This window comes from [Actinomadura] parvosata subsp. kistnae (genome assembly GCF_900323885.1).
GTDB classification, from domain to species: Bacteria; Actinomycetota; Actinomycetes; order Streptosporangiales; family Streptosporangiaceae; genus Nonomuraea; species Nonomuraea composti.
Window position 1 is genome coordinate 565,719 of the sequence record NZ_OOHJ01000015.1, and the last position, 229,086, is coordinate 794,804.

The 229,086-nt window shown below is 72.3% G+C and carries 200 protein-coding genes and 7 pseudogenes (2 of these 207 running past the window's edge); 80 read left to right on the plus strand and 127 right to left on the minus strand.

Going from position 1 to position 229,086, the window contains the following annotated elements:
* The 13 genes from KIS93_RS17310 to KIS93_RS17365 form a co-directional block, all read right to left on the minus strand.
* A protein-coding gene (locus KIS93_RS17310; protein ID WP_080046446.1) for an FAD-dependent oxidoreductase crosses the window boundary here: on the minus strand, positions 1–1,457 show its 5' portion. It extends 46 nt beyond the left edge of the window; the window shows 1,457 of its 1,503 coding nt (coding positions 1–1,457); it begins with the start codon at positions 1,455–1,457; the stop codon falls past the left edge of the window.
* A complete protein-coding gene (locus KIS93_RS17315) occupies positions 1,454–3,163 on the minus strand; it encodes an alpha-galactosidase (RefSeq protein WP_080036620.1) in 1,710 nt (569 codons plus the stop codon). Before KIS93_RS17315 ends, KIS93_RS17310 begins: the two co-directional genes overlap by 4 nt.
* Before the next feature lie 3 nt (positions 3,164–3,166).
* Positions 3,167–4,513 carry a GH1 family beta-glucosidase gene (locus tag KIS93_RS17320; RefSeq protein WP_080036619.1) on the minus strand — a complete coding sequence of 449 codons (1,347 nt, stop codon included), beginning with the start codon at positions 4,511–4,513 and terminating at the stop codon, positions 3,167–3,169.
* Positions 4,510–5,337: a carbohydrate ABC transporter permease gene (locus KIS93_RS17325; RefSeq protein WP_080036618.1), complete on the minus strand. Its 828-nt coding sequence runs from the start codon at positions 5,335–5,337 to the stop codon at positions 4,510–4,512. The genes KIS93_RS17320 and KIS93_RS17325 overlap by 4 nt, the downstream gene beginning before the upstream one ends.
* Positions 5,334–6,266 (minus strand): carbohydrate ABC transporter permease, encoded by a 933-nt coding sequence (locus tag KIS93_RS17330; RefSeq protein ID WP_080036617.1) that lies wholly within the window; start codon positions 6,264–6,266, stop codon positions 5,334–5,336. The genes KIS93_RS17325 and KIS93_RS17330 overlap by 4 nt, the downstream gene beginning before the upstream one ends.
* A gap of 4 nt (positions 6,267–6,270) precedes the next feature.
* Positions 6,271–7,662 carry an ABC transporter substrate-binding protein gene (locus KIS93_RS17335; protein ID WP_080036616.1) on the minus strand — a complete coding sequence of 464 codons (1,392 nt, stop codon included), beginning with the start codon at positions 7,660–7,662 and terminating at the stop codon, positions 6,271–6,273.
* A 336-nt stretch (positions 7,663–7,998) separates the two neighbouring features.
* Positions 7,999–9,597 (minus strand): solute symporter family protein, encoded by a 1,599-nt coding sequence (locus KIS93_RS17340; protein WP_080036615.1) that lies wholly within the window; start codon positions 9,595–9,597, stop codon positions 7,999–8,001.
* Positions 9,598–9,614: 17 nt separating this feature from the next.
* On the minus strand, positions 9,615–9,944 hold the full coding sequence (locus KIS93_RS17345; RefSeq protein WP_080036614.1) for a DUF485 domain-containing protein: 330 nt from the start codon (positions 9,942–9,944) through the stop codon (positions 9,615–9,617).
* 165 nt (positions 9,945–10,109) lie between these two features.
* Positions 10,110–10,934, minus strand: coding sequence for a carbohydrate ABC transporter permease (locus KIS93_RS17350; protein WP_080036613.1), 825 nt, complete (start codon positions 10,932–10,934; stop codon positions 10,110–10,112).
* Positions 10,931–11,488, minus strand: coding sequence for a carbohydrate ABC transporter permease (locus KIS93_RS17355; RefSeq protein ID WP_246005299.1), 558 nt, complete (start codon positions 11,486–11,488; stop codon positions 10,931–10,933). The genes KIS93_RS17350 and KIS93_RS17355 overlap by 4 nt, the downstream gene beginning before the upstream one ends.
* Complete coding sequence (locus KIS93_RS65275; RefSeq protein ID WP_246005300.1) at positions 11,455–11,814, minus strand: carbohydrate ABC transporter permease; 360 nt, start codon at positions 11,812–11,814, stop codon at positions 11,455–11,457. Before KIS93_RS65275 ends, KIS93_RS17355 begins: the two co-directional genes overlap by 34 nt.
* Complete coding sequence (locus KIS93_RS17360; protein WP_080036612.1) at positions 11,811–13,070, minus strand: ABC transporter substrate-binding protein; 1,260 nt, start codon at positions 13,068–13,070, stop codon at positions 11,811–11,813. The genes KIS93_RS65275 and KIS93_RS17360 overlap by 4 nt, the downstream gene beginning before the upstream one ends.
* Positions 13,071–13,111: 41 nt before the next feature.
* Complete coding sequence (locus KIS93_RS17365; RefSeq protein ID WP_080036611.1) at positions 13,112–14,269, minus strand: trans-sulfuration enzyme family protein; 1,158 nt, start codon at positions 14,267–14,269, stop codon at positions 13,112–13,114.
* 11 nt (positions 14,270–14,280) lie between these two features.
* On the opposite strand from KIS93_RS17365, the gene KIS93_RS17370 reads away from it, so the two are divergent.
* The 3 genes from KIS93_RS17370 (at position 14,281) to KIS93_RS17380 (ending at position 16,493) form a co-directional block, all read left to right on the plus strand.
* Positions 14,281–15,276: a LacI family DNA-binding transcriptional regulator gene (locus KIS93_RS17370; protein ID WP_080036610.1), complete on the plus strand. Its 996-nt coding sequence runs from the start codon at positions 14,281–14,283 to the stop codon at positions 15,274–15,276.
* A 99-nt stretch (positions 15,277–15,375) separates the two neighbouring features.
* A complete protein-coding gene (locus KIS93_RS17375; protein WP_222107508.1) occupies positions 15,376–16,158 on the plus strand; it encodes a TrbL/VirB6 family protein in 783 nt (260 codons plus the stop codon).
* Positions 16,159–16,169: 11 nt separating this feature from the next.
* Complete coding sequence (locus KIS93_RS17380; protein WP_186404286.1) at positions 16,170–16,493, plus strand: hypothetical protein; 324 nt, start codon at positions 16,170–16,172, stop codon at positions 16,491–16,493.
* Between the two features lie 604 nt (positions 16,494–17,097).
* Here KIS93_RS17380 and KIS93_RS17390 read toward each other — a convergent pair.
* The 7 genes from KIS93_RS17390 to KIS93_RS17420 form a co-directional block, all read right to left on the minus strand.
* Positions 17,098–17,742 carry a hypothetical protein gene (locus tag KIS93_RS17390; protein ID WP_155126429.1) on the minus strand — a complete coding sequence of 215 codons (645 nt, stop codon included), beginning with the start codon at positions 17,740–17,742 and terminating at the stop codon, positions 17,098–17,100.
* A 128-nt stretch (positions 17,743–17,870) separates the two neighbouring features.
* Complete coding sequence (locus KIS93_RS17395; RefSeq protein WP_080036607.1) at positions 17,871–19,358, minus strand: sodium/solute symporter; 1,488 nt, start codon at positions 19,356–19,358, stop codon at positions 17,871–17,873.
* A 34-nt stretch (positions 19,359–19,392) separates the two neighbouring features.
* The gene (locus KIS93_RS17400; RefSeq protein ID WP_080036606.1) at positions 19,393–19,755 is read right to left on the minus strand and encodes a hypothetical protein; all 363 of its coding nucleotides are present in this window, start codon (positions 19,753–19,755) and stop codon (positions 19,393–19,395) included.
* Between the two features lie 136 nt (positions 19,756–19,891).
* Positions 19,892–20,644: a LytR/AlgR family response regulator transcription factor gene (locus tag KIS93_RS17405; protein ID WP_080036605.1), complete on the minus strand. Its 753-nt coding sequence runs from the start codon at positions 20,642–20,644 to the stop codon at positions 19,892–19,894.
* Between the two features lie 128 nt (positions 20,645–20,772).
* Entirely contained in the window at positions 20,773–21,954 is a 1,182-nt protein-coding gene (locus KIS93_RS17410; protein ID WP_080036604.1) for a histidine kinase, read from the minus strand.
* Between the two features lie 497 nt (positions 21,955–22,451).
* Positions 22,452–22,856, minus strand: coding sequence for an HIT family protein (locus KIS93_RS17415; RefSeq protein ID WP_080036603.1), 405 nt, complete (start codon positions 22,854–22,856; stop codon positions 22,452–22,454).
* Positions 22,853–23,578 carry a DUF1838 family protein gene (locus KIS93_RS17420; RefSeq protein ID WP_080036602.1) on the minus strand — a complete coding sequence of 242 codons (726 nt, stop codon included), beginning with the start codon at positions 23,576–23,578 and terminating at the stop codon, positions 22,853–22,855. Before KIS93_RS17420 ends, KIS93_RS17415 begins: the two co-directional genes overlap by 4 nt.
* A gap of 52 nt (positions 23,579–23,630) precedes the next feature.
* Here KIS93_RS17420 and KIS93_RS17425 point away from each other — a divergent pair, with 52 nt between their 5' ends.
* Together KIS93_RS17425 and KIS93_RS17430 are read left to right on the plus strand one after the other, a co-directional pair.
* Positions 23,631–25,163 carry an MFS transporter gene (locus KIS93_RS17425; protein WP_080036601.1) on the plus strand — a complete coding sequence of 511 codons (1,533 nt, stop codon included), beginning with the start codon at positions 23,631–23,633 and terminating at the stop codon, positions 25,161–25,163.
* 6 nt (positions 25,164–25,169) lie between these two features.
* Positions 25,170–25,745: a TetR/AcrR family transcriptional regulator gene (locus KIS93_RS17430; RefSeq protein ID WP_080036600.1), complete on the plus strand. Its 576-nt coding sequence runs from the start codon at positions 25,170–25,172 to the stop codon at positions 25,743–25,745.
* Between the two features lie 63 nt (positions 25,746–25,808).
* Here the strand turns inward: KIS93_RS17430 and KIS93_RS17435 are convergent, their stop codons facing one another.
* From KIS93_RS17435 to KIS93_RS17460, 6 genes are all read right to left on the minus strand, one after another.
* Positions 25,809–26,243: a protease inhibitor I42 family protein gene (locus KIS93_RS17435; RefSeq protein ID WP_080036599.1), complete on the minus strand. Its 435-nt coding sequence runs from the start codon at positions 26,241–26,243 to the stop codon at positions 25,809–25,811.
* Complete coding sequence (locus KIS93_RS17440) at positions 26,240–27,190, minus strand: YihY/virulence factor BrkB family protein (RefSeq protein WP_080036598.1); 951 nt, start codon at positions 27,188–27,190, stop codon at positions 26,240–26,242. Before KIS93_RS17440 ends, KIS93_RS17435 begins: the two co-directional genes overlap by 4 nt.
* Before the next feature lie 7 nt (positions 27,191–27,197).
* On the minus strand, positions 27,198–27,875 hold the full coding sequence (locus tag KIS93_RS17445; protein WP_080036597.1) for a DUF3618 domain-containing protein: 678 nt from the start codon (positions 27,873–27,875) through the stop codon (positions 27,198–27,200).
* On the minus strand, positions 27,872–28,252 hold the full coding sequence (locus KIS93_RS17450) for a phage holin family protein (protein WP_080046444.1): 381 nt from the start codon (positions 28,250–28,252) through the stop codon (positions 27,872–27,874). Before KIS93_RS17450 ends, KIS93_RS17445 begins: the two co-directional genes overlap by 4 nt.
* A gap of 72 nt (positions 28,253–28,324) precedes the next feature.
* Positions 28,325–28,498: a hypothetical protein gene (locus tag KIS93_RS17455; protein WP_155126423.1), complete on the minus strand. Its 174-nt coding sequence runs from the start codon at positions 28,496–28,498 to the stop codon at positions 28,325–28,327.
* A 96-nt stretch (positions 28,499–28,594) separates the two neighbouring features.
* Positions 28,595–29,347: a class I SAM-dependent methyltransferase gene (locus KIS93_RS17460; protein WP_080036596.1), complete on the minus strand. Its 753-nt coding sequence runs from the start codon at positions 29,345–29,347 to the stop codon at positions 28,595–28,597.
* A gap of 323 nt (positions 29,348–29,670) precedes the next feature.
* Between KIS93_RS17460 and KIS93_RS17465 the strand changes: the two genes are divergently transcribed.
* Positions 29,671–32,544 carry a DEAD/DEAH box helicase gene (locus tag KIS93_RS17465; protein WP_246005301.1) on the plus strand — a complete coding sequence of 958 codons (2,874 nt, stop codon included), beginning with the start codon at positions 29,671–29,673 and terminating at the stop codon, positions 32,542–32,544.
* Between the two features lie 49 nt (positions 32,545–32,593).
* Positions 32,594–33,361 carry an SWIM zinc finger family protein gene (locus KIS93_RS17470; RefSeq protein WP_080036594.1) on the plus strand — a complete coding sequence of 256 codons (768 nt, stop codon included), beginning with the start codon at positions 32,594–32,596 and terminating at the stop codon, positions 33,359–33,361.
* A 150-nt stretch (positions 33,362–33,511) separates the two neighbouring features.
* Here the strand turns inward: KIS93_RS17470 and KIS93_RS17475 are convergent, their stop codons facing one another.
* The 8 genes from KIS93_RS17475 to ctaD form a co-directional block, all read right to left on the minus strand.
* A complete protein-coding gene (locus KIS93_RS17475; RefSeq protein ID WP_080036593.1) occupies positions 33,512–34,450 on the minus strand; it encodes a diacylglycerol/lipid kinase family protein in 939 nt (312 codons plus the stop codon).
* 99 nt (positions 34,451–34,549) lie between these two features.
* Positions 34,550–37,294 (minus strand): immune inhibitor A domain-containing protein, encoded by a 2,745-nt coding sequence (locus tag KIS93_RS17480; RefSeq protein ID WP_230465964.1) that lies wholly within the window; start codon positions 37,292–37,294, stop codon positions 34,550–34,552.
* 122 nt (positions 37,295–37,416) lie between these two features.
* Positions 37,417–37,782 carry a fumarate reductase subunit FrdD gene (gene frdD / locus KIS93_RS17485; RefSeq protein ID WP_080036592.1) on the minus strand — a complete coding sequence of 122 codons (366 nt, stop codon included), beginning with the start codon at positions 37,780–37,782 and terminating at the stop codon, positions 37,417–37,419.
* A gap of 20 nt (positions 37,783–37,802) precedes the next feature.
* On the minus strand, positions 37,803–38,207 hold the full coding sequence (locus tag KIS93_RS17490) for a fumarate reductase subunit C (RefSeq protein ID WP_080036591.1): 405 nt from the start codon (positions 38,205–38,207) through the stop codon (positions 37,803–37,805).
* On the minus strand, positions 38,204–38,965 hold the full coding sequence (sdhB, locus tag KIS93_RS17495) for a succinate dehydrogenase iron-sulfur subunit (protein WP_230465963.1): 762 nt from the start codon (positions 38,963–38,965) through the stop codon (positions 38,204–38,206). The genes KIS93_RS17490 and sdhB overlap by 4 nt, the downstream gene beginning before the upstream one ends.
* Complete coding sequence (frdA, locus tag KIS93_RS17500) at positions 38,958–40,703, minus strand: fumarate reductase (quinol) flavoprotein subunit (RefSeq protein ID WP_080036589.1); 1,746 nt, start codon at positions 40,701–40,703, stop codon at positions 38,958–38,960. Before frdA ends, sdhB begins: the two co-directional genes overlap by 8 nt.
* Before the next feature lie 5 nt (positions 40,704–40,708).
* Complete coding sequence (locus tag KIS93_RS17505) at positions 40,709–40,942, minus strand: hypothetical protein (RefSeq protein WP_080036588.1); 234 nt, start codon at positions 40,940–40,942, stop codon at positions 40,709–40,711.
* 40 nt (positions 40,943–40,982) lie between these two features.
* Positions 40,983–42,689 carry an aa3-type cytochrome oxidase subunit I gene (gene ctaD / locus KIS93_RS17510; RefSeq protein WP_080036587.1) on the minus strand — a complete coding sequence of 569 codons (1,707 nt, stop codon included), beginning with the start codon at positions 42,687–42,689 and terminating at the stop codon, positions 40,983–40,985.
* Positions 42,690–42,892: 203 nt separating this feature from the next.
* Between ctaD and KIS93_RS17515 the strand changes: the two genes are divergently transcribed.
* Entirely contained in the window at positions 42,893–44,104 is a 1,212-nt protein-coding gene (locus tag KIS93_RS17515) for an aspartate aminotransferase type Ic (protein ID WP_080036586.1), read from the plus strand.
* 45 nt (positions 44,105–44,149) lie between these two features.
* On the opposite strand, the gene KIS93_RS17520 is transcribed toward KIS93_RS17515, so the two are convergent.
* The gene (locus tag KIS93_RS17520) at positions 44,150–44,668 is read right to left on the minus strand and encodes a hypothetical protein (RefSeq protein ID WP_080036585.1); all 519 of its coding nucleotides are present in this window, start codon (positions 44,666–44,668) and stop codon (positions 44,150–44,152) included.
* A gap of 112 nt (positions 44,669–44,780) precedes the next feature.
* Between KIS93_RS17520 and KIS93_RS17525 the strand changes: the two genes are divergently transcribed.
* The 9 genes and pseudogenes from KIS93_RS17525 to KIS93_RS17555 all read left to right on the plus strand — a co-directional run bounded on the left by KIS93_RS17525 (position 44,781) and on the right by KIS93_RS17555 (position 54,912).
* The gene (locus KIS93_RS17525; RefSeq protein ID WP_230465962.1) at positions 44,781–46,142 is read left to right on the plus strand and encodes an FAD-binding oxidoreductase; all 1,362 of its coding nucleotides are present in this window, start codon (positions 44,781–44,783) and stop codon (positions 46,140–46,142) included.
* Positions 46,143–46,325: 183 nt separating this feature from the next.
* Positions 46,326–48,017 (plus strand): serine/threonine-protein kinase, encoded by a 1,692-nt coding sequence (locus tag KIS93_RS65280; RefSeq protein WP_246005302.1) that lies wholly within the window; start codon positions 46,326–46,328, stop codon positions 48,015–48,017.
* 41 nt (positions 48,018–48,058) lie between these two features.
* Positions 48,059–48,829: a hypothetical protein gene (locus KIS93_RS17535; RefSeq protein WP_186404288.1), complete on the plus strand. Its 771-nt coding sequence runs from the start codon at positions 48,059–48,061 to the stop codon at positions 48,827–48,829.
* A 164-nt stretch (positions 48,830–48,993) separates the two neighbouring features.
* Positions 48,994–50,529: an acyl-CoA carboxylase subunit beta gene (locus KIS93_RS17540; RefSeq protein WP_080046442.1), complete on the plus strand. Its 1,536-nt coding sequence runs from the start codon at positions 48,994–48,996 to the stop codon at positions 50,527–50,529.
* A pseudogene (locus KIS93_RS69530) lies at positions 50,526–50,795 on the plus strand (biotin carboxylase N-terminal domain-containing protein); the annotation flags it as partial. The gene KIS93_RS17540 and the pseudogene KIS93_RS69530, both read left to right, overlap by 4 nt.
* Positions 50,796–50,992: 197 nt before the next feature.
* A pseudogene (locus tag KIS93_RS69535) lies at positions 50,993–51,385 on the plus strand (ATP-binding protein); the annotation flags it as partial.
* Between the two features lie 86 nt (positions 51,386–51,471).
* Entirely contained in the window at positions 51,472–52,395 is a 924-nt protein-coding gene (locus KIS93_RS69540; protein WP_335673896.1) for a biotin/lipoyl-containing protein, read from the plus strand.
* Positions 52,392–53,159, plus strand: coding sequence for an enoyl-CoA hydratase-related protein (locus KIS93_RS17550; RefSeq protein ID WP_080036582.1), 768 nt, complete (start codon positions 52,392–52,394; stop codon positions 53,157–53,159). The genes KIS93_RS69540 and KIS93_RS17550 overlap by 4 nt, the downstream gene beginning before the upstream one ends.
* Before the next feature lie 4 nt (positions 53,160–53,163).
* Positions 53,164–54,912 carry an acyclic terpene utilization AtuA family protein gene (locus KIS93_RS17555; protein ID WP_080036581.1) on the plus strand — a complete coding sequence of 583 codons (1,749 nt, stop codon included), beginning with the start codon at positions 53,164–53,166 and terminating at the stop codon, positions 54,910–54,912.
* Here the strand turns inward: KIS93_RS17555 and KIS93_RS17560 are convergent.
* Entirely contained in the window at positions 54,866–55,744 is an 879-nt protein-coding gene (locus tag KIS93_RS17560) for an ROK family protein (protein ID WP_080036580.1), read from the minus strand. The genes KIS93_RS17555 and KIS93_RS17560 overlap by 47 nt on opposite strands.
* A gap of 63 nt (positions 55,745–55,807) precedes the next feature.
* Here KIS93_RS17560 and KIS93_RS17565 point away from each other — a divergent pair, with 63 nt between their 5' ends.
* The 5 genes from KIS93_RS17565 (at position 55,808) to KIS93_RS17585 (ending at position 59,312) form a co-directional block, all read left to right on the plus strand.
* Positions 55,808–56,614 carry a GNAT family N-acetyltransferase gene (locus tag KIS93_RS17565; protein ID WP_222107509.1) on the plus strand — a complete coding sequence of 269 codons (807 nt, stop codon included), beginning with the start codon at positions 55,808–55,810 and terminating at the stop codon, positions 56,612–56,614.
* A gap of 62 nt (positions 56,615–56,676) precedes the next feature.
* Positions 56,677–57,693, plus strand: a complete 1,017-nt coding sequence (locus KIS93_RS17570) for a phosphotransferase family protein (RefSeq protein WP_080036578.1) — start codon at positions 56,677–56,679, stop codon at positions 57,691–57,693.
* 95 nt (positions 57,694–57,788) lie between these two features.
* Positions 57,789–58,067, plus strand: coding sequence for a hypothetical protein (locus KIS93_RS17575; protein WP_080036577.1), 279 nt, complete (start codon positions 57,789–57,791; stop codon positions 58,065–58,067).
* 57 nt (positions 58,068–58,124) lie between these two features.
* The gene (locus KIS93_RS17580) at positions 58,125–58,976 is read left to right on the plus strand and encodes a helix-turn-helix domain-containing protein (RefSeq protein ID WP_080036576.1); all 852 of its coding nucleotides are present in this window, start codon (positions 58,125–58,127) and stop codon (positions 58,974–58,976) included.
* 69 nt (positions 58,977–59,045) lie between these two features.
* Positions 59,046–59,312: a hypothetical protein gene (locus tag KIS93_RS17585; RefSeq protein WP_080036575.1), complete on the plus strand. Its 267-nt coding sequence runs from the start codon at positions 59,046–59,048 to the stop codon at positions 59,310–59,312.
* Here the strand turns inward: KIS93_RS17585 and KIS93_RS17590 are convergent.
* The 9 genes from KIS93_RS17590 to KIS93_RS17630 all read right to left on the minus strand — a co-directional run bounded on the left by KIS93_RS17590 (position 59,309) and on the right by KIS93_RS17630 (position 70,024).
* Positions 59,309–60,565: a DUF1266 domain-containing protein gene (locus KIS93_RS17590; RefSeq protein WP_080036574.1), complete on the minus strand. Its 1,257-nt coding sequence runs from the start codon at positions 60,563–60,565 to the stop codon at positions 59,309–59,311. The genes KIS93_RS17585 and KIS93_RS17590 overlap by 4 nt on opposite strands.
* A 49-nt stretch (positions 60,566–60,614) precedes the next feature.
* Complete coding sequence (locus tag KIS93_RS17595; protein ID WP_080036573.1) at positions 60,615–61,580, minus strand: ABC transporter substrate-binding protein; 966 nt, start codon at positions 61,578–61,580, stop codon at positions 60,615–60,617.
* A 13-nt stretch (positions 61,581–61,593) separates the two neighbouring features.
* Positions 61,594–62,658, minus strand: a complete 1,065-nt coding sequence (locus KIS93_RS17600; protein WP_080036572.1) for an ABC transporter permease — start codon at positions 62,656–62,658, stop codon at positions 61,594–61,596.
* Positions 62,655–63,422: an ATP-binding cassette domain-containing protein gene (locus KIS93_RS17605; RefSeq protein ID WP_080036571.1), complete on the minus strand. Its 768-nt coding sequence runs from the start codon at positions 63,420–63,422 to the stop codon at positions 62,655–62,657. The genes KIS93_RS17600 and KIS93_RS17605 overlap by 4 nt, the downstream gene beginning before the upstream one ends.
* 75 nt (positions 63,423–63,497) lie before the next feature.
* Entirely contained in the window at positions 63,498–65,486 is a 1,989-nt protein-coding gene (locus tag KIS93_RS17610) for a glycosyltransferase family 39 protein (protein ID WP_080036570.1), read from the minus strand.
* The gene (locus KIS93_RS17615) at positions 65,483–66,649 is read right to left on the minus strand and encodes a bifunctional glycosyltransferase family 2/GtrA family protein (protein WP_080036569.1); all 1,167 of its coding nucleotides are present in this window, start codon (positions 66,647–66,649) and stop codon (positions 65,483–65,485) included. Before KIS93_RS17615 ends, KIS93_RS17610 begins: the two co-directional genes overlap by 4 nt.
* Before the next feature lie 24 nt (positions 66,650–66,673).
* On the minus strand, positions 66,674–68,071 hold the full coding sequence (locus tag KIS93_RS17620; RefSeq protein WP_230465960.1) for a HAMP domain-containing sensor histidine kinase: 1,398 nt from the start codon (positions 68,069–68,071) through the stop codon (positions 66,674–66,676).
* Positions 68,068–68,766, minus strand: coding sequence for a response regulator transcription factor (locus KIS93_RS17625; protein WP_080036568.1), 699 nt, complete (start codon positions 68,764–68,766; stop codon positions 68,068–68,070). The genes KIS93_RS17620 and KIS93_RS17625 overlap by 4 nt, the downstream gene beginning before the upstream one ends.
* A 64-nt stretch (positions 68,767–68,830) precedes the next feature.
* Positions 68,831–70,024 (minus strand): cytochrome P450, encoded by a 1,194-nt coding sequence (locus KIS93_RS17630; protein WP_080036567.1) that lies wholly within the window; start codon positions 70,022–70,024, stop codon positions 68,831–68,833.
* 133 nt (positions 70,025–70,157) lie between these two features.
* Between KIS93_RS17630 and KIS93_RS63405 the strand changes: the two genes are divergently transcribed.
* Entirely contained in the window at positions 70,158–70,673 is a 516-nt protein-coding gene (locus KIS93_RS63405; protein WP_230465959.1) for a TetR/AcrR family transcriptional regulator, read from the plus strand.
* 7 nt (positions 70,674–70,680) lie between these two features.
* On the opposite strand, the gene KIS93_RS17640 is transcribed toward KIS93_RS63405, so the two are convergent.
* Both KIS93_RS17640 and KIS93_RS17645 read right to left on the minus strand, forming a co-directional pair.
* On the minus strand, positions 70,681–72,186 hold the full coding sequence (locus tag KIS93_RS17640) for a phytoene desaturase family protein (protein ID WP_080036565.1): 1,506 nt from the start codon (positions 72,184–72,186) through the stop codon (positions 70,681–70,683).
* Between the two features lie 93 nt (positions 72,187–72,279).
* Positions 72,280–73,170, minus strand: a complete 891-nt coding sequence (locus KIS93_RS17645) for a LysR family transcriptional regulator (RefSeq protein ID WP_080036564.1) — start codon at positions 73,168–73,170, stop codon at positions 72,280–72,282.
* Between the two features lie 70 nt (positions 73,171–73,240).
* Here KIS93_RS17645 and KIS93_RS17650 point away from each other — a divergent pair, with 70 nt between their 5' ends.
* From KIS93_RS17650 to KIS93_RS17665, 4 genes are all read left to right on the plus strand, one after another.
* Positions 73,241–74,248, plus strand: coding sequence for a YeiH family protein (locus KIS93_RS17650; protein ID WP_080036563.1), 1,008 nt, complete (start codon positions 73,241–73,243; stop codon positions 74,246–74,248).
* Between the two features lie 122 nt (positions 74,249–74,370).
* Entirely contained in the window at positions 74,371–75,297 is a 927-nt protein-coding gene (locus KIS93_RS17655; protein ID WP_080036562.1) for a pseudouridine-5'-phosphate glycosidase, read from the plus strand.
* Complete coding sequence (locus tag KIS93_RS17660; protein ID WP_080036561.1) at positions 75,294–76,223, plus strand: carbohydrate kinase family protein; 930 nt, start codon at positions 75,294–75,296, stop codon at positions 76,221–76,223. Before KIS93_RS17655 ends, KIS93_RS17660 begins: the two co-directional genes overlap by 4 nt.
* Before the next feature lie 79 nt (positions 76,224–76,302).
* A complete protein-coding gene (locus KIS93_RS17665) occupies positions 76,303–78,861 on the plus strand; it encodes a hypothetical protein (protein WP_155126420.1) in 2,559 nt (852 codons plus the stop codon).
* A 132-nt stretch (positions 78,862–78,993) separates the two neighbouring features.
* Here the strand turns inward: KIS93_RS17665 and KIS93_RS17670 are convergent, their stop codons facing one another.
* A complete protein-coding gene (locus KIS93_RS17670) occupies positions 78,994–79,557 on the minus strand; it encodes a helix-turn-helix domain-containing protein (RefSeq protein ID WP_080036559.1) in 564 nt (187 codons plus the stop codon).
* A gap of 62 nt (positions 79,558–79,619) precedes the next feature.
* On the opposite strand from KIS93_RS17670, the gene KIS93_RS17675 reads away from it, so the two are divergent.
* A complete protein-coding gene (locus tag KIS93_RS17675) occupies positions 79,620–80,990 on the plus strand; it encodes an erythromycin esterase family protein (protein ID WP_080036558.1) in 1,371 nt (456 codons plus the stop codon).
* A gap of 97 nt (positions 80,991–81,087) precedes the next feature.
* Here KIS93_RS17675 and KIS93_RS67515 read toward each other — a convergent pair whose 3' ends face one another.
* The 6 genes from KIS93_RS67515 to KIS93_RS17705 all read right to left on the minus strand — a co-directional run bounded on the left by KIS93_RS67515 (position 81,088) and on the right by KIS93_RS17705 (position 90,317).
* Positions 81,088–84,108: a helix-turn-helix transcriptional regulator gene (locus tag KIS93_RS67515; protein WP_080036557.1), complete on the minus strand. Its 3,021-nt coding sequence runs from the start codon at positions 84,106–84,108 to the stop codon at positions 81,088–81,090.
* An 85-nt stretch (positions 84,109–84,193) separates the two neighbouring features.
* A complete protein-coding gene (locus KIS93_RS17685) occupies positions 84,194–84,628 on the minus strand; it encodes a GNAT family N-acetyltransferase (protein WP_080036556.1) in 435 nt (144 codons plus the stop codon).
* Positions 84,629–84,674: 46 nt separating this feature from the next.
* The gene (locus KIS93_RS17690; protein ID WP_080036555.1) at positions 84,675–85,811 is read right to left on the minus strand and encodes an acyl-CoA dehydrogenase family protein; all 1,137 of its coding nucleotides are present in this window, start codon (positions 85,809–85,811) and stop codon (positions 84,675–84,677) included.
* Positions 85,812–85,814: 3 nt separating this feature from the next.
* A complete protein-coding gene (locus tag KIS93_RS17695) occupies positions 85,815–86,720 on the minus strand; it encodes a hydroxymethylglutaryl-CoA lyase (protein ID WP_080036554.1) in 906 nt (301 codons plus the stop codon).
* A complete protein-coding gene (locus KIS93_RS17700; RefSeq protein WP_186404289.1) occupies positions 86,721–88,760 on the minus strand; it encodes an acetyl/propionyl/methylcrotonyl-CoA carboxylase subunit alpha in 2,040 nt (679 codons plus the stop codon).
* Between the two features lie 3 nt (positions 88,761–88,763).
* Positions 88,764–90,317 (minus strand): carboxyl transferase domain-containing protein, encoded by a 1,554-nt coding sequence (locus tag KIS93_RS17705; RefSeq protein ID WP_222107538.1) that lies wholly within the window; start codon positions 90,315–90,317, stop codon positions 88,764–88,766.
* 66 nt (positions 90,318–90,383) lie between these two features.
* Between KIS93_RS17705 and KIS93_RS17710 the strand changes: the two genes are divergently transcribed.
* The 5 genes from KIS93_RS17710 to KIS93_RS17730 all read left to right on the plus strand — a co-directional run bounded on the left by KIS93_RS17710 (position 90,384) and on the right by KIS93_RS17730 (position 94,063).
* On the plus strand, positions 90,384–90,977 hold the full coding sequence (locus KIS93_RS17710) for an SACE_7040 family transcriptional regulator (RefSeq protein WP_080036552.1): 594 nt from the start codon (positions 90,384–90,386) through the stop codon (positions 90,975–90,977).
* Positions 90,978–91,130: 153 nt separating this feature from the next.
* The gene (locus tag KIS93_RS17715; RefSeq protein ID WP_186404290.1) at positions 91,131–91,643 is read left to right on the plus strand and encodes a PadR family transcriptional regulator; all 513 of its coding nucleotides are present in this window, start codon (positions 91,131–91,133) and stop codon (positions 91,641–91,643) included.
* A complete protein-coding gene (locus tag KIS93_RS17720) occupies positions 91,644–92,621 on the plus strand; it encodes an ATP-binding cassette domain-containing protein (RefSeq protein WP_080036550.1) in 978 nt (325 codons plus the stop codon).
* A gap of 2 nt (positions 92,622–92,623) precedes the next feature.
* Complete coding sequence (locus KIS93_RS17725; protein ID WP_080036549.1) at positions 92,624–93,478, plus strand: ABC transporter permease; 855 nt, start codon at positions 92,624–92,626, stop codon at positions 93,476–93,478.
* A 60-nt stretch (positions 93,479–93,538) separates the two neighbouring features.
* Positions 93,539–94,063, plus strand: coding sequence for a coiled-coil domain-containing protein (locus KIS93_RS17730; RefSeq protein WP_155126414.1), 525 nt, complete (start codon positions 93,539–93,541; stop codon positions 94,061–94,063).
* A 62-nt stretch (positions 94,064–94,125) separates the two neighbouring features.
* Here the strand turns inward: KIS93_RS17730 and KIS93_RS17735 are convergent, their stop codons facing one another.
* Positions 94,126–95,466 (minus strand): hypothetical protein, encoded by a 1,341-nt coding sequence (locus KIS93_RS17735; RefSeq protein ID WP_080036547.1) that lies wholly within the window; start codon positions 95,464–95,466, stop codon positions 94,126–94,128.
* Between the two features lie 198 nt (positions 95,467–95,664).
* Here KIS93_RS17735 and KIS93_RS17740 point away from each other — a divergent pair, with 198 nt between their 5' ends.
* Positions 95,665–97,884 carry a thiamine pyrophosphate-dependent enzyme gene (locus KIS93_RS17740; RefSeq protein WP_080036546.1) on the plus strand — a complete coding sequence of 740 codons (2,220 nt, stop codon included), beginning with the start codon at positions 95,665–95,667 and terminating at the stop codon, positions 97,882–97,884.
* On the opposite strand, the gene KIS93_RS17745 is transcribed toward KIS93_RS17740, so the two are convergent.
* Complete coding sequence (locus tag KIS93_RS17745) at positions 97,873–99,726, minus strand: serine/threonine-protein kinase (RefSeq protein WP_080036545.1); 1,854 nt, start codon at positions 99,724–99,726, stop codon at positions 97,873–97,875. The genes KIS93_RS17740 and KIS93_RS17745 overlap by 12 nt on opposite strands.
* Before the next feature lie 45 nt (positions 99,727–99,771).
* Entirely contained in the window at positions 99,772–100,470 is a 699-nt protein-coding gene (locus KIS93_RS17750; RefSeq protein ID WP_080036544.1) for a M50 family metallopeptidase, read from the minus strand.
* A gap of 279 nt (positions 100,471–100,749) precedes the next feature.
* Here KIS93_RS17750 and KIS93_RS17755 point away from each other — a divergent pair, with 279 nt between their 5' ends.
* The 3 genes from KIS93_RS17755 to KIS93_RS17765 are packed head-to-tail and all read left to right on the plus strand — an operon-like array spanning position 100,750 to position 104,950.
* Positions 100,750–103,335 carry an MXAN_6230/SCO0854 family RING domain-containing protein gene (locus tag KIS93_RS17755; RefSeq protein ID WP_186404291.1) on the plus strand — a complete coding sequence of 862 codons (2,586 nt, stop codon included), beginning with the start codon at positions 100,750–100,752 and terminating at the stop codon, positions 103,333–103,335.
* Positions 103,336–103,342: 7 nt separating this feature from the next.
* Complete coding sequence (locus KIS93_RS17760; RefSeq protein WP_080036542.1) at positions 103,343–103,816, plus strand: nuclear transport factor 2 family protein; 474 nt, start codon at positions 103,343–103,345, stop codon at positions 103,814–103,816.
* Positions 103,817–103,831: 15 nt separating this feature from the next.
* Positions 103,832–104,950, plus strand: a complete 1,119-nt coding sequence (locus KIS93_RS17765) for a magnesium and cobalt transport protein CorA (RefSeq protein ID WP_080036541.1) — start codon at positions 103,832–103,834, stop codon at positions 104,948–104,950.
* Positions 104,951–104,974: 24 nt separating this feature from the next.
* On the opposite strand, the gene KIS93_RS67520 is transcribed toward KIS93_RS17765, so the two are convergent.
* From KIS93_RS67520 to KIS93_RS17810, 9 genes are all read right to left on the minus strand, one after another.
* Positions 104,975–105,727, minus strand: a complete 753-nt coding sequence (locus KIS93_RS67520; protein ID WP_155126411.1) for an IclR family transcriptional regulator — start codon at positions 105,725–105,727, stop codon at positions 104,975–104,977.
* Positions 105,724–107,211: a heparinase II/III domain-containing protein gene (locus KIS93_RS17775; RefSeq protein ID WP_080036540.1), complete on the minus strand. Its 1,488-nt coding sequence runs from the start codon at positions 107,209–107,211 to the stop codon at positions 105,724–105,726. The genes KIS93_RS67520 and KIS93_RS17775 overlap by 4 nt, the downstream gene beginning before the upstream one ends.
* A gap of 135 nt (positions 107,212–107,346) precedes the next feature.
* Positions 107,347–108,108: a hypothetical protein gene (locus KIS93_RS17780; protein WP_080036539.1), complete on the minus strand. Its 762-nt coding sequence runs from the start codon at positions 108,106–108,108 to the stop codon at positions 107,347–107,349.
* Positions 108,101–108,688: an RNA polymerase sigma factor gene (locus KIS93_RS17785; RefSeq protein WP_080036538.1), complete on the minus strand. Its 588-nt coding sequence runs from the start codon at positions 108,686–108,688 to the stop codon at positions 108,101–108,103. Before KIS93_RS17785 ends, KIS93_RS17780 begins: the two co-directional genes overlap by 8 nt.
* 58 nt (positions 108,689–108,746) lie before the next feature.
* On the minus strand, positions 108,747–109,718 hold the full coding sequence (locus tag KIS93_RS17790; RefSeq protein WP_186404292.1) for a winged helix DNA-binding domain-containing protein: 972 nt from the start codon (positions 109,716–109,718) through the stop codon (positions 108,747–108,749).
* 242 nt (positions 109,719–109,960) lie between these two features.
* Entirely contained in the window at positions 109,961–111,967 is a 2,007-nt protein-coding gene (locus tag KIS93_RS17795) for a transglutaminase TgpA family protein (RefSeq protein ID WP_155126408.1), read from the minus strand.
* Positions 111,968–112,434: 467 nt separating this feature from the next.
* Positions 112,435–113,559, minus strand: coding sequence for a DUF58 domain-containing protein (locus KIS93_RS17800; protein ID WP_155126405.1), 1,125 nt, complete (start codon positions 113,557–113,559; stop codon positions 112,435–112,437).
* A 171-nt stretch (positions 113,560–113,730) separates the two neighbouring features.
* Positions 113,731–114,900: an AAA family ATPase gene (locus KIS93_RS17805; RefSeq protein ID WP_230465958.1), complete on the minus strand. Its 1,170-nt coding sequence runs from the start codon at positions 114,898–114,900 to the stop codon at positions 113,731–113,733.
* A 14-nt stretch (positions 114,901–114,914) separates the two neighbouring features.
* Positions 114,915–117,014 (minus strand): fibronectin type III domain-containing protein, encoded by a 2,100-nt coding sequence (locus KIS93_RS17810; protein WP_155126402.1) that lies wholly within the window; start codon positions 117,012–117,014, stop codon positions 114,915–114,917.
* Positions 117,015–117,187: 173 nt separating this feature from the next.
* Here KIS93_RS17810 and KIS93_RS17815 point away from each other — a divergent pair, with 173 nt between their 5' ends.
* From KIS93_RS17815 to KIS93_RS65315, 4 genes are read left to right on the plus strand one after another with little or no spacing between them, the layout of a single operon-like run.
* Entirely contained in the window at positions 117,188–118,387 is a 1,200-nt protein-coding gene (locus KIS93_RS17815) for a hypothetical protein (RefSeq protein WP_080036533.1), read from the plus strand.
* On the plus strand, positions 118,384–119,673 hold the full coding sequence (locus KIS93_RS65305) for a hypothetical protein (RefSeq protein WP_230465957.1): 1,290 nt from the start codon (positions 118,384–118,386) through the stop codon (positions 119,671–119,673). The genes KIS93_RS17815 and KIS93_RS65305 overlap by 4 nt, the downstream gene beginning before the upstream one ends.
* Before the next feature lie 24 nt (positions 119,674–119,697).
* A complete protein-coding gene (locus KIS93_RS65310; RefSeq protein WP_246005303.1) occupies positions 119,698–121,374 on the plus strand; it encodes a coiled-coil domain-containing protein in 1,677 nt (558 codons plus the stop codon).
* Positions 121,371–122,864: a coiled-coil domain-containing protein gene (locus tag KIS93_RS65315; protein ID WP_246005304.1), complete on the plus strand. Its 1,494-nt coding sequence runs from the start codon at positions 121,371–121,373 to the stop codon at positions 122,862–122,864. Before KIS93_RS65310 ends, KIS93_RS65315 begins: the two co-directional genes overlap by 4 nt.
* Positions 122,865–123,600: 736 nt before the next feature.
* Here the strand turns inward: KIS93_RS65315 and KIS93_RS17830 are convergent.
* A complete protein-coding gene (locus KIS93_RS17830) occupies positions 123,601–124,872 on the minus strand; it encodes a citrate synthase (RefSeq protein ID WP_080036531.1) in 1,272 nt (423 codons plus the stop codon).
* 73 nt (positions 124,873–124,945) lie between these two features.
* On the opposite strand from KIS93_RS17830, the gene KIS93_RS65320 reads away from it, so the two are divergent.
* A complete protein-coding gene (locus KIS93_RS65320) occupies positions 124,946–125,260 on the plus strand; it encodes a hypothetical protein (RefSeq protein ID WP_246005305.1) in 315 nt (104 codons plus the stop codon).
* Positions 125,182–126,162: a homocitrate synthase/isopropylmalate synthase family protein gene (locus KIS93_RS17835; protein WP_246005306.1), complete on the plus strand. Its 981-nt coding sequence runs from the start codon at positions 125,182–125,184 to the stop codon at positions 126,160–126,162. Before KIS93_RS65320 ends, KIS93_RS17835 begins: the two co-directional genes overlap by 79 nt.
* Positions 126,163–126,180: 18 nt before the next feature.
* Here the strand turns inward: KIS93_RS17835 and KIS93_RS17840 are convergent, their stop codons facing one another.
* Together KIS93_RS17840 and KIS93_RS17845 are read right to left on the minus strand one after the other, a co-directional pair.
* The gene (locus KIS93_RS17840) at positions 126,181–127,521 is read right to left on the minus strand and encodes an NAD(P)/FAD-dependent oxidoreductase (RefSeq protein WP_080036529.1); all 1,341 of its coding nucleotides are present in this window, start codon (positions 127,519–127,521) and stop codon (positions 126,181–126,183) included.
* 80 nt (positions 127,522–127,601) lie between these two features.
* Entirely contained in the window at positions 127,602–128,891 is a 1,290-nt protein-coding gene (locus KIS93_RS17845) for an MFS transporter (protein ID WP_080036528.1), read from the minus strand.
* Positions 128,892–128,987: 96 nt separating this feature from the next.
* On the opposite strand from KIS93_RS17845, the gene KIS93_RS17850 reads away from it, so the two are divergent.
* Positions 128,988–129,620 carry an HAD family hydrolase gene (locus KIS93_RS17850; protein ID WP_222107510.1) on the plus strand — a complete coding sequence of 211 codons (633 nt, stop codon included), beginning with the start codon at positions 128,988–128,990 and terminating at the stop codon, positions 129,618–129,620.
* Between the two features lie 3 nt (positions 129,621–129,623).
* Here KIS93_RS17850 and KIS93_RS17855 read toward each other — a convergent pair whose 3' ends face one another.
* Genes KIS93_RS17855 through KIS93_RS17865 form a run of 3 tightly spaced genes read right to left on the minus strand, consistent with a single transcriptional unit; the run spans position 129,624 to position 135,444 of the window.
* Positions 129,624–130,508: an NAD-dependent epimerase/dehydratase family protein gene (locus KIS93_RS17855; protein ID WP_080036526.1), complete on the minus strand. Its 885-nt coding sequence runs from the start codon at positions 130,506–130,508 to the stop codon at positions 129,624–129,626.
* Positions 130,509–130,548: 40 nt separating this feature from the next.
* Positions 130,549–134,334, minus strand: coding sequence for an AAA family ATPase (locus tag KIS93_RS67525; protein ID WP_080036525.1), 3,786 nt, complete (start codon positions 134,332–134,334; stop codon positions 130,549–130,551).
* Complete coding sequence (locus tag KIS93_RS17865) at positions 134,335–135,444, minus strand: exonuclease SbcCD subunit D (protein WP_168007826.1); 1,110 nt, start codon at positions 135,442–135,444, stop codon at positions 134,335–134,337.
* Between the two features lie 107 nt (positions 135,445–135,551).
* Here KIS93_RS17865 and KIS93_RS17870 point away from each other — a divergent pair, with 107 nt between their 5' ends.
* Positions 135,552–137,045: an alpha/beta hydrolase family protein gene (locus KIS93_RS17870; protein ID WP_155126399.1), complete on the plus strand. Its 1,494-nt coding sequence runs from the start codon at positions 135,552–135,554 to the stop codon at positions 137,043–137,045.
* A gap of 7 nt (positions 137,046–137,052) precedes the next feature.
* Here the strand turns inward: KIS93_RS17870 and KIS93_RS17875 are convergent, their stop codons facing one another.
* Positions 137,053–137,970 (minus strand): alpha/beta hydrolase, encoded by a 918-nt coding sequence (locus KIS93_RS17875; RefSeq protein ID WP_230465955.1) that lies wholly within the window; start codon positions 137,968–137,970, stop codon positions 137,053–137,055.
* A 1-nt stretch (position 137,971) separates the two neighbouring features.
* Entirely contained in the window at positions 137,972–138,844 is an 873-nt protein-coding gene (locus KIS93_RS17880; RefSeq protein ID WP_080036523.1) for an enoyl-CoA hydratase-related protein, read from the minus strand.
* 171 nt (positions 138,845–139,015) lie between these two features.
* On the opposite strand from KIS93_RS17880, the gene KIS93_RS17885 reads away from it, so the two are divergent.
* Both KIS93_RS17885 and KIS93_RS17890 read left to right on the plus strand, forming a co-directional pair.
* Complete coding sequence (locus tag KIS93_RS17885; RefSeq protein WP_230465954.1) at positions 139,016–140,470, plus strand: LCP family protein; 1,455 nt, start codon at positions 139,016–139,018, stop codon at positions 140,468–140,470.
* A 38-nt stretch (positions 140,471–140,508) separates the two neighbouring features.
* A complete protein-coding gene (locus tag KIS93_RS17890) occupies positions 140,509–141,147 on the plus strand; it encodes an ankyrin repeat domain-containing protein (protein ID WP_080036522.1) in 639 nt (212 codons plus the stop codon).
* A gap of 107 nt (positions 141,148–141,254) precedes the next feature.
* Here the strand turns inward: KIS93_RS17890 and KIS93_RS17895 are convergent, their stop codons facing one another.
* Entirely contained in the window at positions 141,255–141,617 is a 363-nt protein-coding gene (locus tag KIS93_RS17895) for a nuclear transport factor 2 family protein (protein WP_080046433.1), read from the minus strand.
* A 203-nt stretch (positions 141,618–141,820) separates the two neighbouring features.
* On the opposite strand from KIS93_RS17895, the gene KIS93_RS17900 reads away from it, so the two are divergent.
* Positions 141,821–142,027 carry a hypothetical protein gene (locus KIS93_RS17900; protein ID WP_080036521.1) on the plus strand — a complete coding sequence of 69 codons (207 nt, stop codon included), beginning with the start codon at positions 141,821–141,823 and terminating at the stop codon, positions 142,025–142,027.
* 66 nt (positions 142,028–142,093) lie between these two features.
* Here the strand turns inward: KIS93_RS17900 and KIS93_RS17905 are convergent, their stop codons facing one another.
* The 3 genes from KIS93_RS17905 to KIS93_RS17915 form a co-directional block, all read right to left on the minus strand.
* Positions 142,094–143,098, minus strand: coding sequence for an enolase C-terminal domain-like protein (locus tag KIS93_RS17905; protein ID WP_168007838.1), 1,005 nt, complete (start codon positions 143,096–143,098; stop codon positions 142,094–142,096).
* A 9-nt stretch (positions 143,099–143,107) separates the two neighbouring features.
* Positions 143,108–144,490, minus strand: a complete 1,383-nt coding sequence (locus KIS93_RS17910) for an MFS transporter (protein ID WP_230465953.1) — start codon at positions 144,488–144,490, stop codon at positions 143,108–143,110.
* A 63-nt stretch (positions 144,491–144,553) separates the two neighbouring features.
* Entirely contained in the window at positions 144,554–145,306 is a 753-nt protein-coding gene (locus tag KIS93_RS17915) for a TetR/AcrR family transcriptional regulator (protein WP_080036519.1), read from the minus strand.
* Positions 145,307–145,405: 99 nt separating this feature from the next.
* On the opposite strand from KIS93_RS17915, the gene KIS93_RS17920 reads away from it, so the two are divergent.
* A complete protein-coding gene (locus KIS93_RS17920; RefSeq protein WP_155126393.1) occupies positions 145,406–146,857 on the plus strand; it encodes an MFS transporter in 1,452 nt (483 codons plus the stop codon).
* 127 nt (positions 146,858–146,984) lie between these two features.
* Here KIS93_RS17920 and KIS93_RS17925 read toward each other — a convergent pair.
* The 5 genes and pseudogenes from KIS93_RS17925 to KIS93_RS65335 form a co-directional block, all read right to left on the minus strand.
* A pseudogene (locus KIS93_RS17925) lies at positions 146,985–148,150 on the minus strand (VWA domain-containing protein).
* A 64-nt stretch (positions 148,151–148,214) separates the two neighbouring features.
* On the minus strand, positions 148,215–150,563 hold the full coding sequence (locus tag KIS93_RS17930; RefSeq protein ID WP_080036517.1) for a DUF5682 family protein: 2,349 nt from the start codon (positions 150,561–150,563) through the stop codon (positions 148,215–148,217).
* A gap of 112 nt (positions 150,564–150,675) precedes the next feature.
* The gene (locus tag KIS93_RS17935) at positions 150,676–151,740 is read right to left on the minus strand and encodes an ATP-binding protein (protein WP_080036516.1); all 1,065 of its coding nucleotides are present in this window, start codon (positions 151,738–151,740) and stop codon (positions 150,676–150,678) included.
* Positions 151,737–153,347, minus strand: coding sequence for a DUF5691 domain-containing protein (locus KIS93_RS17940; protein ID WP_186404293.1), 1,611 nt, complete (start codon positions 153,345–153,347; stop codon positions 151,737–151,739). Before KIS93_RS17940 ends, KIS93_RS17935 begins: the two co-directional genes overlap by 4 nt.
* Positions 153,344–154,933 (minus strand): SWIM zinc finger family protein, encoded by a 1,590-nt coding sequence (locus tag KIS93_RS65335; protein WP_080036515.1) that lies wholly within the window; start codon positions 154,931–154,933, stop codon positions 153,344–153,346. The genes KIS93_RS17940 and KIS93_RS65335 overlap by 4 nt, the downstream gene beginning before the upstream one ends.
* Before the next feature lie 81 nt (positions 154,934–155,014).
* Here KIS93_RS65335 and KIS93_RS17955 point away from each other — a divergent pair, with 81 nt between their 5' ends.
* Complete coding sequence (locus tag KIS93_RS17955; RefSeq protein ID WP_329607691.1) at positions 155,015–155,560, plus strand: cupin domain-containing protein; 546 nt, start codon at positions 155,015–155,017, stop codon at positions 155,558–155,560.
* Positions 155,561–155,692: 132 nt separating this feature from the next.
* Here the strand turns inward: KIS93_RS17955 and KIS93_RS17960 are convergent, their stop codons facing one another.
* Complete coding sequence (locus tag KIS93_RS17960) at positions 155,693–156,433, minus strand: SDR family oxidoreductase (RefSeq protein WP_080036514.1); 741 nt, start codon at positions 156,431–156,433, stop codon at positions 155,693–155,695.
* 123 nt (positions 156,434–156,556) lie between these two features.
* Between KIS93_RS17960 and KIS93_RS17965 the strand changes: the two genes are divergently transcribed.
* The 3 genes from KIS93_RS17965 (at position 156,557) to KIS93_RS17975 (ending at position 159,661) form a co-directional block, all read left to right on the plus strand.
* Positions 156,557–157,105: a TetR/AcrR family transcriptional regulator gene (locus KIS93_RS17965; protein WP_080036513.1), complete on the plus strand. Its 549-nt coding sequence runs from the start codon at positions 156,557–156,559 to the stop codon at positions 157,103–157,105.
* Positions 157,106–157,220: 115 nt separating this feature from the next.
* On the plus strand, positions 157,221–158,090 hold the full coding sequence (locus KIS93_RS17970) for a UTP--glucose-1-phosphate uridylyltransferase (RefSeq protein WP_080036512.1): 870 nt from the start codon (positions 157,221–157,223) through the stop codon (positions 158,088–158,090).
* A 32-nt stretch (positions 158,091–158,122) separates the two neighbouring features.
* Complete coding sequence (locus KIS93_RS17975) at positions 158,123–159,661, plus strand: aldehyde dehydrogenase family protein (RefSeq protein WP_080036511.1); 1,539 nt, start codon at positions 158,123–158,125, stop codon at positions 159,659–159,661.
* A gap of 40 nt (positions 159,662–159,701) precedes the next feature.
* Here KIS93_RS17975 and glnII read toward each other — a convergent pair whose 3' ends face one another.
* Both glnII and KIS93_RS17985 read right to left on the minus strand, forming a co-directional pair.
* Positions 159,702–160,721, minus strand: coding sequence for a glutamine synthetase (gene glnII, locus KIS93_RS17980; protein ID WP_080036510.1), 1,020 nt, complete (start codon positions 160,719–160,721; stop codon positions 159,702–159,704).
* Positions 160,722–160,828: 107 nt separating this feature from the next.
* Positions 160,829–161,920 carry an NAD(P)/FAD-dependent oxidoreductase gene (locus KIS93_RS17985; RefSeq protein ID WP_080036509.1) on the minus strand — a complete coding sequence of 364 codons (1,092 nt, stop codon included), beginning with the start codon at positions 161,918–161,920 and terminating at the stop codon, positions 160,829–160,831.
* A gap of 112 nt (positions 161,921–162,032) precedes the next feature.
* Here KIS93_RS17985 and KIS93_RS17990 point away from each other — a divergent pair, with 112 nt between their 5' ends.
* Positions 162,033–163,205, plus strand: coding sequence for a TerC family protein (locus tag KIS93_RS17990; protein ID WP_080036508.1), 1,173 nt, complete (start codon positions 162,033–162,035; stop codon positions 163,203–163,205).
* 79 nt (positions 163,206–163,284) lie between these two features.
* Here the strand turns inward: KIS93_RS17990 and KIS93_RS17995 are convergent, their stop codons facing one another.
* Entirely contained in the window at positions 163,285–166,332 is a 3,048-nt protein-coding gene (locus KIS93_RS17995) for an AAA family ATPase (RefSeq protein ID WP_080036507.1), read from the minus strand.
* A 9-nt stretch (positions 166,333–166,341) separates the two neighbouring features.
* On the minus strand, positions 166,342–166,989 hold the full coding sequence (locus KIS93_RS18000) for a hypothetical protein (RefSeq protein WP_155126390.1): 648 nt from the start codon (positions 166,987–166,989) through the stop codon (positions 166,342–166,344).
* 279 nt (positions 166,990–167,268) lie between these two features.
* Between KIS93_RS18000 and KIS93_RS18005 the strand changes: the two genes are divergently transcribed.
* A complete protein-coding gene (locus KIS93_RS18005) occupies positions 167,269–167,604 on the plus strand; it encodes a carboxymuconolactone decarboxylase family protein (protein WP_186404294.1) in 336 nt (111 codons plus the stop codon).
* Here the strand turns inward: KIS93_RS18005 and KIS93_RS18010 are convergent.
* Entirely contained in the window at positions 167,564–168,721 is a 1,158-nt protein-coding gene (locus tag KIS93_RS18010; RefSeq protein WP_230465952.1) for a PQQ-dependent sugar dehydrogenase, read from the minus strand. The genes KIS93_RS18005 and KIS93_RS18010 overlap by 41 nt on opposite strands.
* Positions 168,722–168,756: 35 nt before the next feature.
* Between KIS93_RS18010 and KIS93_RS18015 the strand changes: the two genes are divergently transcribed.
* A complete protein-coding gene (locus KIS93_RS18015) occupies positions 168,757–169,509 on the plus strand; it encodes an SDR family NAD(P)-dependent oxidoreductase (RefSeq protein ID WP_080036504.1) in 753 nt (250 codons plus the stop codon).
* Positions 169,510–169,633: 124 nt separating this feature from the next.
* Here the strand turns inward: KIS93_RS18015 and KIS93_RS18020 are convergent, their stop codons facing one another.
* The gene (locus KIS93_RS18020; RefSeq protein ID WP_080036503.1) at positions 169,634–170,848 is read right to left on the minus strand and encodes an ABC transporter ATP-binding protein; all 1,215 of its coding nucleotides are present in this window, start codon (positions 170,846–170,848) and stop codon (positions 169,634–169,636) included.
* Positions 170,849–171,049: 201 nt separating this feature from the next.
* Between KIS93_RS18020 and KIS93_RS18025 the strand changes: the two genes are divergently transcribed.
* On the plus strand, positions 171,050–172,120 hold the full coding sequence (locus tag KIS93_RS18025) for a LacI family DNA-binding transcriptional regulator (protein WP_080036502.1): 1,071 nt from the start codon (positions 171,050–171,052) through the stop codon (positions 172,118–172,120).
* A 57-nt stretch (positions 172,121–172,177) separates the two neighbouring features.
* Here KIS93_RS18025 and KIS93_RS18030 read toward each other — a convergent pair whose 3' ends face one another.
* Entirely contained in the window at positions 172,178–173,308 is a 1,131-nt protein-coding gene (locus tag KIS93_RS18030; protein ID WP_080036501.1) for a 2,5-dihydroxypyridine 5,6-dioxygenase NicX family protein, read from the minus strand.
* Between the two features lie 118 nt (positions 173,309–173,426).
* On the opposite strand from KIS93_RS18030, the gene KIS93_RS18035 reads away from it, so the two are divergent.
* The 4 genes from KIS93_RS18035 (at position 173,427) to KIS93_RS18045 (ending at position 177,266) form a co-directional block, all read left to right on the plus strand.
* The gene (locus tag KIS93_RS18035; protein WP_186404295.1) at positions 173,427–174,164 is read left to right on the plus strand and encodes an ATP-binding protein; all 738 of its coding nucleotides are present in this window, start codon (positions 173,427–173,429) and stop codon (positions 174,162–174,164) included.
* A 118-nt stretch (positions 174,165–174,282) separates the two neighbouring features.
* Positions 174,283–176,175: a hypothetical protein gene (locus KIS93_RS18040; RefSeq protein ID WP_246005307.1), complete on the plus strand. Its 1,893-nt coding sequence runs from the start codon at positions 174,283–174,285 to the stop codon at positions 176,173–176,175.
* Positions 176,169–176,378 (plus strand): helix-turn-helix domain-containing protein, encoded by a 210-nt coding sequence (locus KIS93_RS65340; protein ID WP_246005308.1) that lies wholly within the window; start codon positions 176,169–176,171, stop codon positions 176,376–176,378. Before KIS93_RS18040 ends, KIS93_RS65340 begins: the two co-directional genes overlap by 7 nt.
* A 3-nt stretch (positions 176,379–176,381) precedes the next feature.
* Positions 176,382–177,266: an alpha/beta fold hydrolase gene (locus tag KIS93_RS18045; RefSeq protein ID WP_080036499.1), complete on the plus strand. Its 885-nt coding sequence runs from the start codon at positions 176,382–176,384 to the stop codon at positions 177,264–177,266.
* On the opposite strand, the gene KIS93_RS18050 is transcribed toward KIS93_RS18045, so the two are convergent.
* Complete coding sequence (locus KIS93_RS18050) at positions 177,263–177,748, minus strand: glutathione peroxidase (protein WP_080036498.1); 486 nt, start codon at positions 177,746–177,748, stop codon at positions 177,263–177,265. The genes KIS93_RS18045 and KIS93_RS18050 overlap by 4 nt on opposite strands.
* A 188-nt stretch (positions 177,749–177,936) precedes the next feature.
* Between KIS93_RS18050 and KIS93_RS18055 the strand changes: the two genes are divergently transcribed.
* Positions 177,937–178,332, plus strand: a complete 396-nt coding sequence (locus tag KIS93_RS18055; RefSeq protein WP_329607690.1) for an aggregation-promoting factor C-terminal-like domain-containing protein — start codon at positions 177,937–177,939, stop codon at positions 178,330–178,332.
* A gap of 339 nt (positions 178,333–178,671) precedes the next feature.
* Positions 178,672–179,151, plus strand: coding sequence for an aggregation-promoting factor C-terminal-like domain-containing protein (locus KIS93_RS65345; protein WP_230465951.1), 480 nt, complete (start codon positions 178,672–178,674; stop codon positions 179,149–179,151).
* A gap of 30 nt (positions 179,152–179,181) precedes the next feature.
* Here KIS93_RS65345 and KIS93_RS18065 read toward each other — a convergent pair whose 3' ends face one another.
* Positions 179,182–179,829: a TetR/AcrR family transcriptional regulator gene (locus tag KIS93_RS18065; protein WP_080036497.1), complete on the minus strand. Its 648-nt coding sequence runs from the start codon at positions 179,827–179,829 to the stop codon at positions 179,182–179,184.
* Positions 179,830–179,850: 21 nt separating this feature from the next.
* Complete coding sequence (locus tag KIS93_RS18070; RefSeq protein WP_080036496.1) at positions 179,851–180,714, minus strand: transglutaminase-like domain-containing protein; 864 nt, start codon at positions 180,712–180,714, stop codon at positions 179,851–179,853.
* A 59-nt stretch (positions 180,715–180,773) separates the two neighbouring features.
* On the opposite strand from KIS93_RS18070, the pseudogene KIS93_RS68965 reads away from it, so the two are divergent.
* A pseudogene (locus KIS93_RS68965) lies at positions 180,774–181,367 on the plus strand (NACHT N-terminal helical domain 7-containing protein); the annotation flags it as partial.
* A gap of 2,364 nt (positions 181,368–183,731) precedes the next feature.
* Here the strand turns inward: KIS93_RS68965 and KIS93_RS18075 are convergent.
* Both KIS93_RS18075 and KIS93_RS18080 read right to left on the minus strand, forming a co-directional pair.
* Positions 183,732–185,045 carry a sensor histidine kinase gene (locus KIS93_RS18075; RefSeq protein WP_080036495.1) on the minus strand — a complete coding sequence of 438 codons (1,314 nt, stop codon included), beginning with the start codon at positions 185,043–185,045 and terminating at the stop codon, positions 183,732–183,734.
* 36 nt (positions 185,046–185,081) lie between these two features.
* On the minus strand, positions 185,082–185,561 hold the full coding sequence (locus tag KIS93_RS18080; protein WP_080036494.1) for a nucleoside deaminase: 480 nt from the start codon (positions 185,559–185,561) through the stop codon (positions 185,082–185,084).
* A 188-nt stretch (positions 185,562–185,749) separates the two neighbouring features.
* Here KIS93_RS18080 and KIS93_RS18085 point away from each other — a divergent pair, with 188 nt between their 5' ends.
* Both KIS93_RS18085 and KIS93_RS18090 read left to right on the plus strand, forming a co-directional pair.
* Positions 185,750–187,474 carry an ABC transporter ATP-binding protein gene (locus KIS93_RS18085; RefSeq protein WP_080036493.1) on the plus strand — a complete coding sequence of 575 codons (1,725 nt, stop codon included), beginning with the start codon at positions 185,750–185,752 and terminating at the stop codon, positions 187,472–187,474.
* Positions 187,471–189,315, plus strand: a complete 1,845-nt coding sequence (locus KIS93_RS18090) for an ABC transporter ATP-binding protein (RefSeq protein WP_080036492.1) — start codon at positions 187,471–187,473, stop codon at positions 189,313–189,315. The genes KIS93_RS18085 and KIS93_RS18090 overlap by 4 nt, the downstream gene beginning before the upstream one ends.
* Here KIS93_RS18090 and KIS93_RS18095 read toward each other — a convergent pair.
* The 6 genes from KIS93_RS18095 to KIS93_RS18120 all read right to left on the minus strand — a co-directional run bounded on the left by KIS93_RS18095 (position 189,312) and on the right by KIS93_RS18120 (position 192,310).
* Complete coding sequence (locus tag KIS93_RS18095) at positions 189,312–189,737, minus strand: hypothetical protein (RefSeq protein WP_080036491.1); 426 nt, start codon at positions 189,735–189,737, stop codon at positions 189,312–189,314. The two genes, KIS93_RS18090 and KIS93_RS18095, sit on opposite strands and share 4 nt — an antisense overlap.
* Positions 189,738–189,863: 126 nt before the next feature.
* Positions 189,864–190,145 (minus strand): hypothetical protein, encoded by a 282-nt coding sequence (locus KIS93_RS18100; protein WP_155126384.1) that lies wholly within the window; start codon positions 190,143–190,145, stop codon positions 189,864–189,866.
* 80 nt (positions 190,146–190,225) lie between these two features.
* Positions 190,226–190,561, minus strand: a complete 336-nt coding sequence (locus KIS93_RS18105) for a DUF202 domain-containing protein (RefSeq protein ID WP_080036489.1) — start codon at positions 190,559–190,561, stop codon at positions 190,226–190,228.
* A 4-nt stretch (positions 190,562–190,565) separates the two neighbouring features.
* On the minus strand, positions 190,566–190,892 hold the full coding sequence (locus KIS93_RS18110) for a YidH family protein (RefSeq protein WP_080036488.1): 327 nt from the start codon (positions 190,890–190,892) through the stop codon (positions 190,566–190,568).
* Positions 190,893–190,948: 56 nt separating this feature from the next.
* Complete coding sequence (locus KIS93_RS18115; protein WP_080036487.1) at positions 190,949–191,335, minus strand: hypothetical protein; 387 nt, start codon at positions 191,333–191,335, stop codon at positions 190,949–190,951.
* A 21-nt stretch (positions 191,336–191,356) separates the two neighbouring features.
* The gene (locus KIS93_RS18120) at positions 191,357–192,310 is read right to left on the minus strand and encodes an alpha/beta fold hydrolase (protein WP_080036486.1); all 954 of its coding nucleotides are present in this window, start codon (positions 192,308–192,310) and stop codon (positions 191,357–191,359) included.
* A 247-nt stretch (positions 192,311–192,557) separates the two neighbouring features.
* Between KIS93_RS18120 and bla the strand changes: the two genes are divergently transcribed.
* From bla to KIS93_RS18140, 4 genes are all read left to right on the plus strand, one after another.
* Positions 192,558–193,490 (plus strand): class A beta-lactamase, encoded by a 933-nt coding sequence (gene bla / locus KIS93_RS18125; protein WP_080036485.1) that lies wholly within the window; start codon positions 192,558–192,560, stop codon positions 193,488–193,490.
* A complete protein-coding gene (locus tag KIS93_RS18130) occupies positions 193,490–195,679 on the plus strand; it encodes a transglycosylase domain-containing protein (RefSeq protein WP_080036484.1) in 2,190 nt (729 codons plus the stop codon). The genes bla and KIS93_RS18130 overlap by 1 nt, the downstream gene beginning before the upstream one ends.
* 178 nt (positions 195,680–195,857) lie before the next feature.
* The gene (locus tag KIS93_RS18135; protein ID WP_080036483.1) at positions 195,858–196,247 is read left to right on the plus strand and encodes a hypothetical protein; all 390 of its coding nucleotides are present in this window, start codon (positions 195,858–195,860) and stop codon (positions 196,245–196,247) included.
* Positions 196,248–196,296: 49 nt separating this feature from the next.
* Positions 196,297–197,112: an endonuclease/exonuclease/phosphatase family protein gene (locus KIS93_RS18140; RefSeq protein ID WP_080036482.1), complete on the plus strand. Its 816-nt coding sequence runs from the start codon at positions 196,297–196,299 to the stop codon at positions 197,110–197,112.
* A 2-nt stretch (positions 197,113–197,114) separates the two neighbouring features.
* Here KIS93_RS18140 and KIS93_RS18145 read toward each other — a convergent pair whose 3' ends face one another.
* The 3 genes from KIS93_RS18145 to KIS93_RS18155 form a co-directional block, all read right to left on the minus strand.
* Positions 197,115–197,642, minus strand: a complete 528-nt coding sequence (locus KIS93_RS18145; protein ID WP_080046427.1) for a DinB family protein — start codon at positions 197,640–197,642, stop codon at positions 197,115–197,117.
* Between the two features lie 120 nt (positions 197,643–197,762).
* Positions 197,763–198,653: a VOC family protein gene (locus KIS93_RS18150; RefSeq protein WP_080036481.1), complete on the minus strand. Its 891-nt coding sequence runs from the start codon at positions 198,651–198,653 to the stop codon at positions 197,763–197,765.
* Between the two features lie 64 nt (positions 198,654–198,717).
* Positions 198,718–199,158 carry a DoxX family protein gene (locus tag KIS93_RS18155; protein WP_080036480.1) on the minus strand — a complete coding sequence of 147 codons (441 nt, stop codon included), beginning with the start codon at positions 199,156–199,158 and terminating at the stop codon, positions 198,718–198,720.
* 159 nt (positions 199,159–199,317) lie between these two features.
* On the opposite strand from KIS93_RS18155, the pseudogene KIS93_RS67530 reads away from it, so the two are divergent.
* Together KIS93_RS67530 and KIS93_RS18160 are read left to right on the plus strand one after the other, a co-directional pair.
* A pseudogene (locus tag KIS93_RS67530) lies at positions 199,318–199,443 on the plus strand (TetR/AcrR family transcriptional regulator); the annotation flags it as partial.
* Positions 199,444–199,452: 9 nt separating this feature from the next.
* Positions 199,453–199,833 carry a TetR-like C-terminal domain-containing protein gene (locus KIS93_RS18160; protein ID WP_246005309.1) on the plus strand — a complete coding sequence of 127 codons (381 nt, stop codon included), beginning with the start codon at positions 199,453–199,455 and terminating at the stop codon, positions 199,831–199,833.
* 239 nt (positions 199,834–200,072) lie between these two features.
* Here the strand turns inward: KIS93_RS18160 and KIS93_RS18165 are convergent, their stop codons facing one another.
* The 7 genes from KIS93_RS18165 to KIS93_RS18195 all read right to left on the minus strand — a co-directional run bounded on the left by KIS93_RS18165 (position 200,073) and on the right by KIS93_RS18195 (position 208,140).
* On the minus strand, positions 200,073–200,711 hold the full coding sequence (locus KIS93_RS18165; protein WP_230465949.1) for a GntR family transcriptional regulator: 639 nt from the start codon (positions 200,709–200,711) through the stop codon (positions 200,073–200,075).
* A gap of 721 nt (positions 200,712–201,432) precedes the next feature.
* Positions 201,433–202,722, minus strand: a complete 1,290-nt coding sequence (locus KIS93_RS18170; protein ID WP_080036476.1) for an ABC transporter substrate-binding protein — start codon at positions 202,720–202,722, stop codon at positions 201,433–201,435.
* A gap of 31 nt (positions 202,723–202,753) precedes the next feature.
* Complete coding sequence (locus tag KIS93_RS18175; protein ID WP_080036475.1) at positions 202,754–203,854, minus strand: branched-chain amino acid ABC transporter permease; 1,101 nt, start codon at positions 203,852–203,854, stop codon at positions 202,754–202,756.
* Between the two features lie 41 nt (positions 203,855–203,895).
* Positions 203,896–204,783 (minus strand): branched-chain amino acid ABC transporter permease, encoded by an 888-nt coding sequence (locus KIS93_RS18180; RefSeq protein WP_080036474.1) that lies wholly within the window; start codon positions 204,781–204,783, stop codon positions 203,896–203,898.
* A complete protein-coding gene (locus tag KIS93_RS18185; RefSeq protein WP_080036473.1) occupies positions 204,780–206,630 on the minus strand; it encodes an AMP-dependent synthetase/ligase in 1,851 nt (616 codons plus the stop codon). Before KIS93_RS18185 ends, KIS93_RS18180 begins: the two co-directional genes overlap by 4 nt.
* Positions 206,627–207,391, minus strand: coding sequence for an ABC transporter ATP-binding protein (locus KIS93_RS18190; protein WP_080036472.1), 765 nt, complete (start codon positions 207,389–207,391; stop codon positions 206,627–206,629). The genes KIS93_RS18185 and KIS93_RS18190 overlap by 4 nt, the downstream gene beginning before the upstream one ends.
* The gene (locus tag KIS93_RS18195; protein ID WP_080036471.1) at positions 207,379–208,140 is read right to left on the minus strand and encodes an ABC transporter ATP-binding protein; all 762 of its coding nucleotides are present in this window, start codon (positions 208,138–208,140) and stop codon (positions 207,379–207,381) included. The genes KIS93_RS18190 and KIS93_RS18195 overlap by 13 nt, the downstream gene beginning before the upstream one ends.
* Positions 208,141–208,266: 126 nt before the next feature.
* On the opposite strand from KIS93_RS18195, the gene KIS93_RS18200 reads away from it, so the two are divergent.
* Positions 208,267–208,524 (plus strand): ubiquitin carboxyl-terminal hydrolase 14, encoded by a 258-nt coding sequence (locus tag KIS93_RS18200; RefSeq protein ID WP_080036470.1) that lies wholly within the window; start codon positions 208,267–208,269, stop codon positions 208,522–208,524.
* A gap of 3 nt (positions 208,525–208,527) precedes the next feature.
* Here the strand turns inward: KIS93_RS18200 and KIS93_RS68970 are convergent.
* Positions 208,528–210,089 (minus strand): annotated as a pseudogene (locus tag KIS93_RS68970) (Na+/H+ antiporter).
* A gap of 107 nt (positions 210,090–210,196) precedes the next feature.
* Complete coding sequence (locus KIS93_RS18210; protein WP_155126381.1) at positions 210,197–211,390, minus strand: hypothetical protein; 1,194 nt, start codon at positions 211,388–211,390, stop codon at positions 210,197–210,199.
* Between the two features lie 262 nt (positions 211,391–211,652).
* On the opposite strand from KIS93_RS18210, the gene KIS93_RS18215 reads away from it, so the two are divergent.
* Entirely contained in the window at positions 211,653–213,647 is a 1,995-nt protein-coding gene (locus KIS93_RS18215) for an ATP-dependent DNA helicase (RefSeq protein WP_155126378.1), read from the plus strand.
* 924 nt (positions 213,648–214,571) lie between these two features.
* Here the strand turns inward: KIS93_RS18215 and KIS93_RS18220 are convergent.
* From KIS93_RS18220 to bar, 11 genes are all read right to left on the minus strand, one after another.
* Positions 214,572–215,324 carry an SGNH/GDSL hydrolase family protein gene (locus KIS93_RS18220; protein ID WP_080036466.1) on the minus strand — a complete coding sequence of 251 codons (753 nt, stop codon included), beginning with the start codon at positions 215,322–215,324 and terminating at the stop codon, positions 214,572–214,574.
* On the minus strand, positions 215,321–215,755 hold the full coding sequence (gene aroQ, locus KIS93_RS18225) for a type II 3-dehydroquinate dehydratase (protein WP_080036465.1): 435 nt from the start codon (positions 215,753–215,755) through the stop codon (positions 215,321–215,323). Before aroQ ends, KIS93_RS18220 begins: the two co-directional genes overlap by 4 nt.
* A complete protein-coding gene (gene aroB / locus KIS93_RS18230; protein WP_080036464.1) occupies positions 215,752–216,825 on the minus strand; it encodes a 3-dehydroquinate synthase in 1,074 nt (357 codons plus the stop codon). The genes aroQ and aroB overlap by 4 nt, the downstream gene beginning before the upstream one ends.
* The gene (locus KIS93_RS18235) at positions 216,822–217,325 is read right to left on the minus strand and encodes a shikimate kinase (RefSeq protein ID WP_080036463.1); all 504 of its coding nucleotides are present in this window, start codon (positions 217,323–217,325) and stop codon (positions 216,822–216,824) included. The genes aroB and KIS93_RS18235 overlap by 4 nt, the downstream gene beginning before the upstream one ends.
* Positions 217,322–218,503 (minus strand): chorismate synthase, encoded by a 1,182-nt coding sequence (aroC, locus tag KIS93_RS18240; protein ID WP_080036462.1) that lies wholly within the window; start codon positions 218,501–218,503, stop codon positions 217,322–217,324. The genes KIS93_RS18235 and aroC overlap by 4 nt, the downstream gene beginning before the upstream one ends.
* A 43-nt stretch (positions 218,504–218,546) precedes the next feature.
* Positions 218,547–218,951 (minus strand): prepilin peptidase, encoded by a 405-nt coding sequence (locus tag KIS93_RS18245; protein ID WP_186404297.1) that lies wholly within the window; start codon positions 218,949–218,951, stop codon positions 218,547–218,549.
* Positions 218,948–219,127 (minus strand): hypothetical protein, encoded by a 180-nt coding sequence (locus tag KIS93_RS18250; RefSeq protein WP_186404298.1) that lies wholly within the window; start codon positions 219,125–219,127, stop codon positions 218,948–218,950. Before KIS93_RS18250 ends, KIS93_RS18245 begins: the two co-directional genes overlap by 4 nt.
* 65 nt (positions 219,128–219,192) lie before the next feature.
* Positions 219,193–219,729 carry an SseB family protein gene (locus KIS93_RS18255; protein ID WP_080036460.1) on the minus strand — a complete coding sequence of 179 codons (537 nt, stop codon included), beginning with the start codon at positions 219,727–219,729 and terminating at the stop codon, positions 219,193–219,195.
* Between the two features lie 67 nt (positions 219,730–219,796).
* Entirely contained in the window at positions 219,797–220,765 is a 969-nt protein-coding gene (locus KIS93_RS18260; protein WP_186404299.1) for an HD domain-containing protein, read from the minus strand.
* Positions 220,762–221,091 (minus strand): PadR family transcriptional regulator, encoded by a 330-nt coding sequence (locus KIS93_RS18265; RefSeq protein WP_230465948.1) that lies wholly within the window; start codon positions 221,089–221,091, stop codon positions 220,762–220,764. The genes KIS93_RS18260 and KIS93_RS18265 overlap by 4 nt, the downstream gene beginning before the upstream one ends.
* 72 nt (positions 221,092–221,163) lie before the next feature.
* Complete coding sequence (gene bar, locus KIS93_RS18270; protein ID WP_080036458.1) at positions 221,164–222,255, minus strand: barbiturase; 1,092 nt, start codon at positions 222,253–222,255, stop codon at positions 221,164–221,166.
* 163 nt (positions 222,256–222,418) lie between these two features.
* On the opposite strand from bar, the gene KIS93_RS18275 reads away from it, so the two are divergent.
* The 3 genes from KIS93_RS18275 (at position 222,419) to KIS93_RS18285 (ending at position 224,667) form a co-directional block, all read left to right on the plus strand.
* Complete coding sequence (locus tag KIS93_RS18275) at positions 222,419–223,123, plus strand: alpha/beta fold hydrolase (protein WP_222107511.1); 705 nt, start codon at positions 222,419–222,421, stop codon at positions 223,121–223,123.
* A gap of 34 nt (positions 223,124–223,157) precedes the next feature.
* Positions 223,158–224,258: an FUSC family protein gene (locus tag KIS93_RS18280; protein ID WP_080036457.1), complete on the plus strand. Its 1,101-nt coding sequence runs from the start codon at positions 223,158–223,160 to the stop codon at positions 224,256–224,258.
* Between the two features lie 112 nt (positions 224,259–224,370).
* Positions 224,371–224,667 (plus strand): Atu4866 domain-containing protein, encoded by a 297-nt coding sequence (locus tag KIS93_RS18285; protein WP_186404300.1) that lies wholly within the window; start codon positions 224,371–224,373, stop codon positions 224,665–224,667.
* On the opposite strand, the pseudogene KIS93_RS68975 reads toward KIS93_RS18285, so the two are convergent.
* Positions 224,668–225,686: pseudogene (locus KIS93_RS68975) on the minus strand (aldo/keto reductase). It abuts the gene before it with no gap.
* A gap of 78 nt (positions 225,687–225,764) precedes the next feature.
* Here KIS93_RS68975 and KIS93_RS18295 point away from each other — a divergent pair.
* Complete coding sequence (locus KIS93_RS18295; protein ID WP_080036454.1) at positions 225,765–226,331, plus strand: TetR/AcrR family transcriptional regulator; 567 nt, start codon at positions 225,765–225,767, stop codon at positions 226,329–226,331.
* A 10-nt stretch (positions 226,332–226,341) separates the two neighbouring features.
* Positions 226,342–226,842 (plus strand): hypothetical protein, encoded by a 501-nt coding sequence (locus tag KIS93_RS18300; protein ID WP_155126375.1) that lies wholly within the window; start codon positions 226,342–226,344, stop codon positions 226,840–226,842.
* A gap of 1 nt (position 226,843) precedes the next feature.
* On the opposite strand, the gene KIS93_RS18305 is transcribed toward KIS93_RS18300, so the two are convergent.
* The gene (locus KIS93_RS18305) at positions 226,844–228,010 is read right to left on the minus strand and encodes a pyridoxal phosphate-dependent aminotransferase (protein WP_080036452.1); all 1,167 of its coding nucleotides are present in this window, start codon (positions 228,008–228,010) and stop codon (positions 226,844–226,846) included.
* 25 nt (positions 228,011–228,035) lie between these two features.
* On the opposite strand from KIS93_RS18305, the gene KIS93_RS18310 reads away from it, so the two are divergent.
* A protein-coding gene (locus tag KIS93_RS18310; protein WP_155126372.1) for an alpha/beta fold hydrolase crosses the window boundary here: on the plus strand, positions 228,036–229,086 show its 5' portion. The gene runs 659 nt beyond the window's last position; 1,051 of the gene's 1,710 nt are visible here — the first part of the coding sequence; it begins with the start codon at positions 228,036–228,038; its stop codon lies off the right edge, out of view.

The window sequence follows — 229,086 nt, forward strand, 5'->3', positions numbered from 1 at the left end:
GCCGCCACGTCCACGTCCTGCACCGCCTTGCCGCTCCCGGCCGCCCGGGCGGCGGCGAGGCCGGCGGCGTGCCCGAGCATCTGGTACTGGACCTCCATCCGGATGGAGGAGAACGCCACGTGCGAGGCCGACACGCACACGGGCACGACCAGGTTCGCGCACTCCTCCCGCCGCGGCACGATCGCCCCGTACGGGATCCGGTAGGGCGCCACCCCCACCGACAGGTACCCCTCGGTCACCACCATGGGCACCGGGTCGGGATGCTCGTACACGTACCGCCAGGTCCGCTGCACCTCGCGGATGTCGAGGTGGTAGGAGCCCATGGCGATCGTGTCGGGCCACGGCGTCCCCTGGACGAGGTCGTGCTCGGTCAGGTGCGTCTCCCCCAGCATCCGGCGCGCCTCGCGCACGTAGAGCTGGTGCGGCAGGTGCCCGGTGTCGGCGAACTCGTCGGCCGGCAGCCCCCACCGCGCCAGCTCCGCCCGCACCGCGGCGGGCACTTCGGGGTCGGAGGACAGGAAGTACAGCAGGTCCTGGGCGTGGTGGAGGTGGTGCAGGCGGATGCGCTCGCGCCCGGCCGGGTCCGCGTCGGGGTAGGCCCAGGCGGAGCGGTCGAGCACGCTGAGGGAGAACGGGCCGAGCGAGTTGCCGTCGCACTTGCCGTTGGGCAGGTTCGGCTCCAGGCCGACCAGGCGCCCGGCGCGCGGCTCGACGCCCTGCTCGCGCCAGTGGCGGAAGAGCCGCCGCCCCAGCTCCCAGTGCTCCTCGTCGTAGCCGGGCCGCCGCTCGAACGGGATCCGGTCGGGGGCGGTGCTCATGCAGACGCGGTAGCCGTACGACATGACGCCGCCGTCACCGGCGCCCACCTCGGCCATCGGCCCGTCGGCGACCTGCGGCAGCAGCGTGCCGTCGGCGCGGAACGGCGAGATCCACGGCGGGAAGTTGTGCATGCCGGGCACGACCTCGCGCCGCCCGGCGAAGCTCTCCCCGTGCAGGGCGCGGTCCTCGCGGCCGACCCGGTAGGAGACCCCGGCGGCGGCCAGCAGGTCGCCCTCGTAGCTCGCGTCCACGAAGACGCCCGCCGCGTGGTCTCCCGCCGAGACGATCCGCTCGCCCGAGGTGACCACCTCGCCCAGCGGCGCGCCGAACACCACCTCCACCCCGGCCCGCTCCAGCCAGGACAGGAAGATCCGCTCGGCGACGTGCGGCTCGGGCCCCGCGTAGTGCCCGGGGGCGACCCCGTACGCGTCGGCGACCGCCTGGCGGAACTCGGCGGCCATGCCGCCCAGCACCCGGGCGTCCCCGATGTCGGTGTAGCCCAGCCCGCCGGAGGTCATGCCGCCGACGTGCCGGCCCGGTTCGAGCAGCACGGTGTCCAGGCCGCGCCGGGCGGCGGCGACGGCGGCGCACACGCCGGCCGAGGTCGCACCGTACACGACCACGTCGGCCTGTCTCATCGCAGGCCCCACCACGCGGCCACCTGGTCGAGGTCGGCGCCGCTGATCGGCTCCAGGGTGTTGTCGATGCGCTCGACGTAGTAGAGGGCGGGCACGCCGAGATCGGGCTGGGCCTGGGCGTAGGCGAGCCAGTCGGCCCGGCTGGGCATGGGCCACTGGTCGGTGTCGATGAGGTGGTGCGGCAGGGCGTGCGTGGCCACCGCGTGCCGGTAGCGGAGCTGGTCGACGGCGGGCACGAGGTCGCCGCGGGCGTCGTACTCCAGCACGTCGTTGAGCCTGATCATGTCGCTGACGTCGGCGAAGGCCGGGTGCGGGGTGTGCGTGATCATGAGGGCGTCGGGCTTGACCCGCTTGGCGGCGGCGTACATGGTGGTGAGCAGCTCGTGCAGGAGGGCGATGCCCCAGGTGGAGCCGTACGTCTTGAGGTGCGTGCCGCTGGGGCACCACTGGGTGAAGTCGACCTTGAGGCCGTCGGCGCCGAGGTCGCCCAGGAGCCGCCGCATGATGGCGTGGACCCGGCGGCGGTAGGCGGGGTTGGACGGGTCGGCGGCGACGGGGCGCCCGCCGGCGTCCGTCACGCACTCCTCGGGCGGCAGGCCGTCGGCGGACCAGGCGCGCCACCACAGCAGCACGCGCTGCCCGCGGGCGTGCCGGCCGGCGATCCATTCGCGCAGCTGCGGCCACTTGGCCGCGTCGGGCTCGCAGTCGCCGTAGGTGAGCTGCCACCGGTCGTCGATGACGATCGTGCCGGGCACGATGCCGTGCTCCTCCAGCTTGGCCAGCCACTCGTCGTACAGGTCGCGCCGGGACAGCTCGACCGGGGAGACGCCGTCGGCCCTGGCGCACTGGGCGCCCCAGCCGCAGAAGATCGGCTCGCTCCACCATCCGGCCCGCTCGGGGACCGTGTCCGGGGCCAGGCCGTGCTCGACGAGGTCGGCGCGATGCCGGCTGATGGCCTCCCAGGGCGAGGAGGCGGCGCGGAACACGACGGCCGGCGAGGTCCACGAGCCGCGGACCTCGGTGTGGCACTCGTAGTCGAAGCGCAGCAGCGTGCCGCCGTCCACCGGCTCGTACGTCAGCTCGGTGAAGGTCATCGCGGCGATCCCGGCGCGCACGGAGGCCGCCAGCCAGTCGCCTTCGGGGACGGCGGTGGCGCCGGCCGGCTCGTCCTTGCAGAAGGCCAGCACCAGCGGCGGCGGCGAGAAGACGGCGTGCAGGCGGCCGGGCGCGGCGTCGCCGACGACGGTCAGCGCGACCGCCGCGGACACCGGCCGCACGACCCGCACGGGGTGCGCGGGCGTGGGGCTGAAGACGCCGCGCGCGTGGATCGCGGAGCGAAACGTGCCGGCGGCGCGGGTGTTGAGCACGGCCCGGCCGCCCATCAGCGTCACGTCGCCGAGCACGCCGTCGCCCTCGACGCGCACCTCCAGCTCGATCGTCTCGGGCGTGCAGGTCAGCCGCACGACCTTGCTGTCCCATTGGGTGCTGCGCTGCGGGAAGTCGAAGACGGCCCGGCCGTCGCGCTCGACCAGGACGGGCGGGAGCGTCTCGTACGTCTCGTCGCGCCCGCCGCTGGTGCCGACGGAGGCCAGCAGGTTGAGCGTCATCCAGCCGACCAGCTCGGCGCTGGGGTCGGTGCGGGAGACGGTCAGGTGGTAGTGGCCGCTGTCCAGGTGGTAGGCCGTGTCAGTGGTGGTGATCCGCATGGGTTAGCCGAAAGCCTCGATCCTGGGCAGGGCGGGGGCCTGGCCGCCCCCGGCGATGAGCCGGGCGTAGTAGCGCCCGGAGTCCTTGACGGTGCGGGCGCCGGTGGCGTAGTCGACGTGCACGAGGCCGAACCTGGGCCGGTAGCCGAGCGCCCACTCGAAGTTGTCCATGAGGGACCAGTGCAGGTAGCCGCGCACGTCGGCGCCCGCCTCGATGGCCGACTCGACGGCCGCGACGTGGTCGCGCAGGTAGGCGATCCGGCGATCGTCGTGCACCCGGCCGTCGTGGGTGGGGGTGTCGCCGAAGACGCCGCCGTTCTCGGTGATCATCAGTGGCGTGCCGGGGAAGCGGCGGCTCAGCCCGACGAGCAGGTCGCGCAGGGCGCCCGGGTTGATCTCCCAGCCCTCGTCGGTCCTGGCGACGTCGCCGCTGGGCCCGACCACCTTCCAGGGGAACGGGTCCGGCGGGGCGGCGGCCATGACGCGGCGCGTGTAGTAGTTGACGCCGAGGAAGTCGCTGCGCCCGCCGATCGCGGCCTCGTCGCCGTCGCGGACGAAGTCGAGGCCGTGGCCGAGCGCGCGCTCCCAGTGCTCCCGCATGTCGGCGGGGTAGCCGTCGCCGAGCAGCGGGTCGAGGTACCAGCGGTTGACGTAGCCGTCGGAGCCCCGGGCCGCCGCCCGGTCGGCCGCGCTGCCGGTGGCGGGGTCGCAGGGGAACAGGCTGAGCGCCGCGCCGGCCTTCGTGCCGGGGAAGGCGTGCAGCACGTCGGCGGCGGCGCCGTGGCCGAGCAGCACGTGGTGACCGGCCTTGACGGCGGTGCCGAGGTCGGCGACGCCGGGGGCGTGCAGGCCGAGCTGGTAGCCGAGCAACGCGATGATCCACGGCTCGTTCTGGGTGATCCACCAGGTCACGCGGTCGGCCAGCCGGTCGGCGACCGCCTGCGCGTACGAGGTGAAAGCGTTTACGGAAGAGCGCTCGGCCCAGGTCAGGCTCGCCGGCATGTCCCAGTGGTTGAGCGTGAGCACCGGCTCGGCGCCCGCCTCCAGCAGCGCGTCGGTGAAGCGCTCGTAGTGGTCGAGCGCCTTGGGGTCGGCGTGCGCGCCGTCCGGCATGACGCGGGACCAGCCGGTCGAGAAGCGGTAGGCGCCCAGCCCCAGCTCCTTGACCAGCTCGACGTCCTCGCGCCAGCGCACGAACGAGTCGCAGGCCCGCGACCCGTCGCCGCCGCCCTCGACCGCGCCGGGCCGGCGGCAGAACACGTCCCAGACCGACTCGCCGCGCCCGTGGTGGCCCTCGATCTGGTACGCGGACGTGCCCGCGCCCCACAGGAACCCGTCGGGGAAGCTCATCCCTTGCTCCCGGTCGTCGCGATGCCCTTGACGAAGTGCTTCTGGCCCAGGAAGAACAGGATGATCATCGGGATCGTGGTGATCACGCTGGCCGTCATGACGATCTCCCAGTGCCACTCACCGCCGAAGCCGAACTGGTCGAGCAGCGCCTTGAGCCCGCGCGGCACGGTGAACGTGCTGGAGTCGCGCAGGTAGATGAGCGGCCGCATGAGGTCCGTCCAGGCCGCCTGGAACTCGAACAGCAGCGTCACGACGACCGCGGGCCGGCACAGCGGCAGCGCCATCCTGGTGAAGATCGTCCAGTTGTTCGCGCCGTCGATCTTCGCCGCCTCGAACGGCTCGCGCGGCAGGCCCATGAAGAACTGCCGCAGCAGGAAGATGTAGAACGCGCTGCCGAACAGGTTTTGCGCCCACAGGGGCGTCAGGGTGCCGACCATGCCGAGGGAGTTCCAGATGAGGAACACCGGCACCATCGTGACCGCGCCCGGCAGCATCATCGTGGCCAGCAGCACCCCGAACAGGGCGCCCCGGCCCGGGAAGCGGAAGTAGGCGAAGCCCCAGGCCACCATCGCGCTGGTGATCGTCACGGTCACCGCGGCCAGCGCCGTCACCAGCAGCGTGTTGAACATCCACAGCGCCAGCGGCGCCTCCTGCCACACCCTGATGTAGTTGTCGAAGGTGAAGGTCTCGGGCAGGATCCGGTGGTCGAACACCTCGCTGCGCGGCTTGAACGACGCGCTGAGCAGCCAGATGAACGGGTAGATGAACGCGACGGCGAACGCGCTCAGCGCGGCCCACGTCAGGATCTTCCTCAGCCGCTTCACGAGTTCCCCCCTTCGTAGTGCACGAACCGCCTGGTCACCAGGATCTGCACGCCGGTGATCGCCATGATCACGATGAACAGCAGCCAGGCCAGCGCGGAGGCGTAGCCCATGTGCAGGAACTCGAAGGCCTGCTGGAACAGGTAGATCGCGTAGAACAGCGCGGCGTCGTTGCTGTAGGTGGTGTTGCCCGCGCCGAAGAAGGCCGTGTACGCCTCGGTGAAGGACTGCAGGGCGTTGATGCTGTCCACGATGAACAGGAAGAACAGCGTGGGGCTGATCATCGGGACGGTGATGCGCAGCGTGCGCTTCCACCAGCCGGCCCCGTCCACGAGGGCGGAGTCGTACAGCTCCTGCGGCACGCCGCGCAGCGCCGCCAGGATGATGACCACCGACGAGCCCACCGTCCACAGGCTCATCAGCACCAGGCCCGGCTTGACCCAGTCGGGGTCGGTGGTCCAGGCGGGCCCGTCGATGCCGAACACGCCGAGGAAGCTGTTGATCAGGCCGTTCTGGCCGTTGAACAGCATCAGCAGCAGGATCCCGACCGCGACCGGCGGCGTCATCTTGGGCAGGAAGAAGGCCGTGCGGAAGAAGCCGGTGGCCTTGGTGGCGCTGTTGAGCAGCAGCGCCAGCCCGAGGGAGACGACGAGCTGGGTGGGCACCGACATCACCGTGAACAGGAACGTGTTGCGCAGCGCCAGCCCCACCTTCGGGTCCTGGAAGAGGGTGACGTAGTTGTCGAAGCCGATGAACGACGGGTCGTTGATGACGTCGTAGTCGGTCAGCGACAGGTAGGCGCTGTTGATCACGGGCCAGGCGGTGAAGATCAGGAACCCGAGGATCCAGGGGCTGATGAACAGCAGCGCCGCGCGGGTCTCGATGAACCGCATGGACCGCCAGCGCGGCGCCTTGGTGTGCGTTGCCGACATGCTCTTAGTTCGTTCGCTTCGTCCAGTCGGCCCATGCCTTGTCCAGGGCCGCCTGGGCGTCCTTCTGGGCCTTGTCGAGCGCGGCCTGCGGCTCGTCCTGGCCGTTGAGCACCCGGTTCACCGCGCCCTGCCAGGCGTCCTTGAACTCCTTGTCGGCGGGGTTGGCCGGCAGGCTGAAGGTGTTGTCGTTGGCCTCGTAGACGGCCTTGACGCCGGAGTCCCAGGGCTCGCCGCCCGGGGTGAGCATCTTCCTGATCTCCTCGTCGGCCTTGACGTTGCCGGTCAGGATGCCGGTGAACGGCTTGCCCTCGGCCTTGCGCTTGTCCACGCGGGCCTGCGCGGCGGCCTTCCACGACTCGACGAGCGTCATCGTCTTGGCGAAGCGGCAGGCGGCGCCGGGGTTCTTGGCGCCCTTCGGGATCGCCCACGACGAGCCGGAGGAGTAGGCCAGCGGCTTGCCCTCAGGGGTGCGGAAGGTGTCGAAGGCCATGGGGGCCTTGGGCGAGACGTCGTTGAGCACGTTGACGTACCACTGCTCCATCGGCATGGCGCCCAGCGCGTTCTCGGCGTACTGGTTGCCCTTGCCGAAGAAGTCGGCCGAGTCGCGCACGGCCTTGACCTTGGCGAAGCCGCCCTGCGCGTCGTAGATCGAGACGGCGAACTGCAGCGCCTTGACCACCTCGGGGCTGTTGAGCTGGGCGGTCTTACCATCGGCCGACAGCAGGTCGGCGCCGAGCGACTTGGCCCACAGCGGCAGGAACTCCGGCAGCTTGCTGTCGAAGCCGATCACCTGGAGCTTGCCGCCGGGCGCCTTGACCAGCTTCTTGGTCGCGGCGGTGATCTTGTCCCAGTTGGAGCCGTTGACGTCGGCGACCGTCAGGCCGGCCGCCTTGAGCAGGTCGGCGTTGGCCATGGTGATCTGGACCTGGTTGAACTCGGGGATGGCGTACACCTCGTTGCCGAACGTCACCTGGGCGAGCGCGTTCTTGTTGTACATCGAGGTGTCGATCTGCTCCCCCTGGACGCACTGCGTGAGGGGGATGATCGCGCCGCGCGAGGCGAAAGTGCCGATCTGGTCGCGGTTGGCGTAGATGATGTCCGGCGGGTCGCCGGCCGCCACCGCCGACAGGAACTGCTGGATGTCGAGGTCACCCTCGATCAGCTTCACATCCGCGCCCTTGAGCGACTGCTTGGCCAGATCGACGCGGGTCTTGCCGATCTCGTCGGTGGCGCCGAAGCCCATGACCGAAAGGGTGCCCTGGTAGGAGGCACCGGGGTTGAACTGGCCCGCCGAGGGCGCGGGCGCGGCGGCGCCGCCGGTGCCCTTGGCACACGAGGTGAGCGCGAGAGCGAGCGACACCGACAGGACGGACCAGCGGACGAGCGGGGATCTCATTGGGGGTTTCGCCTCCACACTGAACAAGCGGGGCATCAGGCATGCTGATGACGGCCTCACGTGGCGCCAGGCCAGTGTGGCAACGTTCACACATCTGAGAACGTACCCATACCGCCGAAATCCCGTCAACCACTCACTTCACTGCGTTTCTGTCCTGTTAACAAGTACGGCGGTGTGGGACGCCCCACTGGGACGCCCGCACCTCCTGCCCCATCGGCGCTCCCGTACACGCGAGAGGGCCCGGCCGTTGCATCCGGCCGGGCCCTCATTCGGCAAGGCGCCCCGGGGCAGGGGGGTTGGGCGCCTTATATGGAGAAGCGGGCGTCAGTGCCCGAATCAGTGTTCCGTGGCCTTCTCCGCACCGACGCCCGTGAGCGAGCGGACCTCGATCTCGGCGTACTTGGAGGCGTTGTACTCCTTGCTGAGGATCGTGCCGAGCCAGCCGCACAGGAAGCCCAGCGGGATCGAGACGATGCCCGGGTTGCTCAGCGGGAACAGGTCGAAGTCCGCCGTCTTGAACAGCGCCGTCTCGCCGCCGGAGACCACCGGCGAGAAGATCACCAGCAGCAGGGCGGAGACCAGGCCGCCGTAGATGGCCGAGACCGCGCCGGCCGTGTTGAACCTCTTCCAGAACAGGCTGTAGAGGATCGCCGGCAGGTTGCCCGAGGCCGCCACCGCGAACGCCAGCGCCACCAGGAACGCCACGTTCTGGCCCTGGGCCAGGATGCCCAGGCCGATCGCCACGGCGCCGATCACCAGCGCGGAGACGCGGGCCACCACGACCTCCTGGCGCTCGCTGGCCTGGCCGCGCTTGAAGACGTGCGCGTACAGGTCGTGGGAGAAGCTGGAGGAGGAGGCCAGCGTCAGGCCCGCCACCACCGCCAGGATCGTGGCGAAGGCCACGGCGCCGATCAGCGCCAGCAGGATCGTACCGCCCACCGGGCCGAAGATGTCGGCGCCGATCTGCTGGGCCAGCATGGGCGCGGCCGTGTTGCCCGCCTTGTCGCCCGCGACGATCGCGGTCTTGCCGACCAGGGCCGCCGCGCCGAAGCCGAGGACCAGGGTCAGCAGGTAGAAGACGCCGATGATGCCGATGCCCCACAGGACCGACTTGCGGGCGTCCTTGGCGGTGGGGACGGTGTAGAAGCGGATGAGGATGTGCGGCAGGCCCGCCGTGCCCAGCACCAGCGCCAGGCCGAGGCTGATCAGGTCGATCTTGCCGGCCAGGCCCTGCGCCTCGGTGCCGTACTTCAGGCCCGGGATGAGGAAGCTGCCGGGGTTCGCCTTCGGGCCGCTCACCGTGGCGGCCTGGCCGAGCAGGGCCGACAGGTTGAAGCCGAACTTGCCCAGCACCAGCAGCGTCACCAGCGCGGCGCCGCCCATGAGCAGCACGGCCTTGACGATCTGCACCCAGGTGGTGCCCTTCATGCCGCCGAAGACGACGTACACGATCATCAGGGCGCCCACGCCGACGATCGTCCACGCCTTGCCGGCGTCGCTGGTGATGCCGAGCAGCAGGCCGACCAGCGCGCCCGCGCCCACCATCTGCGCCAGCAGGTAGAAGATGCTCACCACGATCGTGGACACGCCCGCCGCCGTGCGCACCGGGCGGGGGCTCATCCGGAACGCCAGCACGTCCGCCATGGTGAACTTGCCGGAGTTGCGCATCAGCTCGGCCACCAGCAGCAGCGCCACCAGCCAGGCGACCAGGAAGCCGATCGAGTAAAGGAACCCGTCGTAGCCGGACAGCGCGATGATGCCGGCGATGCCGAGGAAGGAGGCGGCCGACATGTAGTCGCCGCCGATCGCCAGGCCGTTCTGGACGCCGCTGAACGAGCGGCCGCCCGCGTAGTAGTCGGCGGCCGTCTTGGTCTGGCGGCTCGCCCAGAACGTGATGCCGAGGGTGGCGGCCACGAAGGTGAGGAAGAGGATCATCCCCAAGGTCGTCGAGCTCACTGGGTCTTCTCCTCCACCTCGTGGCGCAGCTTGTCGGCGATCGGGTCGAGCTTCTTCTCCGCGTGCCTGGCGTACGCCCACGCGATGAGGAAGGTGGACACGAACTGCAGCAGGCCGAAGACCAAGCCGACGTTGATGTCGCCGAGCAGCTTGATCCCCATGAATCCGCGCGCCCACCCGGACAGCACCACGTAGAGCAGGTACCACGCGAGGAACGCCACGGTCATGGGGAACGTCCAGCGGCGGAAGGCCCTTTTCAGCTCCTGGAACTCACTGCTCTCCTGCACTTGTTCATAGACCGACGCGTCATGTTCTCTTGTCGTCACGAGACCTCCACTGTGATGCGGATCACGCCCAACGTAAGAGCGCAACCTACCCCTCGTGGAGATCCGTAGGAGGGTTGTTCGGTGAGGCGGTGCCGTCCGGCGCTTAGTTGGGGATGGCCTGCGGTGAAAGGTCTGTATGGCGCGATGAGCGGTCGGCCATCCCTTTCACCCCTTTACGGCTCCGGCGGTCAGCCCCTCCACGATGAAGCGGCGGACGGCGGCGAACAGGACCAGCGTGGGCACGACCGAGACGACCGTGGCCGCCGCCATCGAGCCCCAGTCGATGTCGTACTGGGTGATGAAGGAGTTCATGGCGACCGGGATCGTCTTGGCGTCCTCGCTGTCGATGAACGTGATCGCCAGGAACAGCTCGTTCCAGCACTGCACGAACGCGAAGATGAACGTGGCCGCGATCCCCGGCAGCATGACCGGGATCACCACCCGCACCATCGCCACCAACCGCGAGGCCCCGTCCACCTGCGCGGCCTCCTCCAGCGCCACCGGCACCCGCTCGTAGAAGCCGCGCATAATGATCGTCGAGAACGGCACCAGCATCGCCACGTACACCAGCATCAGCCCCGCCAGCCGGTTGAGCAGGTCGAGGTCGGACATCAGCAGGTAGAGCGGGCCGAGCGCGATGAACAGCGGGATCATCTGCGTGACGAGGAAGGCCAGCATCAGCGCGCCCCTGCCGGGGAAGGCGAAGCGGGCCAGCGTGTAGCCGCCCAGCACGCCCACGACCGTCACCACGGCCGCCGCCACCAGCGAGACCACGAGCGAGTTCAGCAGGTACGCGCCGAAGTCGGCGAACGCGAACAGCTCGGCGTAGTGCTCGAAGGTGACGTTCGCCGGCCAGTAACGCAGCGGCACCGAGAAGATCTCGGGCTTCGGCTTGAGCGAGGTGACGACGATCCAGTAGAGGGGGAACAACGTGATCAGCAGCCAGGCGGCCAGCACGACGGCCTTGGCGGCCAGGGCGAGGCGCCTCATCGGGCCTTCTCGAATCTCGTCGCGTTCAGGTAGAAGATGCTGAAGGCCAGCAGCAGGGCCAGTACGAGCAGGCCGACCGCGCCCGCCCGGCCGTAGTCGCCGCCGATCACCTGCTGGATGAGGAAGGTCGTGACGATGTCGGTGCTGCCCGCCGGGCCGCCGCCGGTCATCGCGTAGATGAGGTCGGGGAAGTTCAGGATCCAGATGATCCGCAGCAGCACGATCAGGGCCAGCGTGGGGCGGATGTGCGGCAGCGTCACGTGCCAGAACTGCCGTGCCCGCGAGGCGCCGTCCACGGCCGCCGCCTCGTACAGCTCCCTGGGCACCGACTGCAGCGCGGCCATGATCATGATGGCGAAGAACGTGACGCCGTACCAGATGTTGGCCACGATGACGGAGGTCATCGCCCAGCCGGACGAGGCGAGGAAGCCGATGCGCCCGTCGATCAGGCCCGCCTTCAGCAGCAGGTCGTTGACCACCCCGAACTGGCCGTTGAACATCCACCGCCACAGCAGCCCGATCAGGAACCCCGACATGGCCCACGGGAAGAACACCCACGCCTGGTAGAGGCCCCTGCCCGGAAGTGCCGGCGCAGCAGCAGCGCCAGCCCGAAGCCGAGGAAGAACTGGAAGAACAGCGAGACGGCCACCCACGTGCCGGTGTTGCGCAGCGCCGTCCAGAAGCGGTCCTCGGCCAGCACGGCGCGGAAGTTCTCAAGGCCGACGAACGGGGTGGAGGTCACGTCGAACAGGTTGTAGCGCTGGAAGGCGATCACCGCGCCGCGGATCATCGGGTAGTACGTGAACAGCGCCACGAACACGACGCCGGGCAGCAGGCACAGCGCGATGAAGCGGGCCCGGCGGACGGTGAACGTCCTCACGAGACCTTCTTGGCCTGGTCGGTCCAGAACGCGTCCCACGACCTGAGCACCTCGGCCGTGCTCTTCTTGCCGGTGATCAGGGCCTGGACGTCCCGGTCGGAGTCCACCAGGAACTGGCTCCAGCCCGGATAGTCCACCGGCCTGATCGTGATCACCTGCTTGGGGTCCTGCTGGGCCTGGAGGTAGGCCTTCCACGCGCCCTGGGAGAACTGCGGGTCGCTCTGGGCCTGACGGGAGATCGGGATGAGCGAGTTGCCCTTGGCGAAGGCGATGCTCTGCTTGGCCTCCGACAGGAACTGCACCAGCGCCACCGCCTCCTTGGGGTGCTCGCTGAAGGAGGTCACGCCCCAGCCGGCGTAGCCGACGGGCTGGTAGGCGTAGCCCGTGGGGCCCTTGGGGATCGGGGCGGTGGCCCAGGCCGTCACGCCGCTCTCCTCGACCGTCTTGATCACCTCGGGGTCCTGGATGAGCATGCCGGTGACGCCCGAGGTGAAGCCCTGCACCATCTCCGGATAGCCCCAGGACACCGAGTCGGGGGGCGACGCCTCCTTGAAGATCTTGACGAAGAGGTCGAGGGCCTGCGCCGCCTCGGGAGTCGAGAAGATCGTGCGCTTGTCCTTCAGGAAGAAGGACTTCTCCGGATTCAACGCGTCGCCGTTGTACGCGCTGATCATCATCACCGCGTAGTCCGCGCCGCCCTTGCCGCCCCGGAAGGAGTAGCCGTACCGGTCGCCGGTGGTCATCTTCTTGCCGGCCTCGTACAGCTCCTGCCAGGTGGCCGGCGGCGTCGTCATGCCGAAGTCCGTACGGTAGAACAGCGTGCGCTGGTAGAACCCGTACGGGATCAGGTACGCCTTGCCCCCGACCTCCACCGCCTTCTTGCGCGCCAGGTCGGTCAGGTCCGCCCAGCCGGCCCAGCCCGTGGTGGGCAGCTCGGCCAGCCAGCCGTTGTTGGAGAAGGACTTGGCCGTGTGGTCGCGCACCTCCAGCACGTCCAGGCCCTTCTTCGTCTGCAGGATCTGGGTGATCTTCTGGTCGGCGCTGTCGAGCGGCGGGGAGACGAGCTCGACGGTGACGCCCGGATGGGCCCGCTCGAAGTCCTTGAGGAGCGACCTGATGAGTTTCGTCCGCTCGGGGCCGGTCAGGCTCTCGATCATCCTCAGCCGGATCTCCCCGGCGGACGGCTCGCCGGATCCGCATCCTGCGAGCACCAGCGTGACGGTGACGGCCGCGGCCGCCAGGACGGGCTTTCTCATGACGAGCCTCCCGCGGGGGTCAGACAGCGCTGTCAATCACGTTAGGCCGCCATTCCCTCCAGGGCCAGACCGAGATCCTTGATCAATGTCTCCGCGGGCTCCAGGCCGACCGACAGCCGGACGAGGCCGACCGGGATCCCCATGGTGGCCCGCACGCTCTCCTCGGTGGACAGCGCCGGCGCGTTCACCAGGCTCTCGAACCCACCCCACGACACCCCGATCCGGAAATGTCGCAATCTGGCGAGGAACGCCCCCACCTCCGGCCGCGACTCCGTGTCCAGCACCAGGCTGAACAGGCTGGAGAAGCCCGACATCTGCCGCGACGCGATCGCATGACCCGGATGCGACGGCAGGCCCGGATGGTTCACCGACCGCACCGCCGGATGGTCCTGCAAGAACGCCGCCACGGCCAGGCCGCGCTCCTGGTGCGCCGCCATCCGTACCGGCAGCGTGCGCAACCCCTTGATCACCTTGGCCGCGTCGTGCGGCGACATCGCGGCGCCGAAGAGCTGGTACTCGGTCAGCGCCAGCGGCCTGATCAGCCGCGCCGGCCCCGCCACCACGCCGCCCACCAGGTCGCTGTGCCCGCCGATGTACTTCGACAACGAGTGCACCACCAGGTCCACCCCCATCGTCAGCGGCTTCTGGAACAGCGGGGTGGACCACGTGTTGTCCATCACCGTCACCAGCCCCCGCTCCCGTGCCCACCCCGTCACCTCCGCGATGTCCACCACCTGGTAGGCCATGTAGGAGGGCGACTCGAAGTACAGTAGGCGGGTGCTCGCCTTGATAGCGCTGTCACCTTCCGCGAGGTCCCTGACATGCGTGTGCGTGACCCCGAACTTCTCCAGGTAACGCAGGAACTGCGTGGTCGGCCCGTAGACCGCCCCGAGCACCAGCACGTGATCGCCCGCCGACACCAGGGAGGAGATCGTCGCCGAGATCGCGCCCATGCCCGACGCGAAACATTTGGCCCGCTCTCCCCGCTCCAGCGCCGCCAGCTTACGCTGGGCGAGATCGACCGTCGGGTTGGTCCCCCGCCAGTAGACGTAACGCTCGTCCTCGTTCCTGACGGCCTCGCCGAGCTCCTCCGCCGTCGCGAACGTGAACACCGAGTTCTCGAACACCGGCGGGTTGACCGCACCCAGCGCCCAAGGCTCGTCCTCACCCAACCGGCCACAGATCCATTCATCATCCATGGGGGCAGACTATGACAACCCGCAGGCCAACCATGGCGGACGTGGCCCGCCAGGCAGGGGTGAGCCTCAAGACGGTGTCCCGGGTCGTCAACCAGGAGCCCCACGTCAGGGCGTCGCTCCAGCGGCGGGTGCAGGCCGCCATCAGCGCCCTCGGCTACCGCCGCAACGAGGCCGCCGCCCGCCTCGCCAGAGGCGCCACCATGCTGACGCTCGGGCTCGTCATGGAGAACATCTCCAACGAGTTCTACTCCCGCCTGGCCGCCGCCGTCGAAGCCGCCGCCGCCGACCACGAGGCCCTCGTCGTGTTCGGCTCGTACGAGGAGAGCGCCGACAAGGAACGCATGCTCATCGAGTCCATGTACACCCGCGGCGTCGACTCCCTGATCGTCGTCCCCTCCGCCGCCGACCACTCCTGGCTGGCCGAGCACGCCGGCCTCACCACCGTCTTCGTCGACCGGGTGCCCGCCGGCCTCGACGCCGCCGACGTGGTGCTGCTCGACGACGTGTGGGGCGGCCGCATCGCCACCGAGCACCTGCTCGCCCGCGGCCACCGCCGCATCGCGCTCATCTCCGACGACGACGGCATCAGCTCCGTCCGCGACCGCGCCACCGGCTACCGCACCGCCCTGACCGCCGCCGGCCTGCCCGCCGACGAGGAGCTGGTCGTCCGCGAGCTGTACGACCCCGCCCGCGTCTCCGGCGAGGTCACCCGGCTCCTCGACCTGCCCTCCCCGCCCACCGCCTTCTTCGCCACCAACAACCGCGCCGCCATCGGCATCCTCCAGGCCCTGCGCGAACGCCCCGAACGGCCCGCCTACGTCGGGTTCGACGACTTCGCGCTGGCCGAGGTGTTCAACCCCGGCGTCACCGTCGTCCGCTACGACACCGCCCGCCTGGCCCGCGCCGCCGTGGACCTCCTCCTCAACCCGTCACCGGCGGCCCGCCGCATCAAGGTGCCGGTGGAGCTCGTCCCCCGCGGCTCCGGCGAACTCCCCCCGCCCTCCTGATCCGGGCCCCAAGATGTGGTCACATCTCCCCCTTCCGCGGCTGAGGCCCGCACCGGGCGGGTAACCACCCCGCTGTACGACGCGCAGCGGGGGTGGACCATGTCCGAGGACGGCACCGGGGCTTCGACCGAGGCCATCGACCCGGACGTCTACCTCGACGTGCCCGTGGTCCTGGTCGACGAGATCACCCTCGACGTGCAGGACCTGCGGGCCAAGGTGTCCCTCCAGGCCGAGGTGCTCGACCTGCTGCGGCTCAGCGTCGGCGCCGACGTCTTCCTCGGCTCCGTCAACCTCACCATCAAGGGCGTCGAGGCGCAGGCGCTGCTGAAGGTGCGGCTGGACAACGTGGCCCGCATCATCGACCGCGTCCTGCAGACCGTCGACGCCAACCCGCAGATCCTGGAGAACCTCACCCGGGGCCTGGGCACCGCCGTCCGCGACCTCGGCACCGGCGCCGGCGGCGCCCTCCGCGACGTCGGCACGGGCGCCGCCTACGCCGTCCGCGACGTCGGCGCGGGAGCCGGCAGCGCGGTCCGAGACGTGGGGGCGGGCGCGGGCGGCGCGGTCCGCGACGTGGGGGCCGGAGCGGGCGGCGCGGTCCGAGACGTGGGCGCCGGAGCGGGCGGCGCCGTCCGCGACGTAGGGGCCGAAGCGGGCGGCGCGGTCCGAGACGTGGGCGCCGGAGCCGGGGACGCGGTCGAGGAGGTCGCACCCGTGACCGGTGACGCGATCCAGGACACCACTAGCACCATCCGGGACGTCGGCGAAGGCGCCACCGAGAACGTCGGCCTTCCGCAGCAGGAGGACCCGGACCCGGCAGCCGCCGACAAGCCGCACCACCACCACCGCTACCACTTCAAACGCCGCCACAACCGCAAGTGAGCACCATCACCATGCCGAAACCAGAGCACCCCACCACCCCGGACGTGGAGATCACCGCCTCCGCCAAGGCCAGGGAGCTCCGCTTCCACGCACCCCCGCAGGTGTCGGTGCACGCGACGGCGGAGCCGACCGGCGAGTGCGCGTGGGGCAGCGACCGCACGAACCTCCCCGACCAGGTCGAGCCGCACGTCACCTACCGCGACATCCACATCGACTTCCGCCTGGCCGCCAGGCTCACGGATCCCCATGCTCTCGCCGACTCCGAGCGACCCACGAACTTCGACCGGCTAGAGGACCCTGCCCCGTTCACCGATCCCAAGCCGCCGTCATCGTAGCCAGCGCGTCCAGTTCGGTCGACGTCATGCCCGCCCGGCCCCGTATCACGCACGCACGCGCGGGCCTGCGTCACGAACGTCCGGCTCGACCTCCCGCACGCCAGGCTCCACGTCATGCACGCGCGGGCCGGCGCTACATCCGGCCTAACAGTTGTCGAGCAGGACCCGACCCAACTCGTCGCGGAGTTCCAAGCTGGCCGTCACCCCGCCGCTCCACCCGCACGCCTGTCATCCCAGCAGACCGAGATACTGTGCGAGGCGCCCCTGGATCTGCGTGAGCAGGTCCTCGCCCAAAGTGCCGGTACGATCCTCCAGCGCGCCGTCTTCAGCAGCGGCTGGACCGCCGGGACCCTGATCCAGCACTTCTTGACGACGCCGCCCTGCCCCCTGCCCAGTTGCACGTCGAAGCGTGTGCGCCGCGAGGTGGATCCGGAGATGGGACAAGCGAGCACGAATGGCCATCCGGCATCAGCGTTGGAATCTCCGCCCGTGACGACCACCACGGGCCGACGCTCGTCATGGACGACCCGTTGCTCCTCCGGAATGAGGCGCACATCCTTGTCAGTGACAAGGTAAACGCCGCCGGCCACGTAAGGGCCCGCCACTATTCCTCCAGCAGGTGCCGGGTCGCCTCGGCTCGGTGTTCGGTGAGCTGCCGGCTCTCCTCGACGAGCCCGTCGACGCTGCCGGGCTCATCCTCGGGCAGAGGATTGTGTCGGGCCCAGGCCCGCAGGCGATCCAGACCGGTGCCGAGGTCGGGGAGCGGTGGCCCGCCGCTCAGATCGAGCCGCGCGTCGGGCAGGCCGCGTGTGATCGCCTCCCGCATCGGCGCCGTCTGGAGCGCGAACTCGTGAAGCTGCCCGGCCGACCATCGCCCGTGTTCAGCGAGCACGGCGTCCACCACTTCGGAAAGGGCGGTGTCGATGACCATCTGCGGTGCGTCGATCAGATGGACGACACCTTCCGTGCACCCGGTGAACGGATCGGCGCGATCTTCGACCTGAATGACGCCGGCTTCACTCAAGCCATGCTCGACCTCCGCGAGGGCACGACTGCACGGCCCTTGGCGACTGGCGCGCCACTCGACTCCCGAGCCGCAGAGGATCCCCTCTTCGGCCGCACGCAGGTCGACGAGATAGAGCAGCCCGGCGAGCTTGGCGCGGCTGAGCCGCACACCAGCGGCGCGGGCCACCGCCAGCAGATAGGCGACGGCCGCTGCTGGACCTGCCAGAGGCGGAGACACCGGCACGAGGTCCAGTGTAGGGACCGCTCTCATCATGACCGCCTCCCATCAATCGAACGCGCGTTTCAATATACCATTACGTGGTCATGAAAATACCGTCAGTGATGACGGTGCTGAAGAACCTTCGCTTGTGCTCAGGACGAGCGGGGCCGCCAGTCGCCGCGGTCGAGGTCGAGGTCCTCCGGGGTGTGCAGCCGGACCATGGTCCTGGCCACGCCGGCCGGCACCCGGTGCGGGGTGAGGAACGACGCGGCCACCATCACGGTGAACGCGATCGGCACCGTCCACGCCGCCGGCTGGGCCAGCAGCGCCCCCGTCAGCCCGGCCTGGGGGCCGCCCACGATCGTCACGAGGACGGCGGCGCAGGCCAGCCCGCCGCCCACGAACAGCCCGGCCAGCGCCCCGGTCGTGGACAGGCGGCGCCACCAGATGCCCAGCACGAGCAGCGGGCAGAACGACGAGGCCGCCACGGCGAAGGCCAGCCCCACCACGTCGGCCACCGGCAGCGCCCGCGCCCACAGCGCCAGGGCCAGCGGCACCGCGACCGCCATCAGGGTGGCGATCCTGAACGAGCGGACCCCGCCCTTGAGCAGGTCCTGGGCGATCACGCCGGCCACGGAGACGGTCAGGCCCGAGGAGGTGGACAGGAAGGCGGCGAACGCGCCCGCGGTGACGAGCGCGGTCAGGAGGTCGCCGAGGGTGCCGCCGATCATGCGCGACGGCAGGGTCAGCACGACGGTGTCGGTGCGGACGAGGTCGGGCGCGTACATGCGGCCGAGCCACCCGTACACGGCGGGCAGCAGGTAGAAGGCGCCGAGCAGCGACAGCACCACGAGCGTCGTGCGGCGGGCGGCCCGCCCGTCGGGGTTGGTGTAGAAGCGGACGAGCACGTGCGGCAGCCCCATCGTGCCCAGGAACGTGGCCAGGATCAGCGAGTACGTCGAGTACAGCCCGTACTCCTTGCTGCCGGCGAGCGGCACCTGCCAGGTGGCGGCGTCGGTGGCGCTCACGCCGGGCGCGCCGTCGGCCTGCCAGGCCATCAGCAGGAACACCAGCGGCACGGCCAGCGCGGTCAGCTTGAGCCAGTACTGGAACGCCTGCACGAACGTGATCGACCGCATCCCGCCGGACAGCACGTTCACCGCCACGACGACCGCGACCAGCAGCCCGCCCACCCACACGGGCGCGCCGGTGATCGTGCGCAGCACCAGGCCAGCGCTCTGGAACTGCGGCATGAGGTAGAGCCAGCCGATCAGGACGACGAGCACGCTGGCGGTGCGGCGCACGGTCATCGACTCGAGCCTGGCCTCGGCGAAGTCGGGCAGCGTGTACGCCCCGGACCGGCGCAGCGGCGCCGAGACCAGCACCAGCAGCACGAGGTACCCGCCGGTCCAGCCGACGGGCAGCCACAGCATGTCCACGCCGAAGGACAGGATCAGCCCGGCGATGCCCAGGAAGGACGCCGCCGACAGGTACTCGCCGCCGATGGCCGAGGCGTTCCAGAGCGGGCTGACCGTGCGGGAGGCGACGTAGAAGTCGGACGTGGTGCGCGAGACCCTGATCCCGAACGCCCCGATGAGCACGGCCGCGACCACCACGACCAGCACCGCCGTCAGGCTCATCCGACCGGCTCCGCGCCGTCCGTCCGGTGCCCGGTCATCGGCGTTCGACCAGCTCGGCGAAGTGCCGCTCGTTGCGCTCGGCCTGGCGGACGTACAGCCAGGCGCCGATGACGAAGGCCGGGTAGATGAGGCCGGCGAGCACCGCCCACGGGAGCGGCACGCCGAGCACGTGCACCTCGCGCAGCTCGGGGATCAGCAGGAACAGCAGCGGCAGCCCGCCGACCACGCACGCCAGCACCGTGCACACGAACAACGCCAGCCGGAACTGGGTGCGCAGGAGGGAGTGCATGTAGACCTCGCCGAGCCGGGTCTGCTCGTCGATCTCCCGGGTGGCGGGGTAGCGGGGGCGCCGGGCGGCGGCGGTGCGCGGGCTGGTGACGGCGACCCGGCGCGGCACGTCGGCACGCCCACGCGAGGCGTCGCGGCGCTCCTGGGGGGCGTCCGGACGCCCCCGCCGCGAGGCGGGACGTCCGCGCGGGACAGGGACGGGGGCAGCGACAGGGGTGACCGCCGTGCCGGGCGCTGTTCGGAGCTCATTCCTGCCTGCCGCCCTTCCTGGCCCGCCGCACCAGCAGGTCGCGCAGCTCGCGCGTGTGCCGGCGGCTGACGGGGATCTCGGTGCTCCCGACCCGTACGGTGCAGCGGCCGGAGTCGATGTGCAGCTCCTCGATGTGCTTGACGGCCACCAGATGGCTGCGGTGCACCCGCACGAACCCGGCCGTCGACCACCGCTCCTCCAGCGTCGCCAGCGGGATGCGGACGAGGTGGCTGCCGCCCGCGGTGTGCAGGCGGGCGTAGTCGCCGTGCGCCTCCACGTACATGACGTCGGCGCTGGAGACGAACCTGGTCACCCCGCCCAGCTCGACCGGGATCGTGTCGCTCTCGCCCACCTCGACCGGCACGTCCGCCGAGACGGCGACGCGCCGGATCGCCTCCGCCAGCCGCTCCGGCCGCACCGGCTTGAGCAGGTAGTCCTCGGCCTTGATCTCGAACGCGTCCACCGCGTGCTCCTCGTACGCGGTCACGAACACCACGCGGGGCGGGTTGGCGAACTGCGACAGCAGCCGCCCGAGGACGACGCCGTCGAGGCCGCGCATCCTGATGTCGAGGAAGACGGCGTCGATGGGCCGCCCGTCGGCGATGGCGCGGTCCAGCAGGCGCAGCGCCGCCGCGCCGTCCCTGGCCGTCGCCACCTCGCCGATCCGCGGGTCGGCGCGCAGCAGGTACGACAGGTCTTCCAGCGCGGGAAGCTCGTCATCGACCGCCAGAACCCGGAGCCCGCTCACATTTCCTCCTCACGACGAGAGTGATGAAAGCACGTAACAGACGTCAAGGCCGTCACAGCCTGGTCACAGCTCCGCCAGGGCTCACCGCCGACGCCGGATGCGGGCCCCAGGACGCCCCCAGGACGTCCTTAGCGGGCGGAGACGCCCGGGTGGTACTTGGGCAGCCGGATGTTGACCTTGCAGCCCGCGCCGCGCGCCGTCTCGACGACCAGGCCGTACTCGTCGCCGTACACCTGGCGCAGCCGCTCGTCCACGTTCGCCAGCCCGACGCCGCCCGCCGGGGTGATCTCGCCGGCGAGGATGCGGCGCAGCCGGTCGGGGTCCATGCCAAGGCCGTCGTCCTCGACGCTGATGCGGCACTCCGCGCCGGCGTCCTCGGCGATGATCGTGATGCGGCCGACGCCGTTCTTGCTCTCCAGGCCGTGCCGGACGGCGTTCTCGACCAGCGGCTGCAGGCACAGGAACGGCACCGCGACCGGCAGCACCTCGGGCGCGATGCGCAGCGTGACCTGGAGCTGGTCGCCGAACCTGGCCCGCTCCAGGATCAGGTACCGGTCGATCGAGCGCAGTTCCTCGGCCAGCGTCGTGAACTCGCCGTGCCGCCGGAAGGAGTAGCGGGTGAAGTCGGCGAACTCCAGCAGCAGCTCCCTGGCCCGCTCCGGGTCCGTACGGACGAAGGAGGCGATCGTGGTGAGCGAGTTGTAGATGAAGTGCGGCGAGATCTGCGCGCGCAGCGCGCGTACCTCGGCCTCCATGAGCAGCGTGCGCGAGCGGTCCAGCTCGGCCAGCTCCAGTTGCGAGTCCACCCAGCCGGCCACCTCCTGCGCCGCCCGCACCAGCCCCGCCGAGGCGTTCTGCCCGTACGCGGCCAGCGCCCCCACCACCCGGTCGTCGGTCGTCAGCGGCACCACCACCGCGTGCCTGATCGGGCATTCCAGCAGGTCGCAGTCGATGGTCAGGACCTGCGTGCGGCCGTCCTTCAACGTGGCCGCCGCATGGTCGAACGCGTGCTCGGCGTGGTGGTCGTCGCCCTCGCCGTCGTACACGAGCAGGCGCTCGCCGTCGGTGATCGCGAGCGCGGCCGAGCCGAGCAGCGCACGCAGGTGCTTCGAGGCCCGCTCGGCGCCGTCGGCGGTCAGGCCCGCCCGCAGCGGCGGCCCGGCCAGCGACGCGGTGTGCAGCGTCTCGAACGTGGCCCGCTCCGCCGGGCTCGTGCCCAGCTCGCGGCGGCCCCGCATGACCCGCCACAGGACGATCGCGGGCACGCCGACGAGCACGGCGACGACGGCCACCCCGACCAGGTACTCCACGCGGCCAGAGCCTAGCCCCTTTCCCGCCCCCGTCGGGCCGGCCACCTCACGCCCCTCTTCCCCCCGCACTCCGGTGCTGTCTTTCTGGGGAGGAGGGGGGTCGGCGCCGCCCTTCAAGGAGAGGACGGCAACGGCCACCCTCCAAGCACAGGACGGCGACGGCCGCCCCTCCGAGCACAGGACGGCGATGGCCGCCCTTTGCGAAGGGCGGCGGGAGCACAGGGCCCTTCGGCGATGGGCATCGGCTGCGACGCAGGCGGCACCCGACGGAGGCAGGGGGAAAGCGGCGCGGGCCGGCGGCAAGGCGCAGCCCGCAGCAGGCGGCAGGCGGCGTGAGCAGGCGCGGGCGCGGGCGCAGTCGCCGGGCAGCAGCTGGGACGCCAGGGCGGCTCTCAGCAGCGGGCGGCAGCCGGCAACGCCAAGGCGGCTGTCAGGGGCGGGCGCCGGGCGGGGCGCATCCCCTGTACCCCTGCCGGCGCGGGGGCGGCGGCTCGGGGTCAGAGGGCCTTGGAGATGAGGTCGGTGTAGGACTGGGCCTCTTCGGCCGAGTCGTACTTCGTGCGCGGCCAGAAGAACCCGCGCAGCCCGTCCTTCTTGTTGCGCGGCACGACGTGCACGTGCAGATGGGCCACGCTCTGGCTGATGCGGTTGTTCATGGCCACGAACGTGCCGCCGGCCTGGAGCCCCTGCTCGACGGCCCGCGCCATGGCCTGGACGCGTTGGAAGAACGGCCCGACGTCGGCGAGGTCGGTGAGGGTTTCCACGTGGGTGCGGGGCACGACCAGGACGTGCCCCTTGAAGACCGGGCGGGTGTCGAGGAAGGAGACGGCCACCTCGTCGGAGGCGACCATGTAGGCGGGCCGTTCCCCGGCGATGATCTCGCAGAACAGGTCGGTGCTCACCGACCGACCTTATCCGCCGGCCGGTCGCGGAAGGCGGTCCAGCTCGTCATGTTGGGCCCGGACCATGCGGCGGGGGCGTGCAGGTAGTGCTCGCCGACACGGTCGCGCAGCCGCGCGGGCACGTCCCCGACAAGTACTTTGGCGCCCCGGCAGTGGTAGACGAGCGCGCCCGCGCGCTGCCCCATGGCCATCCACGGCAGCCACGGCGAGACGCGGCACCAGGAGAACACGCACGGCACGTCGGGAATGTCCGACTCGATGTCGGCGGCGGAGGCGAAGAACTGGAACAGCTCCATCGCGCGGTAGGTGTCGCTCGCGGAGTTGTCGGGGTAGTCGGCGACCTTGAGCGGCGACGGGTAGGCGAGGCGCACGTCGACGTTGTAGACGATCTGACCGCCGAGCCGGGTCTCGGGCACCGGGTAGGCGCCGAGCCGCTGGTTGACGGGGTCGTTGAAGACGTGCATGACCTCGACCTCGCGCCCGGTGATCGGGTTGGCCCAGGTGTCGAGCACGTCTCTGGTCTTGGGGTCGAGGTAGAGGGCGGCCTCGCGGGTGAGGAGCTGCCAGCCGCCTTCGGCCTCGACGGCCCTGGCCACGTTGAGCCCCTCGAACCCGAACAGGTGGTGCGGCCCGTCGTCGTCCTGCCAGCCGTAGACGTCGCCGGTCCAGTACGAGATCGTCTCCGCCCCGTCGGAGGAGGCGCGAACGCGGATGAAGTCCATGATCCGCAGCCTAGCCCGTCACTTCGCGACAATGTGTTGCTATGTTAGGGACATGGTGTCGCTAACTGAGGAGACACAGCGCCAGAGCTGGCTCCCCCTCGTCGTCCTGGGCGTCGGCATGTCGATGATCGTCATCGACGCGACGATCGTGAACGTGGCCGTCCCCACGATCATGGCCGACCTCGGCCTCTCGGCCACCGACGTCGAATGGGTGAACTCGATCTACTCGCTGGCCTTCGCCGCCCTGCTCATCCCCCTCGGCCGCGTGGGCGACGTGCGCGGCAGGCGCAGGACGTTCCGGATCGGGCTGGTGATCTTCCTGGCGGCCAGCCTGCTGGCGGCCACGGCGGCCGGCGGGGCGCTGCTGATCGGCGCGCGGGTGCTCCAGGGCGTCGGCGCGTCCATGGTGGTGCCGATGACGCTCGCCGTCGTCAACGCCCTCTACACCGGCACCCGCAGGACGGTCGCGTTCGCCGTCTGGGGCTCCGTCATCGGCGGCATGGCGGCGCTCGGGCCGCTGCTCGGCGGCTGGGTGGTGACGGACCTCGGCTGGCGCTGGGCGTTCTGGGTGAACCTGCCCATCGGCCTGCTCGTCCTGCTCGGCACCCTCAAGGTGCCCGAGTCGCGCGACCCGCGGGCGGGCGGCGCCGACGTGCCCGGCCTGCTGCTGTCGGTGATGGGGCCGTCGGCGCTGGTGTTCGGGCTGATCGAGGGCCAGACGTACGGCTGGTTCACAGCCGCCGACGGCTCCGGCGGGCTGTCGCCGGTGCCGCTCGCGTTCGCGCTCGCCGCCCTCGCGCTGCCCGCGCTCGTCCTGGTCGAACGGGCCAGGGCCCGCGCGGGCCGGCCGGTCGTGCTCGACCTGTCCCTGTTCGCCCTGCCCTCCTTCCGGTACGGTGGCGCCACCGCGATGATCGTGATGCTCGGCGAGTTCGGCCTGATCCTGGTGCTGCCGCTGTTCCTGCAGTCGGCCATCGGGTTCACCGCGTTCGAGACGGGGCTGATCGTGGCCGCGCTCGCCGCCGGCACGTTCCTGGCCGGTGGGGTGGTGCCCAAGCTGCGGTTCGCTCCGCGCGTCATCGTGCGGCTCGGGCTGGCGCTGGAGGCCGGCTCGGCGGTCGCGATCGGCCTGACCGTCTCCCCGTCGATCGGCCCGTGGTCGCTGGTGCCCTGGCTGGTCACGTACGGGATCGGCATCGGCTTCGCCTCGGCCCAGTTGCCGAACGTCATGCTCGCCGTCGTGCCGGCCAGGAAGTCCGGCGCCGCGTCCGGCCTGCAGAGCGCGATCCGCCAGCTCGGCGCCGCGATCGGCGTCGCGGTGCTCGGCGCGGTGCTGGTCACGGGGCTCGGCACCGCCATGAACGACCGCCTGCCCGGCCACCCCGAGCTGGCGCGTGCGGTCCGCGAGAGCGGCGGCACCGCCATCCCCGCCATCCGGGACCCGGCGCGGCACGCGGCGGCCGTCGCCGCGTCCGCCGACGCCACCCGCCGGGTCACGATCGTGACGGGGCTCGTGCTGCTCGCGGGCGTCGGGGCGACGTTCCTGCTGCCCGATACTGGGGGGAGACGACGCGAGGAGGAGTGAGCCCGGGTGCCCAGGATCAACGCGGCCACGGTGGCCGACCACCGTGCCACCCAGCACGCGGCCCTGCTGTCGGCCGCCATGGAGATCCTGGTGGCCGACGGCCCGGCCGCCCTCACCCCGGCGGCCGTGGGGGCGCGGGTGGGCCTGGCCCGCTCCAGCGTCTACCGCTACTTCTCCTCCACCGCCGACATCCTGGCCCAGCTCGTCGAGGACGCCATCCCCCGCTGGGCCGAGCGGCTGGCGGGCGCGACGGCCGGCGAGGCGGGGCCCGCGGCCAGGATCCGCGCGTTCGGGGAGGTCACGCTGTCGTTCGTGACCCATCCCGACTACGCGCTGCTGCGCGCGCTCACCAGCGTGGAGCTGCCCCAGGAGTGCCAGAACCGGCTCGACCAGCTCCACGAGACGCTGATCGCCCCGCTGCGCGACATCGTCGCCGAGGCCGGGCACGAGCGCCCCGACCTGGTGGCGCACCTGGGGTGGGCCATCCTGGGCGAGGCGCAACGGCGGCTCGCGGCGGGCGCGGACCCGGAGCCGACCACGAGCACCACGCTCGCGGTGCTGTGCCGCGCCCTGCTCCCCTGAATTTCGGCCAGCGAGCGCCGGCGACCGGATATTCGTCAGCGGGCGCCGACGACTCCAGCTTTCTCAGCGGGCGCTGACGACGGTCACGGCGAAGATCGCCTCGCCCGACTGCTGTTTGCTCTCCTCCGTCGTGGGCGTCTTGTCCTGCCCGCACCGCCAGCAGTCACGCAGCCTGATCTCGGTCGTGCCCGGCTGCTTGCCGTTGAAGACGAAGTAGGTGGTGCCGCCCGACCCCGGCCCGCCGCCGTCGCTCTCGTGCTCCTCACTGATGAACGAGGCCACCTTCGCGTCGGGCACCTCCACCAGGTCCCAGCTGTCGCCCACGGACGCGTTCTCAGGGACGCTGAGCGAGAACCGCTGCCCGGAGCGCACCTCGACCCGCACGGTCGCGCCCTTGGCGCCCTTGACGACCTTGCCGTAGTCGCTCACCGCCGACCCGCCGCCGCACCCCGCCGTCAGGAGGACGAGCAGGGCTGCGGCAAGCGTTCGGCGTATCACTCTGGAAGGTTATCGGCCTTGGGCGGGTCTCGTGGCACCGCGTACGGCTCCCGCTCGGCCGGCTGCCCTTCGGCGATCCTGCGCTGCCTCATCAGCTCGGCGTCCAGCTCGGCGCCGAGCAGCAGCACCATGTTCGACAGCCAGAGCCAGACGAGGAACACCACGACCGCGGCGAGCGTCCCGTACGTCTTGTCGTAGGAGGCGAAGCGGGATGCGTACAGGGCGAAACCGCCGGAGACGACCACCCACAGCAGCACCGCGAGCAGCCCGCCCGGCGACAGCCAGCGCACGCCCGGCTGGCGGACGTTCGGCGCCGCCCAGTACAGCACCATGATCATGCCGGCGGCGACGAGCGCGAGGACGGGCCACTTGAGCACGTTCCACGCCGTCACCACCGCGTCGCTCAGGCCGAGCGCCGCGCCCGCGGCCTCGGCCAGCTTGCCCGTCAGCGTGACGGCGACGGCGCCCACCGCGAGCAGCACGGTGGTCAGCACCGTCAGCGCGAGCCTGAGCGGGGTCACCTTCCAGAACGGGCGGCCCTCCTCGATGTCGTAGATCACGTTGCCGGCCCTGATGAAGGCGGCCACGTAACCGGAGGCCGACCACAGGGCGACGAGGAGCCCGGCGACGGCGACGATGCTCGCCGTCTGGTTCGTGCCCTGGACCGCCTCGACGCCCTGCTGGATCACGTTACGCACCTCGGCCGGCGCCACCTGGAGCAGGCTGCCCACGACCGCGGCCGCGTCCTGCCTGCCCAGCAGGCGGAACAGGGACACCAGCACGATCAGCGCCGGGAAGATCGACAGCACGGCGTAGTACGTCAGCCCCGCCGCCAGATCCGGCACCCGGTCGTTGCGGAACTCGGCGACCGTCCGCCGTAACACGTGCCACCACGCGCGGCGCGGCAGCTCGGCGGGATGGTCGGGGACAGCTCGGGGGGAACGCATACGATTCCTACTTGGTCATCACCCTGCGGCGCCGCATCATCCGGCGCACCGCGAACGCGGCCACCGCGCCGACCACCGCGATCAGCAGCACGGGCCGCTTCCTCGCCTCGGCGGCGGCGTCCTTGACCTGGTCGGGCGTGCTCTCGCGCACCTTGCCCGCCATCTCCGACGCCTTGCCCTTGACCAGCTCGGCCGCGTCGGCGGCCCGGTCCTTCGCGACCTCGGCGGCGTGGCCCGCGCGGTCCTTGGCCACCTCGGCCGCGTGGCCCGCCCGGTCCTTGGCCACCTCCGCCGCGTGGCCCGCGCGGGCCTTCACGTCGGCCTTGGCCGCGAGCTGGCTGACGGTCTCGCCCATTTCTCTGCGCGTCTCCTGGATGTCCTTGCGCACGTCGTCCTCGTCCTCCTCTTCCTCGTCGTTCCCGCGGCCCGCGCCGCTGCCCAGGGACTCCTCTTCCGTCCGCAGGTGCTCGACCGCTTCGGAACGCTCGTCCTGGATGGGGGCCTCGGGGATGAACGTCTCGTGTTCCTGGCGGGCCGCCTCGGCCCTGCGCGCGTTGTCCGCCGCCTCCGGCCTGGTCGGAGGGACGTTGATGGACTCGCGCTCCGTCGGCGTGCCCACCGTGGCCCGGTGCGCTCCGACGTCACCGGCGTGCTGTTGGCTGTATCCCGGGTCCGTCTCGCTCATCGCCGTGCCCTCTCCTTGACCATGTCGATGTCGGCCTTGACGCTCGCGATGGCCTCCTCGGGGACCGGCGGCGTGGCCCGTTTGACCTCGTTCTTGCCGAAAAGCCCGAGCACGGCGGCGGCGATGAACAGCGCTCCCGCCACGATCGCGGCGGCCGCCCACCCGGGCAGTACCAAAGCGAGGAGCATGACGACGGCGGCCACCAGGGCCGCACCGCCGAAGAACGCGGCCATTCCCGCCGCGCCGAACAGGCCCGCGCCGAAACCGGCGCGCTTGCCCTTCTCCGTGAGCTCCATCCTGGCCAGGCGAAGCTCATCCTTGACGAGCCTGGAGACCTGCTCGGAGAGATCGTTGACCAGTTTGTGAGTGTCGTTCACGACGTTCGCCTCCTCCAATGAGGAAGGCGACTACCCCGACAACCGGGCTTCTATCACCCGGCTGTCACGCGCTCAGCGGCGCTTCTTCGCGGCGGCCTTGAACAGGAACCCCAGCACGGACAGCACCGGGTCCTTCTGGACCTCGCACCAGTTGTCGGGCTGCTTCGGCTTGCTCCACGGGGACGGCAGCTCGCACGAGGGAGCCTGCGGCTTGGGCCGCTCACACCACGATCCGGGAGGGTTCATACCACAATCCTACGCCTTAGGACGGCGGGGCAACAGACGCGATACATCGTCTTTAGCAGATGCCTGCTTCAGGCAGCCGAGGCGGGTCGCCCTCCTTCAACCGGCGGCGGGGCGGCAGATGAGATGCGTGAGGGCGGCCACCGCCCGGTAGGGATCGGTGCTGCCCGCCCGCTCCTCGGCCGCCAGCAGCGCGTCGAGATCGGCGGGAATGGGCGCGTCACGGGGCGCGAGGTCGCTGAACACGCGCACGCCGTACCAGCGCCCCACCTCCAGCCCGTGCCCCGCCAGCCGCCGCGTCAGCTCCCCCAGCCGGTCGGCCCTGGCCGTGACGCCGATCCGGTTCCGGTAACGCGTCTCGTCGAACGCCGCCAGCGCCCCCGCCCAGTCACCCTGCAACCCGGGCCGCATGGCCAGCCCGTCACCGTTGCGCACGAGCAGCGACAGCACCCCGCCCGGCGCCAGCATGCCCGCCAGACCGGCGAGAAGCGGGTCGGGGTCGTCGAAGTACATCAGCACACCATGACAGAGCACCACGTCGAACCCGCCCGGCTCGAACAGCTCCCCCAGCCGCTCCGCCTGGGCCTGCACGGTCCTGACCCGCATACCGGGCTGGATCCCGGCCTCCAGGAGGTCGAGCAGCTCCCGGGAGGCGTCCAGCGCGGTCACCTGGTGGCCCCTGGCGGCCATCCTGAGCGCCTGCGTGCCCTGCCCGGAGCCGACGTCGAGGACGTGACAGGCGGTGGCGGGCAGGTTCTCCGCGAGCTGACGGGTCACCAGTTCCTGACGGACGACGTCGCGCAGCGTGCCCAGCCCCTCACGCCACCTGCTCTCGGCCCCCGAAAACCTCATGCCTCCGACCCTAACCGCCGGTTGTCCACAGCCCGCCCGCGCCCTGCACCGATCTTCCGCGGGGGCGGGTAACCTGCCGGGGTGCTGGTACACGGGGTCTGGACAACGGAGGGGCTCGCCTTCTGGGCGGAAACCACCCCCGCCGACCCCCCGCACCCCGACCCCGCCCGGGGCCCGGCACGCTCAGGTTCGGCCGGCACGCCCCGGCTCCACCCGTTCGCCGCCCCGCTCCCGCCCTCGCCACCACCCTCGGCCCCGACGCCCCACCTCGCGAGGCGCCGGCCACGCCGCACGAGCGGTGGTCGCGGCTGCTGGAGCTGCTGTTGCCCGGGTCGGCGAAGGAGCCGCTGCCCTCGCCCGAGACCGGCCGCATGGCGGAGGTGGCGCGCCCCCGGCTGCGGCTGTGGCGGGTGCCCGCCGTCGTCCCGCCCGCCGACGACGCCCTGCGCGTGCTCGCCGAGCACACCGGCACCGCGACGATGCGCCACTGGGCCGCCGTCGCCGCCTTCGCCCACGATTTGGTACGGCGGGGGCGCGTGATCCCGCAACTCGTGCTCGCCCCCGCCCCCGAGCGTGACGCGAATCGGACAGGCGACGAGATGGCGATGTGGGCGGCCCCCGAGGACGACGCCAGGGCCGTGTGGCGGCCGGTCCTGACGGGGGCCGACGCCGCCTACTTCCGCGACCTGGCCCTGGCCATGCCGCCCGCCTGCCGCACCTCCTCCACCGAACGCCCCTCCACGGAGGTCCAGCTGGAGGCCCTGGAGGCGTTCACCGACGCCCTGGTCCGCCGCACGCTCACCGAGCCCCTGCTCACCAGGCCGCCCCGCACGCTCCAGGAGCGCTGGCTGGCCGCCCTCACCGGCCCCCCGCCCACCGGGGTCGGCGGGGCCTGTCCTGACGTGCCGGAGCTGCGGCGGGAGCTGGAGAGGTGGTACGCGGCGGTGGCGGCGTCCGAGGGGGCGACGCGGGTGTGCTTCCGGCTGCTGGAGCCTGCCGAAGGCGACGACTGGCGGGTGGAGCTGGCGTTGCAGGCCGCCGACGACCCCAGCCTGTACGTCCCGGCCGCGCAGGTCTGGGGCGGGGTGACGGGGCTGCCGGGCAGGCCCGAGCGGGAGCTGCTGACGGGGCTGGGGCGGGCGGTGCGGCTGTACCCGGAGCTGGACCGGGCGCTGCGCGTGCCGGAGCCGAGCGAGCTGGTGCTCGACACGGCGGGCGCGTTCGGGTTCCTGCGGCAGGCGGCGCCGCTGCTGCAGGCGGCCGGGTTCGGGGTGCAGCTGCCCCGCTGGGCGGGCCGCACGCGGCTGGGGCTGAAGCTGACCACCCGCACCAGGAAGCAGCAGTCGGCGGCGGCCGGACAGGGCTTCGGCATGCGGGAGCTGGTCGACTTCCGGGTGGACCTCGCGGTCGGCGACGAGACGATCAGCGAGGCGGAGCTGGCCGAGCTGGCCAGGCTCAAGGTGCCGCTGGTGCGGGTGCGCGGCCAGTGGGTGGAGCTGGACGACCGGCAGCTCAAGGCGGCGTTGCGGGCGGTCGAGGGCGGCCGTGCGGGTGCGGCGAGCGCCGCCGAGATCCTGCGACAGGTCGTGCAGAGCGACGACGAGGAGCTGCCGCTGCTGGAGATCGACGCCGACGGGGTGCTGGGCGACCTGCTGTCGGGGCAGGCCGAGCGCCGCCTCACCCCGCTGGCGACCCCGCCGGGCCTCGATGCCACGCTGCGGCCGTACCAGGAGCGCGGGCTGGCGTGGCTGAGCTTCCTGTCGGGGCTGGGGCTGGGCGGGGTGCTGGCCGACGACATGGGCCTGGGCAAGACGATCACCACCCTGGCCCTCCTCGTCCACGAACGCACCGCCGCCCCGGGCTCTCACACTCCTGAACGTGCCGGCGCTCCGGCGCCCGCGGGTGAGGCCGCCGTGCCCGTGCCGGACGACGGGGTCGGGCCGACGTTGCTGGTGTGTCCGATGTCGTTGATCGGTAACTGGCAGCGGGAGGCGGCGCGGTTCGCGCCGGGGTTGCGGGTGTACGTGCACCACGGCAGCGGGCGTGACGCGGCCGGGATCGCGGAGGCCGATCTGGTGATCACCACCTACGGCACCGCCCAGCGCGACCTGGAGACGCTCAAGCAGTACCAGTGGCGCAGGGTCGTGTGCGACGAAGCGCAGGCGATCAAGAACAGCGGCACGTTGCAGGCCCAGGCGGTGCGGGCCATCCCGACGGGCACGAGGCTCGCGTTGACGGGCACTCCGGTGGAGAATCACCTGGCCGAGCTCTGGTCGATCATGGAGTTCGCGAACCCGGGCCTGCTGGGGCCGCGGTCGCGGTTCAGGACGCGGTTCCAGGAGCCGATCGAGGCCCGGCAGGACGAGCAGGCGGCCACCGCGCTCAAGCGGGCGACGGGCCCGTTCATCCTGCGCCGGCTCAAGACCGACAAGTCGATCATCTCGGACCTGCCGGAGAAGCTGGAGGTCAAGGAGTGGTGCCCGCTCACGACGGAGCAGGCCACGCTCTACCAGGCGGTCGTGGACGACATGCTGGCCAAGATCGACAGCAGTGAGGGCATCGAGCGGCGCGGGCTGGTGCTGTCGGCCATGGCCAAGCTCAAGCAGGTCTGCAACCATCCCGCCCACCTGCTGAAAGACGGCTCGCGGCTGGCCGGCCGGTCGGGGAAGCTGGCCCGGCTGGAGCAGCTGTCGGAGGAGATCCTGGCGGAGGGCGAGAAGGCGCTGCTGTTCACGCAGTACGCCGAGTTCGGCGCGATGCTGCAGCCCTATCTGGCGCAGCGGCTCGACCGGCCGGTGCTCTGGCTGCACGGCGGGCTGCCGAAGAAGACCCGCGACCGGCTGGTGGACCGCTTCCAGCAGGATCCGGAGCCGGCGCTGTTCGTGCTGTCGCTGAAGGCGGCCGGGGTCGGGCTCAACCTGACCGCCGCCAACCACGTGGTGCACGTGGACCGCTGGTGGAACCCGGCGGTGGAGGACCAGGCGACCGACCGCGCGTTCCGGATCGGGCAGCGCAAGAACGTGCAGGTGCGCAAGCTCATCTGCGCGGGCACCCTGGAGGAGCGTGTGGACCAGATGATCGAGCGCAAGAAGGCGCTGGCCGAGCGGGTGGTCGGCACGGGCGAAGACTGGCTGACCGACCTGTCCACGGAGGAGCTGCGCGAGGTGTTCCGCCTGACGGCCGAGGGGGTGGGCTGATGGCCTGGTGGGAGGCCACTCTGCCGGGCACAGCGGGCGAGGTGAGCTGATGGCGTGGTTCGCGGCGAGTGGGCCGATTCGGGTCGAGGGCGGGATCAAGGCCAGGTCGCAGCGGGGCAGTATCGGCTCCGCCTGGTGGTCGCGCCGGTTCATCGACATCCTGGAGCGCGTCTGCGACAAGGGCCGGCTCTCGCGGGGGCGCGCCTACGCCCGCAAGGGGCAGGTGTTGTCGATCGAGCTGGCCGCCGGTGAGGTGACGGCCGCCGTGCAGGGGTCGCGGCCGGATCCGTACGAGGTCGTGGTCAGGATCGAGGCGTACGGCGAGGAGCGCTGGGCCGCCATCGAGGAGGAGATCGCGGCGCAGGCCGTCTACCGGGCCAGGCTGCTGGCCGGTGAGATGCCGGAGGAGATCGAGGAGTTGTTCGCGGCGCTGGGCGCCGACCTGTTCCCGCGCGATCTCGACATGCACTGCTCGTGCCCCGACTGGGGTTTCCCGTGCAAGCACCTGTCGGCGGTGCTGTACCTGCTGGCGGAGTCGTTCGACGACGATCCGTTCCTGGTGCTGGCGTGGCGGGGGCGGACGAAAGAGCAGTTGCTGGGGTCGCTGGCGGAGGAGCGGGGGGCGGATCCGTTGCGGGTGGCGGATGTGCCGTTCGCGGATCGGCTGGCCGATTTCTACGCGCCGGGGGCGACGGCGCACCGGCCGGAGCGGCGGCCGGTGGCGGTGGCGCCCGATCTGCTGTTGCGGGTCTTCCCGCCGCCCGGCGAGCTGGAGAGTGCGCTCACCCCGGCGTACAAGGGGCTTGCGGACGCGTGACGTACGCCCCCTTCGCACTTTCCCTGCCCGCAACCTGCCCGTGACGCACGGAGATTGCTCGGTTACTTTGGGCAGGAGAAGCCGCGACCTAGGGAAAGGGCGGAACCATGGGATTTTCCTGGACCTGAGCCGCTGAAAGTCGGCTGAGACTCAGCGGTCCTCGAAGGCGGCGGGCACCATGACGCGCACTCCGTTCGGAACCACGCGGAGCCGGATCGGAGTGCGCAGCCGCACCTCGCCGTCGACGTCAGCGGCCATCGGGGGGTCGGTCTCCAGCAGCATCTCCCTGCCGACGACGAACGGCCCGCCGGCCAGGCTGCGCCAGCGGCCGGTGGTGGCGCGCAGCAGGGTCTCGCCGAGCAGGCGCAGCTTCTTGCCGGAGCCGAGCTGGTAGGCGACGAGCATGCCGTTGTCGATGCTGATGTCGCGGGCGACCTGCCAGCCGCCGTGGAAGCGGCCGTTGGCGATGTTGAGCTGGTGGGTGAGCAGCTCGTGGCGCTGCCCCTCGACGGTGATGTAGGCGCGGAACGGCCGGTGGTTGGGCAGGATGGTCAGCGCGGTGAGCGGGTAGGCGGGGCGGCCGACGACGCGTTTAAGCCACGGCTTGACCTTGCCGGCCACCTCGACGGAGACGCCGAAGCTGGCCAGGTTCGCGAACGGCCGGTCGTCGGCCATGCCGAGGTCGATGTCGGCGACCTTGCCGGTGGCGAACACGCGGATCGCGCCGGCGAGGTCGAGCGGCAGCCCGAGGCTGCGGGCGAAGTTGTTGGTGGTGCCGAGCGGCAGCACGCCGAGCGCCACGTCGCGGTGGGCGACATGGCGCACGGCCGTGGACAGCGTGCCGTCGCCACCGCCGACGATGAGCAGGTCGGGGTCGGTGGCGAGGGCGGTGTCGAGCAGGTCGCGCAGCTTCTTGGTGTTGTAGACCGACAGCTCCGCCAGCGGGTCGAACCCGAGGTTGTGGATCTGCTCGATCACCTCGAAGTAGTGACGGCGGCCGCGGCGTGAGCGAGTGTTCACCACCACCGCCACCCGGCGATCCCGCCGGATCGCCTCGGTGTGCTCATCTTTGGTGCGCAGTTCGCTCATGGTCATCAATCGTAGGTGCAAAGACTCGCGACCTGAGATCGATCGCCGGACGCGACTGATCTTAGGGGCCGCCGGGGTGGCCGGCGGCCCTCGGACGGGTTACTTCTTCGGGGGCACCACGTGAACGATCGCGCCCAGGTTGCCGGGGAGCGGGCTCACGAGCTTGAACTGCACGCCCAGCGCCTTGCCCTCGTCGCCGGGGTTGCCGGTGCCGAGGACGGAGCCGGCGGCCACCTGGCCGTACAGCTCGGTGGCGGGGGTGCCGTCCTGGTGCACCACGCGGGTGGTGTAGGTCTGGTCGCCCTTGGACGGGACGACCACGGAGGCGTCGGCGTCGCGGAAGTACAGCCCGCCGTCGATCACCTCGAGGCCCGGGTACCAGGTCTTGGCGTCGGTGAAGGTGGAGACGCCCTTCTGCGCGGGCAGGTCCGTGCAGTACGCGCTGAACGGCTCGTCCGGCGCCTCCAGGCACTCCTTGAACGGGTACGTCTTGCCGAACCCGAACGCGGCGTTGGAGGACTGCACCCGGCCCTGGAGGTTCTTCTGCAGCGTCGGGTCCTTCTCCGCGGCCACACCGGTCCTGCGCAGCGGGTCGAAGTGGGAGTCGACGACGAGCAGGCTGCCCTTGGAGCCGAGGCTCGGCGGCTGCCTGAGGCTGTCGCCGAGGTTGTTGTTGATGTACGTCGAGTCGCGGTACCAGACGAGCAGACCGGGCGCGTTGTACTTGATCTTCTGCACCTTCCACGCCCCGTCACGGGAGTAGTCGGTGTCGTAGGTGTACTGCAGGCCCTTGTCGAAGCCGTCGAAGTTGCGCCACTCGGCGAGGTAGAAGCGCTGGATCTCGCGCTCGCCGTTGTTGCGCGTCCAGCCGGTGCCGCTGGTGTTGGTGAACGTGCCGTGCAGCGGCTTCCAGCCGGTGTCGCTCTCGACGTCGTCGCTCCACACGGCGGTGCCGCCGTTGGTGAGCTGGAAGTCGTCCACGTGCCAGCCGCGCGCCTGGAAGGCGGCGTCGGTGTTGTAGGTGAGCCGCAGCTTGATGGTCTGCCCGGCGAACGGCGTCAGGTTCACGTAGTCGTGCCGCCAGGCGCCGCCGGTGTCACCGGTGAGTCCGTACTTCTTGTTGCCGAAGGTCTTGAGGTTCTTGTACGGGTCCGGGTAGTCGTCCGGCGTGCTGACCTCGTTGCCGGCCTCGTCGTAGACCTTCTGCTGGGTCCACGTCTGGCCGCCGTCGGTGGAGACCTCGACGAAGCCGAAGTCCCAGTCCTGCTCGATCTCGTAGTTGTTCCACATCCACAGCTTGAGATCGGTGCCGGCGGGGACGGGCAGGTCGCGCTGCAGGCTGAGGTTGGCCCAGTCCTGGTCGAGGCCGCTCCACCAGGCGTTGGAGCCGCTGTGCACGTCGATCATCTTGAGCGGCGTGGAGGCCAGGTTCACCCGGACGCCGTCCTGGGTGAGCTTGGGCGTGCGCGACGCCTGGCCGACGGTGACGAGCTTGGCGGCGTCACCGGGGTTGAACGTCTTCGGGTTCGCCCAGCCGAGCACCCACTTGTCCCACAGGCCCATGTGGCTCGGCATCGACTGGAAGATCGGGCCGGAGTGGGAGCCGCTGGACATCAGGTCCCAGAAGTCCACGGCGGAGCTGTACTGGCCGGAGGTGTCGTACAGGTCGGGCAGGCCGAGGTCGTGGCCGTACTCGTGGGCGAAGACGCCGACGCCGGAGTCCTCGGGCTGCACGATGTAGTTGGAGATCTTGATGTTGGTGCCGGGCACCTTGTAGCCGCCGGCGACGGCGCTGGAGTGGGCCCAGATCGCGTACGTGCCCTGGGCGCCGCCGTCGGAGGACTTGTCCTTGCCGGCGTGCACGAGCACGAGGTGGTCGATCACGCCGTCGGGCTCGGCGAAGTTGCCGTCACCGTCGGCGTCGGAGATGTCCTCGACGTCGTAGTCCGCCCACGGGAAGTCGGGCTGGGCCTGGGCCAGGGCGTTGACGGTGTCGATGGGCAGCTGCTGGGCGCCGATCGGGTTGTCCGGGTGGCCGGACATGTCCTGGGGCGGGTTGCCGCAGGCGGCGGCGCCGTACCAGGCCTCGGAGTGCGGCACCTTGATCCAGCCGACGGCGGAGCCGGTGACGGAGTAGGCGCCCTTCGACATCTCCTCGTACATCTTCTTCATGGTGTAGCCGGAGATGTCGATGCCGGGCTTGCCGTCGCGCGGGTCCTTCAGGTCGAGGCGGACGCGCTCGGTGATGCCCTTGTCGGTGTAGAGCATCTTGTTGAAGTGCTCGGTGCTGAAGTCCTTGACCCAGAAGGAGTTGTTGTCCTTGTGCGGCAGCGTGGCCGGGTCGGGGATCTGGTTGTGCAGCGGGCCGTTCATGAGCGTGCCGGGCGGCTCGACGACGCAGTCGTCGGCGGCGCCCTGGGTGCTGCGCAGGCGGTTGAAGCCGGAGAAGTCGTCGTTGGCCTGCTCGTTGAACTCGACGAGGACCGTCAGGAGCTTGGCCGTGCGGGTCTGCTTGGTGTTCTTGAAGATCCATTCAGCGGGGTTGCGCCCGGTCCTGATGGCCTGCTCCTCGCGGGCGGCGAGGATGCGGCCGGTCGCCGGGTTGCCGCTGTTGAACTTCCGGTCGAACTTCTGGGCGGGGGTGAGTGAGCGCGAGCGCGCGTCCTCGACCTTGGGCTCCTTCGTCTCGTGGGGGACGGCCGGAGGAGCGTAGTTGATGTAGTAGTCCGCCGCCGTGGGCTGGTAGTTCGCGACGGAGGTCGCGGCCGCCGGGGGCGTGGACAGGGCGGCGCCAAGGAGGGCGACCGCCGGGATCGTTGCTAACAGGCGCTTAGTACGAGGCACCAGGAACCCTCTCTGCCCGGGGTCGCCGGGCGCATGGCCATAGGGTGTGCAATGCCGGACGCTAAGGGGTACGTCAACCGAACGTAAAGTACGTTGTTGAAACGTGATCAAACTACGACATTTCAGAACATCAGCATCACGGCAATGACCCCGCCCGCAATAGCCCCGCCGTAACAAAACAGTGCTATCACCAGGTCGAACCGGGCCAGACCGAGCAGCTCCTCACTGGTGTGCCGGATCCGGTGCGCGGCGTGGAAGAGACACAGCACGACCACCACGACGAGCGCGAGCCGTACGAGCACGTTGCCCAGCAGCCCGCGCAGGTGCCCGGCGGTGGGCCAGTCCACGACCCCGAGCGGCATGAGCACCCCGAACAGCAGCACCAGCACCGGCAGCACGAGCGCCGCCACCACTCCCCCGCCGCTGAACAGCAGCCACAGGTACGGCTCCGGCGTGCGCCGCACCGCGACCCCCTCGGCACGCCTCATCCGAACCCCCTCAGCACGCCTCATCGGAACCCCCGGAGCACGAAGAACGCGATGACCGCCGAGACGACCAGCCACAGCGAGTGGTTGCCGCCCTGGATCATCCACGCGGGCAGCCGGTAGCCGTCCAGGCGCACGACCGTGGCCTTCGGCGCGAGGTTCAGGAACGTGACCGAGTGGAACGCGGTCGCCGCCAGCGCCACCACGTTGATCGCGATCATCCAGGGCCGCCCGGCCAGCGCCACGAACTCCGGCAGCCCGCCGCTCAGCACCGCGCTGACCAGCATCAGCAGGAACGCCACCGACCAGGCCACGAAGACGCTGGTCAGCTCGCGCAGCACGAAGACCGTGTAGCTGCGGGTGCGGGCGAACCAGAGGCGGTCCCGCCGCGGCCGGTAGGCGGCGCCCGCGGGCACCTCGGTCTTCATCGCCTGCTCCACGGCAGCACCGAGCGCAGCGCGGCGGTCAGCTTGTAACGCTGGATCGCCTCGGCCGGGTCCACGTGCTTCGGGCAGACCTTCGTGCACTCGCCGACGAACGTGCACCCCCACACCGCGTCCTCCTGGTTGAGCACGTCGAAGCGGTCGCCCATGTCCCGCGAGTCGAGGTTGTAGCGCTGGGCCAGCGCGATGGCGGCCGGGCCGAGGAAGTCGGGGTCGAGCACGTAGACCGGGCAGGCCGAGTAACACAGCAGGCAGTTGATGCACATGCTGTACTGCTTGTACGCCTCCAGCTGCTCGGGCGTCTGGGCGTACTCGGCGGTCAGCGGCAGGTCCTCGCCCTCCCTGATCAGCCAGGGCCGCACCGACGACAGCTTGGCCAGGAACCCGTCGATGTCCACCACCAGGTCCCTGATGATCGGGAACCCCTTCAGCGGCTCGACCCTGACCGGCCCGTCGCCGTACTCGCTGAGGAAGGTGCCGCAGGTCAGCCGGGCCTCGCCGTTGACCGTCATGCCGCACGAGCCGCACACGCCCATCCGGCACGACCAGCGGTAGGACAGGCTGCCGTCGAGCTGGTCCTTGATGTGGTTGAGGCCGTCCAGCACGGCCCAGTCGCTCATGAGCGGCACGTCGTAGCCCTGGAAGACCGGCTCGGCGTCCTGCCCGGGCCGGTACCTCGCCACTTCCATCCGGATCGTCCGGGTGCCCGCCGCCTGCCGTACCGCTTGCGTCGTGTCAGTCACGGCCGTAGACCCTTTCTCCCGGTGGCCAGCGTGTGATCGTCACGGGCAGCAGGCCGACCGACGGCGTGCCGTCGGGGGCGCGGTGCACCAGCGAGTGCGCCAGGAACGCCGCGTCGTCCCTGGCCGAGAAGTCGGTGCGCTGGTGCGCGCCGCGCGACTCCTCCCTGTTCAGCGCGCAGGCGGCGATCGTCTGCGCGATCTCCAGCATGCTGCGCAGCTCCAGCAGGTTGATCAGCTCCGTGTTGAACGCGGTGCTGCTGTCCTCCATGCGGGCCTCCTCGGCCCGCTCGCGCAGCTCCGCGAGCGTGTCCACGGCCTTGGCCAGCACGTCGCCCGTGCGGTAGATGCCGGCCGCCCCTTCGAGGGTGTGCTGCATCCGCTCGCGCAGGTCGGCGATCCGCTCGCCGCGCCCGTTCCGGGGCCGGCCGCCCTCGCGCGCGCGTTCCAGCCGCCGCCGCTCGTCCTCGCCCTGGCTCCGTACGGCCGGCGGCTCGGCCTCGCGGTGCTCCTTGGCGAACGCGGCCGCCGCGATGCCCGCCCGGCGGCCGAAGACGAGGATCTCCGGCAGCGAGTTGGAGCCCAGCCGGTTGGCGCCGTTGATGCTCACGCAGGCCGTCTCCCCGGCCGCGTACAGGCCCGCGATGGGGGTGGCGCCGTGGAGGTCGGTGTGGACGCCGCCCATCATGTAGTGCACGACCGGGCGGACCGGGATGAGGTCGGTGGCCGGGTCGAGGTTCTGGTAGCTGCGGCACAGCTCGCGCACGAACGGGATGCGGGCGTCGATCTTCGCCTCGCCGAGGTGGCGCAGGTCGAGGTAGACCACCGGCCCGTACGGGGTGTCCACGGTGCGGCCCTGCCGCTGCTCGTGCACGAACGCCTGCGAGAGCCGGTCGCGCGGCCCCAGCTCCATGCTGCGCAGCCTCGGGGTGGGCGTCGGCTTGCCCAGGTCGTAGTCCTGGAGGTAGCGGTAGCCGTCCTTGTTGATCAGCCAGCCGCCCTCCGCCCTGGCCGCCTCGGTGATGAGGATGCCCGTGAACGGCAGGCCGGTCGGGTGGTACTGGACGAACTCCATGTCCTTGAGCGGCGCGCCCTCCCGGTAGGCCAGCGCCATGCCGTCGCCGGTCTTGACGGCGGCGTTCGTGGTGAAGGGGAAGACCCGGCCGCAGCCGCCGGTGGCCAGGATGACGGTCCTGGCGGGGATGGTCTCGATGCGGCCGGTCCTGATCTCGGTGGCGACGACGCCGTGGACGCGGCCGTCGTCGACGAGGAGCTTGGTGACGTACCACTCGTCGTACCTGATGATGTCCTGATATTTCAAGGTGGTCTGGAAGAGCGTGTGCAGCAGGTGGAAGCCGGTCTTGTCGGCCGCGTACCAGGTGCGCATCTTCTTCATGCCGCCGAACGGCCGCACCGCGACCCGCCCGTCGCTCTCGCGGCTCCACGGGCAGCCCCAGTGTTCGAGCTGGATCAGCTCCTTGGGCGCCTCGGCCACGAACGCCTCCACCGCGTCCTGGTCGCACAGCCAGTCGCCGCCCGAGATCGTGTCGTAGCAGTGCTCGTCGAGCGTGTCCCCAGGGGCGATCACCCCGGCGGCGCCGCCCTCGGCGGAGACGGTGTGGCTGCGCATCGGATACACCTTCGACACGACCGCCACCTTGAGCGCGGGGTCGGTCTCGGCGACCGCCACGGCGGCCCGCAGCCCGGCTCCGCCTCCTCCGACGATGAGCACGTCGATCATCTACGTCACTTCCCGAGGTCCGGCCGGATCGGGTCCTTCACCCGCTTGCCGTCGTGGCGGATGGCGGACAGGTGGATGCTGCCGTCGTGGTACTCGTGCCTGATGCGGCGGCAGCCGCAGTCGAAGAGCTGGTCGCGGATGACCAGGCCGTAGCCGTCGTCGTCGACGAGGCGATCACCTCCGGACTGCTTCCCGCAGGGGGCCGTCTCGGGGTCGAAGGGAATCTTCGTGCCTGTCATCGCCGATCTCCCTAGATAGGCGAAAGGTCATGGAGGAGGGTCAGCCGGGGGCGTCCTGGCGCGGCGGCACCTCGGGAGTGCCGCTCTCTTCGGTCTCCGGCGGCTGCTCGTCGGGCTTCTCGTGCGGGTAGTGCAGGTCGAAGGCCGGGCGTTCGGAGCGGATGGGCGGCATGCGGGTGAAGTTGTGGCGCGGCGGCGGGCAGCTCGTCGCCCATTCGAGGGAGTTGCCGTAGCCCCACGGGTCGTCGAGCGTGACCTTGGGGGCGTGCCGGGCGGTCTTCCAGACGTTGTAGAGGAACGGCAGCGTCGAGGCGCCCAGCAGGAACGCCCCGACCGAGGAGATCTCGTTCAGCGTGGTGAAGCCGTCGGCCGCGCCGTAGTCGGCGTAACGCCTGGGCATGCCGAGCTGGCCGAGCACGTGCTGGATGAGGAACGTGGTGTGGAAGCCGATGAACAGCGTCCAGAAGTGGATCTTGCCGAGCCGGTCGTCGAGCAGCCGGCCGGTCATCTTCGGCCACCAGAAGTAGAAGCCCGAGAACATGGCGAACACGACGGTGCCGAACACCACGTAGTGGAAGTGCGCGACGACGAAGTACGTGTCGCTGATGTGGAAGTCGAGCGGCGGCGAGGCCAGGATGATCCCGGTCAGCCCGCCCAGCAGGAACGTCACGAGGAAGCCGATCGCGAACAACATCGGCGTCTCGAAGCTCAGATGGCCGCGCCACATCGTGCCGATCCAGTTGAAGAACTTCACCCCGGTCGGCACCGCGATGAGGAACGTCATGAACGAGAAGAACGGCAGCAGCACCTGCCCGGTGGGGAACATGTGGTGCGCCCACACCGTCATCGACAGCCCGGCGATCGCGATCGTGGCCCCGACCAGGCTCCCGTAGCCGAAGATCGGCTTGCGGCTGAAGACCGGGATGACCTCGGTGATGATGCCGAAGAACGGCAGCGCGATGATGTAGACCTCGGGATGGCCGAAGAACCAGAACAGGTGCTGCCAGAGGATCGGCCCGCCGTTGTCGGACAGGAAGACCTGCGTGCCCAGCTTGCGGTCGGACTCCAGCACCAGCAGCGCCGCCGCCAGCACGGGGAAGGCCATCAGCACGAGCATGCTGGTCAGCAGCACGTTCCAGGTGAACATCGGCATGCGGAACATCGTCATGCCGGGCGCCCGCATGCCGATGATCGTGGTCACGAAGTTGACCGCGCCGAGGATCGTGCCGAGGCCCGACATCGCCAGGCCCATGATCCACAGGTCCGCGCCGACCTGCGGCGTGTGCACCGCCGACGACAGCGGCGTGTAGGCGAACCAGCCGAAGTCGGCCGCGCCGCCCGGCGTGAAGAAACCCGCGACCACCATCAGCCCGCCGAACAGGAACAGCCAGTACGCCACCGCGTTCAGCCGGGGGAAGGCCACGTCGGGGGCGCCGATCTGCAGCGGCATGACCACGTTCGCGAACCCCGCGAACAGCGGGGTGGCGAACAGCAGCAGCATCACCGTGCCGTGGATGGTGAAGAGCTGGTTGTACTGCTGCTGGCTGACGATCTGCATGCCGGGCGCGGCCAGCTCGGCCCGGATGAACATGGCCATGACGCCCGCGACGAGGAAGAAGGCGAACGAGGTGATCAGGTAGAGGTACCCGATGACCTTGTGATCGGTCGTCGACAGCCAGGATGCGATGATCGTCCCGGTGCGACGGCGCCTGACCTGCTCGATCGAGGTCTCTCGAACGGTCGTCACGGCTGCTCCCTCCGACGCGGAGTTGTGCCTGCCCCGATCTACCCATTCCACGCCAACGATCGCCGCTCGGCTAGGCGTTCTTTGTGATTGGCTCCCGAAAGCTTTGATCCGCGCCCCGTCTCCATGGCTGTCCACATGGCGGATACCGTCCGGCCGGGCCGGTGACATCTTCTATCCTTCGAAGGTCAACAGAATCGGAGGAGATGCTCGTGACCGCCCAGCGTGACTACGCCGACCTCGTCCAGCGAGGGCTCTCGCTCGACCTCACCAGGGGCAAGCCGTCGCCGCGCCAGCTCGACCTCTCCAACGATCTGCTCAAACTGCCCACGTCCTACCAGGCGGCCGACGGCACCGACGGCCGCAACTACGGCAACCTCCAGGGCCTGGCGGAGCTGCGCGAGCTGTTCGCGCCGCTGGTGCAGGTGCCGGCGGAGCAGCTCGTCGTCGGCGGCAACTCCAGCCTGGCGCTGATGCACGACACCGTGGTGCACGCGCTGCTCACGCCGGTGCCCGGCGCCGCCCGCCGGTGGGTCGAGGAGCCGGAGATCACGTTCCTGTGCCCGGTGCCCGGCTACGACCGGCACTTCACGATCTGCGAGCGGTTCGGCATCAAGATGGTGCCCGTGCCGATGACCGCCGAGGGCCCCGACATGGACGTCGTCGAGCGCCTGGTCGCCGCCGACGCGAGCGTCAAGGGCATGTGGTGCGTGCCGAAGTACAGCAACCCGTCCGGCATCACCTACAGCGACGAGACCGTGCGCAGGCTGGCCGCCATGCGGACGGCCGCGCCCGACTTCCGGATCTTCTGGGACAACGCGTACGCGGTGCACCACCTCACCGACACCCCCGACGAGCTGGCCGACCTGCTGGCCCTGGCCGCCGAGCACGGCAACGCCGACCGGGTGTTCGTCTACGCCTCCACCTCGAAGGTGACGCTGGCCGGCTCCGGCGTCTCGTTCTTCGGCGGCTCCCCGGCGAACGTGAAGTGGTTCCTGCACAACACCTCGAAGCAGTCGATCGGCCCCGACAAGATCAACCAGCTCCGCCACGTCGAGTTCCTGCGTGACGGCGCCGGGGTGGCCGCGCACATGCGCCGGCACGCCGAGCTGATCGGCCCGAAGTTCGAGCTGGTCGACAAGGTGCTGACCGAGCGGCTGGGTGACCTGGCCACCTGGACGAGCCCGCGGGGCGGCTACTTCATCAGCCTGGAGGTGCCGCACGCCGCCGAGGTGGTGGCCAGGGCCAAGGCGGCCGGCATCGCGCTGACGCCCGCCGGGGCCACGCACCCGTACGGCAAGGACCCCGACGACCGCGTGATCAGGATCGCGCCGACCTACCCCGGCCTCGACGAGCTGGAGCAGGCCATCAACGGCCTGGCCGTCTGCGTCCGCCTGGTCGCCGAAGAGCGCGGCTGAACCCGGCTGGCGGCCCCCGTCCCACTAGGGGCGGGGGCCGTCCTGCTAAGGGCGGGGGCCGCCGTTCCTGAAGCCGAAGATGTACTCGCGCGTCTCGCTGGGGTGGAACGTGATGTCCACGCCCGGCTCGAAGACGACGTTGTCGCGCGCGCAGTAGTACAGGCTCTCCCACACGCGCAGCGCCTTCTCCCTGGCGGGCGCCTCCGCCCGGTCGCGCCGGCGGGCGCCGCGCGCGCCGAGCACGTTCAGCAGGCCGAACGCCCAGAACAGGCCGGTCAGGCAGAACGGCGCCAGCAGCACCTCGCCCCAGTTCGGGTCCTGGCCCATCGCGATCACCAGCGACACGACGAGATGCACCAGGGCCGCGACCAGCAGCAGCACGTATCCCTGGTTCCTGGCCCACGCCGTGTAGTGTCGGCTGGGGAACGACAGCCACACCGCGAGCTGCGTGCGGCTCATGACGTGCTTGGACGCGCCGAGCTCCGCCGCCGTGGGCAGGTCGGCGACCTCGCGCGTGCCTGGTAACCGCACCCGCCCGATCCGGTACGTGGTCCCAGCGGCCACCGCCCCAGGAACCGCGACAACCTGGTCAGCTTCCGCACACACCGGGCACCCGACTTTCACCTGGGCAGTCTGGCCTTAAGAAACGCGCTGCGCAAACCATAAGGTGCATAGTGTGAGACCGATTGATGCCCTGGTGGACGCTCTGTCCGATGCCCGCGTCGTGACCGATCCCGACGTGATCGACTCCTACGCCCGCGACCGCACGTTCCTGGAGCCCGGCAAGCCGCTCGGCGTCGTGCTCGCCACCACCCGCGACGACGTCGTCACCACGATGAGGTGGGCCACCGAGCACCGCGTGCCGGTGGTGCCGCGCGGCGGCGGCACCGGCCTGGCCGGCGCCTCCGTGGCCGGCGACGGCTCGATCATCCTGTCGCTGGCGAAGATGACCGCGATCAGGGAGCTCTCCCCCGCCGACGAGATCGCCGTCGTCGAGCCCGGCGTCATCACCGCCGACCTGGACAGGGCCGCCAGGCAGCACGGGCTGATGTACGCGCCGGACCCGTCCTCGTACGAGATCTCCACCATCGGCGGGAACCTGGCCACCAACGCCGGCGGGCTGCGCTGCGTCAAGTACGGCGTGACCAGGGACTCCGCGCTCGGCCTCGAAGTGGTGCTGGCCGACGGCCGGGTGCTGAACACCGGGCGGCGCACGATGAAGGGCGTCACCGGCTACGACCTGACCGGGCTGTTCGTCGGCTCCGAGGGCACGCTCGGCGTGATCACCGCCGCCACGGTGCGGCTGCGGCGCGCGCCGGCCGCGCCGCCCGCGACGTTCGCCGCCGACTTCTCCTCGCTGCGGGACGCGGGCGCGGCCGTGTCGGCGATCATGGCGGCCGGCTGCCAGCCGTCGCTCATGGAACTGCTCGACCGGGCCACGCTGGAGGCCATCGACGAGTGGCGCAACATCGGGCTCGAACCGGCCACGCAGGCCATGCTCATCGGCCAGTCCGACGCCGCCGACGGCCAGGCCGCCGTGGAGCGCATGGAGCGGATCTGCACGGAGAACGGCGCCTCGTTCGTGGCCGTCTCCTCCAGCCCGCAGGAGGCCGACGAGCTGATTGGGCTGCGGCGGCTGGCGTACGGGGCCAAGGAGCGCCAGGGCGCCTGCCTGGTCGAGGACGTGTGCGTGCCCCGCTCGGCGCTGGCCGAGATGATCGGCAGGATCGAGGCGGCGGCGGTGCGGCACGGGGTGCGGATCGCCACCGTCGCGCACGCGGGCGACGGCAACCTGCACCCGGTCTTCATCTTCGAGCACGGCACCGTCGAGCCGCCCCCCGAGGTGTGGGCCGCGGCGGACGAGGTGTTCAAGGACGCGCTCGCGCTCGGCGGCACGCTCACCGGCGAGCACGGCGTCGGGCTGCTGAAGCGGCGCTGGCTGGAGCTGGAGTCGGGGCCGGTGGCGGGCGAGCTCCAGCGGGGCATCAAGGCCGTGTTCGACCCCCTCGGCATCCTCAATCCGGGCAAGGCGATCTGACCCCGACCTCGTGGATCTTGCCTTCACCAAGCCGTGACCTTGGGCGTCCAAGCGCACACGACCTGCGACGGGACCCTGACTTCCCTCGTCAAAACATGAAACTTCTGACAGGTCCGGCAGACGCCTCAAGGGTCACGCTGGTAGCGTTTTGCCTCATCTATTGGGTTGTAATGGGGGTCCGACGTGAATCAGTTCCAGCCGTTGGCGGCGGACGATCCGCGGCGGCTGGGGGCGTATGACATCGTCGCCCGGCTCGGCGAGGGCGGCCAGGGCGTTGTCTATCTCGGCAAGAGCGACTCGGGGGAACAGGTCGCCGTCAAGCTGCTGCACAACGCCCTGGTGGCGGACGCCGACGCCCGCACCCGCTTCCTGCGCGAGGTGGCGGTCGCCCAGCGCGTCGCCCGGTTCTGCACCGCTCCCGTGCTCCACGCCGACCTGGACGGGAGCCGGCCGTACATCGTCAGCGAGTACGTGCCCGGCCCCTCCCTGCGCGAGCTGGTCATCAACGAAGGGCCGCGGCGGGGCGCCGCCCTGGAACGACTGGCGATCAGTACGGCGACCGCGCTCGCGGCCATCCACCGGGCCGGCATCCTGCACCGCGACTTCAAGCCCGCGAACGTGCTGATGGGGCCCGAAGGCCCCGTCGTGATCGACTTCGGCATCGCCCGCGCCCTCGACTCCCCCGGCGCCACCGCCACCGGCATGGCCATGGGCACGCCCTCGTACCTGGCGCCCGAGCAGCTCAGCGGGGCGCAGGTGTCGGAGGCGGCCGACGTGTTCGCCTGGGGCGTCACCATGGTGTTCGCCGCCACCGGCAAGCCCGCGTTCGGGGCCGACTCCATTCCCGTCGTGATGAACCGGATCCTCAACGAGGAGCCGGAGCTCGGGACGATGGAGGGGCTGCTGGGCGACCTGGTGGCCGCCTGCCTGTCCAAGGACCCGGCGCAGCGGCCCAGCGCGGACGAGCTCATCGTCCACCTCACCGGCCAGCCCGCCCCGAAGGCGGCCATCGAGCCCGTGACGGGTGGCCAGAGGACCTTCGGCGCCGCCGCGGGCGCGACCGGCGGCGCCGCCACGGGTGCGGGTGCGGCCGGCGCCGCTGCCGGTGCGGCCGGCGCGGGCGCGCCTGCCGGTGCTGGCGCGCCGGGGGCTCCGGTGGCCCTGGCGGCTCTGGTGGCGCGTCCGGGCAGGACGACTACCCCGGCCCCTGGCACCAGCCGACCGGGCCCCAGCAGCTTCCGGTGCCGCAGACGGGCGACTACGGCCACCAGGCGGCGGCCGCGACGGCGCACCTCGGCCCGGCGGGCAACACCTCCCCCGGCCCGATCCAGGGCGCTGCGGGCAACGGACCTCAGGCGGGCATGCCGCACGGCGCTCCCGCCGGCCCCGGCCCCCAGGGCGGCGCGGGTGCTGGGGCTCAGGGCGGGCCGCACGCCGGGATGCCGCAGCCCGGGATGCCCGGCGGGCCCCAGGCGGGCATGCCCGGCGGCCCTCAGGCGGGCGTCGCCGGCGGCCCTCAGGGCGCCGGCGTGCCGGGCTCTGTGCCAGGTGGCCCGCACGGTGCGCAGGGTGCCGGTCAGGGCGGTCCGCAGGGTGCGCCCGGGATGCAGGGCGGGCCCGCTGGTGGGCAGCAGGGCGCGGCGTCCGGCATGCCGGGCTCCGGCCAGCCCTTCCCGGCAGGCGCCCACGGCGGCCCCGCAGGCCCGGGCGGGCCGGGCGGCGCCGGCGGGCCAGGCGGAGCCGGTGGCCCGAGCGGGCCTGGCGGGCCGGGCAGGCTCAACGGGCCCAGTGGTCCCGGTGGGGCCGGTGGTCCCGCTGGTGGGGCGGGGACGCGGCCGGGTGGGGGTGCGCCCGCGAAGCAGCGACGTACCCTGACGCTCGCCCTGTCCGGCGCGGCGGCAGCGGCGCTGCTCGTCGTGATCGGCGCGGTCGTCGTGCAGGCCAACAGCAAGGAGGCCCCGGTCGTGGCCGTGGGCAACTCGGCCAGCGAGTCCGAGGGCGGCTCGGGTGCGGGCCAGCCGGGCGAGGGCCCGTCCGAGCAGCAGCCGCCGCCCGTGGCGCAGCCGACGGACAGCGCGGCGCCGGTGCCCACGCTGGACATCGAGCCGGAGGAGACCAAGAAGACCAGGAAGCCGACCAAGGAGCCGATCGCTCAGGTGCCGGACCCGGTCACGCAGGCTCCGAGGCCGCAGACCACCACGAAGAAGGCCGAGCCGACGCCGACGCCGACCAAGACGAAGAAGAAGTCGACGACGCTCATCGAGCCTGAGGTGGACCCGGCGCGCAGCCCGTCCCCCACGCCCAAGACGTCGAAGACGCCGTCGTCGAAGACGAGCGCGAAGCCCGAGGCGGCCCTGAAGCCGAACACCTACAGCCCGGCTGCGGCGTGCGGCTCCGGCTACAAGATCATCAACTCGCACGCGCTGGGCGACAAGGCCACGGTCTACCTGCTCTACAGCAGCAGCGCGGGCAAGAACTGCGTGGTCACGATGTCCCGTTACGTGTACCCGAACAAGACGAAGATGAGCGCGACCCTCCAGGTGCAGGGCGGCGCGACGGGCGGCGACAACGGCGCGTTCACCGCCTACGCCGGCCCAGTGCGCCTGGCCGCGGCCAAGAAGTGCGTGATGTGGGGCGGCGCGTTCGGCGCGCTGAGCTGGAAGTCGGGCTGGAGCCACTGCGGCTGAGCACTGCCGCTGAGACCCGATGAACGGCCGAGCCGCCACCCGGTACGGGGTGGCGGCTCGTTCCATGCCTGGGCTAGCGTGCTGGGCATGATCGTCGCGAGGACTCCGTGATCACGAGCAGGCTCGACACCGCGAGCGCCGAGTACCGCGCCAGGCGCGCGGCGATGCTGGCCAAGCTGGCCGACCTGGACGCCGAGCAGGCCAAGGCGGTGGCCGGGGGCGGCGCGAAGTACGTCGAGCGGCACCGCGCCCGCGGCAAGCTGCTCGCGAGGGAGCGGGTCGAGCTGCTGGTCGACCCCGACTCCCCCTTCCTGGAGCTGTCGCCGCTGGCGGCCTGGGGCACCGACTTCCCCGTGGGGGCGAGCGTGGTGACGGGCATCGGGGTGATCGAGGGCGTCGAGTGCGTGATCACCGCGAACGACCCCACGGTCCGCGGCGGCGCCTCGAACCCGTGGACGTTGAAGAAGACCCTGCGCGCGGCGGAGATCGCGCTGCGCAACCGGCTCCCGTACGTGAACCTGGTGGAGAGCGGCGGCGCGGACCTGCCGACGCAGAAGGAGATCTTCATCCCGGGCGGGCAGATCTTCCGCGACCTGACGAGACTGTCGGCGGCGGGGGTGCCGACGGTGGCGCTGGTGTTCGGCAACTCGACGGCGGGCGGCGCGTACGTGCCGGGGATGAGCGACCACGTGGTGATGGTGCGGGAGCGGGCGAAGGTGTTCCTGGGCGGGCCGCCACTGGTCAAGATGGCGACCGGGGAGGAGTCCGACGACGAGTCGCTCGGCGGGGCGGAGATGCACGCCCGGGTGAGCGGCCTGGCCGACCACCTGGCGCAGGACGAGCACGACGCGCTGCGGCTCGGCCGCCGGATCATCGCCTCGCTGGGCTGGCGGAAGCTGGGCCGCGCGCCCGATCCCGGCGTGACGGAGCCGGCGTATCCGGCCGACGAGCTGCTCGGCATCGTGCCGGAGGACCTGAAGGTGCCGTTCGACCCGCGCGAGGTGATCGCGCGGGTGGTCGACGGGAGCATGTTCGAGGAGTTCAAGCCGCTGTACGGGGCCTCGCTGGTGACGGGCTGGGCCCGCGTCCACGGGTATCCGGTGGGGGTGCTGGCCAACGCGCGCGGGGTGCTGTTCAGCGAGGAGTCGCAGAAGGCCACACAGTTCATTCAGCTCGCCAACCAGTCGCGCACACCGCTGCTGTTCCTGCAGAACACGACCGGGTACATGGTCGGCAAGGACTACGAGCAGGGCGGCATCATCAAGCACGGCGCCATGATGATCAACGCGGTGTCCAACTCGACGGTGCCGCACCTGACGGTCGTCATGGGCGCCTCCTACGGCGCGGGCAACTACGGCATGTGCGGGCGCGCGTACGAGCCCCGCTTCCTGTTCTCCTGGCCGAGCGCGAAGTCGGCGGTGATGGGCCCGGCGCAGCTCGCGGGGGTGCTGTCGATCGTGGGGCGGGCCTCGGCGCTGGCCAAGGGGCAGGTGTACGACGAGGAGGCCGACGCGGCGATGCGGGCGATGGTGGAGGCGCAGATCGAGGCCGAGTCGCTGGCCTTCTTCCTGTCGGGGCGCCTGTACGACGACGGGGTGATCGATCCGCGCGACACCCGTACCGTGCTGGGGATGTGCCTGTCGGCGATCAACAGCGCGCCGGAGCCGGAGGCGGCGGGGTTCGGGGTGTTCCGGCCGTGATCACCCGCCTGCTCGTCGCGAACCGGGGCGAGATCGCCCGCCGCGTCTTCCGTACCTGCCGGGAGCTGGGCATCTCCACGGTGGCCGTGTTCTCCGACGCCGACGCGGAGTCGCCGCACGTGGCCGAGGCCGACCTGGCGGTGCGCCTGCCGGGTGTGCGCCCGTCGGAGACGTACCTGGACGTGGAGCGGCTGCTGGCGGCCTGCCGGGCGTCGGGGGCGGACGCCGTGCATCCCGGCTACGGGTTCCTGTCGGAGAGCGCGGACTTCGCGCGGGAGGTGCTGGCGGCCGGGCTGGTCTGGGTCGGCCCGCCGCCTGAGGCGATCGCGGCCATGGGGGTGAAGATCGGGGCGAAGCGGCTGATGACGGAGGCGGGGGTGCCCGTGCTGCCCTCGCTCGACCTCGCCGCGCCGGAGGAGTTCCCACTGCTGGTGAAGGCGTCGGCGGGGGCGGCGGGCGCGGGATGCGGGTGGTGCGCGGGCCCGAGGAGCTGGCGGGGGCGGTGGAGTCGGCGCGGCGGGAGGCCGCCTCGGCGTTCGGCGACGGCACCGTGTTCGCCGAGCCGCTGCTGGAGCGGGCCCGGCACGTGGAGGTGCAGGTGCTGGCCGACCGGCACGGCACCGTGTGGGCGCTGGGCGAGCGCGAGTGCAGCGTGCAGCGGCGGCACCAGAAGGTGGTCGAGGAGTGTCCCTCGCCGGGCATCTCGGAGGCGACGCGCTCCCTGCTGTACGAGGCCGCGACGCGGGCCGCGCGCACGATCGGGTACGTCGGCGCCGGCACCGTGGAGTTCCTGGTCAAGGGCGACCGGGTGGCGTTCCTTGAGATGAACACCCGGCTCCAGGTCGAGCATCCGGTGACCGAGCTGGTCCACGGCGTGGATCTGGTGCGGCTGCAGATCGAGGTGGCGGAGGGGCCGCGCTGCCGCCCGCGCCGCCCCCGCCGGTGGGGTGGGCGGTCGAGGCGCGCCTGTACGCCGAGGACTCCGGGCACGTGCCGCAGGCCGGGGTGCTGCGGCGGTTCGAGATCCCGGGCGGGGTGCGGGTGGACGCCGGGGTGGAGTCGGGGTCGGTGGTGTCGCCGCACTATGACGCGTTGCTGGCGAAGGTGGTGGCGCACGGCTCGACGCGGGCGGAGGCGGTGCGCAAGCTGGTGTCGGCGTTGCGCGGGGCGCGGCTGCACGGCCTCACGACAAATCGCGATTTGCTGGTGGATATCCTGACGAATCGGGATTTTGTGGCGGGCGACACGCACACCGGCTTCCTCGACCCGGACGGCCCGCTCCAAGCTTCCCCCGTTCAGATGCGGGACGGGCAGGAGGCGCTGGCCGCCGCGCTCGCCATGGCCGCGCTCAATCGCAGCCGCGCCCGCGTCCTGGCCGGCCTGCCCGCCGGCTGGCGCAACGTGCGCTCCCAGCCCCGCGCCGTCCGCTTCGAGGAGACCGGCGAGGTGACCTACGACCCGCTCCCCGAGGGTGTCGCCGTCGTCGCCGCGGACCAGTACCGGGTGGTGCTGGAGCAGGGCGGGCTGCGCCGTACGTACGAGATCGCCCACTATCCCGGCAGCGTGTGCGTCGACCACGCGGGCGGCCACGCGGAGCTGACCCCCGTCCCGCGGCTGCCCGAGCCGTCCGAGCACGTCGCGCCCGGCTCGCTGCTGGCCCCCATGCCGGGCAGCGTGCTGCGGGTCGAGGTGGAGCCCGGCGACCGGGTGGTCAAGGGCCAGGCGGTGCTGGTGCTGGAGGCGATGAAGATGGAGCACGTGATCACCGCGCCGGCCGGCGGCGTGGTGTCGGGCGTGCACGTGGAGAAGGGCCGGCAGGTCGACGCGGGAGCGGTGCTGGCGATCATTCAGGAGGGGGACTCATGACGGAGCTGGTGCACAAGGAGCTGGCGGGGGGCGTCGCGACGATCACGCTGGACTCGCCGCCCAACCGCAACGCGCTGTCCAGCCGCCTGCTCGCCGAGCTGGCCGAGCGGCTGGGCTGGGCGCTGGCCGAGCCGGCGGCCAGAGTGATCGTGCTGACCGCCACGGGGAACGTGTTCTGCTCGGGGGCCGACCTCAAGGAGCAGCGGGCCTCGGGCGCGCCGGTGACGGCCGCGTTCCCGGAGGTCCTGGAGCTGATCTGGGACAGCCCGAAGCCGGTGGTCTGCCGGCTCAACGGCACGGCGCGGGCCGGCGGCCTGGGGCTGGTGGCGGCGTGCGACTTCGCGATCGCGCCGCTGACGGCGTCGTTCGCGTTCACGGAGGTACGGCTGGGCGTCGCGCCCGCCATGATCGCCGTCCCGGTGCTGCGCAGGCTGAGCGCCCGGGCGGCGGCCGAATACTTCCTGACCGGCGAGGTCTTCGACGCCGCGCGGGCGGTGGAGATCGGCCTGCTGTCGGCGGCCGTCCCGCCGGAGGAGCTGGACGCGACCGTGGCCCGGTACGCCGGGATGCTCGCGCTGGGCGGCCCGGAGGCGCTGGCGATCACGAAACGGCTGGTCAGGGAGGTGCCGGCGATGCCGTTCGGTGAAGGGCTGCGCCGGATGGCCGAGCTGTCGGCCGAGCGCTTCACCTCGGAGGAGGGCCAGGAGGGCATCGCGGCCTTCCGCGACAAGCGCCCGCCCGCGTGGGTGCCCGCGGAGGGCTGAGCCGATGGTGCTGCGCGTCGCCAACTGCAGCGGCTTCTACGGTGACCGGCTCTCCGCCGCCAGGGAGATGGTCGAGGGCGGCCCGATCGACGTGCTGACCGGCGACTGGCTGGCCGAGCTGACCATGCTCATCCTGGCCGGCAACCGGCTCAAGGGCCGCCCGGGGTACGCGCCGACGTTCCTGCGCCAGCTCGAGGACGTCCTGGGGCCCTGCCTCGACCGCGGCATCAGGATCGTGACGAACGCGGGCGGCCTCGACCCGGCCGGCTGCGCGGAGGTCGTGCACGAGCTGGCCGGCCGCCTCGGCCTCGCCCCGTCCGTGGCGCACGTCACCGGCGACGACCTCACCGGCCGGGAGCTCCCCCTGGTCAACGCCGACACCGGCGAGCACCTGACCGCCACCCCGCTGACCGCGAACGCCTACCTCGGCGGGCGGCCGATCGCCGCCGCGCTGTCGGCGGGCGCGGACGTCGTGGTGACCGGCCGGGTCACGGACGCCGCCCTGGTCACGGGCCCGGGCATCTGGCGCTACGGCTGGGGGCCGGACGACCTCGACCCGCTGGCGGGCTCGGTGGTGGCCGGGCACGTCATCGAGTGCGGCTGCCAGGCGACGGGCGGCAACTACGCGTTCTTCCAGGACGTGCCGGACCTGGCGCACTGCGGCTTTCCTATCGCCGAGCTGCGCGCGGACGGCTCGTCCGTCATCACCAAGCACCCGGGCACCGGCGGGCTGGTCTCGGTCGGCACGGTCACGGCGCAGCTCGTGTACGAGCTGGGCGGCCCCCGCTACCTCGGCCCTGACGTGGTGGCCCGCTTCGACACGATCACCCTGTCCGGCGACGGCCCCGACCGGGTCCTGATCTCCGGCGTGCGCGGCGAGCCCCCGCCGGACACGCTCAAGGTCGCCGTCAACTACCTGGGCGGCTACCGCAACACGATGACGCTCGTGCTGACCGGCCTCGACGTGCCGGCCAAGGCGCGGGTGGCCGAGGAGGCGATCTGGGCGCGCATCCCGCGCGAGTCGTTCGACTCGGTGGACGTGACGCTCACGGATTCGGGGCTGCTGCGGATCACGGTGATGTCCGCGGACGAGCGCACGGCGGGCCGCGCCTTCTCCTCCGCCGTCGTGGAGACCGGGCTGGCCAGCTATCCGGGCTTCTACGGCCTCTCCCCGCCCGGGAACGCCTCGCCTTACGGGGTGTACTGGCCGGTGCTGGTGCCAGCCTCGGAGGTGCGTCCCAGGGTGGTCCTGAACGGCGAGGAGATCCCTCTCCCGGCCGCGGCGACCCCCGAGCACGCCACAAGCCTCCCGGCCCCGGCGACCCGCGTGCAGGCCGCACCTCTCGCGGCGCCTGTCGAGGTCGCGGCGTCCGGCGCAGGTTCGCCGGAGCCGGTCACCACGATCCCCCTGGGGCGCATCGCGGGTGCCCGCTCGGGCGACAAGGGCGGCAACGCGAACCTGGGGGTCTGGACCGACACCGAGGCCCGCTACGACTGGCTGGCCGCCCACCTGACCGTCGAGACGCTCAAGCGCCTCCTGCCCGGCCTCGCCCCCTACCGCGTGGACCGCCACGACCTGCCCAACCTGAAGGCGCTCAACTTCGTCGTGCACGGCCTCCTGGGCAGGGGCGTGGCCGCGAGCCCGCGCATGGACCCGCAGGCGAAGGCGCTCGGCGAGGAGCTGCGGGCGCGGCCGGTGGACGTCCCTATGTCGCTCGCGCCGCCCGCCACCCCAGCAGCCCCGCCCCCATGAGCCCGGCCACGGCCCCGAGGGACGAGGCCCGCACCGCAGGCGCGGGCCGCTCCCCCAGGCGGGCGCTCAGCCGCGTGCGCAGCGGCGCGAGCAGGGTCTCGCCCGCCTGCGCGACCCCGCCGCCGATGACGACGGCCGCGGGGTCCAGCACCAGCGTGTACGTGGCCAGCGCCAGGGCGAGCGCGTCCACGGCGTCGTCCCAGACGGCGGCCGCCCGCGCGTCCCCGTCGAGGAGCGCCCGCACCACCTCCTCGGCCCCGGGGGCGCCGAACCGGGCCGCGACGGCCCCTCCCGAGGCGTAGGCGGCCAGGCAGCCGCGCTGCCCGCAGCCGCAGGCCGCCCCGGCGGGCCGCACGGGGATGTGCCCGATCTGCCCGGCCCACCCGCCGGCGCCGCCGTAGAGCGTCCCGGACAGCACCACGGCGCCCGCGATGCCGGTGCCGATGGGCAGGTACAGCACGTCGTCCTCGCCGCCTCCGTAGGCCAGCTCGGCCTCGCCGGCCGAGCGGACGTCGTGGCCGAGCGCCACCGGCAGGTCAACGTCCCCGGCGAACGCCTCGGCGGGCACGTCCCGCCAGCCGAACGCGGCCGAGAACACGGCGTGCGTGGGCGTGACCAGGCCGGGCACCGCGAGCCCCACGGCCTGGGGCCGCACGCCGTCGCGGGGGCGGGCGAGGTCGGCGACGAAGGCGGAGATGGCGGCGACCACCCGGGCGGGGCCCTCGGCGCGCGGGGTGGGGCGGCGCTCGGCGTGACGGATCGTCCCGTCCCTGGCGACGAGCCCGCCTTTCATGGTGGTGCCGCCGACGTCGATGGCCGCCACGTACCCCATCCGCCCCTCCACCTCCGGAAAATCGTTTTGAGACCTTCATCCTCCATGAAGAACAATGCCCCCATGAACGTTCGCCGCCTCACCCTGGCCGACCTCGACGACTGCGCCCGCCTGGCGAAGGACCGCGGGTGGCTGCCCGAGCGGCACAAGTGGAGCCTGCTGTTCGAGGTGGGCGAGCCGTACGGCATCGACGCCCCCGACGGCGACGGCCTGGCCGGCACGAACGTGCTCACCTTCTACGGCGACGACCACGCGGTGATCAGCATGGTGCTGACGGCCTCCAGGTACGAGCGGCAGGGGCTGGCCGGCAGGCTGATGGAGCACGTGCTGGAGCGGGCGGCCGGGCGCACGGTCTCGCTGTACGCCACGGAGATGGGCCGCCCCCTGTACGAGCGGCTCGGCTTCCGCGTCGCCGGCCGGGCGGCCAAGCACACGGGCGTCTTCCGTGGCGAGCCGTCGGGGCGCACCCGCCCGGCCACGGAGGCGGATCTCGACGCCATCCTGCGGCTCGACGCGGAGGTGTTCGGCACGGACCGCTCGGCGCTGCTGCGGCGGATGTTCGGGTTCGGCGTGCAGGTGCGCGTGGCCGAGGGCGGTTTCGGGCACTGCTGGCGCAACGACGACAACACGGTGATCGGCCCGGTCGTGGCGCGCGACGAGGAGACGGCCAGGGCGCTGATCGGGGACCTGGCGCTGCACGCGGGCGGCGCGGTGCGGATGGACTTCGACCTGTCCAGGCGGGCGCTGATCGCCTGGGCGGGCGAGCACGGGATCGGCAGCCCGTGGGAGGTCTCGATGATGGTGCGCGGCGGGGACCTGCCGGGCGACCGGTCGTGCCAGTATCTGCCGTTCATGCAGGCGCTGGGTTGACCCGCCGCGCGGGGCTCTCGTAGGGTCAAGCACCAGAATATCGTTCTGCCGAAGGGCGGTCCATGACCTCCTCCACCCACATCGACGTCGGCGTCATCGACTTCGACGAGCTCGGCGCGTGGATGGACGCCGAGGGGCTGCCCGGCGGCCCGATCACGGGGCAGGCGCCGGTCCTGGGCGGCACGCAGAACGTCATGGTCCGCTTCGAGCGGGGCGGCCGCCCGTACATCCTGCGCCGACCTCCCCTGCACACCCGCCGCAAGAGCAACGAGGTGCTGCGCCGCGAGGCGCGGGTGCTGGCCGCGCTGCGCGACACGCCCGTGCCCGCGCCCCGGCTGGTGGCCGCGCAGACGGCGCGCGAGCCGGTGTTCTACCTGATGGAGCCGGTCGACGGGTTCAACCCCTCGACGGGGCTGCCGGAGCCGCACGCCTCCGACCCGGCGATCAGGCACCGGATGGGGCTGGAGGCCGCCGCCGCGCTGGCCGAGCTGGGGCGCGTCGATCCGGCCGTGCTGCCGGGGTTCGGGCGGCCGGAGGGCTTCCTGGAGCGGCAGGTGCCGCGCTGGCTCAAGGAGCTCGACTCCTACGGCGAGCTCGACGGCTATCCGGGCCCCGACATCCCCGGCCTGCACGAGACGGCCGAGTGGCTGACCCGGCACCTGCCCCGCACGTTCACCCCGGGCGTCATGCACGGCGACTACCACTTCGCGAACCTCATGTTCGCCCCCGACAGCCCGCGCGTGGCCGCGATCGTCGACTGGGAGATGTGCACGATCGGCGATCCGCTGGTGGATCTGGGCTGGTTGCTGGCGATGTGGCCGTCCGGCAACGAGCACGTGCCGGGGCTGCCGCCGCCGCGCGAGCTGGTCGCGTACTACGGGGCGCTGTCGGAGCGGGACATGTCGGCCATCGAGTGGTACGCGGTGATGGCCTGCTTCAAGCTCGGCATCGTGCTCGAAGGCACCCACGCCAGGGCGTTCGCCGGGAAGGCGCCGCAGGACCTCGGCGACCTGCTGCACGCGGCGACGCTGGGCTTGTTCGAGCGGGCGCGGGAGTTCATGGACGGGGCTCTCGACTGAGCCGTCACATATCACGTTTCCGAAAAACGATCACAAGCCGGGCGCTTACGCGTACAATTGCGCGCAATTGCACAATTAATCGGGGAAGGATCGTCATGCGAATGCGGTTCCTCGGCTCCACCTCGGAGGCGGGCGCCTGTCCCACCCTGTACGAGACCGACCGCGGCACCATCGTCGTGCAAGGTCTGCAAGTGACCGACGCGGAGGCGCTCGCGGACCTCCGTGACGTCCTCGACGGCGAGACCGCGGTCGAGGTCCCCCGCGAGCTCATCACCGAGATCGCCCGCCGCGTCCTGCCGGACGCCGCCAGTAAGCATGCCCCTGCGGCAAACGCTTTCCCGAGCAGCGGAGGAACACCCACGGCAACCGGTTGATCACAATTGCGGCGGGCCCTGGCATGATCGGCGCGGGCGGGGCTAGCCTCTTGCGGCGTGACGTCCTTTCAGCAGGCGCGCATCGACCTCGGCAGCCAGCTACGCCAGCTGCGCGAGGCGGCCCATCTGTCGGGCAAGGAGCTGGCCGAGCGGCTGCGCTGGCAGCCGTCCAAGGTCTCCAGGCTGGAGAACGCCCGGCAGACGGCGACCGAGGACGACGTCGTCGTGTGGGCGCAGGCCGTCAACGCCTCGCCCGACACGACCGACGAGCTGATCAGGCAGTCGATCGCGCTGCTGGAGCGGCACGACGACTGGAAGCAGCGCCACCGCAGCGGCCTGGCCGCCATCCAGGAGGACATCCGCGACCTGGAGGCGCGCACCAAGGTCTTCCGCGTCTTCGAGCCGGGCATCATCGTCGGCCTGCTGCAGACCTCCGAGTACGCCCGGCACGTCTTCCGCAAGGTCAAGCGGCTCTACAGCGCCGCCGACCAGATCGACGCGGCCGTCCGCGTGCGCATGCAGCGCCAGGAGATCCTCTACGACCGCACGCGGACCTTCAGGTTCGTGGTCACCGAGGCGACCCTGCGCACCGCGCTCGCGCCGCCCGAGGTGATGCGCGGCCAGCTCGACCGCCTGCTCGCCGTCAGCACGCTGCCGAACGTCGAGTTCGGCGTCATCCCCTTCGCCACCGAGCTGCCGGCCAACCCCGTCAACGGCTTCTGGATCTACAACGAGGCCATGGTCGCCGTCGCCACCATGACGAAGGACCTCATCCTGCGCGACCCCGACGACATCGCCTTCTACGTGCGGGCGTTCGACGACTACGCGAAAGCGGCCGAGTTCGGGGAAGCCGGGCGGGAAGTCATCATCTCGATTCTTCACGATTACCGGAAACAAAGCCCACATTAACCGCAGCAATTGCTTGCCACCCACCGCAAGATCGTGCAATTCTGTCGCGAGACGTTGCGGAGGTGACGCATGATGCTTGATACCGCGCTGTGCCTCGAGCGGTTCGCCTGGCACGCGGGTCGTCACGCCGACCTGTCCGTGCAGAGTCTGGCGCTGTCCAGCGACCCGGCCTACGTGGCGGTCCGCAACCGCTTCTCGGCGACCCTCGCGGAGACGGTGACGTGCTCCGACGACGGAGCCTTCGTCACCTCGTGGGGCTACCGGCTGGGCACCACCGAAGACGTGGAGTCCGCCGCCGCCCGCCTCGCCTTCCTCCTGGCGGCCCTGCCGGCTTAGGGCTGCTTGAAGGGGATGTTGCGCCAGGGGCTGGCCGGGTCGGTCGTCAGGATGCGGTGCGCGTCGAGCATCTCGCCGTACCAGTCGCCGAACTCCTCCTCGTCGAAGTGCAGGCAGCGGCCCAGGATGTACGCGGCCGAGAAGTCCTCCCACGAGCGGTAGTCGAGCCGGCTGACCCGGCCGGCCCGCAGGACGGCCTGCTCGGCCTCCTCCAGGGCGCAGTAGCGGGCGCCGAGGCCCCAGCGGGCCATCTTCGAGGCCCGGCCGTAGTCCCAGGCCGCCACCGAGTGCACGAAACGGTTCTCGGGGAGGAGGCCGTCGGCGCGGAAGCGGGCCTCGTACCTGGCGATCCGGCCGATGAGCCGCTGCGCCCCGGCCACCTGAGCCCGCAGCTCGGTCTCGCTCACCGACCGCACGCTCTGCCCTGTGCCCGCGGGCTGGGCCGCGCGGTGGTGCAGGACGCGGGTGGTCGCGTGCCGCCAGTGGTCCAGCTCGACGGCGCCGCCGAAGTCGAGGGCCAGGCTGCGGCGCACGCCCAGCACGAAGCCCCAGACCGAGCTGCTCATCTCGCCGGCGAGGAGGTCCTCCATCGCGCTCGCCCAGCCCGCCCGGTCCGTGATGCCCCACCACTCCTGCAAGCGGCGGCGCTCCCGGACGTAGCCGGTGCCGTGCCAGCCCATCGCGTTCCAGAGGGAGCCGTTCGTGACGCACAGGAGCGCCCCGCAGGCCAGCCCGTGCGCGACCGGCCCGTGCAGCGGGCCGCCCGACCACAGGGTGCGCAGCCGGCCACGCCTCGGGGCGGTCGCGCGCTCGACGTGCCGGCGCCACAGCTGCCGGTGGGCGGCCGTGGCCGGGAAGAACGCCTCGACCGGGGTGCCCGGGTTGACGGCCAGCCACTCGTCGTCGCGCGGCCAGTCCTGCGCGAGGTCGGCCAGGTCGGTGGCGAAGAAGACCGGGTCGGGCACGGGCGCCGGGAGCATCCCGTCGGTGTGGAAGGCGAGCATCAGGTGGCCGTTCACCCGGACGGGGTTGAAGTGGATCCAGCCCGGCTGGGCGTCGGCCTGGGCGCGCGACATCGCGTGGTAGAGGTCGGCCCGGGCCAGGACGTCGAGGTAGGCGGGCCAGTCGCCGCGCAGCTTGGCGGCGTACAGGTCCCGCTCGACCTCGCCCGGCGCCCGCCACCCCGAACCGTGCGCCCAACCACCCGGACCCGGCGCCTGAGAGGCCGCGCCGGGCTCGTCACCCACCCCCATGCCGCGTTACCTTACAACCGTTTTGTGGGGGTACGAGAGGCTTCGCTGCTCAGCAGCCCGCCTTGTAGAGGACCTTCTGCACCTCCGGCCGGTCCACGTTCGCGGCGGTGACGATCGTGGCGTCGGTCGGGATCGACGGCGTGACCTCCTGCCCCTTCACCGCCGCGACGGCCTGCTCGACGCCCTTCGCCCCGATGTCGGCGGGCAATTGCGCGATCAGCGCCTGCACGACGCCGTCCTTGAGCTGCTTCACCTGCGCCGGGCCCGCGTCGAAGCCGACCATCTTGACCTTGCCGAGCTTGCCGGCCTGCTGGAGTGCGGTGCCCGCGCCGGTGGCCGAGTTGAGGTTCGTGGCGAACACCCCGGCCAGGTCGGCGTCCTTGGCCAGCGCCGCGTTCATGATCCGGGACGCCTCGCCGACGTCGTTGTGCGAGTACTGCACCCCGACGTAGGTGAGGCCGGGGTGGCTCGCCTTGATCTCGTCCTCGAAGCCCTTGATCCGCGCGTCCACGGTGCTGACGCCGGGGTCGGTGGAGATCACCAGCACCTTGCCCTTGCCGCCGACCTGCTCCGACAGCGCCTCGGCCGCCGCCGCGCCGCCCTTGAGGTTGTCGGTGCTGATCCTGGACAGGCCGATGGTCGGGTCCTCGACCACCGTGTCCACCAGGATGATCTTGATGTTCTGCTGCTTCGCCTGGGTCAGCGGCGCGATCATGGCCTTGACGTCGGTCGGGGCGATGAGCATGGCGTCCGGCGCGCCGGCGACGACGGAGTTGACGATCGGCGTCTGCAACGTCGGGTCGAACTTCTGCGGCCCCTGCACGTCGAGGTCCACCCCCAGCTCCTTGGCCTTGGCCCGCGCCCCGCACGCCATCGTCTCGTAGAACTCCTCCCCCGCCAGCCCCTGCACGAGCGCGACCCTGATCCGGTCACCACCGCCGCCCGAGCCTTCACCGCCGCCTCCGCAGGACGTGATCAGCAGCATCGCCGCGAGGGCGGCCATGGCCTTGCGCATGGTGGTGCCTCCTTCACTGGTCGCGGGCCCGGCGCCGCCACTGGTCCAGGTACACGGCGGCGACGAGCACGGCGCCCACCACCACCTGCTGCCAGAACGGGCGCACGCCGAGGATCTGGAAGCCGTTCTGGAGCACGACGGGGATGAACACGCCGATGACCGTGCCCGCCACCGTCCCCACCCCGCCGAACAGGGACGTGCCGCCGATCACCACGGCCGCGATGGCCTGGAGGTTGTCGGTGGAGTGCGCGGAGACGCCGGTGATGCCGTACTTGGCCAGCGACAGGTGCCCCGCCAGCCCCGCGAGCAGCCCCGCCAGGCCGTAGACCTTGATCAGGTGGCCGCGCACGGCCACGCCGGCGCGCCGGGCGGCCTCGGCGTTGGAGCCGATCGCGTACGTGTGGCGGCCGAAGCGGGTGAAGGCGAGCGCCAGCGCCAGGGCGGCGGTGATGGCGGCGCAGATCCACACGATCAGCGGCACGCCGAGCCAGCGCGCCAGCCCGAGCCCCAGGTTGAGGTCCGCGGGGGCGCGCAGGTCGACGCCGCCGGTGAGCAGGAGCGCCCCGCCGAGCGACATGCCGAGCGTGCCCAGCGTCACGATCAGCGCCGGGATCCGGCCCAGCGCGACCAGCACCCCGTTCAGCCCGCCCCAGGCCAGGCCGGTGACCAGCGCGCCGGCCGCGCCGAGCGCCGCGGAGCCGGTGGCCTCGGTGACCTTGGCCGCCACCACGGCCGAGAACACGAGCACGCCGCCCACCGACAGGTCGATGCCCGCCGTGATGATCACGAACGTCATGCCGGTGGCCAGCAGGAGGAGGATCGCGGCGTCGCTGACCAGGTTGAGCAGGTTGAAGGAGGTGGGGAACGCGCGCGGGGCCAGCACCGAGAACGCGGCCAGCAGCGCGACCAGCACCAGCCCGATCCACACGACCTGCAGCCCGCCGCGGCCGGTCCGCGCCGGCTTCGCGCCCGCCCTCTCCGCCGCCGCATCGCGAGCGACCCGGCCCGTCCCCGCCGGCCCGTCGTGCGCGGCCCCGCCCGTCCCCGTCGGCCCGTCGTGCGCGGCCCCGCCCGTCATGGCCGGCCCTCCTGCTGCTCCAGGGCGCCGGTCATGGCGCCGACCAGGTCCTCCATCGACGCCTGTGCCGTGGCGAAGCAGGCCACCCGCCGGCCCAGCCGCAGCACCTCGACCCGGTCGGAGACCGCCATGACGTCCTGCATGTTGTGGCTGATGAGCACGACGGACACGCCGGAGTCGCGTACGGTCCTGATGAGGTCGAGCACCCGGCGCGTCTGCACCACGCCGAGCGCCGCCGTCGGCTCGTCCATGAACACCGCCCGCCGCGCCCACGTCACCGCCCTGGCCACGGCGACGCCCTGCCGCTGCCCGCCGGACAGGGCCGACACGGGCGCGCTCTGGGAGGGCAGCCGCACGCCGAGCCGCTCGCAGGCGTCCTGGGTCGCGCGGCGCATGGCGGCGTTGTCGAGCACGCCGAGCAGCCCCAGCAGGCCGGGCCGCAGCCGTTCCCTGCCGAGGAAGAAGTTCGCGGCGGGGGTGAGGTCGGCGCAGAGGGCCAGGTCCTGGTAGACGGTCTCGATGCCGGCGCTCCTGGCCTCCTCCGCGGAGCCGAACGCGACCGGCTCGCCGTCGACCTCGATCGTCCCGCCGTCCGGACGCTCGACGCCCGAGAGGATCTTCGCCAGCGTGGACTTCCCGGCCCCGTTGTCGCCGATCAGCGCGACCACCTCGCCCGCCCCCAGGCTGAAGTCCGCGCCGCGCAGCGCCTCGACCTGGCCGTAGCTCTTCACGATCCCGCGGGCGGCGATCAGCGGTACGGCCATAAGACCATCAAGAAACGGTCTGACATCGTTGTCAAGACCCAGTGGGACGCCGGGTTCCGGACGTCCCACTCCCGGCTACTCGGAGCAGTCGTAGAGCCCGTCCTGGCCGTCCACGGCCGAGCAGTTCTGCCGCACCCAGGTCGTCACCTCCGTGTCGCCCCGGCCGGGGCCGCCGCCGCTGCCGGACAGGACGTACCTGAGCTGCCCCGAGGAGACCAGCGCCTGGAGCCGCGCCACGGTCATGGCGGGGTCGCTGCCGGTGAAGCCGCCCATCGCGATCACCGGCCTGCCGGTGGACAGGATCAGGCCGGACGCCTGCTGGGCGCTGCTCACCGCGACCAGCCACGTGGCGCCGCCCTGGTTGGCCACCAGGTACTTGGTCAGCGCGTCGCTGACACCGCCGCCGGGGCCGCCGCGCCCCATGAAGGCGGCCCGGCGCTCGGCGTTCCCCGGCTGGCTCTGCCCGCCCGGGAACTCGGCGCCGCCGGTCGGCATCCGGCCGCGCATGCCGCCGGGCCCGCCGAAGCCCATCCGGCCGGACGAGGGGCCGGCGGTGGGGTTCGTCCCGTTCGTCTGGGACCGCAGCGGCGTGACCGCGTACGCGGCGGGCCCGGCCAGGCCGGCGACGACCACGGCCGCGAGCGCGACCGCCGCGACCCGTACCCGCACCTGCCTCCGCATCCTGGCCAGCACGAGCGCCGCCACGGCCACCAGGGTCGCCCCGAGCACGACCCAGGCCAGCCACGGCAGCCACTCGGGGGTGCGCCGCAGCACCACGAACGACCAGCCCCCGGTCACCGCCACCGCCAGCGGCAGCACCCAGGCCCACGCCCGCGACCGCCGGTACGCCGCCCACATCACGACGACCCCCGTCCCGGCCAGCGCGGCCACCGCCGGCGCCATGGCGGTCGTGTAGTACGGGTGGAAGGTGCCGCTGGAGAAGCTGAACACCACGTAGTGCACGGCCAGCCACCCGCCCCACACCAGCCAGGCCGCCCCGGAGGGCCCGCCGTCGCCGGTCACGCGCCGCACCCGCAGCAGGATCGCGAACGCCAGCGTCACCACGCAGAACGGCAACAGCCACGAGATCTGCCCGGCCAGGATCTCGTTGAACAGCCGCCCGGCTCCCGACTCCCCGCCGAAGCCCCCACCACCGCCGCCGCCGTTGCCGCGCCCCTGGCCGAAGATGCGGCCCAGGCCGTTGTAGCCGATGACGAGGTCCCAGACGGTGTTGTCGGTGGAGCCGCCGATGTAGGGGCGGGAGTCCTTCGGCCACAGGTCGGTGATCACCATCCACCACGCGCTGGACACCACCAGCACGACCCCGGCCGCCACCAGGTGCCACACGCGCCTGATCCAGGGCGTCCTGGCGCACGCCAGGTAGGCGAGCGCGAGCGCCGGCACCACGAGGTACGCCTGCAACATCTTGGCGTTGAACCCGAGCCCCACGAAGAACGCCGCCAGCAGCAGCGACCGCATCCGGCCCGTCCGCAGCGCCTCCAGGCAGAACCAGGCCGACAGGACGAGCAGCAGCACGAGCACGGTGTCGGGGTTGTTGTCGCGGTTGATCGCCACGGTGATGGGCGTGAGCGTCATGACGACGGCGGCGATCAGCGCCGCCACGTGCCCCCGCCGCCCGCCACCGGGATGGGCCGGGGTGGTGAAGGCGCGGCGCACCGCCGAGAACACCAGGCCGACGGCCGCCACCCCGGCGATCGCCTGCGGGAGCAGCATGCTCCACGTGCCGTAGCCGAAGATCCGCGCCGACAGCCCCATCACCCACAGCGCCAGCGGCGGCTTGTCGACGGTGATGAAGGAGCCGGCGTCGATGGCGCCGAAGAAGAACGCCTTCCAGCTCTTGGTGCCCGACAGGATGGCGGCGGCGTAGTACTCGTTGGCGTTGCCGCTCAGCGCCCACGCGTACAGGACGAAGGCGACGGCGAGCACCGCCCACATGGCGGGCCGCGACCAGCGCGGGTCCTGCTCCGATCCGAGGAGGGCGCGGGCGAGCGCGCCGCGCCGGCCGGCGGCCCGGTGCCCGGGCCTGATCGCGGTGACGGTCATGGGGTGTTCCTCCGCTTGGGGTTGAAGACCCACGCGCGCAGCAGCAGGAAGCGTACGAGGGTGGCGGCGGCGTTGGCGACGATGACCGCGACGAGCTCCACGCCGTGGGAGACCCCGGCGGGCAGCAGGGAGAGGCTGCCCGAGGTGAGCGCCAGCCCGACGAGGAAGGCGATCAGCCCTTCGAACTGGTGCCGCACGGCCCCGCCCGCGCCTTTGACGCCGAAGGTGAAGCGGCGGTTGGCGGCGGTGTTGGCCACGGCGGTGACGAGCAGCGCGACCGCGTTGGCGGCGAGGGGCGGCACGACCTGGCGCAGCAGCGAGTACAGCACTAGGTACGCCAGTGTGCTGACCACGCCCACGATCGCGAACCGCGGGAGCTGCTTGGCCATGCCCTTCGGCAGCTCGGCCCGCCCGGACAGGGGGACGCGGGTGGCGCCGGACAGCGTCCCGCGGGCCACGCGGACGAGGCCGCGCAGGTCGTCGAGGGCGGTCTGCACGATGTCCACCCGGCTGTCCGGGTCGTCCACCCAGTCCACGGGCACCTCGTGGATGCGCAGGCCGTGGCGCTCGGCCAGGAGCAGCAGCTCGGTGTCGAAGAACCACTGCTCGTCCTCGACACCGGGCAACAGAGCCTGGGCGATCTCCGTACGGACGGCCTTGAAGCCGCACTGCGCGTCCGAGAAGCGGGCGCCCATGCCGAGGCGGAGCAGCAGGTTGTAGGAGCGGGAGATGAACTCGCGCTTGGGGCCGCGCTCGACGCGGGCCGCGCGGGCCAGGCGGGTGCCGATGGCCAGGTCGCTGTGCCCGGTCAGCAGCGGGGCCACCAGCGGCAGGAACGCGTCCAGGTCGGTGGACAGGTCCACGTCCATGTAGCTGACGACGTCGGCCTCGCTCCGCGACCACACGCTGCGCAGTGCCCGGCCGCGGCCCTTCTCGTCGAGGTGCACGGCCCGCACGTGCGGCAGCTCCCTGGCCAGCTCGGTGGCGAGCTGCCAGGTGTTGTCCGTGCTGGCGTTGTCGGCGATGGTGATGCGGAAGCCGTAGGGGAAGTTCGCGGTGAGGTAGGTGTGCAGCCGGGCGATGCTGGCTCGCAGCGCCCGCTGCTCGTTGTAGACCGGGACGACCACCTCGACCAGGCGGGTCCGTACTGCTGTTGTCTCCATGCAGCCAGGACACTTTTTGGGTCTTTAAGGTGACTTATCCGATTCTGAGTTACGGATGAGAGTTCCCGGCAGGTCCATGGTCGCGATCGCCCCGCCACCTGGAGCGTTCCCCAGGCGTACGGTGCCGCCGGCCTCCGTGACGGCCTGCGCCACGATCGCCAGCCCCAGCCCCGAGCCCGGCAGGCCGCGCGCCGACGGGGAGCGCCAGAACCGCTCGAACACGTGCGGCAGCTCCTCCTCCGGCAGCCCCGGGCCGTGGTCGCGCACGGTCAGGCGGCCGTCGCGCAGCTTCACCTCCACCTGGGAGCCCTCCGGGCTGAACTTGGCGGCGTTGTCGATGAGGTTCAGCACCGCCCGTTCCAGCGAGGTGGCGCTGCCCACGACATACCAGGGGCTGAGGTCGGTCACCACCTCCGCGCCGCGCAGCCGCGCCCGCTCCACGGCGGCCGTGACCACTTCGTGAAAGCCCAGCTCGACGTGCGGCTCGTGGTCGGTGTCGCCCCTGGCGAGCTGGAGCAGGTCGGCCACCAGCGTGGACAGCTCCGCGAACTGCGCCTTCACGTTGACCAGCAGCCGCTCCTTGGCGCCCGGGTCGAGGCTGCGGCCCGTCTGCTCGCTGCGCAGCAGCAGGTCGATGTTGGTGCGCAACGTGGTGAGCGGGGTGCGCAACTCGTGGCCGGCGTCGGCGACCAGCTGTTTCTGCCGCTCCCTGGAGCCGGCCAGGGCGGCCGTCATGGCGTTGAACGAGGAGGACAGGCGGGCGATCTCGTCGTTGCCGTGAACGGGGATGCGCGTGTCGAGGTCTTCGGTCTGGGCGATGTGCTCGACCGCCTTGGTCAGGTCGCCCACCGGACGCAGGGCGGCCCGCGAGATCGTCAGCCCGGCCCAGGCCGCGCCGAGCACGCCCAAGGCGGTGATGCCGCCGAGCATGAGCCCCGCGATGCGCATCGTGCGCTGGATGTGCCCGTAGAACCTCGACTCCATGACCGCCACGCCGGGCTTGAAGTTGACCGTCACCACCCGGACCTGTTTGCCGTCCATCGTCTCGCCGTAGCGGTAGACCGGATCGCACGGCTCGAAGGCCTTCTTGTCCAGCTCGTAGTCCGGCTTGATGGGAGAGGGGCCGATCGAGCAGGTCCTGCCGTCGGCGAACAGCAGCGTGGCCTGCCCTTCCGCGAAAGCCGCCGGCGTGCCCCCCGGCCGGCAGTTGTGCTCCAGATATCCCTTGTCGCCCTGGTCGAGCGACGCCAGGATGGTCATGTCGAGGTTGCCCCGGAGCCGGTCCTGGAGGATGAAGTACGACAGACCGGCACACATCGCGATGGCCAGCGCCACCGCCACCGTGACCAGGAGCGTCAGCCGCGTGCGCAGGCTGCCGCGCGTGGCCAGGGACCGGACACGGTCACCCCATCTGCCCTTCACTGCGTGGCCCTGAGCACATAACCCACCCCGCGCACGGTGTGGATCACGCGCGGCTCGCCCCCGGCCTCCGTCTTGCGCCGCAGATACATGACGTACACGTCGAGCGAGTTGGAGGTCGGCTCGAAGTCGAAGCCCCACACCTCGCTGAGGATCTGGTCTCTCGTCAGCACCTGGCGCGGATGGGCGAGGAACAGCTCCATGAGCAGGTATTCGGTCCTGGTCAGGTCGAGGCGGCGGTCGCCGCGCGTGACCTCCCGGGTCGCCGGGTCCATGCGCAGGTCGCCGTACGAGAGCGTGTCGCCCTCGGGGGTGCCGGCGCTGAGCGCGCCGCGCCGCAGCAGCGCCCGCACCCTGGCCAGCAGCTCGTCGAGCTCGAACGGCTTGACGAGGTAGTCGTCGGCCCCGGCGTCGAGCCCGGACACGCGGTCGCCGACGGCGTCGCGGGCGGTGAGCATGAGCACGGGCACGTGGTTGCCGGAGGCGCGCAGGCGGCGGCACGCGGTGAGCCCGTCGAGCCTGGGCATCATGACGTCGAGCAGCACCGCGTCGTACGTCTCCGCCGCCAGCGCGTCGAGCGCCTGCTGCCCGTCGTTGGCCGTGACGACCTTGTAGCCCTCGAACTCCAGGCTCGACTGCAGAGCCTCGCGCAACGCGGGCTCGTCGTCCACTACCAGCAACCGTGCGGGCTCACTCATGCTTGAAACGCTAGGGGCTCATCATGAAAACGTGATGAACGACCTCACGGAGATTTTATGAGGATCACCACGCGACGGGCATCGAGGTGAGCCCGAAGATGGCTCCATCGTACTTGGCGGTCAGGTCCGCGTCGGCCACGGTGACGCGCAGGCCGGGCAGGCGCTCGAACAGGGTGCGCAGCGCGATCTCCAGCTCGGCGCGCGCCAGGTTCTGGCCGAGGCACTGGTGCACGCCGTAGCCGAAGGCGACGTGGTGGCGGGCGCCGCGCTCGATGTCGAACGCGTCCGGCCGCTCGAAGACGCGCTCGTCCCGGTTGGCGGAGGCGCCGAGCACGAAGATGCCCTCGCCCTTCCTGACGAGCTGCCCGCCGATCTCCTGGTCCTCGACGGCGACCCGGTCGAAGGCGGCCCAGTCGACGATGGAGTGGAAGCGCAGCAGCTCCTCCACCGCCATGGGCCAGCCGGCGGGGTCGGCGCGCAGCGCGGCGAGCTGGTCGGGGTGGCGCAGGAGGGTGAGCACGGCCAGGGGGATCATGTTGGCGGTGGTCTCGTGGCCGGCGACGAGCAGCAGGAACATCACGCCCACCAGCTCGTCGTGGGTGAGCCGGCCGCCGGTGATGAGCCGGCCGAGCAGGTCGTCCTTCGGGGCCTGCTCGGCGGCGGTGACGAGCCCGTCGAGGTAGTCCCTGATCGCGAACGCCGCCGCGTGGGAGTCGTCGTCGGTGCTGAGCATCTCCCGGGTGCGGGCCTGGAAGAACTCGTGGTCGGCGTACGGGACGCCGAGGAGCCGGCAGATCACCAGCGAGGGCAGGGCGAGCCCGAACGCCTCGACCAGCTCCGCCTCGGACCCCTGGGCGACCATGTCGTCGATGAGCCCGTCGACCAGCTTCTGGATGTCGGGGCGCAGCTCCTTGATCCGCCTGACGGTGAACTCGGGGATGAGCAGCCGCCGGAACCTGGTGTGGTCGGGCGGGTCGAGGTCGATGAAGTGGCCGGTCCTGAAGTGTTCGAGTGCCTGCTCCTCCTCGGGCGAGGGGGCCTCGGTGCGGAAGGCGGCGGTGGGATGGCCGGGCGTGGCCGGGTTGGTGCTGATGCCGGTGCCGGCGAGCACGCGCTGCGCCTCCGCGTGCCGGGTGACGAGCCAGACGTCGCCGCCGGGCAGGGAGGCCCGGACGAGCGGCGCCTCCTCGCGCATCCGCTCGTACTCGGGCGGCGGCGCGAACGGGCAGGTACGCGGAAGCGGGAAGGAATGCGCCATAGTCTTGACCCCCTGGGAAGCAGCCGATCGCATTGCTTACTTACGCGAAAGTAAGCAATGATGCGATGGACCGTCAAGTGATGGGAGCGGAATGGCGGGCCGGCGGACGGACACACGTGAGCGGATCCAGCAGGTGGCGCTGGAATTGTTCGCCGAGCGCGGATACGACAAGACCTCGCTGCAGGAGGTGGCCGAGCGGCTGGAGATCACCAGGCCCGCGCTCTACTACCACTTCCGCACGAAGGAGGACATCCTGGCCAGCGTCGTCGACCGGCTGTGCGACTCGATCGACGAGCTGGTGGCCTGGGCCAAGGAGCAGCCCCAGACGGCCGCGTCCCGGCAGGAGATCCTGCGGCGCATCTCCGGGCTGCTGGAGGACCAGTGGCGGCCGCTGTTCAAGTTCGCCCAGGTCAACCAGGGGGTCATGCAGGGCAACCCGGCCGGGCAGCGCATGCGGAGCGGGATGCTCGGCATGCTGTCGGTGCTGTCCGTGCCCGGCGCGAGCGCGGTCAAGCAGTTCGAGGCCAGGCTGGCGGTGTTCGCGGTGATACTCGGGAGCGTGCCGTTCCTGTTCGAGATGGACCTCGACGAGGCGGAGCGCGCGGACGTGGCCCTGGAGGTGGCCACCAAGCTCGTCGGCGACGACTGAGCAGCTTCTACCGGCGCAGCAGCGCCATGGCGGCGTTGTGGCCGCCGATGCCGCTGACGCCGCCGCCCCTGCGGGCGCCCGCGCCGCACATGAGGACGCGCTCGTGCTCGGTCTCCACGCCCCACCCGCCGCCCTCGGCGAACGGCCAGCTCAGGTCGGTGTGGAAGATGTGGCCGCCGGGCAGGCCCGCGTCCCGTTCGAGGTCGACCGGGGTCTTGACCTCGACACATGGGGTGCCGTCGGGGGCGGTGAGCAGGCAGTCCTCGATCGGCTCGGCGAGGACCGCGTTCATGGAGGCGAAGGTGGCGTCCAGGGCCAGCTTCCTCGCCTTATCCGGATTTTTCCGGAAAAGGCGGGCGGGCATGTGCAGGCCGAACAGCGTCATCGTCTCCGCCCTGCCCCGCAGCTCCGGCCCCAGGATCGACGGATCGGTCAGCGAGTGGCAGTAGACCTCGGCCGGCGGCAGCTCGGGGATCTCGCCCCGCTCCGCCTGCGCGTACGCCGCCGCGAGCTGATCGCGCCCCTCGTTGATGTGGAACGTCCCGCTGAAGGCCGCCCTCGGGTCCACCGAGTCGTCCTTGAGCCGGGGCAGCCGCGTGAGCACCATGTTCACCTTGAGCTGCGCCCCCTCCGGCACCGTCGCCGGCCGGCCCATCAGCCGGTCGAGCACGGCCGGGGGCAGGTTCACCAGCACGTGACCGCCGCTCACGGTGTGCTCGCCATCCTCCGCCACGAATGTCACCTCGCCCGACGGCGAGATGCCGACGATCTCGGCGCCGGTCCTGATCTCGGCGCCCGCCCGCCTGGCCGCCGCCTCCAGCGCGCCCGACACCGCGCCCATGCCGCCGACCGGGACGTTCCACTCGCCGGTGCCGTCGCCGATCACGTGGTAGAGGAAGCACCGGTTGGCCAGCAGGTCGGTCGCCGGGTCGGCGAACGTGCCGATCAGCGCGTCGGTCAGCACCACGCCGCGCACGGTGTCGTCGCGGAACCGCTCGTCCACCACCTCCCCGATCGGCCGCGCGAACAGCTCACCCCACGCCTCGGGGCCGACCAGCCGCTCGATCTCGATCTGCGGGCGCAGGGGTTCGAGCAGGGTCGGGGCGAGGGCCCGCGCCACCTCGGCGGTCATGCCGTAGAAGCGGCGCCACGCCTCGTGGTCGGCCTCGCCGCCCGTCACGCTTCTGAACGAGGCCGCCGTGCGCAGGTCGTCCTCGTTGTCGACGAGCAGGCCCGTGCCGCCGACGGGCGTGTACGAGGCGTAGCGGCGGCGGCGCAGCTCCAGATCGAGCCCCAGGTCGCGGACGATCCGGGTCGGCAGCAGGCTCACCAGGTACGAGTACCGCGACAGCCGCACGTCCACCCCGGGGAACGCCTGGGCGGAGATCGCCAGGCCGCCCACGCGCGCGTACCGCTCCAGCACGAGCACCCGCCGCCCGGCGCCGGCCAGGTACGCCGCCGCGACCAGCCCGTTGTGCCCGCCTCCTGCCACGACCACGTCATACGAAGCCACCTTCGCACCCTACGACCGGCCCCGCCCCGCCCGTCAACGACCTCCCGTTGGAGGCCGAACGAGTCAGGGGTGGCCGGCGCTCCGCGATCCGGGTCAGGGGCGGCTGGCGATCGCCAGGAGGGTGGCGGCCGGGCCGGTCAGCGGGCGGCCGCGCCGCCACACCGCCCGCAGGCTGCGCACCAGGTTGACCCCGGTGAGCGGCACCTCCACGAGCCGCCCCGTCGCCACGTCCGACTCCACCGCGTACCCGCTGAGCACGGCGGGCGCCACCCCGGCCTGGGCCGCCCCCTTCACCGCCGAGTTCGACCCGAGCTCCAGCCGAGGGCTGGCCCGGTGCATCGCGGCGAACGCCACGTCGAGCGTCTCCCGTGTCCCGGAGCCCGGCTCCCGCACGACGAGCGGCGTCGCGGCCAGCTCCGGCCCCCTCAGCACCGTACGGCGGCGCGCCCACGGATGCGCCGGCGCCACCACGACCACGAGCCGGTCGGTGCCCACGACCCGCACGGCCAGCCCGTCGGGCACGGTCGGCCCCTCCACGAACCCCAGCTCCACCTCCCCGGCCAGCACCCGGGCCGCGACGTCGGCCGAGTTCACGACGTCGAGCCCCACCTGGACGTCCGGCTCCCGGTGCTGCAGCTCGCCGAGCCAGCGCGGCACAAGATACTCGGCCACCGTCATGCTCGACGCCACCCGCAGGTGGGCGGCCTCGCTGAGGCGCACGGCCTGGGCGGCCCGCATGAGCTCCTGCGCGGCCCCGAGCACCTGCGCCGCCCAGCCGGCCACCATCTTGCCCTCGGCGGTGAGGGTGGAGCCGCGTGGCGTGCGTTCGAGGAGGGGGAGGCCGAGGCGGCGTTCGAGCAGGGCGATGCGTTTGCTGGCGGACGGCTGGGCGATCCCGGCCGCCCTGGCCGCGCGCCCGAGGCTGCCCAGCTCGCCCACGTCGACGAGGAGCTTCAGCGAGTCGAGGTCGGGCAGCGCACTCATAGCCTCAGGCTATGGCCTCACAGGCAAGGCATGGCTACTCGGCCCTCCTGCCGCTCTGAAGACTGGGATCATGCTCACCACCCCGCACGAAACCCGCTCCCACCTCAGGACATTGGCGCCAGGAGCAGGCGTCGCGGGCGGGGCGGTGGTGCTGGCGACGCTCGTCAACCTGATCGTCCCGGCCCTGTCGCCCGCCGTCGTGGCCGTCGCCGCCGGAGCCGCCCTGGCGAGCCTGGCGGGGGTCGGGGAGCGGCTCAGGCCGGGGCTCGCGTTCGTCTCCAGGCGGGTGCTGCGGGTCGCGATCGCGCTGCTCGGCCTGCAGATCGCCGTGCCGCAGGTGCTCGCGCTCGGCTGGCAGAGCCTGGCCGTCGTGGCGGTGGCGACGGGCGTGACGTTCGCCGTGACCCCCGTGATCGGGCGCCGGCTGGGGCTGAGCCGCGGCACGTCCCTGCTCATCGCGACGGGCGTGTCCATCTGCGGCGCCGCGGCCATCGCCGCAATGCGCGAGAGCACCGACCTGCCCGACGACGAGGAGGCCGCCGCGAGCGCGCTCGGCGTCGTGGTCCTGTACGGGACCGCGTCCATCGCCCTGATCCCCCTCCTGGCCTCCCTGCTGGGCCTGTCACCGGCGGAGCTGGGCGTGTGGACGGGCGCGGCCGTGCACGAGGTGGCCCAGGTGGCCGCGATCGGCGCCGCCTCGGGCGTGCTGGCCGTCGCGGTGACGGTCAAGCTGGGGCGGGTCGTCCTCCTGGCCCCGATCGTCGCCCTGACGTCCTACCGCTCCCGCACCACACCCGCCGACCGGCCTGAGGCTGGGCGGAGGCCGCCGGTCGTGCCGCTGTTCGTGCTCGCGTTCCTCGCGATGGTGACCGTCCGGAGCACGGGGCTGGTGCCGGCGGCGGTGACGGGCGCGCTGCCCGCCGTCACGAACGTGCTCATGGCCGCCGCCCTGTTCGGCCTGGGCACCGGGATCGACGTGCGGAAACTCGTGCGGGGCGGCCGGGCGGCGCTGCTCGGCGGCCTCGCCACGGCGATCATCGCGGCCACGTCCCTGGCCGGGGTGGCGCTCCTCGTGTGATCCTCGGGGTGGACGGCCGGGCCTGGGGAGCCGTACGCTGCTCCGTTCGGAACAAATACCGCGAAAGCGGCCGTTCCCCGTAAGCAGTCCCAAAATCCACCCAAAGGAGCACGAAACCCGTCATGCACAGCACCACCGACTCCCTCCTCCAGCCGTCCGACGAGGTCGCCGAGGCCCTGGCGGCCGGCGCGCCGGTCGTGGCGCTGGAGTCCACGATCATCTCCCACGGGCTGCCGCAGCCGCGCAACCTGGAGGTGGCGCGGGAGCTGGAGGGGGTCGTGCGGGCGGCGGGCGCCGTGCCGGCCACGATCGCCGTCCTCGACGGCGTGCCCCGCATCGGCCTGAACGAGCCGGAGCTGGAGCGCATCGCGACCGAGCCCGGGCTGCGCAAGCTGAGCCAGCGGGACCTGCCCCTCGCGGCGGCGCTGAAGGCCAGCGGCGCGACCACGGTGTCGGCCACCTCGTTCCTGGCCGCGCGGGCCGGGATCCGGGTCTTCGCCACTGGCGGCCTTGGCGGCGTGCACCGCGGCTGGACCGAGGACCAGGACGAGTCCGCCGACCTCGACACGCTCTCCCGCACCCGGATCACTGTCGTGTGCGCGGGCGTCAAGTCCATCCTCGACGTGCCGGCGACGCTGCAGCGGCTGGAGACGCGGGGCGTCAGCGTGGTCGGGTTCGGCACCGACACCTTCCCCGGCTTCTACCTGCACTCCTCCGGTCAGCCGATCGACTGGCAGATCGGCTCGCCGGACGAGGCCGCGGCCATCATGCGCGGCCAGGACGCCCTGGGCGGCCCCGAGACCGCGCTGATCGTGGCCAACCCCGTCCCAGAGGATCAGCAGCTCGACCCCGAGCTGCACGACCGCGTCCTCGGCGAGGCGCTGGCCGCCGCCGAGCGCCAGGGGATCAAGGGGCAGGCGATCACCCCGTTCCTGCTCGGCTACCTGGTGGACGGCACCGGCGGCGCCTCCCTGGAGGCCAACCTCGCCGCCGTGCGCGGCAACACCGCCCTGGCGGCCCGGATCGCCGTCTCCTGGGCCCGATCGTGACCGACAACGCCCTCCTGATCATCGGGGACGTCGTCACCGATGTGGTGGCGTTGCACGGCTCCCCCGTGATGTCCGGCACCGACACGGCCGCCGACATCGTGCTGCGCCCGGGCGGCTCCGGCGCGAACACCGCCGCCTGGGCCGCCCGCCTCGGCGCCGAGGTCCACCTGCTGGCCAGGCTCGGGTACGACAGCAGCGAATGGCACACCACCGAGCTGGTCAAGACGGGCGTGCGGCCGCACGTGACGGTGGACCCGCACCGCCCCACCGCCGTCGTGATCGCGATGGTGGACCGCAGCGGCGAGCGCTCGATGCTCACCAACCGCGGCGCCGGCGGCCTGATCTCCGAAACCGACTGGGACCCGGCGCTGCTCGACGGCATGGCCCGGCTGCACCTGTCGGGCTACATCCTGTTCGCCGAGGCCGGGCTGGGCCTGGCCCGGCGCGCCATGGCGGACGCGGCGGCGGCGGGCGTCGGCATCAGCGTCGACCCGGCCTCCACGGGCCCGCTGCGCGAGTTCGGCGTCGAACGTTTCATCGCGGAGACCGCGCCTGCGGACCTGATCATCCCGAACCTCGACGAGGCCCTCCTCCTCACCGGGGCCGAAACGGCGCAGGCGGCGGCCGTACACTTGAGTGAGAGATACGGCACAGCGGTCGTGAAGCTGGGCGCGCGCGGCGCGCTGGCCGCCGTCGACGGAGAGGTGGTGGCCACCGCGGAGGGTGTGTCCGCCGAGGTCGTCGACTCCACGGGGGCGGGTGACGCGTTCGCCGCCGGGTTCCTCGCCGCGAAATTGCTCGGCGCCGACGAACAGGCCGCTTTGCAGGCCGGTTGCCGTGCCGGTGCCGAATGTGTGGCCCAGGTGGGCGGCCGTCCACGGTACGGTTTGGATCTGAACCGTCTTTACCCTATTCACACTGATTGATAGCTTGCCGCGTAGGCTGCACCATTAGCCACAGGCGTTACGGGCAGCACCGGCTCACTGGGGAGGATAAGGTCCGCCGATGGAAGTCGAGTCATCGATCTGCCTGAGCGACCTAGTCCCTGCGCTGCGTTGGAGCCGCCCGCAGCAGGTGGCCGAGGCGCTGGGCGACCCGCGGCTGCCCGCGGGGTGGTGGTCCTCTCTCGCGCTGTCCAAAGCGCTCGGCACGGCGGGGCTCGACTGGATCTGCGAGCGCCTGGCCCGGCTCGCCTCCGCCCGCTGGGACCACCTGCCGCTCGCCGACCTGCTGCCCGCGCTGACGGTTCACCACGTCGACCCCTCCCTGCCCGGCTGGCCCGAGGCCACCCGCACCGCGATCACCGGCCTCGGCGGCTGGCAACGGCTGCGCCGCCTGTCACCCAGCGACCTCGCCACCCCGTCGGCCACGCCCGAGGTCGTGATCGGATCGGTCTTCCGCGAGATCCTCGGCCGCATCCCGGCCCAGCGCGAAGCCCCCGCCCCGGCCACCACGGCCCATCCCGAGGTCACCCGGCCGCTGCAGCGCGGCCAGTCGCCCGCCTCCGGCCCCTTCCCCGAACAACCCGCCGCCGGCACGGGCTCCTTCCCGGCCCAGCCCGCGGCCGGTGCGGGCGCGCAGCCCGCGGCCGGCCCCGGCGCACAATCCCCGGCCGGTACGGGGGCGTTCCCCGCGCAGCCGGCGGCCGGATCGCGCCAGACCGGCCCCTTCCCGCTGCCCGCGGCCGCCGACGCCGGGCCCGGGGCGCGCCAGACGGGCTCGTTCCCCGCCGTTCCCGGCGAACGCCAGACGGGCTCCTTCCCTGCGGTCCCCGGCGAACGCCAGAGCGGCCCGTTCCCCGCCGCGCCCGCCGCCGACGGCAGCCCGGGAGGGCGTCAGACCGGCACCTTCCCCGCCGTACCGGGCGAGCGGCAGACCGGCTCGTTCCCGGCCGCTCCTGGCGAACGCCAGACCGGGTCCTTCCCGGCCGTCCCCGGTGAGCGCCAGACGGGCGCCTTCCCCGCCACGCCTTCCGAACGCCAGAGCGGCCCGTTCCCCGCCGCGCCCGCCGCCGACGGCAGCCCGGGAGCACGTCAGACCGGCTCCTTCCCCGCCGTGCCGGGCGATCGGCAGACCGGCTCGTTCCCGGCCGTGCCGGGCGAGCGACAGACCGGGGCGTTCCCCGCGCAGCCCCAGGGCGGGCCGCGTCAGGGGCTCGCCGGTGAGGGCGGCCTGCCCCAGCGTCCCGCCCCCGGCCAGCCCGAACGCCTTCCGCAGCGCCCCACGGGCCCGCAGCCGGGCCGCCAGGACCCGAACGCCCTGCCGTCCCGTCCCGGCACGCCGGGCGCCCCCGGCACCTCGAACGCGCCTGGCTCGCCCTTGGGTGCTCCCGGCGCCCGCCCCGCCGGCTCCCCGATCTCCGGCACCCCCGGCGTACCGGGCACATCCAGCACCCCGGGCACGCCCGGTACCCCTGGCGGTCCGGGCGTCGGCTCGGTCCCGCCTCTCCCCGCCGACCCCGCCAAGAGCACTCCGTCCTACTCCACCCCCGTCCCCTCGGACACCGACCACGCGATGGTCCGCGTCGTCGACAGCCTCTTCCGGGGCCTCGACAAGCTGGAGCTGGCGGTGGCCGTGCACCGGCTGTTCGCCGAGGACCCGGTCAGCCTCCGTACTCTCGCCCACAAGCTGCTGGTCGAGCGGGAGGCGCTCTCGCAGGCCCAGCGCACCGCCGAGGAACGCGTCCTGCAGTGGCTGCGTTCCTCCGAGTCCGCGCCGGTCACCGGCCACATGTTCCGGCTGACCGAGTGGCTGGGCGCGGCGGCCACGGAGGAGCAGCTCATCGGCGCCGACCCGGCGCACCCGGTGATCGTCCCGTCGCTGCGCACGCCGCTGTGGCGGGTGCTCGTGACGCTCATGCCCGACCGCCGCCTCCAGGACGGCTGGCTCGTGGTGGGCGACATCCACGGCCTCCAGGCCCGTACGAGGCAGCTCCTGGCGGCCAGCCCGCCGGACGCCGACATCGTCGAGCTGATGGGCGAGCTCGGCATCCGCGCCCACTCGGCCAAGGCGTGGCTCGACGCCCTGCCGCCCGAGACGGCCCAGGACCCGGTGGCCGCGGCGCCGTCCCCGGCCCAGCCGCTGCCCCGCCGCACGCCGGGCGCCAACGGCCACCACCACCGGGGCGGCCAGCCCGTCCCGCCGGCGACGGCCGGCTCCATCGACCCGTCCGCCGCGCTGGCCACGCTGTCGGCGCTGTCGGGCGGCCGCTCGCCGATGCTGCCCACGGGCGGCCTGGCGGGCACCCCGTCCACGCCTCCGCCGCCGCTGCCGAGCCCGTCGTCCGACCCGCGCCGCTGGCAACGCATCGAGGTCACCCCCGAGCACCTCAGGGGCGGCCCGGTGGCGGTGCCCGAGGGCTACGCGGCCCAGCTCGGCATGCGCCCCGGCACGCTCCTGTCGGTGACGGGCCCCGGCGACAACGCGATCGTCCTGGTCTGGCAGGGACACCAGCCGGTCTTCGACTCGCTGCAGCCCGTCCTGATGCGCCTGAACGCCCGCCCGGGCGACCAGGTGTACGTCACGGTGGACGGCTACCGCCTGGAGGCCCAGCTCACCGCCTGACGCGGTCATCGGCGTGGCGGCTCAGCCCACCGTCTGACGGGACCATCGGTGTGGCGGCTCAGCCCACCGCCTGGCGGGACCGTCCGCGTGGCGGCTCAGCCCACCGCCTGGCGGGACCGTCCGCGTGGCGGCTCAGCTCACCGCCTGGCCGGGTCCTGCGCCCGGCTCCGGCTCCTCCGTCGGGAAGAAGATCGCGCTCAGCACGTACGGCCGCCGCCCGTCCCCCGGCCCGTTGCCCGCCCGGGGCGCGAGCACCTGCCGCAGCTCGCCCGCGACCTCCTCCATCTCCTCCGGACGGAGCCACAGCGTGCCCTGCCGGTAGCCCACCCGGTCGGCCACGGGGTCGGCGGCCGGCCGGTCGAGGTAGGCGTTGAACTCGGCGAGCAACGCCGCCATGGCCGCCGCGAACCCGTGGCGGTGCTCCTCCAGCGACATCGCCCCGGCCGTCTCGGGGTCGACGTTCGCGGCGCCCTGGCGCAGCCGGTAGTGGCGCTCGACCATGCCTCGTACCCGCTGCTCGCCCGCCACCTCCAGGAGCCCGCCGTCGGCGAGCAGGGCGACGTGCCGGTACAGGGTGGTCTTGGGGATGTCGGGCATGCTCTCGCACAGCTCGGACGTCGTACGCACCCGCCCGCCCGACAGCGCCCACATGATGCGCAACCGAACCGGATGCAAGATCAGCTCCAGGGTGTCCATGCTCCAATGTTCCCATAAGTGGTACTGTTCCCAAAGTTGGAAACAGTCGAGAGGGGAACCCCGTGAACACGCATCCGGCGACACCACCACCGTCCAGGCTCAGCGAAGCGGCGGTGATCCCCCTGCGCACGCTCGACCCCGCCGCCCCGCTCGACGACCTCACCTGGCTCGACGACGCGATCGGCGACGCGCGGGTGGTGGCACTCGGCGAGAGCGCCCACTACAACCGCGAGTTCTACGACCTGCGCCACCGCCTCCTGCGCTACCTCGCCGAACGGCACGGCTTCAGCGCCTACGCCATGGAAACCGGCTTCACCGAGGCCTGGCGAGCCAACACCTGGGTCACCACCGACGCCTCGGCCACGGGCGCCTTGGGCGTGGGTGGCGGTGACCGGCTCGGTGAGGTCATGGCGAGCGGGCTGTCCTCGCTCATGGGTGTGTGGCGGCAGCTCGGCGCCCACCTGGAGTGGATGCGCCGGCACAACGCCACCGCCGCACGCCCCGTCGGCTTCTACGGCATCGACCTGGGCGGCCACAACGCCTCCCTGCTCCCCGCCCTGGACGCCGTGCTCGCCTACCTCGCCCAGGCCGACCCCGAGCACCGGGTGGACCCGGCCGTCAGGGAGACGGCCGCGGCCTTCGCGGCGACGTCCGCGTTCGCCGCGCCCGCGGCCCTGGCCGCCTACGCCCAGCTCCCGCCCGAGACGAGGAACGCGCTCACCGCCGGCCTGGCCGCCCTGTCCGCACGCATGAGGGGCCGCCGGCTGGAGTACGCCCGCCGCACCGGCGCGGAGGAGTACGAGCGCGCGCTGCGCTGCCTGTCGCTCGCCGTCACCCTCGACTCGGGCATCCGCGACATGGTCTCCGGAGACCTCCAGAGCGTCATGTACGAGCGCGACGCCGAGATGGCCGACACGGTCGAGTGGATCCTGCGCCGCCACGACCGAATCGTCGTGGCCGCGCACAACGGGCACGTCCAGCGCTGGCCGGGCGTGCTGCCCGGGATGGACCCCGTGACCCCGCTGGGCATGCACCTGGCGGACCGGCTCGGCGCCGGCTACCTGGTCATCGGCGCCACCACGGGCACCGGCCAGATGCTCAACTCCGACCCCGCCGCCTTCCAGTCGGGCGCCCTCTTCGCACCGATGGGCCCGCCGGACCCCGGCAGCCTCGACGCCCTCCTGCACGCCAGCCACGACGGCCCGTTCGTCACGGACCTGCGGCGGCTGTCACCCGCCGACGCGGAGGCCGTCCGCGCCGCCGCCGTCCAGCGCGCCGGGAACGGCCCGCACCACTCCCCCATCAGCGCCCTGGACGCCTACGACCTCGTGCTGCACCTTCCGCACGTCACGGCGGCCGACCCGGACGAGGCCGCCCTCGCCGCCTCCCCCGAGGAGGTGCGGGAGATCTTCTCCCACTACAAGCCCCTGTGACGATCTCTCGCCAAGGGCCCGCACCCGGCCCGCGACAAAGCCCGGCACCCGCCACGCCGCCTCCGACGAGGAAGGCACAAGGTGGCAAGCACGGCCGTCAGTCGAACAGGCGCAGCCGGTGGGCTGTGGCCGCGGCTTCGCCGCGGGTGGCCGCGCCCAGCTTGGCCAGGATGTTGGACACGTGCACGCTGACCGTCTTGATCGAGATGACCAGCTCTTCGGCGATCTCGCGGTTGCTCCGCCCGCGCGTCACCTCCCGCAGCACCTCCAGCTCGCGCGCCGTCAGCCCGAGCGGCTGCCCGCCCGCGGGCTCTTCGGGGCCGCCGATCCTGGCGCGCCGGCCGAAGACGTCGAGCTGCTCCAGCAGCGGGGTGGCGCCGAGCTCGCGGGCCAGGTCGCGGGAGCGGGTGAACCGGGCCGCCGCGCCCTGCCGGTCGCCGGCCGCGAGCGCCGCCTGTGCGGCGGCCAGCAGGGTGAGCGCTTCGGCGTACGGCTCCCGCAGCGCCTGCCACGCCTCCACGGCGCGGTCGCACGCCTTGAGCCGCCAGGCGGCCACCTCACCGACGTGCTCCGGCGACGTCTCCGCCGCGGCCTGCTCCAGTGACGCCTCAGGCCCGCCGTGCTCCGGCACCGGCTCGGGGCCGGTCAGTGCGGTGAACGTGAGCCGGTGCGCCTGCTGCAGCTCGCCCTCGGCCACGAGCTGCCCGGCCAGCGCCCGGAGGCGGGGCAGCAGCGACAGCGCCAGCCGTTCGACCGGCCCGAGCGAGCCCGCCCCGGGCTCACCGGCCTCGGCAGACCGGGACGGCGGCACCACCGCCCGGACGAGCTGGGCGATGGTCACCAGCACCGGCCAGGCGTAACGGGGGCTGCTCACCAGGTCGCGCTCGTCGAGGGCCCGCGCGGCCATCTCGACCGCCTCGCCGAGCTGCCCCCGCGCCTGCCGCAGCCGCAGCTCCCTGCACAGGTGGGGCAGCGTCGTCTGGTCGCGGTAGCTGCCCCGCGACAGCACGCTCTTGGACGACTCCAGCAGCTTCTCGGCCCGGTCGTACTGGCCCCGCGCCATCGCGATGTCGGTGGCGAAGCCCTGGAGGCTGGCCCGGTAGGGGGCGGGCGGGGCGAGCTCGAGGGCGTGCTCGACGACCTGGAGCGCTTCGTCCCAGCGCCCGAGCGACACCAGCGGCTCGGCGAGGTTGATCGACAGGAACGTGCCGGACGTGCGCGCCAGGCCGTACTGGCGGGCCTCCTCGACGCCGTCGCGGGCGACCTGCGCGGCCCGCTCGTGCATGCCGGCGCCTTCGAGCGCGTCGGACTCGGAGATGGCGCACCGCATCAGCGCGTTGTAGGCGTCGCCGCGGGCGGCGATGCGGCGGGCCTCGGCGAAGGCGGCGAGCTGGGCGTCCATGTCGGAGTAGCAGGAGTCGCCCCAGGTGAGGCTGATCATCGCGTGCGCCTCGACGTTGGTGTCGCCGACCTCGTGGCCGATCTCCATGGCGCGGCGGGCGGTGGCCTGCCGCTCGGGGCGGTCTTCGGGGCGGTGGAGCATGCGGGACAGGCTCTCCAGCACCTGGCCGCGCAGCTTGAGCTGGTCGGCCGGGACGAGCTCGGCGGCCCTGCGCAGGTCTTCGACGTAGCCGGGGCGGCCCAGGTCGTAGCGGGTCAGGCCGCGCTGGCGCAGCAGCATGGCGGCCCTGATCGGCTCGACGCAGTGGTCGAGCTCGTCGAGGGCGGCGCCGGCCAGGGCGATGCTGCGTTCGTACTCGCCGGACAGGTGGGCGACGGTGGCCGTCTGCCGCAGGACGTCGATGCGGTCGTGGCCGATGCGCTCAGCGGCGTCGGGCACGGAGTCCCACAGCTCCAGGACTCTGGACAGCATGCGGAGCTGCTCGTCGTAGGCGGTGGACTTGCGTGCGGCGGCGGCGGCGCGCCAGGCGCTGATCAGCGCCCAGGTGGAGTCGTGGGCGGAGTGCCAGTGGTGGGCCAGCTCGATCGCGCCGCGCGGGGCGGGCAGGATCGACAGGTCGCGCTCCAGCGCCTCGGCGTAGCGGGTGTGCAGGCGGACGTGCTCGCCGGGCAGCAGGTCGTCGTGGAGTGCCTCGCGGATGAGGGCGTGGCGGAAGCTGTAGCCCTCGCCGTCGACGACGAGCACGTTTCCGGCCACGGCGGGCCGCAGCGCGCGGGACAGCGTGCTCTCGTCGAGCCCGGCGACGGCGCTGAGCAGGGCGTGCTCGATGCGCTGGCCGCCGGCGCTGGCGACCCGCAGCAGCTCCTGCGTCTCCTCGGGCTGCCGCTCGACGCTGGCCAGCAGCAGGTCGCGCAGCGACTCGGGCAGCGCCTCGCCGCCGTCGCACTCGTTGAGCAGCGCCTCGACGAACAGCGGGTTTCCCTCGCTGCGCGCGTAGATGAGGTCCATGTCGGCGGGGGACGGCTCGCGCTCCAGGATGCCGGCCGCCAGCGCGACGGCCTCCCTGCGGGTGAGCCGGCGCAGCTCGGTGCGGGTCACCCACTCGACCCGGCCCAGCTCGGCGAGCAGCGGGCGCAGCGGGTGGTTGCGGTGCAGCTCGTCGGTGCGGTAGGTGACGACGATGAGCAGGCGGGCCGCGGTGCGCTGGTAGCGGACGAGGAAGGTCAGCAGGTCGCGGGTGGAGCGGTCGGCCCAGTGGGCGTCTTCGACGATGAGCACCACCGGCCGCTCCTCGGCCAGCCGCTCCAGCAGCCCGAGCACCTGCTCGAACAGGCGCGCCCTGGCCTCGGGCCCGTCTTTGCCCGGCTCGCCGAACTCGGGCAGCAGCCGGGCCAGCCCGCGCGCGTTGCCACCGGGCACGAGCGCGGCCACGGCGTCACGGCCCAGCTCGCGCACCAGCCCGCGCAGCACGGCGGTGAACGGCGCGAACGGCAGGCCCTCGGTGCCCAGCTCGAGGCAGCCGCCGACGAGGACGCGCGCGTCACCGGCCCGGTGGTCGGTGAACTCCTTGATGAGCCGCGTCTTGCCGACCCCGGCCTCACCGCCGACGAGCACGGTGGACGACGCCCCGGCGCGCGACCTGGCCAGGGCGTCACCGAGAGCGGCGAGCTCGCGGGCACGCCCGACGAACAAGGGGCTCACGGCATGGATACTCACGCCCTAAGGATGCCATCCGCTCCCGACAGAAACGCGCGCCAGTCCGGCCGTACGCGCTAAGCGGACAAACTCCCACAAACTGGGCTCAACGCAGGACCTTGCGGAAGAAGGTGGCCGACGCCTCGTACCCCAGAGCGTGGTAGAACTCCGGCGCCCGCCGCGTGGCCATCGCCACGTAACCGGCCTGCCGGGAGCGCGCCCACCGCTCGAACTCCTCCAGCAGCGACCGCCCGATCCCCTGCCGCCGCGACCCGGACTGCACCATGGCCTCCTCGACCCAGGCGACCGGCCCGTTCGCGAACAGCGTCAGGTGCACGAACCCGAGCAGATACCCGTGCACCCGCCCGCCCACGACGGCGGTGAGCAGCAGGGCGTCGTCGTTGGCCAGCAGCTGGGGCAGCGCGGCGTCGAAGGCGTCGCGCTCCGGCCTGAACGTCAGGCCGAACTCGCGGGCCAGCGCGAACACCTCGTCCGCGTCCGACTTCTCCGCCCTCCTGATGAGAAGATCGTCAGCCGTCATGACCAACGACCCTAGATCGTCGCATGTGCATGACGCAAACACCTGTTCACAGGTCGCCCAGCCCGAGCTGGCGCGCGATGAGCATCCGCTGCACCTCGCTGGTGCCCTCGCCGATCTCCAGGATCTTGGCGTCGCGGTAGAAGCGGCCGACGGGGAACTCGTTCATGAACCCGTAACCGCCGAACACCTGCGTGGCGTCCCGCGCGTTGTCCATGGCCGCGTTCGACGAGACCAGCTTGGCGATCGCCGCTTCCTTCTTGAACGGCACCCCGGCCAGCATCCGCTCGGCCGCGTGGTAGTAGGCCAGGCGGGCGGTGTGCGCGCGGGCCTCCATGTCCGCGATCTTGAACTGGATGGCCTGGTAGTGGCCGATCGGATGGCCGAACGCGCGGCGGTCGCGCACGTACGTCAGGCACTCGTCCACGCACCCCTGCGCCAGCCCGACGCCGATCGCCGCGATCGCGACCCGGCCCTCGTCGAGGGTCTGCAGGAACTGCGCGTAGCCGCGGCCCCGCTCGCCGAGCAGGTTCGCAGCCGGGACGCGGCAGTCGGTGAACGACAGCTCCCGCGTGTCGGAGGCGTTCCAGCCGACCTTGGAGTACTTCTTCGACACGGCGAACCCGGGCGTGCCGCTCGGCACGAGGATCGTGGAGATCTCGCGCTCCCCGGTCAGCGCGGCCACGCCGATGACGCCGGTGATGTCGGTGCCGGAGTTCGTGATGAACGCCTTGGTGCCGTTGATCACCCATTCCTGGCCGTCGAGCACGGCCGTGGTGCGCATCCCGCCCGGCACGTCGGAGCCGCCGCCCGGCTCGGTGAGCCCGAACGCGCCCAGCCGCTCCCCCGACGTCAGGCGGGGCAGCCACTGCCGGCGCTGCTCCTCGCTGCCGAACCGGAAGATCGGCATCGCGCCCAGCGACACCGCCGCCTCCAGGGTGATCGCCACGCTGGAGTCGACCCTGGCCAGCTCCTCCAGGGCCAGGCAGAGGGCGAAGTAGTCGCCGCCCATCCCGCCGTACTCCTCGGGGATCGGCAGCCCGAACAGGCCCATCGCGCCCATCTGCCGCACCACGTCGTACGGGAACTCCTCCCGCTCGTACAGGTCGCCGATCACCGGCGCGACCACCTCACGGGCGAACGCCTCGACCGTCTTGCGCAGCTCTTCGTACTCGTCGGTGAGCATGTCTCAGCCTTTCGAAAGCGCCTGTACGACGCGGGACGGGCTGGGCCTGCCGAGCAGCTCCGCCAGCCAGGTGCTGGTGGACACGAGCTTGCCCAGGTCGAGGCCGGTCTCGATGCCGAGCCCGCGCAGCATCCAGACCAGGTCCTCGGTGGCCAGGTTGCCGGTGGCGGACTCCGCGTACGGGCAGCCGCCGATGCCGCCCGTGGAGGCGTCGATGGTGGTGACGCCGCATCTGAGCGCTGCCAGGGTGTTGGACAGCGCCTGTCCGTAGGTGTCGTGGAAGTGCACGGCCAGCCGCTCCGGCGTGCGGAAGGCCCCGATCAGCGCCGTGACGTGGCCGGGAGTGCCGACGCCGATGGTGTCGCCGAGCGACAGCTCGTAGCAGCCCAGCCCGAGCAGCCGCTCCCCGACCGCGACGACCTGCGCGATCGGGGTCGGCCCCTCCCAGGGGTCGCCGAAGCACATCGAGACGTACGCGCGCACCCGGACGCCGTTGTCGAGCGCCCTGGCCACGACCGGCTCGAACATCTCGAACTGGCTCTCCAGGCTGCGGTTCAGGTTCTTCGCGGCGAACGTCTCGGTCGCGCTGGCGAAGATGGCGATCTCGTCCACGCCCAGGTCGAGGGCGCGGTCGAGGCCGCGCAGGTTCGGCACGAGCACGGGGTAGCGCACGCCCGGCCTTCTGTGCAGCCTGGTCAGGAGCTCGTCGGCGTCGGCGAGCTGCGGCACCCACTTCGGGTGCACGAAGCTGGTCGCCTCGATCACCTTGTGCCCGGCGTCGGCGAGCCGGTCGATGAGCTCGGCCTTCACCTCGACGGGGATGACCGCGGACTCGTTCTGCAGGCCGTCGCGCGGGCCGACCTCGTAGATCGTGACCTGGTGCGGAAGACCTTCCATCGGGTACGGCATCTACGCCTCCTCGCTGGTGACCACGGCCAGGACCGCGTCCATGTCGACCGGCTGGCCGGGCCGCGCGGACAGCTCGGAGACGACGCCGTCGCGCGGGGCCGTGACCGTGTGCTCCATCTTCATGGCCTCCACGATGAGCAGCGGCTGGCCCTCGCTCACCCGTTCGCCCTGCTGCGCCTTGACCACCAGGACGGTGCCGGGCATGGGGCTCCTGACGACGCCGTCGGCCGCCGCGGCGGCGCCGGCCCGGTCGCCGGGGTCGCCGATGAGGTGCCGGGTGAACGACCAGGAGGCGCCGTCGCGGCCGAGCCAGAGGGTGTCGCCGTCGCGTACGCACAGGTAACGCGCGGTGCGGCCGCCGATCGTGACGGCCAGCTCGGCGCCGCTCCGCCTGATCCTGGCGGGGACGGCCGCGCCGTCGAGCAGCACGTCGGCGGACTCCTCCGGCAGGCCGCGGACCTGGGCCGCGTGCACGCCGTCCCTGGTCTCCAGCCGCCACGTCGTCCAGGCCCGCTCGCCGACCCGCCACCCGTCGGTGACCTCCCAGGGGTCGTCGCCCTGCGGCATGGCGTGGAAGGTCAGCGCGGCGGCGGCGAGCACCTCGTCCGGCGGGGTCGTGGTCTGCTCGGGCAGCAGGTCTGGCAGGGCGCGCTCGACCAGGCCGGTGTCCAGCTCGCCCTTGACGACGGCCGGGTGCGCGGCCAGGGCGCGCAGGAACGGGACGTTGGTCACCACGCCGAGGACCGCCGTGCCGGCCAGCGCCCGGTCCAGGGCCTTGAGCGCGGTGTCGCGGTCGGGGGCCCAGGCGATGACCTTCGACAGCATGGGGTCGAACTCGCTCCCGACGACGCCGCCCTCGACCAGCCCGGAGTCCACGCGAACGACCGGCCCGCCGCCCTGGCGGCCCGGAATCACGCCGCCCCGGCCGCCCGGGAGCCCGCCGCCGTGGCCGCCCGGGAGCGCGCCGCCTTCGCCGCCCGGGAGCGCGTCGCCGGGCTCGCGCAGCGCCAGGACGCGCCCGCCCGTCGGCAGGAACGCGCGCGCCGGGTCCTCGGCGTACACCCGGGCCTCGACCGCGTGCCCGTCGAGCCGCACGTCCTCCTGCCCGAACGGCAGCCGCTCCCCGGCCGCCACCCGCAGCTGCAGCTCCACCAGGTCGAGCCCCGTCACCAGCTCGGTGACCGGGTGCTCGACCTGCAGCCGGGTGTTCATCTCCATGAAGTGGTAGGCCCCGCTGGTGCCGTCGACGATGAACTCGACGGTGCCCGCGCCCACGTAGCCGACCGAGCGGGCGGCCTCCACCGCCGCCGCCCCCATGCGCGCCCGCATGGCGTCGGTGACGAACGGCGAAGGGGCCTCCTCGATGATCTTCTGGTGCCGGCGCTGGAGGCTGCACTCGCGCTCGCCCAGGTGCACGACGTTGCCGTTAGTGTCGGCCAGGACCTGGATCTCGATGTGGCGCGGGCTCTCGACGTAGCGCTCGATGAGCAGGGTGCCGTCGCCGAACGCGGCCAGCGCCGTGCGCCGCGCCGACGCGAGGGCTTCGGGCAGCTCGGCGGCCGACCGTACGAGCACCATGCCCTTGCCTCCGCCGCCGGCGGACGGCTTGATCAGGGCGGGGAAGTCGCGCCACTCCTCGAGCCCCGGCTCGCTCGCGCCGGGCACCACCGGCACCCCGGCAGCGGACACCGTGGCCTTGGCGCGGATCTTGTCGCCCATCGCGTCGATGGCGGCGGCGGGCGGCCCGACGAACACCACCCCCGCCTCGGCGCAGCGGCGGGCGAACGCGGCGTTCTCGGCGAGGAACCCGTAACCGGGATGCACCGCCCCCGCCCCCGCGTCCAGCGCCGCGCCGGCGATGGCCTCGATGTCCAGGTAGGAGGGCACCTCAAGGGCGAGGTCGGCCTCGCGGACGTGCCTGGCCCCCGCGTCGGACGGCGTGTGCACGGCCACGGACGCGATGCCGAGCCGGCGCAGCGTGCGCGCGATCCGTACGGCGATCTCGCCCCTGTTGGCGATCAGAACACGGTTGAACAGCATGCGTCACATCCGGAAGACGCCGTAACCGGCGGGCTCGAGCGGCGCGTTGGCCGCCGCGGACAGTGCCAGGCCGAGGACCGTGCGGGTGTCGAGCGGGTCGATCACGCCGTCGTCCCAGAGCCTGGCGGTGGAGTAGTAGGGGTTGCCCTGGTGCTCGTACTGGGCCCTGATCGCGTCGGGGTCGGCGTCGCCGACGGTGGTCAGGACGTTCGCGGCCTGCTCGCCGCCCATGACGGAGATGCGGGCGTTCGGCCACATCCACAGGAACCTGGGCGAGTACGCCCGCCCGGCCATCGCGTAGTTGCCCGCCCCGAACGACCCGCCGATCACGACCGTGAACTTGGGCACCCGCGCGCACGACACCGCCGTCACCATCTTGGCGCCGTGCTTGGCGATGCCGCCCGCCTCGTACGCCTTGCCGACCATGAACCCGCTGATGTTCTGCAGGAACAGCAGGGGGATGCGGCGCTGGTCGCACAGCTCGATGAAGTGCGCGCCCTTCATGGCCGATTCGCTGAACAGGATGCCGTTGTTGGCCACGACGCCGACCGGGTGGCCGTGGACGTGGGCGAAGCCGGTGACGAGCGTGGTGCCGTACTCGGCCTTGAACTCCAGGAAGCGCGAGCCGTCGACGATCCTGGCGATCACCTCGCGCACGTCGTAGGGCTGGCGGGTGTCGGCGGGCACGATGCCGTAGAGATCGCGCGGGTCGTGGCGGGGCGGCTCGGGCGCGATCGTCTCCCAGGGCCTGGGGGCGCGCGGGGCCAGCGTGGAGACGATGTCGCGGACGATCGCCAGCGCGTGCGCGTCGTCCTCGGCGAGGTGGTCGGTGACGCCGCTGACGCGCGCGTGCAGGTCGCCGCCGCCCAGCTCCTCGGCCGTGACCTCCTCGCCGGTGGCCGCCTTCACCAGGGGCGGGCCGCCCAGGAAGATCGTGCCCTGGCCGCGGACGATGACCGCCTCGTCGCTCATGGCGGGCACGTACGCGCCGCCGGCGGTGCACGAGCCGAGCACGGCGGCGACCTGCGGGATGCCGCGCGCCGACATCGTGGCCTGGTTGTAGAAGATGCGGCCGAAGTGCTCGCGGTCGGGGAACACCTCGTCCTGCCTGGGGAGGAACGCGCCGCCGGAGTCGACGAGGTAGACGCAGGGCAGGTGGTTGTGCAGGGCCACCTCCTGCGCGCGCAGGTGCTTCTTGACGGTGATCGGGTAGTACGTGCCGCCCTTGACGGTGGCGTCGTTGGCCACGATCACGCATTCGCGGCCGGAGACGCGGCCGACCCCGGTGATGATGCCCGCGGCCGGGGCCTGGTCGTCATAGAGGCCGTTGGCGGCCAGCGGCGACAGCTCCAGGAAGCGGGAGCCGGGATCGAGCAGGCCGTCGACGCGGTCGCGCGGCAGCAGCTTGCCGCGCTCGACGTGCCGCCGCCGCGACCGCTCGGGGCCGCCGAGCGCGGCGGCGGCGAGGCGTTCGAGCAGGTCGGCGGCGAGCCGCTCGTTGAGCTCGGCGTTGCGTTTGTACGCCTCGCCCGCGGGCTCCACCGCCGTCTTCAGCACCGGCCAGTCGCTCCTCATGGCACCAAATGTTAGTCACCATTAACGTCATCGTCTAGCATGTGAGACGTGACCACCGCCTCTGACACCCCTACCCGCAGCCGGCGCAACAGGCGCGCGGAGATCCTGGAGGCGGCCGCCCGCCTATTCGCGGCCCGCGGTTTCCACGGCGTCTCGATCGAGGACATCGGGGGCGCGGTCGGCGTCTCCGGCCCGGCCCTCTACCGCCACTTCGACGGCAAGGACGCGCTGCTGTCGGAGATGCTGCTCGACATCAGCTCCCGGCTGCGCGAGTCGGCCGTCACGGTCGCCACCGCCGCGGCCGGGCCGGAAGAGACCCTCGACGCGCTGCTCGACGTGCAGATCGCGTTCGCCACCGAGCATCCGGCGCTGATCACCGTGCACGACAGGGAGCTGGGCAACGTGCCCGAGCCGGCCCGCCGCCAGATCAGGCGGCTGCAGCGGCTCTACGTGGAGGAGTGGGTGACGGTGCTGGCCGAGCTGCATCCGGCCTGCCCGGCGGCCCGGCTGCGGGCGGCCACGCACGCGGTGTTCGGCCTGCTCAACTCCACGCCGCACAGCGCGGGCGAGCTGGCCGCGCAGGACATGCGCCCGATGCTGCACGCGATGGCGCGGGCCGCCATCGCCGCCGCCATCGGTTAAGGCTCGTTAACTTCCTGACGTCGCCTTGTCGCCTCAACTATCTAGATATATCGTCACCATATCTCGATAGTTGGAGGCGATCATGCGCGACCACCACGAGTTCTGGGACGCTCCCCCACCCCCGCCGCCACCCCCGCCGTTCCCGCCGGGCCCATGCCCTTCCCCGGCCCGCCCGGAGCACCGCCGCCACCGCCGCACCACGTCGTCCACTGGGAGCAGCCCGCCCCCCGCATCCGCCGCGGCGACGTCAGAGCCGCCCTGCTCGCCCTCCTCCACGAAGGGCCGCAGAACGGCTACCAGATGATCCAGGGCATCGAGGAGCGCAGCCGCGGCGTCTGGCGGCCCAGCCCCGGCTCCGTCTACCCCGCCCTGCAACAGCTTGAGGACGAGGGCCTGGTGACCGGCGACGAATCCGGCGGGAGCCGGACGTACCGGCTGACCGAGCAGGGCCGCGACCTCGCCGCCCGGCACGCCGGCGAGGCCCCCTGGGACGAGGTCGCCCGCACCGTCCCCGACGACCACCACGAGCTGCGCCTGCTGTGGGCCCAGCTCAACGAGGCGTTCGGGCACCTCGTCCGCACCGGCGGCGACCGCCAGCTCGCCGAGGCCAAGAAGCTCATCAAGCAGACGCGCAAGTCCATCTTCCAGATCCTCGCGGAGGACTAGATGACCGCGGACGCCGCAGTGTCCGTACGCGGGTTACAGAAGGCGTACGGGAAGGTCGAGGCCGTCAAAGGCGTCGACTTCGAGGTGCGTCCCGGCGAGGTGTTCGGCTTCCTCGGCCCGAACGGCGCCGGCAAGACCACCACCATCAACATGCTCTGCACCCTGGTCAACCCGACCGGCGGCAGCGCCACCGTGGCCGGGCACGACGTCGTCAAGGAACGCGACGAGGTGCGCAGGAACATCGGCCTCGTCTTCCAGGACCCCACCCTCGACGGCTACCTCAGCGCCGAGCAGAACCTGCGCTTCCACGCCGAGCTGTACGGAGTGCCCAAGAACGTCGTCGCCGACCGCATCCGCAAGGTGATGGAGATGGTCGCGCTGTGGGACCGCAAGGACGCCAAGGTCATGACGTTCTCCGGCGGGATGAAACGGCGGCTGGAGATCGCCCGCGGGCTGCTGCACTCGCCGCGCGTGCTCTTCCTCGACGAGCCCACCGTCGGCCTCGACCCGCAGACCCGCTCCGCCATCTGGGGGTACATCAACCAGCTGCGGCTCATGGAGGACATCACCATCTTCATGACCACGCACTACATGGACGAGGCCGAGTACTGCGACCGGATCGCGATCATCGACCACGGCCGCATCGTCGTCATCGACTCGCCCGAAGCGCTCAAGGCCAGCGTCGGCGAGGACCGCGTCCAGATCCAGACCGCCGACGACAGCGCGGCGATCGAGGCACTGCGGGAGCGGTTCGGGCTGGAGGCCGCCGTGCGCGAGGGCGCCGTGACGTTCGCGGTCGCCTCCGGCGAGGAGTTCGTGCCCCGCCTGTTCGCCGAGCTCGGCATGCCCATCAAGTCCGTGAGCGTGTCCCGGCCGTCGCTCGACGACGTCTTCATGTCCTACACCGGCTCCACGATCCGCGACGCCGAGGCCGGCGCCGACACCATGACGTGGATGAGAGCGATGGCGAGGCGATAGCCATGGCGACAGAGGCCATCGGCGTGCGGGTGCCCGCCCGCAGCGCCGGGCACGACCTGCGAGCCGTCAAGATCGTGCTGCACCGCGAGATGCTGCGGTTCGTCAACGACCGCACCCGCATGCTGTCCATGCTCGTCCAGCCCGTGCTGTGGCTGTTCGTCATGGGGACGGGGCTCGGCTCCCTCGTCCGGGGCTCCATCCCCGGCGTCGACTACCGCACCTTCATGTACCCCGGCATGATCTCCATGACCGTGATCATGACGGCCATGTTCTCGGCCGGCTCCATCGTCTGGGACCGCGAGTTCGGCTTCCTGCGCGAGATGCTCGTCGCCCCCGTCTCCCGAGGGGCGATCGTCATCGGCAAATGCCTCGGCGGCGCCGTCGTGGCCGTCGGGCAGGGCATCATCATCGTGGCCATGGCGGGGCTCGTGGGCGTGCCGTACGCGCCCGGCCTGATCGTCACCCTGCTCCTGGAGATGTTCCTGGCCGCCTTCACCATCACGGCCTTCGGGGTGACGCTGGCCGCCCGCATGAAGAACATGCAGACGTTCTTCGGGCTGATGCAGATGGCCATCATGCCGATGATGTTCCTGTCCGGGGCCATGTTCCCGCTGGCCAACCTGCCTTCGTGGCTCCACCTCCTGACGGTCGTCAACCCGATGACGTACGCGGTGGACCCGATGCGCGAAGCCGTCTTCGCCCACCTCGACGTCCCGTCCGCGGCGGCGTCGATGCTCAACCCCGGGGTGCGCTGGTTCGACTTCCAGGTCCCGGTGGGGCTCGAGCTCGGGCTCGTGGCGGGGCTGGGGTTTGTGTTGCTGCTGGTGGCCGTCATGGAGTTCCGGAAGGCCGAGTAGATACGACTGAACTACGTATCTCCCTGCGGTCGATCATGGACGGAGGGTAGCTTTCCCGATGTGCCGCGCGGCTCGTCCTTTCCCTCCGTCCCCGAGGAGCATCATCCGATGTTGGATTGTGCAGAGAAGCACCTTGACCTGGAAGCCCGGGTCGAAGCTCTGGAAGAGGCTATTGTCAGTGGCGTGCCCCAGCAGAGCATCGCCACCCGCTTCGAGACGCAGTACACGCGCATCAGCGAAGTCGGGCAGAACATCAACGCACGGATCGGGCGCGAGGTCGACAGCCTCAGGGCCCAGATGAAGGCGGGCTTCGCCGCAGTCGACGAACGCTTCGAGAAGATCGATCTGCGCTTCGAGCGGGTCGACGAGCGGTTCCAGAAGATCGATCTGCGCTTCGAGCAGATCGACGCACGCTTCCAGAAGATCGATGAGCGATTCGAGCAGATCGACGAGCGACTCGAGCAGATCGATGTGCGCTTCGAGAAGATGGACGAGCGACTCGAGAATGTCGAGAAGCGGCTCGACACCATCGAAACCCTGCTCGTGCGCATAGACGCCAAGCTGGGCGACGACCGCTCCAACTGAGCTTCAAGAAGAACGAGGCCCGGGCAGGTGCCGCCCGGGCCTCGTTGCGGTGTTTCAGGTGGTCAGCGCTTCACGCGGACGTAGTCCGTACGGCTGGAGTCGCCGTAGGTGTCGTCGTCGCCGCTGAACACGAACTTCCAGTGTCCCGACTTCCAGGCCTTGGCCTTGGTGGAGAGCCGGCCGCTGTCGCCGGACCAGGTGGTCCTGACGAGCTGCCACTTCTTCGAGCCCACCGGCTTGAAGAACAGCGCCACCTTGCCGGAGTAGCCTTCCCACGAGCCTTCGTCGTCGATCTGCAGCAGCCCCTTGAACTTCAGGTACTTGCCGCGCTTGACCGGCTCCGGGTAGGCGTTGAACTTGATGAGCCGCGTGTCGGCCTTCTCCTCGGCGGGCGGCTGCGGGGCGGGCTGGTCGACCTTCACCCAGTCGGCCTCGCTGACCGAGCCGTTGATGCCACGGGCGCCGCGGTACTCGGCGCGCCACCACCCGGAGGTGACGGCCTCCGCGGAGGCGGAGAAGCGGCCGTGGCGGCCGGTCACGTCGCTGGTGACGTACTCCCAGCGGCGCGAGCCGTCGGCCTTGAAGAAGATGGACACGCGCTGGCCGGCCAGGCCGCCGCGGTCCTCGACGCGCAGGGCGCCGCTGAAGGAGAGCGTGTCTCCCTTGTCGACCGGCTCGGGGGTGGCGTCGAAGCCGGCGATGCGGCTGCCGAGGGCGGCGCGCCGGACGTCCACCCGGTCGGCGTCGCTGACGGACGCCCTGGCGGTGCCGGTGGCCGCGAACTCGGCCCGCCACCAGCCGGTGGCGTTCGCCTCGGCGCGGGCGCCGAACCAGCCGCCGCGGCCGGTCGTCACCTTGGTGACCTCGCGGTAGTTGTCGGAGCCGCGCTCGCGGAAGGTGATGGAGACGGTCTGACCGTCGTACCCCTTGCCGTCGGCCAGCAGGCGGCCGGTGACCCGGATGGTGTCGCCCTTGGCGACGAGGTCCGGGCTGGCGTCGAAGTCGACGATCTTGGTGGTGAGTGCCTTGACGACGTCGAACGCGCCGGTCTGGGTGACTTCGCCGCCGTCGCCCTTGGCGGTGGCGGCGTAGTTCCACTTGCCGGCGGCGCCGGCACCGAAGGACTTGGTGCCCGTCCACTTCAGCCCGCCGGTGACGGCGGTCGAGGTGACGTTGACGGTGTCACCGTTGAGCTTGAGCGTGGCCGTGGTCGCGTTCGTCGTGGTGAACGTGAACGTGACGCTGACATCGCTGTCGAAGACCACGATGGGCGCGGCCGGGCTGAGCTCGACCCTGGTGATGGTGGGGGTGGGGGCCGCCGACGCTGCGGGGGTGCCCAGGGCGACGGCCCCGGAGACGCCGAGCACGAGGGCGAGGGCGGCGACACGGATGCGTTGTAACATGCGGGTTCCTTCCTGGAGACCCCATTGGTTCAACGCGGCATTGAGGGTGCCACGTGTGCACTACAAGTAGACGTGCACGCCGACGGTGAAGTTGTGATTTCTGACAAACGGTTATGAAGGCGGGTCAAAAGGACCGGTCCACAACATGTCACCGGCGTCCGGCAGACGTCGGCGCCGATCAAAGACATAATCGATGCTGTGGCGCGCGACACAGTTGAGACTCACTTCACCGAGACGGTTTCGACGCTCAAGGCCGGCCCGGCGCGAGATCCGGGGCTGCCGGTCCGCGAGGGCACGTCGCTGACCGGCGAGCGATGCAGGTCGCTGTTCAGGCGCCAGCTCGAAAGCCGGCTGCTCGACATCGCGGCCCGCTGGCTGCGCGAGCGCGACGAGGGCTACTACACGATCGGCTCGGCGGGCCACGAGGGCAACGCGGCCGTCGCCGCCGCCCTGCGTCCCACCGACCCGGCGCTGCTGCACTACCGCTCGGGCGCCTTCTACCTGGCCCGGTCCGAGCAGGCCGGGCGGGTGCCCGAGCAGGGCATCCGCGACGTGCTGATGGGCCTGACCGCCGCCCGCGACGAGCCCATCGCGGGGGGCCGGCACAAGGTGTTCGGCCATCCCGACCTGGCCGTCATCCCGCAGACCTCCACGATCGCCAGCCACCTGCCGAGGGCCGTCGGCGTCGCGTTCGCGATCGAGCGGGCCCGCGCGCTGGGCGTGCCGGGCGCGTGGCCGTCCGACGCGATCGCGGTGTGCAGCTTCGGCGACGCCTCGATCAACCACGCCAGCGCCCTGTCCGGCCTCAACACCGCCGCCTACGCCACCTACCAGGGGCAGGCGCTGCCGCTGCTGTTCGTGTGCGAGGACAACGGCATCGGCATCAGCGTGCGCACCCCCAAGGGCTGGGTGGAGGCGGCCGCGCGGCGGCCCGGCATCGAGTACATCGCCGCCGACGGCTGCGACCTCGCCGCCGCTTACGACGCCGCCGTCCAGGCCGTCCAGCACGTACGCGAGCGGCGCGCCCCGGTGTTCCTGCACCTGTCGACCGTGCGGCTCATGGGGCACGCCGGGTCCGACGTCGAGTCGGCCTACCGCACGCAGCGCGAGATCCGGGCCGACCTGGAGCGCGACCCGCTCGTACGCACCGCGGCGCTGCTGGTGGAGGCCGGGCTGATCGCGCCGGACAAGCTGCTCAAGGCGTACGAGTCGGACCGCGAGCACGTCCTGAGGATCGCCGAGGAGGCGGCGCGCAGCCCGCGGCTGAGCTCCGCCAAGGAGATCATGGAGCCGATCGCGCCCCGCCGGCCGGAGCTGATCGCCAAGATCAGCCCGATGGCGGCGCCCGCGGCGGCCAGGGAGAAGGCGTTCGCCGGCGCGCTGCCCGAGAACGACAAGCCGATGACGCTCTCCCAGGCCATCAACCGCACGCTCGCCGACGCACTGGCCGTCTACCCCGAGATGACCGTGTTCGGCGAGGACGTCGCCAAGAAGGGCGGCGTGTACGGCGTGACGCGCGGGCTGCAGAAGCGGTTCGGGGCGGGGCGGGTGTTCGACACGCTGCTCGACGAGCAGGCCGTGCTGGGGCTGGCGCTCGGCGCGGGCGTGTCGAAGCTGCTGCCGGTGCCCGAAATCCAGTACCTCGCCTACCTGCACAACGCCCTCGACCAGATCCGCGGCGAGGCGGCCACGCTGTCGTTCTTCTCGCGCGGCGCCTACACCAACCCGATGGTCGTGCGCGTGGCCTCCTACGCCTACCAGAAGGGCTTCGGCGGGCACTTCCACAACGACAACGCGGTGGCCGCGCTGCGTGACATCCCCGGGCTGGTCATCGCCTCGCCCGCGCGGCCCGACGACGCCTCCGCCATGCTGCGCACCTGCCTGGCCGCGGCCCGCACCTCGGGGTCCGTCTGCGTGTTCCTGGAGCCGATCGCGCTCTACCACACCCGCGACCTGTTCGACCCGGGCGACGGCGGCTGGCTCGCGCCGTACGCGCCGCCCGCCCGGTGGGCGGAGACGCACGTGCCGATCGGGCGGGCGCGCTCCTACGGCGACGGGCGCGACCTGACGATCGTCACGTTCGGCAACGGCGTGCGCATGAGCCTGCGCGCCGCCGTGCGCCTCACCCAGGAGGGGTACGGCTGCCGCGTCCTCGACCTGCGCTGGCTGGCGCCCCTGCCGGTCGAGGACCTGTTGCGGGCGGCCGAGCTGACCGGGAACGTGCTCATCGCCGACGAGACCCGGCACAGCGGCGCCGTCTCGGAAGGCATCGTGGCCGAGCTGCTCGACGCCGGCTACACCGGGGCCATCGGGCGGGTCACCTCGTCCGACAGCTTCATCCCCCTCGGCAGGGCGGCCGAGCACGTGCTGCTGTCGGAGGAGGAGATCGAGCAGGCGGCGCGCAAGCTACTGGGTTGATCTGGCGACGGCGCCTCTGATACAGGTCGGTTTCGACCAGGCGACCGTGGAGCTCTCCGAGATGCGCAGCGGCACGCCCACCAGGAAGCAGTAGCCGCTGTCCGGGTCCAGGCCCGCGACGCGCGTCGAGGTGGCGCCCTGCGCCAGCGGGGTGATCGCCTGCTCGCCCTTCTTCACCGGGGAGCGCTGGACGACCACCGGGTAGTCGCGCGCGCCGGCGGGCAGCGACCAGCGCAGCTCCACCAGCGCGCCCCGGTCGGAGGTCACCTTCACCTGGCGCGGGGCCAGGGCGGCCACCTGCTCCTTGCCGATGGGTTCCTGCTCGCCGGTGCCCGTCTTCGGCCCTTCTGTCGCCGTGGTCCCGGTGGTCGTCGTGGCGGGCGGGCGCATGGACAGGTAGACGGCCAGCGCCGTGCCGGCGACCACGACGGCCGCCACCGCCCCGCCGATCAGGACCATCCTGCCGGTACGGGAGCCGCCGCCGGGCGGCGGGATCGTGGCGGCCGGCGGAGCGATCTCCCCGGTGGGCCGTTGCGCCGGGCCTGGATGGGCGGGGGCGTGCGAGCCCGGGTACTCGGGCGCGAACGGGCTCGGCTCGGCGGGGGCGTAGGGGCTGGGCTCGGCAGGCGCGTACGGGCTGGGCGGGGCGGAGGTGTGCGGGCCGGGGTAACCCGCGCCCTGCGCTCCCGGCTGCGGCGCGAAGCCGTCGTGCTGGGGTGGCGCGAAGGGCGAGCCCTGGACGGGGCCGGCGTGCCGGCCGGGCTGGGCCGCCGCCGGAGGGTGCCGGCCGGGCTGCTGGGCCGCCGGGAGGTGCTGGCCGGTGGCCGGGAACCCGGTGCTCGCCAGCGGAGGCGGCGAGGCGCTGACGTCTTGCCGCGGAGATTGCGGGACGCCGAGATCCGGGCGCGAAGGCTGAGCGCCGCCGAGATCCGGGCGCGGAGCCTGCGGGGCGCCGAGGTCCTGGCGGGGAGGTGGCGCCGGGCCCGGGTCCTGGCCGACTAGGTCGGTGACCGGGAGGCCGAGGTCCGCCTGCAGTGCCTGGAGGTGGCGGGCGAGCTCGCGCGCCGACCCGTACCGGGTCTCGGGCTGCTTGGACATCGCCCGCACGATCGTCTCGAACACCACTCCCGGCACGTCGGCCCGGTTGATGGGCGGCGGGTCGAGGCTGAGCACGCGGTACATCAGCGGCGCGATCGACGGGTCGGCCGGGTTGTGGAAGGCGGGCTGGCCGGCCAGCAGGTGGTAGAGGGTGGAGCCGAGCGAGTAGATGTCGGTGGAGGCCGAGTGCGGCTGCCCGGTGAGCACTTCGGGGGCGGCGTGCAGCGGGGTGAACGCCTGCGAGGTGACCGAGATCTCCGAGGAGTCGACGACGCGGGCCACGCCGAAGTCGGCGATGGCGAGCTCGCCGTACCGGGAGATGAGGATGTTCTGGGGTTTGATGTCGCCGTGCAGGACGCCGGCCTCGTGGACGGCGGCCAGCGCGCCGGCGAGCTTGACGCCGGCCCGCAGCACGTCGGGCAGCGGGAGCGGGCCCTCTTTGCGGATCTTGTCGCGCAGGGAGCCGTTCTCGAAGAAGTCCATCGCGATGTACGGCTTGCCGGAGCGGGTGACGCCGGTGTCGAAGACGGTCACGACGTTCGGGTGGCCGGTGAGGCGGCCGGTGAGCTGCAGCTCGCGCTGGAACCTGCGCATGGTGCGCTGGTCGACCCTGTCCACGGACAGCACCTTCAGCGCCACGACCCGGTCGAGGCGCTCCTGGTAGGCGCGGTACACGACGGCGAATCCGCCCTGGCCCGCCTGATCGAGTACCCGGTAGCCGGGCGCGTCCTCGACTGGCAGCACTCCACTCTCCCCTGTTGCTGAGGAGTTTAGTGCGAAATAGCGGGACTAGAGCGGGTTCATGAGGTATGCGCCGAACGCCACGGATGTCAGCGACACGAGCAGGAAGAAGAACACGTAGAACCCGCCGGGCAGGACCGTCAGCCGGGCGAGCTGGTCGGCGTCGGAGTCTCTGGCCTGCCTGCGCCGCCGCTTGTGCTGCAGCTCGATGATCGGCCGGACCCCGCCGAACAGCAGGAACCAGGCCGCGACCAGGGCCACGACCTGCTGGACGTCCGCCGGCGCGTACATGATCAGGGCGAACACGGCGCCGCCGGTGACGAGGAGGATGAGCGCGCCGTACAGGTTGCGGATCAGCAGCAGCATGCAGACCAGGAGCAGCAGCACGCCCCAGATCAGCAGCGTGATGTGGCCCTGCTCGGTCAGCCAGGCGGCGCCGAGCCCGAGCAGCGGGGGCGCCAGGTAGCCGGCGAGCGCGGTCAGCACCATGCCGGGGCCCGTGGGCCTGCCCCTGGTCAGCGTCACGCCGGAGGTGTCGGAGTGCAGGCGGATGCCTTCGAGCTTGCGCCGCGTGAGCAGCGCCATCAGCGCGTGGCCGCCTTCGTGGGCGATCGTGATCAGCCCCCTGGACACCTGCCAGGGCATGCGGAAACCGACGATCACCAGCGCGACGAGAGCCGAGACCACCACCACCCAGGGGTCGGGGTCAGGCTGAACCTTGATCAGGTGGGCCCAGAACTTGTCCATCGAGGACAAACCCTAACGGGTCAGGTTCCGGTACGGGGCGGGGAAAGTCAGGGTTGTGCCGGTGAGGCGACACCGGGCCGCCGGAGCCCGTCCCAGAGGGGCGGGGACCCCCGGAGAAAATGCCCGGCATTTCCCGATCAAGCCGGGTAAGGTGCCGGTCAGGCGGCTCAAGGGTGTGCTTCCTTCTCCTTCACTTCGAATGAACAGCGTGCCCGCTCTCCGCCGGCTCGGGCCGCGCGGGACCTCCCGCGCGGCCCCTGGCTTCAGGGGGTGGTTCGGGTGGACGGTCCGGCGACGATCCTGCTGCGCCGGCGCAAGCTGGTCGCGCCCGCGCTGCTGGCCGGGGAACGCGGCCGGCCCCTGCCCGTCGGGAAGCCCAGGCGGGCGGACCTGCGGCCGGCCGACGTGCCCGGCGGGGTGGCGGCGCTCGAGGCCGAGCTGCTGCAGCTCGGGCACCTGATGTCGGGAGAGCTGTACCGGGCGCTGACGGGGCTCGACTTGGAGGGGCTGACGCGCGCGGGGCGGCGGTTGCTGCACTGCCTGCGGGCCGAGGTGGGGGCGAACGACTCGCACGTGCCGCTCTTCCGCAGGTTCCCGCAGAGCGTACCGGCCGACACGGGCGACTTCTACGTGCGGCGGGTGTTCAGCCTGCTGCTGCAGCAGCCCGAGCGGCCCTGCGTGCTGTGCGGGCAGGTGGGGGTCGTGCACGCGGTCTCGCCCTGCGCCCACCTGGTGTGCCACGCCTGCTGGGACGGCTCCGACTTCAGCGCCTGCCCCATCTGCCACCGCCGCCTCTCCCCCGGCGACCCGTTCCTGCGCCCGTCCGAGCGGCGCGCCGGCGCCGAGCGGCCCGCGGTCACCACCACGGCGCTGCTGCGGCTGTGCGCCGACCCGGCCGCCGCCTGCCGGGAGCTGGCCGTGGGCATGCTGGAGCGGCGCACCCCCATGGCCGGGCACGAACGGGCCGAGCTTGCGTCCCTGCTGGACTGGTACTGGCCCGAGTCGGTCTCCTGGCTGCCCGACGACATCCCGGTCAAGGAGACCATGGCGTCCGTGGTGGCGCTCGGGCTGCGCAAGGGGAGCGGCGAGCTGCTGGAGCGCTACGCCGGCACCGCCACCGACGTGCTGCGGGTGCTGTACGTGCTGTCGGGCGCCGATCCCGGGCTGCGCACGCCGCCCGCGCGCCGCGTCTCACCGTCCCGCGCGGTCCGGCGGGCCGTGCTGGGGCGGCTGGAGGCGATGCCGTACCTGGTGGAGGACCTGCTGCGGCACGGGGGCCGGTGGAAGCGGATGGCCGAGTCGCTGCACCCGCACGAGCAGCACGCCCGCTTCCCGCGGGCGGCGCTGGGCTTCGCGGCGCTGCGCGGCACCCGTCTCGACGCGGGCACGCCGTTCGGACGGACGCTGCTCGACCACGCCGCCCGCGAACCCGGGCTGGAAGTGCGCCCCGACGCGCCTGGCCGGCTCGGACCCGCCGCCGAGCCTGGGCGGGAGCTGCGGGTGCGACCGGTGACCTTCGCCTCGCGGCTGGAGACGGCGCTGGCCGAGGAGCGGTACGACGACGCCTGGCGGCTGCTGGCGGCACGGCCGGGCGAGCTGCTGCGCCGCCTGTCCCACCTGCTGCGGCGGGCTCCGGACGCTTTCCGGCCCGAGGTGCTGGCGCGGGCGGCGGCCGAGGTGGCGCCCGGCGTGCTGCTGGCGGCGCTGGGCCAGGTCAGGACGGAGCCGGGCGGTGCGCGGCTGTTCCTGCCCCGGGGCGGCACCACCCGCTTCTGGACCGCGCCCGACGAGCGGCCCGCCCCGCCGGACGAGGTGGTGCTGGAGACCGAGCACGTCCTGACCGCCGAGCTGCTGCGGCGCGCCGGCGAGCTGCCGCCGCTGCGCCGGGCCCTGCTCGACGAAGGGCTCGCCGACCTGCTCGCGCCCACCTCGGAACGGACGGCGAGCGCCGCCCTCGTCCGGCTCGCGCGGGGCAGCGTCCAGCCCATCCCCCGCCACGACCGGATCCGGTTCTTCCTGCACTGGGCGCAGCCGCAGGACACACGGGTGGACCTCGACCTGTCGGTGGCGGCGTTCGACGCCGGGTGGGGGTTCGTGGGCATGTGCGACTACACGCGCCTGCGCCTGGGCAAGGGGCTCACCCACTCGGGCGACCTGACGTCGGCGCCGGAGCCGCTCGGGGCGTCGGAGTTCATCGACGTGGACGTGCGCGCGCAGCCCGGCCGTTACCTGGTGCCGGTGGTGTTCAGCTACAACGACGTGCCGTTCGACGAGCTCGTCCGCGGGTACGCGGGGTTCATGGAGCGGCCGTCAGGGGTGTTCGACCCGCTCGCGGTCCGGCAGCGGTTCGATCTGTCGGGGGCGGCGAAGATCCTGGTGCCGCTGGTGATCGACCTGTGGACGCGGACCATGCGCTGGGCCGACCTCAACCTGTCCGCCGCCGGCTACGGCCACAACGTGGCGGGCAGCGCCGATGAGCTGGGCGCGCTCGGGGCGGCGCTGGAGGGCGCGTTCCGCGACCGGGTGACGTTGTGGGAGGTCGGCTGCTGGCACGCCGCCGCCCGGGCCGCCGAGGTCGTGGTGCGCCGCCGCGACGGCGCCCTCGTCCGGTACGAGCGCGCTCCCGGCGAGGACACGGCCGCGTTCGCCGCCCGCCTGGTGGCCCGCGCGCCGGCATCCGGCTGGCAGGGCGGACCGGAGGGCGTCGACCTGGCCGTGCTGGTCTCGGGGGACGTCGAGCTGACGGCCGGCTCCGAGGCGTACGCGCTGCATCCGTACGGGCTCGGCGAGGCCCGCCTGCTCGACGCCGCGGACCTGCTCACCGGGCTCGCCCCCGTCCGGAACTCCCGGAAAGCCGTGGTCTGATAGGAGAGTGAACGATCGGCACGTGGCGCTCATCAGCGCCTTCTACGACGCTCTCGGCCGGGCGGACTTCGCGGCCATGGAGCGCTGTTACCACCCTGAGGTGAGCTTCGGCGACCCCATCTTCCAGGAGGTCGAGGGGCGCGACAGGGTGATGAGAATGTGGCGGATCCAGCTCGGCGTGCGCGACGGGCTGAAGTCGGAGTACCGCGACGTGACGGCCGACGACTTCACCGGCACCGCCCACTGGACCTCCCGCTACACCTTCCACAGCACCGGGCGCGAGGTCGTCAACGAGATCGACTCGCTGTTCAGGTTCGAGGACGACCTGATTGTTCGCCACCACGACGACTTCGATTTCCGCCGATGGTCGAAAATGGCACTAGGCAGGCCACATGGGCTTTTGTTCGGATGGACACCCATGTGGCGCAAGACCATCAGAGATCGTGCGACGCAGCAGCTCGACGAGATGCGTCCGTCGTAGACGTGAGGAGGGGCGATGGCCAGGGTCAAGGGCTTCAGGCGCGGCGGGGACGTTCGCGAGGAGCCACCTGAGCACTCGATGGACCCGCGTGCCAGCGAGGAGCACCCCTACCGGCCGACGGTCATCGACAACGCGATCTACCAGAACGGCGAGCGGGTCGACAACCCCGGCTCGCTCGCCGACGCCTTCGAACGCCTCAAGCAGATGCCGGACGCGATGGCCTGGATCGGCCTCTACCGTCCGAAGGAGTGGGAGCTGGTCAAGCTCGGCGAGGAGTTCGAGCTGCACGAGCTGGCGCTGGAGGACGCCATCGTCGGCTCCCAGCGCCCCAAGGCCGACCGCTACGGCGACACGCTGTTCGTCGTGCTGCGCGCCGCGCGCTACCTCGACGAGGTGGAGGAGGTCGCGTTCGGCGAGCTGCACATCTTCGTCGGCCCCAACTTCGTGATCACCGTCCGCCACGCCGAGGCCCCCGACCTGCAAGGCGTGCGCAAGCGCATGGAGTCCGACCCCGACCTGCTGCGGCAGGGCCCGCAGGCGGTCCTGTACGCGATCGTCGACGCCGTCGTCGACGGCTACGCGCCGGTCGTGGCCGGGCTGCAGAAGGACATCGAGGAGATCGAGGTCCAGGTCTTCGGCGGCGATCCGTCGGTGTCGCGCCGCGTGTACGAGCTGTCGGGCGAGGTCATCGAGTTCCAGCGGGCCACGGCACCCCTGGTCGGCATGATCCACGGCTTCATCGCGGGCGCCCGCAAGTACGGCGTCACCGACGAGCTGCAGAGCTACCTGCGCGACGTGGCCGACCACGCCATCACCGTCACCGAGCGCATCTCCTCCTTCCGCCAGATGCTGCAGAACATCCTGGTCGTCAACTCCACCCTGGTCACCCAGGCCCAGAACGCCGAGATGGCCCGGATGACCGAGGCCAGCATCCAGCAGGGCGAGGAGGTCAAGAAGATCTCCGCCTGGGCCGCCATCCTCTTCGCCCCCACCCTGGTCGGCACCGTGTACGGAATGAACTTCGACTTCATGCCGGAAACGCACTGGGTGTTCGGATATCCGTTCGCCATCGTGCTCATGGCGGCGGTGTGCGTGGCCCTCTACACGGTCTTCAAACGCCGCGACTGGCTCTGACCGCCCGCGTGGACTCCGGCGAGGTCAGCCCGGGAAGTGGGTCAGGGCGCGTTCGGCTTCGGCGACGGCGTGGCGGAGTTCGTCCACGTACGTCCCGAGCTCGTCCGCCGCGAACCGGGCCGACGGGACGGAGATCGACAGGGCGGCCACCGCGGAGCCGCGGCCGTTGCGGAGGGCGGCGCCGATGGCGGAGACGCCGCGTTCGGTGCCTTCGATGTTGAGGGCGATGCCGCTGGTTCTGATCTCGGCGAGCTCGCGGGTCAGGGCCGCGCGTTCCCGGTCGGTGAGGTCGGGGTAGAGGGCGTGCAGCTCGTCCGGGGGGAGGGTGGCGAGCAGGGCTTTGCCGCCGGAGGCGAGGTGGGCGGGCAGGATGGTGCCGCGGCGGTCGGTGACGTGCTGGATGCGGGGGAACTCGACGCTGTCGAGGAAGCGGACTTCGGTGCCGACGCGGACCATGAGGTTCACGGTCTCCTGGACGCGGGCGCACAGGGACTCCATGGCGGGGCGGGTGCGGGCGCGTAACTCGCGCAGGGCGGAGCCGCCGGGGATGGCGGGGGCCGAGGCGAGGAACGGGCCGGGCAGGTAGGTGTGGTCCTCGTCCCGTACGGCGAAGTCGCGGTAGACCAGCATGGCCAGCAGCCGGTGGGCGGTCGAGCGGGCGATGCCGAGCTCCCCCGCCACGTCGGTGACCTGGACGCGGCCCCGGTCGCGGAGCATGTGCAGGACGAGAAGCGCGTTGTCCACCGAGCCCAGGGCGTACGGGGGCCTGTTCTTCACAGGAGGATGCTAGTACTGCCCGGCACGATCACCGTCAGGACACCGGGCGCCTCGGGCGACAGGACGGTCACGGCTTCGGCGGTGCGCAGGTAGCCGGTGGAGATCAGGGCGGGGCGCACGGCCAGGCCCTCGCCGGGGAACTGCAGCACGGTGACGTGGAAGCCGTCGGGGCCGGCCAGCACCACCGCGCCCGGGCGCCGGGACACGACCTTGAGCGCCGGGTCGAAGTGCCACAGGCTGCGCAGGGTGCCGGAGGAGACGGTGTCGTGGACGGCCATCGTGGCGGGGTCGTGGTTGACGGTGACGCGCCGCGTCCGCCGCACGCCGTAGGCGTCGTCGGCCAGCTCGTACGTCTGGCTGGACGCTTCGACGGAGGAGTGGAGGAGGCGGGTGGCGGTGCCGGGGCGGAACGTTCCCGAGGTGGGGACGGGGACGTTGTGGGCTTCGGGGGTGCGGGTCCAGTCGACGTAGCCGGTGCGTTCGTAGGAGTGGAAGCCGGCCTCCACGAGGATGCGGCGGCCGTGGGCGGAGTACGTGACGCCGAGATGGTCCTCGTGGCCGTGCAGCCGCCGCCCCGGGCCGAACCTGATCGAGTAGTAGGAGGCGGCGGGGTCGTCCCAGGCGGTCCTGCCGAAGACGTAGCCGCCGTCGAAGACCCGCACGGCCGGCCCCTCGTGCGCGAACCCGTCCGCGCGGGCGTCGGCCGGGCTGTCGCCGATGGGGACGAGGTGGCCGTCCGGCTGGGTGGCGTGGGCGATGTACGACTCCAGCGCCCGCCGCCGCTCCAGCAGCCGCTGCGGCGCCTCGGCCCCGCTCTCGCGGATGGCGCGCAGGGCGACGCCGAGGCGGCGGTGCACGTACAGGCCGTAGCGGGGGGCCTGCTCGTGCAGGACGCCCTGCGCGTCCACGGCCAGCTCGGCGGAGGCCGTCATCCTGCGGACGGCCAGGTCCCGCCAGCGCGCCCGGCCGAGGCGGCAGCCGACGACGAGCAGGGCGATGTCCTGGTCGAGGCCGTGGTTGTGGCCCTCGCGGTAGAGGGCGGGGTCGACCAGGACCTCGCCGTGCTCGGCCAGGCTGTCCCACAGCTCCCTGGTCTGGACGTGCTCGCTCAGGCACACCAGCGCGGGGGCGCGCAGCGCGACGGCGTGCTCGGCCCACGCCCAGGGGCTGACGCCGGGGCCGCCGCGCGGGTTGGCGCGGATCCAGTCGTCGGTGATCGCGCCGGCCCGGTCGAGACACGCCCGGTCGCCGGTACGTTCGTACGCGGCCACGAGGCGGCCCATCCAGCGCAGCGTGTGCAGGTGCAGCGACCAGGAGCGGTTGCCGTGCGGGTCGGCCGTCCAGTCGATGGGGGTGCCGAGCCGCACGGGCGGCAGCTTCACGAACGTCACCAGGCCGGCCATCACCTCCTTCACGTCGATCCCCGGGAACTGGTCGCTCAGGCAGATGGCCTTGCCCGAGGTCGTTCTGGCACGCCGGAACACGTCGTCATCACTCCTGGGTTTTCGGGGCGCGCGGAAGACACACGCGGCTTTTGGGCGCGCGGACCCGGCTCGCGCTTCAGGCGCGCGGAAGCCACGCGCCGCTTTCAGACGCGCGGCGCCTTCAGGGCGGGTCTTTTAGCGGGGCCCCTCGTCGGTCCAGCCGGCCACGAGGACGAGCTCGGAGCGGGTGCCGTCCTCGCTGGACAGCACCTGGGAGGTGCCCGGATCGATGATCAGCGTCCGGCGGGAGCCGGAGGGCAGGCCGAAGGAGAACGCGGAGCCGGCCCGCCCCCGCTCGTCCGTGGCGGGGCCGAGGTAGCGGACCTCGGGCAGGTCGGCGAGCGCCCGGTAGGCGGCGGCGCGCACGCCCGGCGGGGACGGCTTCGTCCACAGCAGGCCGCTGAGCGCGTCGGCGAGCAGCCCCTCGGAGCCGGCGGGCAGCATCGCGGCGACCCGCTCGCGCAGCTCACCGGGGTCGGCGGGCAGGGCCTGGATCTGGTCGTAGGTCAGGTCCCGGCCGGCCATGCTGAACGGCGAACGCCCGGTGACGCGGGTGACGCGCCCCTGCTCGGCGGTCCACGCCCGCCCCTGCCTGGTCACCCAGAGCTCGGTCTCCCTGGCGCCGTCGTGCAGCTTCTTGACGTGCCAGTACGTCCCCCGCGAGGTGGCGGACGCGGCCGAGGTGGCGGCGGTCAACAGGATCTGCCTGCCGGGCTCCATGGGTTGTCCGCGCGGGATCAGCAGGAACAGCGCGAGGGCGGCGGCGAGCGCCGGGACGACCGCCAGCCAGGACAGGCGGCGGCGCCGGCGGCGGGCCGTGACGCGCCGCCACACCCTGGTCTGGGCGTGCGGGCCGGGCTGCGGCTTGCCGTACAGCTCGCGGATCAGCTCATCCATCCTCGCGCACCTCCCCCAGCCGGCCGCGCAGTTTCCTGCGGGCGCGGCTCAGGCGGGAGCCGACGGTGCCGTACGGGATGCCGAGCGCGGTGGCGATCTCGTCGTGGCTGAGCCCGGCCAGCGCGACCAGCAGCAGCACGTCGCGGTCGCGCCGGTCCAGCGCGGCCAGGGCGGCGGCCAGCTCGGGGCGCAGGCTCTGGGCGCTGACCCGCACCGCCACGGACTCCTCGTGGCCGGGCGCGTCGGTGTCGGGGCCGCAGCGGCCGAGCGCGCGCAGGGTGCGCGCCTCCAGGCGGCGGTGCTTGCCGATGAGGTTCGTGGCGATCCCGTACAGCCAGGCCCGCACCCCCGCGCGGGACGGGTCGTACTGGGCGCGCTTGCGGAACGCGGTGAGGAACGTCTCGGCCACGATGTCCTCGGCGATGTCGGGGCCGAGCCGCTGGGCGACGTAGGCGTGGATCTCGCCGAAGTACGTGTCGAAGACGGCGGCGAACGCGTCGGCGTCGTCCAGCGTGTGCTGGGCGGCCCCGGGCGCGCGGGCCGTCCAGGGCACCGTGGCCGCGATGGTCTCCCCCGTCATGTGCAACCTTCCGATGGATCGGTTCTCATCAGGTATCACCCGATGCACCGGATCGCTTTCACGGCTTTCGCGGGGGATTGTTGAGGAAGCGGCGCACGTCCGCGATCTCGTCGTCCACGTCGGGCAGCTCGCCGAACGGCTGCACGGTCACCTGGGCGCCCTTCCTCGCCCACACGCCCCTGATCATGGCGCCGACGAGCACGACCGGCCGCAGGACGCCGCCCCCTGGGAACACCTTCTTCGCGTGCTCGGGGGCCAGGACGGGGTCCCTGCTGCGCCAGCCCAGCACGTACTCGTCGAAGGCGGGCGCGAGGCGTACCGTCGCGGGCTCCTCTGCGGGCTCCTCTGCGGGCGGCGGCGGGGGCGCGGCGCTCAGGCCCCAGGCCGTGCGGGCCGCGCCGAGCGGCAGGCCCGACCAGGCGGCCAGGTCGTCGGGGGTGGCCGGGTGGTGGGCGCGGCGGTAGCGGATGGCCAGCTCCCTGAGCGCCCGGTCGCGGTCGGGCTCGGGACGGACGGGGGCGCCGAGCCAGTCGGCGGCGTGCACGTACGTGGGCTTGCCGGCGCGCTGCGGGCCCAGGACGGCCAGGCCGTGGTGGGCGGCCAGCGCCACCAGGTGCACGACGCCCTGGCCGCGGGCCCGGCCCTTGAGGCGCTCCTCCAGGTCGGCCTTGGTGAGCGGGCCCTGGCCTTCGAGGGCGCCGGTGATGAGCGGGAGGAGGTCGTCGCCCGTGACGCCCTCCTCGGCGAGGCGGCGCAGGGTGCCGGTGACGCTGCCGGTCAGGGCGTGCAGCCAGGGCAGGTCGTCGGCGTGCACGAAGTGGAGGGTGCCGCGCGGGCCCCACGTCCGGACGATCTCGCGCCCCTCCCAGGCCGCCTCGACGTCCGCCGGGGTGAGGGTGGCGGAGCGGGCGCGGAAGGCGAGCAGCGCCGAGGGGACGTCCTGGGCCTGCACCGCCCCCAGCGCCCGGACGATCTCGCCCCCGGTCAGGCCGGGCGGGCGGTGCAGGAGCTGGGCCTCGACACTTCTCATGAAGGGATCATCCCAGGGGCCCGACACTTCTCGCGGCCGGGCCGCCGCCAGGCTGGATGCTCCTCGCGAGCGGGGCGCCGCCAGGCTGGACACCCCTCTCGGGCGGGCCGCCGTCACGTCGGACACCCCTCGCGAGCAGACCGTCGCCAGGCTGGTCATCCCTCACGAGCAGGCCGCCAGGCGGGACGTCCCTCGTGAGGGGGCCGTCGTCGTAGGGGCTCGGTGCTGCTCGTGGCCGGGGGTCATCGGAGGAGGAGGCGCATGCGGAGGCGGGTGAGGAAGGGGGTGCGGGCGCGGGCGGCTCGGCGGATGGCGTCGCTGTGGTGCCAGGCTTCGGTGGCGGCGGCGTCGGTGACGCTTTCGGGGGCGTACCGCACGAAATTGGAAATTTCGGCCAACGGCTGGAGATGTACGGAAATATCGCCCGGCTGGCGGGACACCACGTCGCCCGCCGTCAGCGCGTGCTCACCCCGCAACCCCAGGTCGTCGCACGCCTGCCGCCACGCCCCCAGCACCCGCTGCCCCGCGTCCGGGGCGCGGCGCCGGCCGTGCCTGCGCCGCCACGGCACGACGGCCACCACCCCCGCGTACGCCACCAGCAGCCCGCCCGCCGCCACCGCCGCGACCAGCCACGGGTCGGGCCCGCCCGCCGCCTCCTCGCCCTGGTCGGCGGCCTGCGGCTCGGACGTCTTCGGCCGGTCGCCGCCGCGGGCGAGCTCGTCCTCCAGCTTCTCGCTCTCCTCGATCGCCGAGGAGGCCACCTCGTGGTCGTCCTTGGCGCCGCTGCGTCCCGGCGTCGGGTAGAACGGCCGCCACCCCAGCCCCTCGAACTTGATCTCCGCCCACGCCATGACATGTCCGGACTTAACGTGATAAACCCCGCCGGACGCCTGCCCCGGCCTGAACCCCACGACCACCCGCGACGGCAGCCCCAGCGTCCTGGCCATCAACGCGAACGTCGCCGCGAACTGCTCCGACGTCCCCCTGTGCGTCGTCTGCAGGAAGAACTCCAGGCTCTTGAGCGAGTGCCCGGGCGGCGCGGTCACGTCGTAGGCGGCGCTCGTGCGCAGATAGCTCTGCAGCCGGTACGCCTGCCTGATCGGCTCCTCGGCGCCCTTGACCGCCTGCCGGGCGAGCCGCCGGAACAGCTGCTCCTGAGGGCCGTCGGGAAAGGCGGTCAGGGCCGCGTCCCGCACCGGGGCGGCGGCCAGGAGGTCCTGCTTGGTCGGCTCCGGCACGCGCGAGGTCACCTCGTAGCTGAACCCCTTGGCCGGCTTGGTCGTGGTCAGCAGCGAACCGCTCGACGGGTCCACCGCCAGGCCGCGCACGCCCGTCACCTTCTCGGGCCGCTCGGCGGCGGGCAGCCACGTGCCCGGCAGACCGCCGAACGTGACGCGCTGCCGCACCACCTCGGCCGCGCCCGTCCACTCCCCCGCCGGGACGCGGCCCCCGGTCGGCTGGAAGCGGGCGCCCGAGGTCCAGCGAACGCCGTCATAACGGTCGAGCACCGCCAGCCGCCAGTTCTGCGGCCGGTCGGCCTTGACCGTGAACAACTCCCGGTCCGGGATCTGCAACCACGCCGACACCCGGTCCAGGGGGCTGACGCTGTCCACGCGGGCGGGCGGGGGCGGGTCGGCGTCCTGCCGGGGGTTGTACGGCTCGGCGGCGATCGGCAGCAGCGGGCCCGCCACCACCGCCAGCGCGGCCATCGCGGCGGCGGCCGGGACCCCGGCCAGCAGCCACACCGGCGGGCGGCCGTCCCTGATCACCGCCAGGGCCGCGATCAGCACGAACAGCGCCGCCGCGACCGGCAGGTTCGAGCCCTCACCGTCCACGCCCAGCAGCAGCGCCACACCGTAGACGGCCAGGGCGGGCAGCGCGGCGGCGATCCGCGTGCCGGTGCGGGTCAGCGTCTCCGCGCCCGCCACGGCCGCCGCCCAGACGAGCGTGTGCACGAGGACCAGCAGCTCCGGGTCCGGCTGGGCGGGGAGCAGGGTGGTCAGCAGGGCGTGCCAGGCGTTCGCGACGTCGGCCGGGACGGTCGGGGACAACGTCCCGTACAGGGGGACGGTGCCGGCCACCCAGAGGACGACGTCCAGGATCAGGGCCAGCCAGAGCGGGCGGGTGCGCGTCAGGGCGGCGACGACGGCGGGGGCGGTCGCGGCGGGAATGATCACCAGGACCAGCTCGGTGCCGGGGAACACCCGATGAAAACCCCAGCCCGCCACGGCGGCCAGCGCGGCGACCACCCCGAGCCCGGCGACACGCCGCCACCACGGCCCGCTCTCCCCACCGGCCCCACCCCGCCCGCTCCGGTCGCCCCGCCCGCTCCGGTCGCCGCGCCTGCTCCGGGTGTTACGCCCGCTGAGAGTGCCAGCCCCGCTCGGGGTGCTAGCCCCGCTCGGGACGTCATGCCCGCTCGGGGCACTGTGACTGCTCGGAACGCCGTGAGCGCTCGGGATGCCGTATCCACCGTGCCCGCTCGGGAGGCTGTGATCGCCCGGCGCGCCGTGGCGGCTCGGGGCGCTGTGCCTGCCTTGGCCGCTCGGGGCACCGTGACCGCCTTGCCCGCTCGGGACGCTGTGATCGGCCTGGACGCCGTGGCCGCTTGGGGCGCTGTGCCTGCCTGGGCCGCTCCGCAGGCCGTGACCGCCCGGCGCGCTGAGGTGGGCGTCGGTGGGGGTGCTGGGTGAGGGGACGGGGTGGGGGCCGTGGGTCATCGGGGCCCCCAGGCCATGGGCAGTTCGTCCAAAGACGTGATCGGGACGACCGTCACCCCGGGCGGGCCGGCCGGGGCCGGGGCGGGGCCGACGTACACGCAGATGACGCGGTCGAAGCGGCGGCGTGCCCCCGCGACCCGGCCCGCCTCCGCCGGGTCGCCCGTCACCAGCACCAGCGCCCCGCCGCCGCGTGCCATCCGCAGCGCCTCCGTGACCCCGGACGTGCCGGGGCGTACCAGGGCGAGCCGGTCCAAGACGCTCTCGGCGTCGGTCTTGGTGTCGGCCACCGGGCCCTCGCCGGTCAGGACGCGTACCGGGAAGCCGGCCCGGGCGGCGGCGACGGCGGCCGAGGCGGCGGCGTCCACGGCCGGCTCCGTCAGGGCGCGGGTGTCGAGCAGGACCGTCGTGGTGGGCAGGCTGGCGTCGATGAGCTGGCGGACCATGAGGGTGCCGGTGCGGGCGCTGGAGCGCCAGTGGATGTGCCGCAGGTCGTCGCCGACGACGTACTCGCGCAGGGTATGGAAGGTGACCGTGCCTGCGGGCGCGTTGTCGCTGGCAGGGCCCTCCAGGTGGTGGGCCTTGCCGGAGGGCGGGACGGGCAGGGGGACGGTGCGCGGGCGTACCAGGAGGGTGGCGGGCAGGCCGTACTCACGGACCCGGCGCGTCAGCCCGAACGGGTCGGCGCGCACCAGCACGAGCGGCCCGACGGGGATCTCGCCGCGCGTGCCGGTCGGCAGCGGGTACGACACGGTGCGCGCCGCTCCCTTGGGCAGTCTGGGCAGGTCGATCGTGTGCTCGGACGGGCCGATCCGGTCCTGGGCCCGCAGCCCGGAAAGGCTTCGGCTGCCGAGGTTGGTCACGTTCAGGACGGCCACGGCGGCGTCGCCGCGCGGCACCTTGAGCGGGGTGACCTCCCGGTGCACCTCCAGCCGGGGCTTGGGAGCGGTCCACGCCAGGGCGGTCACCAGCGCGAGGACCGCGCCCGTGGCGAGCACGACGGGCTCCGGGTAACCGAGCGCGAACCCGGCGGCGTACAGCACGACGGCCCCGGCGAGCGTCCCCCACCCCAGCGGCGTCAGCACCGCGACGAGCCGCGCGACCGGCGCGGGCTCCGCCGACACGGGCCGAGCAACCGCCGGGGGCTGCGCCGACGCGCGCGGAACCGACGCGGACGGAACCGACGCGGGCGGAACCGACGCGGGCGGAACCGGTGCGGAGGCGGGCGGGGCCGCCGGCGGTGGGGCGGGTGGGGTCGGCGGCGAGGTGTGCGGGGCCGGCGGCTGGGGGTGCACCTACGCCGCCTGCGGCACCGGCATCCCGGCGAGGATCTCGCCGAGCGCGGCGGCCGCGGTGACCTCGCGCAGCTCGGCCTCCGGCGTGAGGATCAGGCGGTGGGCCAGCACGGGGACGGCCAGCGCCTTGACGTCCTCGGGCACCACGTAGTGCCGCCCGGCCGCGGCGGCCTTGACGCGGGCGGCGCGCAGCAGCGCGAGGCTCCCCCGAGGGCTGGCGCCGAGCCGCAGGTGGGGGCTGGTACGGGTGGCGGCGCACACGGCCACGATGTAGTCGTAGACGGGGTCGGCCACGTGGATGCGCGAGGCGAAGTCGATCATGCCGGCGACGTCCGACGACCGGGCCACCACGGGCAGCCGCTCCACCTGCGGCCCCGTCGGCATGCCCTTGAGCACCTCGACCTCCGACGCGTGGTCCGGGTACCCGACGGAGATCTTCATCAGGAACCGGTCGAGCTGGGCCTCTGGCAGCGGGTAGGTGCCGTCCATGTCGACGGGGTTCTGCGTGGCGACCACGAGGAACGGCCGGGGCACCGGGTGCGGCTCGGCGTCGACCGTGACCCGGCGCTCCTCCATCACCTCCAGCAGCGCGGCCTGCGTCTTGGGCGAGGCGCGGTTGATCTCGTCGGCGAGCACGATGTTGGCGAAGACCGGCCCCTGGTGGAACTCGAACTTCTGGTGCGCCTGGTTGAAGATCGACACGCCGGTGATGTCGCTGGGCAGCAGGTCGGGCGTGAACTGGATGCGCCGCCACTCCGCGTCCACGCTGGCGGCCAGCGAGCGGGCGAGCGTGGTCTTGCCGGTGCCGGGCACGTCCTCGACCAGCAGGTGCCCCTCGGCGAACAGGCAGATCAGCGCCAGCTCGATGGCCTCGTGCTTGCCGCGGATGATCCGCTCGATGTTGGTGGCGAGGAGCTGGAAGCGCTGCGCGAACTGGCCGGCGAGCTGCTGCTGCGGCTGCTGTTGCGGCTGAAGGGCCTGCTGGTCATAGGAAGGCTGCTGGTGGGCCTGCTGATCGTAGGCGGGCTGCTGGTGGGCCTGCTGGTCGTAGGTGGGCTGTTGCGGGTAGGGCTGCTGATCGTAGACAGGCTGCTGCTGGTAGGGCTGCTCGTACGCCGCCGCCCCCGGCTGCTGCTGGTACGGCTGCTGGTCGAAGTTGTACTGGGTCAACTGAGTCCCCCTTCTCAGTCGGTGCACTCGAAGAGCGGCCCCTCGGGGAAACCGCCGTCCGGAGTCGCGACCAGAGTGTCGTTCAGGTAGCCGTTGCCGTACTGGCTCTCGATCCGGTTCCAGATGTCGCTGGTCTTCCCGGTGGAGGTGTCGGTGTACGAAGCGCCCTTGACCTGGCAGATCACGGTCAGGGTGATGTACTCCCCCTTCGGGATCTTCCCGGCCTCGCCGCTGGCCGAGGGGCCGGGGCGGATGAGCGTGTTCGTGTCGTTGTTGCTGGCGTTCTTGTACTGCTGGCGCGGGTAGGCCAGGTCCACCTCGGCCGTGGCCACCTCGGGGCTCTCGCCGGCGGCGTTCCTGGCCTTGAGCTTGAAGGTGTGCTTCTGGTTGTTCTTGAGGCCGTCCACGGTGAACGAGGTGCCCTTGATGCCGCTGTTCGTGGCGGCGCCGGTCAGCTCGTACGTGGTGGCGTCGTCGGCCCCTTCGGGGGCGGTCCAGGTGAGCTCGGCCCCCCGGTTCCTGGCCTTGGCGGCGAACCCGGTCGGCGAGCCGGGCGCCACGCACGGCCGCACGCCGGCGCTGGGCTCGGACTCCACCTCGCCGCCCGACCAGTGGGCGACCACGGTGAACGTGTACTCGTTCGCGCAGTCGCCGCCCGTGAACTCGAACTGGAACGGCCCGCCCGCGTCCACCGACTGCGGGGTGGACCTGCCGTCGCCGGAGGTCTTGAGCGTGTATCGCTCGACCTTGCCGCCGGTGGACGCGCTGAATGTGATCGTCACCTTGCCGGGGCCCGACCTGGCGGTGACGGCGCCGGGCGCGGAGGGCGCGGCGGCCGACGGCGTCTGGGAGGGCGTCCTGGTGGGCGTCTCACGCGGGGGCGTCGGGGTGGTCGTGGGACGCTGGGTGGTCCTGACGGGGTCCGGGTCGGGGTCCGCGTCCGGCTCCCGCTCGGGCTGGGTGGGGCGGGTGCTGGGGGTCTGCCTGGGCTTGGGGGTGCTGGTCGGCCCCGGTACGTCGGAGTCGTCCTTGTCCACGTCGTGCTTGCGGCCCTCGGGGTCGATGACGACGGCCTTGTCGCCGTTCTCGTCGTTCGCCCAGAGCAGCCCGTCCTTGACGAACACGTCCACCGGCCCGGGCCCCTGCGCGACCTGGAGCGTGGTCGGGCGGCCGCCCGCCGCGCTGTCCCAGACGATCAGCGAGCCGCTGCCCCGGTCCGGCACGTACACCTTGCTGCCGAGCACCTGCGGCACCCCCAGGTCGGATGGGTCCGCGGTGGTGAACTTGGTGCTGAGGACGGCGTTGGAGCCGGTGTCGATGACGACGAGCAGGCCGGAGTCGCCGGGCGACAGGATGGGCACGAGGGGGCCCTCGGTGGTGGCCGGGGTGAGGGCGCCGCCCTTGGCGGCCTGGGCCACGCCCTTGGGCAGGGTGATCTCGCCGACGCCGCCGTCGGAGCCGATGATCGTGGCGGTGGCGGCGCGGGTGTTGACGACGACGGGCCGGCCGTCGGCGATGGTGACCGACAGCTCCTCGCCGGGCTCGCCGACCTTGACGGGGCTCTGCGCCGTGCCGTTCGCGACGGGGACGACCTGGCCGCGCGCCGTCACGGGCACCCACAGGCGGCCGCCGCCGTCGACGCGGGCGGCGCCGAGCGGCCCCGGCAGGGTGAGCGGGGCGCCGACGGTGTCGAGCGTGACGGGGTCGATCTGCTGGACCTTGCCGGCCGCCGGGTCCACGGCGTAGGCGGTGCCGCCCGACATGGCGAGCTGCGTCCCGGCGGCGCCGAAGTCGCGGGTGCCGGTGACGCTGAGCTGGCTGGGCTCGACGCGGCTGACGTACCCGGTGCGGTCGTCCACGAGCAGGACGTCGCCGCCGTCCTGGACGACGCGGAGCTGACGGCCGGCCTTGTCGTCGAGGTAGCCGTCCACCTCACCGGACAGGCCGTTGACGTGCACGATCTTGCCGCGGGCCTTGGTCCACAACCAGGCGCCGACGTCGGCCAGCTTGGGGTTGGCGCTGGAGACGCCCACGCCGAACCACGCCGCCACGGCGACCAGGACCACGGCCGCCGCTCCGGCGATCACCGCCGTGGCACGATCGCCTCGGAGCACGCCCACCTTGCTTACCCACCCCGGTTTGTACGACTCGGGAGCGTTTCGCCCCGGAATAACGGGCATCACCCTAGCGCCCGGACGTCCCTTACGTGTATGTACCGGCTGGTAGCCATGGGAGCGCAGGGGCGACAGTGCCAAGAGTGTCGGTGCGAAGCCGTACCTTAGAGCCCGTGTCCGAACAGCCCCTGACCCTCGACTCCGTCCTCACCGACGAGGCGGTCCTGTCCACCTACCGCCGCATGTTCGCCGCGCTGGCCCGCGACAGCGGGGCGGTGGTCGACGATCCGGCCCTGGTCGACATCGCCGAGACGCTGTTCGCCGCGTTCGCCGAGGCGGGCGAGGAGTGGCTGACGCACGAGCAGATGCGCTTCGCCTGCCGCGCCTACCCCACCGACCAGTTCGACAACCGGCTGCGCGTGCTCAAGGGGCTCGGCGCCATCCGCGAGGTGTTCCCCAAGCCCAACCAGCTGCGCTACCGCGCCTCGTTCACCAGCGTGGTGGGGCTGATGTTCATCAGGCGGATGATGGACGACGGCGGCCAGTCCGAGATGCACCGGCTCCTCGCGCTCGAAGACCTCAACGTCGCCGACCCGCGCACCACCATGGAGGAGGCCCGGCAGAGCGCGCTCAACCTGGCGCGGGCGTTCCGGCTGTGGGCGCTGGAGCTGATCACGCTCACCACCGGCACCATCGAGGAGCTGCGCGAGCAGGCGCCCAAGCTGTGGGGCACCGAGGAGATCGCGCGGCGCGCGCAGAGCCTGCACGGCACGATCCTGACCCGCTGGCCCGAGCTCGACCGCGTCTGCACCGACCTGCGGGCCGCCATCTACGCCTACAGCGACGCCTCGCGCCGCGCCGCCGGCCGGCTGGCCGACTCCGCCGGCACCACCCGCAACCTCACGCTGCTGCCCACCGAGACGTGGCGGACGTTCGCGCAGACCGCGTCCCGGGAGCGGCTGGCGGCCGTGCTCGACGGGTTCGTCTTCGACGCGCCCGCGCCCTGGCACGATCCGGCCGCCATCGCCCGTGCCGTCGACGAGGCGCCCCGGCCCGCCCCCGCCCAGCCCACTCCCCCGCGCTCCACGCTGCCCGACCCCGGCCCCGAGTCCTCGCTCGACTCCTCGCCCAGCGCTGCGCTCGAACGGCTCACCCAGATGGCCGAGTCGCTGCTCGGCGACGCCTCCCGGGTGGCGCTGGCCGACGTGCTGGGCTCCGACTGGGTGGCGGCGCGGCGGGTGCTGGCCGACCTGACCACCGTCGACCTGCGGCCCGAGCTGCCCTACCGGCTCGTCTGGTCCGACGGGCTGAGCGTCGATCCCGACCGCGAGCCCGCCTGGCTCTCCCACGGCTACCTGGAGCGCGCCTCATGACCGCCCGCCAATCCGCTGTCGCCCACGCGCTCGTGCGCGCGTACGGGCCCGCGCGGCTCGGCGCCGGGGTGCCCGCGCCGCCCGGCATGGCGCGGCTGACCCGGCCCGACTCCACCGGCGAGGCCCTGCCGGTGTGGCCCGACGGGGCGACGCCGTCGCTCCTGGAGGAGCACCAGGTGACGCCCGTGCCCGTGGAGCGGTCCGGCGAGACCCGCCGCGTCCTGGCCGCGGTGCTCAAGTGCTGCTGGACCGACCTGTCCGTGGATCCCTGGCCTGGCGACCCGGCGCCGGTGGAGCTGGTGCTCGACACCTACCGGGAGCTGATCGGGCGCACCGACGATCTCATGCGCAACTGGGCGCGGGGGGCGCTGCGGCGGCTGCACGACTCGGCCTGGATCGTGCTCGACGACGGCGTGGTGCTGCTCGGGCCGCGCTGCGCGTTGTGGCCGGTGGAGGCGCACGCGCAGCTCCAGGAGCTGGTGCGGCGGCTGCCCGAGCCCGAACGCGCGGAGCTGACGGTGGTGGGCGACGCCGACATCGTCGCGGCGGCCCGGTCGGGCACCTCCGATCCACCGCCGGATGACATGGTCGAGATCGTCCCCGAGAGCGCCGGAGGGGGCGGGCGGGTCGAGGGCGGGGCGGCCGAGTTCGACGACCTGCTGGGCGGCTACGACGAGCGGCGGCGGGCCGAGCTGGTGGCCGCCTTCATGGTGGTCGAGCACGCCGCCGAGCCGGTGCAGGAGGCGCGCTTCGCCGCCCTGCGCGACCCGGCGCTGCGGCACACGCTGGGCGAGATGCTGGCCAGGCGCGGCCGCACGCTGATCCAGCACCGCGACCGCTGGACCTCCGGCTACGACGACGGCGTCGCCGCCGCGATCGGCGCACTCGGTGCCGATGGCCTGCCCGAGACGGCGCGCGGGCCGCTGGGGGTCAGCGAGCGGGCGGTGCTGACGCTCGTGCTGGTGCATTCTGTGGCCATCCCGCGCGCCGAGGGGCTGCTGCCGGAGGATTCGTGGCTGTCGCCGCACCCCACGCCGGTCGAGGAGCTGCGCCGGCACACCCAGCTCCCGATCGGCGAGCTGGAGTCGGCGCTGCGGTCGTTGCGGCACGCGGGGCTGCTCGGCCAGGTGAAGGCGGGCGAGGAGGCGGGCGGCTACGTGCCAGGGCCGCAGTTCCACCGGCTCACCCCGGCGGCGCGGCGGCGGTTGCAGGAGGAGCTGATCCTCGCGGCCGGGCCCAACACGCCGCTCGCGGCGGCCGTACTCGCCCGAAGATCGGCCCGATGAGGGCCATGTCAGCGTTCGTCACGGATGGAAGGGTTACGGGGGTTCGAGGTGTCGCAGGTGGAGAACGTCGTCGGAGACCGGGTGCTGATCGCCATGCAGGCGGTCAACATCTCACGGTTGTCGACCCATCCCGTGCCCACCGTCCCCGGCACGCTCATCGTCGTGGCGGGCGCGGGGCCGAAAGACTCCAACGGGGCGGGCAAGTCGTCGTTCATCGCCTCGATCACGGCGCTGCTCGGTGACGAGCAGTGGCGCTTCGCCTCGGGCGCCAAGGCGGTGTCGGAGCTGCTGTTCAACGCGGAGCTGGCCAGCGGCGCCGGGTCCCGGCAGTGGGCGAGCGCCGACCACGGCTACATCGTCGGCGTCTTCGGGCCGCCCGGCATGAACGGCTTCGACCCGCCCACGCACGACACCGCTTCCAGCGGCGAGCAGGGCGGCTCCGGGGCGACGACGGCCGATGGGGAGCTCGTGCTCGCCGAGGACGGCGGGGAGCTGTTCGAGGTGCCCGACACCTCGGGCGGGGCGCTGACCGTGTGGCTGAAGGTCAACCAGGAGGCGCCGCACCTGGAGATCCGCTGGCGGGAGGGCGTGCACCTGGCGGCGTCACCGTCCGAGGCCGAGCGGGTGGCGCGGGCCGACGAGATCTGGGCGTCGCTGCCGAAGTCCGCCGGCAAGCGCGACGTCGTGGCCCGCGACCTGACGAAGGTGCTGTACGGCGACAAGGTCAGGTGCGTGTCGTTCCTGTCCACGTCCGTGCGCAGCAAGGTCGCCACCAACCTGCTCTCCCAGCCGCTCAACGAGATCTCCCCCGAGCGCGTCTTCGAGGCCATCGCCGCGCTGACCGGCCTCGACGCCGAGCTGGAGCAGGAGCGCGAGGCCCGCCGCGACGAGCACGCCAAGCGGGTGCGCGCGGCGCAGGCCGCCGACCGGCTGGCCGAGTTCGAGGCCGAGTCGAAGGCGCTGCTGACCACGTTCGACCGGAGAGACCAGGCCCGCATCCGGCTGGCCGACGCGCTGCGGTGCTGGCGCGGGCGGCAGGCGCGCAAGCTGGCCGACGCCGCGGCCAAGGACGAGGCGCTGGCCGCCGACCTCCAGCGCCACCGCGCCGCCGGCGAGGCGGCGGCCGAGGCGATCGCCATGGTGAAGGCGGAGATCGCCACCCTGCGGGAAGACACCCTCGACCGGCAGGTCTCGCAGGCCCGCAAGGAGCTGTCGGCGCTGCAGGCGCGCGCGGCCAAGCTAGACGCCGACCGCGCCGTGGCCGAGAACTCCGCCGACGAGCTGCGCGGGCAGATCCCCGCGCTGGAGGAGAGCCGGCGCTTCGCCGACGGCCGCGACGTGCCCACGGCCGAGCAGGAGCTGCGCGAGGTGCGGCTGCGCCTCAACGAGGCGCTCAAGGCGCTGGGCGTGGCCGACCAGGAGGTGGCCTCCGCGCAGGCCGCGCTCGACGACGCCGAGGGCGGCCCGCCGCCGCCCAGCTCAACGCGCTCGCGGCCACCGGCATCCCGGCCACCGGCCTGCTCGACGCCCTCGACGTCGCCGAACAGGCCCGCGACGCCGCCCACACCCCACCTCTCGCGCCCGGGCCCGACGACGAGCGGGCGCTGGGCGAGGCGCTCAAGGCCCGCTACGGCAAGACGGGTCAGGGGCGGGGGCTCGCGCTGGGTGAGCTGCGCGGCTGGCCGAACGAGCACGCCGTGATCGTCGACGCCGACCGGCTCGGCGAGGCCGCCGCCGCCCTGGCCGACCTGCCCGGGTCCGTGCTGGTCAGCGCGGCCGGGGTGAGCGTCGTCGGCGCGTTCGACGGGGTCGCGACCGGGCGGGAGGCCCGCATCAAGGCCGCCGAGCAGCGGCTCAACCGCGCCAAGGACGCCCAGGAGAGCGCGGCGCAGGCCGTACACGAGGGGGAAGAAGCGGTCGCGCAGGCGCAGCGGCGGCTGGAGGGCGCCAGGGCCGGAGTGCGGCTCGCCGAGGTGGAGGCCAGGCTGGGCGAGCGGCGGGCCAGGCTGGCCGAGCTGGTCGCCGCCGTCGAGGAGCTGGCGCCGAAGGTCGCCGAGGCCGAGCGGCAGGCGGGCGCGCTCGACTTCCGCGCCCGCACCCGAGACATGGAGATCGAACGGCTGGAGGGCCGCCGGCACCGGCACGAGGCGGAGCGCGCGCAGGCCCGCGAGCAGGAGGCGCGGGTCGCGACGGAACGGGAGGCGCTCAAGATCGACGCGCTGGCCGCCGACTGGGGCGGCACGGTCGAGACCGCCCGCGAGTGGCTCGACGCGCTGCCCGAGGAAGAGCGGCCCCGAGCGGCCGAGGAATGGTGGCGGGTCGCCGAACGCCACCTCGACCAGGCGCTGCGCGACACGTTCCCGTCGGAGGACGAGACGGAGATCCCGGAGGAGCTGCGGTTCCTGCTCAGCGAGCGCGAAGGCAGCACGGCCCGCGAGCAGGCCACGTTCGCGGCGGTGTGCGGGGCGCTGGCGTCCTACCTGCGGGGGCAGGAGGAGTACGAGCGGCACCAGCGGCGCCAGATCGAGGCGCAGCTCGTCTCCCGCCAGCGGGACCTGTCGGCGGCGGCCAGGGGCGCCGAGGAGGCCGCCCAGTCCACGGCCGTGCACCGGGCGGCGCTCACGGCCGCGATCAAGGCGCGGCTGACGCGGGTGGCCGAGGAGTTCGACAAGCTCGACACCTCCTACGGCGGCTACGGGGCGACCCTCGAGTTCCCGGTGCCGCCCGCGCCCGCCGACCCCGAGCAGCGCTGGCAGTGGCGCGTCACGCCGAAGTGGCGGCGCGGCGAAGGGCAGGGGTTCGTGCCGTACAACCGGCGGGCCAACACGGCGCTCATGGACGAGAAGGCCGTCAAGCTGGTGTGCGCGGCGGCCATCGCCTCCTCCGGCGGCGGCCACCTGTGCCTCGTGCTCGACGAGCTCGGCCGCAACCTCGGCAAGGAGCACCGCCGGGAGGCGGTGGCGCTGTTCAGGAGGATCGGGGAGACGTACGGGATCACGGTGATCGGGGCGCTGCAGGACGACATGGAGCCGTACGCGATCGACGCCTGCGGACAGTACATCAAGCTGCGGCGATCGTCCGACGCGATGCCGTACAACGAGCCGCCGGTGATCGTGGGGCACGACCAGCATGCCGAGCGGGTGCGGGCACTGGCGGCGTACGTGGACCGGGGCACGCCCGCCCTCACGTGATCGTGGGCGGTCGCTCGCCCCTCACGGAGTGATCGCGGGCGGTCGCTCGCCCGTCACGAGCGGGTGATCGCGGGTGGTCGCTCGCCCGTCACGAGCGGGTTATCGCCCGCACGTTTGCCGGAAGGGCGGGGAAGTGTGCGCCTGCGCTTGAGCGGAGGGCCGGCACGGAGCGGGGCTTCGCTTGAGCGGCGAGCTGGTGGTGCAGGGGCCGCTGCCGACGGGTCGAAGCGCCGAGCACGGCCGCCCGGCCCTATGCGGCCCAGGTTCCTTGCTCGCCGGTCCGTTGCCTGGCGGGCGCAGGCGTGGCGGGCGCAGGCGTGGCGGGCGCGGGCCGGCCGAACGGGAGCCTGCCGGGCGCGAGCCTGGCCGGCGCCAGCCTGGCCGGCGCGAACGTGGCGGCGCAAGCCTGGCCAGCGCGAGCGTGGCGGGCGCGAGCGTGGCGGCGCAAGCGTGGCGGCGCAAGCGTGGCGGCGCAAGCGTGGCGGCGCAAGCGTGGCGGCGCAAGCGTGGCGGCGCAAGCGTGGCGGCGCGAACGTGGCGGCGCGAACGTGGCGGCGCGAACGTGGCGGCGCGAACGTGGCGGCGCAAGCGTGGCGGCGCGAACGTGGCAGCGCGAACGTGGCGGGCGCGGGCCAGCCGAACGGGAGCCTGCCGAACGGGAGCCTGCCGGGCGCGAGCGTGGCGGGCGTGAGCCTGGTCGGCGCGAGTGTGGCGGGCGGGCGGTGGGGGTGTGTGGTTACGGGATCGGGGGGCCGGTGTAGGAGGCGCGGAGGCGGAGGAGGGAGCCGCGTTCGTACTCCTCCATGGCGTGGGCCAGCCAGCCCGCCGCCCTCGCCACCGCGAAGATGGCCTCGCCGGCGCCCGGCACCATGCCGCTGATCGCGGACAGGAGGGCCAGGTTGAAGTCGATGTTGCGGTCGGGGAGGCGGCGGCGCCGCATCTCGGCCAGCACCGCCTCGGCCGCCGCGATCCGGGGGTGGCCCGGGGCGGCCCGCTTGACCAGGTCGAGCAGGGCGGCGCCGCGGCCGTCGCCGTTCTTGTAGACGCTGTGGCCGAAGCCGGGGATGCGCTCGCCGCGACGTACCCGCTCGGCGATGACGCGGGCGGCGTCGCGCGGCTCGGCGACCTCGGCCAGCAGGCGTTCCGCACCGTACGAGGCGCCGCCGTGCAGCGGGCCGCCCAGCACGCCGAGACCCGTCAGGACCACCGCGTACGGGTCCGCCTTCGCGGAGGCGGCGACCCTGGCGGCCAGCGTCGAGGCGGCCAGCTCGTGGTCGGCGAGCAGCACCAGCGCCGCCTCCATGGCCGTGAGCAGGGCCGGGGTGGCGGGGTGCGGGCACAGGCGGGACCACAGCCGCTCGGCGATCGAGTCGCCCTGGGGGTCGGACAGTGGGGGCAGGGCGTCCACCACGCCGGCGATCAGGCGGCGGCCGGTGGCGGCTACCGAGACGGGGTCGAGCTGGTAGCGGAGGGTGTCGGACGCGCCGAGCACCGTGGTGATCACCTGGAGGCGGTCGAGGGGCAGCAGGTCGTCCGGCAGGCCGCGCTGCGCGGTGACGGCGGCCCGCAACGCCTCTTCAGGCTCGAACCGCCACGCCTCCTCAGGCCCCTTCCACGTGAACCCCTCGGGCTCTCCTCCTCTCACCCCCTCGGGCTTACCTCGCCCCGCCCCCTGCGTGGGGCGCCACACGCCCGGGTCGCCGGTCCAGAGCCATTCGGCGACCGTTTCGAACGGGGTCGTTCCGGCGAGGGTCAGGACGTCGATGCCGCGGTAGTACGGCCGGTCCACTCCCAGTGCCGTCACGGCTGACTCGATGACCAGCTCAGGCGGCTGGCTGCGGGGCCGGCCGCGGCGGGCGAGGTGTTCGATCTCCTCGGCCGAGAAGAGGCTGCGCCGCCCGTCCTCGCCGTGCCGTCGCCGCAGCACTCCCCGGCTCACGTACGCGTACAGCGTGGCGGGCTTGATGCCCAGCCGTCGCGCGGCCGTGGCCGCGTCGATCCACTCCACCGCCGCCCAGCCCTCCTATGGTTGATGAAAATCAATATTGATCCACGTTGAGCAAGCGTGTCAACGTGACGGCATGCCAAAAGTTCACTTCCTCGACGTCACCAACCGGGACGGCGTGCAGACCGCGCGCACCGGCCTGTCGAAGTTCGGCAAGACCATGGTCAACTTCTATCTGGCCAAGCTCGGGGTGGCGCAGTCCGAGATCGGCTTCCCGTTCCTCTTCCACGAGGTCCCCTACGTGCGGGCGCAGGTGGCGCTGGCGGAGGCGGGCGCGTTCGGGAGCTGCGGCTGTCCGGGTGGTGCCGGGGCGTGCCGCAGGACGTGGAGAAGGCGGCGCCGCTCGGGTTGCGGCACTACAACCTGTCCATCTCGACGTCCGACTACATGATCCAGAACAAGTTCCGCGGCCGACTCGACCGGGACGCGATCATCAGGGAGATGACGGCGGCCGTCCGCGTGGCCAAGGACGCGGGCGCGCTGACCGTCGGGGTGAACGCGGAGGACGGCTCGCGGACGGATGACGGGTTCCTGCTGGAGTTCGCGCTGGCGGCCAAGCAGGCGGGCGCCGACCGCGTACGGTACTGCGACACCATCGGCGGCGACACGCCGGACCGGATCCGGGAGCGGTTCGCCAAGCTGGCCGCCGCCACCGCGATGCCGGTCGAGACGCACTGCCACAACGACCTGGGCATGGCCGTGGCCAACTCGGTGTCGGGCGCGCTCGGCGACCTCGACGCCGGGCAGGACGCCTGGATCAACACCTGCGTGAACGGCGTCGGCGAGCGCTCGGGCAACGCCGACCTGCTCTCCACGATCCTGGCCTTCCGTCACGGGTTCGGGCTGGAGGCGGCGGAGATCGGGGACGCGCTCGACCTGGAGTGGGCCCGCCGGTTCGGCCTGTGGGCGAGCTACGCGCTGGGGCAGCCGCTGCCGTACAACCAGGTCGGGGTGGGGCGCAACGCGTTCGCGCACGAGTCGGGCATCCACGCCGACGGCGCGCTGAAGGATCACGGCAATTACGAGCTGTACGACGAGGCGACGCTGGGGCCGTTCCCCGACGACTGGCACGCGCGGCCGGGCCGGGTGGTGCTGACCGGCGAGTACGGCGGCAAGGCCGGGTTCCGGCACGTCATGGACGGGCTCGGGGTGGAGGTGGCCGATGAGGAGGCATCGTTCCGGCTGGTGCAGTTGTGCAACGCGATGACGGGCAGGCCGCTCACGGACGACGAGTTGCGCCTGATCGCGGCCTACCCGCGCGAGTTGTCGCTGATGTTCCCTGGTTACGAGTGACGCTCACGCGAGCGACACTCACGCGGCGGGCGCCTGACGAGCGGCCTCCGCCGAAGCCGGCGGCTCCGCCGTGAAGGCGTGCCGGAAGTCCTCGTCCGCGTGCTCGATCGCCTCGAGCTGCACCGTCTCGCGCCGGAACAGCCCCGCCAGCAGCCAGTCGGCCAGCACGGCGGCCTTGTGCCGGGCGGTCGGCACCCAGCCGAGGTGGTACGCCCGGTGCGCCAGCCATCCGAGCACCCCGGTGAGCTTGAGCCGGTACACCTGGGCGACCCCCTGGTGGTGGCCGAGCCCGGCGACCGAGCCGAGGTAGGCGTGCCGGTACGGCTTGAGCCGCCGCCCCCGCACGTACGCGACGAGGTTGCGCCCGAGCAGCTTGCCCTGCCGCACGGCGTGCTGGGCGTTGGGCCCGGTGAACTCGCCGGGGCGGGTCAGGTCGGGCACGGCGGCGCCGTCACCGGCGGTGAAGGCGTCCTCGACGCCCGCCACCGTCAGGTACTCGGTGGCGAGGAGCCGCCCGGTGCGGTCCACGGGCAGCCCGCTGGCGGCGGCGAGGGGGCTGGGCCGGCCGCCCGCCGCCCACACGACGGTGCCGGCGTCGATCTCGGTGCCGTCCGAGAGCACGGCGACGCCGCCGGCCAGGGAGGTGAGCCGGGTGCCGAGCCGGACGTCCACGTCGCGCTCGCGCAGCGCGTCGACGGTCCAGCGGCCGAGGTCGGCGTGCAGCTCGGGCAGGATGTGGTCGGTGGCCTCGACGAGGGTCCAGCGCAGGTCGGAGCGCCGGATGCCGGCGTGGTAGCGCACGGCCTCGTCGGCGAGCCCCTGCATCTCGGCCAGCGCCTCGACGCCCGAGAACCCGCCGCCGACCACGACGAACGTCAGCGCCCTGCGCCGGATGCGCTCGTCGTCGGTGGAGTCTGCGGCGGCGAGCTGGGCCAGCACCCGGTTGCGCAGGTGGACGGCCTCGCCGATGCTCTTGAAGCCGATCGCGTGCTCGGCCAGCCCGGGGATGGGCAGGGCTCGGGTGATCGAGCCGGCCGCCATGACGAGGATGTCGTACCGAAGGGTCCTGGCCGGGCCCTGGACGGGCTGGAACTCGGCGCTGCGCGCCTCGTGGTCCACCCGCGTGACGCGCCCGGTCAGCACCCGCATGCCCTTGAGCACCTGCCCGAGCGGGGCGGCCACGTGGCGCGGCTCGATCGACCCGCCGACGGCCTCGGCGAGGAACGGCAGGTAGGTCATGTAGCCGCGCGGGTCGACGACGGTGACGGTCGCCTCGCCGGTACGGACGAGCTTGCGCAGCCCCATGGCCGTGTACATGCCGACATATCCGCCACCGACGATCAGGATGTGCTTCGTCATTTGTCCCGTCTCCTCATGAGTGGTTCTCACTTCATGGACGGGCCAGCGCCGCCGTTCGTGACATGTCCGGCAAGGAGTTTTCAGAGCGCCCGGTCGCCGGTCTCCGGGAGGGCGAGCAGGCAGAGCAGGCTCAGCAGCGCCATGGCGGAGACGTACCCGCCGATGGCCATGACGCCCAGCCCGCCGGCCTGCATGCCGGTGGCGACCAGCGGCGGCACCGCGCCGCCGAGCACGCCGCCGAGGCTGTAGGCGACGGACGCGCCGCTGTAGCGGTACTCGGTCCTGAACAGCTCCGGCAGGTACGCCCCCATCGGCCCGAAGATGAGGCCCATCAGCGCGAGCGCCCCGGCCAGCGCCAGCCCGACCAGGAAGATCGAGCGGGTCTCCATCAGCGGGAACATCACCAGCCCCCACGCGACCGCCACGGCCGTGCCCCAGATGAGCGTGCGGCGCCGGCCCAGCCGGTCGGACACCATGGCCGAGGCGACCGTGCCCGCCGCCATGAACACGACGCCGACCATGGTCAGCGCGAGCATCGTGGTGCGCGGGATCTCGAGGGTGTCGGTGCCGTAGGCCAGGCAGTAGGTGGTGGCGGTGTAGAAGAGCGTGTAGGCGACGGTCATGGCGCCGGCGCCGAGCAGCACGCGCCGCCACTGGTGCCGCATCAGCCCGGCGAACGGCACCTTGGCGATCCTGCGCTCCTCCATGGCCGCCTGGAAGACGGGCGTCTCGGAGATCTTCAGCCGGACGTACAGGCCGACGATGACCAGCAGCAGGCTCGCCACGAACGGCAGCCGCCAGCCCCAGCTCTCGAACTGCCCGTCGCTCAGCGCCGCGCCGAGTATCAGGAACAGCCCGTTGGCCACGATGAACCCGGCCGACGGGCCGAGCTGCGGGAACATCGCATACAGGCCGCGCTTGCCGGGCGGGGCGTGCTCGGTGGCCAGCAGCGCCGCGCCGCCCCACTCGCCGCCGAGGCCGATGCCCTGCGTGAAGCGCAGCAGCACCAGCAGGACGGGCGCGAGCACGCCCATCGTGGCGTAGCCGGGCAGCAGGCCGATCAGGACCGTGGACAGCCCCATCACCAGCAGCGAGACGACGAGCATGGACTTGCGGCCGACCCGGTCGCCCCAGTGCCCGAACACGGCCGAGCCGAGCGGCCGCGAGATGAACGCCACGGCGAACGTCGAGAACGACGCCAGCGTGCCCGCCACCGAGTCCATCTTGGGGAAGAACGCGGTGTTCAGCACCAGGGCCGCGGCGGTGCCGTAAATGTAGAAATCGTAGAATTCGATCGCGGTGCCGATGAGGCTGGCCGCCGCGATCCGCGACCGGCTCGGGGGCGCCGCGATCTGGGGGGATGTCGTCATGGATGTCTCACTATGCGGACTAGCGTCTTGTGGAGCGATACACAGACGCTATCACCTGCGCAATGTCACGTTTCAACGGGGAGAAAGGGCCACGGTTTGGCTGTCGATCTGGTGATCTTCGACTGTGACGGGGTGCTCGTGGACAGCGAGCCGATCTCCGTACGCGTCGGCACCGCCGCGCTGCGGCGCATCGGCTGGGACATCGACGAGGCCGAATACGCCGAGCGGTTCGTCGGCTGCACCAACGAGTACTGGGCCGAGCAGATCGGCCGGACCCCGCCGGGCTGGCGCGAGCAGGTCAACGCCGACTACGCCGCCGCCGTCGCCGCCGAGCTGTGCACGGTCGAAGGCATCGAGGCCGCGCTCGACCGGCTGGACGTCCCGTTCTGCGTGGCCTCCAACGGCCGGCACCGCACCATCCGCCGCAGCCTGGAGCTGACCGGGCTGGCCGACCGGTTCGCCGGGCGGGTGTTCAGCGCCGAGGACGTCGCCGCCGGCAAGCCGGAGCCCGACCTGTTCCTGCACGCCGCCGCCACGATGGGCGCCGAGCCCGAGCGCTGCGTCGTGGTGGAGGACAGCCCGTTCGGGGTGACGGCGGCGATCCGGGCCGGCATGCGCTGCCTGGCCTTCGCCGGCGGCCTCACCCCCGCCGCCCGCCTGTCCGGCCTCGGGGCCACGCTCTTCCACGACCCCGCCAAGCTGCCCGACCTGATCGGCGCCCTCGACTGAGGCTCAGGCGGAGCGGGTGCGGCCGTTCTCGTCCAGGTAGTCGCGCCATGACCGCTTCGGCGTCCAGCCCAGCAGGCGGTGCGCCTTCGCGCACGACAGGCCCGACGCGTCGGTACGGGCCAGCGGCCGCAGCTCGATCCGGTCGCCGAAGTACCGGCGCAGCATGGCGGCGAAGTCGTGGCCGCCCGCGTTGTCCGGGGCGGCGATGTAGAACACCTCGTGCCCCGGCAGGTCCGACTCCGTGGCCAGCACGATCGCGTCCGCCAGGTCGTACACGTCGGTGTAGCTCCACAACCCCGGCCCGGCCTGCTCGCTGTCACGCACCTGCGGGCCGATGTTGCGCTCGTAGTTGCCCTCGTGCTGCACCCAGCTCGGGCGCAGCGAGATGCACCGGATGTCCGAGCGGCGCACCGCCGCGTCCATGAGCTGCTCGCCGAAGTGCTTGGACAGCGCGTACGGGTCTTGCGGCCGGACCGGGTGCTCCTCGTCGACCGGCGCGTAGTCGGGCAGGAACGGCCGCTCGGCGAAGAAGTAGCCGGGGACGGTCTCGCTGGAGATGTTCACGAACCGCGAGACGCCGAACCGCACCGCCGCCTCGATCATGTTGAACGTCGCCATCAGGTTGTTCTGGAACACCACGTGCGGCGCGTTCGCCGTCGGGTCGGGGATGGCGGCGGCGTGCACCACCGCGTCCGCCTCCCGCGTCACGGCGAACGCCTGGCCGGCGTCCGTCAGGTCCGCCTGCACGTAATGCGGCTCGTCCGGCTCGTGCCGCTCCCAGACCGGCCGCGTCAGATCGGTCGCGGTCACCTCGTGACCCGCCGCGACCAGGGCGTTGACGGCCGCCCTGCCGACCTTGCCGTGGGCTCCGGTGACGACAACACGCATCGATGACTCCTTCAGGGGGTGGGGTTCAGGGTAGCGCCAGTCACACTCCCACCGCTCTGAGCGTGGAGCCCGTACGCGTCTTCGTCACCTTCAGCTGCGCCGTGATCCTGGAGCGCAGCTCCGCCACGTGGCTGACGATGCCCACCGCCCGGCCGCCGTCACGCAGCCCGTCGAGGATGTCCAGCACGCCGTCGAGCGTGTCCTCGTCGAGCGTCCCGAACCCTTCGTCCACGAACAACGTGCCCAGCTCCGCGCCACCCGCCTCCGCCGTGACCACGTCGGCCAGGCCCAGCGCCAGGGCCAGCGAGGTGATGAAGCTCTCGCCGCCGGACAGCGTCGCCGGATCCCGGTCCACGCCCGTCCACCCGTCGGCCACCCGCAGGCCCAGCCCGCCGCCCGCACGCGCCCGCGAACCCGCCGTCTTGCGCAGGTCGTGCCGCAGCAGGTAACGGCCGCCCGACATGTGGTCGAGCCGCTCGTTCGCCGCCGCCACCACCTGACGCAGCCGCTCGCCCAGCACGAACGACGACAGGCTCATGCTCCACTGGTTGTCGTTGGAGGTGCCGCTGGCCAGCGCCGCCATCCGCTCCGCCAGCCGGTGCCGCTCCGCCGCCGGACGCCAGCGCTCGATGCGCTCCGCCAGCTCGCCGTACAGCTCCTCCAGCCGCCGCACCCGCGCCTCCGCCCGGTCGCGGGCGGAGGCCAGCCTCGTGTACGCCCGCTCCAGCTCGTCCCGCTCGGCCCCGATCGCCGCCAGGTCCGGCGCCGGCTCGGCCGCGGCCGCCACCAGCTCCGGGTCCGCCAGCACGCCGCTCACCGCCGCGTGCTCGTCGTCCAGCCGGCGCAGCAGCTCCGCCTTGCGCTCCCGCTCCGCCACGCTCCGGTACGCCGCCTCCGCCTCCCGCACGTCCCCGAACCCGGCCTCGGCCGCCGCCTGCTCGGCCGTCCGCCCGGCCCTGTCCAGCTCCTCCCGCGCCGCCACCGCCGCCTGCGTCGCCTCCAGCGCCTCGCGCAGCAGCTCCGCCTCGTCGTTCAGCCTCGACAGGCGCGCCGCCAGCGTCGCGTCGTCGCCGCGCGCCGCATCCAGCCGCGCGCTCAGCCGGCCCGCGTCGCCGCTCAGCTCCTCATGCCTGGTACGCCCGGCCGCCAGCCGCGCCGTCACCTGACGGCCCCGCTCCTCCAGCTCCTGCCGCTCCCGCCGCAGCCCGTCCACCTGCCCGGCCAGCGTCCGCTCCCGCCCGGCCGACGCCTCCAGCCTGCGCAGCTCCCGCTCGACAACGGCCAGCACCCGCTCCCCGTCCACCTCTCCGGCTTCGGGGGCCACGGCTTCGGGGGTCACAAGCGCGGCCTCGTCGCCGTCGACACCGGCCGCGGCACGATCGGCCGCCGCCGTCGTGGGAGCGCCGGGCAGGATCGCCAGGGCTCCGGACGTGGTCGTCTGGGCGAGCTGGGTGGCGAGGCGGGTGCGTTCGGACTCCAGGTGGCGGTGGTGGGCGCGGTGGGCGGCGAGGGCTTCGGCGAGCTCCCTCGACTGGTCGCGGACCCGTTCGCGCTCGGCCTCCACCCGTTCGAGCGCGGCGGCCAGCGCGGGCTCGCGGTCGGCCACCGCCTGGAGGCGCGCCACCTCGTCCTCGGCCAGCTCCACCCGCTCCTCGGCCACCGCCACGTCGAGCCCGCCGGTGGCCTCCACCGCGTCGGCGTGCCGGGACTCCAGCGACGCGAGCGCCCGCTCGGCCGCCTCACGCTCGGCCGAGGCGGCCTCGTGGGCGCTCTCGGCCGCACGCTCGTCGTCGGCCGAGGGAGCACTCGGGGCCGGGGAGGCGGGTTGGGGGTGGTGCTCGGAGCCGCAGACGGCGCACGGCTGCCCGTCGGACAGGTCGCGCGCCAGCTCAGCCGCCATCCCGTCGAGCCGGGCCTGCCGCAGGTCGAGCCAGCGCTCCCGCGACGCCTGCGCCTGGTCCACGAGCACCTGGTGCGCGGCGACGGCCGCCTCCAGCTCCGCGGCCAGCGCCTCCCGCCGGTGGGTGGCCTCCAGGGCGGCCCTGGCGGCGTCGAGGCTCGCGGCAGCGGCGGGGATGGCCGCCGCCTGCGCGCGTACCTCGGCCAGGGCGGCACTGGCGTCGGCGAGCCGGTCGGGAAGCTCGGCGTCGGCGGCGGCCACCTCGGCCTCGCGCTGGGCCAGCGCCTCCAGCTCCACCGCCAGCCCGGCCAGCTCCCTGTCGATCTCGATCAGGTGGACGGCGGCGTCGCGCACAGCCTGGACCGCCGGGATCCTGGCCGCGTCCACGCGCGCCTCGGCCAGGCCCGCCTCCGCCTGCTCGATGAGGCCGGGCAGCACGGCCAGCCGCGCCGCCACCTCCTCGTCGGCGCGTACGAGCTCGGCCAGCTCCTGCTCGACCCGCAGCAGGTCCCGCCGCACCACCGACAGCCTGGCCTCCTCGGTGAGCAGCTCGGACAGGCGCGCGATCTCGTCCTGCCGCCGCCTCTCCAGGGCGGCCAGCTCCGCCACGGACGGCTCCCACCCCCGATCCTGGCTCTGGTGTGGCGTACTGGTGGTGGAAGGCAGGAGGGGGCGGGCGCGCGCGAGGGCGTCGGCGGCCAGCGTGCGGGCCTTGGTGGCGGCCTCTGCGCGCTGCCGGGCGGCGGTGATGAGCGGGAGCACGCGGTCGGCCCTGGCGGCGTCGTCGAGGATCGCCTGGAGGTCGGCCCGCTCGTCGGCGCGCTCGTCGAGGGTGCGGCGCAGGGTGAGCGCCTCGGCGTGGCGGCGCTGGCGGTCGGCGAGCGCGGCGGCCCGCTCGAAACGCGCCCGCGCCGCCCGCAGCTCGTGCCCGGCCGCCACGTGCTCCTCGTCGGCCCGCCGCACGACGGCCCGCGCGGCGTCCAGCAGCGCCCCCGCCCACCGCAACGGGTCATTCTCCGGCGTCGGCACCTCCGCCTCCGCCTCCGCCACGTCCTGCGACACGGCGGGCAGGTCGAAGAGGGCCGGCGGCGCGGCCTCACCCCCGGGCGCGGAGGCACCGGACACAGGCGCAGCGGACGCGGGCGCGTCGGGCACGGCGGGCGCGGGCGCAGGCGCGTCGGACACGTCGGGCGTGGGCGCCTCGGTTGCGGGCGCGGCAGACGCGGAGGCGGTGGTCGTCAGCAGGAGCGGGAGGTCGTCGCCTGCTGCTTCCTCCACCCGCTGGACGGCGAAGTCCACCTCCTGCCGCAGCCCCTGCACCTCCCGCCAGGCCAGCTTGCGATGCTCGGCCAGCCAGGCCTCGGCCGCCGTGAAGATCTTGACGGTGAACAGCCGCTCCAGCAGCTTCGACCGCTCGTCCCCGTCGGCCCGCAGGAAGCGCGCGAAATCCCCCTGGGGCAGCATCGCCACCTGGCAGAACTGGTCGGCGTTCATGCCGAGCAGCCCGCCCACGAGGTCCCCGGCCTCGTCGAGCCGGGTGGTGAGCCCGTGCCAGTCGCCCGCCTGCCACTCCGACAGCACGACCTTGGACTTCTCCTCGGTCGTGCCGGAGCCGCGCAGCTTGGGCCGCAGCCAGGCGGGCGAGCGCTGGATGCGCAGTAAGCGGCCCCGGATGGTCACCTCCAGCGTGACCGACGGCCCCACGGTGGGCGGGGCGTGGTCGCAGCGCAGGCTGCGGGCGCTGTTGCGCTGCCCGGGCACCTGGCCGTAGAGGGCGAAGCAGAGCGCGTCGAGGATGGTGGTCTTGCCGGCCCCGGTGGGGCCGTGGACGAGGAAGAGCCCCGCCTGCGACAGGGCGTCGAAGTCGACCGTCTCGGTGCCGGGGAAGGACCCGAACGCCGTGAGCGTGAGCCGGTGCGGCCGCATCTACGCCATCGTCTCCTTCACCCTGGACGCCTCGATGGCCTGTCTTAGCAGGTCTTCCTCCTCGGGTGCGGCAGGCTCGCCGCGTACCTCACGGACGAAGTCGAGCGCGACCTCGGCCTCGGGGCGCCCGCTCAGCCGCACGGGGGCGGCGGCGGGCGCGGCGCCGACCGGGTCGAAGGAGAGGGCGAGGGTGTGCGGGAAGCGGGCGCGCAGCCGGTCCATGGCGGATTTGGGGCGAACGGCGTCGGTGAGGACGACCTGCAGCCAGTGGTCCTCGTAGGCGGCGTAGTCGGGGCGGGTCAACAGCTCCTCCAGCTCGCCGCGCAGCCGCCCGACCGGGCGCGGCACCGGCGCGGGGACGAACTCGGCGCCCTCCCCCAGCGTCACCAGCCACGACCCTTTGAGGTGGCCCACCTCGGAGAAGGAGTAGGCCAGCGGCGAGCCCGAGTAACGCACGGTCTCCGACATGCGCTGCCGCCCGTGCAGATGGCCGAGCGCCACGTAGTCGACGCCGTCGAACGCCTGCAGCGGCACGTGCGCCACGCCGCCCACGCTGATGTCGCGCTCGCTGTCGCTGGCCTGCCCGCCCGTCACGAAGCAGTGCGACAGCACCACCGAGGCCCGGTGGCGGGCGGCGTCGGCCCTGACGCGCGTCATCGCGTAGGAGATCGCCGCCGTGTGGCTGCGGTCGGGCAGCTCCCACGCGGCCCGCACCAGCTCGGGCTCCAGGTAGGGGATGCCGTAGAAGGCGACGTCGTCGACCAGCACGGGCTCCCACGACTGGTCGGGTGAGGTGCGCACGTGCACGCCCGCCGCCTCGAACAGCGCCGAGCCGAACCGCAGCCGCAGCGCCGAGTCGTGGTTTCCGCTGATCAGCACCACCCGCGCCCCGGCCGCGCGCAGCCGCCCGAGCGCCTCGTCGAGCAGGGCCACCGCGTCGACCGGCGGCAGCGCCCGGTCGTAGACGTCGCCGGCCACGGCCACCACGTCGACCCGCTCGGCCCGCACCGTCTCGACCAGGTGGTCGATGAACGCCGCCTGCCCGGCGAGCAGGCTCTCCCGGTGGAAGGAGCGGCCGAGGTGCCAGTCGGAGGTGTGCAGGATCCGCATGTCGCAGGAAGCTAACAGGTCTCACTGACAAATGCGGTACCTCCAGCCCCACTCAGCGGGAGTAGGCTGGAAGATCAGCGGGCAAACCAACGCACATGGGGAGGCCAATGCGCACTGGCCGTGGCACCTTGAGCGTCGCCGCCGGTCTGGTGCTGGTGGCTCTCGCTTCGGTCGGATACGTACTGCCACCCGCGTTCGACCCGCCGCCGCTCAAGGCCGATCCAGCCTTCCAGTCGATCCCGGCGCAGCCGGCCGACGAGCTGAAGCCCGTGGTGGCCGCCGATCCGGTCCGCAGCGAGGAGATCTCCGTCCCGGCGGAGGCGCAGCGGCTGGAGGGCACGCTCCGGGTGCCGCTCACCCCTGGGCGGCATCCGGCGATGGTGTTCGTGTCGGGCTCGGGCAACGGCTCGCGCACCGAGTTCACGCCGCAGGCGGAGTTCCTGGCCAAGTCGGGGGTGGCGACGATCGCGTTCGACAAGCGCACGATCGGCTACGACTTCCGGCACCGCGACTTCGGGCTGCTCGCCGACGACGCGCTGCGCATGGTCGAGTACCTGCGCACCCGCCCGGAGGTCGATCCCGACCGGGTCGGCATCTGGGCCGTCTCCGAGGGCGGCTGGGTGGCGCCGATCGCGGCGGCCAAGAGCGCGTCGGTCGGGTTCATGGTGCTGGTGTCCTCGCCGAACGTCTCCCCGCTGCGCCAGGTCGCCTGGGCACTGAACGAGCAGCTCCTGCGGCTGCGCGCCCCCATCGGCGCCCGCGACCTGCTGACCCGGGCGATGGGCGGGGTCGGCTTCGACTTCCTGCGCTACGACGCGATGCCCGCGTTAAGCCAGGTCAAGCAGCCGGTCCTGGCCTTCTACGGCACCACCGACCCCTCGATCCCCTTCGTCGAGTCCACCAAGGCGCTCATCACCGCGATGCACAAGGCGGGCAACGACGACTACACGATCCGCTTCATGGCCAATGGCGACCACGCCATGCGCGTCAAGGGCGGCCCCTTCACCAAGGGCTATCTCGAAACCCTGGCCAACTGGATCAAGGGCCTGCCCGGCACCGCCCGGCCCGCCGTGCACATGGCGGGCGCCACCCCCGTCCAGCGGTTCGAGGCCAGCGACGTGCCCGCCGCCCCCTGGTACGCCGGCGGCACGATGCTCGGCCTGACGATCTGCCTGGCCGCCGTCGGCTACGTGGCCGGCCCGGTCGCCGCCGTCGTCGTACGCCTGCGCCACCGCCGCCAGACCCCCGTCGAGACCAACGCCCGGCTGTGGCCGCCGATCAGGCGCCGGCTCAGCCGGATGGCCTGGACCGGGCTCGGCCTGCTGGCCTCGGTGGTCGCGTTCATCACGCTGCTGGTGATGTTCTCGGTCAACCAGGCGGGCGCCTGGCCCGCCGTGCTGGCGGGCTGGCTGGTCGTGCGGCTGCTGGCCGTGCTCATGCTGATCCAGGAGGTCACGGCGGTGGCGGCGTACCTGTCGGCGCTGCGCGAGGGCCTGCAGCCGGGCCGCTGGCAGTACGTGGCGGTGGGGGGCGTGCTCGGCGGCACCGGCCTGCTGCTGGTGGCGGCGGCCTACTACGGCCTGTTCTCGTTCCCCTGGTGACCCGGGTCTACGACCGGGGCTCTATGTAAGCGCCCATCCAGCGGTCGAGCTCGGCGAAGACCTGCTTGCGTACGGGCTCGGCCGACAGCACCAGGTCGTGCACCCCGTCGGGGATCCGCACGCAGGTCACGTGCGGCCCGAGCGAGGTGGACCAGCGGGCGATGTGCCGGGGGTCGAGCACGATGTCGGCCGAGCGCGCCTCGGGCACGAAGTCGCGGACCCGCAGGCCGTTGGTGGAGGCCAGCACCAGCACCGGCACGTCCACCGACAGGCCCTTGTGCAGCCGCCGCTGCGCGCGCCTGATCGCGGCCAGCCACATGGCGTGCACCGAGAAGCCGCCCAGCGGCTTCAGCTCCAGGTCGTAGTCCCACTCGCCCTGCTCGCTGCGGTGCAGCGTCCGTCCGTAGACGGTGCTGGAGCCGAGCGGCAGCGGCCGGCGCGTGTACGACAGCGGCGTCTTCAGCAGGTCGGCGGCCAGCCGCAGCGGGGCGGGCACGTTGAGGTCGAAGAATGGGCTGTTGAGCACCAGCCCCTGGACGAGGCCCCGGCCGCGCACCCGGTCGGCCCACAGGGGCGCGATCAGGCCGCCCGTGGAGTGGGCGTTGATCGTCAGCTCGTCGTGGTCGCGGCGGATGATCCGGACCGCCTCGTCGATCTCGGGGAAGTAGTCGGTGACGCTCCTGATCAGGCCCCTGGTCTGGTGCGGCAGCAGCGATCGGCCGTACTTGCGCAGGTCGAGCGCGTAGAAGTCGATGCCGCGCTGCACGTAGTGGTCGGCCAGGTGGTCCTGGAAGAAGTAGTCGGTGAAGCCGTGCAGGTAGAGCACCGCACGGCGCGAGTCGGTCTCGGCCCTCCTGGTCACCAGCGTCGCGACGACCTCCCCCTCGAAGTCGTCGGGCAGGGGCAGCACGGTGGTCTCGTACATGCTAGACACCATAGGGATTGTCGGGCCACGACGGCAGACCGGGCGGCAGATCCCGGGTCACCTTCATCGGGAAGTCGGCCTGCCGCTTGTCCAGGAACGCCGTCACCCCCTCCGCCGCGTCGGCGGCGCCGCCGAGCTCGGCCATGAGGCGGGAGTCGGCGGCGTGCGCCTCCCACGGCGAGGACGCCGACAGGCCCGACCACATCAGCCTTCGGACGGCGGCCACGGAGACGGCCGAGGTGTTGTCGGCGATCTCCCTGGCCAGCGCGTACGCCGCCGGCAGCAGCTCCTCCTGCGGGTAGACGCGCGAGACCAGCCGCCCCTCCAGCGCCTCGGAGGCCGGGAAGACGCGCCCGGTCGCCGCCCACTCCATGGCCTGGGCGATGCCCACGATCCTGGGCAGGAACCAGCTCGACGCCGCCTCGGTGACGATGCCGCGCCGCGCGAACACGAACCCGAAGCGCGCCGTCTCCGACGCCAGCCGCACATCCATGGGCAGCGTCATCGTGACGCCGACGCCGACGGCGGGGCCGTTGATGGCGCCGATGACGGGTTTGAGCGAGCGGGCGATCCTGAGGGCGACGGTGCCGCCGCCGTCGCGTGGCGCCCCGTCCACGGTCTCGCCTTCGCCCAGGCGCTCGCCCGGATGACCGAACGTGCCGCCGCCGCCGCTGAGATCGGCACCGGCGCAGAACGCCCGCCCGGCGCCCGTGACCACCACCGCGCGCACGTCGTCATCGGCGTCGGCGCGATCGAAAGCCTCGATCAACTCCCCGCGCATCGTAAAGGTGAACGCGTTGAGCCGCTCGGGACGCTTCAATGTGACGGTGGCGATGCGATCGGTCACCCCGTACTCGATCTCCGTGAAGGCCATGCCCCGAATGTTATTCGGTTACCGATGTTCACCTACCGATAAAGACATATTTCGTATCTGACGCATAGGCTGCCGCCTCTATGGGAGCCTGAGGCGACCGCGCCCCCTGCGGTTCACCGCAGGTTGCGGAGTTTGCGCCTATGGTGGAAGTCGCGGGGAAACGGGGAAGGCGTGCGGCAGGCTAAGGAACCACTGAGCGCCGGAGCGGTCCTCGGGTGGCTGGTGCTGGCGGCACTCGCACCCGGGTCCGCCCATTTGCGTGCCGGATGGCGCAGGACCGGCCTGGTCCTCCTGTCCTGCTACGCCGTCCTGCTGCTGGCCCTGCTCGCCTTCGTCCTCACCAACGACCTGGGCAACCTCATCGGCTCCGCCACACAAGACTCCACGCTCGCCGCCCTCATGTTCGGCGCGATCGCCCTCGGCCTGGCCTGGTTCGCGCTGATCGTGCACTCGTTCGTGGTGCTGCGGCCCGGCCGGCTCGCGCAGTCGCAGCAGATCCTCACCGGCACCCTCGCCGGGCTGCTCGCCGTCGTGGTCGTCGTCCCCTTCGGGTTCGCCGCCCAGACCGCCAGCACCTCGCGCCAGGCGCTCGACAACATCTTCCAGGCACCCGAGAACGAGGGCCAGCCCCCCGCTCCCGAGCCCAAGCCAGAAGACCCGTGGGCCGGCCGCGACCGCGTCAACATCCTGCTGCTCGGCGGCGACGCCGACGACAACCGCGTCGGCGTGCGCACCGACAGCATGAACCTGGCCAGCATCGACGTGAAGACCGGCAACACCGTCCTGTTCAGCCTGCCGCGCAACCTCGAAGACGTGCGCTTCCGCCCGGGCACCCCGATGGCCCGCCGCTTCCCCAACGGCTTCGACCTGCCCAAAGACCCCGGCGGCGGCGCCAGCGACCTGCTCAACAGCGTCTGGGAGTACGCCGACGCCCACCCCGAGCTCTTCGACGGCAAAAAGAACCAGGGCCCCAAGGTCCTCATGGACACGATCGGCTACACCCTCGGCCTCAAGGTCGACTGGTACGCCCTGGTCAACATGTGGGGCTTCGCCCGCCTCATCGACGCCATCGGCGGCGTCACCATCACCGTCGAGCAGGACGTCGTCTTCGGCAAGTACAACGAGGGCCTGGTCAAGGCCGGCACGCGCAAGCTCAAGGGCGCCGACGCCATGTGGTACGCCCGCTCACGCACCTACAGCGACGACTACACCCGCATGCGCCGCCAGCGGTGCGTGCTCGGCGCCCTGCTCGACCAGGCGGACCCGGCGACCGTGCTGACCCGGTTCAACCAGGTCGCGCTGGCCACCAAGGAGCTGATCAGGACCGACATCCCGCGCACCTGGCTGCAGCACCTGGTGCCGCTCGCGCTGAAGGTCAAGGACGCGAAGGTGACGAGCGTGCAGTTCGTGCCGCCGCTGATCAACACCGGTTACCCCGACTGGGAGAAGATCCGGCAGATCGCGGCGAAGGCGATCGAGGACTCGACCCGTACGAAGGCGGCCGTGGCGGCCTCCGCCAGCCCGTCCTCGTCGATCTCCCCCTCGCCGAAGAAGTCCAAGAAGGCCGGTGACGACCCCACCAAGGGGCTCACCGAAGGGTGCGGCAGCTCGTCCGCCAAGGGCTGATCGCGCCTTTACGTTGTAGATCATAAAGTGGAGGACCGATGACGGCGCCGGCGGCGCTCTACCAGGCCGCCGTGCAGGGGCACGGCGGCTTCGTCCGGACGTTGCTGGCGGCCGGCGCCGACCCCGACCAGGAGACCGAGGACGGCCTGCCGCTGTGCGCCGCCGCCTGCTGGGGGCACCTCGACGCGGTGAACGCGCTGCTCGACGCGGGCGCCGACCCTGACAGGCAGGAGAGCCCCGGCGCCATGACGGCCCTGCACTGGGCGGTCGCCAACGACCGCCTGGCCGTCGTGGAGGCCCTGCTCGCCCGGGGCGCCGACCCGGACCTGCGCGACTCCGCCGGCAACAGCCCGCTCTCCCGCGCCGCCGAACGCGGCGCCACGGCCGTGGTGCGGGCCCTGCTCGACCACGGGGCGGCCCCGGACCCGCGCTCACTCGACCTGGCCCGGAGCCTGGCCGGCCAGGACATCGAGGCCGAGGTGCGGGCACGGGCCGGGCAGTACGCCCCGGAGGGGGCGCGGATCAGCGTGCGGCGCGAGCCGGCGGAAGGGGGCGGCGAGCTGGTCGTGGCCGAGGTGCGCGACGCCGAGGGACGGCCGCGCTCGGAGACCCGCCTCGGCACCGGCCACGCCGAGATCGCCCGCCTCCTGGAGACCCGGCCGGGCGCAGGCGCCTGAAGGTGCGGGGCCGGAGAGGGTGTCTCTGACTTCGATCCTTCCGTGCATCGGCCGGAGCCGGGATCCCGAGATCGCCTGGCCGGTCGCCGGGCAACGTGCCGGCTATGTCAATCGGTCGTGCTCGCGTGCACGGCGATGATTCGCCAGCCGTGCGTCTCGTCGTACAGCCACGTGCGGGTGTAGCGCATCCTGGCCGCGAACGGCGCACCGGAGACGGTCCCCTCCACGGTGCCGAGAAACCACGTCACCCCGGTGCGCCCATCGGCGAGCACGGTCAGCTCCTCCTCGGCCACCTTCGTCATCACCTGCGTCCGAGTGCGGTGCAGCTCCAGGTCGTCCGCCTTGGTCGCAACGCTCCCACCGAAGGTGAAGATCAGCCGATCATCCAGCAGCCGATCCAGCGCCTCGACATCTCCAGCGAGCTGCGCGGCCTGCAGCCGGCGCTCGGCGTCCCGCAAGTCCTCCATCATGAGGCCCACCCTCCCAGCCGGCGCCGCACCCGCGCCAGGACGTTCACGCTCGGCTGATCTTCGCACGTCCGAGCCAGGGACTCCGACGAAGGAACGGGGCTGAAAGACCGTAAAGAACGGGCCTGACCGCTGTGGCGTACCCGGCGGGACCGTCACGGACCGTGGTCTGCTGGGGCGGAAAGCCGTCACACAGGAGGTCCGACATGCGCCACCGCGTTCAGCTGCTGCTCGCCACCGCCGCCCTGGCCACCGCTCTCGCGCCGGTGGTCGCCATCGACCGCCCCACCCCGCCCGGGGTGATCCGTGGCACGCAGGCCGTGCGGCACGCGCTCATGCAGGCGGGCCAGCACTTCTACCGCCTCTCGGACATCATCGGCGGCATCAACTGGCATCACCAGCTCACGCTCTGACGTCAGTCACGAACTCAGCCACGAACTCAGCCACGAACTCAGCCACGAACTCAGTCACGAACTCAGTCACGAACGAAACGACTCCTTGGCCAGCCGCCGCACCCGCGTCTCGTCGATGGCGTGCCCGAGCCCCGACTGGGTCAGCGGCACCGCGATGACCCCGGCGTTCGCGCCCACGATCGGGGTGACGATCTGGTTCTGGCGTGGTGGCTGGGTGACGTCGCACGGGAGCGTGCAGCCCGGCAGGCTGGCCACCGCGACCGTGGCCGCCCTGGCCAGGCCGGCGCCCTGGCCGCCGGTGCACTGGATGTCCCAGCCCGCCGCGGCGGCCTTGTCGTGGGCGCGCCGGACCTCCGACAGCGACGCGAACGCGGAGGGCCGCAGCAGCAGCACGCGCGCCGCCCGCAGCGTCAGGTAGTCGTCGAGCTCGGCGGACGAGCCGGCCTCCACCGCCACCGAGGCGGCCACCTCGTCCTGGAGCGCGGCGTGGGCGTGGACGTCGGAGGTGGCGAAGGGCCGCTCGATGACCTCCAGGCCGTAGTGGTCGAGGGCCACGAGCTGGCCGAGGTCGGTGTAGGCGTTGCCGCAGTCGACGGCCAGGGTCAGCGCGGGGTACGCCTGGCGCACCGCGCGGACGGGCTCGACGTCCCAGCCGGGCCGCACGTCGAGCGTGACGTGCCCGTAGCCGGCGCAGACCTGCTGGTTGACCCGGGAGACGAGGCTCTCGACGGACGGGTCGGGCGCCAGCCGGACCGTGGCCATGAGGGAGGTGCGGGTGCCGCCGATCGCCTCGGCGAGCGGCACCCCGCGCATCCTGGTCCACAGGTCCCAGCAGGCCATGTCGACCGCGGCGTCGCCGCCGGCGACCGTGTCGGGGTGCTCCCAGTCCACTCCGACGAGCAGCGCCGACAGCGACTCCTCCAGCTTCGACCAGGTCTTCGCCTCGGGGGCGGTGGCCTCGCCCCAGCCCGTCATGCCACCGTGGTCGGTGAGCTTCACGAGCAGGGTCTCCGTCTTCCTGCCGTACGGCAGGACCAGCCGGAAGACCTCGAGCTCCCGCACTCGCGGCATGTACCCCCCTTATGACGCGGTTCTCTCCATAGTGCCCGCTGCCGGGGAGTGCACGAAACGCGGGGCCAGCACGGCGCCGAGAACGGCGAGCGCGACGGTGAAGGCGAGACCGACGGCGTAGTTCTGGGCGGCGGCGGTGAACAGGGCGCCGCTGACCGCGACGGCGACCACGGTGAACACCGACTCGCCGACGCCCACGGCCGCCGAGTTGGCGCCTTCCTCGCCCTCCTTCGACATCTCCAGCACCAGCACCGACACGGTGGGGTGCAGCACGCCGATGCCGAGCCCGACGGCGGCCATGCCGACGTGCGCGAGCACGAGCGGCAGCGGGTCGATCAGGACGAGCGTCACCAGCGTGATGCCGGCCGCGATCAGCACGGCGCCGCCACGCAGGGCCGCCATGTTGCCGATCATGCCGCGGCCCTTGATCCAGGAGCCGGTGGACCAGCCGAGGGCGCCGATGGTGAGCACGATCCCGGCCGCGGTGACGCTCAGGCCGCGCTCGTACTTGAGCATGAGGGGGATGAGCACCTCGGCCGCAGTGTACGAGCCGAAGGCCAGCCCGCGCAGGAGGGGGCCGGTCGGCAGGCCGCGGGCGGCCCGCATCGAGCCGGGCAGCAGCAGCTTGGGCAGCGACACGGCCAGCAGGACGATGCCGGCGGCGAGCAGGGGCAGGCCGGCGAGCTTGAGCGCGCTGCCGTACTGGATGAGGGCGGCGGCGACGGCGGTCAGCGTGGCGTAGACGAGCTTGCGGCCGAGGCCCGGAGCCGGCTCGGCGACGCCGTCCTGGACGGCCCGGCCCGCGGTGCCGCGCCACAGCAGCAGCGCCGACGGGATGACGACCACCGTCACGCCGAGGAAGATCCACCGCCAGTCGAAGCTCTCCGCCACGAACCCGGCGATCGCCGGGCCGATCATGGACGGCACCACCCAGGCGGCCGAGAACGCGGCGAACACCCTCGGATGCATCGACGGCGGGTACGCCCTGGCGACCAGCACGTACAAGGCCACCTGCGTCAACCCGGTGCCGAGGCCCTGCACGAACCGTCCGGCGACGAACACCTCCATGGTCGGCGCGAGCCCGGCCAGCAGCAGCCCCGCCACGAACGTCGCCACCCCGGCGCCGATGGGCTGGAGCGGCCCCCGCACGTCGCTCCACCTGCCGCCCAGCACCGTCGCGATCACGCTGGCCGCCAGGGTGGCGCTGAAGGCCAGGTTGTACAGGGGCATGCCGTCGAGCTCGCGGGCCACGACGGGCATCGCCGTGGCCACCGCCATGGCCTCGAACGCCTGCAGCGTGACCAGCGCCACCAGCCCGATGCTGAGCGCGCGGTACTGCGGCGAGATCACGCTCGCCGGGGTCTCCACGGGTCCTTCAACAGTCGTTGTCATACCCGGCAAACTATGGCGAAGACCCAGGTAGGCGCATCGGGCGCAGGGCCTAGGCAATTGGGCCTAAGGCCTTGCCGGTTTCTTCGGCATGCGGGCCTCGATGCCGTCGAGCATCAGCTCCAGCCCGTACGCGAAGCGGTCCTCGCCGTCGCCGGCGGTCAGGTCGGCCACGTGCGCCTGGAGGTACGGGAAGCGCTCGGCCGGCAGCGCCCGGTAGTAGGCGCTGATCTGCCCGACGAACGCCTGGAAGTACTCCTCCGGGCTGGACATCCCGGCCGCGCGCATCCGCGCCCAGTGCAGCGAGCCCTCGTAGGCGTCGCCGACGAGGTAGAGCGAGAGCCGGTCCATCGCCAGGGACGCCTCCGCCGGGGGCATGCCCGCCTCGACGAGCAGCCCGTAGGTGAACTCGCCGGCGCGCAGCGAGTTCTCCCCCGTCGGGATGTTCGCCAGCGCCGCCCTGGCCACGTCGGCGTGCTCGCGGAAGACGCGGTGGACCTCCAGGGAGTACTCCCGCAGCTGCTCCTTCCACCGGGCCGGGTCGGGCCGCTCCGGCAGGTGGATCTCGCTGAGCACCCGGTCGTAGATCAGCTCCAGCAGCTCCTCCTTGCCGGAGACGTGCGCGTACAGCGAGGCGGGGCCGGTGTCGAGCTCCTGGGCCACCCGTCTCATGCTGAGCGCGTCGAACCCCTCGTCGTCGAGGATGCGCAGCCCCGTCTCGACGATCAGCTCCTGGCTGAGCTGCCGCTTGGGCGGAGCGGGGCGGCGCGACTTGCGCCACGGGGGCGCCGGCACGTCACTGGGTTCCTTGGCTGCCATACGAACACTGTACTTGACACGAACGGTGTTCGTCACTAAAACGGTGTTCGTGAACGAACGCCGTTCGTTACCTAGAACACCGTTTTTTCAGGAGATGTCATGACAGTCACCGCCTCAGGGGCGGCCACCGAGGTCCAGCCGTACCGCTGGCGCTTCGTCGCCCTCTTCGTGATCCTCGCCGCCGAGGTGATGGACCTGCTCGACGCGCTCGTCACCGCGATCGCCGCCCCCACCATCCAGAAGGAGCTGGGCGGCTCCGACAGCCTCGTGCAGTGGCTCAGCGCCAGTTACACCCTCGCCATGGCCGTCGGCCTCATCACCGGCGGGCGGCTCGGCGACCTGTTCGGCAAGAAGCGCATGTTCGTGATCGGCGCCGCCGGCTTCACCGTCTCCTCGCTGCTGTGCGGCATCGCCGTCAGCCCCGAGATGCTGATCGCCGGCCGCGCCGTGCAGGGCCTGTTCGGCGCCGTGATGCTGCCACAGGGGCTGGGGCTGATCAGGGAGATGTTCCCGCCCGACGAGATGGGCAAGGCGTTCGGCATGTTCGGGCCCGTCATGACCATCTCCTCCGTCGGCGGCCCCGTGCTGGCCGGCTGGCTCGTGGACGCCGACCTGTTCGGCACCGGCTGGCGCATGATCTTCCTGATCAACCTGCCCATCGGCCTGGCCGCCGTCCTCGCCGCGCTGCGCTTCCTGCCCGAGTTCCGCCTGTCCAACGCCACCCGGCTCGACCTGCCCGGCGTCGCCCTCGTCTCCACCGCCGCGTTCCTGCTGATCTTCCCGCTCATCCAGGGCCGCGAAGCCGGCTGGCCGGCCTGGACGTTCGTCTCGATGGCCGCCTCCGTCGTCGTGTTCGCCCTCTTCGGCCGGTACGAGTCCCGCCGGGCCCGCTCCGGCCGCGACCCCCTCGTCACCCCCACCCTGTTCCGCAAGCGCTCCTTCGTCGGCGGCCTCGTCGCCGGCCTCGCCTTCTTCTCCGCCCTGACCGGCTTCGGCGTCGTCTTCAGCTTCTACACGCAGGCCGGGCTCGGCTTCACCCCCCTCCAGGCCGGCCTGGCCGCGCTCCCGCAGGCCCTCGGCGGCGTCGCCGGCTTCGGCCTGGCCATGAGCGGCCTGCAGCAGAAGCTCGGCCGCGGCCTCATGCAGATCGGCACCGTCGTCATGGCCGCCGGCGCCGCCGTCCTCGCCCTCACCATCCACCTCGCCGGGCTCGACGTCGGCACCTGGCAGCTCGCCCCCGGCCTCGCCCTCGTCGGCATCGGCATGGGGCTCACCATGGCGCCGTTCTTCGACATCGTCCTCGCCGGCGTCGAACCCCACGAAACCGGCTCCGCCTCCGGCACCCTCACCGGCGTGCAGCAACTCGGCGGCGCCTTCGGCACCGCCGTCCTCGGCACCCTCTTCTTCAACCTGCTGGCCGACCAGTGGGAGTTCGGGGCGTCCATGGAGGTCACGGTCTGGGTCGAGGTCGGGCTGCTGCTGCTCACGTTCGCCCTGTCGTACCTGCTGCCCCGCCACGCCCGCCCGGACCAGCAGGCGCACGGCGCATGACCCCGCCCCGGCGGCTGCCTGCCGCCCAGCCGCCGGCGGCGGGCCCCACACGAGCACGTCCCGCACCCAGCGCGACCCGCCCGGCACCACACGCCCAGCGCCGCGCATTGCCGCGCGGGGCGGGCGGTCAGCGGGCGAGGTGGCGTTCGGCCCACTGGGTGATGTCGCGGCGCTCGATCGCGGCCGCCATCAGGTCGGGGAACGCGTCGGGGGTGCACGCGAACGCCGGGACGCCCATCGCCGCCAGCGCCGCCGCGTTGTCGTGGTCGTAGAACGGGGCGCCCTCGTCCGACAGGGCGAGCAGCACGATCACCTGCACCCCGGCCTGCGTCATCGCCGCCACCCTGCGCAGCATCTCCTGCCTGATCCCGCCCTCGTACAGGTCGCTGACCAGCACGAAGATCGAGTTGGCCGGGCGGGTGATGAGCCCCTGGCAGTAGGCGACGGCGCGGTTGATGTCGGTGCCGCCGCCGAGCTGGGTGCCGAACAGCACCTCCACCGGGTCGTGCAGCTGGTCGGTGAGGTCCACCACCGCCGTGTCGAACACCACCAGCGACGTCCGCAACGACCGCATCGACGCCAGCACCGCCCCGAACACGCTCGAATACACCACCGACGCCGCCATCGACCCGCTCTGGTCGATGCACAGCACCACCTCCCGCTGCACCGACCGCTGCCGGCGCGCGTAGCCGACCAGCCGGGACGGGACCACCGTGTTCCTGTCGGGCAGGTAGTTCTTCAGGTTCGCCCTGATCGTGCGGTCCCAGTCGATGTCGGCCACCCGCTTCGGCCGGTGCGTCCTGGCCGAGCGGTCCAGCGCCCCCGACACGGCCGCCCTGGTCTTCTGCGCCAGCCTGCGCTCCAGCTCCGCCACCACCCGGCGCACCAGCGCCCTGGCCGACTCGCGGGCCTGGTCGGGCATGACCTTGTTGAGGGCGAGCAGGGTGCCGACCAGGTGCACGTCCGGCTCCACCGCCTCCAGCATCTCCGGCTCCAGGAGGAGCCTGGTGAGGTTCAGCTTCTCGATCGCGTCCTTCTGCATGACCTGGACGACCGTGGACGGGAAGTACGTCCGGATGTCGCCCAGCCACCTGGCCACCCGCGGCGCCGACGCCCCAGCCCGCCCTGCCGGCGGTCCCCGCCCCCGCCGCCCTCGCCTCCCTGGTCGTAGACGGCGGCCAGGGCCGCGTCCATGCGCGCGTCCACACCCTCCAGCCCGACGCCGGTGCCGTCGGCCGGCCCGCCGCCGAGCACCAGCCGCCACCGCCGCATCCGCTCATCAGCCGCACTCATCGCCCCGCCCTCCACAGCCGCCCGCCGCACTCATCGCCCCGCCCTCCGCAGCCGCCCGCCGCACTCATCGCCCCGTCGTCCCTTCGCGCGTGCCGGCCTTCCCGAGGATCGAGAGCACGGTGGCGACGGCGGGCGCCGCGCGGCGCTCGTCCACGGCCTGCTCCCCCGCCTCCTCACCGCGGTCCGCCGCGCGCAGGCGCTCGCCGATGGCCCTGCGCTCGGGTGCCGCGAAGCTTCCGAACGTGCGGCGCAGCAGCGGCAGCACGTCCGTGAACTGCTCGCCCGACAGCCCCGTCAGCCAGCCGTCCACCAGCCCCAGCAGGCGCGGGTCGTGCACCAGCAGCAGCCCGCCGCCCGCCAGGAACCCCTCGACCCACGCCGCCGCCCGCGCGGGCGCCTGCCCCCGGGACATGGCCCTGGACATGCGGTCGCCGGCGTCGTCCAGCTCGCCGGAGTCCAGCAGGATCCTGGTGAGGCGGCCCTCGATGAGCCCGTGCAGGTCCTGCCGGTCGCTGATGCCCCGCAACGTGCCCAGCCACCGCCCCCTCGGCCCCGCGCCATGGCCGCCCGCGCCGTTGCCGGCATCGCCGCCCGGCCCGTTGCCGGCATCACTGCCCGCTCCGGTGCCGCCGCCGGTTCCGGCCCCCTTGTCGCCGCCGCCCGCCTCAGGGGCATCGGACAGGAGGGCGACGGCCGAGTGCACCGCGTCCACGTGCTTGAGCAGGTTCGCCGCCGCCTCGTCGTCCAGGCTCGTCACCGCCACCGGCAGCCCGACGCAGATGCGCTCCAGCATCGAGCGCACGATCACCGCCAGCCCCTCCGCCGGCGTGCCGCGCACGTCGCCGTAGCGGTGGGCGCGCACCATCGCGGGCAGCGCCGCCATCAGGCTGGTGACGTCGGTGTCGAGCGCCGCCTTGGCCGACAGGGCCGCCAGCACGGCGGGCAGCGCGCCCGTCAGGTCAGCGAGCAGGCAGCGCTCCACCAGCGACGTCAGGTCGGCCAGCGCCGCCGACGGCTCCTCCGCCAGGTCCCTGGCCCGCTGCGCCGCCGCCGACGCCACGGTGGTGCCGAGGGCGGCGTGCTCGATGAGCGCGAGGTCGTGCTCGGGGCGCCACCGTAACGTCCACGTCTCCCTGAACGTGCCCTTGCCGCGCGCCTGCCCCGGCGTCCCCCACTCGACCCCGAGCAGCCCCAGCCGGTGCAGCAGGTGGCTGCGGTCGAGGTCGAGCGGCTTGCGCAGGTCGAGGTCGATCTCCCGGTCGAGCGCCTCCGGCTTGAGCTTGAGCCGCCGCTGCTGCTCGCGCAGGTCCCGCTGCAACGGCACCATCGGGGTGCCGTCGGAGACGTGGCCGAGCCGGTCGCCGACGACCATACGCCGCTGGATCAGCTCCACCGCCAGGTCGTCGCCCTCGCACAGCACGGCCCTGGCCGCCTCGGTGACCTCGCCGAGCCCGGCCAGCGGCCTGCCGCGCAGGGTGGCCAGGCCGTGCGCGAGGCGTACGGACTCGATGACGTGCGCCGACGACACCGCCAGCCCCTCGTCCCGCAGCACCCCGGCCGCCTGCGCCAGCCACCGCTCCACCGGCCGGTCCGGCGCCTCGAACAGGTGGTGGTACCAGCCCGGCGACGTGATGCCCGCGCCGTAGCCGCTCCACGAGGCCAGCCGCCCGTACGTCCACGGCACCCACGTCAGCTCCGCCTTCACCTTCGGCAGGCCGCGCAGGACGGCGTTGTCGGCCGCCGCGGACGGCAGCGGGCCGCTCAGCGCGGGCACGTGCCAGGCGCCGCAGATCACCGCGATCCGGCCGTATCCCTGCTTGAGGGCCGCGCGGAGGGTCTTGCGCATGTACGCCTCGCGCCTGGCCTCCCGCTCGTCCGGCACGTGACCCTCGCGAACGGCGGCCATGGCCTCCGCGATCACCTCGAACGGCGTGTCGCCGCCCCGGTGCTCGACGACGTCCTCCCACCAGCGCTCCGGGTCGTCGTACCCGGCCGCCGCGGCCAGCGCCCCGATCGGGTCCACCCGCATCAGGGAGCGCGCCGCCTCGTCGCCGGGAAAGCTCTCGTCCTGGTCACCGGCCGGGGATTCGGCGTCGCCGGCCAGGGTGTGGGCGGCGGGCAGGTCGCAGAAGCGGACCGGGATGCCGGCCGCCGTGCCGTACAGGATGGCCTGCCATTCGGGCGAGAAGACGGCGAACGGCCAGAAAGCGGCTCGCGACGGCGCGCCCGGCACGTGGGCGAGCAGCGCGACCGGCGGCTCCAGGCCGGGCGCGAGCGGGATCAGGGCGTCGGCCTCGGGCGGGCCCTCGATGAGGATCGCGTCGGGACGCAGCCGTTCGAGCTCCCGCCGCACGGCCCGCGCGGAGCCCGGCCCGTGATGCCGCACCCCCAGGATCGACACGCCGCCGCTCACCGGACCTCCTCCGCCGGAACGCCGCCCGCACGACCACCATCACGCACCGGAACGCCGCCATGGCGCGCCGGGACGCCGCTCGTCCGGTCGCCGCGGGGAGCGGGGGCGCCGTTCATGAGACCTCGCGGCAGGCGCGGTAGAAGTCGCGCCAGTCGGATCGCTCGCGCACCACCGTCTCCAGGTACTCGCGCCACACCACCCGATCCGACACCGGCTCCTGCACGACCGCGCCGACGATCCCGGCCGCCACGTCGGACGGGCGGAGCACCCCGTCGCCGAAGTGGGCGGCCAGGGCGATGCCGTTGGTGAGGACGGAGATGGCCTCGGCCGTGGACAGGGTGCCGCTGGGCGACTTGACCTTGGTGCGGCCGTCCTCGGTGACGCCCGCGCGCAGCTCCCTGAACACCGTCACCACCCGCCGGATCTCCGCCAGCCCCGTCGTCGTCTCCGGCAGCTCCAGGGAGCGGCCGAGCTGGGCGACGCGGCGGGCGACGATGTCCACCTCCTCCTCGGCGGTGGCGGGGACGGGCAGCACGACGGTGTTGAAGCGGCGGCGCAGCGCGCTGGACAGCTCGTTGACGCCCCGGTCGCGGTCGTTGGCGGTGGCGATCACGTTGAAGCCGCGCTGCGCCTGGACCTCGCGGTTGAGCTCGGGGATCGGCAGCGTCTTCTCCGACAGGACGGTGATGAGCGCGTCCTGGACGTCGGACGGCATGCGGGTCAGCTCCTCGACGCGGGCCACCCGGCCCTCGGCCATCGCGCGCATGACCGGCGACGGGGTCAGCGCCTCGAACGACGGGCCCTCCGCCAGGAGCCTGGCGTAGTTCCAGCCGTACCGGACGGCCTCCTCTGCGGTGCCGGCGGTGCCCTGCACGAGGAGCGTCGAGTCGCCGCTGATCGCGGCGGCCAGGTGCTCCGACAGCCACGTCTTCGCGGTGCCGGGCACGCCGAGCAGCAGCAGCGCCCGGTCGGTGGCCAGCGTGGCCACGGCGACCTCGACGATGCGGCGCGCGCCCACGTACTTGGGGGTGATGCGCTCGCCGTCGCCCAGGATGTACGTGGTCACCGCCCACGGCGACAGCTTCCAGCCCGGCGGCCTCGGCCGGTCGTCGTCCTTGGCGAGGACGGCCAGCTCCTCGGCGTACTGGTCTTCCGCGTGCGGGCGCAGAACGGTCATCGGGCAAGCTCCTTGTACATGTCAGCACGGAAACGCAGCAGGGCGGCGACCTGCTGGACGGGCTCGGCGGGCGAGTAGTCCTCGGCCAGCTCGAACAGGGCCGGGTCGATGTGCTCGCCTGCCAGCTTGACCAGCTCGCCGAGGTTCCACGGCTGCGTGGTGTGCACCTTCACGATCTTGTTGAGCACGGCCGTCGCCAGGCCCTCGCGCCAGAGGGACGACACGCCGCCGAGCACCATGATCAACTGGCTGTCGAGGTCATGGCCACGGACGAACCGGGCGGCCAGCTCCTGCTGCTCCTCCGGCGGGAGGGCTTCGAGCAGGTCGGCGATCGGGTCCCAGCCGAACATCGCCCGCGCCCACTCCGGGTCCTTCTGCAACACCGCGGCCCGGACCCAGGCCGCCTTCACCTCGGCGTCCCAGTCGGGGATCTTCATCGCCAGCAGCTCGTCCGGCGATCTCCCCCACACGGACAGGGGTGCGCGGGCGATGATCTGCTGCAGCCACCAGGCGCGCTCGCCGATGCCACGGGGCGGCTTCGGGCGGACGCCGTCGCGTTCCATCTCCTTGTCGCACGCCGCCGGGGCCTCGACGGCGATCACGTCACCACTGATCGTCACGCAGGCACGCACCCGCTCCGCCATGCGGCGGGACAGGCGGGAGGCGGGCAGGCGGGTGAGGAGGTTCGCGGCGGCCTGGCGGACCTCCCTGCGGCGGTCGTCCAGCGCCTGCTCCAGGAACGGCTCGTCCTCCATGCTCAGCCCGTCGGCCAGCACCTCCACGAACCCCGCCCGGTCGTCCGGCGTCTCACGCTCCCACGTGCCCTCCAGCAGCCGCCGCGCCTCGCCCGGGTCGGCCGCCCTGAGCGCGCTCAGGTGAGCGCGCCGGTCGGCCGCCCCGCCCAGCTCCCACGTCTCGCCCGTCGGCTCCTCCAGCAGGTACGCCCACGCGGGGTTGAGCCCCGCCAGCCAGCGGCCCCGCTGCCCGGCCAGCACCCCGAGATGCACCCTGATCGAACGGTCACGGCGACCGCGTTCCAGCAGCTCCGGCAGCACGTACGGGGGCACCCTGCGGCCGGTGGCCGCGGCGGCGGCCAGCCACTCGGGGATCAGCCTCTCGTGCTCACCGCCGAGCAACCGGCCCAGCCGCTCCGCCGCCCGCCTGCCCACCGCCTCCCGCTCCTCCCGCGGCGCCGCCTCCCTGCCACTCCCGCCGGAGCCGCCGACGCTCCCCCGGCCGCCGGAGTCGCCGGCGCCCTCAGGGCCGGTGGCGTGATTCGCGCCTCCGAGGTCGATGCCGTCCTCGGCGTCGCCGGGATCGATCGCGTCCTCGGGGCCGCCGGGGCTGCTGGGGTCGCTAGGGCCGACAGCGTCGATGGGGCCATCGCGGTCGTCAGTGCCGCCGCTGTGCTCGGCGCTGGTGTCGTGGTCGGCGCTGCCGCTGTGCTCGGTGCTGGCGTGGGCGCTGTCGCTGGGGGTTTCCGCGCGGCGGCCCGCGCGGCGGCGGGCCACCTCGACGGCCGCCGCTTCGAGCAGGTCGCCGCCAGGGTACGGCCTGCGGTCGGTGCCCACGAGGGCCGTGGAGGTCAGCTCGTCCCAGCCGGTCACAGGATCACCGCCGTATCGTCGTCGTCCCAGGTCGTCAGGGGGCGCAGGCCCTGCGGTGTCCACTCGGCCGCGACCGTCACCGGGTGTCCGCCGGAGACGGCGATCAGCCGCCAGGGGTCGTGCGCCCGGGGGTGGAGGGGCAGGCCGCCGAGCGACGTCCGCCCCGGGACCACGCCGGTGAGGACCAGCGGCCAGGACTCCGTCCACGGGTCCTCGGCCAGCGCGCCCGCCACCTCGTCGAGCGCCTCGTCGGGCGACTTTCCCGGTGGCACACCGGCGGAGGCGACGGTGTCGTGGCGGGCGGCCACCAAGGCGCGGAGAGGGGCGGCGCCCGGGTAGTAGGTGAGGTCGGCGTCGATGGTCGTGCCCGTGACCAGGGACGCGTCCAGCGGCTGGCCCTGCGGGGCGAACGACAGGACCAGGGCGGGCCGCCCCGTGCGGCGGCCCCGCAGCCAGACGCGGCGGGCCGTCAGGCGGTCCTGTACCTCGTCGCGCCTGCCCAGGACGTCCCAGTGGTCGCGCACCGGAGGGCCGGCCAGGACCTCTTCCCTGGTGACGGGGAAGCCGACGCGGATCAGGACGGTCTGGGCGAGCGCGTCAGGCAGGGCGGCCCGGCGGCGGTAGGCGATGGCGAGCAGGTTGACCAGGGCGTACTCCTCCAGGAGCCGGCCCGGCCAGCCCTCCTCCGCACGCACCCTGGCCAGCCGGGACACCAGGCCCGCCACGCCGGGCGCCTGGGCGTCGATGAGCCGCTTGGCCAGCCCGTCCCAGTCGTGCTCCTGCGCGCCCGCCAACCCCTGCCGCACCTGGTCGGCCAGCCACCGCTCCAGCTCGGCCAGCCCAGCCGCGACCCGCTGCTGCCGCACGGACTCGACCCGCCCGGCCAAGCCGCCCGATGTCCCCGCCCTGGCCTCCGCACCGGCACCCGCCTGCCGGCCCTCTGCCGGACCGCCCGCCTCCGGGCCGAAACCCGCCTGCCGGCCCTCTGCCGGACCGCCCGCGTCCGGGCCGAAGCCCGCCTGGCCGTCCCCTCCCGGGCTGCCCGCCTGGGCGCCGGCACCGAAGCCGGTACCGGCGGTGAGGGCCGCGCCCGGGCTGGAGCCCACAGCTCCGGGCGCGGAGTCAAGGTACGTGCCACCGATGCCAGCGCCACCAGCGGTGTCGCCGTCTGCAGAGGCGGCATCCAGACGGGCGGCCTCAAGGCGGGCGGTCTCGGCGCGGGCGGCCTGGAGGCGGGCGGCCGATTTGGCGGCGCGTTCGGCGCGGCCGTCCAGCCATTCCGTCACCCACTGCGGCGCCGCCGGTTGCTCGGGCACCCCGTCGGCCGACCACAGGAGCAGCAGCCCCAGTGCGTGCTTGCAGGGGAACTTCCTGCTCGGGCAGCTGCACCGGTATGCGGGCTCGGTGAGGTCGACGGCGGCGAGGTACGGCTTGGCGCCGCTGCCCTTGCACTCGCCGTACAGCACCGTGCCCGTCGTGCCGCGCAGCGCCCACTTGCCGGCAGCCGCCACCCCTTGGGCCGCCTTCTGGGACGAGGCGTCGGGGGCGAGGGCGAGCACCTGGTCGCGGCTCCACCGTTCAGTCACCCGCCGCAGACTAGCCAGTCCGACCGACAGTTCAGAAGCGGCCCGGGATCATGCGGTGAACGGGCCCGTAGACTCTGTCCCGTGGAGTTGCGGATCTATCCGGACGGCCCGTCCGTCGAGGTGCCCGACGAGGCGGCGGCCTTGAAGAGCGGCCTCGACGGCCAGCTCGTCCTCGACGGCAGCCGGTTCCTGCGCAGGGACGTCACGGGCGCCCCCGTCGCGTTCGTCGAGCGGCCGCCCGTCGCCGAGGCTCTCGACCTGCTCCCCCATCCTGAGGGCGGCTGGTTCAGGGAGACCTACCGGTCGCCGGTGACGTTCACGCCGGACGGCTACCCCGGCCCGAGGGCCAGCGTCACCGCCATCTACTTCCTGCTGCATCCGGGTGAGGAGTCGGTGCCGCACGTGGTCAGGTCGGCGGAGATCTGGCTGTGGCACCGTGGCGGGCCGCTCGACCTGACGATCGGGGACGAGACGGTGGTCCTCGGCCCCGACGTCGAGCGGGGGCAGGTCCCGCAGGCGGTCGTGCCGGGCGGCGTGTGGCAGTCGGCGCGCCCGGCGGGCGACACGGAGGTGCTGGTGAGCTGCCTGGTCTCGCCGGGCTTCGACTTCGCGGACTTCGACGCCTAGGGTCCGGCCCGTGCCGACCTCGCCCGAACCCTGCTCGATGTGGACGCGGTGGGCGGGCGAGTCCTGCGAGCGCCGCCGCCTGCCGGCGTGGAGGAGGCGCTGGAGCGGCCGGCGGGCAGCCGCCCCCTAGGGTCAGCCCTGCACGGTGGGGCGGATGACGATCTCGCCGATCTCCACATCCTCGGGCTGCTCGATGGCGAACGCGATCGCCCGCGCCACCGCCTCCGGCGCGATGGCGAGCCGTTCCATGTCCTGCCGCACCTGCTCGCGCACCTCGGCGTTGTCGATCCAGTCCGCGAGCTCCGTACGGACGTAACCGGGCGACACGGCGGTGGTCCTGAGGACGCCGTCGGTCGACTCCTGCCGGAGCCCTTCGAGCAGCGTGCGCACGGCGTTCTTGGTGGCGGCGTACACGGCCTGGGTGGGGACGATCTTCAGCCCGGACGTGGACACGGTGGTGACGAGGTGGCCGTGGCCCTGGCGGCGGAAGACGGGCAGAGCGGCGGCGATGCCGTGCAGGACGCCCACGAGGTTGACGTCGATCATCTGGGTCCAGCCGGCCACGTCGAGGTCGGCGACGGGGCCGGTCCGAGCGATGCCGGCGTTGCCGACCAGCACGTCGAGCCGCCCGTACTCGCTGGTGGCCAGGTCGACGAGCCGTTCGAGGTCCTCGCGGCGGGTGACGTCGGTGGCGCGGGTGACGGCGCGCCCGCCGGCGGCGCGGAGGTCGGCGGCGAGCCGGTCGAGGCGGTCGGTGCGCCGCGCGCCGAGGACGACGGCGGCGCCGCGCGCGGCGAGCAGGCGCGCGGTGGCCTCGCCGATGCCGCTGCTGGCGCCGGTGATGGCGACGACCTGGTCAATGATGGCAGGCATGTTCTTGAGCCCCCGATAGAGTGGACACGTGTCCGTTTAAGGACGCCAAAGCGGACACGTGTCCGCTTCAACGGCTCCCACCGTACCGGACACATGTCCGCTCAGCCAACCCCGTGAGGACCGATGAACCGACCCCGCCGCGCCGACGCCGCCGACAACCGCGAGCGCATCCTGGAGGCCGCACGGGCGGTCGTCGCGACCGCGGACGAGGTGCGGCTGAACGAGATCGCCAAGCGGGCGGGCGTCGGCCAGGGCACCCTCTACCGCCACTTCCCCACCCGGGAGCACCTGCTCGCCGAGGTCTACCGGCAGGACGTGGACGAGCTCGTGGCGACCGCCCCGCGGCTGCTCGCCGAGCACGACCCGGTCACCGCCCTGACCCGCTGGCTCGACCGGCTGGTCGAGTACGCGCGGATCAAGCACGGCGTGTTCGCCGCCGTCGAGGCGGGGGTCAGGAAGGACCTGTCCGCGCACAGCCTCGGCCCGATCGGGGACGCGCTGACCACGCTGCTCGACGCGGGCAGGGCCGCCGGCACGGTGCGCCCCGACGTGGACGCCCGCGACCTCATCCTCCTCGTCGGCTACCTGACCCGGCTGGAGCAGGACGAGTGGGACACCCGGGCCCGGCACCTCATCCGGATCATCCTGGAGGGGGTGCGCAGCCGCGGCTGAAGGCGGGTTTACCGCCGGCCCGCCGGGTGCAGTGGGCAGGGGCATGAAGACGTACTGATATTTCCGACCGGTAACGTCCTCATCGTCCCCCGCCGTCCGTACGAGGAGAGTTCGCATGATCCGCAAGGCCGTGATCCCGGTGGCCGGGCTGGGCACCCGGCTGCTGCCCCTGACGAAGGCGCTGCCGAAGGAGATGCTGCCGATCGGCGACAAGCCGGTCATCGAGCACACGATCCGGGAGCTGGTGGACTCCGGCATCGACGACATCACGATCGTCACCTCGGCCCGCAAGGACCTCGTCCAGCGCCACTTCGCCCCTGACGCGGACCTGGAGCGGGAGCTGCGCGCGGCCGGCAAGGACGACCTGGCCGGCGCGGTGGCGGAGCTGTCGTCGCTGGCCCACATCACGTACCTGTACCAGCGCGGCCCGTACGGCAACGGCACGCCGATCCTGAACGCCGCGCGGGTGATCGGCGACGAGCCGTTCATGGTGTTGTGGGCCGACGACGTGTTCGTGGCGGAGGTGCCGCGCGCGCAGCAGCTGAAGGCGGCCTACGAGGCGACGGGCGCGCCGGTGCTGGCCCTGATGCCGATGGCGGTGGAGGACGCCTCCCGCTACGGCGTGCCGATCGTCGAGGAGGACCTCGGCGGGGGCCGCCTGCGCATCTCGGGGCTGGTGGAGAAGCCGCGCCCGGAGGAGGCCCCCTCGCGGTACGCCGCGATCGGCGGGTACGTCGTCACCCCGGGGGTCGTCGCCGAGCTGGAGGAGGCCACGCGCCGCTGGCACGAGCACCCCGAGGGCGAGATCTACCTGACCGACGCCCTGCACCGCCACGCCGCGGGCAACCCGGTGTACGGGCAGGTCATCGACGGCACCTGGTGGGACACCGGCTCGCCGCTCAACTACCTGCGGGCGCAGTTCGCCGCGGCGCTGGCCGATCCGGTGTACGGGCCGGAGCTGCGCAAACTGGCCCGGGAGAGCTAGCGTCTACGAAAGAACTTACGAGGAGGGCAGCGGTGAGCCGACAAATCGTTTCCATCGTGGGCGGCAAGGACGCGACGGCCGCGAGCACGTACGAATCGATCAATCCCGCCCGCACGGGCGAGGTCGTGGCGCGGGTCGGCCTGGCGGACGCGGAGACGTTCGCGGCGGCCTGCCGCACCGCGAGGGACGCGCAGCGCGAGTGGGCGAAGGTGCCGGCGCCGGTGCGCGGCCGGGTGATCGCCTCCATCGGGCGGCTGGTGGAGGCCAACACCGAGCGGCTGGCCCGGCTGGTGACCGAGGAGATCGGCAAGCCGTACGCGGAGGCGCTGGGCGAGGTCAGGGAGATCGTGGACACCTGCGACTTCTTCCTCGGCGAGGGCCGCCGGCTGTACGGGCAGACGGTCCCGTCGGAGATGCCGGACAAGAACCTGTTCACCTTCCGCAACCCGGTCGGGGTGGCGGCGGTGGTGACGGCGGGCAACTTCCCGGTGGCGGTCCCGTCCTGGTATCTCGTGCCGGCGCTGCTGTGCGGCAACGCGGTGGTGTGGAAGCCCGCCGAGTACGCCGCCGCCTCCGCGCACGCCCTGTTCCGGCTGTTCACGGCCGCGGGCCTGCCCGACGGCGTGCTGAACGTGGTCTTCGCCGGCGGCGCCGACACCTTCGGCGGCCTGGAGCGGGCGCTCGACGAGGGCACGGTGCAGAAGGTGGGCTTCACGGGCTCCAGCGAGGTCGGCAGGAAGATCGGCGAGCTGACGGGCCGGCACCTGCAGTCGGCGTGCCTGGAGCTGGGCGGCAAGAACCCGATGGTGATCATGCCGGACGCGGAGCTCGACCTGGCCGTGGAGGGCGCGTTGTTCTCCGGTTTCGGCACCGCCGGGCAGCGCTGCACCAGCCTGGGCACGGTGATCGTGCACGAGAGCGTGCACGACGCGTTCGTGGAGCGGTTCGCGCGGGCGGTCGGCGCGGCCAGGATCGGCGACCCGACCGAGGACGTGCTGGCGGGGCCGCTGCTCGACCGGAAGTTCGCCGACCGGTACGAGGAGTACCTGACCTGGATCGAGCCGCATCACAAGGTCGTGACAGGCGCGACGGGCCGCATCACGAAGGACAACCCGCGCGGCGGCTTCGACGGCGGCGACGGGCTCTACTACCACCCGGTCGTGGTCGACGGCGTGCGGCCAGGCGACCGGCTGTTCATGGAGGAGACGTTCGGCCCGATCGTGGGCGTGACCTCGTTCTCCACCATGGACGAGGCGCTCGACCTGGCCAACCTGCCCGGTTACGGTCTGTCGAGCTCGATCTACACCACGAACCCGCAGCACGCCTTCCGCTTCCGCGAGGGCATCTCGGCCGGCATGGTCAGCGTCAACAACTCCACGTCGGGGGCGGAGGCGCACCTGCCGTTCGGCGGCAACGGCAAGTCGGGCAACGGCAGCCGCCAGTCGGGCATGTGGGTGCTCGACCAGTTCACCCGCTGGCAGGCGATGAACTGGGACCACTCGGGCCGGTTGCAGAAGGCGCAGATGGACGTGGCGGACATCGTCCCGGATCTGGACTTCCGCCTGGCATGAGCAAGGGCCCCCGCTCGGCGGGGGCCCCTGTTCAAGAAGGTCAGACCTGGCCGGCCTTCTCCAGGGCGGCGCAGCAGGTGTTCACCAGCAGGCGGGTGACCACGTACGGGTCGACGTTGGCGTTCGGGCGGCGGTCCTCGATGTAGCCCTTCTTGTCCACCTCGACCTGCCACGGGATGCGCACGGAGGCGCCGCGGTTGGAGACGCCGTAGCTGTACTTGTTCCACGGGGCGGTCTCGTGGTGGCCGGTCAGGCGCAGCTCGATGTCGGCGCCGTACTGGGAGACGTGCTCCATCGGCTTGTCACCCTCGCCGAGCGCCTCGCAGGCGGTGATGATGGCCTCGTAGCTCTCGCGCATGGCCTTGGTGGAGAAGTTGGTGTGCGCGCCGGCGCCGTTCCAGTCGCCGCGGGCGGGCTTGGGGTCGAGGGTGGCCTCGACGCCGTACTCCTCGGCCGTCCGGTAGAGCAGGTAGCGGGCGACCCACATGTGGTCGGAGACCTCGAGCGGGCCCGCCGGGCCGATCTGGAACTCCCACTGGCCGGGCATGACCTCGGCGTTGATGCCGGAGATCTTCAGGCCGGCGGCGAGGCAGCGGTCGAGGTGCAGCTCGACGATCTCGCGGCCGAACACGGCCTCGGCGCCGACACCGCAGTAGTAGTGGCCCTGCGGGGCGGGGAAGCCGCCCTCGGGGAAGCCGAGCGGGCGGCTGCCCTTGAAGAAGGTGTACTCCTGCTCGATGCCGAACCAGGACTCGTGGGCGGCGTACTGCTCGGCGACCGGGCGGAGCAGCGCGCGGGTGTTGCTGGCGTGCGGCTCGCCGTTGATCTCCTCGACCTCGCACAGGACCAGCTTGTTGTCGCCGCCGCGGATCGGGTCGGGGCAGACGAACACGGGGCGGAGCACGCGGTCCGACGAGTGACCCTCGGCCTGGTTGGTGCTCGAACCGTCGAAGCCCCAGACCGGAGGCTCGGCACCGTCGGCAAGGATCTTCGTCTTCGAGCGCATCAGAGCGGTGGGCTCGGTGCCGTCGATCCAGATGTACTCAGCCTTGTAGCTCACGGCGGTCCTTTCGGGGTTTTTCTCAGCCACGCCGAGTCTTACGGATGCCCGTTTCCCGCTTTTTGCCCGAATGTGAACGCCGTGTTAATCGGGACGCCTCTGGTTACTCAAGGGGCGAACCCGGCCAGCTCGGGCACCGTGACACCGCCGAGGATCGAGCGGGCCAGCGCGTCGCCCGTGTACGGCGCCATCGTCAGCCCCGCCGCCCCGAACCCCGTCACCACGTACAGCCCGTCCTGCCCCGGCAGCGGCCCGGCGATCGGCGCCTGCTCCGACGGCAGCGGGCGCAGCCCGACCCGCGTCTCGATGAGCGTGGCGTCGGCCAGCCCCGGCGCGATCCGCAGCGCGTCGGACAGGACCTGCCACTGCCCCTGCGCCGTCACCCGCGCGTCGAACCCGCTGCCCGTCTCCCTCGTCGCTCCGACCGCCACCCGCGAGTCGTCGAAGGCCACCATGTAGTGGTGCGACAGCGGATGCACCGACGGCCACCGGCTGGTGTCTACGCCGTCGAGGCGCAGGTGCGAGATCTGGCCGCGCTGCGGCTCGACCGCCAGGCGCAGGCCGCGCGGCTCCAGCAGCTCGTTGGCCCAGGCGCCGGAGGCCACCAGCACCGCGTCGCCCTCCAGCACCTCGGAGCCGACCTCGACGCGGGGCGGGCCCTGCGGGCGCAGCCTGGCCCGGCCGTGCACCTGCCGGGCGCCGTACCTGGCGGCGCCCTGGAGCAGCGCATCGCGCATGGTGCGCCCGTCCACCCGGCCGCCGCCGGAGATGAACACGCCCTCCAGGGTGGGCGCGAGCACGGGGAACAGGGCGCGCACCTCGTCGTTGCCGACGCGCCGCACCTCGCCGACGATCGGGCCGGCGTCTCGGGCACGCGCCTCGACGCGGGCCTGCGCCTCGTCCAGCCGGGCCGGGTCCTCGTGCACGAGCAGCTCGCCGTTGCGGCGATAGTCGGTACGCTCCACGCCCGCCTCTGCCAGCAGCCCGATGACCTCGGGGTAGTAGGCGGCGCCCGCCGCGTACAGGTCGTAGAAGGGCCCCTCCACGGCGGAGGCCCACGGGGCGATGATGCCGGCGCTGGCCGCCGTGGCCTGCCCGGCCGCGCCGGAGTCGACGACCGTGACGGCCGCGCCCCTGCGGGCCAGCGCGAAGGCGGCGCTCGCGCCCGCGATGCCGGCGCCGATGACGATCACATGCATGATCTCCTTCCTACCGCATCGGGCATGGGCCCCGGCCTGCCGGGTAGCACCAGCGGAAACACGCGTTCACAGTCGACTCCCCTCACGACGGCCGGCACACATGGAGCTCTGAGTGCACGTTTCCGCCGCGGTGTGGTGGCTGACGATCCTGGGGATCGTCGGGCTGCTGCTGTTCGACTTCGTCTTCCACGTCCGCAAGGCGCACATCCCCACGTTGCGCGAGGCGTCGGTCTGGTCGGCCCTGTACGTGGGCGTCGCCCTGCTGTTCGGCGCCGGCGTGTGGCTCTTCGGCGGCTCCGAGCCCGGGGCGGAGTACTTCGCCGGTTACGTGACGGAGAAGGCGCTGTCGGTCGACAACCTGTTCGTCTTCCTCGTGATCATGTCGAGCTTCAAGGTGCCGCGCGCCGACCAGCAGAAGGCGCTGCTGTTCGGCATCGTCTTCTCGCTGCTCGCGAGGAGCGGGTTCATCCTGGTGGGGGCGGCGCTGATCAACATGTTCGCGTGGGTGTTCTACGCGTTCGGCCTGATCCTGCTGCTCACGGCGGGCAACCTGCTCAAGCCCGAGAGCGAGGAGGGCCACTCCCCCGACAATCTCATGGTGCGGGTGGCGCGGCGGCTGCTGCGTACCACTGACACCTACGACGGCGACAAGCTCTTCACGGTGCAGGACGGCCGGCGGGTCATGACGCCGATGCTGCTCGTCATGATCGCCATCGGCGGCACCGACATCCTGTTCGCGCTCGACTCGATCCCGGCCATCTTCGGTCTCACCCAGAACGTCTACCTCGTCTTCACCGCGACCGCGTTCTCCCTGCTGGGGCTGCGGCAGCTCTACTTCCTCATCGACGGGCTGCTGGACCGGCTGATCTACCTCACCTACGGCCTGGCCGTCATCCTGGCGTTCATCGGCGTGAAGCTGATCCTGCACGCGCTGCACGAGAACAACGTGCCGTTCATCAACGACGGCGAGCCGGTGCCGGTGGTGGAGATCAGCACGGGCCTGTCCCTGTCGGTGATCATCGGCGTGCTGGCGGTCACGGTGCTGGCCTCGCTGGCCAGCCCCAAGGGACGGGCGCAGAACACGGTGTCCAGGGCCCGCCGGTACGCCCAGGAGTACCTGGACGTCGAGCACGACCCGGAGCTGCGCGCGGAGCTGTTCGCCAAGCTCGTCGCCGAGGAGGAGCAGCTGCGGCGGCTGCCGGAGAAGTACCGGCGGCGGATCAGGGAGCAGGACAAGCTGACGGCGCTGCTGCGGCGCGCCCACGAGGAACACGAACGCGGGTGAACACAGGGTAGACGCGGACGAGCGGGCCGGGGCGTCCGCTGGAACGCCCCGGCCCGCACGCTGTCCCCCCTTTCATGGGTCAGGTACGCCGGTCGATGCCGTTGTTGCCGTCGTAGCCGAGCAGCCGCATGGCCGTGTCCGGGTCCATCGCCGCGGCCAGGAGCTGGGCCCGGGCGTGGGCCTGGTCGCGTTCCCGCTCCGCCTTGGCCTGCGCCGTACGGATGCCCTTGATCGCGACGAACGCCAGCCCCGCGCCCACGATCCCCGCGACGACCACGACGAACAGCAGGAGCAGCAGCCCGGGCGAGGCCACGCCCGACACGGCCGCCCCGGAGCCGTTCCCGCCCGCCAGCGTGCCCGTCACGGCGAGCGCCGCGATGACGGACAGCGCCACGAGCCCGAGCAGGCTGGCGACGACCAGCCAGACCCGGCCCGCGATCCGCCGCTTCCCCGCGCTCTGCGGCGCCGGCGCGGCGGTGGGCTCGCCGACCACGACGGGCACCACCGGGTGCGGCGCCGCCGCCGGTTGCGGGGTGGCCGCCCAGGGCACGAACTCGGGCCGGTCGGACTGCTCGGCGGGCAAGCCCGCCAGGGTGTCCTGCGCGGGCGGGCCCACGGGTGGTCCCACTGGCGGCACCATGGGCAGGGCCGTGCCCGGGGGCGGCGGTGGCGCCTGGATCACCGGGGCGCCGCCGGGCGGCGTCAGGTAGGCGCCCTGACCGGCCGGCGCCGCGCTCACGGTGGCCGCCACCGGCTCCTGGATCCCCGGCAGCTCGCGCTCGATGTGGCTGTGCTCCTTGTGCGCCCTGACCGCGTCCCGGTGGTAGTCCTCCAGCTCCTGGTACAGCTCGTCGGAGGCGTAGACGCTGCCGTCGAGCAGCGGCCCCGGCTCGCGGCGGATGATGGCGACCACGTCGTCGCCGTTGAGCGTCTTGTGCGTCTCCAGCGCGTGTGCCAGGCAGAGCACCTCCCTGCGGTGCTCCTGCAGCAGCTGCTCGGTCTTCTCCAGCAGCCGCACGAGGTTGAACTCGATGCGCTCGCCCAGCACGTCGGGCGTCAGGTCGGGCTGGTTGCGGCTCGGCTCCCGGTCGGTGATGCCGATGCCGCCGCCCCCGCCGGGAGCCTTGCGGACGGCCTTGCCGCCCATGATCTCCAGCTCCTGGAGCGCGGGCAGCGAGGTGACGCCCGAGCCCATGCCCCAGTACGACTCCATCATCGCGGTCAGGTACGTCGCGGAGTACAGATCGCCGGAGACGCCCGAGGAGTTGTCCTCGCCGAAGAACATGCGCTCGCCCGCCAGCGAGGCGAGGGAGACCATGATGTCGGCCTCGTGCTCGGACTTCCACCGGGTGAACTGGTCCTCGGGCTTGATCGAGGCGACCATGCCCAGGTAGTCGGCGCCCTTCTCGATGGTGGCGATGTCGATCTCGAGGTGGAAGCGGGTGACGTAGGCGACGACGGCGTGGCACGCCTCGTGCACGGCCACGGCGTGCCGCTCCCGCTCGATGTACTCGACGTCCTCGGGCGGGCCGAGCTGCTTGAGCCGCTTGGCGCGCAGCACGTCGGACCAGGTGATGACCTCGCGGCCGTCCCTGATGGCGGTGATGAGCGACTCGTTGACGAGGTCCTTGATCGTGGCGCCGGTGGCGTACGGGGTGATCGTGGCGAGTTTGTCGATCTGCTCGGGGGTGAGCTCGTGCTCGACCTTGTCGAAGTAGCCCTGGTAGGTGCGCACCCGCCCGGCCTTGGACGGGTAGCCGACCTTGTAGATGCGGTCGATGCGGCCCGGCCGCAGCAGCGCCTCGTCCAGCGCGTCGGGCCGGTTGGTGGCCATCATGACGAGGATGCGGTACTTGGGCGGCGGCTTGGGCCGCATGCCGAGCAGGCGGCGCACGAGCCGGTTGAAGAACCCGCGCGGCTTCTTCAGCCCGGACAGCTCGGTCAGCAGCGCCTGCAGCGTGCCGGGGTCGCCGCTGTTCATCATGCCGCCGCCCATCATGAAGCGGTTGCGGCGGCCCGGCTCCTCCTCGGCGCCGCGCCCGCCGCGGAAGGCGAGCAGCTGGCGGGTGGCCTCGGACATGTAGCTCATGCCGTGGCAGCCGTCGAGGCCCGTCGAGTGCCCGGCGAAGCCGCCGCCCTGGCCGGGCGGGCCCTGCTGGGCGAGCCGGCCGCGCTTGCCGAGCGAGTCGGCCTCGTCGAAGAAGACGATCACGCCGCCGTACCGCAGGGCCAGCTTGCGCAGCTTCCTGAACAGCGACTTGACCTTGAGGATGCCGATGCCCATGAACATGTTCGTGAACGCGCCCGGGTCCACGAACACGTACGGCTTGCCGGTCTCGCCGGCCACGGCCTCGGCCATGAGGGTCTTGCCGGTGCCGGGCGGCCCCCACAGCAGCAGGCCGCTGGGGACGTACCCGCCGCGCCGCTCGATCTCGTCGGGCCGCTCCAGGAAGACGATGTTCTCCTGAACGCGCTCGACCACGTGGTCCTGGCCCCACACGTCGTGGAAGCGGGTCTTGATGTCGTCGGGGAAGTACGTCTCGACGCCGCCCCTGGACAGGAACCAGAACAGGCCGACGAACTGGATGATGACGAAGAAGAACAGGAAGACGATCTGCAGGAAGAACGGCAGCGCCTGCCACAGCAGCGCGGGCGCCTGGAGCAGCGCGGCGAACGGGCTGACGTCCAGCACCGCCCCCAGCACCAGGGCGACCAGCGCGACGAAGAAGGCGATCTTCAGTGCCCGCGCGAGGCGGAAGCGGGTCCAGTCGTCGAAGCGGCGGTGCGTCCAGCGCTCGAACCCGCCGAAGACCTTCTGGCTCCAGAAGCGGTGGTAGCCGGACCAGTGCTCGCTGACGAAGAAGTGCAGCTGCCGGATCAGCTCCGCGCCGAGCAGCCAGAAGATCCACTGGTAGGCGAGCGCGATCTGCTGCGCGGCCTGCGGGAAGGTGATGATGCCCGCGAAGTCCGCCATCACCTTCCAGGTGAGGACGAGGTAGGCCAGGACGAGGGCGATGAGGAACTTGCTCCGGTCCCAGAACTGCATCTTCTTCCTGGTCACGGATTCGGGATCAGTGGGCCCGCTGCCGGGGGCGCGCAGCCCTTCGTGGTGAACTGTGGTGGTCATGAAGCTCCCTCATCCGGGCAGCCGGAGCAGCTTGAAAGAACTCGCGATCTTGTCGAACTCGGCGGCGCGCTTGGCGTAGCAGATCGCCTGGCAGCCGATGAGCATGACGGAGACCGTGGCCCCCTTCTCGTCGAGGATGGCCGTGTGGTCGAACGTCTGGACCTCGGGGCCGATCTGGTAGTTGAAGCGGACGTGCACTCCCCTGGCACCGCCGTCGAGGCTCAGGACCTCGTCGCTGATGGGCTCGAAGCGGTTGAACATCGGCATCTGGTTCGCGGCGAGGGCCTGCTGCAAATAGGCGGTGCGCATCTCCTCCGTCACCGGGAGGATGAAGTCGCGCAGCCTGTTCAGGGAGATCGAGTCCCGTTGCTCTTCCGTGAGCTGGTGCACGGCGGCGTAGACGAACGGCTCCGTCGAGCCGAGCAGGTGGTTGACCGACGGGTCGGCCGACTGGTCGAAGGCCGTCGACCAGACCCGCTGCGCCCGCAGCATCGCCGCCTGTGAGTTCGGATGGTCGCCGGACAGGTACAGCTCGATGGGGTAGGCGTCGAGCTGGGTGAACGAGGCGGGCACCTTGAAGTACGTCGTGCCGGCCTTGTCGCGTACGTAGGTGAACTCCGGCTGTCCGCACGCGGACAGCATCAGGACCGCGACCATGAGCGCGATCAAAGCCCGTGTCTTTTTCACCAGGGCTTACCTCCGCATGACGGACCAACGGAGTTGTTGTGCCCGCTTTGGAGGCGATTCAGCTCGCCGCACGATGAGAAATCTTGACCAAATCTTGGCCATGCATTGGCTTTACTTGTTACAGACCCAAAAGCCCTCCGTGCAGGGGCTGCGTCGCACCGCTACAACGTTCATGCAACCCCCATTGGTTCATCCCAGGAAGTAGCGAAAGATGTGAGGATCTCCTATCGACAAGCCCTGGAGCGGACAATGACAGAACCCGCGATGGAGACCGTCGACGGCTTCGGCATCACCGCCGAGCGCCAGTTCGCCGACCTCTGGTCACGGTCGGTGCTGACGGTCAAGGAGCGGCGCCTGCTCCTTCTCGGGCTGCTCGTCGGCCAGGGGCTGCACGACATGACCGAGGTCCAGCTCGACGTGGCCCTGCGGGCCGGCGAGCTGAGCGAGGCCGAGCTGCGGGAGGTGGCGGTCTTCCTCACCCACTACGCGGGCTGGGCCAGGGGCGCCCAGCTCAACGGCCAGGTGGAGTCGCTGATCGAGCGGGTCAGGCGGGCTCGATCCGATAGATCGGGCCCTGGAGGCTGAGCGCGTACAGCTCGCCGTCGGGGCCCTGACCGAAGGACGAGAGCTGGTCCACCTTGCCCACCTCGGCCGAGTCCGTCACGTCGCCGGCGGGCGCGGCCCTGACCCAGCCGGCGCAGAAGTCGCCGTACAGGAACTGCCCCCGCAACCAGGGGATCTTCTGCCCGCGATAGACGTAACCGGCGATGACCGAGCAGTTGCCGCCCTCGCGCAGCGGGTAGACGATCACCGGCTCGACGAGGTCGGGGGCGTCGCCGTCGCGGAAGCGCGCCCTGCCCTCGCGCAGGCTCCACCCGTAGTTCTCGCCGCCCTTGGAGCTCGCGGGCTGGTGGTCGACCTCCTCCCACGCGTCCTGGCCGACGTCGCCGATCCACAGGTCGCCGGTGGCCCGGTCGAAGCTGAACCGCCAGGGGTTGCGCAGGCCGTAGGCCCAGATCTCGCCGCGCGCGCCCCGCCGGCCGGCGAACGGGTTGTCGCGCGGGATCGTGTACGGGTCGCCGCGCGGGTCGATGCGCACGATCTTGCCGAGCAGCGTGCGCAGGCTCTGGCCGTTGCGCTGGGGGTCGCCCGCGCTGCCGCCGTCGCCGAAGGCGATGTAGAGGTAGCCGTCGGGGCCGAAGGCGAGCTGGCCGCCGTTGTGGTTGGCGTACGGCTGGTCCTGCTTGAGCACGTCGCGCCGGCCGGTCGCCCGCTCGCCGTCGTAGGCCCACTCGGTGATGTGGGTGTCACCCCGCGCGTCGGTCCAGTCGAGGTAGACCCAGCGGCCCGTGGGGTGGAAGGCGACGCCGAGCAGGCCCTGCTCGTTGCCGGAGCTCACCTCGCCGGACAGGTCGATCACGGTCTTGCCGTCGGTGGTGCGCAGCCGGCCCGTCTGCTCGGCCACGTAGAGCCGGTCGTCGCCCTTGCGCACGGCGAACGCGACCGGCCGCTCCAGCTCGGCGATCTTCGTGAAGCGCAGCTCGCCGCGCTCGGGCGTGGCCTGCTGCGGCTCGGGCAGGCTCGTGCGCTCAGCCGGCGAAGGGGCGGTGCTCCGCGGGGCGCGGGTCGCCGACCCGGCCGGTTGCTCGGGCGTGCAGGCGGTGAGGGCCATGAGGACGAGCCCGGCCACGACGAGGCGCACGTTGCCCATCCTGCCACGACCGTTAAGGTGCAGGCATGCCAACCGCACTGATCACGGGCGCGACGGCCGGAATCGGCGCCGCCTTCGCCCGCCACCTGGCCGCCGAGGCCTACTCGCTCGTCCTCGTGGCGCGCGACGAGCAGCGCCTCGCCAAGACCGCCGACCAGCTCAAGCTCCGGTACGGCGTCAGCGTCGAGGTGCTGCCCGCCGACCTGTCCACCGAAGACGGCCTGACCAGGGTGGAGTCGAGGCTGCGCGACGGCGTCGACCTGCTGGTCAACAACGCCGGCTTCGGCAACGCGGGCAGCTTCCCCGACGTGCCGGTGGCCAACGAGCTGCGCATGCTCAAGGTGCACTGCGAGGCCGTGCTGCGGCTGACGCTGGCGGTGCTGCCCGGCATGCGCGAGCGCGACCGCGGCGCGATCGTGAACGTGTCGTCGGCCGGCGCGTTCTTCCCCAGCGCCAGCACCTACAGCGCGTCGAAGGCGTGGGTGGTCAACTTCAGCGAGTCGGCCGCGAGCACACTGAGCAGGTCGCGCATCAGGGTCATGGCGCTGTGCCCCGGCTTCGTGCGCACCGAGTTCCACCAGCGGGCCTCGATGGACTCCTCGGCCATCCCGTGGTTCCTGTGGCTGAAGGCCGACGACGTGGTGCGCGCGGCGATGCGGGACCTGGCGCTGGGCAAGCGGGTGTCGGTGCCGGACGTGCGGTACAAGGTCCTCCTGGCGATCGGCCGGCTCGTGCCGCGCAGCATCCAGAACATGGTGGCCGCGCGCATCGCGCACTGAACCCCGTACCGGAGCAAAAAGGCGGGCCCCCGCCGCGGGAGGGGGTCGCGGTGGGGGCCCAGGCGGTCGCGGGCTCACGCCCGCGGCCGGGAACAGGATGCCAGTGGCTCAGCAGCTCAGTGGCTCAGCGGTTGGCCTCGTGGCCGATCGACAGGCCGGAGGCCGGGTCGAAGAAGTGCAGGTTGTGCGTGTCGACGACCAGGTCGATGCTCTGGCCGGGGCGCACGTGGCTGCGGGCGTTGACGCGGGCGGTCCACAGGGACTTGTCGCCCGTCAGCGGCAGCGAGGCGTCCTCGTCGTCACCCGCGTCGGCGGCGGCGACGGTGTCCTTGTGCTCGACCGGCGGGGCGTCGATCAGGAACAGGACGTTGATCTCGGAGCCCAGCTCCTCGGTGACCTCCGCCTTGACGGGCAGCGTGGCCCAGCCGTTGGCGTGGTTGCCGGCGGAGGCGGCGTCCTCGAAGTCGGACGGGCGGATGCCCAGGATGATCTTCTTGCCGATGTACTGGTCGAGGCCCGGCTTGTCGGAGAAGGTCGACTCGGGGATCGGCAGCTTGATGTCGGCGAAGGCCACGGCGGGGCCGCCGTCGCCGCGGACCAGCTCGGCGGTGACGAAGTTCATCGACGGCGAGCCCATGAAGCCGGCCACGAACAGGTTCACCGGCTTGTCGAACAGGTTCTGCGGGGTGTCGACCTGCTGCAGCAGGCCGTCGCGCAGGACGCAGACGCGGTCGCCGAGGGTCATGGCCTCGACCTGGTCGTGCGTGACGTAGACGGTGGTGACGCCGAGGCGCTCGTGCATCTGGTTGAGCGAGGCGCGCATGGAGACGCGGAGCTTGGCGTCGAGGTTGGACAGCGGCTCGTCCATCAGGAAGGCCTGCGGCTCACGGACGATGGCGCGGCCCATGGCGACACGCTGGCGCTGACCACCGGACAGGGCGGCCGGCTTGCGCTTGAGGTAGGTCTCCAGGCCGAGCATCTTGGCGGCCTCGTTGACCCGCTTCTGGATCTCCGGCTTCGGCATCTTGCGCAGCTTGAGGCCGAACGCGAGGTTCTCCTCGACGGTCATGTGGGGGTAGAGCGCGTAGTTCTGGAAGACCATCGCGATGTCGCGGTCCTTGGGCGGCAGGTGGTTGACCACCTTGTCGCCGATGGCGATCTCGCCACCGCTGATGTCCTCCAGGCCCGCGATCATCCGGAGCGCGGTCGACTTACCGCAACCGGAAGGACCGACCAGCACCATGAACTCGCCATCCTTGATCTCAAGGTTGAGCCCGTTCACGGCCTTTACGCCACCGGCGTAGATCTTGTCGACGTTCGTCAGAACGATGGATGCCATGACATTCCTTCGCGCTCCAGGGCGGATGGCCCGGATGGTCCCGTCAGATCCACTCGCGCGGAGTGAATCTCCCACTCGGCGTGGATACGTTTTCAAGCATCTCACCCGAAACGGACATCGGTGTCAAGGGTTACGGCGTGACCAGCCCTTGTCCTCACAGGTGGCTTCCAGTTTTCGCGGAACCATGATGGAATCGTTTCCATGGAGAAGCGGGCGACGATCAAGGATGTGGCGGAGGCGGCCGGCGTGGGCGTCGCCACCGTCTCCCGCGTGCTGTCGGGCGGCTCGGCCAGCCCGCGCACCAGGGAGCGCGTGCTGGCCGTGGCCGCCCAGCTCGACTACCGCCCCAGCGCGCTCGGCCGCAACCTGCGCCAGCGCCGCACCGGCGGCATGGGCCTGCTCGTCCCCGACCTCACCGACACCTTCTACGCCCAGTTCGCCGAGGGCGTGCTCGCCTGCGCCCGCTCGGCCGGCGAGCCCGTCGTGCTCGGCTCCACCGGCGGCGACCCCGAGCAGGAGGCCGAACTGATCGGCATGCTCCTGGAGCAGAGCGTCGACCGCCTCATCGCCGTCCCCTCCGGCGACGAGGACACCTGGGCGCCCGCGGTCCGCGCGGGCATGACGGTCGTCTTCGCCGACCGCCTGCCCGCCCGGCCCTTCTCCGAGGACGACGACCCGGCCGCCGCGGCCGTCAACGACCTCATGCTCCTCGACGGCCTGGCCGCTCCCCCGCCCGCCGCCCACCGCCCGCCCGAGCTGCCGTCCGTGCTCGCCGACGACCGGGCCGGCATCCGTACGGCGGTCCGCTACCTGCGCGGCCTCGGCCACCGGCGCATCGCCTTCCTCGGCGGCCCCGGCCACGACCGGCGGGTGGCGGCGTTCAGGGAGGCCGTCGGCGCGCCCGTGGACGAGGAGCTGGTCGTGTTCGGCACCGGCAGCCGCGACTCCGCCTACGCCGCCGCCTCCGGCCTGTTCCAGAGCCGCCCCGACCTGTCGGCGGTCGTCGCCGGCGGGAACGTGCTGGGCGAGGCCGCAGTGCTCGCCGCCAGGGAGCTGGACCTGCGGGTGCCGCGCGACGTGTCACTCGTCATGTACGACGACGTGCCCTGGGCCGAGCTGTGCTCGCCACCCCTGACGGTGATCGCCCAGCCGGGCCGCGACATGGGCTACCGGGCGGCCGAGCTAGTGCTGCGCTCGGGCGGCCGGAGAGCCCGCTCCGTCGTGCTGCCCACGGAGCTGATCATCAGGGGCAGCTGCGGCCCCCACCGCTAGCCGTCAGGCCGGAACCAGGATCCCCGCTGCGCTTACCGGAGCCGGCGTAACGGACGTTCACCGGATTCCGGTGTAGCGGCGCGGCAGGATCATCACCGGATTGTCGTCGAGGATCACCTCCGGCGGCCCGAACCGGGCCGCCACCTCCCTGACCTCCGGCTCGTCGAGCAGCAGCAGCCGTCCCCGCTCCACGAACGTCTCCCCGTCCACGATCACCGTCGGCCGGTCCACCTGGCAGTCGCAGTGCGCGAACCCCGGCCCCGTCGTCACCGGCACGCCGTCGGTCAGCCCGTCCAGGCCGCAGTAGAAGGCGCCCGCGTGCTTCTCCCGCTCGAACTGCGTGCCGCCCGCCACCCGCACCTTCGGGTTCAGCCCGAACAGGGCGTGCCGCATGTAGAAGCCGCCGGGCGCGTAGCGGCGCAGCTGCCCGGCGGCGGCGCCGCCCTCGATCTTGCGGACCAGGTTGCCCTCCAGCGTGACGCGCAGCGGCTCCTCCGGCACGCCGGTGACCGTGCTGTCCTCCACGACGAGCACCCCTTCCGTGCCGGTCGGCCAGAAGTTCACGCCCCCGTACGGGAACGGCCGCCAGTCGCCGGGCCGCAGCCCGTCCGGGCCGGCGTCCTCGAACGTGACGCCCGAGAACGTCAGGTCCGTGCCGCGCGCGGACGTCACCCTGATCGAGGACGCCCCGGACAGCCGGCGCAGCGCCACCGCCACCAGCGTGTGGAACACCGGCACCGGCAGGCGCGCCCCGGTCAGCAGCGCGCCCGCCGTGGCCGTCATGTGCAGGGACAGGAACCGCACAGAACGGGCGGCGATCTGGTCGAAGAACAGCGGCGCCGTGTGCACCTCACCCCACCAGGTGCCGCTGATCACGACGTCCGCCTCATGGAAGGCGGCCGTCTCGATCGGCAGCGCCGCCTCACGGTCCCAGCCGCCCGCGCTGAACGGCGGCACCGACAGGATGCGCACGTCCGCGTCCCGCAGGGCCGCCGCCGCGGCGATCGCCTGCACCACCACCGGGTCCACCGTGTGCTCCATCATCAGCAGCACCCGCTCGCCCGCCGCCAGCCGCACGTACTCGCACAGGTTGTGCGCGCCGGGCATCAGCTCGACGATCGCGTACGGGGCCGCGGCCGGCTCGGCGACATAGCTGAAGGGCGATCCGGCGTACGGATTGGTCGTCATTCGCGCGTCTCCCTCGACCCTACTGTTCTCAGAGCGTTCGTTACCCAGCGTGACGAAGCCATACTCTTCGTGCCCGCCCGGACGAACAGGCCGGTCAGGACCTCTACAGTGGACATCTGTGCTGTTCGGACGATCGGCGGAGATCGCCGCCATCGAAGACGTGATCTCCCGGGCCCGCTCCGGCGCGGGCTCCGCACTGGTGCTGCGCGGCGAGGCCGGGGTGGGCAAGACGGCCCTGCTCGACCTCGCCGTCACCCGGCGCGGTGACCTGCGCGTGCTCCGCACGACCGGCGTCGAGCCCGAGTCCGACCTCGCCTTCGCCGCCCTCCACCAGCTCCTCCGCCCGGTCGCCGGCCTCCTGGACGCCCTGCCCGAGCCGCAGCGCGCGGCCGTGGGCGGTGCTCTCGGGCTCGGCGGCGGCGCCTCCGGCGACCGCTTCCTGCTGGCGGCGGGCGTCCTGTCGCTGCTGGCGGAGGCCGCCGCGCCGCACGGGCTCGTGTGCGTGGTGGACGACTTCCAGTGGGTGGACCGGGCCTCCGCCGACGCCCTGCTGTTCGCCGCCCGGCGCCTCGGCACGGAACGCATCGCGATGCTCCTGGCCGTACGGGGTGACACGCCGCTGAAGGGCGTCCCGTCCCTGCCGATCGACGGCCTCCCCGAACCCGCCGCCACCGAACTCCTCGACGCCGCCGCACCCGCACTCTCGCAGGAGGCCGCAGCGGCGTCACATGCTGCCGCCGGGACCGGCGTGCCGGGCGTCGGGGTGCCGCATGCGGGGGTGACCGGGCGGGTGTGCCGGAGGATGGCGCGGGGGGCGGGATGGCGCCCGGGGTGCGGCGGGAGCTGGTGGCGCTGACCGGGGGCAACCCTCTGGCCCTGCGCGAGACCGTGCGGCGGTTGAGCCCCGGACAGCTCGCCGGGCGGGAGCCGCTGCCGGACCCGTTGCCGGCGGCACAAGGCTCTTCGGGGAGCAGGTGGCGGCGCTGTCCGGGGACGCCCGGCTGGTCGCGCTGCTCGCGGCCCTGGAGGGCGATCTCGACGTAGTTTTGCGCGCCGCCGGGCGGATGGGCGCGGGACGGGAGGCGTTGCACGAGCTGGAGGCGGCCGGGCTGGCGAGGGTCGAGGGCGCGTCCGTACGGTTCCGCCACCCGCTCGTACGATCGGCCGTGCACGAGGCCGCCACCCCCGCGGACCGGCGCGAGGCGCACCGGGCGCTGGCCGATCAGGCGGAGGGGGACCGGCGCGCCTGGCACCTGGCGGCGGCGACGCTGGGCCAGGACGAGAGCGTCGCCGCCGCGCTCGCCGAGACGGCCGCGCGGGCCCGCGACCGCGGCGGGTACGGCGACGCCGCCACCGCCCTGGCCAGGGCCGCCGAGCTGACCCCTGCCCCGGCGGTCAGGGCGGCCCGGCTCAAGGACGCCGCGGTGGCGGCCTGGCTGGGCGGCCGTCCGGGGCAGGCCGAGTCGCTGCTGGCCGAGGCGAGGGAGCACGCGGCCGGTGACGCGGCGCTGGGGATGGAGCTGGCCCAGCTGCGCGGCCGGTTCGAGCTGAACTCGGGCAGCGCCGCCGAGGCCGTGCGCATCCTGGCGGCGGGTGACAGCCTGGACATGCTGGCCGACGCGGCGGAGGCGGCCTCGTACGCGGGCGACACGGCCGCCATCGTCGAGATCGGCCGCCGCGCGTCGTCCCACCCGGAGGGCTTCCTGCGCGACGTCCTGACCGGCATTGGCCTGACCCTGTCCGGCGGCACCTTCCCCGCCGCCCCTCGCATGCAGGCGCGAGGCGACCACACAGCGCCCCGCGAGCAAGCGCACGCCGACCACACAGCGGCCCGTCAGGATGCCCTCCATCAGGAGGCGCACCCCGACCGCAGCGCAGTCCCCGAACGGGCGCAAGCCGACGGCACCACACCCCACGGCCACGAGGCCGCGCATGCGTTGCTCAGGCGGGCGCTGGCGCGGGCCGATGAGCTGAGTGAGGCCGCCGGGTTGTTGTGGGCGACGGCGGCGGCGAGCTACCTGGGTGAGGCCGATCTGTCGGCCGAGCTGGCCGCCAGGGCCGGGCGGGTGGCGAGGGTGTCGGGGATGGTGGGGCAGTTGCCGGTGGTGCTGGAGTTCGTGGCGACGGCGGAGCGGATCGCGGGCCGGCTGGCGGAGAGCCAGGCCGTGTCGGAGGAGGGGCTGGAGCTGGCGCGCGAGGCCGGTTACCGCAACACGGTGGCCGCACACCTGGCGAATCTGGCGGTGCTGGCGGCGTTGCGGGGCGAGGAGGACGAGTGCCGCCGGCTGGCTCAGGAGGCGCTGGCGATCGCGTTGCCGCATCGGGTGGGCCTGCGGGCGGGGGTGGCCGCGTACGCGCTGGCGATGCTGGATCTGGGGCTGGGCCGGTTCGCGGCGGCGCATGACCGGTTCGTGGCGATCGCGGCGGCGGGGCCGGGTGCGGGGCATCCGACGGTGGTGTGGCGTTCGACGCCGGACCGGATCGAGGCGGCGGTGGGCGCGGGCGACCTGGAGGCGGCGGGGCGGCGCTGGAGGCGTACGAGCGGTGGTCGGCGAACGCGGCGACGCCCGAGTCGCGGGCGTTGCTGGCCAGGTGCCGGGCGCAGGTCGCGGACGGCACGGAGGGGTTCGAGGAGGCGCTGCGGCTGCACGGGAACCCGTACGAGGCGGCCAGGACGGCGCTGCTGCTGGGTGAGCGGCTGCGCAGGGCGCACCGGCCGGGTGAGGCGCGCCCGCATCTGCGTGCGGCGCTGGAGACGTTCCAGCGGGCGGGCGCGCGGCCGTGGGCGCGGCGGGCGCTGGGCGAGCTGCGCGCGGCGGGCGAGAGCGCCGAGCCGGCGGCGGCCGCTCCGGCGCTGGACGTGCTGACCCCGCAGGAGCTGCGCATCGCGGGCCTGGTGGCGGACGGCCTGTCCAGCAAGGAGATCGCCGCGCAGCTGTTCCTCAGCCCTCGTACGGTCGAGTACCACCTGTACAAGATCTATCCGAAGCTCGGCATAGGTACCCGTACGGAGCTGACGCGGCTAGTAGTTCTACGGAAGGCGCCCGTGGCCGGACAGGACATGCTCTGAGGCATGCGAAACGACATCTGGAGCGAAGAGTTCGGCAGCGCCACCGACGAGCCGATCCTGCTGATCATGGGTTCGATGTCGCAGGGGATCCTGTGGCCGGACGAGTTCGTGGGCAGGCTGACGGCCGGCGGGCGGCGGGTGATCCGGTACGACCACCGCGACACGGGCCGTTCCCGCACGTACGACTTCGAGAAGGAGCCGTACACGTGGGAGGACATCAAGGACGACGTGTACCGGGTGATGGACGCGCACGGGCTGGACAGCGCGCACCTGGTGTGCCATTCGGCGGGCGGGCTGCTGGGCCAGCTGGTCGCGGTGGAGCGGCCGGAGCGGGTGCGCACGCTGACGGTGATCGGGTCCTCGCCGCTCGGCGGGGGTGAGGGCGGGGTGATCATGCGGGCGCTGATGGGGCAGCCGCAGCCGGAGGGCAGCCTGCCGGAGCCGACGCCGGCGTTCGTGGACTTCTTCCGCGCGCTGATCGCCGCTCCGCCGGCGACGAGCCGGCGGGAGCGGATCGAGACGATGATCGCCGAGCAGCGGGTGCTGCACGGCGATGCGCTGCCGTTCGACGAGGACGCGGCCCGCCGCCTTCAGGAGCGCATCTACGACCGGGCGCGTGACCTGGACGCCGTGGTCAACCACCGCCTGGCCGCCGCCGCCCGGCCGGACTTCGAGCCGGTGGGCGTGCTGCACCGGATCAAGGCGCCCACCCTGGTCGTCGAGGGCACGCACGAGCCGGCCAAGCCCGGGCACGGCGCGCTCATCGCCGCGGCCATCCCCGGCGCGCGGCTGCTGATGATCGAGGGCATGGGGCACACGCTGCCGCCGGAGGTGCACGAGGAGCTGGCGGAGGCCGTCCTCGCGCACACCTCGGCGGCGAACGGTTAGAGCAGTTTCTCGATGGCCGAGGTGATCGCCGGGTCTTCGGGGGCGGTTCGGGGGCGGAAGCGGGCGACGACCCGCCCCTGCCCGTCGATCAGGAACTTCTCGAAGTTCCACTGGACGTCGCCCGCCTCGCCCTGCTCGTCGGGCGTGCTCGTGAGCTCGGCGTAGAGCGGGTGCCGGCCGGGGCCGTTGACCTCGGCCTTCTCCAGCAGCGGGAAGTCCACGCCGTACGTGGTGGAGCAGAAGTGCTGGATCTCCTTGGCCGTGCCGGGCTCCTGGCCGCCGAACTGGTTGCAGGGCATGCCGATCACGGTGAAGCCGCGCGGGCCGTACTGCTCCTGGAGCTTGACCAGGCCGGTGTACTGCGGGGTGAGCCCGCATCTGGAGGCCACGTTCACGATGAGGGCGGGCTTGCCGCCGGTCAGCTCGGCGAGCGTGGTCGGCTCGTCCGAGAGGGTGCGAAGCGGGATGTCGCTGAGGCTCATGTTCTGACCCTACAGAACGAGTCAGGGCCAAAATTGTGACGCACTTCTCATTTTTCGGACAAATCCGCAAGAAAAGGTATATATCGAGATCTTTACTGACGATCTACGTAGCCATGGTCAATTCGCTGTAAAGGGTCTCTATCGGGCAGGGTGGCGCGGTCCACGAACCCCCTCGAAAGGGATCCCGCATGCCCATGCTCCGCCGTACCGGCGTCCTGGTCCTGACCGCCACCCTCGTGGCGGCGGGCGGCGCCGCGGCCGCACAGGCGCAGAGCTCCCAGACCAGCGGCAGGAACAAGGCCATCGCCAAGCCCATGGTGGCCTCTCGTGGCTGGGGCGAGACGCAGTTCAGCTGCCTGGTGAAACTGTGGCACCGCGAGAGCGGATGGAACCACCGCGCCGGCAACGGCTCCGGCGCCTACGGCATCCCGCAGGCGCTGCCCGGCCACAAGATGGCCGCGTCAGGACGTGACTGGCGGACCAACCCCCGCACCCAGATCAAATGGGGTCTCGGCTACATCAAGGGGCGTTACGGCTCCCCGTGTCGCGCCTGGGCGCACTTCCAATCCCACGGTTGGTACTGAGCCAAACCCCAGGCTTGCTCGCTATTTCCGGCAAGGCCCGCCCAATCGGGCGGCGGACCGGGCAAAACCGGCCCAGCGAGCAGCCCCTTTATCCGCAACGGTCACACAAACACCTGTCCTTCGCGTGTCCTGACGAATGACCCGCGGTGACACCGCGTAATAGGAATCGTGCTAGAGGACACGTCGCGGTGCCCTCCGGGCCGCCCAGCACGACCGGGCGGAGGCGAAGGACCGTCCCGGAGGGCCGCGCGGACCCTCTGCGTCCGAGCCACGGACGCGGACGGCAGGGCACCCGTCTCAGGGTGCCCGTCCGCACGCGACCCGACAGCGAGGATCGAGTTGGACAGCAAACGCGCGCTCAACGGCACGCTCATCTCCGTCACCGCGTTCACCACGCTCGGCGCCACGTTCGGTGCCACTGTCAGCGCAACGGCCGTGTGGGCCGAGTCGAAACCGCCGATCAGGACCGGAGTCTGGACCACGTCGGCACAACCCAAGATGGCGGCCGTCCGGCCCGCCAGCAGGAACAAGAAGATCGCCCTCGGCCACGTCGTGCAGCGGGCCTGGAACTACCAGGAGTTCCGCTGCCTGGACAACCTGTGGACCAGGGAGAGCAACTGGAACCACCGGGCACTCAACCACTCCTCCGGCGCGTACGGCATCCCGCAGGCCCTGCCGGCCGGCAAGATGAGCGGCGCCGGGCGCGACTGGAAGTCGAACCCGGAGACCCAGATCCGCTGGGGTCTGGCCTACATCAAGGGGAGGTACGGCAGGCCTTGCGGCGCCTGGGGGCACTGGAAATCGCACAACTGGTACTAGCCGGCTCAGGAGGGCATCCGGAGCGGCTGCTCACCGGGTGCCCTCCCGACGCCCCGCGTACGCCTCGATCGCGGTGATCAGCAGGTCGAGGCCGAACTCGAACTCCTCCTCGTGGTCGCACGCGCCGAGCAGCGCCGACAGCGAGCTGACCTCGGGGAACAGCGCGGGGTCCACCCCGTCGGGCTGGATCGTCCTGGTCTGCACGGGCGCGAACGTGGGCGTCACCCCGACCTCGCGCAGCAGCGAGCCCACGATGTAGGCGATGAACATCCGCAGCATCCGCACCGCGTCGGCCCCGTCGAACCCGGCGCCGCGCAGCGTGGCCAGCGCGCGCTCGACGGGCAGCAGCCCGGCGGCGGAGTGGAGCTGGCGGCTGACGACGAGCATCGTGGAGCGCGGGTAGTGGTGGGCGATCTGCCGGAACGCCCTGGCCTGCACGCGCACCCGGTCGGTCCAGTGGGCGTCGGGGTCGTCGGTGAACTCGATCCGGCTCAGCACCGACTCGGCCACGCCGTCGAGCAGGGCGTCCTTGCCGGGCACGTGGTTGTAGAGCGACATGACGCCCACGCCCAGCTCGGCCGCGATGCGGCGCATGGAGATCGCGTCGGCGCCCTCCCGCTCGATGAGGTCGATGGCCGCCGCGACGATGCGTCCCCGGGAGAGGGGCTCAGTGCTCATGGCTCATTCTATGGACGGGCGTCAGGCTCCGGCCGCTCTCAGTTTGATCTCCGTCCGCCGGTGGTCGGGCGGCGGGTAGCCGGCGACGACGTCCGGCACCACGACGTCCGGGCCGGCGTACGCCTGCCTGAACCGGCTGGCCTCGATGTCGGCGGCCAGATCGTCCACCCGCTCGCCGGGCAGGTCGTCCATCGCGCCCCACCGGTCCCAGGTGAGCATCTCGTGCTTGTTGAGCGCGGCCAGGTCGAACACCACGCTCCTCGCGATCAGCGGCAGCCCTCTGAGTCTCGGGTCCTCGATCCCCGGCGCCGTCACGAACCGGCGCGGATCGGCTTTCCCGGCCCGGCACGACCGCCACGCCCGCCCGGCCGTCAGGAACCGCTCGCGCGGCATGTCGCCGAGCGGCAGCGGCTCGCTCTCGCCGGGTGTCGTGTACCCCTGCTCGAACTCCGGCTCCACCAGCCGCCACCGCTCGCCGTCCCACACCTCGGGGATCATGTGGTCGAGCCACCACCCCGGGATCAGGTAGTCGGCGAAGCCGTAGCGGGCGCGGGCCGGGATGCCGTGGTGGCGGGCCAGCGCCAGGTACAGGACGGTGTTGTCGCGGCAGCACCCCAGCACCCGCCCGGTCGCCTCCCGCCCGGCCGGCGGCGGCGCCGGATCGAGCTCCCTGGCCCTGGCCAGCATGGCGTCGGCGTAACGCAGGTTCACCTCGCCGACCCGGCCGGGCGTGAACCCGTGCCGGGCGAGATCCCCGTTGGCCCAGTAGTGGAAGACCAGCCGGGCGGCCGACTCCCTGATCAGCTCGCGCGGCACGCCGTCGATCCACGCGGCCAGCGGGCCCGGGTCGGTGAAGGTGCTCTGGGTCGCGTAGAAGTCGAGCATGCCCGCCAGTGTGCGTAACGGGTCCCCGCGACGCCACAGGTTTTCGGCAGACTGGAGCCGTGCGGCAGATCCTGACCTATCACGACGCCGTCGTCCTGCTCGGAGGGCCCAGCAGGATCACGAACCTCCTCGACAAGGCGTCGTCGCTGGCCCTGTTCGGGATGGGCGCGATCGACCTGTTCGACGCCCGCGGCGAGGCGGTGCGGCTCGGCGACGCCTTCATCCGGGGCCTGCGCGACAAGGTCAAGGGCCTGAGCCGGTACGACGCGACGCGGCGGCTGGTCGCGGCCCACTCGGTGATCGTGGTCACCGCGTACCTGGAGGCGCTGGCCGAGACGGACGTGCTGCGCGAGCTGACCGCGGAGGACCAGCGCCGGATCACCCGCGCCGAGCACCTCGGCGTGCTGATCGAGCCCCTGCCCATGCCCGCCCCCGACCTGCCCTACGAGCACGTGCTGGCCGACCTGGGCCGCGTGTACCGCTCGTTCACCGGCCCGCTGGTCGAGCTCCTGTCCGGCCTCGCGCTGTGGGACACGTGGGACGAGACCGCCCGCGACCGGCTGCCCGCGGACCTGCCCGCCCGGGCGGTGCGCCGTTACGAGGAGCTGTTCCGGCGGCTCGTCGCCGAGTTCCCCGAGGTGGCCTCCTGGTCCGACCGCGTCGAGCACCAGGCCACCAGGAACGAGATCCGAGGTCTGGCGCACGGCCTGGCCGGGATCCAGGAGCAGGTGGCCAGGCTCCCTCCGGCCCGCGGGCCGTCCGAGCGGCTGGCGGCGCTCGTCCGCTCGAACCGGGCCACGCTGCGGCGGCCGATCGTGAGCGCCGCCGCCACGCCGAGCGGGGTGACCATCCCGCCGCTGGACGAGGGCTACGTCAACCCGGCCTACCGCCTGCTCGTCTCCTCCTGGCGCCACCTCGTCATGTCGGAGGACGTCTGGGCGAAGCTGCCCCGCCACAGCCGCCTGGACGCGTTCCTGACCGGCCATCTCACGCTCCCCCAGGCCACCAGGACACCTCTCCTGGTGCTCGGGCAGCCGGGCGCGGGCAAGTCGTCGCTGACCCGGGTGCTGGCCGCGCGGCTGGCCGCCGCGTCGTTCCTGCCGCTCAGGGTGGAGCTGCGCGCCGTCCCCGCCGACGGCGACGTGCGCACGCAGATCGAGCACGGCATCCGGGCGGCACTGGACGAGCCGATGTCGTGGCCGGACTTCGCGCACGCCGCCGAGGGCGCGCTCCCGGTCGTCATGCTGGACGGCTTCGACGAGCTGCTCCAGGCGACGGGCGTCAACCAGACCGACTACCTGGAGCGGGTCGCTCAGTTCCAGCAGGACCAGGCGGACAAGGGCCGGCCGCTGGCGGTCATCGTCACGTCCAGGACCGCCGTGGCGGACCGGGCGCGGATCCCCGAGAAGACGCTCGTCCTCCAGCTGGAGCCCTTCGACGACGACCAGATCCGGGAGTGGGTCGCCACGTGGAACCACGTGAACCGCGGGCACTTCCGCCGCCGCGGCCTGGAGCCGCTGCCCCTGGACAAGGTGCTGGCCGTCCGCCAGCTCGCCGGGCAGCCCCTGCTCCTGCTCATGCTGGCCCTGTACGACGCCGACGCGAACGCGCTGCGCCACATGCCGGTGGACCTGCACGAGGCGGAGCTGTACGAGCGGCTGCTGCACGACTTCGCCGTCCGCGAGGTCGGCAGGTCCCATCCCCGTCTGGCGGGCGGCGAGCTGGAGCGGGCCGTGGAGGACGAGCTGCTGCGCCTGTCGATCACGGCGTTCGCGATGTTCAACCGCGGCCTGCAGTGGATCGCCGAGCCCGACCTGGACGCCGACCTGCGGGCGCTGCTGGTCGATGAGGCGCGGCGGCCGGCGGGGCCGCGCCGCGCCGTGCCGCGGGCGGAGGGCGTCATCGGCGGCTTCTTCTTCGTGCACACCTCCCAGGCCCTGCGCGACGAGGAGCGGCTCACGACCTACGAGTTCCTGCACGCCACCTTCGGCGAGTACCTGATCGCCCGCCTGGTCGTCAGGGAGCTGTCCGGCCTGGCGGAGGAGCTGGCCGCCGCCGGGTCCCGCCGTCCCGCCCCGCCGGACGACGCCTACCTGCACGCGCTGTCGTCGTTCGCCGCCTTCACCGTCCGGGCGCCCATCGCGGACTTCCTGCGGTACGGCCTGCGCCACGCCGTCCCGGCCGATCGGCGCCGCCTCTTGACGGGCCATCTGTGCGAGCTGTTCGCGGCGGCGCTGCACGGCCGGCCCGGCTCGGTGTACGACGCGTACCAGCCGGTGCGGAACATGGAGCTGACCGCCCGGTGCGCCGTCCACAGCGCCAACCTGCTGCTGCTCGCCGTGCTGTCGTCGGACGAGCCGCTGGCGGGCACGGAGTTGTTCCGCGTCGAGCAGCCGGAGCACGCGAACGAGCGGTGGCGCCGGATCGCCCGGCTCTGGCACTCCCAGCTCAGCCGGGCGGAGTGGGACTCGCTCACCCGCACGCTGCACGTCCGTCACGAGCTGAGCGACGGGACGCGGACAATGCGGGTCGCGTTCGACCGGGACCCGGTCTTCGACTCGCGGGACCTGGTCTTCTTCACCTGGCCCGGAGCCGACTCCGACAGCCCGCCCCGGCTGCGGGCGAGCGACGAGAGCTGGATGCGGGAGATCTCCTTCCGCGACGACACCTCGCTCGGGCATCTCTTCGTCAACCTGATCCCCTACTACGAGGTGGCCGGCACGCTGGACGCGCATCCGCGCAGCCCGGCCGCCGACCTGCTGGCGCTCCTGCTGGCCGACGCCCCGGACCGCGCCCTGTACGAGCGCGCGCTGTCGGGGTCGCCGTCGCCGCGCTACACGGACCGGGTGCTCAGGCGGCTGGCGCTCGACGCCCCCGCGCTGCCGGGGCCTTACGTGCTCGATCTGGTGATCATGGCCGCCGGGCGCGGGGCGGGCCAGGAGCCGCTCGACCGCCTCCTCCGGATCCTGGCGGAGCATCCGGGCGTCGAGGACGAGGAGCTGCGGGCGGCGGCCCGGCTAGTCGCGCGGCAGCCGCAGGACCATCCGGGTCCGCGGCCCGTCCTCGATCCGGAGGTCACCCCCGTGGGCCCGGGCGATGTCGCGGGCGATGGGCAGCCCGAGCCCGCTCCCCCCGGTGTCCCGTGACCGGGTGCGGTCCAGGCGGGTGAACCGCTCGAACACCCGCTCCCGCATCTCCTCCGGGATCCCCGGCCCGTCGTCGGACACCTCCACCACGGCCTCGTCGCCGCGGGCCGCGACCGACACCCACACCCGCGTGTCGCCGTAGCGGTCGGCGTTGGACAGCAGGTTCGCGACCAGCCGGGCCAGGCGCAGGCGGCTGCCGCGGACGTACACCTCCGGCTGCACGTCCAGGGTCACGGGGAGGCGGCCGGGACGGCGGGCGGCCTCCTCCTCGACCAGCCGGCCCAGCTCGAACCGGTCGGAGCCGATCTCCACGCCGGCGTCCAGCCGGGCCATGAGCAGGAGGTCGCCCACGATGTCGGACAGCCGCTGGGCGTCGTCCATGGCGGCCCGCCAGTCGGCCTCGGTGCGTTCCTCGACGCCGGCCTCCAGCCGGACGAGCAGCCCGGCGATGGGGGTGCGCAGCTCGTGGGAGGCGTCGGAGACGAAGCGGCGGTGCCGCTCGACGGCGTCCTCCAGGCGGCCGAGCGTGTCGTTGACGGTGACGGCCAGCTCGGCCACCTCGTCGCCGGTCGAGGGCACGTCCACCCGGCGGGTGAGGTCCTCGGCGCTGATGCGTTCGAGGCCCTGCCGGATGCACTCCACGGGGGCCAGCACGTGCCCGACGCCGTACCAGGCGGCCCAGCCCATCAGCGCCAGCAGCGCGGCGGCGGAGCCGTACAGGACCAGGGGCAGGAACGAGGAGCGCAGCAGGACGGGCTCGCGCACCGCCGCGTAGACCACGACCGGCCCGTAGGCGCTGATGTGGTTGCTGGTCCCGACGACCAGCATGCAGCCGCGGCCCTGGCACACCCGGTCGCTGACGCGGGGGTCGCCGCCGCCGGGCCGGGCCGAGGTGAGCGGCGGGCGGCCCGCGACGGCGGCGCTGGCCGCGACGACCCGGCCGCGGGCGTCCACGACCTGGAGCATGCTGACGTTGTCCTGGGGCGGGATGGGCCCGGTGTAGCGCCGGTCGTCGATGACGGTGGTGATGCGGCGGCTGGCCTCGTCGGCCTGGTCCACGAGGTCCGACCGGACGAGCATCGGGTACATGACGGAGATCAGCGTCACTCCGGCCAGGATGAGCACCCCGAACGAGACCACCGTCGCGATCGTCATCCGGGCCCTGATGGAGCGGCCGTGCATCATACGTCCGACTGTGCCACCTGTCGTACAAACCGCAGGTCAAACGGATGTGTAGAAGCGGCGGTGCAGCTCGCGGACCTCCTCTGCCAGCTCGGGCACGGGGCCGTCGACGATCACTCCTGGCGCGATCTCGGCGACCGGCAGCGTGCGCACGGGCGGCGCCGGCACGCCCAGCTCGCTCAGCCAGGCGGCGAGCTGGGCCGAGGAGGCGACGTAGGCGATGCGCCCGAGCCCGACCCACGCGTGGGCGGCGGCGCACATGGGGCAGTGCTCGCCTGAGGTGTAGACGGTGGCGGCGGCGCGCTGCTCGGGCGTCAGGTGCTCGGCGGACCAGCGGGCGAGGGCGAACTCGGGGTGGCGGGTGCGGTCTCCCGACGCCACCCGGTTGTGGTCCTCGGCGAGCACGGTGCCGTCGCCGGAGACCAGCACGGAGCCGAACGGCTCGTCACCCACCTCCAGGGCGCGGGTGGCCAGCTCGACGCAGCGGCGCAGGTACGGCAGCTCGGACGACTCGATCACAACAGACTCCAGCAAAGGTAACGGCCCGCCGAAAGTGCATGAGCATTCATGTTTCCCCACGTCATGTACGGATATCCGGCCTTGGGGCCACAGAAAATCGGTTGATCCCACGTATTAGCCTAGAAGGGATGCCTCCCGATACGCACAAACCTCGCCGTCCCCTGCTGTCTTCCAACTCCTTGTGGCGGATGAAGCCGTATCTCCGCCCGTACGTCGCCAGACTGGTCATCATCTGGCTGACCGCGCTCGTCGGTGTCGGCCTCGTCATCGTGTTCCCGCTGATCATCAAGTCCGTCATCGACGGGCCCGTCGAACACGGTGACTCCGGCGCGCTGCTGCCCCTGGGGCTGCTCGCGATCGGCGTCGGCGCGCTAGAGGCGCTGCTCATCCTGTTCCGGCGCTACATCCAGGTGAAACCGGTGCTCGGCCTGGAGACCGCCGTCCGCGACGACCTGTACGAGCACCTGCAACGCCTGCCCATGGGCTTCCACGGAGACTGGCAGTCCGGGCAGCTGTTATCGCGGGCGACGACGGACCTGTCGACGATCCGCCGCTTCCTCGGCTTCGGCGCCCTGTTCCTCGTGATGAACGTGCTGCAGGTCGTCACGGTCACGGTGCTGCTGCTGAACATGTACTGGCCGCTGGGCCTGCTGGTGCTGGCCTCGGTCGTGCCGATCGTGTGGACGTCGCAGCGCTTCGAGAAGCGCTACATCAAGATCTCCCGCCAGGTGCAGGACGAGCAGGGCGACCTGGCCACGCTCGTCGAGGAGTCCGCGATCGGCATCCGCACGATCAAGGCGTTCGGCCGCCGCCACCACGTCTACGACCAGTACGACGACGCGGCGCGCAAGGTCTACGGCTCCTCGATGGACAAGGTGCGCCTGTCGGCCAAGTTCTTCTCCTTCCTGGAGATCATCCCCAACATCACGCTGGCGCTGGTGTTGCTGATCGGCGCGCTCGCGGTCGGCTCCGGCGCGCTGACGCTGGGCGCGCTGATCGCCTTCACCACGCTCATGCTGCAGCTCGTCTGGCCGGTGGCGAGCCTCGGCTACCTCCTGGTCATGGCTCAGGAGGCGATGACCTCGGCCGACCGCCTCATGGAGGTCATGGACACCGTCCCGGCCATCGAGGGCGGCACCGAGACGATCGAGGAGCCGCGCGGCCACCTGCGCTTCGAGGGCGTGGGCTTCCGCTTCCCCGACTCCGACAAGCCGGTGCTGCGCGACGTGTGGCTGGAGGTCCGGCCGGGCGAGACGGTGGCCGTCGTGGGCGCGACCGGGGCGGGCAAGACCACGCTGACCGCGCTGGTGCCGCGCCTGCTCGACCCCACCGAGGGCCGCGTCACGATCGACGGGCACGACGTGCGCGACCTCGACCTGAAGACGCTGCGCTCGGTGGTCGCCACCGCGTTCGAGGAGCCCACGCTGTTCTCGATGAGCGTGCGCGAGAACCTCAAGCTCGGCCGCCCCGACGCCACCGACGAGGAGCTGGAGGAGGCGGTGCGCACCGCGCAGGCGATGTTCGTGCACGACCTGCCGTGGGGCCTCGACACCCGCATCGGCGAGCAGGGGCTGTCCCTGTCCGGCGGGCAGCGGCAGCGGCTCGCCCTGGCCAGGGCGGTGCTGAGCAGGCCGCGCGTGCTGGTGCTCGACGACACGCTGTCGGCGCTCGACGCCGAGACCGAGGCCCTGGTGGAGGAGGCGCTGCGGCACGTGCTGCGCGACGCGACCGGCATCGTGGTCGCCCACCGCGCCTCGACCGTGCTGCTGGCCGACAAGGTGGCGCTGCTGCGCGACGGCACGATCACGCACGTCGGGCAGCACCGCGAGCTGCTGGCCCGGGTTCCGGAGTACCGGGAGCTGCTGGCCCAGGACGCCGACCTCGACGACGCGGCGGAAGGAGCACTCCGATGACCACGACGGTTCAGGAGAAGAGCGACTCCTGGCGCGGCGTCGCCTCCGAGGACCAGGAGGAGCTGACGGACCGGGTGTCCGTGCTGCTGCGGGCGCGTTCGCGGCGGCTGCTGGGCGACCTGCTGCGGCCGTACAAGAGGAGGATCGCGCTGCTCGTCGCGATCATCGTGGTCTCCAACGCGGCCGGCCTGTCGATCCCCTACCTGGTCTCGGTGGGCATCGACGCGGGCATCCCGCCCATCACGAACGGCTCGGGGGCGGGGATCCTGGTCACCGTGGTCGCGGTGATCCTGGTCGCGGCGGTCACGCAGGCGCTGACCCGGCAGGCGTTCCTGCGGCTGATGGGCGCGGTCGGGCAGAGCATCCTGCTGACGCTGCGCAGGAGGGTGTTCGACCACTTCCAGCGCCTGTCGCTGAGCTTCCACGAGCAGTACACCTCGGGCCGGGTGATCTCCCGGCTGACCTCCGACATCGAGGCCATCGCCGAGCTGGTGCAGTCGGGCTTCGACGCGCTGGTCAAGGCGGTGCTGACGCTGGTCGGCACGGCGGTGCTGCTGCTGGTGCTGGACGTGCACCTCGGCCTGGTGGCGCTGATCCCGATCCCGCTGCTGCTGCTGTTCACCAAGTGGTTCCAGCGGCAGTCGGCCGTGGTCTACCGGCGGACCCGCGAGACGGTCGCCCTGGTGATCGTTCACTTCGTGGAGTCGATGATCGGCATCCGCGCGGTGCAGGCGTTCCGCAGGGAGCCGCGCAACCAGGAGATCTTCGAGCAGCTCAACGACGACTACCGCGACGCGAACGCGCGCAGCATGGTCCTCGGCGCGACGTTCATGACCGGCGTCAAGCTGATCGGCAACATGACGATCGGCGCCGTGCTGCTCTACGGCGGCTACCTGGCCCTGCACGGCGAGGTGTCGCCCGGCGTGCTGGCGGGCTTCATGCTGTACCTGCGCTCGTTCTACGAGCCGATGCAGGAGATCAGCCAGTTCTACAACACGCTGCAGTCGGCCGGCGCGGCGCTGGAGAAGCTGTCGGGCGTGCTGGAGGAGGAGCCGGCCGTGCCCGAGCCGCGCGAGCCGCAGGCGCTGCCGCACGGCAGGGCGCGCGGCAAGGTGCGCTTCGACGGCGTCGAGTTCGCCTATGTCAAGGAGATGCCGATCCTGCCCCGGCTCGACCTGACGATCCCGGCGGGCCAGAGCGTGGCGCTGGTCGGCGCGACGGGCGCGGGCAAGACGACGCTGGCCAAGCTCATCTCCCGCTTCTACGACCCGACCGAGGGGCGCGTGCTGCTCGACGGCGTCGACCTGCGCCGGCTCGACGAGCCGACGCTGCGCCAGGCCGTGGTCATGGTGACGCAGGAGAACTTCCTGTTCAACGGCACGGTCGCGGACAACATCAGGTTCGGCAAGCCCGACGCCACCGACCGCCAGGTCCGCGAGGCGGCCAAGGCCATCGGCGCCCACGAGTTCATCGCCGGCCTGCCCCAGGGCTACGACACCGAGGTGGGCAAGCACGGCGGCCGGATGTCGGCCGGGCAGCGGCAGCTCGTCGCGTTCGCGCGGGCGTTCCTCGCGGATCCGGCCGTGCTGATCCTCGACGAGGCCACCTCCAGCCTCGACGTGCCGAGCGAGCGGCTGGTGCAGCGGGCGCTGCGCACGATCCTCGCCGAGCGCACGGCGCTGATCATCGCGCACCGGCTCTCGACGGTGGAGATCGCCGACCGGGTGCTGGTGATGGATCGCGGCCGGATCGTCGAGGACGGGCCGCCGGCCCAGCTCATCGCCTCGGCGGGCCGCTTCGCCGGGCTGCACCGGGCGTGGCTGGAGAGCCTCAGCTCCTAAGGGTGCGGGCGCACCGAGGCCACGGCGTTGGCGAACAGCTCGTAACCGACGAACAGGGCCAGCGGCACGCCCAGCGCGACCAGGAGCCTGCCGGGCAGGTGCGCCCGCTCCGGAACGGGAGCGGGCGCCCTGACCGGCGGCACCGGCTCGTTCTGTCCGGACTCGGGTTCGGGCTCATGCTCGGGCTCGGGGACGCGGATCGGGTGTCCGGAGGGGAACCACGTCACCCGGTATCCGCCGCAGGCCGGGCAGCAGGCGTCCGACCAGGGCGGCGGTACCGGGACCCCCGAGCTGAGCCAGATGTCGCCCCCGTTGCCGTAGGCGTCGGAGAGGTGTCTGACGACGAAGTCCTCTTCCCAGACGTGCAGGCAGCGCAGGCATTCGAAGGGCCACGTCTCTCGGGTCTCGAAATCCTCGGGCACAGGGAGCACCTTCCGGCCGGTTGATCGCCTTGTCACTCCGAGTGTCCGTCCGGTTACGATTCTCCTTCAAGACGGGCTTATGACACCGATGGCCAGGAAACACTTACCGCCTGTCAGAATGCGCGGTCAGTAGAGCGGCCTGGGCACCGGGCTGAGCAGCGGCGTCGCGTCGGGCCCCCTCGGCTCGGCCGGCGGGATCAGCTCCGGATGGCGCCGCAGGTAGCCGTCCGGGAACGTGGTCGCCTGCTGGCAGCCGCACTGCGGGCAGATGGCGCCCGACGACGGCGGCGGGACGCGCAGGCCGGCCCGCAGCCAGACGTCCGCCTCGTTACCGTGATCATCTTCGGTGTGCCTGACGACGTAGTCCTCCTGCCAGACGTGCCAGCAGCCGCGGCACTCGAAAGGCACGTTCCTGAGTTCCTCTTCCACTGTGAGGTCACCCCCTGATTCCGAGTGTCCGCCTCCTCATCGGAATCCCGCAACCAGCCTCATCTCATGGAGAAGACAAAGGTGACGGCGCCCGCGACCACGCTCAGCGTCCCGAGCCAGGCGAACACCACGTCCACCCCCGCGTCGAGCGGCCGGCCGGCGTGCAGGGCGGCCTGGACGCGGCGGTAGCGCAGCCGCGTCCTGATCAGCAGCACGCCGCCGCAGAGCGCGGCCATCGCGAAGCCCGCGACGGCGATCGCGGGCAGGCCGTGCCGGACGGCGAGCCCGGCCGCGCCGAGCCCGCCGGTGGACAGGGCCACGGCGGTGCGCACCCACGCCATCCGGGTGCGCTCGCTCTGCAGCCCCCTGTCCCAGATCTCCTCTTCAGCGGTCATACGGTCACGCGGACAGGATGATCAGGACGAGGGCGACGACGGCCACGGCCGCGACGCCGTACCCGAAGACGGCCGCCAGCGCGGGCGGCGGCAGCGGCGCCTGCTGCCGCAGCGCGCGCTGGATGTTGCGCCAGCGCGGGTAGGCCATGCCCGCCGCCAGCGCGGAGAGCGTGACCAGCACGATGGCCAGCGCGGTACGGATCCACGGCACGAACACGTCGGACGGCACCGCCGCCATGGCCACCCCACCCGCGCTGAGCGCCAGCGCCGTGCTCAGCCAGGTGAGGAAGGTGCGTTCGTTGGCCAAGGTGAAACGCGGGTCGGGTTCCATGGGAAATACGCTAATTCGTACCCATTTCCCCTAGAGAAGCCGGGATTAGCGGCGGCTCAGCTGCAGGCCTGGGCCACCTTCTCCACGTAGGCCGCGCTCTCGGAGGTGACCTTCTGCAGCGCGTCGACAGCGTCGTTGGCGTCTTGGACGGTGATGCTCGTCAAGGTCTTCGCCATGCTGTCGGTGGCCTCCTTGAGCGTGGTGTTGGCGGCCTGGTCGGCCACGTCGTTCAGCTTGCCGGCGGCGTCGTCGATGGCTTTGTCCATGGCCTGCGGGTCGTCGGTGAGCTTGCTGATCTGCGCGCCCAGGTCGGTGATGATCTTCGGTGCCTCCAGGCACGCCTGGGCCTTGTCGATGGTGTTGTTGACCTCACTGCAGCCCGCTGCCAGGACGCAGGCGGCGAAGAGGGCCAGGGGCAAGAACCGGCTCTTGAGTCGAGGCATGTCTCGACCCTACCCAAGGGTTCACGCCCCTGCGGTGACCGAACGTAGCCAGTCGATGAGCAGCGCGTTGACCTCGTCCGGGCGTTCCTGCTGGGCCCAGTGCCCGCAGCCGTCCAGCAGGTGCGCACCGGACAGGCCCGGCATCGTCCGGGGGAACGCCTCGATGGCGCCGGCCATCCACGTGGTGCTGGCGTCCAGCGTCCCGCCGACGAACAGCGCCGGCTGCGTGATCGGCGCGCCGTCCCAGGCCGCCAGGTCCTCCCAGTCGCGGTCCACGTTGCGGTAGCGGTTCAGGGCGCCGGTCAGGCCGGTGCGCTCGAACTCGCCCGCGTACACGTCCATGTCGGCCTCCGTCAGCCAGGACGGCAGCGCGTCCTTCACGAAGCGGTCACGCAGCCGCCCGCCGCTCGGCACGAAGTACGCCCCCTGCCCCTCCGCCGACAGCGCCTGGTAGAACCCGGCCAGCCAGCCGCGCACGTCCGGCTCGATCTCGGCCTCCGCCCGGCCCTGCGCCTGGAAGTAGCTCACGTAGAACTCCTCGTCCCCGCCCACCGTGGCGAAGCCGTCCGTCGGCCGGTGCGGGCCGCGCGGCGCGTACGGGACGCTCATCAGGCCGACCGCCCGGAACAGGTCCGGCCTGAGCAGGGCGCTGTTCGCGGCGATCGACGACCCCCAGTCGTGGCCGACGACCACGGCGCTGCGCTCGCCGAGCGCGCGCACCACGGCCGCGTTGTCGGCGACGTGGGCCAGCATCCGGTAGTCCTCGACGCGCGCGGGCGCGGAGGAACGGCCGTAGCCGCGCACGTCGATCGCCGCCGCGCGGAACCCGGCCGCGGCCAGGGCGGGCAACTGGTGGCGCCAGGAGTACCACGACTCGGGAAAACCGTGCACCAGCAGCACCAGCGGCCCGCTGCCCTGCTCCGCCACGTGGATCCGGCCGCCCGGCACCTCGACCAGGCGATGGGTCTGTGTCATGTACGCCCTCCATCTCGCAATATCCGTGCCAACTCTCCGCCGTGGAAGGGGCGGCGGGCGAATCCTGTTGCCGTTCCGGCAAAACCTGGCCGGCGGGCTTCTCCGAGCCGCTGACCTGCACCCATACGGCGTTGGATATCGATCGTTTCGCGATATCGCTATTAGACATCACGTGATCGCATCTGCTTTGCTCCTCACCTCCGAACCCATCAACCGCTTTCAACACACGACAGCGAGGACACAAGGCATGCGACACCTCCGCTCCCGGGCCGCGCTCCAGGCGGCCGCCCTGACCCTCTCCCTCGCCGCGGGCGGCGCCCTCACCACGGGCACCGCCCCGGCCACGGCCGCCTCGGTCGTGGCGCCCCAGACCGGGCAGGCCCAGGTCACGAAGGAGCTGCGCGCGCTGGAGGCGTCCTTCAAGGGCCGCATCGGCGCGTACGCCATCGACACCGCGACCGGCAAGACGGTCGGCTACCGGTCGGGCGAGCGCTTCCCGCTGCTGTCCACGTTCAAGGCGCCGCTGTGCGCGGCCGCCCTGCACCGCGCCCGCACCACCGAGCCCGGCCTGATGGAGAAGGTCGTCAAGTGGACGGCCGACGACCTCAAGCCCAACTCCCCCACGACGGAGAAGCACGTCGAGGACGGCCTGAGCGTCGCCAAGCTGTGCGAGGCGACCATCACCGAGAGCGACAACACCGCGGCCAACATGGTGCTCAAGCAGATCGGCGGCCCGGCCGGGCTGACGAAGTACTTCCGCTCCCTCAAGGACCCCGTCTCCCGGCTCGACCGCTACGAGACCGAGCTGAACGACTGGACCCCCAAGGAGAAGCGCGACACCACCACGCCCGCCGCCATCGCGCGCGACCTGCGCGCGCTCACGACCGGCGGCGCCCTGAACGCCAAAGACCGCGAGCAGCTCAACGCCTGGCTGATCGCGAACAAGACCGGCGACGCCCGCATCCGCGCCGGCCTGCCCAAGACGTGGAAGATCGGCGACAAGACCGGCACGAACGGCGAGATCGGCGGCGCCAACGACATCGCCGTCGCCTGGCCGAACGGCACGTCCGCCGCCCCGATCATCCTGGCCGTCTACACCCACCGCACGGTCGCGGCCACCGACGACTCCGTGGTGGCCAAGACCGCCACGATCCTGGCCCGCGGGCTCGGCAGGCTCTGATGTCGCGTCGGGGGACGAACATCCTGCGCCTGGCCACCGCCGGCACGGCCGCGGGTCTGGTGGTGGCCGCGCTCGCGATCCCGGCGGTCGGGGGCGCCGGGATCGGCTTCGTGACGGCGGCCGGCGAGGTCAACCTCAAGCCGCTCGACCTGGCCGAGCCGCCGCCGGCGGAGGTCACGATCGTGCGCGACGCCAAGGGCGGCGAGATCGCCCGCTTCTACGAGGAGTACCGCGAGGTCGTCGGGTTCGACGAGATCGCCGACACGATGAAGACGGCGATCGTCGCGATCGAGGACTTCCGCTTCTACGAGCACGGGGCGATCGACATCGAGGGCACCCTGCGCGCCCTCGCCACCAACCTGCAGTCGGGCAAGGTGAGCCAGGGCGGCTCCAGCATCACCCAGCAGTACGTCAAGCAGGTGCTGCTCAACTCGGCCGGCACCGAGGCGGAGCGGAACGCGGCCGTCGAGGCCAGCTACGCGCGCAAGCTCAACGAGCTGCGCTACGCGATGGGCATCGAGCAGAAATACACCAAGGACCAGATCCTCGCCAAATACCTGAACATCGCCTACTTCGGCGCCAGCGCCTACGGGGTGGAGGCGGCGGCCCGGCGCTTCTTCGGCGTCTCCGCCGCCGACCTCACCCTCCCGCAGGCCGCCACGCTCGCCGGCGCCGTCCAGGACCCCAACGCCACCGACCCGAACCTGGGCCGGCGGCAGCGCGAACGCCTCCTCAACCGCCGCAACGTCGTCCTGGACCGGATGGCCGAGCTGGGCAGGATCACCGCCGCCGAGGCCGCCAAGGCCAAGGCCACCAAGCTCGGCTACAAGGGCACCCGCATCCCCGGCGGCTGCGAGAGCAGCGAGTATCCGTACTTCTGCCTCTACGTCCGCCACGAGATCCTCGGCAACCCCGACTTCGGCCGCACGTCCAAGGCCAGGCTCGCGATGCTCAACCGCGGCGGCCTGACCATCACGACCACCCTCGACCCCGCCATGCAGGCGGCGGCCGACCGGGCGATCAAGCGGTACGTGCACCCGTCGGACGCCCCCGTCGCCGCCCAGGCCCTCGTCAAACCCGGCACGGGCGCGATCAAGGCCATGGCGGCCAGCCGACGCTACGGGACGAACGCCGCCAAGAACGAGATCTCCTACAACGTCGTCGCGAACACCGCCCACGGAGGCGGCATCGGCTTCCAGCCCGGCTCCACGTTCAAGACGTTCACCCTGATCACGGCCCTGCAGCAGGGCATGAAGCTGGACGACGGCATCGCCGCGGGCGCCGGCTACCGGGCGCCGGCGTACTCGACGTTCAAGACCTGCAAGGGCCAGAACGTCGGCGACCCGTCCCACACCGTCACCAACGACGAGGGCTCCCCCGGCTGGAAGACCCTCAGGACCGGCACCTGGAACTCGGTCAACACGTTCTTCATGGAACTGGAGGAACGCGTCGGCCTCTGCGAGACCGTCAAGACGGCCAAGGCCCTCGGGATCCGGCGCGCGGACGGCAAGAAGCTGCAGGAGTACGAGACGTTCACGCTCGGCATCAACGAGTCCGACCCCGTGACCGTCGCCACCGCCTACGCCGCCATCGCCGCCCGCGGCAAGTACTGCGCCCCGCTCGCGATCACCCAGATCACCGACCGCGACGGCCGGACCACCCGCTACCGCCCCAAATGCCGCCAAGCCCTGGACCCCGCCATCGCCGACGCCACCGCCGAGGTCCTGTCAGGCGTCTTCACCAAGGGCACCATGAGCGGCGTCGGCGGTCTCGACCGCGACGCCGCCGGCAAGACCGGCACCACCGACGACTACGCCTCGGCCTGGTTCGCCGGCTTCACCCCCGACCTGGCCTCCGCCGTCAGCCTCGGCGACCCCCGCGGCTCCCAGCAGCACAAGCTGACCGGCGTCACCATCGGCGGCCGTTCCTACGGCTCCGTTCAGGGAGCCAGCATCCCCGGCCCCATCTGGCGCGACACCATGCTCTCCGCGCTCCGCGACGTCCCCGCCACCCCGTTCACCCCGATCGACCGCGACCGCTTCGAGGGCTGCTCCTCCGCCTGCCGCCCGGACAAGAACCCGGAGGACCCGCCCGGGGAGGACCCGCTGGGGGAAGACGCGGCAGGTGAGAACCAGGCGGGGGACGCCTCCCCGGAGGTGACCCTCTCCCCGGAGAACTACCTGGACTGACCCGCCCCCGCGGACGGCCCGCCCTCTCAACGAGACGGCGGGCCATCCCATGGCCGCGAGAGGTACTCATTCCCCCAGCGACACCGCCCGCCATTCAACCGGTGCGCAGGGCGTCGACGGACTCCTCGGTCCTTCCCGGGCCTTCTCGCGGTCCGTCACCGCCGGACAGAATGTCCCTGTGACGACCCAGGACACCCGCGTCGAGCAGGTACCGCCCACCGCGCTGATCGCCCGATACATCCTGACCTTCCAGGTGGCCTGCGGCGTCGTGGGCACCGCGCTCGCCGCCTACCTCCTCATCGGCTCCGGCCTGGCCACCGCGTTCCTGCTGCTCCTGCTCGCCTCCGTAGCCTTCGTCGTGCTCTCGTGGCTGCTGGTGGCCCGCTGGCCGTCCCGCCGGAGGGTGGTGCGATGGGGAGCCGTGGGGGTCGAGGTGGCCGTTTGCGGTTTGGCGCTGGCCGCGGCCGGGTCCGGCGGGGGCGGCGGCCCGCTCGCCTGGAGCGTGCTGCCCGTGGCGGCCGTCGTCCTGCTCCTCACGCCCTCCGCGGGCCGCTGGTTCGACCGGTGATCTGCCGGCGGCTCGTTCGCGCGGCCACTGATCGGGTAGCGCCCCGGGCATGCGCGTCGCCACACTGAACCTCTGGGCTCGCCACGGCTCCTGGAGCAGGCGCAGGCAGGTGCTGATCGACGGGTTCCGCGAGCTGGACCCCGACCTCGTCGCCCTCCAGGAGTCCGTCGTGACGGACGACTACGACCAGGTCATCGACCTGCTGGGCCCCGGCTACCACGTCGTCCACCAGAAGGGCGGGGAGGCCGACGGCACGCGCGCCTCGATCGCGAGCCGCTGGCCGCTGCGAGGGGTGCGGCAGCTGCGGCTGGACGTCACCGACCGGGTGGATCCGTCGGAGTTCGCGGGATGGGCCGGGCTCGCCGAGGTCGAGGTCCCGGAGCTACGGCGGGGGCGCCTGCTGTTCGTCAACCACAAGCCGTCCTTCCGGCTCGGCCACGAACGCGAGCGCGAGCTGCAGGCCGTCCGGACGGCGAGGCTGATCGAGGAGGTCGCGGGCGGCCTGGACGGCGACGTGCACGTGGTGGTGGCGGGCGACTTCGACGCGCCGCCCGACGCGGCCAGCGTCCGGTTCTGGTCCGGGCTGCAGTCTCTGGAGGGGATGAGCGTGGCCTACCGCGACGTGTGGGCGTGGGCGCGCCCGCACGAGGCCGGGCACACGTTCACACCCCACAACCCGCTGGTGCGGGGCGGCAACTGGCCGCTGGAGACGGGCCGGCGCATCGACTACCTGTTCGTACGGTGCCACGGCAGCGGGCCGACGTTGCGGCTGGTGGACTGCCGGCAGATCTTCGACCGTCCGGTGGACGGCGTCTGGGCCAGCGACCACTTCGGCCTGGTGGCGGATCTCGTACCGATGTCGTGACGTCACGGGGCGCCGGCGGCGCGCAGGAGGCGTAGCTGGCCGATCTCGGTGACGTTCTTCATCAGCTCGGCGTTCACCCACGCCACCATGTGCGCGACCGTGAGCCCGGACCCCTCCGGCCACGGGAACGGCGCGGCGGCCTCCAGGTCGGCCTCGGTGAGCCCGTCCAGCACCGCCAGCCACTCCTCGCGCAGCCCGCGCAACCACGCGACCGCGCTCTCCCCGTCACCCGGCCACGTCACCTCGGACCTGTCACGCGGCGCGCGCCCCTGCGCGTGGTCGAGGGCCACGCTCCACCACCAGCCGATGTGCCAGCTCACCCAGGCGATCGTGGGCACCGGCACGGGGTCCGGCTCGCTCTCCGCCCAGTCCGGCCGCCACGCCCCGCCGTCGTCGCGGCGCACGGTCCAGCAGTGCGGGCCGGGCTCCCACAGGAAGTCCTCCGGCTTCAGCCGCTCCAGGTGGTACTCGAACAGGGACCAGGTGAACTCGAACTGCCAGCGGAGCAGCTCACATCGGTTTCCGGACACCGGCCGATGCTCGCACACCCGGGCCCGTCCCGTGAATCGCTTTTATCCGTCGTGCCGCTTCCTCACGGCGGCACACCTCGGGATCGTCGCCGTCGAGGACGTGAACCATGGGCCCTCCCGTCACTCCGTGGTGAAGGCGAGCGGCACGCCGCAGGCGTCCTGCGCCGCGACGTAGAAGCCGCCGTCCGGGGTGATGCGGGTGGGGATCTCGTTGCCCTCGATCAGCTCGCGTGCGGCGCTCAGGTCCCGGACGGCGACCGTGTGGGCGGCCAGCAGGGGCACGGCGGGCGGTACGTGCCCGGGCAGGAGGCCGTCGAGCGCGGAACGGGCGACGATCTCCACCCGGCCGTGCCGCAGCGGCAGTACCCGCTTGGCGCCGTCGATCCGCACGTCGGCGTCCAGGAGGCGGGCGTAACGCTCTTCGTGCTCGTCCACCTCGCCGTCGGGCACGACCAGCAGCACGCCGTGCAGGCCGACCGTGCCGTTGGGGTGGCCGAGGTAGTGGGGCTGGTGCACGTACTGCGGGGTGTGGTGCTGGGTGGCCTGGAGCGCGCCCTCGGGAGTGTGGACGGCGTCGACGCGGACGCTGTCGGCGCGCACGGTGCGCGGCCCGTCCGGGGTGGTGACCTCGCGTTCCAGCGCGCGGACCCCCGTGGACGCCAGCCCGGCGGCCCGCAGCCGCTCGGCGGTGACCTTGATGTCGCGTGAGCCGAGGGTCATCAGCAGCCCCCGGTACGTGCGCCGCAGCTCGTGCACGCCCCACGGGTCGGGCGCGACCGGATCGACGATGCCGAGCAGCTCGATGAACGACCGGCCGAAGTAGGCGCACCGGTTGGCCGTGCAGGTGGGCAGGAGCGGCCCGCCGGGGCGTTCGGCCAGGAGGTGGGGCGAGACGGGGCTGAGCGTGAAGCCGAGGCGTTCGTAGCGGGCGGACGCGGCGGCGAGGTCGGTCGTGATGAGCACGGTGTGGTCGATGGAGTCGATGTCGGCGCTGCGGCCGGGCGTTTCCATGTGCTTGGTCCTTGTTCCGTGGGAGGGGCAGGGTTGGGGCCGATGGGGCTGGCCGGGGCGCGGCTCAGACGGCCGCCGCGATGGCCGCCCCGATGAAGAGCAGCTGCAAGGCCGTACGGGCGGGCAGGGCAGTGACGGGCTTGCCGGCCAGGGTGAGGCCCCGGCGGGCCGCCGAGACGTTGGCGGGGAACATGGCGACCATGAGCAGCGCCAGCCCGGCCGCCGCGTACGGCGCCACCGGGGGCACGAGCAGCCCGGCCGCGCCGGCCAGCTCAAGGACGCCGGTGAGGGTGACGAGCAGGGCCGGTGCGGGGAACACCGGCGGGATCATCGCGACGAAGTCACGGCGCCACGAGGGCAGGAAGTGCGGCACGCCGGTGAAGACGAACATCAGGGCGAGCGCGCCTCGCAGCGCGGGCTGCCAGGCGTCCAGCACCTCGACCCCCATGAGACCGATGAGCCGCAGGACGACGAAGCCGCCGGTGAGGGCGATGAACGGAACCATCCGTCCTCCAATCTTGTCACCGGCAAGATTGAAGGGTGCGCCCGTATCTTGTCAACGTCAAGATAGGATGCAGGGGTAGAACGGTGAGGCATTCCGAGCATGGAGGTGGGGTAGATCAGCCAGCAGGCCTACCATCACGGCAACCTGCGGCGCGCCATCATCGACGCCGCCCTTCAGGCCATCAGCGAATCCGGCCCGGCCGGATGGAGCCTGCGCGAGCTGGCCCGGCGCGCCGGGGTCTCGCATGCCGCCCCCGCCCACCACTTCGGCGACAAGCAAGGGCTGCTGACGGCCGTGGCCGCCGAGGGTTTCGAGATGTTCGCCGAGACCCTTGAACGGGCGGCCGAAGACGTGTGGGAGGTCGGCGTCGCCTACGTCCGCTTCGCCATCGATCACCGGCCCTACTTCGAGGTGATGTTCCGGCCGGAGTTGTACCGGGTCGACGATCCCAGCGTGCAGTCTGCGCACCAGCGGGCCGCCCAGGTGCTCGTCACCAGCGCCAGTTCATTGTCGCCGAGGCCGGCGGACGACCGGCTGACCACGATCGCCGCCTGGTCACTGGCCCACGGGTTCGCCAGCCTTTGGTTGAGCGGCGCGCTGCCGGAGAGTGCGGACGGTGATCCTGAGGCTCTCGCCCGCTCGATGATCCGGCTCATGTTCGGCGCCCTGCGCTGAAGCCCCGGGCGGGTTTTCAACGCGAGGCAACCTCCGTTGCGACCTTCGAGCCTGCACCCGGCCTACGCTGCGCCCCTGGACCTGCACCGGCCCTACGTTGCCGCCCTGGACCTGCACCGGCCCTACGTTGCCACCCTGGACCTGCACCGGCCCTACGTTGCCACCCTGGACCTGCACCCCGCCTGGGTCGCGCTTCAGAGACGTGCGTTTGACCTACGCCATGGGCGGTGAGCGCAGGCTCAGAACTCGTCGTGGCCCGCGACCTGCGTGATGGAGAAGACGTGCCGGCTCGCCGCACAGATCGTTTCGAGGACGTGGACAGGGATGTCTTCGCTGGAGTAGCTGGCCCTGAGCACCTGCACGACCCACTCCCCCGGATCGAGCTCCAGCGTCTCGCGCTCGAACGCCGTCGGCGGCCGGGCGATCAGGCTCTCCTCGGCGTGACCGAACGTGTGGCCGAGGGCGACGATCGCGGACTGGAGCGACGGCCGTACGAACTCGGGCTCGGCCAGCCGGGTGCCGCCGAACAGGTCGGCGCGGAAGTAACTCGTCGCGATGCGCACGGGGACGTCGTTCGCGGTCATCATCTTGCGCCGCGCCACGACGTCCATGCCAGGCTCGATCCGCAGGCAGGCCGCCACCTGCTCACCGGCCGGTTCCAGCCCGACGTACAACATCCGCCGCCCCGCCCTGAGGCCCTGACGCTGCGCCTCCGCCAGGAACAGTGAGGCGGAGGCCCGGACGGCGGGCTCCGTCGGCAACGCCTGCCGCACGAGAACGCGCGGCGCCGCCTGCCCCTCCCGGACCTGTCCCTTACGAGCGCGTTCTGCGGGATCGCTCTCCTGGCCGCCTTCCCACCTCGGCGTCTTGTCACCCAAGCGGATGTCGCCTCCTCCTGAATCCGGCACGCTGAGGCACTCTAGTGCCTGGCATAACGCCGCTGGACGGCTGCGCAGTGATGCTGCTTACGTCGCGGTGGCTTTGCCTGACGAGGGTCTCCGCGAGGTGTCAGGCCGTGACCTCTGCTTGCTCCAGGCGCTTCACTTGGGTGTGGCAGGTGCGCCTCAAAGCGGGCCTGGAGACGGTCAAAGCCCACCAGTCGTCACTTCTGCCGGCGGTGACGGTGTACGTGTCGCGCTTGCTCACTGCTCCTGCTCTTTCGCGCCGGCCACTCGGCTCGGTCAACAGTGTGACGCCTTCCCGCTGGCCGGCGCAGCAGATCGACCGGTGACCCGGATCCATAGCCTGTGTGGTGAAAATCATGGCCGGAGCGTTGGTGGCCGCCAGATCACCTGACCGTTGGTCACCTCCGGTCAGGATGGCGACCGGGACGACGCCGCGGTCACGCCGATGATCGGCCGCGAAGCGCCCCCAGCGAAGCCCTGGGGCGCAGCCGCTTTTCAGGGTGGGCTCCCAACGGCCAACCCGGTAAACGGGATTCGGGCGGGCGAGAGGCGCCAAAGGCGCCGTGGGGTGCGCCGCCAGGCGCCAAAGTCAAAAACGCCTGAGCCCCAGAGCGCGAAGCGCCACACAGCGAAGCCCTTTTTTCGGGGCGGGCTCCCAACGGCCAACCCGGTAAAGGGGATTGGGGTGGGCGGCCTAGAGTTTGGCGAAGCAGGGGCCGTCGAAGGTGTGTGCCTTGGCCGTGGGTCCCGTGAAGAAGTCTTTGACGGTGGTGACGCCTGTCGGTGCCTTCTCGTCCACCTTGTTGATGAGTGTCTGTCTGAACACGGCCGTCTGGTCCGCGTAGTTTCCGGCCTCCGCCGGCAGCATGCCTTCGTAGTCCACGCTCTTGAGTGTCTTCACCGCTTCCAGCAGGCCTTTTCTGCTCACGTTCCCGCCGGCCACCATCGCGTCCAGGGCCGCTTTCATGGGGTACGCCCACGCCCAGCCGGAGGTGTAGCCGTCGTTGGGGGTGACGCCGGGCAGCGCGGCCCGCATGGCCTTGTGTCCGGGCGTGTCGGCGTCCCAGGGCTTCCCGGGGGCCGACTGTTCGTACAGGGCTTTGAGGGCGGGGGCGGCGGGGGATTTGAGGAGGGCGGGGTTCCAGGTGGGGCCGGTGCCGATGAAGCGGCCTTTGTACCCGCCGGCGGCGGCCTGGCCGATGATGGTGGCGGCGTCGGCGGGGCCGGTGGTGAGGATGACGAGGTCGGGTTTGTTCTTGGTGATCTCGGTGATGGCGCGGCCTTGTTCGGTGGCGCCGCTGGGGGTTTCGACGTTGGTGAAGGTCAGGCCGTCGCGGGCGGCGGCGAATTTGGCGCCGGCGGCGGCGTCGGCGCCGTAGTCGCCTGCGAGGTGGACGGCCATGACGGTTTTGACCTTGTACGTGTCCACGGCGTAGTCGACGGAGTTCATGGCTTCGACGCAGTAGTTGGAGCCGGTTTCGATGATGACGTCCTCGAATTCCCAGGCGGAGGTCCAGGAGGCGGGGGCGGCGACGATGTCGTTGGCTTTGAGGTCGCCGAGGATGGCGGCGGTGGTGGGTGAGCCGAGTGTCTGGGCGAGGCCGAGTACGTGTTCTTTGATCTCGTTGTAGACCTGGCGGTGCACTTCGGGGTTGTACTTGTTGTCCTTGACGTATTTGGTGACGTCGACTTCGTATTTGCCGCCGATGCCGCCGGCTTTGTTGACGCGGGCCCAGAAGGCTTTCTGGGCGTCGGTGATGGGGACGGCGAGTGCGGCGAAGGGGCCGGAGGTGAGGTCGGAGATGGTGCCGAGGTAGATGCAGCCTTTCTTGCTGTCCACCGCGGACGGGCAGGGCTCGCTGGTGACGCCGGGAGCCTGGGCGGCGGCGCCGCCCGTACTGCCTTGGTCGTCCCCCCGGAAGACGCCGCACGCGGACAGAAGGGCCGCTATGGCGACGTAGGTGACTGCACAGCGACTCTTCATGGAGGTTCCTCCTATACAGGGCTATACAGGGCTAGTACGAGAAAGGCCACGCCTTCCAGTAGTTCCGCACCCGGATCCACAAGCCGTACAGGCCCCGAGGCTCGAAGATCAGGAAGAGCACGATCAGCAGCCCGTAGAGAACGGTCTCGACCTGGAAGACGTTGGGCGTCTTGGTGGTGTCCGCGCTGATGAACGGCACCAGCGCGGGCAACGACCTGGTGACGGGCTGCAGCAGGGAGATGAACAGCGCTCCGGCGATGGATCCGGACACGGTGGCCACCCCGCCGATCAGCACCATGGCGATGAACTGCACCGACAGCAGGAGGTTGAACGACCCGGGCTCGACGTACCCGGAGATGGTGTAGAGCAGCCCGCCCGCGCATCCCGCGTAGAAGGAGGAGATGCCGAAGGCGAGCACTTTGTAGCGGGTGAGGGGCACGCCGATGACGGCGGCGGCGATGTCGCGGTCGCGGATGGCGGCGAAGGCGCGGCCGACGCGGGAGCGGGCGAGGTTGCGGGCGGCGACGGCGAAGACGATGAGCAGGGTGAGCATGAGCGTGTAGAGGAGCTGTTCCTTGGTGCCGAGCGGCCCGTCCTGGTCGAGCCGTACGCCGAGGAGTTGCGGCACGGCCGCTTCCCTGCCGACGCCGGGCCCGCCGGTCAGCTCGTCCCATTCCTTGAAGACGTGCTCGCCGAGGAAGACCAGCCCGAGGGTGACGACGGCGAGGTAGAGGCCGCGCAGCCGGGTGGCGAGCGGCGCGACGAGCACGCCGGCCGCGGCGGCGGCGAGGCCGGCGGCGGGCAGCCAGATCCACAGCTCGGCCAGGCCGTAGCCGAGGGTGTCGCCGCCGGGCGGGCCGGACAGGGCGGCGGCCGTGTACGCGCCGATCGCGACGAAGAAGGCGTGCCCGAGGGAGACCTGCCCGGCGTACCCGGTGACGAGGTTGAGCCCGATGGCCCCGATGGCCAGCGCGTACGCCCCGGCGAGCACTTCGAGCGACCGGTCCTGCAGCAGCACGGCCAGCGCGAAGGCGAGCAGCACGAGCACCGCCGTCCCCGTCTTCTTGGCGGGGGTGTCGAGCAGCGCCATGTCCTGCGTGTAGGAGGTGTAGAGCAGGGGCCGGCCGCGCACCCTGCGGGACCGTCCGGCCGGTATGTGGGGCGCGGCCCTGGTCATACCCGCTCGACCTCCCGCGTCCCGAACAGCCCGTACGGCCGTACGAGCAGCACGACCAGCATGACGACGTACGGCGACACGACCGCGAAGTTCTGCCCCAGCCAGGGCGCGTACTCCCCCTGGTACGACTGGAACAGCGACTCGACCACGCCGACGACGAGCCCGCCGGCCACGGCGCCGCCGAGCGAGTCGAGGCCGCCCACGATGATCGCGGGCAGCGCCTTGAGCGCGACGACCCACGTCATCTGCTCGATGCCCTGCCCGGTGCCGACGAACATCCCGGCGATCGCGGCGAGGAACCCGGCCAGCCCCCACGACAGCGCGAACACCGCCCCCACGGACACTCCCTGCGCGAGCGCGGTCTCCTGGTCGAAGGCGGCGGCCCGCATGGCCAGCCCGTAGCGGGTGTGGCGGAAGAACGCGAACAGCAGCCCCACCAGCACGGCGGTGGCCGCCATCATGGCCAGCCAGCGCGTCTGCACGACGAGCGGCCCGATCGACACCTGCATGAACCCCCACGGGTCGCCGACCTGCCGCACGTCCCTGCCGATGAAGGCGTTGACGACCACCCGGACGACGACGTCGATCCCGAGCGTGATGATCGCGACGACGAAGACGGGGCGGCCCACCATGGGCCTGATCGCCACCCGTTCGATCGCGAGCGCCACGCCCGCGATGAGCAGCGCCGACAGCAGCACGGCCGGGTAGAACCCCGTCACACCGGTCAGGTGGCTGACCGCGACGCCGCCGGCGAGCATGAGGGCGGGCTGGGCGAAGCTGATCACCCGCGTCGCCTTGTAGATGATCACGAAGCCGAGCGCGAGCAGCGCGTACACCGAGCCGTTGCCCAGCCCCCTGATGAGGGTCTCCAGCAGCCCCTTCACCGGGCGTACATCCCTTCGACCAGGTCCTCGAAGAGCTTGGCGACGGCGGAGCGCTTGACCTTCTGGGTGGCGGTCAGCTCGCCGTCCTCGTGGTCGAGCTCCTTGGGCAGGAACGCGAACCGCTTGACCTGCTCCACGGACGCGAACCGCTCGTTCACGCCGTTCACGATCTCCTGGACCAGCTCCCGCACCTGCGGCTTTTCCGACAAATCCCGATAAGTGGTGTACGGCAGGCCGCGCCGCCGCGCCCACTCCCCCACCGTGTCCGGCTCGATCCCGATCAACGCCACGAGGTACGGCCGCTGGTCCCCGACGACCACGGCCTCCTTGACGTACGGGGACGCCTTGAGCGCGTTCTCGATCTCGCTGGGCGCGATGTTCTTGCCGCCGGCCGTGATGATGATGTCCTTCATCCGGTCGGTGATCCGCACGTGCGTGCCCTCGACCCACTCGCCGACGTCGCCGGTGTGCAGCCAGCCGTCCTCGTCGAGCACGTCGGCGGTGGCGCGCGGGTTGCGCCAGTAGCCGGCGAAGTTGCCCGGGTGCCGGGTCAGGATCTCGCCGGTGGCGTCGTCGATCTTCAGCTCGATGCCGGGGTGCGGCTCGCCGACCGTGCCCAGGCGCACCCGCCCGGGACGGTTGGCGGTGGCGACGGCGGTGTTCTCGCTCATGCCGTACACCTCGTGCATGGGCACGCCGATCCCCATGTAGAACTTGAGCACGTCCGGCGCGATCGGCGCGGCGCCGGAGGCGGCGTAACGCACCCGCCGCATGCCGATCCGCTCGCGCAGCGCGCGGTAGCAGAGCACCCAGCCCATCGCGTACGCCGCCCGCGTCCCGAGCGTGTGCCGGCCGCCGGTGCGTACGAGCGTGTCGCCGATGCGGTCGGCCACCCGCAGCCAGAGCCTGGTCAGCGCCCGCTTCACCGGCGAGGCCGACTCCACCCTGATGTCCACCTGCGCGAGCACCTTCTCCCAGATGCGCGGCACCCCGAACAGGATCGTCGGCTGCACCTCGCGCAGGTTGGCGGGGACGGTGTCGATGGACTCGGCGAAGTTCACCTGCACCCCGGCCGCCGCGTTGAACCACACGGTGAACGCCCGCTCGGCCACGTGGCACAGCGGCAGGTACGACAGCGCGAGATCGCGCTCCGAGGGCGGCGGCGCGGTGAAGCCGCCGCCCTCGACCAGCGTGCGCACCGCGAACTCGACGTTCGCGACGGTGAGCATCACCCCTTTGGGCGGCCCGGTCGTGCCGGAGGTGTAGATGAGCGTCATCACGTCGTCCGGCTCCGCCTCCGCCATCCGCCGTTCCACCGCCCCGGGATGCTCGGCGCGGTGCGCGGCCCCGAGCGCGAGCAGCTCCGGCCACGACATCAGCACGTCGTCGTCGTAGCGCCCGCGGATGCCGCGCGGCTCCAGGTAGACGATGCGCCGCAGGTCGGGACAGTCGCCGAGCACGGACAGCGCCTTGTCCACCTGCTCCTGGTCCTCGGCGACGAGCAGCTTGGCGCCCGAGTCGGCCAGCAGGTAGGCGACCTCGGCGGGCGGGTTCGTCGGGTAGAGGCCGACCGTGATGCCGCGCGCCGCGACGGTGCCGAGGTCGGCGTAGAGCCATTCCGGGCGGTTCTCGGAGTGCACGGCCACCCGGTCGCCCGGCTCGACGCCGAGCGCGAGCAGGGCGTGGGCGACCAGCTCGACCTGCGTCCAGTACGCGCCCCAGGTCACCTCCTGCCAGATGCCGAAGTCCTTGTGCCGCAGGGCGACGGCCCGGGGAGCGCTCCTGGCCCGCTCGCGCACCCGGGTCACGATGGTGGCGGTCGTCCTGGACATGGTGCCGGTGGTCATGCCGTCCCTCCCAGGTACGCCTCGATGACCGCGGGATCCCGCTGCACCTCGGCCGGGCTCCCGAGCGCGACCGGGCGGCCGAAGTCGAGCACGAGCACCCGGTCGGCCAGGTCCATGACCAGGCCCATGTCGTGGTCCACGAGCACGACGGGAATGCCCAGCTCGTCCCTGATGTCCAGCACGAACCTGGCCGTGTCCTCGGTCTCCTCCAGGTTCATGCCGGCCACGGGCTCGTCCAGCAGGAGCAGCCGGGGCTCCATGGCCAGCGCCCGCCCCAGCTCCACCCGCTTCTGGATCCCGTACGGCAGCAGCCGCACCGGATGGCGGCGCCACGCCTCCAGCTCCAGGAAGTCGATGATCTCCTCCACCTTCGCGCGGGCGGCCAGCTCGGCCCGACGGGCCCGGCCGTACCAGACGAGCGCGGACAGCGCTCCGTAGCGGAAGTGGTGGTGGCGGCCGAGCATGAGGTTGTCGAGGACGGTCAGGTTGTGGAAGAGCTCCACGTTCTGGAACGTGCGCGCCAGCCCCATGGCCGCGATCTCGTACGGGCGGCGGGCCAGCAGGTCCTCGCCGAGGAAGGTGACCCGCCCGCGCTGCGGCCGGTAGACGCCGGACAGGACGTTGAAGATCGAGGTCTTGCCGGCGCCGTTCGGCCCGATGACGGCCAGCAGCTCCGCCTGCCGCACCTCGAAGGAGACCCCGTCGACGGCCTTGACCCCGGCGAAGCTCAGGTGCACGTCCTCGAACGTCAGGAGAGCCATCTTTTTCTCCGCTTGTAGTGCTTGACCTCGCGGAAGGAGCGGACGGCCCCCAGGTAGAACTCCTTGATGTCCTCATCGGCGAGCAGGTCGCGCGACGGCTTGTCCATCACGATCTTCCCGGTCTCCATGACGTAGCCGTGCGCGGCGATGGACAGGGCCATCGTGGCGTTCTGCTCGACGAGCAGGACCGTGGTGCCCTGGCGGTTGATCTCCACGATGAGGTCGCGCACCTGCCCGACCAGCGACGGCGCCAGGCCCAGGCTGGGCTCGTCCAGCAGCAGGTACTTCGGGCCCGCCATGAGGGCGCGGCCGACGGCCAGCAGCTGCTGCTCGCCGCCCGACAGGTAGCCCGACACGCTCCTGCGCCGCTCGCGCAGCACCGGGAACAGCCCGTAGACGCGGTCGAGGTGGGAGCGGGCGGCGGTGTGGCCGCCGACCTTGAGGTTCTCCTCGACGGTCAGCTCGGCCAGGATGCGGCGGCCCTCCATGACCTGGCTGACGCCGCGCCGGACGATCTGGGCCGGCCGCAGGTGGTGGATCGGCTCGCCCTCCAGCGTGACCTCGCCCTTGGTGATCTCGCCGTCGTGCACGCCGAGCAGCCCCGAGACCGCGCGCAGCAGCGTGGTCTTGCCGGCGCCGTTCGCGCCGAGCAGCGCCACGATGGAGCCGGGCGGCACGCGCAGGCTCACGCCGCGCAGCACGAGCATCACGTCGTCGTAGACGACCTCGAGGTTGCGGACCTCCAGCACGCTCGGCTCCCCGCCTCGGTGTGGCCTGTGTCACTCCCCCGCTGAGGCCAATGTCCACGCTTGCTCAGCGACCGACAAGAGGCCCGGCCGGATTTCGCACGGCAGGGTGCGCCTAGGATTTCTGGTATGGCAATTTGTGAGCATCTTTCCAAGGCCGACGACCCCGCCGCCAAGACGCCGGAGGGCTGCGAGGAGTGCCTGGCCTCCGGGGGCCGCTGGGTGCACCTGCGGCGCTGCCTGGAGTGCGGCCACATCGGGTGCTGCGACTCCTCCCCGGCCAAGCACGCCACGGGGCACTTCCACGAGACGGGTCACCCCGTCATGCAGTCGTTCGAGCCCGGCGAGAGCTGGCGCTGGTGCTTCGTCGACAGCCAGATGGGCTGACCGTCACCGTTCGAGGATCGCCTCCTCGAAGTCGAGCTGCGCCATCACCTCGCGCAGCACCTCGTCGTCGAGGCGGCGCTCGTCACGCAGCCGCACGAACACCTGCCGCTCGGCCTGCAGCATGTCGCGCCGCAGGCGGCGGTAGAGAGCGCTGGGCGTCTCGGCGCCGCCAGCGCCCGTGCCGCCGCCCAGGCGCTCCCACGCCGTCAGCGAGCGGCGCCACGACTTCTCCCTGAGCTGGTCGATGACCTGCCGCTGGATCTCGTCGGGCTCGCCGTCGAGCTCGCCGACCAGCCGCTCCAGCTCCGCCAGGCCCGACTCCAGCGCGGCCTGCTGCGCGGCCGCCTCTGCCAGCCGGTCTTCGTACTGCTCCTGCTCGCTCGACACGCCCAGCCGCCTGATCAGCATGGGGAACGTGGTGCCCTGGATGAGCAGCGTGCCGATCACGGTCGTGAACGTCAGGAACAGCAGCAGCGCCCGGTCGCGCTCGGCCACCCCCGAGATCGAGAACGCCGCCGCCAGCGACACCACGCCCCGCATGCCCGCCCAGCCGAGGATCACGGTCTCCCCCGCCGACGGCCCGGTGCCCTTGTGCAACACCTTGATCACCGATGTGACCGTGAACACCCACACGAACCTGCTGACGATCGTCACCGCCAGCACCGCCGCCGCGTAACCCGCCACCGCCCACGCGCTGTAGCCGGTGATGCCCTCGATCACGGTGACGAGCTGCAGCCCGATGAGCGCGAAGACGATCGCCTCGAGGAAGAAGTCGGTCACCTTCCACACCGCGTCGGACACCAGCCGCGTGCCGAACCCGCGCAGATGCATGCGGTTGCCCAGATAGAGGCCCACGATCACGACCGCGATCACGCCCGACGCGTGCACGCTCTCCGCCGCCAGGTAGGCCGCGAACGGGATCAGCAGCATCAGCGTGTTCTCGACCAGCGAGTCACGGGTGTGCTGGAAGATCCAGGCGAAGACGAACGCCAGCGCCAGCCCGATCGCCACGCCCACCGCGGCGGCGAACAGGAACTCCCCAGCCCCTCCCACAGGTCGACGGCCCCGCCCACGGCCGCCCCGATGGCCACGCGGTAGAGCGTCAGCGCGGTGGCGTCGTTGAACAGGCTCTCGCCGATGAGGATGGTCAGCGACCGGCGCGGCAGCCCCAGCCGCCGCCCGACCGCGACGGCCGCCACCGCGTCGGGCGGCGCGATGATGGCGCCCAGCGCGAACGCCAGCGCCAGCGGCAGGCCCGGCAGCAGAAGGTGGACGACCAGCCCGACCACGGCCGTGGTGAACAGCACCAGCCCCACCGACAGCAGGCCCACGGCCCGCTTGACGTCACGCAGCCGCAGGTAGGAGCTGTCGAGCGCGGCCGAGTAGAGCAGCGGGGGCAGGAACACGTAGAGGACGAGCTGCGGCTGCAACGGCACCGCCGGCACCATCGGCGAGACCAGCAGCCCGGCCGCCACCAGCAGCAGCGGCGCCGGCCAGCCCTTGCGGCGCGCGACCGCCGCCACCGCCACCGCACCTCCGGCCAGCAGCAGCAGCTGCAAACCCATGCTCGGATCCACCGGCGCCCCTCCAGCCCCCAGCCGGGCGATCGCGAGCCGACCGCCTCAGCTCCATCGTCCCGCCGGAAGCGTACCCGGCGTGCCGGGGTGCGGGATCACCACTCCCTGCGGTCGCTTCTTTCGTGGTAGTCGGGCTGCTCGGGGCGCAGGCGCTCGCCCGTGGAGAACATGGGGTCCCCGACGTACGGGCGCGACATGCCCGCGTCGGGCTGCTGCCCGTACTGATCCGGGGAACCGTACTGGTCCTGGTGGCCGTACTGGTCCTGCGGCGGGTACTGCTCCTGGCGGCCCAGCGCCAGCAGCGGGTCCACCGGGTTCGGCTGCTGGCTCTGCTGGTACGAGCCGTAGTCCTGGGCGGGCTGCTGCTGCTGCGGAGCGGAGCGGCGGCGGCCCGCCCCCGGGATGCCGTGCATGGGCGTGCCCAGCCCCGCCGCGCTCGGCGTGGGCTGGGGCTGCTGGTAGGTGTCCTGATAGGTGTCGGGGCGCCGGCTCCCGTACGGGTCCGAGGGGTACGGGTCCTGCTGGTACGGCTGCTGCTGGGGGGCCGCCTGGTACGGCTCGGCCGCCTGCGAGGGGAAGCCGAGCGGGTCGGTACTGAGCGGCGACGGCCTGCGCTGGTCGCCGCCCGGCAGCTGGTAGACCGGTTCGCTGCCGTCGACGTACTGCGGCCCCGTGAACGGGTCGGCCTGGGCGGCGGGCTGCTGCGTGTAGTGGGGGCCGCTCAGCGGGTCGGAGGTGTACTGCGGGCCGCTGAAGGGGTCGCCGGTGTACTTCTGCTGCGGGCCCGTGCTGTCCACGTACTGCGGGCCGGTGAAGGGCGCGCGGGGCTCCCCGTACGCGGGCGTGGTGTCACGCGCTGTGTCCCTGGGGGCCGTGGTCTCGCCGTAGGAGGCCACCAGTTTGTCCTGCGGCGCCGGGCCCCTGGCCACGAGGACGTCGTTGGGCGACAGGGCGGCCGTGGGCCGCTCGTCGAGCGGCGGCGCCGGCGGCGGCTGCGTGTGCTGCTGGGGCCGGTGGTACGTGCCGGTGCCCGGCATGACCTCCGTGCCGGGGTCGTGCGCGGGCACGGCGGGCTGCTCGCCCGTCGCCTCCGCGAACCCCTCGTCGAGGGTGTCGAGCAGCCGGCCGACATCCTCCATCGGCATGCGGAAGCTCGCTGTGCACATCTCGCCCCGCCACAGGCTGAGGACCAGCGTGCCCTCATGCCACGTGACACGCAGGCACCGCTCCTGACCTCGTGCATCGAAGAAGACTTCGCCGAACGACGGCAACGGGACAACTTCCGACATGGCAGACATACTGCTTTAACCAGCCTTTATTCGTCCACTCAACCCCGGAAAACCCAGAGGAACCGGCCTTCCCATCTACACCCGGACTCCCACCGGTCACACCCTGTGAGGATCGTCGGCGACCAGTTGGAGTCCCGATCGCCCAGTGTGCCACGCGACGCGCCGGGAGTATCCGGGAACGCCGGGATGCGTCTGGCCGATCACACCGCGTTCGGCCGCGTCCGGCCGCGTCCGGCCCAAGGGTCGGCACGGCGGCCCCGGAATGCGGGTAGCGTTTACTGCCGTGCCGGACTCCCATCTCCCACCAGTGGACGAACTGCTCAGCATCGCGGTCAGCGCTCTCGGCGGGAGCGAACGGCAGGGCCAGCTCACCATGGTCCGCGCCGTACAGAAGGCCATCGACGACGAGGAGCACCTGGCCGTCCAGGCCGGCACGGGCACCGGGAAATCCCTCGCCTACCTCGTGCCCTCCATCCGGCACGCCATGGACAGCGACCGCCCCGTCGTCATCTCCACCGCCACCATCGCCCTGCAGCGCCAGCTCGTCGACCGCGACCTGCCCCGCCTGTCCGAGGCGCTGGCCAAGGAGCTGCCGCACGAGCCGACGTTCGCCATCCTGAAGGGCCGCCGCAACTACCTGTGCCGCTACAAGGCGACCGCCGGCTGGCCCGAGGAGGACGAGCAGGACCAGCTCTTCGACCCGCGCGAGGTCAGCGCCACCGGCCGCATGGTGCAGCGCATCCAGGAATGGGCCGAGGAGACCGAGACCGGCGACCGCGACGAGCTGGTGCCGGGCGTCAGCGAGCAGGCGTGGCGGCAGTTCTCCGTCAGCGCCCAGGAATGCCTTGGCGCCAACCGCTGCCCCAGCGGCGCCGAATGCTTCGCCGAGCTGGCCAGGGCGCGAGCCGGCGAGGTCGACGTCGTCGTCACCAACCACGCGCTGCTCGCCATCGACGCCATGGGCGACCTGCCCGTGCTGCCCGAGCACGAGGTCGTCGTCGTCGACGAGGCCCACGAGCTGGTCGACCGCGTCACCTCCGTCGTCACCGGCGAGCTGTCCGAAGCCTCGGTCATGCTCGCCGTACGCCGCGTCGGCCGCCTCATCGACCAGCCCGTCGCCGACCAGCTCATGGAGGCCGGCGAAGACCTCAAGGCGCTGCTGGCCGCCGCCCCGCCCGGCCGCATCGACGAGCTGCCCCAGGTGCTCGGGCTGACCCTCCAGCTCATCCGCGACACCGCCTGGCGCTGCATCACCGCCATGGGCCCGCGCAACGCCGACAAGGACGACCCCGACAAGGCCGGCCAGCGCAAGGCCGCGTTCACCGCGCTCGACGAGGTCCACGACACCGCGGTGCGCATGCTCGACGCCTACGGGCACGCCTCCGAGGCCGACCGCGCAGAAGTGGTCTGGCTCGACGCCGGCACCGACCGCCGCCCGCCCTGCCTGCGGGTCGCGCCGCTCACCGTCAGCGGCATGCTGCGCGACAAGCTGTTCGGCGAACGCACGGTCGTGCTCACCTCCGCCACCCTCGCGCTCGGCGGCACCTTCGACGCGCTGGCCGCGCAATGGGGCCTCGCCGACGGCAAATGGCAGGGCATCGACGTCGGCTCCCCGTTCGACCATCCCCGCGCCGGCATCCTGTACGTCGCCAAACACCTCCCCCAGCCCGGCCGCGACGGGCTCCCCCAGCAGTACCTCGACGAGATCGCCGAGCTCATCGAAGCCGCCGGCGGCCGCACCCTCGGCCTGTTCTCCTCCATGCGCGCCGCCAAGGCCGCCACCGAGGCGCTGCGCGACCGCCTCGACGTGCCGCTGCTGTGCCAGGGCGACGACTCCACGATGCTGCTCGTCAAGCAGTTCGCCGAGGACGAGCCCACCTGCCTGTTCGGCACCCTGTCCCTCTGGCAGGGCGTCGACGTCCCCGGCCCCTCGCTCCGCCTCGTCATCATCGACCGCGTCCCCTTCCCCCGCCCCGACGACCCCCTCACCTCCGCCCGCCAGCGCCACGTGGCCGCCAGGGGCGGCAACGGCTTCATGGCCGTGGCCGCCAACCACGCCGCCCTCCTCCTCGCCCAGGGCGCCGGCCGCCTGCTGCGCTCCCAGAACGACAAGGGCGTCATCGCCGTCCTCGACCCCCGCCTCGCCACGGCCCGCTACAGCGGCTTCCTGCTGAACTCGCTCCCCCCGTTCTGGCGCACCATGGACCCCGCCATCCCCCGAGCCGCCCTGAAACGCCTCGCCGCCGAACCCTCCTGACCCGCGCCGGGTCTGGTGGGCGGGCACCCGCATGCGCTTTCCCTCCGCCACAACGACCTTGTCGCCACTCGCCGCCCACTTTGCGCCGAACCGCGCCGCACACCACCCCACCGCACCGGCGCTCGAAAGGCACGTGCCCTGAGGGCACGACTCGACGCCCGGCTCGCCAGGACACGGCTCGGTGGGACACGACTCGACGCGCCTCGGGCAGTGCACGGCGCGGCGCGGGGCAGGCTTACGGCTTGACGCGCGGCTGGGCAGGCTAAGCATCGGTGAGGCAGGACTCGGTGGGCAGGACTCGGTGGGCAGAGCTCGACACGGCTCGGGGCAGTGCACGGCTCAATGCGCGACTCGGGCCAGGGGGGCCCGGCGGGGCACAGGCCACGGCGTGCCAGGCGGCGGGCAGGGCTCGGTGGGGCACGGTCCAAACGCGGCCCGCAGCAAGGCGGCTCGGTGGGGCACGGCCCAACGCGGCCCGGAGCAAGGCGCAGCTGGGCAGAGCACGACACGACGCAAGAGCGCCCTCAACGCGCGCCCGTCGGAAGCGGCCCATTCAGGCGCCGGTACGGCGAGCAGCCCAACGGCGCGACCCGGCGCAACGCGCACGGCGAGCAACCCAACGATCCGGCCCAGCGCGCCCGGCGGGTAGCGGAGGGAACGGCAGCCGCACCACCGCACCGCCGAACCAGCCCGGCGCACCGCCGCCCCATGCGGGCGCCGGTGCGGCGAGGAGTCCTACGAACCGGGCCGGCGCAACGGGTGCGGCGAGCACCCGGGAGGGGTGTGACCACGGAACTCGGTCAAGGATGCGCCGTTACGGCGGCCGGCCACGTGCGGGTCTAGAAGCGTCCCCCTGGAGGCGCTCAGCCACGTACGGCGGGTGGCGCCCACCGGGCCTTGCCGTAAAAAAGAAGGAAGAAAAAATCACCAAGGGGCGAGATCGGGCCGCTTGGGAGAGACCCCGTCGCCGGAGGAGACGCCGCGCAGGCGGCGGGCCACCCAGGGCACGAGGTGCTCGCGCAGCCACTGCGCGTCCTCGCGCCGCCGCGCCCGCGGATCCACTTCCCGCTGCGGCCACTCCTTGCGCCAGTCCTCGAACGGCACCCCGAGCACGTCGAGGACGCGTGCGGCCACGAGCCGGTGTCCGTCCTCGTTCATGTGGAGGCGGTCGGGGCTCCAGGCGCGCCAGTCGCGCAGGCCCTGCATGGACCATTGGTCGACGAGCCGGCAGCCGTACAGGTCGGCGATGGAGCGGATGTGCAGGTAGTAGATGGCGAAGCGGCCGCGCAGGCGGCGCATGATGGGCGTGTCGCGCGGGTCGACGCCGGTGAACAGCAGCACGTCGGCCCCGCCGCGGCGCAGGTCGCGGACGGCGGCGGCGAGTTTCTTGGCCATCACGTCGGGGTCGCTGCCGGGCCGGAGCAGGTCGTTGCCGCCGGCGCAGAAGCTGACCAGGTCGGGGGCCATCTCGACGGCCAGCGGCACCTGCTCGGCCACGATCTGGTCGAGCAGTTTGCCGCGCACGGCCAGGTTGGCGTAGCGGAAGGAGGGGTCGTCGGCGGCGAGCCGCTCGGCCACCCGGTCGGCCCAGCCACGGTAGTGCCCGTCCGGTCCGGGATCGTTCAGTCCTTCTGTGAAGCTGTCACCGAGGGCGACGAAGGACTTGTAGTGCCTCATGAGGTGGTGTTCATCTCCGAAATAGCATGCAGCGCAAGGACGTACGACTGTAGTCCGAAGCCCGCGATGGTGCCCGTCGCCACCCCGGCCACGACGGAGGTATGGCGAAACTCTTCCCTGGCGGCGGGGTTGGAGATGTGCACTTCGATGAGCGGGGCGGTGCGCTGGGCGATGGCGTCGCGCAGCGCGTAGGAGTAGTGGGTGAAGGCGGCGGGGTTGAGCACGACGGGGATGGCGCCGTCGCAGGCTTCGTGGATCCAGCCGATCAGCTCGGCCTCGGAGTCGGTCTGGCGCACGTCGACGTCGTGGCCGAGCTTGCCGGCGGTCTCGCGGCAGAGGTTGACGAGGTCCTCGTAGGTGTCGGCGCCGTAGATGGAGGGCTCGCGCTTGCCGAGCCGGCCCAGGTTGGGCCCGTTGAGTACGAGGATCATGCGGAGATCTCCTTGTAGGCGGCTTCGAGCAGCTCTTCCGCGGGGCCTTCGAGGCGGCCGGGTCTGGCGAGGTCGTCGAGGACGACGAAGCGCTGCTTGGCGCCGCGGTTCTTCTTGTCGAGGCGCATGTGGTCGCGCAGCCGGGGCCAGGCGTCGGCGCGGTAGCTGATGGGCAGGCCGACGCTGGTGAGGATGGCGCGGGTGCGGGCGACGACGTCGGCGCGGCCGGACAGCCTGGACAGCTCGGCGGCGTAGACCATGCCGATGGCGACGGCCTCGCCGTGGCGGATGGCGTAGTGCTCGTCGCGTTCGATGGCGTGGGCGAGCGTGTGGCCGTAGTTGAGGATCTCGCGCAGGCCGGCCTCGCGCAGGTCGGCGCCGACGACGTCGGCCTTGACCTGGATCTTGCGTTCGATCAGCTCGCGGGTGTGGGGGCCGTCGGGGCGGGTGGCGGCCTCCGGGTCTGCCTCGATGAGGCGCAGGATCTCGGGGTCGGCGATGAAGCCACCCTTGATGATCTCGGCCAGGCCGGCGACGTAGTCGGCCTTCGGCATGCTGCCCAGCGTGGACAGCTCGCACAGGACGCCGGCGGGCGGCAGGAAGGTGCCGACGAGGTTCTTGCCTTCGGGCGTGTCGATGCCGTTCTTGCCGCCGACCGCGGCGTCGACCATGGCCAGCAGCGTCGTCGGGACGAGCACGACCTGCACGCCGCGCAGCCACGTCGCCGCCACGAACCCGGCCAGGTCCGTCGTCGCGCCCCCGCCCACGCCGACAACGGCGTCGGAGCGGGTGACGCCGTGGCGGCCCAGCTCGGACCACAGCCGCGCGGCCACCTCGACGGTCTTGGCCTGCTCGCCGTCGGGCACGGGCAGCTCGACGACCTCGTAGCCGCTCTCCGCCAGCGCCGCGGCGACCGGGCGGGTCAGCTCGGGCAGCGTCTCGGGGCCGATCACGGCGACGGTGCGCACGCCGGGCTTGAGCAGCGTGGTCAGCTCGGCCAGCACGCCGGTGCCGACCACCACGTCGTACGGGCTGTCGCCGCGCACGTGGATTCTCGTCGGGGAGGTCACGCGGGCAGCCCCCTGACGATCTCGTCGGCGAGCTCTTCCGGCTCGCGCTTGTCGGTCACCACCGTGACCGCGGCCAGCCGCTCGTAGACCGGCCGCCGCTCCTCCATGAGCTTCTTGAGCTGGCTGCGCGGGTTGAGCACCAGCAGCGGCCTGGCCGCGGCGAGCCCGACCCGCTGCACCGCGTCGGACAGCCCGACCTGGAGGTAGACGACGTGCTGGCCGGCGAGCAGCGCCTGCGTCTCCTCGTGCAGGACGGCGCCGCCGCCGAGGGACAGGATGCCGTCGTGCTCGGCCAGGGCGCGGCGCACGGCCTCGTGCTCCAGCTCGCGGAAGCGGGCCTCGCCGTCCTCGACGAAGATGTCGGCGACGGGCTTGCCCGCCACTGCCTCGACGTCGGCGTCGGTGTCGCGGAACTCGACGCCGAGCCGCTCGGCGAGCAGCCGCCCGAGCGTGGTCTTGCCGGACCCGGGAGGCCCGATCAGCACAGCCTTGGCCGTCATTTGATCACCATGGATGAGAGGTAGCCGGACAGGTTGCGGGCGACTTCCTCCACGGAGTCGCCGCCGAACTTCTCGATCGCCGCGTCGGCCAGCACCAGCGCGACCATCGCCTCGGCCACGATGCCCGCCGCCGGGACAGCGCACACGTCGGAGCGCTCGTGGTGGGCCTTGGCGGCCTCGCCGGTCTTGACGTCGATCGTGGCCAGCGCCCTGGGAACGGTGGAGATCGGCTTCATCGCGGCGCTGACCCGCAGGATCTCGCCGTTGGTCATGCCGCCTTCGAGGCCGCCCGCGCGGTTGGTGACGCGGCGCACGCCGTCGGCGGTGGTGTACTCGATCTCGTCGTGGGCGCGGGAGCCGGGCCTGCGCGCGGTCTCGAAGCCGTCGCCGACCGCGACGCCCTTGATCGCCTGGATGCCCATGAGGGCCGCGGCGAGCCTGGAGTCGAGCCGCCGGTCCCAGTGCGTGTAGCTGCCCAGGCCGGGCGGCAGGTTGTAGGCGAGGACCTCGACGACGCCTCCGAGCGTGTCGCCGTCTTTGTGCGCCTTGTCGATCACGGCGACCATCGCGGCGCTGCCCTCGGGGTCGGCGCAGCGGACCGGGTCGGCGTCGATCCTGGCCAGGTCGCCCGGGCCGGGCAGGGTCTCGGCCGGGGTGCGCGCGCCGCCGATCTCGGTGACGTGGCTGACGATGTCGACGCCGAGCGCCTGCTTCAGGAACCGCCGGGCGACCTCGCCCAGCGCCACCCGCGCCGCCGTCTCGCGGGCGCTGGCCCGGTCGAGGACGTTACGGGCGTCGTCGAAGCCGTACTTCTGCATGCCCGCGAGGTCGGCGTGCCCGGGACGGGGGCGGGACCTGGGGGCGTTGCGGGCCAGGCCCTCCAGCTCGGCCGGGTCGACCGGGTCGGCCGCCATGACCTTCTCCCACTTGGGCCACTCCGTGTTGCCGACCCTGATCGCGACCGGGCTGCCCATCGTGCGCCCGTGCCGGACGCCGCCGGCGATCGTCACCTCGTCCTGCTCGAACTTCATCCGAGCGCCGCGCCCATAACCGAGCCTGCGGCGGCGCAGTGCCTCGTCGATGGCGGCCGTGGTCACCTCTACCCCGGCCGGCAGGCCTTCGAGGATGGCGACGAGTTCGGGCCCGTGGGACTCTCCGGCGGTCAACCAGCGCAACATGCGTACAAGTCTTCCATGTACGGCCCAGTGAGATGTCCCTCGATCACCATCCGAGACAGAGTGTCGGGAGGGTGCCGAGCAGCATGAAGGTGCCGAAGGGGAACTCGGTGTGCCGGGTGGCCCGCCCGGTGGCCAGCAGGCAGAGCGCGTAGAGGGCGCCGAGCAGTTGCCCGCAGAAGGCCGCCACGACCAGGGCCTGCCAGCTCAGCGCGGCGGTCGCCATGCCGATCAGCCCGGCGATCTTGACGTCGCCGAGCCCCATCGCCTCCGGTCTGGCGAGCCACAGCAGCGCGTACACCGCCGTCAGCGCCGCCCCGCCGGCCAGCGCCCTGGGCAGCTCCCCTGTGGGGAGCAGCGCCACCGCCATGATCGGGTACGCCGGTAGCGTGATCGCGTCGGGCAGCGTGCTGGTCCGCCAGTCGATGACGGCCAGCGCCACGGCGATCACGGCGAAGCACACGTACGGCGGCCCGGCCCGCCACCCGCCAGCGCGGCCACGGCGGCGCTGACCAGCTCCAGCGCCGGCCAGGGGCGGGCGAGAGCGGGCTCGCCGGAGTAGGAGGCGGCCAGTGCCCTGATGCGGTCTCCGCAGACGAGGCCGGCCAGCGCCATGAGTGCCACCACCCGGCCGACGCTAACCGCGCCCGCGGGCCGCCCGCGCCCGGCCATGCACAGCGGGTATGGGACGGTCAGCGCTTCCTGGAGAACCAGCGGCGCTTGCGCGGCGGGGCCTCCTCCACCTTGGCCACGGTCACGCCGGCCAGCTCGCTCACCGTCCCCGACTCGACCGCGGCCAGCGCCGCCAGCACCTCGCCCTCGATCACGAACTGCACCGGCCCCGCCACGTCCACCACGACCGCCGCCGCCCGCTCCTGCACGGCCGCCTGGCAGACCTGCAGCGTGGTCGCCTGGATCGGGCGCGCGTCGGGCCGCCACCTGGTCATCGCCTGCGTGCCGGTGAACGCGAGCACCGCCTGCCTGCCGTCCTGCCCGACGAGCTTGGGCAGGGCCATCTCGCTCTCCTTCTCCTGCCGCAGCCCGTGCTCCCCCACCTCGGACTCGGTCAGCAACGCGACCACGGGCACCAGCAGGCGGGCGCCGCCGAGCGCGTTCAGCACCTCGGCGGGGCCGGCCGTGCCCTCCTGGTAGGCGGCCAGGGCGGCGGCGACGGCGGGGGCGGCGCCGCCGTCGTCGTTCGGATCAAGGGGTCGCGGGATGCTCGGCACAACGTCCGAGACTACCGGCGCCGGCCACCGCCCCCGATCCCGGCCACGTTCCTGGTCATGTTCCTGGTCACTCGCGTTCGTCCCCGTCCCCGAGCCTGGCCCGGATCGTGTGGATCGCCGCCGTCAGCACGGGCGGCACGGTGATGGCGATCACGACGGCGTCGGCGAGCCGGTCGGCCGCCGCGTCCAGTACGAGCCAGCCGAGCAGCGGCGCGAGCAGGGCCCACGCCCGCAGATCCGACCGCACGACCCACCGCAGAAGGCGCACCGCCGGGGGTGCGCCGCGCGGAAGGGCTTCGTGCCGGCGGAGCGTCAGCGCCATCCGCGGCATGCCGGCCAGCAGCCGGAACGCGAACCGTGACCGGGCTCTGCCGCCGGGCAGCGCGAGCAGCTCGCCCAGCCATTCCTCCACCCACCTGGCCCGCGCCACCGGCGGCAGCAGGATCGCGCCCGCGGCGACGACCCCGAAGGAGACGTGCGCGCCGCCGAGCCCGGACAGGTTCGCCAGAGCCAGCCGCCGCAGCTCCTCCTCGACCTGCCGCAGCCCCAGGCGGGCCGCTACGGGAGCGACGACCTCCAGGTTCTCCCGCGAGTTCACCCGCTGCCTGGCCTCGGGCAGGCCCCGGATCGTGCGCTGGTTGTGCAGCCGGTCCGCGAGCTTGAGCGTGAGCACGCGCTCGTCCATCGAGGTCGCCCAGTCGGGCGGCCGGCACCTGTCGTCATCGAGCCGCTCCAGGCCGCGCAGCAGGCCGATGATCACCGAGCCGAACTCGGCGGCCAGTTCCTCAGGCGGGCAGGCGGTGTCCGGCAGCACGTCGTGGAGCAGCGCCGCGCAGAGCAGCTCGTGGTCCATGCGCAGCTCGGCCAGGATCACCGCGACGGCGACCGGATGGGTGATGTAGGGGCTCCCGTCGCGGCGGAACTGCCCGTCGTGCCAGCGGGCGGCCACCTCGTACGCCCGCCGCACCAGCCGCACCTGCTCGTCGGCCGGCGCACCCTCGAGGACCCGCAACAGAGGCTGGAGATGATCGCTCACGACAACCCCACCACCCATCCCGGCACCCGCTGCCGCCGCGACCGGTAAGCCTTGGCGATCGCCTCGCGCGCCTGCTCGGCCCCGTCCGTGGTGATCCGGTAGTAGCGGCGCCGCGGGCGCCCCTCCGTGACGTGCGTCTCCGGCTCCTCCCACCGGCTCTCCACCCACCCGGCCTGCTCCAGCCGCGCCAGGATCGGGTAGAGCGTGCCGCTGGGCAGCCCGGCGAGCTCGCACAGCTCCAGCCCGTAGCGCTCGCGCTCGGGGGCGGTGAGCAGGGCGCGGAGCACCGCCTGCGTGGGCATCGTCATCCTCAGGCGGTCCTGCATGTGTCGAACTCTACATAGGTAGATGGACGCGCACCGTCACCCAAGGGTGCGAGCCGTGTGGCTCGCGCTCCCTCACCCCAGGTCGGCAATGGCGGCCACCGGCCCGCCGCCGGACGGCCCCTGGTGCACGGCCGCGACCGACACGAACACCGCCGGATCCCCCGTGACCGACGCGGCCACTCCGCCCACGGCCGCCTTGATCTGCCGGTGCCAGTGCACGTCGGAGTCGTCCAGCATGATGTTGCGCCGGCCGCGCACCCGCCCGGACGGGTCGGCCTCGCACTTCATGAAGACGTTCACGAGCCGCCCGCCGAGGTCCGACGGGTGGGGGCGGTCGGGCAGCGGGAGGCCGGCGTCGCGGATGGCCTCCCAGATGCCGTCGGCGTCGAGGGCGTCCTTCATGACGCTGTGGCCGATGCGGTAGCGCCCGCCGATGCCCCGGACGTTCCCCACGAGCACGATCTGCGCGCGGTCCAGCTCGACCCCGGACGAGCAGGAGGCGACGGACGAGTACAGCGACAGGTCCTTGTGGATCTGCTCGGCGGCCGGCATCTCGATCTCGCCGAGGGCGACCGCGATGCCGAGGGCGGTGGTGGAGTTGGACAGGTCCATGGAGGGGCCGGTCTCCTCGATGGCGGTGTCCTGGCCGCGGCTCTTGGCGTCGGTGATGGTGGCCAGGGTGAGCAGCGGCGTCTTGGTCTGGACGTAGTGCACGTCGCGCGGGTCGTCGATGCCGGCGATCTTCATGGCCTCACGGACGCCGGCGGCGACCTTCTCGACCATGGCGGGCCGGCCGATGTCCTCGGGGAGGATGACCTCGCTCATGGCGACGCCGACGGACAGGCGGGGCTCCTCGGAGGCGGGCGCGTCGGCCGTGGTGGCGAAGATGGTGGCGTGCGGGCTGAGGATGCCGTCGGTGCCGCCGGACCAGACGAGCGGCACGCTGTCGGGCGAGGGGTGCCCGTGCTCGGCCAGGACCTCGCGGAAGGCGCGGTCGGCGAGGATGCGGGTGTAGTCGTTGACGCCGCCGTTGCCCTCGGTCTTGCCGATGACGGCCAGCACCCGCTCCGCCTCGATGACGCCGTCGGCGATGAGCCTGGACAGGCCGGAGGCGTCGGTGACGCTCTCGATCGGCACCTTGCGCACTTCGATCGGGTCCGGCATGCCTTGCCCTTTCTGCTGGTGGCGGGTCCCCACGCTACCGAGCGGGTCTGCGGGGTTCATGGTCAATGTGTGCCCATGAAGCCCGGCGGTGATGTCAAGGTGCGCTCAGCGCTCTCATAGGGTCGGGGCTCTCATAAGGTCGGGGCTCTCATAGGGTCGGGCTGTGATTCGCGAAGCACACGTCAACGGGATCAGGCTCGTGTACCGGGAGGAAGGCGACCCCGCCGCTCCTGCGCTGGTGCTGCTCCACGGGCGCACCGCCGACCACAACGACTGGAACGGCATCACGCAGCACTTCGCGGCCCGCCATCACGTGCTCGCGCCGGACCTGCGGGGCCACGGGGCCAGCGACCGTCCGGGCTCGTACCCGCTGCCGGAGATGGCGGCGGACGTCGTGGCGCTGCTCGGCCACCTGAGCGTGGAACGGGTCCGGCTGGTCGGGCACTCGCTCGGCGCCGTGGTCGCCGCCCACGTGGCGATGGGCCGTCCGGACCTGATCGAGCGGCTCGTCCTGGAGGACCCGCCGCCCGCGTACCCGATCAAGGGGCGCCCGCCGATCGTGGAGGACGGGCCGGCCGCCTTCGACTGGCGGATGATGCACGACACCGAGCGGCAGCTCATCGACCCCGATCCCGCCTACGTCGAGGGGCTCGCGCGGATCACGGCGCCGACGCTGGTGCTGTCGGGGACGCGCAGCCCGTTCGAGCCGGACCTGGCGGAGCGCGTCCCGGGCGCGGAGCTGGTGCGGGTCGAGGCGGGGCACCTGGTGCACATGGACGCCCGCAAGGAGTTCCTGCGCGTGGTGGACGCGTTCCTCGAACAGGGCGCCCCGCACCTGACGAAAAGGACTTCGCCGGGGCAAACGTGACCTTAACGTCATAAAGATCCGCAAAGGTGGAGGGGTGCTTACCAGGCTCAGCGATCTTGTGAAGGAACGGCTGGGCACGTTCGGCCTGACGGCCCCGTCGATCGCGCAGTGCGCGGTGGGCTCCGCCCTGGCCTGGACCGCCGCCATCGAGCTGCTCGGCCACCCCCGCCCGTTCTTCGCCCCCATCTCCGTGCTGATCTGCGTCGGCGTCGGTCTGGGGCAGCGGCTGCGGCGGGTCGTCGAGCTGGTCGTCGGGGTCAGCCTCGGCGTCGGCGTCGGCGACCTGCTGGTGTCGTGGATCGGCTCGGGCGCCTGGCAGCTCGCCCTGGTGGTCGGGCTGGCCATGACGGTGGCCGTGCTGCTCAACAGCGGAGCCCTGTTCGTGGCGCAGGCGGGCTCGTCGGCCGTGCTGGTGGCGACCCTGGTGCCGGGCGACGGGGCCGGCGGCCTCGACCGCATGGCCGACGCGCTCACCGGCGGCGTCATCGGGATCGCGGCGGTGGCGCTGCTGCCCGCCAGCCCGTTCACGATCGCGGCCAAGCACCTGTCGGGGGTGCTCGACGCGCTGTCCACCGTGCTGGAGCGGGCGGCCGAGGCCATCGAGAAGCGCGACGCGGACCTGGCCGCCGAAGCGCTGGAGGAGGCGCGTACGACGCAGGCGGCGGTGGAGGAGTTCGAGGCGGCGCTGGAGACCAGCAAGGAGATCACGATGATCTCGCCGCTGCACTGGCACCGGCGCGCCCGCCTGGCCCGCTACGAGACCGCCGCCGTGCCGGTGGACCTGGCGCTGCGCAACGCCAGGGTGCTGTGCAGGCGCACCCTGGCCTCGCTGGGCGAGTCGAGCCCGCCGCCGGCCGCGCTGGCGGAGGCGATGCGCGAGGTGTCGGAGGCGGCGCTGCTGCTGCAGCTGGAGCTCGGCGCCGGCCGGGAGCCGGCCCTGGCCCGTCAGGCGCTGCTGGCGGTGGCCGCCAGGGAACGGCCGGACGGGCTGGGCTTCTCGGCCCACGTGATCATCGCGCAGCTCCGTTCCGTGGTGGTGGACCTGCTGCAGGCGACGGGGATGGAGCACGAGGAGGCCACGGCGGCGCTGACGCCACTGGACGAGGCGGGCGTGAGCGAGCGGCCCGCGCGCTGAACCCGGGCCTCAGCCTGGGTGCGTTCCTCCTAGGAGTTTCTCACCTCTCCCTCGGCCGCGCCGGCCTGGGCAGACTCGTCCCGACCAGCACCCCGGGACGACGGAGGTTCCCATGATCGGCAGAATGCTGCTCACCCTCGGCCTGCTCACCACGACGACCGGCTCGGGCGGCGCCCCGCACCCGTACGTCGGCATGTGGGTCACCGCCGACGGCCGGATCCGGCAGGAGCTGCTGCCCGACGGCCGGTACGAGGAGGCGCGCGACGGCCGGGAGCGCGCCTACACCGGCCGGTACACCGTCACCGGCTCCCACCTCGACTACTTCGACGACGCCGGCTTCACCGCCACCGGGGACGTCCGTGACGGCGTGCTCTACCACGAGCACCTGGTGCTCTACCGGGAGCGGTGATCAGCGGCGCGGGACGAGGTGGAAGAAGGAGCCGTCCATGGGGCCGAGGTCGGCGCGGGAGATCTCGTCCAGCCGGGCCCGGGCTGCCTCGGGCAGGTCGAGGTCGAAGGCTTCCAGGTTCTCGCGCAACTGCTCGACCGTACGGGGGCCGAGCAGCACGGACGTCACCCCGGCGCGGCCCGCGACCCAGGCCAGCGCGACCTTGGACGGTGTGGTGCCGAGCTCGGCCGCGACCTGGGAGACGGCCTCGGCGATCTCCAGGTTGCGCTCGGTGAGCAGGGACTCGGCCCACCGGTTCGCGCCGGGCATGGAGTGGCCGAGGAGCCGGCCCATGCGGCTGCCGGCGTCGGGGGCCTGGCCGCGCCGGTAGCGGCCGGCCAGCACGCCGCCCCGAGCGTCCCGTACGCGACGACGCCGAGGCCGTGCCGCTCGCACGCCGACAGGATCTCGGCCTCGATGACCCGCTGGACCAGGGAGTACTGCGGCTGGAGGCTGACGAGCGGGGTGCCGCCGACGCGGGCGGCGGCCCATTGCGCCTCGACGATCTGGGTGGCGGTGAAGTTGGAGCAGCCGAGGTAGCGGACCTTGCCCGCCTTGACGAAGCCGTCGAGCGTGGCCATGGTCTCCTCGATGGGCGTCGAGGGATCCCACTGGTGGCACTGGTAGAGGTCGATGTAGTCGGTGCCGAGCCGGCGCAGGCTGGCGTCGAGGGCCCGGGTGAGGTGGCGGCGCGACAGGCCGCGCCCTTCGGTGCCGACGGGCATGGCGCCCTTGGTGGCCAGCACCATCCACTCGCGCCGGCCTTTCAGCGCGCGGCCGACTATCTCCTCGGTCTCGCCCCGGTGGTACAGGTCGGCGGTGTCGATGAAGTTCCCGCCCGCCTCGGCGAACGCGTCGATGATCCGCCCGGCCTCGGCCTCGTCGCTGGCGGCCAGGCCGTGCTCGGTGCCGAAGTTCATCGTGCCCAGGCAGGCGCGGGAGACGCGCAGGCCGGAGTGTCCCAGGTTCACGTGGTCCATGAGGGGATCCCCTACAATCGGAATGCTTGTTCCGGATGGACGATACGGAACACTTGTTCCGGATGTCAATGAGGAGTGATGGCGATGATGCGCGCCGACGCGCGACGCAACCGTGCCCGCGTGCTGGACGCCGCCGAGACGGTGCTGGCCAGGGACGGCCTGGCCGCGTCGATGCGCGAGATCGCCGAGGTGGCCGGGGTCGGGGTCGGCACGATCTACCGGCAGTTCCCCACCAAGGAGGCGCTGTATCAGGCCATCGTGGAGGACCGGATGCGGCGGCTGGCCGACCGGGCCGGCGAGCTGGCCACGGCCGAGGATCCGGGGGCGGCGTTCTTCGAGTACTTCACCACGATCGTGGCCGACTCGACGATGAAGAAGGTGCTGGTGGACGCGCTGGCGGTGGCCGGCATCGACGCCAAGGCGGGCTCCCCCGACATCAAGGGAGCGATCGAGACGCTGCTGACGCGGGCGCAGCGGGCCGGGGCGGTGCGCGGCGACGTGGGCATGGAGGAGCTGCTGGCGCTGCTGAGCGCCGCGTGCCTGGCCGCGCAGCACCACCACTGGGACGAGGGCCTGCGCACGCGCACGCTGGCGGTCGTCTTCGACGGCCTCCGCCCGGCGCGGGGAGAGGCGGCGCACGTCTAGAGTGCGCCGGGTGGGAGATCTGTACGAGCTGGCGCTGTCCCTCGACCTCACCGCCGCCGTCACCGACGACGAGCTGGCCGAGCTGCGCTGGCACCTCGGCCAGGGCCCGCTGCCCGGGCGGCTGCCGATCGGCAGCGACCAGTACGCCGTGACCTACCCCCTCGGCGACCCCGACGACCCCGCCTGCGAGTGGATCACCGACGACCCGGAGCCCCTGTTCGCCCGGCGCGGCCCCGCCTGGCAGGTGGGCGGGGCCCTCGTGGCCGAGCTGGTCCGCCGGGAGCCGGCCGGCTGGGCGCTGACGGTCCGCCACACCGTCCATCCCGACCAGTTCTACTGGGTGAGAACCCTGCTCGGCTGGCTCGGCCGCCACTCGGCCGGCCCCGGCCCGTTCGTCGGCTACCTGCGCTTCGGCGAGAGCACCCGGATCGACCCGCTCCTCGTGGAGGACGGGCGGATCCGGATGCCGGCGGACGTCGTCGCGCACACCCCGTACTGGCAGGGCGACTGAGTCAGGAGGACAGCCGCTTCAGCCGCGCCACCGCCTCGTCGATGACCTCCTCCTTCTTGCAGAAGGCGAACCGGACGAAGTGCCGCCCCCGCTCGGCGTGGTCGTAGAACACCTGCGTGGGGATGGCCACCACCCCGGCCAGCTCGGGCAGCCGCCGCGTCAGCTCCAGCCCGTCGGTGAAGCCGAGCGGCCGGATGTCGGTCTGGACGAAGTACGTGCCCGCGGGCCGCAGCACCGAGAACCCGGCGGCCGACAGCCCCTCCATCAGCCGGTCGCGTTTGTCCTGCAGCCCGGCCCCGAGCGCGGCCACCCACTCCATCTCGTGCCGCAGCCCGTAGGCGACGGCGAGCTGCCAGGGCGCGCTCGCCGTGAACGTGAGGAACTGCTTGACCGTCTGCACCGCCGTGACCAGCGCGGGCGGCGCGCACACCCAGCCGGTCTTCCACCCGGTGACGGAGAACGTCTTGCCCGCCGACGAGATCATCACCGTGCGCTCGCGCATGCCGGGCAGCGTGGCCATCGGCACGTGCTCGACCCCGTCGAAGGTGAGGTGCTCGTACACCTCGTCGGTGATCGCGATCAGCCCGCGCTCCTGGCACAGCTCGGCGATGACGGTCAGCTCGTCGCGGGTGAAGACCGTGCCGGTGGGGTTGTGCGGGGAGTTGACGAGGATGGCGCGGGTGCGCGGGGTGACGGCGGCGCGCAGCTCGTCGGGGTCGAAGGTGAAGCGGCCCTCGACGGGCCTGAGCGTGACCGCCACCAGCTTGGCCTGCGCCAGGGCGATCGAGGCGGCGTAGGAGTCGTAGTAGGGCTCGAAGGCGATCACCTCGTCGCCCGGCTCGCACAGCGCGAGCACGCTCGCCGCCACGGCCTCGGTGGCGCCCACGGTGACCAGGACCTCGCCCACCGGGTCGTAGGCGAGCCCGTAGTGCGCCGCGCGGTGCTCCGACACGGCCTGCCGCAGCTCCAGCACGCCGGGCCCCGGCGGGTACTGGTTGGCGCCGGCGCCGATGGCCTGGACGGCGCGGTCGAGCATCGCGGCCGGCCCGTCGGTGTCGGGGAAGCCCTGGCCGAGGTTGATCGCTCCGGTCTGGACGGCGAGCGCGCTCATCTCCGCGAAAATGGTCGTGCCGAAGGCACGCATCCTGCTGACAAGTGGTTCGGTCACGGCCCCACACTATTAGTCTCGTCCCGTGATCATTCGGGTCGTGCTCGCCCTCGCCCTGTCCGCGCCTCCCGTCCTGTCCCCCGCGACCGCGCCGGGGGTCCCCTGCCCTGTCCCCATGCCCGACCACACGACCTGCGGTTTCCTGGAGGTTCCCGAGCGCAGGGACGCCCCCGAGCGCAAGATCAAGGTCGGGTACGCCGTGCACCTCTCGACGGCCCCCGGCCGCAGGCCCGACCCCGTGGTCTACATGAGCGGCGGCCCCGGGTCGGCGTCGATGCAGCTCACGGGGTTCCTGAGCCAGATGTTCCCCGACCGTGACGTGGTCACCGTGGAGCAGCGCGGCAGCAAGTACTCCCAGCCCGTGCTGGCCTGCCCGGAGACGGCGCAGGCGCTGCTCGGCCGCCTGCGTCAGCCGCCCGCCGACGTGGGCGCCGCCGCCGTCCGCTGCCGCGACCGGCTCGCCGAGCAGGGGATCGACCTGCGCGGGTACACCACGAAGGAGATCGCGGCCGACGTCGTCGCGTTACGGGAGCGGCTCGGCTACAAGTCATGGAACCTGTTCGGCGTCAGCTACTCCACCCGCGTGATGGCGGACGTCGCCGCGGCCGACCCCGAGGGGGTGCGGTCGGTGCTGCTCGACTCGTACCTGCCCGCCGGCGTCGCCTGGTACGACGACGCCGCCAGGAACCTGGGCGACACGATGGCGCTACTGGGCGTGCGCGACCGGTTCGAGGAGATGCGGGCGCGGCTCAACCGGTCGCCCGCCCGGGTGCCGACGATGGACCCGCTGGCCGGCAGGGAGTTCACGGCCCGGATGAGCGGCGACGACGTGGCGGCGATCCTGGCGGAGGCGCTGCACGAGGCGGAGGTCGCCGCGGTGGCGCCGGCCATGGTGACCGCGCTGGCGCGGGGGCACGACGAGGTGCTGCGCCCGCTGGCGGACGCCGTCGGCGGGGGGCTGGTCTCGCACGAGTTCGGGCTGTACCACGCGGTGCAGTGCCAGGACGAGGTCCCGTTCAACACCTTCGCCACCGGCTCCCGGCTCTTCACCATCAACGCCGACAAGGCGGTGTGCG

Bases quoted from the DNA above. Each gene is read 5' to 3' on its own strand.
- KIS93_RS17315 (WP_080036620.1), bottom strand. From the start codon at position 3,163: ATGCGGATCACCACCACTGACACGGCCTACCACCTGGACAGCGGCCAC.
- KIS93_RS17320 (WP_080036619.1), bottom strand. From the start codon at position 4,513: ATGAGCTTCCCCGACGGGTTCCTGTGGGGCGCGGGCACGTCCGCGTAC.
- KIS93_RS17330 (WP_080036617.1), bottom strand. From the start codon at position 6,266: ATGTCGGCAACGCACACCAAGGCGCCGCGCTGGCGGTCCATGCGGTTC.
- KIS93_RS17335 (WP_080036616.1), bottom strand. From the start codon at position 7,662: ATGAGATCCCCGCTCGTCCGCTGGTCCGTCCTGTCGGTGTCGCTCGCT.
- KIS93_RS17340 (WP_080036615.1), bottom strand. From the start codon at position 9,597: ATGATCCTCTTCCTCACCTTCGTGGCCGCCACCCTCGGCATCACGTTC.
- KIS93_RS17350 (WP_080036613.1), bottom strand. From the start codon at position 10,934: ATGAGGCGCCTCGCCCTGGCCGCCAAGGCCGTCGTGCTGGCCGCCTGG.
- KIS93_RS17360 (WP_080036612.1), bottom strand. From the start codon at position 13,070: ATGAGAAAGCCCGTCCTGGCGGCCGCGGCCGTCACCGTCACGCTGGTG.
- KIS93_RS17365 (WP_080036611.1), bottom strand. From the start codon at position 14,269: ATGGATGATGAATGGATCTGTGGCCGGTTGGGTGAGGACGAGCCTTGG.
- KIS93_RS17370 (WP_080036610.1), top strand. From the start codon at position 14,281: ATGACAACCCGCAGGCCAACCATGGCGGACGTGGCCCGCCAGGCAGGG.
- KIS93_RS17375 (WP_222107508.1), top strand. From the start codon at position 15,376: ATGTCCGAGGACGGCACCGGGGCTTCGACCGAGGCCATCGACCCGGAC.
- KIS93_RS17380 (WP_186404286.1), top strand. From the start codon at position 16,170: ATGCCGAAACCAGAGCACCCCACCACCCCGGACGTGGAGATCACCGCC.
- KIS93_RS17395 (WP_080036607.1), bottom strand. From the start codon at position 19,358: ATGAGCCTGACGGCGGTGCTGGTCGTGGTGGTCGCGGCCGTGCTCATC.
- KIS93_RS17420 (WP_080036602.1), bottom strand. From the start codon at position 23,578: ATGGACTTCATCCGCGTTCGCGCCTCCTCCGACGGGGCGGAGACGATC.
- KIS93_RS17425 (WP_080036601.1), top strand. From the start codon at position 23,631: ATGGTGTCGCTAACTGAGGAGACACAGCGCCAGAGCTGGCTCCCCCTC.
- KIS93_RS17440 (WP_080036598.1), bottom strand. From the start codon at position 27,190: ATGCGTTCCCCCCGAGCTGTCCCCGACCATCCCGCCGAGCTGCCGCGC.
- KIS93_RS17445 (WP_080036597.1), bottom strand. From the start codon at position 27,875: ATGAGCGAGACGGACCCGGGATACAGCCAACAGCACGCCGGTGACGTC.
- KIS93_RS17455 (WP_155126423.1), bottom strand. From the start codon at position 28,498: ATGAACCCTCCCGGATCGTGGTGTGAGCGGCCCAAGCCGCAGGCTCCC.
- KIS93_RS17460 (WP_080036596.1), bottom strand. From the start codon at position 29,347: ATGAGGTTTTCGGGGGCCGAGAGCAGGTGGCGTGAGGGGCTGGGCACG.
- KIS93_RS17470 (WP_080036594.1), top strand. From the start codon at position 32,594: ATGGCGTGGTTCGCGGCGAGTGGGCCGATTCGGGTCGAGGGCGGGATC.
- KIS93_RS17475 (WP_080036593.1), bottom strand. From the start codon at position 34,450: ATGAGCGAACTGCGCACCAAAGATGAGCACACCGAGGCGATCCGGCGG.
- frdD (WP_080036592.1), bottom strand. From the start codon at position 37,782: ATGAGGCGTGCCGAGGGGGTCGCGGTGCGGCGCACGCCGGAGCCGTAC.
- KIS93_RS17490 (WP_080036591.1), bottom strand. From the start codon at position 38,207: ATGAAGACCGAGGTGCCCGCGGGCGCCGCCTACCGGCCGCGGCGGGAC.
- frdA (WP_080036589.1), bottom strand. From the start codon at position 40,703: ATGATCGACGTGCTCATCGTCGGAGGAGGCGGAGCCGGGCTGCGGGCC.
- KIS93_RS17505 (WP_080036588.1), bottom strand. From the start codon at position 40,942: ATGACAGGCACGAAGATTCCCTTCGACCCCGAGACGGCCCCCTGCGGG.
- KIS93_RS17515 (WP_080036586.1), top strand. From the start codon at position 42,893: ATGCTCGTGACCGCCCAGCGTGACTACGCCGACCTCGTCCAGCGAGGG.
- KIS93_RS17540 (WP_080046442.1), top strand. From the start codon at position 48,994: ATGCTGGCCAAGCTGGCCGACCTGGACGCCGAGCAGGCCAAGGCGGTG.
- KIS93_RS17550 (WP_080036582.1), top strand. From the start codon at position 52,392: ATGACGGAGCTGGTGCACAAGGAGCTGGCGGGGGGCGTCGCGACGATC.
- KIS93_RS17555 (WP_080036581.1), top strand. From the start codon at position 53,164: ATGGTGCTGCGCGTCGCCAACTGCAGCGGCTTCTACGGTGACCGGCTC.
- KIS93_RS17560 (WP_080036580.1), bottom strand. From the start codon at position 55,744: ATGGGGTACGTGGCGGCCATCGACGTCGGCGGCACCACCATGAAAGGC.
- KIS93_RS17565 (WP_222107509.1), top strand. From the start codon at position 55,808: ATGAACGTTCGCCGCCTCACCCTGGCCGACCTCGACGACTGCGCCCGC.
- KIS93_RS17570 (WP_080036578.1), top strand. From the start codon at position 56,677: ATGACCTCCTCCACCCACATCGACGTCGGCGTCATCGACTTCGACGAG.
- KIS93_RS17575 (WP_080036577.1), top strand. From the start codon at position 57,789: ATGCGAATGCGGTTCCTCGGCTCCACCTCGGAGGCGGGCGCCTGTCCC.
- KIS93_RS17585 (WP_080036575.1), top strand. From the start codon at position 59,046: ATGATGCTTGATACCGCGCTGTGCCTCGAGCGGTTCGCCTGGCACGCG.
- KIS93_RS17590 (WP_080036574.1), bottom strand. From the start codon at position 60,565: ATGGGGGTGGGTGACGAGCCCGGCGCGGCCTCTCAGGCGCCGGGTCCG.
- KIS93_RS17595 (WP_080036573.1), bottom strand. From the start codon at position 61,580: ATGCGCAAGGCCATGGCCGCCCTCGCGGCGATGCTGCTGATCACGTCC.
- KIS93_RS17600 (WP_080036572.1), bottom strand. From the start codon at position 62,658: ATGACGGGCGGGGCCGCGCACGACGGGCCGACGGGGACGGGCGGGGCC.
- KIS93_RS17605 (WP_080036571.1), bottom strand. From the start codon at position 63,422: ATGGCCGTACCGCTGATCGCCGCCCGCGGGATCGTGAAGAGCTACGGC.
- KIS93_RS17610 (WP_080036570.1), bottom strand. From the start codon at position 65,486: ATGACCGTCACCGCGATCAGGCCCGGGCACCGGGCCGCCGGCCGGCGC.
- KIS93_RS17615 (WP_080036569.1), bottom strand. From the start codon at position 66,649: ATGGAGACAACAGCAGTACGGACCCGCCTGGTCGAGGTGGTCGTCCCG.
- KIS93_RS17625 (WP_080036568.1), bottom strand. From the start codon at position 68,766: ATGAGTGAGCCCGCACGGTTGCTGGTAGTGGACGACGAGCCCGCGTTG.
- KIS93_RS17630 (WP_080036567.1), bottom strand. From the start codon at position 70,024: ATGGCGCATTCCTTCCCGCTTCCGCGTACCTGCCCGTTCGCGCCGCCG.
- KIS93_RS17645 (WP_080036564.1), bottom strand. From the start codon at position 73,170: ATGAGTGCGCTGCCCGACCTCGACTCGCTGAAGCTCCTCGTCGACGTG.
- KIS93_RS17650 (WP_080036563.1), top strand. From the start codon at position 73,241: ATGCTCACCACCCCGCACGAAACCCGCTCCCACCTCAGGACATTGGCG.
- KIS93_RS17655 (WP_080036562.1), top strand. From the start codon at position 74,371: ATGCACAGCACCACCGACTCCCTCCTCCAGCCGTCCGACGAGGTCGCC.
- KIS93_RS17665 (WP_155126420.1), top strand. From the start codon at position 76,303: ATGGAAGTCGAGTCATCGATCTGCCTGAGCGACCTAGTCCCTGCGCTG.
- KIS93_RS17670 (WP_080036559.1), bottom strand. From the start codon at position 79,557: ATGGACACCCTGGAGCTGATCTTGCATCCGGTTCGGTTGCGCATCATG.
- KIS93_RS17685 (WP_080036556.1), bottom strand. From the start codon at position 84,628: ATGACGGCTGACGATCTTCTCATCAGGAGGGCGGAGAAGTCGGACGCG.
- KIS93_RS17690 (WP_080036555.1), bottom strand. From the start codon at position 85,811: ATGCTCACCGACGAGTACGAAGAGCTGCGCAAGACGGTCGAGGCGTTC.
- KIS93_RS17695 (WP_080036554.1), bottom strand. From the start codon at position 86,720: ATGCCGTACCCGATGGAAGGTCTTCCGCACCAGGTCACGATCTACGAG.
- KIS93_RS17700 (WP_186404289.1), bottom strand. From the start codon at position 88,760: ATGCTGTTCAACCGTGTTCTGATCGCCAACAGGGGCGAGATCGCCGTA.
- KIS93_RS17715 (WP_186404290.1), top strand. From the start codon at position 91,131: ATGCCCTTCCCCGGCCCGCCCGGAGCACCGCCGCCACCGCCGCACCAC.
- KIS93_RS17720 (WP_080036550.1), top strand. From the start codon at position 91,644: ATGACCGCGGACGCCGCAGTGTCCGTACGCGGGTTACAGAAGGCGTAC.
- KIS93_RS17725 (WP_080036549.1), top strand. From the start codon at position 92,624: ATGGCGACAGAGGCCATCGGCGTGCGGGTGCCCGCCCGCAGCGCCGGG.
- KIS93_RS17735 (WP_080036547.1), bottom strand. From the start codon at position 95,466: ATGTTACAACGCATCCGTGTCGCCGCCCTCGCCCTCGTGCTCGGCGTC.
- KIS93_RS17750 (WP_080036544.1), bottom strand. From the start codon at position 100,470: ATGGACAAGTTCTGGGCCCACCTGATCAAGGTTCAGCCTGACCCCGAC.
- KIS93_RS17765 (WP_080036541.1), top strand. From the start codon at position 103,832: ATGGCCAGGGTCAAGGGCTTCAGGCGCGGCGGGGACGTTCGCGAGGAG.
- KIS93_RS17780 (WP_080036539.1), bottom strand. From the start codon at position 108,108: ATGGATGAGCTGATCCGCGAGCTGTACGGCAAGCCGCAGCCCGGCCCG.
- KIS93_RS17785 (WP_080036538.1), bottom strand. From the start codon at position 108,688: ATGACGGGGGAGACCATCGCGGCCACGGTGCCCTGGACGGCCCGCGCG.
- KIS93_RS17790 (WP_186404292.1), bottom strand. From the start codon at position 109,718: ATGAGAAGTGTCGAGGCCCAGCTCCTGCACCGCCCGCCCGGCCTGACC.
- KIS93_RS65305 (WP_230465957.1), top strand. From the start codon at position 118,384: ATGACCGCCCGCCAATCCGCTGTCGCCCACGCGCTCGTGCGCGCGTAC.
- KIS93_RS65310 (WP_246005303.1), top strand. From the start codon at position 119,698: ATGGAAGGGTTACGGGGGTTCGAGGTGTCGCAGGTGGAGAACGTCGTC.
- KIS93_RS65320 (WP_246005305.1), top strand. From the start codon at position 124,946: ATGCCAAAAGTTCACTTCCTCGACGTCACCAACCGGGACGGCGTGCAG.
- KIS93_RS17840 (WP_080036529.1), bottom strand. From the start codon at position 127,521: ATGACGAAGCACATCCTGATCGTCGGTGGCGGATATGTCGGCATGTAC.
- KIS93_RS17845 (WP_080036528.1), bottom strand. From the start codon at position 128,891: ATGACGACATCCCCCCAGATCGCGGCGCCCCCGAGCCGGTCGCGGATC.
- KIS93_RS17855 (WP_080036526.1), bottom strand. From the start codon at position 130,508: ATGCGTGTTGTCGTCACCGGAGCCCACGGCAAGGTCGGCAGGGCGGCC.
- KIS93_RS67525 (WP_080036525.1), bottom strand. From the start codon at position 134,334: ATGCGGCCGCACCGGCTCACGCTCACGGCGTTCGGGTCCTTCCCCGGC.
- KIS93_RS17865 (WP_168007826.1), bottom strand. From the start codon at position 135,444: ATGCGGATCCTGCACACCTCCGACTGGCACCTCGGCCGCTCCTTCCAC.
- KIS93_RS17870 (WP_155126399.1), top strand. From the start codon at position 135,552: ATGCGCACTGGCCGTGGCACCTTGAGCGTCGCCGCCGGTCTGGTGCTG.
- KIS93_RS17875 (WP_230465955.1), bottom strand. From the start codon at position 137,970: ATGTACGAGACCACCGTGCTGCCCCTGCCCGACGACTTCGAGGGGGAG.
- KIS93_RS17880 (WP_080036523.1), bottom strand. From the start codon at position 138,844: ATGGCCTTCACGGAGATCGAGTACGGGGTGACCGATCGCATCGCCACC.
- KIS93_RS17890 (WP_080036522.1), top strand. From the start codon at position 140,509: ATGACGGCGCCGGCGGCGCTCTACCAGGCCGCCGTGCAGGGGCACGGC.
- KIS93_RS17895 (WP_080046433.1), bottom strand. From the start codon at position 141,617: ATGATGGAGGACTTGCGGGACGCCGAGCGCCGGCTGCAGGCCGCGCAG.
- KIS93_RS17900 (WP_080036521.1), top strand. From the start codon at position 141,821: ATGCGCCACCGCGTTCAGCTGCTGCTCGCCACCGCCGCCCTGGCCACC.
- KIS93_RS17905 (WP_168007838.1), bottom strand. From the start codon at position 143,098: ATGCCGCGAGTGCGGGAGCTCGAGGTCTTCCGGCTGGTCCTGCCGTAC.
- KIS93_RS17910 (WP_230465953.1), bottom strand. From the start codon at position 144,490: ATGACAACGACTGTTGAAGGACCCGTGGAGACCCCGGCGAGCGTGATC.
- KIS93_RS17915 (WP_080036519.1), bottom strand. From the start codon at position 145,306: ATGGCAGCCAAGGAACCCAGTGACGTGCCGGCGCCCCCGTGGCGCAAG.
- KIS93_RS17920 (WP_155126393.1), top strand. From the start codon at position 145,406: ATGACAGTCACCGCCTCAGGGGCGGCCACCGAGGTCCAGCCGTACCGC.
- KIS93_RS17935 (WP_080036516.1), bottom strand. From the start codon at position 151,740: ATGACCGTTCTGCGCCCGCACGCGGAAGACCAGTACGCCGAGGAGCTG.
- KIS93_RS17960 (WP_080036514.1), bottom strand. From the start codon at position 156,433: ATGCCTGCCATCATTGACCAGGTCGTCGCCATCACCGGCGCCAGCAGC.
- KIS93_RS17965 (WP_080036513.1), top strand. From the start codon at position 156,557: ATGAACCGACCCCGCCGCGCCGACGCCGCCGACAACCGCGAGCGCATC.
- KIS93_RS17970 (WP_080036512.1), top strand. From the start codon at position 157,221: ATGATCCGCAAGGCCGTGATCCCGGTGGCCGGGCTGGGCACCCGGCTG.
- KIS93_RS17985 (WP_080036509.1), bottom strand. From the start codon at position 161,920: ATGCATGTGATCGTCATCGGCGCCGGCATCGCGGGCGCGAGCGCCGCC.
- KIS93_RS17995 (WP_080036507.1), bottom strand. From the start codon at position 166,332: ATGACCACCACAGTTCACCACGAAGGGCTGCGCGCCCCCGGCAGCGGG.
- KIS93_RS18000 (WP_155126390.1), bottom strand. From the start codon at position 166,989: ATGGTCGCGGTCCTGATGCTGTCCGCGTGCGGACAGCCGGAGTTCACC.
- KIS93_RS18005 (WP_186404294.1), top strand. From the start codon at position 167,269: ATGACAGAACCCGCGATGGAGACCGTCGACGGCTTCGGCATCACCGCC.
- KIS93_RS18015 (WP_080036504.1), top strand. From the start codon at position 168,757: ATGCCAACCGCACTGATCACGGGCGCGACGGCCGGAATCGGCGCCGCC.
- KIS93_RS18020 (WP_080036503.1), bottom strand. From the start codon at position 170,848: ATGGCATCCATCGTTCTGACGAACGTCGACAAGATCTACGCCGGTGGC.
- KIS93_RS18025 (WP_080036502.1), top strand. From the start codon at position 171,050: ATGGAGAAGCGGGCGACGATCAAGGATGTGGCGGAGGCGGCCGGCGTG.
- KIS93_RS18030 (WP_080036501.1), bottom strand. From the start codon at position 173,308: ATGACGACCAATCCGTACGCCGGATCGCCCTTCAGCTATGTCGCCGAG.
- KIS93_RS18045 (WP_080036499.1), top strand. From the start codon at position 176,382: ATGCGAAACGACATCTGGAGCGAAGAGTTCGGCAGCGCCACCGACGAG.
- KIS93_RS18050 (WP_080036498.1), bottom strand. From the start codon at position 177,748: ATGAGCCTCAGCGACATCCCGCTTCGCACCCTCTCGGACGAGCCGACC.
- KIS93_RS18055 (WP_329607690.1), top strand. From the start codon at position 177,937: ATGCCCATGCTCCGCCGTACCGGCGTCCTGGTCCTGACCGCCACCCTC.
- KIS93_RS18065 (WP_080036497.1), bottom strand. From the start codon at position 179,829: ATGAGCACTGAGCCCCTCTCCCGGGGACGCATCGTCGCGGCGGCCATC.
- KIS93_RS18070 (WP_080036496.1), bottom strand. From the start codon at position 180,714: ATGCTCGACTTCTACGCGACCCAGAGCACCTTCACCGACCCGGGCCCG.
- KIS93_RS18075 (WP_080036495.1), bottom strand. From the start codon at position 185,045: ATGATGCACGGCCGCTCCATCAGGGCCCGGATGACGATCGCGACGGTG.
- KIS93_RS18085 (WP_080036493.1), top strand. From the start codon at position 185,750: ATGAAGCCGTATCTCCGCCCGTACGTCGCCAGACTGGTCATCATCTGG.
- KIS93_RS18090 (WP_080036492.1), top strand. From the start codon at position 187,471: ATGACCACGACGGTTCAGGAGAAGAGCGACTCCTGGCGCGGCGTCGCC.
- KIS93_RS18105 (WP_080036489.1), bottom strand. From the start codon at position 190,561: ATGACCGCTGAAGAGGAGATCTGGGACAGGGGGCTGCAGAGCGAGCGC.
- KIS93_RS18110 (WP_080036488.1), bottom strand. From the start codon at position 190,892: ATGGAACCCGACCCGCGTTTCACCTTGGCCAACGAACGCACCTTCCTC.
- KIS93_RS18115 (WP_080036487.1), bottom strand. From the start codon at position 191,335: ATGCCTCGACTCAAGAGCCGGTTCTTGCCCCTGGCCCTCTTCGCCGCC.
- KIS93_RS18120 (WP_080036486.1), bottom strand. From the start codon at position 192,310: ATGACACAGACCCATCGCCTGGTCGAGGTGCCGGGCGGCCGGATCCAC.
- bla (WP_080036485.1), top strand. From the start codon at position 192,558: ATGCGACACCTCCGCTCCCGGGCCGCGCTCCAGGCGGCCGCCCTGACC.
- KIS93_RS18130 (WP_080036484.1), top strand. From the start codon at position 193,490: ATGTCGCGTCGGGGGACGAACATCCTGCGCCTGGCCACCGCCGGCACG.
- KIS93_RS18140 (WP_080036482.1), top strand. From the start codon at position 196,297: ATGCGCGTCGCCACACTGAACCTCTGGGCTCGCCACGGCTCCTGGAGC.
- KIS93_RS18150 (WP_080036481.1), bottom strand. From the start codon at position 198,653: ATGGAAACGCCCGGCCGCAGCGCCGACATCGACTCCATCGACCACACC.
- KIS93_RS18155 (WP_080036480.1), bottom strand. From the start codon at position 199,158: ATGGTTCCGTTCATCGCCCTCACCGGCGGCTTCGTCGTCCTGCGGCTC.
- KIS93_RS18170 (WP_080036476.1), bottom strand. From the start codon at position 202,722: ATGAAGAGTCGCTGTGCAGTCACCTACGTCGCCATAGCGGCCCTTCTG.
- KIS93_RS18185 (WP_080036473.1), bottom strand. From the start codon at position 206,630: ATGACCACCGGCACCATGTCCAGGACGACCGCCACCATCGTGACCCGG.
- KIS93_RS18190 (WP_080036472.1), bottom strand. From the start codon at position 207,391: ATGGCTCTCCTGACGTTCGAGGACGTGCACCTGAGCTTCGCCGGGGTC.
- KIS93_RS18200 (WP_080036470.1), top strand. From the start codon at position 208,267: ATGGCAATTTGTGAGCATCTTTCCAAGGCCGACGACCCCGCCGCCAAG.
- KIS93_RS18210 (WP_155126381.1), bottom strand. From the start codon at position 211,390: ATGTCGGAAGTTGTCCCGTTGCCGTCGTTCGGCGAAGTCTTCTTCGAT.
- KIS93_RS18215 (WP_155126378.1), top strand. From the start codon at position 211,653: ATGCGGGTAGCGTTTACTGCCGTGCCGGACTCCCATCTCCCACCAGTG.
- KIS93_RS18220 (WP_080036466.1), bottom strand. From the start codon at position 215,324: ATGAGGCACTACAAGTCCTTCGTCGCCCTCGGTGACAGCTTCACAGAA.
- aroQ (WP_080036465.1), bottom strand. From the start codon at position 215,755: ATGATCCTCGTACTCAACGGGCCCAACCTGGGCCGGCTCGGCAAGCGC.
- KIS93_RS18235 (WP_080036463.1), bottom strand. From the start codon at position 217,325: ATGACGGCCAAGGCTGTGCTGATCGGGCCTCCCGGGTCCGGCAAGACC.
- aroC (WP_080036462.1), bottom strand. From the start codon at position 218,503: ATGTTGCGCTGGTTGACCGCCGGAGAGTCCCACGGGCCCGAACTCGTC.
- KIS93_RS18265 (WP_230465948.1), bottom strand. From the start codon at position 221,091: ATGCAGGACCGCCTGAGGATGACGATGCCCACGCAGGCGGTGCTCCGC.
- bar (WP_080036458.1), bottom strand. From the start codon at position 222,255: ATGCCGGACCCGATCGAAGTGCGCAAGGTGCCGATCGAGAGCGTCACC.
- KIS93_RS18285 (WP_186404300.1), top strand. From the start codon at position 224,371: ATGATCGGCAGAATGCTGCTCACCCTCGGCCTGCTCACCACGACGACC.
- KIS93_RS18295 (WP_080036454.1), top strand. From the start codon at position 225,765: ATGGCGATGATGCGCGCCGACGCGCGACGCAACCGTGCCCGCGTGCTG.